A 230,686-nucleotide genomic window follows, 5' to 3' on the forward strand; every position below is an offset into this window, starting at 1 on the left:
GGTACATCGGGTTACCAGGCATTCCGGCCGGTAACTGCGCGCGTACCGCGTTAATCGCCGCCTGCACTTCGCGCGCCGCTTCGTCGACATTGCGATCGAGTTTAAACTCCAGCCGGATCTGGGTTGAACCCTGATTGCTGTTCGAGCTAATGCGGTTAATGCCAGCGATGCTGCCGAGTGCCCGTTCCAGCGGTGTGGCCACCGTTGCCGCCATACTTTCCGGGCTAGCGCCTGGCAAACTGGCGGTCACCACAATCATCGGAAAATCGACCGCTGGTAGCGGTGACACCGGCAGCAACCGCCAGCACAATAATCCCAGCAGCAAGATAGCGGTGGCGATCAGACCACTGGCGACCGGTCTTTCGATAAATGGATGCGCCAGATTCATCAGACGGTTGCCTCTGTCGTGGCTGTAGCCATCGGCTTCCGACTTAAATGCCGATCAAACCACAGATACACCACAGGCGTCGTGAACAACGTCAGAATCTGGCTGACAATCAAACCACCGACCATCACCAGACCCAATGGCTGACGCAATTCAGCGCCAGAACCACTGGCCAGCAATAACGGAATAGCACCAAATAACGCCGCTAAGGTGGTCATCAGAATTGGCCGGAAGCGCAGCAGCGCAGCCTGATATATCGCTTCGCGTGGCGTTAAACCGTCATTTCTTTGGGCTTCCAGCGCAAAGTCGACCATCATAATGCCGTTTTTCTTCACCAAACCAATCAGCAACACGATGCCGATCACCGCAATCAGGTCCAGCGGCTGGTTCATAATCAGCAGTGCCAGTAAAGCGCCAACGGTGGCCGAAGGTAAAGTCGATAAAATGGTCAGCGGATGAATAAGGCTTTCGTACAAAATCCCCAGCACAATGTACATGGTCAGCACCGCCGCAAAAATCAGCCACAAGGTGTTGGAAAGGGATGCCCGGAACGCCTCTGCTGCACCCTGGAAACTCAGTTCAATTTCGGCCGGTAACAGCAGTTGTTGCTGCGTTTCTTCAATGGCCGCCACCGCTTCACCCAATGAATAACCGGCGGCTAAATTAAATGACAAGGTCACCGACGGGAATTGCCCCTGATGATTAATCAATAAGGTAGCCGGCCGCTGCGTCACTTTGGCCACCGCCGACAACGGCACAGTGCCGCCGGACGCTGTAGTTAAAAACAGTTTGTTCAGCGCATCGACGCCTTGTGCCTGGGCAGGGTCCACTTCCAGAATCACCCGGTATTGATTGGCCTGGGTAAACAAAGTGCTGATCTGCCGTTGGCTATAAGCACTTTGCAGTGCCGCACCAACCTGACTGACGCTAATGCCCAGTCTCGACGCCGCAGTGCGGTCGATATCGATATAGGCCTGCAAACCTTGTTGCTGTAAGTCATGTGCCACTTCCGATAATTCCGGTCTGCTACGCAGCGCCGCCAGCACATCGGGTAACCATTGCCCCAGCACTTCGCTGTCCGGCGTGGTCAAGGTGAACTGATACTGCGTGCGGCTAACTTTATCTTCGATACTCAGCTCCTGCACCGGCTGGAACCAGCCTTTGATCCCGCTAACATCGGCCGCTTGCTGCTCCAACTGGCGCAAAATAACGGTCGCGCTTTCGCTACGACTGCCATGCGGTTTTAAATTCAGTAAAATCCGACCGCTATTGATACTGCTATTGCTGCCATCAACACCAATAAAGGAGCTTAAACTGGCCACATCCGGGTGTTCGAGCAAGTTTGCCGCGAGCGCTTGTTGACGCTCGGCCATCGCCTGAAAGGAAATATCCTGCGGCGCTTCGGTCACCACCTGAATAACGCCGCTGTCCTGCACCGGGAAAAAGCCTTTTGGCACCGCCAGATACAGCAAGCCTGTTAAGACCACAGTGCCGAACATCGTCAGCATCGCCAATCGCTGATGGTGCAATACCCATTGCAACATCACGCCATAACGGCGAATGATCCGCGACATCCAGTCGTGTTCATCATCATGCGTCGGCATTTTGGTCAGTAACCGGGCGCAGAGCATTGGCGTTAACGTCAGCGACACCAGCAATGAAATCAGAATGGCCACCGCCAGCGTCACCGCAAATTCATAAAATAACCGGCCAACCACATCGGCCATAAACAGCAGCGGGATTAATACAGCAATCAGGGAAAAGGTCAGCGAAATCAGCGTAAAACCAATTTCCTGCGCGCCTTTCAGTGCAGCTTCCATTGGGCTCGCGCCTTGCTCACGATGGCGGGCGACGTTTTCCAACATCACAATTGCATCATCCACCACAAAACCGGTGGCGATGGTCAGCGCCATTAAGGTTAAGTTATTCACTGAAAAATCAAGCAAGTACATCACGGCAAAAGTACCAACCAGACTTAAAGGTACCGCCAGACTTGGAATAATAGTGGCTGGAATGGTGCGTAAAAACACAAAGGTCACTAAGACCACCAAGCAGATAGCGAAAATCAGTTCCATCTGCACATCATGCACCGAAGCACGGATGCTCTGGGTGCGGTCAGTTAAAATCTGCACCTTAACGGCAGCAGGCATAGTCGCTGTGAGTTGCGGCAATAATTGCTGAATTAAATCAGCCACTTCAATCACGTTGGCACCTGGCTGGCGCTGAATATTCACCAGCACGGCAGCTTCCTGATTGGCCCAGGCTGCTAAGAATCTGTCTTCCGCGCCTTGCTCCACAGTCGCGACATCGCGCATCCGCACCGGCGCGTCGCCACGCCAGGCGATAATCAACTCTTCATATTCTTTGGTGCTACGAATTTGGTCGTTGGCGTCTAGCATGGTCGAGCGAAATGGACCATCAAAACTGCCTTTGGGTTGATTGGTATTGGCGGAGGTTATCGCAGCGCGCAGTTGCTCCATACTCAGGCCCAACGAGGCTAACGCCGCCGGATTGGCTTTGACCCGAATGGCCGGGCGCTGACCACCGGCTAAACTGACCATACCGACACCCGATACCTGCGCCAGCTTTTGCGCCATCCGGGTATCGACTAAATCATAAACTTGCGGTAACGGCAGGGTATCGGAGGTGACGGCCAGCGTTAGAATGGGTGCATCGGCCGGGTTTACTTTGCGGTAAATTGGTGGTGCCGGTAAGTCATTTGGCAACAAAGATCCGGCGGTATTAATGGCGGCCTGCACTTCCTGCTCGGCCACGCCCATATCCACCACTAACGCAAATTGCAAAGTCACCACCGAAGCGCCATTGGAGCTGGCCGACGACATTTGTTTCAGGCCTGGAATTTGCCCGAGCCTGCGCTCCAAGGGCGCAGTGATGGTTCTGGCGACAACATCGGAGCTGGCACCAGGTTGAAAGGTAAACACCTGAATAATCGGATAATCGACCTGCGGTAACGCTGCCACCGGCAATAACCGCCAGGCCAGCATCCCGGCGATTAACATTGCCAGCATCAATAACGATGTCGCAACCGGTCGCAGAATAAAGGGTTTGGACATATTCATTAGTTAGCCTGCCGCGCTGGTCTGGCTTTTTTTACCGGAGCTTCGCTTTTTACCGGAGCTTCGCTGCCCGCATCCGCAATCACTTCGACCTGCCGGCCTGGTCTTAATCGGTCCAGGCCTTCCAGCACTACCAAATCACCGGCAGCCAAACCTTCTTCCACGGCCACCAGGCCATTGTCAACGGCGCCTAATTTCAGCATTTTAATCTGCGATTTTTGCGCTTTATCAATGGTATAGACATAAGTGCCTTGCGAGCCATACTGCACCGCATCTTGCGGAATAGTCACAGCACCACTTTGTACCGCTACGTTGAGCCGCACATTCACAAACTGGTTCGGGAACAACTCTTCATGCTGATTGGCAAATTCGGCTTTCAGTTTTAAGGTGCCGGTGGCCAAATCAATCTGGTTATCGAGGGTGGTTAACACGCCGCTGGTCAGTTGCTGTTGTTCCGAACGGTCCCAGGCTTCCACCGACAGCGCCACACCTTTGCGATAAGCGTCGCGTACTTGGGCTAATTGCGTTTCCGGAATGGTAAATTGCACCGCGATTGGCGAGCTTTGGGTAATAGTCACTAAACCGTCGGTGCTATTGGCCTGCACTAAATTACCAGGGTCAACCCGGCGCAAACCCAACCGGCCGCTAATTGGCGCTTTAATTTCGGTATAAGACAGTTCAAGTTTGGCGGCGTCGATTTGCGCCTGATTTGATTTCAACGTGCCTTTGAGCTGATTGACCAGCGATTGCTGATTGTTAAACTGCTGCGCGGAGATAGAGTTTTGCTGCTTCAGCTTTTGATACAGCGCCAAATCCTGCTCGGCATTGACCAGCTGCGCCACATTCTGTTGCTTCACGCCTTCGGCTTGCGACAATTTCACCTGATAAGGCGCTGGATCAATTCGTGCCAGCAACTGGCCAGCTTCGACTTTTTCGCCTTCTTTGAATAATACTTCGAGCAACGGACCACTGACCCGGCTTTGCAACACCACGGTATTAAGCGGGGTGACGGTGCCAATGGCTTTGATTTGTACTTTTAAATCAGAACTGCCGGCAGCGACTACCCGCACCGGCACCGGCGCATTCCAAGGATTGGCACCGGCAGCACCTGGGCTGCCTGGACGTGGGCCACCCGCTCTAGGACCGCCTTGGCCGACCGGACGCTGACCTTGTTTGGCGGCTTGGCCGCTGGCCGTAGCAGCGTTATCAGCTGACAGATACCACCAACCGCCCATCGCCAGTGCCACGAGACTTAAACCAGCGATAAGGGTGCGTGTAGTTAACTTCGGCATTCTGAATTTCCCTGCAAATGCTCATGACTCTGTGAGTTCAGTCGCCAATATCTGTTTGCGTTATAGCAACAGCCGGCGGTCGAGCGGTAAATTACGACTAACCTGGTTGGTAAGTTCATACCAACGATGAATTTTTGCTGCATCCTAACGATTATTTGCGTCAGCACCACAACTGCTGCGGCCTTTCCACCAGCAGCTGCGACCATTACTTCTGATTAACAGCCACTTTCAATGAGTAGCCGATCCCGGATTAAGTTAACGCCGCAGACCCAAAGTTGGCCCGAATGGTGAAACTGCGATCTGCTGGCGAACATCGTCGGGTAAGGCCTGTAATTGCGGCTTGGTAAGGCGCGCCAGATATAAACAATTGCTGACCAGCCACTCAGACCCGGCATCCACGCTGAACTGATGCTGCGTCAATAAAGGTGCAATCAACTTGTGATCCAGCCCCCATAACGTCAGTAAGTAAGCGGAAATTGCCACGTCTGGCCTGATACTGTCAGTCTGCTCTGCTTCCAGACCCGGGTCATCCAACATCCAGCCATTTTGCAACAACAACAGTTGACCAAAACAGCTCAGGATTGATGTTACAAATACATGATCCTGCTGCATTCGTTTCAGCTGACTTTCTTTGGCTAAGGTGCGGCAAGCCGAAGCAAACTGCAGCGCCCGCTCCATCACCTGGCCATGCTCTTTCGCTGAAACCGTTGCCGAAGCGCCTTTGACGGCCAGCATCAATACCAGCATTTCCACTACCTCCATGCCGAGGCGGCTGACAGCGATATCCAGCGACAGCGTTTCACTGGCAAAGCCCATATAAGGGGAATTCACCAGCTGCATTAAGCGCGACACGACGACCGGATCATTTTCCAGTAACCGCGCCACTCTGGCCACATCGACAGTCGGATCCGCCAGCTGCTGGCGTAATTTGCTACTGACCGCCGGGAATACCGGATAATGGGTAAAGGACGCCAGAATACGCCGCGATAACGCCGGTAACGGCAACGTTTTCAGCCGTTCAGCATTTCGGAATAACTGGACTAAGTGTTCAAAATCAACAGATTCGCCGATAAAGGCATGGAAGTGATCCAGATGATCCAACACCACATCGTCATGCAGGGTATTGGTCACCACCACCCGCAAAGCGAGCGGTGCCATAAAACACACCAAGCGCTTTTCTTCAACGCCTGCGACAATATCCTGCGCATCAAAAAACAGCAGATCGGTGCTGTCTTCATTGCGCGGCGCCGCAGCATAACTGCCAATCGTCGGAAAGCTACGCAGCTGCCAACGCGCATCGTATTTAGTGCAGTATTTATTTAAGAAACTCAGCAAGGCCGGGTTAAGACTGATAGCAACAACCTGAAACATGGGAATGTCCTTTGCAAGAATGGCTCAATGTAACAGTAGCGGGGGCGGCGCTGTAGTCAATTTACATAACCTTTGCACTTACATCGGGTTACAATTTGACCGCACAAGTCCCGAAAATGTCACTTGTTTTGTTTTTGTAAATGAATTAGCTTATTTTTCTGTTAATAACCTAATTCAGGAACTCGTCATGAAACAACTTTTCACCATTGCATTATTGGTTGCCCTCACTGGCTGTGGCTCAACCGCGAACGACACTGCAAAACAAAGCAGTGCCACAAACAAAACGGCCGCCACTGCAGAACAAGACAAGCCAAAAAAAGATATGATCTGCAGATCAGAAAAGGCACTGGGTTCGAACATGAAAACCAAAGTCTGCCGGCCAAAAAGCTAATAATAAAACTTCTACTCTTGGCCCTCTGGCGTTGACGATTGCGTGGGATTTGCAGCCCACGGCAATTGTTAACCGCCACACCGCTGATAACAGGCCGGATCCCGCGGGCAGTGATTTCCCCTTGAACAAATCAGTTGCGCTGGCTTTTCCAGACTTCGCGCCACCCAATTAATATTCAGAATATTCGCCACTGTACTTAATGTGCTTTTTATCGCCGGCGGGATTTTTCCAGCGCCGCCTTGACTGTTGCATAAGGCTTTTAATTCCTGCGCCATCGCATCCGCATCCATACCCTGCGCGTCAATCGCCGGGTTTAAATCAATGCCGGCACACAGCACATGCGCGTTGCCAGCCAAATCCAGCACCTTAGTCGATTCACAGCAATAAATTCTGGGTTGTCCCTGCACTTCCAGTAACGACAATTGCGCTGAACTTTGTTGCCCTTCAACATCAAACATCCGGAACACCGCCCAGTGCTGACAAGGATCTTCCACTTTGCGCATATTGCCCCACGGCAGCGGAATGCCATTGCCGCGATATACCGCCTTGAGTTTGCCTGGGGTGTAAGCATCAAAATAGTGCCAATGATGATAAGGCGACACTGCCGTCATCCGCCGCATCGCCACCGAGGCTGACACACCGGCGCCCTGATGCGAACTGATTTCATAACCATGGCGGTCTAATAACTGCCGGAATGGCATTTTTGGGCACAACAAAGCGCCGGCGAAAAAGCTTGATTCAAAATCGCGCCAGGCATGCAGAATGTCCTGCGGCGCCATATCAGGTGAATCTGAACTTACGACTTCCTGCGCGCCGCCCACCGACATGCCGCTTTTGACACCGTCTTTGTTATGCAGCACCGCATGGCCAATATGCACCGCCAGCTCGTATTTCAGCCGGGTTGGATGGTTTTTCAGAATACGGTTTAAATGCAGGGTTTTTGGCGGCAAAAAAAACGAGGTGGAGACGTTTTTACTGAATACACCCAGCTCATCCAGTACTTCTTTCGGCGCTTCATCAAACCAACTGACGCTAAGTCCAAGCTGTTTTACAATCGCCAGCAAATCTTCGACGCTGAGCGGCATCCGCTTTAAACCAACTTCTTCAGCAGCGCGTTCCAGCTCTGGAAAATGGTTTTGATGATGCTCCTGGTGCGCACGGATCAGCAGCTGAGCAAACTGTTTACCGCTGATACCGGTTTGCGACAGCATTTCCGGAATGGCTATTTGCAAGATGTCGTTGGAGAACAAAAAACCCGGCTCCAGTGCCATGCCATGAATGCCACCCCGACTGCCTTTAGCCGGTGTGATATCCAGTTGCTGCTCTTCACCGTCGAGAAACCACTCCAGATCTTTTTGAAAAACCTGGGCAATTACCGTCAGCATTTCGACACTAGGCACCCGTTTGCCGCGTTCAATCATCGACAAATATGACACCGACGGCGCGTATTCCGGGTCAATCCGGATACAGCGGGTCGACAAGTCTTCCATCGTTAAGTTATTACGTTTCCTCAGGTTTCTGATTTTAGTCCCGAGGAAATGTGATTTTCTGAGTAAGCTTTTTGTTGAAGTCATTTTGTAAAATTCACACTGTGAAGTTTTAATTGTCAAATTATGCACAAAAACAACATAGACTAGTTTCTAAGCAACAGCAACGACTGCTTGCAGCAATGAATAGCCAGAGTGAGCGAGGATAACCACCATGACGATGACACAACGCAACGAGCAACATGATCAGCAACACACGCAGCAGAACCAACCACAAATGCTGGATCATTTTATCCGCCAGGAAATCAACGCCATCAGCGCGTTAAATGATAGCCACTTACGGCAGATCCTGGATTACTCCAAAGGCTTTCTGGATAAAGTCTTCCCACTGGAGCACGGCTCGCACAAAGATGTTCTGAGTTATGTGGTGTACTACCAACATTTGTTGGCGTTTTTAAAAGATGGCAGCAACAGTGGTTTAGCCGATCCAACCCAGTTTGTTGCCCTGTGTGGCTCCAAGCAAAAACCACAGTCAGTGTTATTACGCGGTGAAGGTCGTCATGTCGAACTGGTGTTCTGCGGCAGCGGTCAACACGGCGCCCGCGACAACGCTGGCATTGAAGATATTCAGTTAGAAATTGCCGCCGAGCAGCCAGAGCTGTCCCCACGTTGGTTCAGTATGATGGACGGGCAATTGCGCAGCGACCAGCTGCCAGGATGTCGCGGCACTTGTTTTACCGCGAAAGATGGTGGCGATTATCAGCTTTAACGTAAAAAAGGGGGCGGAGCTAATTGCAATACAATACGCTCCGCCCCCTTTTTAGTTATTGCTGTTTAATTTCAGGCTGATAAATCTTGTTATTCAGCACGTTATCTTGATTTGGATCCCGAACCTCTAAACCATTTGGAACAATGGCCGCTGCCGCAGATTTAGCCGCCAGCGCCTGAGCTAAGGTTTGGGTTTGCACTGGGCAAGTACCGCTACTCATATATTGCAGAGCAGCGCTGAACATCTTCTCGTTGCTGTCACCTAGTGGTCTCGTCAAATCATCCGCCACCGCACAACCTTTGACATCAGCAGCGAATTGTGGCGCCGGGGCAGGCCGTAAACCATCCGCATATTCACCAAAACCCTTGGCATTGACCCCACTGAACTGAATAGTGCTGTACGTCACTCCACAGTTATCCGTTGGATAAAAGCCATAAGGTTTGCCGCAGGTTTTACTACCAATCAGGATCACTTCCAAATCTACGCCACGTAAAGCATTGATAAATGCTTCACTGGCAGAGCAAGTATTAGCCGTCGAAAGCACAAAAATCCGGCTCAGACCTACGACAGGTAAATCCTCGCTCGTCAGGACACCCGCCTGATAGTCAATTTTTTTGCCATAAAATGGCATTGGCTGCAGCGCACTTCCGGTCTCCGGATTGGTATTCGGATACTTGTCATTAAACAGCGTTTTCTCAAAATAGCGGCCCTGAATAATATTCGGACCTGCCACCATATAGCCAAACTGACCAGCCAGTGCTAGCAAACCACCGCCGTTATAGCGTAAATCAATCACCAGTTCGCTGACATTATCACTTTTGAATTTATTAATAGCGTCAATTAGTTGCGGTTGAGCATTGGCGATATGGGAATTAAATTGCAGATAACCGACTTTGCCTCTGGGGCTGTCGATTACTTTAACATTCTGTACCGGACTGGTCGGCACATCAGCGGAAACCAGGGTGTAGCTTCGGCGCACACCTTGCTGGTCAGCAAAAGTGAACTGGTGACTTTCGCCGGCTTTTGCCGGAAACAAACCCGCGTTAATTTTATCTACCCCAGCCTGGGTGTTGTCGTTGACAAAATCGACGCCGTCGACTTCCAGCAATTTTGCGCCACGGCCCAGATTTTGTGCTACGGCCGGTGATGCACTTTCAGTGAACGCGATGACAAAATCCCGCGGTGGCGCAGTTGCACCGGCTTTCCAGCTGATGCCATAACCAGAAGTCACGCCACTTTGCGTACGTTTTTTATATTCTGCGGTATTTTCCTGATAATGGTATTTGTCCTTCACCGCACCAGAATCAATCACGGCGGTGGTTCGCAACAATTTAAAATAATCCGCTGTGGTATAGCTCGAAGGGTTAATGTCAGACAGCTCGCGGTACCATAAATAAGTACGGTTACTCCAGCTGCGCAACCACATTTTCTCGTGGGCAGCAGTGCCGGCTTTATCCGGATATGCAGTATTGGAGTATGGGTCGAGACCACTTCGCGGTGCGGCACAAAAGTTTTTTAACGTACTTTCGGCCGGGAATTGACCGGCAACCCAGTCGGGTGCCACCGGTATAGTACCTGTACCTGGATTTGGTGCCGGTGGTGTGACCGTGGTGCCACCACCGCCACCGCCGCCACATGCGGTCAACGTCAGAGTAGAAATTAGCAGGAAAAGACTGCTGCGTAATTGAACAGACTTCATCGATATCACCTCAGTTCGGTCGCCGGGACAAGCATTCACCGGGCATTTTTGGGCTCGTATATTAGCAACTTTGTAACATGTTGCGTATTTTTGAGCAATGCAAATATTGGTATTTCCTGCATTGCGCTGTTCGTTGCAACTGCCCCGACACAGGTTCCCTGACTTTCCATCATGACTGCAAATAACCCCGCTTAATAGTTAAGCCATTGTTCATTTCTGCAGCCCTACCATCAGTCGCATCCCCTCAGACCTACACGGTACTTTATGTTAAACAAAATAATATTATTCAGCGCCTTAGCCTTTAGCCCGCTGTTGTGGGCTGACAGCTATGATCTACAGCAATGGCAACTGTCCCCCACCCTTGGTTATGAAACCAACTCGCTGGGGAATTTCACCAATGCCGGGCTGAAATGGGGTGCTCATTCGCATCGCCATCAGTATGTTGAACTGGTCAGCAATCTCAGTATGTTCCAACCCGCCAATCAGTTCAGCGCCGACACTTCATTTACCAACCTAGATGTTGCAGTACGGTTTGGCGTGTTCAGTCAGATCAACCTTTACGCTGAACTTGGGGTCGCTCTGGATGAACTTTTTGTCGATGGTCGTAGCAGCTATTACGATGATGAGTATGATGACGGCTATTACTACAATGACAACTATCAGGATTCGTCCCGCCCGGACTGGTTTGTCGGTGTAGGGGCCGGCTGGCGACTTGATTGGCTGAGTGTGAATCTGTATGCGCGGTATCGTTATCTGGAGAGTCTGGAGGAGCAATTTTTACAGCACAACTTTGACCCATACCAAAAAATTCCGGATCGGTATCAGTGGTTTACCGGATTGGAACTCAGTGTGCATTTTTAAATGCGGGAGAGACAGCAGGAGTGGAAAAAGTGCTGAAGCAACGCTGGAAAGCCAGCAGTCACTTTGGGAGAATCCGCTCCGCTAAAGTGACTGCCGTACCGCCAAAAACTTTTGCCGGTTACCTGTCATGAAAACAGGTAACTGAATTAATCATAATGGATACAGCCATTTTGCCAAGTCAAATTTGCAATTTTCGGTAATATTTTTTGTCATTTGTTGAACGGGTGTCGCCAGTTAGACGCAACACGCTGAGACCGACAGCGACTTTCATGTGTCTGCAGACCGCCCACCAGAAACCAGAGCAATTTGTCGCCTCTGCTATCCGCGGTTCCAACTTCATTGTTATGATAAATTCTTTTGCGGTGGAGCGCGTGATGGAGCTTTATTTTCACTGGTTTGATTTATTAGGTATTGCGGTGTTTGCAATCTCCGGCACCTTAGCGGCCTGGCGTAAGCAGATGGATGGCTTTGGGGTGTTGGTACTGGCCACTGTGACAGCCATTGGGGGCGGCACCATTCGTGATCTGATTTTAGATGTACCGGTGATTTGGCTGAGCAACAACGATTATTTTTATGCCATTTTCGCAGCCACTGTGCTGACTATTTTACTGGTGCGTAAGCGTCTGACCATTCCGAATAACACCCTGCAAATTGCCGATGCTGTTGGTTTGGCATTTTTTGTGGTGATGGGCACGCAAAAAGCGCTGGATCATGGCACTTCAGGTTTTGTCGCCATTATGATGGGCACCATGAGCGGTGTCTGTGGCGGGATGATCCGCGATGTGTTGTGCCGCGAGATCCCGCTGGTGTTTCGTGGCGAACTGTATGCAGTGACCTGCATTTTTGGCGGACTGGTATATATCGGTTTGCTGGAGCTTGGCGCGGGCAAAATGCCGGCCATGTTGTGTGGTATGACGGCGCTGTTATTGCTGAGGCTGGCCGCAATTCGCTGGCATCTGACGATACCGGTATTTAGCCGACACGGCAAAATTGATCCCTGATTTGTTCGCCCCAATACCTGTAAAGATGAAGCCTATAAAACACAAACCCGGCAGGAAGCCGGGTTTGTTTCATCTAAAGCCTGCTATTACTCAGGCATGTCTTTGTGCAAAGTCACCGGCTGCGATTTTTTCCGCATCTTGATATTAATCATTTCGACCACCACCGAAAACGCCATGGCGAAGTAGATGTAACCTTTTGGTACATGCACATCAAAACCTTCAACAATCAGCATCGCGCCAACCATGATCAAGAATGACAACGCCAGAATTTTGATTGATGGGTGTGCGTCAACAAAATCACCAATCGATTTGGCGGCGAACATCATCACCAGTACTGCAGCAATAATAGCAATCGCCATAATTTCGATGTCATTGACCAGACCAACCGCAGTAATGACTGAATCCAGTGAGAATACGATATCGAGGATCATGATCTGAATCAGCACCATCATCAGGTTGTTGGCAACAACTTTTGGACCTGATGCTTCTTCATGCGCACCTTCCAGACTATGGTGAATTTCCTGCGTCGACTTCGCCAACAGGAATAAACCACCACCGATCAAAATCACGTCCCGGCCTGAAATCTCATTATCCAGTACCGTGAACCAAGGTTCGGTCAGTCCCATCACCCAGGAAATCGAAAATAACAGCGCCAAACGGGCAAACATTGCCAAGCCTAAACCAACACGGCGGGCAAAAGCACGTTGCTTTTCTGGTAACCGGCCGACTAAAATCGATAAAAAGATAATATTATCAATACCTAATACAATTTCCAGCGCAGCAAGGGTGCCAAGGGCAATCCAGGCTTCCGGACTGGCAATCCACTCAAACATAGCCATTTTCCTTCGTTAGTTACTTTGTCTTTGGCTAGTCTACCAGCAGCCTTAAAAACCGCCAGCAGTTAACAGCGCTACGCGGTTGATTGCGCAGAACATCGCCAATGCCCGACAAACGCTGAATGTAGCTGAATTCAGGTTCAATGGCGCTGGTCGCGGTACAACTGCAGCTGTTATGCTGAAAAAAACCACACATGGAAGCCCGATCTGATGAAAAGCCTGGCGCATACCCTCACGAAAAACCTGACCAAAAAATTCCCGCTGTTGCTGACGCCTCTGGCACTCTGCTGTCAGGTTGCTTTAGCCGCTCCCGCGGACTTATCCAAAGCCATTGCTGAAGATTATCAACAGCATCTGTCACCTCTGTTCCAACATTTTCATCAAAACCCCGAGCTCTCCCATCTGGAATTTAATACCGCTAAACGACTAGCCGCTGAATTAAAAGATGCCGGTTTTACGGTGACGACTGGCGTTGGTAAAACCGGGGTGGTGGCAATTTTGAAAAATGGCCCGGGGCCGCTGGTGATGATGCGTGCCGATATGGACGGTTTGCCGGTGGAGGAAAAATCCGGTTTAGCTTATGCCTCGAAGGTCAAAACCAAAGACTGGGATGGTAAAGAAGTATCGGTGATGCACGCCTGTGGTCACGATGTGCATATCACCAGTCTGGTTGGAACGGCGCGGCAAATGGCGGCGCGCAAAAAGGAATGGTCCGGTACGCTGATGTTAATTGGTCAACCGGCGGAAGAACGGGTGGGCGGTGCACAAGGCATGATGGACGATGGTTTGTATCAGCGCTTTGGCAAACCGGATTACGCACTGGCGTTTCACGTCTCCAGTGAAATTGAAGCCGGCAAAATAGTGGCAGTTGAAGGTTCACCTTATTCTGGTGTCGATAGCGTGGATATAATTATTCATGGCGTAGGCGCGCATGGTGCCAGTCCACACCGGGGTAAAGACCCGATCGTATTAGGTGCGCAAATAGTGCTGGCGCTGCAAACCATCATCAGCCGTGAACTGGCGCCAAAAGAGCCTGGCGTGATTACTGTCGGTTCATTTCATGCCGGTTCCAAACACAATATCATTCCGGATCAGGCGGTACTGCAGCTGACGGTGCGGAACGATAATCTGCAAACCCGGGATTATCTGATCAAAGCCATTGAGCGGGTGGCAAAAAACCTCGGCCGCGCAGCGGGCTTACCGGAAGATCAATTACCTGAAGTGAAAGTCGACCCACAAACCACGCCACCGACAGTCAACGATATTCCGCTCACCCAAAGACTAAAAGCCAGCTGGCGCAAAACCATGGGTGAACAGATTTTTGATGAGAATTATCGTCGTTTAGGCATGGGCGCTGAAGACTTTCCGTTTTTAACCATCAACCCATATATTCCAAGTACTTATTTCGCAGTCGGCGGCACACCGGCAGCTGCTTTTGCCACCGAGAAAAGCGGTGGCCCGGCAGTTCCAAGCCATCATAGCCCGCTGTTTAAAGTAGAACCAGAACCAGCCATTCGCACCGGAGTTGAAGCGACAGTGCATGCATTATTTGAACTGATGCCGGCAAAACAATAATGTTAACTGAGGGGTCAGAGTCAATTGTTGACACTTTTGTTAACAATTGACTCTGACCCCTCTATTAACAATTTAGGTTAGTATTTTGGACTGACTTCAAACACCGTCAGGCTACCGCTAACTTCGCTGGCCATTAACAACAAAGCTTTACCAGTGGCACTTTGCGCTGCCGGTACAAACACCAGGCTTTCTGGTCCCAAATCACCAGCTTGCAGGTAACTGCCAGTTAAGGTCGGCGGTGATTTTTCGTCGTCGATGGCAAAAGTAACGTCAAAATTACGGTTGTGGAAATAATCGACAAACTTCACCTGATACGGGTTGGTCACGTCATAGACAAAGACTGCACTTAACCGCTCAGTGCCGACAAAAGCGTAAGTTTTATCACCGACCTGACCCACAGCAACGGCTTCCGGCTCCGGACCTTTATCATCCGAACGGTTGTCACCGCCATTGGCTAAATGATTGCTGTTAAAACCGGATTCACCTTGTAACGAGGCACTGATTTTCTCGAAATCGGCAGCACTGTCATACACCTGGGCGCCGTTTTGATCCCAAATACTAAAAGAGCGACTACCAAAAGCATACAACGCGTCATAGTCGCCATTGGCGTTTTTGCCCAGTGCTTTGGTCACTTTAAGCCGGGCTAAACCGTTGCTGCTATAAACACCCGCTTGTTTTGCTACCAATTCTGCTGAACGCGGAATAGCGCTGACCCGTGCTTCTTCGCTATACGCCGACCAGTCACGAGAATCACCTTCGTTGGCTGATACGATAAACGTCGCGCCTTTCCATTGGTAACTGCTCAAAGTATCTGGCTGATATACGCCAAACAGGCCAGGAATGGTCTGCAGATTAATCCCGTCTCTGTCACCGGTATCAAGAGCATTTTCCGGCAAACTGTAATCTTTAAAACCTAAACCAACAATTTTGTCGATTTTAGCCGCAGCAATATCGACCACCGCCAATGCATTGTTGTCCTGCAGTGATACATAAGCCTTTTTGCTGTCAGCTGTGACGGTAATGTATTCAGGCTCGATATCTTGCGCCAAAGTGGTCCCTTCCGGCGCCGCAATCTTCAGACCTTTTTTCGCAAGTGCCGCTTTTTGACTTTCAAAAGCGCCAAAACCTAACAATACCGCCTGATCTGGCCATTGATTGTTGGCGCGTTTCACCAGGCCAATGCTGCCTTCCGGATCAACACTGTAATTGCTTTCCGGCTCGCCTTCGTTCGCGATAATTAAGGTTTGGCCATCCGGGCTGAACGTCAGCATGTCTGGCAAGGAGCCGACTTTAATGGCTTTGTTAAAAACTGGCGTGGCGGCGGTCAAATCATAAATGAGGACAGCGCCGGCTGCAGATTTCACTTTATTTTCAACGGCAATCGCCAGCCAATTGCCAGAAATCGCAATGGAGTTGGCAAAACCTAAAGTGAGGGTTTCATCGGCCGCAGCGGCATTTTTCACCACGGCAGTGGCTGGGATCGCCAGTGGCGTGCTGGTCAGGTTATTGGCTGTCAGCGCATCACTGAGTGCAGTGCTGGTCAGGGTTGCGGCATTGAGGATTTCAATCCGGTTGGCAGCGCCGTTGATCAGGAAAATGCGCTTAGATGCACTGTGGTACTGGGTGATTTCAGCAGCAGCCTGACCATAAGTACCGGTGGTAAAACGGCCAATCGCCTGAGTGCTGACACCAGTCTGGGCATTTTGACCAGCAGCGCCAGTCGGGCCTGTTGCACCCGGCGTACCTGCAGCTCCGTTGGCGCCCGCTGGACCCGTTGCACCATCGTCCCCTTCCAGGCTACAACCGGCTAAACTGACTATAATGGCCATTGCGATCAGGCTGATGCCAGATTTTTTGAAGTTCATTGCTGCTAAGCTCCTGTTTAGTCTGAAAATTAAACAGTAACTTACGGTACGGATCTGACAGTGGCGTGACGTTCGGATGACATTTGCGTGGCATAACCATGGCAAATTTAAGGCAATAACTTTGCTTCGTTGGTATTGGCTGGTTGACGGGCAACCGGCGCTGGCCTTTGCTCCTGCAGCTGATATTTTCTTTTCAACGCAGCGACTTGTTCTGCATTGTCTATCAGAAACCGGTCGAATTGGCTGAGCAACTGTGGATGTTTGACCGTCGACAGCAAAAACGGTAACTGGGTAAATGGCAATTGTTCGGCAATCACCAGTTGATCTTGCGCTGCAATGGAACGCAAATAATGCTGCGCCACATTAAACTCAATATTGGCACCATCCAACCGGCCCTTTAACACCAACCCCAGCGCTGACGCCACATCCGGTACGTCCACCATCCGATACTTATACTGATTTTTCAATGCCAGCCATTTGGTGGGTACAAAACCGTGGATCACCGCCAGACTGCGAAACTGTTCCAGTGAAATATGCTGTAATTCTGGTTTTACTAAAGTACTACCAAGGGTAAAAACCACCGGCGCACTGAAGGCTTTCGCGATCCCTGGTTCGTTATATTGTCGCCACAAAGGGTTATCAGGGTAAATGAAATCGATGCCAGAATTGGCCGACTGATACAGACGTTTCACCGGCAGCGGCATAAATTTAAACTGATGCCCGGTTTTTTCTGAAAACAATTGAATTAAATCAACAAAATAACCACGCTGCTGCCGCTGACTGAAATCATAATGGGGGTAAAAATCTATCTGCTCGATACCAATGACATAGTTTTCCGCCCGCAACGGGCCGTGAAAAAACGCCAGAACTAAGAGCGCCAGCCACCGCATCATAGGTGTCACTCCAAAAACTGCTGAACTACAACCAACAACCCTGCAACTTCAAGGATGACGGGTAAATACCAAACAACCTGAGGGCGTGCTTGGGTATATTAGAAATAATAGTCTATTCCCAGCTGTACGTAGTCATCCCGACGAAACCACCAAATCGGCTGATCCATACGATGGGTCTGGAAGAACCAGGCATCCAAACGCAACCGGATGTTATTATTAAAGCGGGTTGAGGCTTCTAACATACCACTACGGCTGCCGCGGTCATCCAGGTCCTGGGCAAAACCAAACAAAAGTTCAGTGCCTGCTTCATCGTTCCACGCCAGTCTTGCGCCTAAAAACAGGTCACGCTGTCCAGGCCCGGTTGCTGCCATGCCACGGCTGTCATACTGATATTCCATCAGCCAGCCAAGGTCGTAATTGCTGTCCATCACCCCGACCATACTGTATTCAAAACCGGCAGTGGCAGCATAAAAATGACCAAGTGGGCTTTGGTCATAATCACGATAAATGCTTTCCAGTTTCCAAATCCAGCTATCAACAATCCATTGCCCTTCCAGCCCGACTTGTTTCATCTGCGGATAATAAGGCGTGTAAAAACCGCTGTTGCCAAGCGGCACTAAGCCGGGTTCACGCGAAGTGCCCTGAAAATACGACCAGGCCAAATCCAGCTGATCAAGCTGTTTGGCGTAACGCAATGCCCAGTCCAAATGGCGTTGTTCACGGTCTGACTGGTACACAGCTTCATCCGGCAGTAAAGGCAATGGCAAACGTAACCGGCCATCAGGCCCAGCTAAAGTGCGTTCACGAAAATACGGCAGCACAAATGTCTGCAAGGTGCCCCAGTCGCCGAAAAGATTGTATTGCAGCATTGGCTGTCCCAGTTTGGACTCACCATCAATATTGTCGACTAAATCGGTCTGGTTAATCACATCCACCAAATGCTGCGATTCGGTAACGCCCCAAAATACCTGATCTACCCCTAGTTTCAGTTCCCAGCCGCTGCCCACCCGCAACCAGAACGCCTGACGTAGATCGATTAAATTACGTTCCGGATCACGCTGATCAACCCGGAAATAAGGGCTAAAGGTAAAACTATCGGTTTCATCAACCGACTGCCAATACCATTCTTGCAATAACGAAGCGCTGATACTCGATTGTGCTTGTTGCTGCAGGCCTTTTTTAGCGTACCAGCGGCTATCCAGCCCAAAAGTGCTGTCGCTTTGCAGGCGATCAGTCCAGTGTTGTGGCGGTTGTTCGGGAACTTGTTGCACAGGCGCCGCCATCGGCACACGCACCGTCTCTGGCTCTGCTGGAACTGCTGGAACTGCTGGAACTGCTGGAACTGCTGGAACTGCTGGAACTGCATTTTGTACGGGTGCTGCAGTGGTAGCAACCATGGGTTTACTGACCACGGCCTGTTGAATTAACCGCATCGTCGCTTGCGCTGAATAACCCATTTTCGGCATACCGGCAGCTTTACGACCAATACGTTGTTGTTTTTGCAAATCACGCCAGCGCTGCTCGTCAGCTTCGACTTTTTGTCTGGCACTTTCGACGTCAATCGCGGCAATTTCATCAGCTGTGGGAATAGTTAACACGGCGCCAGCTTGCACGTGGTGCACGTTGTCGCCAATAAAGGCGCGTGGGTTTTTCTGCTGCAGCGCAATAATCACCTGGTACATGCTGTAAGGTGCATCACCACGGGCGGCCTTGGCCAGACTCCACAAGGTGTCTTGCTGCGTGACCGGGCCCAACTCGGCGGCGGCTAACGGCAAGGCTAATGATGCCAACAACATTGCCTGAATTTTATTGAGTTGCGTCTTTTGATACATGCCTGACCTTTATCACTCACTTGCCGAACCGAACCAACAACTTTTCAATAAGCATGGCTCAAAAATCTGATTGAGCAATTTTTGAGCCATTTCGAATGACCGCCAGATGCCGGTTATTTGGCGCGCATTAATGCATTGGTATCAAAATCTGCTTCGGTACGGCCTTTACCAAACTGGATCTCATGCACCAGTAAATCAGTACTTTTACCGGTTTGATGATTGACCATACTCAGCTTCAATGGCCGCCAGAATTTGTTCAGATACAGCTGATAATCCAACATCTGCAGTGTTTTTAACAGCGCATTTTTCTTGTCGTAGTATTCTACTTTCAATACCTTATAGTCTTTTTGGTCAATCCAGGCAATGGTTTTGCTGTAGCCGGAAAACTCATCAGTTGGCGTTTGCTCCACCACAAAAGCCGGCACATCCTGCAGTGTTTCATCACGCAGATAGGTGAATTTAAACTTATCCAGCTCAAACGAACTCAGGTCTTCATAGGCAAATTCGCTGCCCATAAAAGGTCCGGATTTGTTGCGCGAGGCGATACGTTTGACTCGTTTGACTGCCGGTAAATACAACCACTGATCATCTGGTTTTCCGACATGCGAATGGTTGAGAAATGCCGTGCCGCGCACATCTTTGGGTTCATCAAAAATGGTCAGGCCTTTATCGCCTTCGTCTTTGATTTCCAGACTTAAAGTGCGGATTTCTCGTTTACTTTCGGCGCCTTGCGCGTTGCGTAATACCATGGTGGTTTTACTGTCGCTGTCGGCCCAGCCTTCATCCCGTTGTTTGCGCTCCTGCGCTATGGTCAGGCCTTTGCCGCCATCGTCAGCCAGTAACGGCAAACTGCCGAAGCCCAGGCTGCAGCATAACAAAGCAGCCCCCATCATCTTGCGGTTAACCATGTTGCTTCTCTCCTGTAGTTGTGGATACGACGGCGGTTTTTTTACTACGATCAAACTGCAGTAAAAATGCCGGTAAAAATAACAAATCAATAATTAGCGCCACCACGATAATCATGCCGGTTAATAAACCCATGTCGGAGTTCAGCCGGAAATTCGACAACATCAACACGGCGAAACCACACACCAGCACCACAGTGGTGATCATCAGCGCATGGCCAACACTATGAAATGCATAACGAATGGCTTGTTCAGTGTCCCGCCCTTCATCACGGGCAATTTTATATTTGGCTAAAAAATGCACGGTATCATCGACAATAATGCCGAGGCTCATCGACGCCACCACCGACAAACCAAGGTTAATTTCGCCCGACCACAGTTTCCACAAACCAAAACCAATCACCGCCGGAACCAGATTCGGGATTAAGCTGATTGCCCCCAACCGCCAGGACTTCAGGCTGAGCACCAGTAACGCTGAAATAATAAACATCGCCAGCGGTAAGCTTTGGATCATGCTGGTCATATTGCGCTCGCCGATATGAGCAAACATCAGCGCGGTACTGGAAGCTTCCATGGTGTATTGCGGATAATGTTCGGTCATCCAGCTGCGGGCTTTTTGCTCCAACGCCAGCATTTGGGTGCTGCCAAGGTTTTTCAGTGCCACCGCGACTTTGGTCGCCTGTTTATCTAAATCGAGCTGGTTGTTTAAATCCAGACCAAAGGGCAATGACATTTCAAACATTAACAAATATTGCGCCGCTTCATCTTGCTGCTCCGGCAAGCGATAAAACGCCGGGTCGTCGCCATTCATGTTTTTATTCAAACGCTTAAACACATCGCTGATGGTGCTGACATGGGTAACTTCCGGCAAGGTTTGCAAATACAGCGCAAATTCGGCAATCGCTTTTATAAACGCTGGATCATTGACGCCGGATGGCTGGCCACTGTCGATAGCAAAATCAATCAGCGACACGCCGCCAAGCTTTTTCTCCAGCACATCCACCGATTGCCGGTATTCAGTGGCAGGTGCAAAATACTTCACCGCTTCGTCGTTAACTTTGTTCTGCAGCATCAGCCAACCGGTGACCAGCGTAATCAGTGCAGTCAAAGGCAAAATAACTTTGTAGTGGCGGATCACCCAGTCGGCCAGCCGATCCATTTGGGTGGCTTTGTCGGTCGGCTCGGCATAACCGTGGCTGATTGGAAACACCATCAATAACGCCGGTAACAACAACATGGTGAACATCCACGCCAGCATGACGCCAACGGCAGTCATATTGCCCAGGTCGCGCAGGATCGGCACTTCCGAGAAATTCAGCGTTAAAAAGCCAACAGCAGTGGTGACACTGGTGATCAACACCGGCATGGTGTTAATCCGTACCGCTTTGCTGATGGCTTCCGATTTGGTTAAACCTTCCCGTAACAAAAACTGTGTCGAAGCAATCAAATGCACGCTATCCGCCACCGCGAGCGTCATCACAATAGTGGGCACATTCACCGTTGCCGTGCTTAAAAATAGGCCGGCCCAACCCGCCAGACCTAAAGTGGCGGCAATTGTCAGCACGATAATCACCACCACTGCAGTCGCCGCCAGCACCGATCGCAGCATAAAACCCAGCATCAGCACTATAACCACAAACATCAGCGGCACCAGGCTGCTGGCGTCATTTTTGGCTTCGCTGCTAAATGCATTATTCAGCGCGATAACGCCGCCATGATAGAATGTCAGATCCGGATGCGCTGCCGCTAGCCGATCGGTGACCGCTCGTACACTGTTGTAGACGTCCGACACTTCCTGATTCTGATCTTTTTCCGGTAGTTGCACCGTGATATTGATGGCAGTCATGCTGCCATCGTGCGACACCAGCCGCCCGACTAACGCCGGCTCGGCCAGCGCAATCGCTTTGATACTGGCCGCTTTGGCCGCATCCAGCTGGCTTAGATCCAATAACAAATCTTCCACCTGCAGGTCGTCATCAACGGCCGCGGTATGTTGAAAATTAGTAATGGAATCAACCCGTAATGAATGTGGGGTTTGCCAGGCTGCGTCAGTAAGTTCCTTCACCACCGCTAACACTTTGGGATCAAACACATCGCCGGAAGCCGGGGTAATGGCCACCAGCATATTGTCACTTTTATTAAAGCGCGCCTGCATTTTGTCAAACGCCTGCATTTGTGGGTTTTCCGGCGAGAAGAAAATCCGGAAATCACCGCGGAAATACAGATTTTTGGCGCCAAATGCCATCGCAAACGCCAGAGCAAGCACCCAGGCCAAAGTCCAGTACGGATGCCGCAGCGCGCCAGTTAGCCAGAATTGTTTCATCCCATCTCCTTGTTATATTCCATCAATTTGTTTGACCGTCAGCTAACAGCGGCTCAGACGCCAGCGCGGTCATCATCCGCTGCCAGCTCGCGTGATAGTCCCATTCTTTGGAAAGTGGTTTCCAGTTTAGACCATCCAACAACAGGTTGATGCCAAGCAGCATCGTGCTCTGTGGTTCCAACTGGCCGAACAAACCCAGCTGCTGGGTTGGTTTAAATAACGCATTACTACCAAAGGCTTGCGCCCATTGCACAAATGCCAGCGCATCAAGGCTCTGCTTGGCCGGCAGTTGTAATGAACCTTCGGCTATCGCCTGTGCAATGAGTTGCTGGCAGATAGTCACCAGTTGCATCTCCAATTGTTGGCGTAGTGCCAGTCGCGACGGTGAACTTTTTTCAATTACGCCCGGCGTATTGGCGGTTAGCAAACACAAAAATAACGTCGGTTCGGTCATGGAAAACTGATGGTAAGCCAAATGCAGCGCCAGCACCTGCTCGCGACTGTGACCCGGGATCTGCAGCGCCCGTGCAAACAGCTGTAGCTGTCGCTGCAAGCTGTCGACGCTGAGCGCAGTAAATAAATCTTCTTTGCTACAAAAGTGGTTATAAATGGTGCCTTTGGAGACTGACGACAAGGCAGTTAATCGGTCCATGGTCAAACCGGCAAATCCGTCCTGTTGCAAAATGTGCTGCGCCAGGGTCAATAATTCCTGTTCCCGTAGCTGCTTGGCCAGCAGGCGCTTGGGCGTGGCTTCAGAAGCTGGTTTGGCTGGCATCAGCGCGGCACCAAAATTATTGACGATTCGTCATTCTAGAACACAAACCGCAGAACTCAAGGTTAATTTTTTAATATGCATGGCAAGTGTCACCGAAATGCAGATAGCAAAAAGCCAGTCTGGTGACTGGCTTTTTGCATTTTTTGCGAAGTCTCTAGTACCGCCAGTACATCGGCGTGAACAGCAGCAGAATCGTCAGAATCTCCAGCCGTCCCAGCACCATGCCAAAGCTAATCAACCACTTGGCGCCATCGGGCAAACTACTGAAATTGCCATCCGGCCCAATCACCGGACCAAGTCCAGGACCGACATTACTGATGGCGGTGGCGGCGCCGGTGAGCGCAGTCACAAAATCGAGGTCAAACATCGACAACCCCAACGCCAGCGTTGCAATGGAAGCAAAATAGACAAAACAAAATGCCAACACCGACCCCAGTAGTTGGTCGTTGACCGGTTTGGTGCCATATTTTTGCACCCAGACCGCATTCGGATGCACCAGCAGTTTAAATTGTTTGATTAATAACAAACCGGCCAGCTGGGTCCGGAAAATTTTCAATCCACCGGACGTCGAGCCTGAACAAGCTCCGGAAAAGGTGATGTAGAAGAACAAAATCACCGCCAGCCCACCCCAGGCCGAATAATTCTCTGAGGCAAAACCACAGGTGGTAATCACCGACACCACGTTAAATACGCTGTGGGTCAAGGCATCCAGCCAGGGTCTGGCATTGTGTTCATGCTGATACCAAGTCAGCAGCAACGCACAAAATACCACTATGGCTAAAAACGCCCTGACTTGCGGATCGCGAAATAAAATCCATTTATGTCCGCGCAAAGCACCGACCAGCAACACCAGCGGCAACGCCGATAAAATCATAAACAGGCTGGAAATCCACAACAAATGCGGCTGATCATTAAAATGGCCAAACGAGGCATCGTAATTGGCAAAACCACCAGTGGCGACTGTGGTCATACCGTGCGTTATGGCATCAAAACCGGTCATGCCGCCGAGGAAATACAACGTCATGCAACTGATGCTTAAAATCAGGTACACCACGCCGATGTACATCGACAGGCTGGAGCTTCTTGGCAGTATTTTTTCAGAAATATCGGAGTTTTCGGTTTTGAACAGCTTCATGCCACCGATTTTTAACGCCGGTAAAATCGCTATCGCCATCACGATAATACCAACCCCGCCAATCCACTGCAAAATAGCGCGCCAGAACAATAAACCTTTGGGCATGGTATCAAGCCCCGTCAGCACGGTAGCGCCAGTGGTGGTGATGGCAGAAACAGTTTCAAATACTGCGTCAACATAAGCCAAATCAGGCAACACCAACACAAAAGGTAAAGTCGAAAACAGACAGATCGCTAACCAGCAAAAGGCGGTCAATAAGAATAAATGGCGTTTAATCAGCGAGAATTCGTGACGGCCTTTGTACACCAGAAAATAACCAACACTGACAGTGGTGAAGGCCGAGATCAGGTAACTCCAGAAGCTTTTTTCGTTGTAATACACCGCAACGGCGGTAGTGATCAGCATAGCGCCAGATAACATCACCAGCAGATAACCAATCACCCGATAGAATAAAAACCGACTTGTTGCTGAGCGCACTGCTTCTCTCTCAAATCAGCTGCCATTTTGATTACAGGCAGCGTCAGGAATGACGGGTACTATACCCTTCATCTTTGAAAAGGCAGGGTATAAAAACTTTTTTGCAGTGTAGCGAGTTATCTGCCAATTAGAAAGCTAGCTGCCTACAAGCTGGTCAAAACACTCTTTTAATTTGCATTTAATTTACAACTTGCTACACCTTACAGACGTAAAGTTCGGATCAAGGATGAATGAATGGCACTCGCCATCGTATATAGCCGTGCCCGACTGGGGCTGGAAGCGCCGCAGGTCACAGTCGAAGTGCATTTAAGTGCCGGATTACCTGGTTTCCAGCTGGTTGGATTGCCGGAAACCTCGGTGCGCGAATCGAGAGACAGGGTACGCAGCGCCTTGATTAACTGCGGTTTTGAATTTCCGGACCGCAAAATCACCGTCAATCTGGCCCCGGCCGATTTACCCAAAGAAGGTGGCCGATTTGATTTGCCGATTGCGCTTGGCATTATTGTCGCCAGCGGCCAACTGCCGCCGACTGCGCTGGTTGGTTATGAATTTTACGGCGAGCTGGCATTATCCGGCGAGATCCGACCGATTGTCGGCGAAATTCCACTGGCGATGGCTTGTCTGGCGAGTGGTCGACAAGCGGTATTGCCACTGTTAAATGCCAGTCAGGCACAACAGGTACCGGATGCGCAGCTGCATGGCGCCAGCCATTTATTGCAAGTGCATAGTTTTTTGCTCGGCCAACAGGCATTACCTGCGATCCCACCACTGCCGCCGTTACCTGCACTGATGTGCGAGACCATCAGCTGCTTTTCCGATGTCAAAGGCCAGCAACATGCCAAAAGAGCGTTGGAAATTGCGGCCGCTGGTCAACACAACATCCTGATGTTTGGCCCGCCTGGCACCGGTAAATCAATGCTGGCGCAGCGCTTGCCCGGCTTATTGCCGTTATTGTCACCGGAAGAAGCATTACAAAGTGCTGCGGTGTATTCAATTGCCGCCTTACCAGCGCAGCGCCATTGGCGGCTGCCACCGTTTCGCCAACCGCACCATACCAGTTCGGCGATTGCATTGGTGGGCGGTGGCTCGGTGCCAAGACCCGGCGAAATTTCGCTGGCGCATCAGGGCATTTTATTTTTGGATGAGTTGCCGGAATACGATCGCAAAGTATTGGACGTCCTGCGCGAACCTTTGGAAACCGGTACTGTGCATATTTCCCGTGCCGGACGTCAGGCACAATTTCCGGCACAGTTTCAGCTGATTGCTGCGCTCAATCCAAGCCCGACCGGTCATCATCAGGATGGCCGCGCCAGTCGCGAACAGGTTTTGCGTTACTTAAACCGTATTTCCGGGCCATTACTCGATCGGATTGAAATGCAAATTGAAGTGCCATTATTACCCAAGGGCATGCTGACGCAGACCCAAACCGATGAAAGCTCGCAGGATATAGCCACCAGAGTGGCCGCCAGCCGTGTTCGTCAGCTGGAACGGCAGGGTAAAGCCAACGCCAGGCTCCAACCGGCGGAACTCGCCAGCTATTGCGCATTAAGTGAGACCGATAGTGATTTTCTGGAGCAATGCCTGGTGCAGCTCAAACTGTCAGCCCGCAGTTATCACAAGTTGCTGAAAGTCGCGCGCACCATCGCCGACCTGCAACAACAAGCGGATATTTCGCGCAACCACTTGCTGGAGGCGTTAAGCTACCGCGCTTTTGACCGGTTATTGCAACATTTGCAGCAATAAAGTACAGCCAGACTTGCATACCCGAAATCATTGAAGATAAGGCGCCATCACGGAAATTCATCCGCTGGTCATGCAAGCTAAGTCGATTTGAAACATAGGCTCTATACTAAAACGGAATTTAAAAAGGTGTTGGTTTAATGGCAAATGTGCAACTGCAAAAACTGTTACGCTTTAACCTCTGGTACTGGCTGAGCCTGGCGCTGCTTGATTTCGCGCTGATGCTGCTGTGGTGGCTGTTGATGCCGGATTACAAATTTGAGCTGCCCTATACGGCATCAAAAGTAGCAATGGTGATCCTGGAAATTGTCGTATCGACCTGGTTTATCCGCTGGTCGTTTGCCCGCCAACTGCCGCCAGTACAGGTGTGTGCCGCTGCGGCTTTGATTTTATGCGTATACACGCCGCTGAATAATTTATCCTGGATGCTGGTCAAAGAACCAGAGCACTTTTTGCCGGAAATGTTACTAAGCGAACTCGATACCACCAGCCTGCCATTTTTTATCTGGGTGCTGTGTTATCTGACGTTCTGGCGTTATCAGCAGCAACAAAGCAAATTGCAGGAATCTACCCGCTTAAGTCAGAATATTCAACAGCTTGAGCTACAAGCATTACAACACCAACTCAATCCGCATTTTACCTTTAACGCCCTGAATTCTGTCTGCGCTTTGCTGGAAGCCGAGCGTTATGACGATGCTGAGACTATGTCCGAACAACTATCTACATTCTTACGTTATTCGCTGAGTAAATCGCCGGACAGTTTAGTCCGCCTTGCTGACGAACTGGCTGCGATTGAAGCCTATCTGACTTTGCAAAAAACCCGGTTTGGCGACAAGTTAAAAGTCATCTGGCAAATTGATGAAAGTTTAAAAGCGCAGCAGATCCCGGCGTTATTGCTACAACCCTTGATTGAAAATGCGGTGAAGTACGCCGTTGCCACCCGCCAACAAGGCGCCACTATTACCATTCACGGCAGCCATCAGCAGGAGCAGTTACTGCTTGAAGTCACCGACGATGGGCCAGGTTCGACGTTGGTGTTGGATGAAAGTTGCAGCTCAGGAGTTGGCCTGACCAACATCCGGAACCGCTTAAAACAACACTTTGGCGACCGGGCCAGTCTCGCGGTGTTGGCGTTGCCGACCGGCTTTCAGGTGAATATCTGTTTGCCCTGGCAAGGGAGTCATGGATGAGCACGCTAGTCTGGTCACAATCGCCACTGCACCGTTTCTGGTACTGGCATCTGGTGTACTGGTTCGGCTATCTGCTGCTGAAGTACACCCATTTGGCGGTGTTATTGCCACTGCAGAACGAACAGCCCTGGCCTTATTTGGGTACCTACACCTTACTGGCACTGATTAACCTGGTGGTCACCGGCTTTTTAGGTCAGCGTGATTTGGCAAGCACCATGCCGCTACCGCAACAAATGCGCCGTTTATTGTACTGGATAGTGCCACTGTGCCTGGTGTTACTGCCGCTGCGACAAACGCTGATTACTACCTACTCGACCAATAGCAAGGGCTGGAAATCGTCGTTTGCGGAACAAATGGTTTCAACGCTACCGTTGGTGTTATTGCCGTTACTCGGTTGGCTGGCAGTGTATTTGCTGATCAAAGCCAATCAGGGTTATCAGCAGGAATTTGTGGCGCAACAGGCACTGCTGAATCAGGCCAGAGCCGCACGGTTAAAAGTGTTGCGGTATCAGTTAAATCCGCATTTTATGTTTAATACCTTAAATGCACTGAATTCATTAATTATCAGCCGTCAGGGACTCCTGGCCGAGCAACTGATCCAAAACTTGTCGACTTTTTTGCGCCATTCGCTGAAAAACAAAGATGAAACGCTGATCCCATTGCCACAGGAACTGGATGCACTGGCGGCTTATCTGGCTATTCAGCAGGTGCGGTTTGGCGAGCGGCTGCAGTTAAACTGGCAAATTGCCGCTTTGCCGAAATTACAAATTCCTCCGTTATTGTTGCAGCCGCTGGCAGAGAACGCCGTGTTGTTCACGGTCGCGGAAATTTCCGGACCGGTGCAACTGGATATCAGTATCTACACCACCGAACAGCAGTTGCTGATTGAGATTAAACGGCACATTGGTAATTCAGATCCGGCGGCTGGCCCTGCAAACGAAGCTGCTGAAGCACAAACCACCGCAGCGGAACCCGCACATACCGATACCACAACCTGGCCAGCCAGCCTGCAGCAACTAGCCGAACGGCTGGAGCTGATGTTTGGCGCTGATGCCAGTTTGCAATTACACCTGTCCGGCGCCTCATTTGCAGGCCAGTTATCTTTACCTTTGGAGTCTGCTTATGTCCGCAATTAATCTGGTGATCGCTGATGATGAACCTTTAGCAATCAGCAACTTAAAGGCAAAACTGGCCACTTATCCGCATTTGAATATCGTCGCCTGTTTTGACAATGGCGACGACACCTTAAGTTATTTACAACAACACCCGGTTGATTTGGTGTTTCTGGACATTCAGATGCCGGGTATTAAAGGCATTGATATTCTGAAGCAACTGAATAAAGCCTCGGCGCTATCGCCGCCATTACTGATTTTGGTAACGGCTTACGAGCAATATGCGTTTTCAGCCTTTGAGCATTTCGCCTTTGATTATTTGCTGAAACCTGTCTCAAGGCAGCGGCTGGCGCAATGTTTATTGGATGCCCGTACCACGCTGGATAAACAACCGGAACTGCCGGCAACGGTCAGCCATAAACTGTCGTTTCGTACCGGCGCTTCGACCTTATTGCTGGACGATATTGAGATTCTGCAGATTGAGGCGGCGGGCAATTACATGTGTATTCAAACGCTGACCGAAAGCCTGGTGATCCGCGAAACCATTAAAGAGTTACTGCAGCGGTTACCGGCGCACTTTGTGCAAATTCACCGCTCGACGCTGGTCAATCTGCACCATGTTCACAAAGTGCAGCCGCATAACAACGACTACCAGTTCCGCTTATCCGATGGCAAGTGGGTGAATGCTTCCCGCCGCTATAAACAAAACTGGCAGCAATTGCTGGCCGAGATTTAACTGGCCTGTGGCGTTGTTGTCGGCGCTGCAGGTGCAGAAGAAACAGTAGCCTGAGAAACCGTTGTTTCGCCGGCGGCTGGTTGCGCAACTGTTGGCTGAGCAACTGCCGGTAGTGCACTGGTTACTTGAGTAGGCGGCAACACCTGCTGCAATTGCCGTAAATCATAACCTGACGGCTGCTGATAAACCCGCAAGTCAAACTCGGCAATCACCGCAAAGATATGGTCGAAAATATCGGCCTGTACCGCTTCATAATGTAGCCAGGCGGTATCGCTACAAAAGGCATAAATCTCCAGTGGAATGCCGGTTGGCCCCGGCGCCAGTTGCCGCACCATTTGCGTCATCTGCGGGTGGATATCCGGATGTTGGTTTAAGAAAGCGGTCAGATAAGCGCGTAAAGTGCCAAGATTGGTTAAACGGCGGCCATTCAGCGCACAACTTAAATCCAGACTTTGATTAAAAATTTCAATTTCCGGCAGTTTTTGATCAAAGTAAGACTTTAATAATAATGACTTTTCCAGCTGCGCTATATCGGTTTGTTGTAAAAACCGTACACTGCTGGCGTCGATAAAAATCGACCGTTTCAGCCGCCGGCCACCCGATTCGCTCATGCCACGCCAGTTTTTAAAGGAATCGGAAATCAGTGCATAAGCCGGAATACTGGTGATGGTATTGTCCCAATTCCGTACTTTCACCGTGGTCAGATTCATTTCAATCACCGCGCCGTCGGCACCATATTTTGGCATTTCCAGCCAGTCGCCCAGCATCAACATTTTATTGGCGGACAGCTGAATACCGGCGACAAAACCTAAAATTGGATCTTTAAATACCAACAACAAAATGGCGGTCATGGCACCAAGGCCACTTAATAACAACAATGGCGACTTGCCGGAAATCATCGATAACGCCAAAATCACCGCCAGCACCGAAGCCGCCAGTTTTAAACTCTGAAACAACCCCCGTACCGGCGCTTGTTTACCAAAGCCATTGTTCTGCATCACCGCTTCAATGGTATCAAGCAGCGAAAAGCCACTTAGCAAGCCGTACAACAACACCCATAGCTGCGACAACAAAGTGATCAACGCCAGCGTTTCACTGCCACTGCCCAGCCAGATACTGGCCTGCACTTCCAAAATCATGCCTTGCGCCGTCAGCGCCATGCGGCTTAATAATTTATTCCGTGCCAGCGCCTGGCGCCAGCTGGTATCTACCACATCGGTTTTTTGCCGCATCCAGCGTAAGATGCCCTGATGTAACACCAAATGCAGCACCAGCGCGGTGAGAATAATCAGCGCCATCACCATCAGATAATAAGCTTGCTTTGGATCGAGGGCGTTTTGCATCCCGGCCCAGGCCATAAATTGCGTTTTTAACACGGTCGGTGGTTCCTCTTTGCGCATAAAAGAACAATACGATAGGTAATCACAAAATTGTTCCTAAATTCAATACACTTGCCAGACCAGTGCTTGCTTGCTAAGGTAAACTCACTTCGATCCACTGGTTACCTAGATGACTGTCTTGCGTGGTCTGGTGCTACTTCTCTTTGGCCTGTCTGGCCACGCTGCTGCCGCTGAACCGGTTGTTCATTGGTTGTTGTCTGATTTGGCACCGTTTCGCATTTTATCCGGACCAGCCCAAGGTCAGGGTTCCTCTGATCTGATGGAAAAAATGTTGATGGCACAACTGCCACAATATCAGCATCGTTCCCGTTTTGTTAGTTTTGAACGGCGTGAAGTGCTGCATGGCGACGCTTCCGCTTTATATTGCAGCTTTGGCATTCTGAATAATGCCAAACGGCAGCGACAGATGTTGATGTCGGTACCGGCTGGAGTGGTGATGCCGGTGGCGTTGGCCACAGTCGCCGACAGCAAGCTGGATCAGGAACTGCAGCAGCTGCAGGTGCCGGTGGTCGACTTGCAACAACTGGTCAGCCGGCAACGGTATTTAGGTTTACTGGAATCGGGTCGTGGTTATCCACAACTGATCGACCAGGCCCGCACCATTCCCGGTGGTTTACTCGGTGATCACAGCGCCATCGACCAAAACCCGGTCGATTTACTGCTCGGCGGCCGGGTCGATTACCTGCTGGAATACCCACATCGGGTAAACTTCCTGCTGAACTCGTCGAAACAACCGACCGCAACACTCCATTTTTATTTATTGGCTGGCGATGACAGCTACCAAACCACCTATGTGGCCTGCAGTAAACACCCGGCTGCACCAAAGCTTATCAACGATATTAATCAGCAACTGGTGAAACTGTGGGCGAATCCTGAATATCAGCAAAAAATGCTGAGCTGGCACGATGACAAAAGCAAACTGGCACTACAGCAGTTAATGCAACAAGTGCAATCACAGCTGGTGAACCAACAAACCAAGCCCAGCAGCACTGCACCAAAAACCGCCCATTTGTAAGCTGGCGGTTATCGGAACTGTAAGTCTTCGTCCGGAGTTTGGGCCGGGATCGCCTCTTCGCTAAATAACGACAGCAAATCAATGGCACTGCCCTGCCACACCTGGCCTTTGCCACCGGCAAACAACTGGTCAGCCAAACCTTGCTTAAACTGCTGTAATTTCTGCACTTTTTCTTCAACGGTATTGCGAACAATTAATTTGTACACAAAGACTGCTTTGTCCTGACCAATACGGTGTGCGCGGTCGGTGGCCTGATTTTCTGCTGCCGGATTCCACCATGGGTCATAGTGAATGACGGTATCCGCCGCAGTCAGGTTTAAACCGGTGCCACCAGCTTTTAAGCTGATCAGAAACACCGACGTTTCACCCTGCTGGAAAGCGTCAATTTGATCCTGGCGTTTTTTGGTCTGACCGGTCAGCTTGCTATACGAAATACCCATATATTGCAGCTCTTGTTCAATCAGATTCAGCATGCTGGCAAACTGACTAAACAACAGAATTTTCCGGCCTTCTTCAATCATTTCCGGCAGGGTGTCACGCAGCCACTGTAACTTGGCGTTGTGCTTCACCGATTGCGCCTGTTCAATTGGCACTAAGCGCGCATCACAACAGGCTTGACGTAATTTTAATAAAGCATCGAGGAATTCAATTTGGCTGGCGGCAACGCCTTTGCGCAAAAACAACTCCCGCACCTTGGTTTCCATCACCAGCCGGATACTTTCGTACAAATTACGCTGATCCGATTCCAGCTCTAATAGCTGAATAATCTCGGTTTTTTCTGGCAGTTCGGTCGCGACCTGCGATTTAGTCCGGCGCAGCATAAAGGGCGCAATTTTCGCCTTTAACGCATGGGCACGTTCAGCATCAGCATGTTTTTCAATAGGTTTGCGATACACCTGCTGGAAATGTTGTTCGGTGCCTAATAACCCCGGCAACACAAAATCGAATAAGGATTTCAGTTCACCCAGGTGGTTTTCCAGTGGCGTGCCAGAAAGCGCCAGCCGGAAATCGGCTTTTAATAGCCGCACCGATTGCGCCGCCTGACTGCCGGAGTTTTTAATATGCTGCGCTTCATCCAGAATCACCGCACTAAAACGGTAACGCTGATACAGCGCAATATCGCGCACCACCAACGGATAACTGGTAACGATAATGTCGTAATCCGGCAACAGTTCAAACAAGGCCTGGCGTTTTGAGCCATACAGCTGTAATACCCGCAGCTCTGGCGTAAACCGCGCCGCTTCCTGCTGCCAGTTACCGAGCAAACTGGTCGGACAGACAATCAGCACCGGCAGCGTTAACCGCCCTGCTTCGCGTTCACTTTGTAAAAAACTCAACGCCTGCAAGGTTTTACCCAGGCCCATATCGTCGGCAAGCACGCCACCCAGGCCATACTGGCGCAAAAAGCTTAACCAGTTCAGACCTTGTTGCTGATAAGGCCGCAGCTCTGCTTCCAGCGCTTCTGGCTTCGCCACTTCGCTGATGCCGCTAAAATGATGCAACTGACTGGTCAGCCGCTCTAACCGACCGGCATTCAGATACTTCACTTCGGCAGCACCGGGTGCTGGCAATAACGCCGCTTTATAATCCGGCAATTCCAGCATTAACATTGGTTTACTGAGGTTCAGCAATTCAACGATGGTGTCGATGAGTGGCTGAATAAGGCTCACTGGCAACGCCAGTTTGCCTTGCGGTAAACTGAGCCAAATATGCTCTTGCGAAGTGGGTAACCCATATTGGCGCAGCCACTGGGTGATCAATGGCAACAACGGTACTTGCTGGCCGTCGATATCCACCTGAATACCCAGTTTAAAACCACTTTCTTTGCCGTCTTCAACCTGCAAATATGGGGTCGAAGCTAATATATCCAGATTAAAATCTTCGGCTTGCTCTACCCGCCAGCCGTCATTGGCTAAATCGGGTAACGCCTGTAACAGCGGTTGCCAAAGCTGTGGATTGTCAGGGCCTTCACCGATGCCAAACGAGGCTTGTTGCCATTGTTGTTTCGTTTGTTGTTGAGCTGCCAGCCCATCAACAGCAGCTTCAACGACTGCGTGTTCAAATTCATCCGGCTCGGCCAGCTGCACCAGCCCGTATGCCAGCAACTGCTCCAGCGCTGCGGTTTCCAGCGCCCGGCTGCGTTTAATAAATACCGTGCGACCTGGCTCTTTCACTTCAGTTTGCGATTGGCGTAAATCCAGCGGCAATACAAATTCGCCGTAAGCAAAACCCAAACGTGCGGTTGGTCGTTTATTGCCGGCAGTTTTTTGCTGTTGCATCCGTAGTTGTAATACCGGAATGGGCTCGACATCGAGCCGCTCCAGCGCCACACCTTTGGGCACCGGCAGGCTGACTTTACCAAATAGTTTTTGCAGTTTACTTAAACTGTCCTGCACCACAGCAACCGGTACCGGCGGCATTTTTGCCAACAGTTTTAATTCGCGACCGCTTAGTTCTGTGGTCAAAGGACCAATCACAAAATGGGTGGTATCGAGATAACAAGGCGGATTGGTGTAGACCACTTCGAGTTCGGCATCGTCGCCTAAATCCCACATCAGCTGATGACCGGCTTTGCCTTCCAGCCATTTCAGCTCAAGCTCGCGCGGCTCGCCATGTTTCAGTTCGTGCCGCGCTTCACCAAAAAAACAACGACCAGTGGCCAGCAATTGTTGCAGTAGCTGATAACCCCAGTCGTCTTCTAACAACGATTGTTCGCGGATGTTTTGTGAACGGAACAGGTTAATCAGCCGAAAATCGGCTTCTTCAATCCAGTACGGCACCAGATAACCGGAAAATTCATGCTGGGTGATGGTTTGGCCTTTGGTGTAAGTGCCTTTTTTGCTTTGCTTCACCCTTCGTGGGTACAGCTGCAATCCAGACTGGCCATAGCTCAGGATATAGAGCACCACGTCTTTCAGTTTTCCAATGCTCGGATCGGTATTGGCCAACCGCTCGACATCGTTAAACCATTGATTCAGCTGACGCATCGGCAGCTGCGACAACCCCTGCTGTTGCTGCTCGTATGCTTGCTTTAGTTTTAACAGCACCGCCAGCACATGTTTACAACGGCCACCAATCGGGCAGCTACAGGTGTCCGTTAAACGCCACTCGGCGCCATGCGGTTTTAACGAGATAAATTGCCGGTATGGGGACAAAGCTTCACCCCAGACCTGCGCACTGATCTGGGCCAAATCTTCACTGTATTCAAGTTTAATCACTTTACCCGCTTGCCAATAGGCACGGGCACGCTGGAAAGTACCAGGATCAAACCAAAGCTGCAGCGTAGCTGCACTAATAGGAAATACCGCGTCAGACATGGGGTCTACAATAAATTCAGGCCAAAGGACGTCTATGCTACCTTAATTCGGCCGCTGGCCAAAGCGTCAGTCGACATTTCGTCCAAGACTATCAGCATTGCGCAACATTCCAAAGCTTTGGTATTGTCGGTGCATAGCCTCTTCATCCATAAGGATATTCCGATGCGTTTTACCCCAATTGCTGCCCTGTTACTGGCAAGTTTTACTTTTCAAAGCCTGGCGGCTGAGCAGCGCCGTTATACCATTCTGGTCGACAACGGCGTCAAAGCCGGTGAGCAAATTGTTGATATTGCAGACAATGGCGAACTGAATGTCCGTTTTATTTTTAAAGACAACGGCCGTGGCCCGGAATTAAACGAATCGATTAAACTCAATGCCGACGGCACCATTGCCAGTTACAGCGGCCAGGGCAAATCGACTTTTGGTTCGGTGATCAACGAAAAATTCCAGCGTGAAGGCGACAACGCCAGCTGGCACGCCGGCGAACAAAAAGGTCAGACGAAAGTATCTGGCGCCGTCATGTATTTACCGGTCGATGGCTCGCCGGAATTAAGCTCCATCGCCATCAACGCCATCGCCAAAAGCGGCACTAACAGTATCGCGTTACTGCCGTCCGGCACTTTAACCCAGCAACCGGTCAGCGATTTAATTGTCGAAAAAGGCGGTGAAAAACAACAGGTTCAACTGTTAGTCCAAACCGGCGTAGGCCTGGAGCCAAATTTTGTCTGGGCAACCAGCGGTGAAAACCCTCGTTTATTTGCCAGTATTGCCCCTGGCTATTTAACGCTGATTGAAGAAGGCTGGCAGGACAACGCCACTAAAATGGCCGCGATCCAGCAACAGGCAGAAACCAAATTACTGACCGATATGGCCACCAAAATTCCGAAGGAATTAGCCGGCCTGACGGTGCTGCGTAACGTGCGGATTTTTGACAGCAAAACCACCAAAGTCGGCAGCGCCAGTGACGTGTATCTGCTTCGCGGTAAAATTACCAGCATAGTGCCAACCGGCACGCTGAATACGCCGGTGCAAAACGATATCGACGGTAAAGGCCGCATGGTCGTGCCGGGTTTATTTGATATGCATGGCCATATTTCACGTTGGGAAGGCCCGTTACATCTGGCTGCTGGCGTGACGACCTTGCGTGATATGGGTAATGATAACGCCACCATTCAGGCAATTATCGACGAAACCGAGCATCAACAATTGCTGGCACCAACTGTGGTACCAACAGGTTTTCTGGAAGGTGAAAGCCCGTTCTCTGCCCGCAACGGTTTTGTGGTGAAAGACCTGGCCGGTGCCAAATCGGCGATTGATTGGTACGCCGCCCACGGTTATCCGCAGCTGAAAATTTATAACTCATTTCCAAAAGAAATCTTAAAAGATACCGTCATTTACGCGCATAGCCGTGGTTTACGGGTCAGCGGCCATGTGCCGGCATTTTTAAAAGCTGAAGATGTGATTGCCGCCGGTTTTGATGAAATTCAACATATTAACCAGATGCTGCTGAATTTCCTGGTCAAACCCGACACCGACACCCGCACCCTGGAACGGTTTTACCTGCCAGCAAAACAAGTGGCCGGTTTAGACTTGCAAAGCCAAAAGGTGCAGGACTATATCAAGCTGATGAAAGATAAAGGCATTGTGGTAGACCCAACCCTGGCGACTTTTGACTTCCTGAAAAAAGTCGATGGTGAAGTCGGTGACCCATGGAAAGCCATCGTCGACCATTTACCACCAGATTTACAACGCCGTTACGCCACCGCCGAGCTGGATATTCCAGACGCAGCAACCGCCAAACTTTACGCAAAATCCTACGCCAAGATGGTTGAGTTTGTCGGCATGATGTACAAAGCCGGCATCCCGGTAGTAGCAGGCACCGACGAACTTGCCGGTTTCACCCTGCAAGGTGAGCTGGAATTACTGGTCAAAGCCGGTTTAACCCCTGCCCAAGCGCTGCAAGTAGCTACGCTCAACGGCGCCCGCTACAGCAAAGTAGAAGCCAGCAAAGGCAGCATTGAAGTAGGCAAAGACGCCGACTTACTCCTGGTCGACGGCGACCCAACCAAAAACATCAGCGACATCCGCCAGTTAGCCATGGTGATCACCCAAGGCCAGGCCATCTACCCGATGGATATTTACCAGTCGATGGGGATTAAGCCATTTGTGACTGCTAAACCGGTTATTAAGCAAAGTGCTGCGGCGCCGGGGAAAGGCGCTGGTAGTGCTAAGCATGGGCATCGGCATTGATTGATTGTTGTTGATTGATCGGTTGAATTTGGAATTCGTGTTGAGGCCTGTTTTTACAGGCCTTTTTAATGTCATCGAATTCGATGGGTTTAAAATCGGATTTTGTTATTAAGTTGGTCTTTGTAGCCGCGAATTAACTTAGCTTAATCTGAAATTTTGTAGTATTTCAACAAACATAAACCCGTCGAATTCGACGGGTTTATGTTGAGAATCAACTCGAGGCGACGATCTAAATTGCATTGCGACAACGCAATCAGTACCTCTAATTTTTTAACATTGAGGGTGGTAGGATTTTCATGTGCATAGTGATTTTTACGATTGGGCTGGCACGCTCAACCTCAAAATTATCAAAATGCCCCACCTTAACTGTCGCATCGAAATTGATGACGACGTTTACGTTCGCCATGAAAATTCCTATACTGGAAACGCTGTGGTGGATAGGCTCCCGGCGCTAGAGCTGCCAAACACCACGGTTCCCCAGGAGCCGGCTTGGGGGTTTTGACCTAAGCATCGAGCTTAGCCGATATAGGTTTGTTTCTGACCGCGAAACCTCCAACTTTATCAGTGCCGCACGGGTTATCGTGCGATTGTTTTTTTTTCAATATACCTGACGCCACCCACTACAATCACCGATGCCAAAATCAGACGATATATCGCCACAGCGGTATTCCGTCTTCGAAACGGATTGACATCTATCGGCGTAAACTCTACTCGTATCCACGGCAATGCAGGGGGGCGGTATCTATGCTGAACGATTAAAGGCTATTCGTCTGGTTTATCCCCGACCATGCAGGGAACTGTTGCGGAACATGTATGGGTCGCCCGTGATTGACGGTTTGTCCCCTGCCGTGTGGGGAACGGGTCAGGTCGGCAACTTAAAAACCGTTGATGTTCGGTTTATCCCCGTCCGTGCGGGAAACGGCATATCAAACTTGACCAGCTCATCGCCAATGTCGGTTTATCACAGACCATGCGGTGAATGGCAAAGGTACGACCGGCACGACTGGCGAAACCACGGTTTATCCCCGGCCATGCGGGGAACGGATCAGCCTGTACTACCCGGCATTCGCTGCACGCGGTTTATCCCCGGCCATGCGGGGAACGGCAGAGCATCCATTGCTGTCTGATTCAGGGTTTCGGTTTATCCCCGGCCATGCGGGGAACGGCCTTTTAGAGGTAGACCCCTTGTATGTATTGGCGGTTTATCCCCGGCCATGCGGGGAACGGAAATCCGATTGTCACCGGTGTAAGGGATGGGGCGGTTTATCCCCGGCCATGCGGGGAACGGAATTGGCGGCGCATTATTTTGTTTATTGCCAGCGGTTTATCCCCGGCCATGCGGGGAACGGCTGATTACCTCGATCATAACCTTCGTTGGTGGCGGTTTATCCCCGGCCATGCGGGGAACGGCCGCTTCATAGTTGCACCATTGCTCGGTTTTGCGGTTTATCCCCGGCCATGCGGGGAACGGCTCGGTCGGGTGAGAATTAGGTAACAAGTCACCGGTTTATCCCCGGCCATGCGGGGAACGGGACCTAGCCAGATGTTCATTTTTCGCCTCTGGCGGTTTATCCCCGGCCATGCGGGGAACGGTTCTTTCAATTCTGCGGTCGCTTGGCCGATATCGGTTTATCCCCGGCCATGCGGGGAACGGGCTGTCGACATATTTTACGCCACAGAGCAATGCGGTTTATCCCCGGCCATGCGGGGAACGGTCAACGAGTTTGGCAAACAAGCTGCACCAAAACGGTTTATCCCCGGCCATGCGGGGAACGGTGAGTATTGCCATGATGAACCATTGGCGGAGACGGTTTATCCCCGGCCATGCGGGGAACGGGACGAAAACGAAACTATTGCAGAGTTTGGTTGCGGTTTATCCCCGGCCATGCGGGGAACGGGAGCGCTGAAGGATGAGGCAAGTAAAGCTGACCGGTTTATCCCCGGCCATGCGGGGAACGGGCGTCAGACATTGAGATGATTAAACAGGCTGGCGGTTTATCCCCGGCCATGCGGGGAACGGTGCTGGTTATCAGGTTTAGTGATGCTGGCGCACGGTTTATCCCCGGCCATGCGGGGAACGGTTTGCAACTGTTGCCAGTGCATCAATGACAGGCGGTTTATCCCCGGCCATGCGGGGAACGGCCAGCAACTTTGAAATGAGCTGCGCCCCTTCGCGGTTTATCCCCGGCCATGCGGGGAACGGCTGGTGCAGCAGGAATGCGAGCCGAAAGTAACCGGTTTATCCCCGGCCATGCGGGGAACGGTCAACCGAATTGAACGGCCGCTGCAGTTAATGCGGTTTATCCCCGGCCATGCGGGGAACGGCTGGTGCAGCAGGAATGCGAGCCGAAAGTAACCGGTTTATCCCCGGCCATGCGGGGAACGGTCTAAAATTAAATTCGAATCATCTGGATCAAACGGTTTATCCCCGGCCATGCGGGGAACGGGCATACGGCAGCCAATACCGTGGAAACCATGACGGTTTATCCCCGGCCATGCGGGGAACGGGCAGCTGCAAATCCAACCCCTGCGACTCCAGAGCGGTTTATCCCCGGCCATGCGGGGAACGGAGGACTCCACCGGATAAACCCTGGCTTAATTGCGGTTTATCCCCGGCCATGCGGGGAACGGACACCAGGATAAGTTAGCCGAAATTGCAGCGCCGGTTTATCCCCGGCCATGCGGGGAACGGCGACATTGGCAATCCGAGCGCAGTTAATGACTCGGTTTATCCCCGGCCATGCGGGGAACGGTACCTGAAAGCCAAAATCGACAAAGAGCTTGGCGGTTTATCCCCGGCCATGCGGGGAACGGCAGCACGACCAAGGCCAACCAAAGCACAAAAACGGTTTATCCCCGGCCATGCGGGGAACGGTGCTACAGATAGTCGCACCATGCCTGCCTTGGCGGTTTATCCCCGGCCATGCGGGGAACGGGTCTACATCAGGGACTGGAACGAAAGTTAAAGCGGTTTATCCCCGGCCATGCGGGGAACGGGAATATTTCTTCAGTACCGCTAATCCCGATACCGGTTTATCCCCGGCCATGCGGGGAACGGGTGCGGGTCAGCGCATCCAGTTTCAGCAACTGCGGTTTATCCCCGGCCATGCGGGGAACGGCTCTAACAAGGTGTTAGGTAAAAGTTTCACCGCGGTTTATCCCCGGCCATGCGGGGAACGGTTTTCAATAGCGATCACGGCGCTGTGCTTCCACGGTTTATCCCCGGCCATGCGGGGAACGGTGGCGATACCATGATCCATGTGGATACCGCCACGGTTTATCCCCGGCCATGCGGGGAACGGTTGCTGCATTTTGTCGGCTGCTAAACTGGCTGCGGTTTATCCCCGGCCATGCGGGGAACGGGTAATGTCGCGTAGTTGGCTAACGCCCATACGCGGTTTATCCCCGGCCATGCGGGGAACGGGTGTTGCTTATCGATTTGGATGGTCAAGAAGACGGTTTATCCCCGGCCATGCGGGGAACGGGCACTTTTACCCGAGATTGAATAATTTTTTCACGGTTTATCCCCGGCCATGCGGGGAACGGACTAAAAGTATATACCTGAATTTTAAACAAAAAAACAGGCTCTGTTTTTCTACCAAATTTTCCGGATTTTTAAAGAGCAAGATAATCGTTAATTTTGCGAATCGTCAGGAAGAAAAGTGACCAGCCTCAAACCATCAAAGTCGACAGGTTGACGACGGTTTTTGCCGTAAGTGATAAAGTCGAAACCTGATTCGGTGTTGGTGGCCCACGCCATAATGGCATTGCCATCTTCTGCCATAGCGTCTACTTGTTGCCATAACATTTCGCGTACACGCTGACTGACATCTCCCACATACACACCTGCACGTACTTCTAATAACCACACTGCTAATCGACCACGTAATCTCGGCGGGACAGCTTCGGTCACAATCATGCACATACTCATAATTAACCGCTCCGATGACCAGCATCGCCAATTGATGGCGGTTCAGGGAGTGCGGGTGGTTGTGCATCCGGGTATGGTTCTGGTGGTTTAATTTCACCTGCGGCCAGAATGTCTTCAATCAGCGGGATCAGCCTTTTGAGCGTGCGATCAGTGCGAAACAACTCGCGACAGGCCAGCCGAACTTCTTTGTCTGGTGATATCGGATCTTTCGCCGCGATCCGAAACGCCAACGGCACCACGGTGTCGAATTTGATGATATCTGCGATGTCATAGACAAAACTCAGTGGCTTACCAGTGTGTAAATAACCAATGGCTGGGGCATAACCGGCCGCCAGAATTGCCGCTTCAGTGATACCATATAAACAAGCAGTAGCGGCGCTGATACAACGATTGACGATATCTCCTGCCTCCCAATCTTTAGGATCATATTTGCGACCTTGCCACTGCAAGCCATATTGTTTGGCTAACAACTGATAGGTTTGACGTACTCTGGCACCTTCAATACCCCGTAACTGATCAACACTGCGCCGCAGTGGCGCCTCTTCGCCAAACCGTAGTTCAAACATTTTTCGCACTACTTTTAATCGCAGTTGTTCATCAAGTGCCAGACTTGCCTGGTACAACAACTTATCGGAACGGGCACCGCCAGGCTGTCCGGCAGAATAGAACCGAACGCCGCCCTCGCCCACCCAGGTAATTAACGTACCAACTTCAGCCGCCAGCTTCATAGCCGCATGGGAAATTCGGGTGCCTGGTTCCAGCATCAAACAGGCTATGGATCCCACCGGAATATGCATACGTTCGCCATTCACTTCATCCACCACCACAAAGGCACCATCTTTGACGTCAATTCGGCCCATGCCAATAAAAATCATCGAGTTACGATCTTTAAGTGGGATAGGCTTTAGCGGAATAAAGGCCATGGCTAATTGTTTCCTTTGCCAGATAAAGCCAAAAGGCCAGTGGGCTGTTTGGATAAAATAGTCATTTGTGAAATGGCCAGCGCGTTCAGTTGTTGCAACCGATCTGTTGCAGCTTCACCCTGATGGATCAGAAAAGCATTCATGGTTTCAAGGTTAGCAAGACACACCAACTGATGCATGTTGGCATGATCACGCATATTGCCGGTTAAAGTAGGGTTTTGCTCCCGCCACTGCCTTGCAGTTACCCCAAACAAAGCCATGTTCAGCAAGTCGGCTTCATCGGCATATACATGGTTGATCTGGCCTGGCGTTAAAGTGTCAGGTATTAAATTCTGCTTAATCGCATCGGTGTGGATCAGGTAATTCACCTTGGCTAAATTGCGCCGAATATCCCAACCAAGCTGCTGAAATTCCTGCTCTTTTAGCCGCTGAAACTCTTTGATCAGATAAAGTTTAAACTCAACAGAAATCCAACTAGCGAATTCAAAGGCAATATCTTTTTGTGCATAAGTGCCACCATATCGGCCAGCTTTGGATATCAGACCAATGGCGTTGGTCTGTTCAATCCACTGTTTTGGCGTAAGGGTAAAGCTATTGAGGCCGGCTTGTTTTTTAAAGTCATCGAATTCGATGACTTTAAAACCAGGATTATTCAGTTGCTCCCAAATTCCCAGAAATTCAATTGTATTGCGGTTACGCATCCAGTTTCCAATAATGGAACCAGTACGCTCAGCATGTTTAAAGCGAGCCATATCGGTGATACAGATATATTCGATGCCATCCTTGCCATAAGTTGCGATCTGCTGTTCCAGAACTTCTAGTTTTACAGCCATCAAAGATCCTCCTTGAATTTTGATTATTAAACCCGCCGGATTAACATTAGCCCGCAACCAAAGGCTTTGGCCCGCCCTAATCCCAGCGCTACTTGCGTCAGAAATAATTCAGGTTCGTTGACAGTCAACACCCCCTCATAATCTACTGCACTGTAACTAATCAGCTGTGACTGGCTTTTCTTGCGGGTTTTATGCTGAGATGACGCAATAATCGTTGGTTGCACTTCAAACCTGACACCCAACTTGGCCGAGCGTTTCTCACAAGTAAGCCAATCAATTGCAGCTTGGTTCATCTGCTGCTGCAATTGCTGTTTATCAACGATACCTGAAGCTTGGGCCGTTTTTCTGGCGTGCATCATCACATCATGACGTTGCCCTCTGCTACTGTCTGAAGATCCACCTTTATAAGACACAGTCGGATTTGCCCTTAACCGAAATGCCAGCCTTTCTCCAACAACCAAGCGTGGTTCAAACTTTTTGGTCTGAACCTGAAATAACTCAGACAACTGCGCGGGCGCTGTTGTCGACAACACCAGATATTCTGGCATCCCTTGTGATCCGACAAGGCCACTGGCCTGATCTTCGCGAAATAAAAAATTACGATCTGCCTGCTCAGTAAACAACTGCCACAACAATTGATGGCTGGCATAGCTGCCTTTTTGCTGCACTGAAATCAAAGCCTGATGCGCGGCACTATTCGGCCAGAAACGAACTCGTGATAAATACATGCTAGCTCTCCATGCTGACAGTTAGCTGATGCTCTGTCCGTGCTGAAAACTGCCACTTCAATCGATCGCCGGGTTCATCCCATAACTGCACGCTCTGCGTAACCATAGCACCTGCCGAAATTAAGTCCTTAGGGCCTTGCCAGTAATAGCTATGTTGTTTCGAAAAACGTAACCAGCTACGATCTTGTTCAGCAGAATTTAGCAAACAAGGAAACTCTGAATCCAAAGCTTGCTTTAAGGTTTCTGTTTCAACCAGTTGCGGCTTTAATGGTGCAGCCAGCGGACAAGACTTTCGCCCAAGATATAAGGTAAACCGAGGCTTTAACAACGCATCTGCAAGCCCCGCCAGACTTACTTTTGTTTGCCCGGTTAACCAGATAGCCACTACCCAAAGTCCGTCACTCCGGTAATCACGAGTCGATAGCACTGTATTTAACTTAAATCCAGGTCCTGTAAGTTCACTTTTACGATGCCGATGTGTCCTTTTTTTATCTGAAGAAGGCACCTGAGCAGTATGATAATCCCGCACCAGAACACCCGAGCTGTATTCTTTTATAGCAAACTGAACTGACTGAAATAGGTCTGTTAATTCTGTTTGTTGATCTCGCCGGATTCCCATAGCCGCCGCTAATAATCCCAAAACAGCAGAACGGGTCGGATGCAGCGCAGTGGGTCTGTCACCACCAACAGCAGCTTCCCCCCAACTCGCCATTGGGCCGTATAACCGAAAAACCAGATATTGCATAACGCCTCCTGTATTAATCGGCGACAAAAGCCACTAACTCACTAAAACTGCCTTCGCCAGCCACTGCATTCAAAGATTTTCGACTGTCTGCACACGGACCATATACAGCATCAAAGTTGTGGACTTGCTGAAGTAATTTACTGATTGCTTCGGCAGCTTGATCTTCACCAAATACTGGTTTTAAAAATGCCACGGACAGCGAACGAGGTTGTTGTTCTCCCTTTTCGGCCAGCACAAAACTGGCATAGGCTCTGGAAGCAAAAGAATTTTGTTTCCCTTTTGGCGAGACTTTTACGGCAGCTTCAACCAAGGCGGCAATTGCTTTATTTGCCAGCTCGAGGTCATTGTTCAGGTTTTCGACTAACAGTTCTTTATCGATGCAGATATAGCTATAGAACAGCGCGGCGGCAAAACCGGATTCGCCAATATGTGAAGCGCCGCGATCATCCATGCCATCATTTAAATCATCAACTGCGGTGAAATAGTCGTCTTCAACAGCAACACTGTGCACACTGATAGCGTGCGCGACCTGACATGCAGCTTCAATATTAAATTCCGGACTGGATGCCAACATACGACCAAACAGCGCGATATCAACAGCCGACGTTTTACGGGTTAACAGGTTCAAATCCTCTTCTGATGGAGCCCGGTCTTCCGCTACTAATTGCTCAAGCAGCGAAAAAGTTGCTTGCTGCTCCTGAGGGCTAATATGCGCAAGCTGCTCAATTTCTACGGAATCTTTTTTAAGTTTGCCAAACTGCCCGGCAATTGCGGCTGTCCATTCAGTTGCTTTTTTCTCAGGAATTCCTTTAGCAATAAGCTGCTGCAGAACCTGCTCACCAAAACGTTTGGTCCGGATCCCGATATTTCCGGCCAACGCTTGCTCAAATAAATCTGAACAACGCCAATTCCGCTTTAAACTCTGCGAGCTGACGCGAAGCCTCTCTGAACCGCCCATTCTGGCTGTTTTAGGCCGTCCCAGATCGTCCCTGTTCAGGTTTGAAGGCGCATAAGAAGTTAATAAATGCAGTTGAATAAATTTACTCATATGATTTTCCTTAATTCACTATCAGATTTAATGGTTCAGACGTGAGCTTTCACACTGTAATAATCCAGCGCCCAGCGCACCGCGACTCTTTTGTCGGCACGACGCGGTTGCTGCGTATAATGTTCACCAAACCAATCCAGAATATCGGCTATCAATGCTTCTGGATTTGCTTTGCCACCGAGCTGCCGTACCAGACGATGCAGTCGACGGAAGAAATCCTGACTGGTTTTGGCCCCTTGTAATTGCTGTAAACGAAGTTCGCTGACGACCGCTTTGTCCGTCTTAGCATCCAGCTGGCCGAGGCTGGCACCAAATGTTTTTTCCTGAGCCTGACTGACATGTGAAAGTATCGCCGCTACGGTTGCCCAGGCTTCAATGCTGTATGAATGTTGCTCACGAATCTCAGCAGGTAAGGCCAACCACAACACTCTGAAACCTTCCGTCAGCATTGCCGCATCAGCACTGCCACAACGGCGTAGTTCTGCTCTGTAGCGGGCTGGCGCCTTCGGGACGTTAAGTTCGGCTTGTGGCAGCATCATCTGTTGCCACCACTGCTCTGCCTGCCATTTTGCTTTACTCACTAACTCTTTTTGCTGCCCACTCATGCTTTAGCCTCCTGCATATTTTTCGCTGGTGTCGCTGTTGATAAAGTCGGAATTTGGTATGCCTGTTTAAAACTCTTTATTGATTTTCCGCCGACAAACCATCCAGTGAGGGCGCCGCGGGCTTTCACCGAGCGGGCAATGTCTTTCTGGCTGTCGCTGACTGAAAGTACAAGTTCGTCGAACAAATCGGTTGCGGTATGTTTTAATGCCAGCAGCCACTTTAAAGCTGCATCTGGCGTTAGCGAATCAGTTGCGTGCTCATCGGACAGTATCTGTGCGATCGTTTGATAAAACGCTTGTTCCGACCTTTGCCAAAATTGTAAATCAACAAAACTGGTGTCACCTTTGACATCTGCAGGTTTGCCAAACCAAGCAGCTTTCACTTGAGTGCGACAACACCATACTGCTTCTGCAGCTAGTTGCTGAACCGCCTTGATATCTTTAAGTAATCGCTCACGCTGCTTTGGCTTTATATGAAAAAGCGGTAACTCTGTTGAATACCAGCCTCTTGCTTTCATATTGTCCATATCGTAGCCAAAGGCCCATAGCCGTTGATACTCACCTTTAAGTCGGCTATTTCTTTCACTGCTGCAGGCTGTTACAACTAAAGCTGGAATATTGCCTTCATCTTTATCTTGCAAAGTTAACGCTTGCCAGTATTTGTAAGTAACACCGCCAGGTTGTCCCTTGGTAGATAAATTGTCTTCTTCTGGTTTTTTCGGATTCACCCGGTAATGTGTTAATGGATGAAACCAACTACCGCTGTAGTTACAACCGTAGTTTTGTGTCCGATAGTGGGTCACATAACTCTCGCACGGTTGCTGACTCAGGTCACATTGTGCTGAACCATGTTGCACTTCCAGTCGGATCCGCCTGGGCATCGCCCAGTACATATGCAGGGGATGGACATCTTTGGTGTAAACCTCAGTTCCTTTAAGTTTGCTTTCTTTGGTAGGGCCTAACCAGGGAAATACTGACACGCTATGCAAATCTGGATCCTGATACCGAAATGTTTCCCTACTCAGTACATTCAGCCAAAGTTTTTGCCACAACGACGCATCGGCATCATGTGGCAACACCAGCGTGGTTAAAGGACCACCGCCCCTTAAACCAGTACGATGACCCTGCCCGCCGGAAGGTGCATTAATTTGTAAGGTAAATAAGGCAATGGCGGCCATAGGCAAAGTCAACTGGCTGTATAAACCCCGTTTCACAAAATGGTCGGTGTTCAATTTCAGCGTATTGCCACCCGGCGCTTCGATCAACAGCCCGGAAACCGGGCCTGCTTCTGCTTGCTCCAGCTCGTCAAAATCCTGCATAAATCGGGGTGTATTCGCAGAGTCTGCAACAAGTTCAAACGCATGCCGGCCTTTCTCAAGAGCTTCATGCAGAACAACGGCTGTTGGCGCTTGCAGATAAAAATCGAACCAGAACTCTTCATCTTTCGGCGCAAATAATGTTTGGAATGCCCCGATGGCAAACTGATATGCCGCTCCCTGGAAGTCAGCGCGGGGAAACGCAAAATCGGCGATCTGTGGATTGGTAATGTCACTCAAACTGATATGACGCCGCTCGCCGTTTTGCAAACGCACCGGGATCCATGGTTCAAAAAGTAAGTTCATTTTTTCCTCCTGAAAAGAGTGGTGCCACAAGCACCACTCCTATGACTTAATCAGATTTTCGGATTTTAATAGGCCAAGCCTTTAATCCGTATTTCCTGGCATCAAGTAACTGTCCAGATTTATCCTTTTTAAAGCGACGAAAAATTAAAATGTAGTCATCAACATCGTCGGACTTAAGCATGATATTGCCCTTTTTAGCTAGCGGGATGACTAGTTCACGTTATTGCAAACTAGATCTGGACCAAGTAGTATCGACGATGCAACCCGTAAGCGTACTTGGGGCAAAGCGCCCCCTTGAACGCTCTACCTAAATCAGATAAAACAAGAGTACGTTCGAAAAAGGAACAAGTAAAGTTTTTTATAAGTAATGATGCAAAGCATTTTATATAATAAATTGAAAACCTACTCTCATACGCGTATCCTTCCATCTTCTCTGCAAAGCAGAGATGAACCTTAATGATGCAACGCATCTGATGGTGTATTTCTACCTTTCCCCGCATCCGCGGGGATTATTTTTTGGAGAACCCTGTCTCTGTTGAATAGCAAAACATTTGATCATCCTCTGCAAGCCAAAACCTGGTAAACCTCGCCTGCTTAAACTGCGCTTTTAATTGCTCTGCTTTTACGGAATGACTTTCAGAAAAATTCTGTAATTTGTCAGCCTGGTGTTTCGGGAGTTTTAATTTACTGAGTGCCAGCGCATTTTGCTGGTCATATGCCCATAATATTATTTGCCCGGACTCTTCCCTTTTTAATACAATAACTTCAACACTTTCCATATCGCTGTAACGGGTGCTGATTTCACTATCATCTTCACCCCAACAAACATGGCTATCGGCACAATAACCTTGATACCAATCAATGGTTTGCTGCATCGCTTTATTAGTTTTCCGTTGAATTTCGCCAAAATGCAATTGTTCAGCTGTTTGTAATGCTTCCGGAATGTCATGAGTTGCCTTCTCTCCATAAACAGATTCGATCAATAACCGGGCATCCTCTGGCATGCGAATAGCACCGTGCTGCATTAACACCCTTAAACCAAGCCATAATCTGCCAGGTGAACGGTACACCAGTTCGGTATTTCGAAATTGCGCCGACAGCCAATTCGTGTCTGGTGATTCTGAGAATTCCGGACAATGCAGATATAACACTGGTTTTTGCCGTTGATCCTGAATACCTGATTGATAGCAGCCATGTGTATCACGGGTATGCCGGTGCAAACGGCCTGCACGCTGAATTAAATCATCGATAGGGCATATATCAGAAATCATCACATCCGCATCGGCATCGAGACTCTCTTGAAAAACTTGGGTCGTGATGATGATTTTTCCAGCACGCTCTTTAACGGTAGATGTTTTACCTAAAATAGTTAGCACTGAGCTTTCAGTGGTCTGGCGGTCGAGTAGCGTAAAACGACTATGAAACAACAAGCATTGACCAGGAAATTGCGTACTCACGAGCTGATAAGCCGTTAATGCGTCCGCAACCGAATTGCGGATCCAAACAATGGATTGACCCAGACTCACCGCGGCTTCTACTCTGGCAAGGCAAGCCGCTACTGAGTGCAAAAAAACAACTTGAAGCTGTCGGCAAACATCTTCACGCGACGACAACGCCGACTGTAAAACACTTTGATTCCCAACCTGAGTTGCTAACGGAAATGAATTGTTTGATTCTGTCGGAGCGGTAAGACCAAAAACGTCCAGCCAACGTGTTATCAGCTCCTTGCGTTGCCTTTCGGCAAGAGTTGCGGTCAGTAATATGACACTGCCTCCCTGCCTAGCATGAAGCTGCAACAAATCTTGTAGCAATACCAGCATATATTCATCTGCAGCATGGACTTCATCAAATATCAGCACCTTACGGTGTAAACCAATCATTCGCAGTGCCTGATGCCTTCGCGGTAACACCGCCAACAAAGCCTGATCTAAAGTACCAACCCCGACAGGGGCCAGTAGTGCTTTTTTGCGAGAGTCAGCAAACCATTGATGGCAAACTGCAGTTGCCGTCGGCTCATCGGGCAAGTAATCAGCATCACTGAATGCGCTTGTTTGAAATAAGTCACGAAAACTCTGTTCCATATCTCTGGCGCCATGTGCCAGCACAATACTAGGCGCATTGCCTTGATACATCTGATGATAATGGCGAAGGATCCGTTTAAACATGGCGTTCGAAGTCGCCATTGATGGCAATCCAAAGTAAAAACCATCAGCTAAATCTGCTGCCATTATTCTTTGGGTTAAAGTCAATGCGGCTTCGGTTTTTCCAGCACCGGTCACATCTTCCAGAACAAATAATTGGGGGCAGTTCTGAATAGGTACCTCAGCCGCCCACTGCTGCAAAGGAGTGGGTTCGAAACCGAATTGCTGTTTGAAAGTGCTAAATGGTTCGACTGGAAAAGTATCAAATAATCCGGTATCTGCCACGGCGAGTTTGGCATGGTCCAATGCCACCAACCAATAGTCTGCCAGTGAAACCGCGCTTTTCTGATACTGAAAGAAACATGTATCTGATCCAACCCAATCTGCCAATATACCGATACCCGCCAAATGCCAGCTTATTTGCCGGAAACGCTGTTGAATTTCAGGTGTGAAAAAATGTGCTGACCACTGCGGCTTAAAAAGTGACGCGACATCTTTAATAAATTCAGTAGCATGTTGAATATTCGCGTCAACCAAATGATCTTCCAGCTCAACGTTACGACCTTGCTGCACTGGCTTCCCGTGATGCCCCCAAGTAGTTTGAAATAAGGTCACCAGCCCTTTATCAATTTTGGCCTCTGCAAGTGAAAGTCCTGTCAACTGAAGTAAATCCAGATCTTCGTCGATAGCCATTCGCCATAATGCCCAACCCAACATGTCATGACGGGCTTTAGCTCCATCATAGGGTCTGCGCACCTTAAACTGATGCAAATCCGTAGTATCGAATGTTTTTAAAGCCTGAAAAGCACCGGTGAATTTTCCTAAATCATGTATAGCCAGAGCAAAAGTGAATAAGCTTTGTAACTGCGCTGGTTGCAGTTGCAGAAAATCAGCCAATTCCTGACACAACTTATTGTCCGGGTTCAGTAACTGCCAACCCACCGCCGCCACATCCAAACTGTGATAAGCCAACAAGTGATACTCTGGCCCAGCCTGCTCTGGATCTTTTTTGGCTTTGCCCCAGTACCCCATGTAACTTGCTGTTGTCATTCAGTATGCTCCTTGTGTCTAACACCACCCTACCCACATCTCCCCATAATCGCAACACTGCACAAAAAACCACTACATTCACTGAACAGGTGCGTTTTTCTCAGCGTTGGCTGAATAGCCATGGCGCCAATTCGGCTTGGTTGTGCAGCACCAGTTGTTGTGATTCCGGGGAGTGTTGTTCGGGTTTGAGGCTGACCTGCATTTCTTGTAGCAGGTATTGTGCGAGGCAGGCGCGGGTGGGTAGGCGTAACATGCCGTCGGTTAGGCGGTAGTCTTCAGCGATGACTTGTTGTTGGGCGGTGGAGAGGCGTGGATCGGGGGTGAGTTGAATTTCCAGCTGTGTTTGCCAGCCTGGGTCTTGGGCGGCGCCGAATTCGGATTTATCCAGCAGTTCGGCGTCGCCGCGAAAACGGCTCAGCACAAAATCGCGGTATTGCCGGTGTTTTTCGTCGTAACCGCGCACGTGCCAGCGCAGGCCGGTGCGGACAAAATGATGAGGGGCAATAATCCGGCCTTCGGCGGTGGGGTTTGACAGCGACAAATAGGCTAAATCGACCCGCAGCTGTTTGCGCATGGCCTGCACCAGAATCCGGATCAGGCTCGGTTCAATCGGGCGCGCTGGTAGCGTTAAGGCGAAAAATGGCCATTGGGTGCTTTCGCGGTCGCTGGAAATTTCAAGGTAAGTTTGCTGCGACAAGCTCAGCCAGTTCAGGTATTCCACCACGTCGCCGGAAATCAGCTGGCAGCAAAAATCTGCGGTGGGCCGGAAGCCTTTGATACTGGCATCCAGCTGCAATTGTCTGGGATACAATTTTTGGTAACTGGCTAAATCGGCTTGCGCCTGACCACGGCCAAGCGCCATATGTTTGATTAAATGACTGGTACAAACCCGACCTTCCCACCAGGCTAATAATTCAATCAGCCAATACCTTTGAGTCAGTTCGAGTTTTGATTTCATTGCACTTCCTATGCAGCCTATTCAGCGGTCTTTGCCGTGGTTAACAATTCACCATACATGGAAATAATTTGGTCGCAAAATAATTTGTAAAGCAGAGCAGGAATTCAGCTTAATTTTGTTCTGACCCCGATAATGTTAGCTCCAGCTTACCGTTAATTTATCAGCTCAAACAAGATATTACGCAGTTTCAGTGAGAACACTGATAATTTGTTCGAACTAACAAATTAGGTGTTTTCAGAAGGTAAATTCGCGCCAACTTGTGAGATCAGCGAAATTGTAAGATCTCGGTCAAGAATCACCGAGGGGCAGATCTTGAGTTTTGCCAACCAGCAAAGGCAGCATTGAAGGAGGTAAAGATACTATTTACTGCTGGTCGACGGCGACCCAACCAAAAACGTCATGGACATAAGCTGTATTGCTGCACCTCATCGTCGCTGATGCGCACTTCTATCGACATGCCCTGAACACCGGGAGCCAAAAGTATGAGAATGACTGCAAAGAGCGAAGCAGAAATTCAGCTTAATTTTGTTCTGACCCCGATATTAATAAAGATAAAAACCAAAAAAACAAAGCCCAGTCCAAAGTTAACCAACATCGTTAACTCTGAACCGGGCCTCGTTTTCTTAAATCAGTGTGTGAAATCAGATTACTAAATCAAAGTACCAAATCAGCATTTGGTCTGACGGCGGCTAAACAGCAGCGCCAATAAACCTAAACCCAATACCGCCAGCGTTGGTGCGGCTGGTACTTCGGCTTGTAATGGCGTTAAAGCCTGAGTCACTACCACGTCATCAATAAAATTGCCGACAGTGCCGGTATTTAATGAGGTGAAACGGATGGTGCTGCTGATGCTGTCGGCGACGAAGCTGCCGCTGAATTTGTTCCAGGCGCTGGTGCTGTGTTGTTGTACCAGGGCTTCGACGTTGCCAATGCTGAACTCAAAGGCTTCTTTGGTATTGGCGCGGGCGCGGTAATAAAACGAGAAGTCGTATAACTGGCCTTTGGTGGTGGCGAAGGTTTGGAAAATTGACCAGGCGCCGTTGTTTTTGCCATCGGCATTCAGTTCGGCGTGGTGTTTGCCTTCTGGTGCCATCACGCCATTCAGGTGATGCCAGATTTCAACGTTGCTGCCTTCCCAGCCCAGCACTTGCTCTGCGTTGAAGTAGTTCCACTGATTGTTGCTCAGTGGGTTTGCTTCAAAACCGCCGTTGACAATGAGTGATGCCTGAGCGCTTGGTGTAACTAAGGTCGCTGCCATTACAGTTGCTGCTGCAACCCACATTTTGAAACCAGAAAACTGCATACTTCACCCTGTTCAAAAAATCGGCAACAACGCCATTGCCACGCATTCTACTGATCAGAATCTGGTCTGAACAGTACTTGGCATCAATTAAATTTGAATACCAAAGTTGAATATGCAAACATACAGATTATTGTAAAATATATTAAGGAAAGTTATGAAATACTTTGCACATGCAATAATATCACTAATGTCTTTGAAAGCCATTTGTGCTGAGCCTGTTAATCATTGGACATTAGATCAAAGTACATTCTCTAGTTTTGCGACCAATTACAGTGTGCAAGTTCAGAATACGAGCTTCGTACCAGGCATGTATTCTGATTCGATTCAGTTTAATGGAGGAAACTCAATTTTAGTTGTTCAAAACGACAACATTAATTTTGGAGTTCAGCCCTCGACCATTAGCCTGTGGATCCGACCAAAGCAGCAAGAAAGCAGTCGAATCATTTTCAATAAAAAAGGCGCTGATATTCCAGAGGTTAATTCAGGTTATCAACTTCGAACTACAAATAGAGCAGAGTCGTGGTCGATTTCTACATCTTTTACAAATAGTGGAAATTCAGTCGGCTGCAGTAATTGTGGTTCAAGCTATAGCTACAATAGTTGGTATAACATTGTATTAAAATACACTGGAGATAGCTTTGAAGTATATGTAAATGGCCTCTTAGATAGTTCAATACCATCTGCCGGAGTAAATCTATCGAACAATGACTCTGAACTCCATATCGGTGGCACCATAATTCAGAATGGGCCAACAGAGGTCATAGTTAATTCGTTTAATGGTGACATTGATGACATTCGAACATATAACACATCATTAAGTGCCCAAGAAATTCATGACCAGTACCAGGAAGGCCGCAACGTAATTACACCATCGCGACTTGGTGCATATACAAAACAAGCTCCAGATGGTTCTTTGTATACAAAAGATGTCGTATACCAAGCTCCTTCTGATGGTTTTATCGTGTTCTTTACCAGTGGAAATTATTGTAATGATAACGACTATATTTTCTATGTTCGCAGACCTTCAGAGGCTGAAGAAACAACCATCGGCCGGATGAGAGAATATAATACGTCAACGATACCAGTAGGGAAAGGCGATTACTGGAGAGCATTGCATCATGTTAAAAAAAGTGGATGTATATTAAACATAAACTTCAGACCACTTGGTGGAAGCTAACATCTACTTGATAGATTAAAATTGATATTACAATAATTATAAAAGCGCCGTTTATAGGCGCTTTTCTCTACATTTCAATATCATTGCATTGGTCATCACACAATTAACAACTAGCGGGCGACAAACTCCAGCACTGTGGCGTTGATGCAGTATCTGGGCTGACCGTTGGGCCCGTCCGGGAACACGTGGCCTAAATGGATGCCGGAACTTTTGGCGCGAATTTCCACCCTTTGCATGCCATAACGGTTGTCGGGTCTTTCGATCACAGAGCCTGCGACCGGTTTGGTGAAGGATAACCAGCCAGTGCCGGAATCAAAGCGGTCGCGGGTGTCGAACAGCGCGGCGCCGCTCAGTTTGTCGATAAACACGCCGTCCGGGGTGTTTTTGAAAATCTCGTATTCTTTGCAAAACCGGCCGTCGGTGCCTTCGTCAAACGCCACGTTAAAGGCTTCCGATTCGCCCAGTTTAAAGTGGCCCAGCGTTTTGTAGAATTCAGCGGCGGTCATGGTGCCCTGGCGACCAAACACTTCTTCGCCTTGTTCTAAAAACAAAATAGTTGGCGTGGCCCAGGTTGGGGTTTTGATGGTTAAACCATCCAGCTGCGCTGCAGTGCGAAAAGTCATCGGAATAGTGCCCTGATAATCGTTCGCCACTTCTTTTTTAAACTGCTCGCAATAAGGGCAATAGCCTTGTGCATCAATCACCACTATCTGCTTACCCAGCAATAACTTGCTGTTGTCGGTGACCACTTTTACTGCCTGCATAGCTGCGTCAAACTTCACACCGGTGGCATGATCCGGGCAATAACCGTTCGGGTTTTTCGCCAGATAATCCTGATGGTAGTCTTCGGCAGGGTGGAAGGTATCCAGCGTTTTGATTTTAGTGGTGATTTGGTTGTAGCCTTCAGCGGTGAGTCGCTGCTGATAGGCAGCTTTGACTTGCTCAGCCACCTGCTGTTGCTTGAGGTTACTGAATAAAATGGTGGAGCGATATTGGGTGCCAATATCATTACCCTGCCGGTTTAGCTGCGTTGGGTCATGCTGTTCAAAATAAAACTGCAGAATTTGCTGCAAACTGATTTGCGCCGGATTAAACGTCACCTGTACTACTTCAGCGAAATTATCCGGATTATGTTGATGTTTGCGCTTGGTAATTTCGGAATAAGTCGGCGATAAACTACGGCCGTCGGCATAACCGGACACCGCATCCACCACCCCAGGCAGCGCCTGATAGCGTTTTTCCACGCCCCAGAAACATCCGGCACCCAGTACTATGGATTCCAGCTGTTTGCTGGCAGGCATCGGTTTAGATAAATCGACCGTTACTGGCACTGCAGCAACCGGTTGGCGAAACAGCATGGTGTTCAGTAAGGTGCTTAAGAACAACAGCCCTACTAAAATCGCCAGATAACTAAGAATTTTCATCCACTTACTCCTCATCCGGGTCGTTCCCCCGCTCATCGTTCTGCGCCAGTCTGCAAACTAGCGTGGCACTAACCCCGCAGGCAACAGAGTACCTACAGGCGATAAGACAGTATTCATACCGGATAACTTTCATACTTTGTTGAATTGAGTATCTGGGTATACGGCCATCCCGACGATTTAGCCTTGTACAGCAACGACGACAGTCAGCAACCCTTTGCCAACAACAATCAATCCTCCACCGTCAATCCAACGCTAACCTTTGGTCAACCCATGGTGATTAATCAACAATCTGCGCTAACAACGGCGTGCCGGCGTTTAGTTCCAAAAAGGTGATCACCACGCCATCAATCACGTTATCCAGCCGGCGATACGGCATGATCCGCACCGTGAAGCGGCGTTTGTCGCTGGTTTCAATTTGTTTCTCTGAAAACACCAGCGTTTGTAAGGTTTGCAGTGCGTCCTGATGCAGCTGCGGATACTGCAGACTGCTGGTTAAATCGCTAAGTGGCCGACCGACATCGCTGTCACGCAAGTTAATAATTCTGGCGGCGCGATTGGTGTAACGACGGACATTAAGGTCTTGATCTAAGAACAAAATCGCTATTTCGATGCTGTTCAGCAGGTTTTTTAAATCACTTTGCGCCAGCGCTAAATCATCGAGTTTTGATTGCATTTCGCCGTTGATGGTTTGCAGCTCTTCATTCATCGACTGCATTTCTTCTTTGGAAGTGGTCAACTCTTCGTTGGTCGATTGCAGCTCTTCATTGGTCGACTGTAATTCTTCATTGGCCGATTGCAGCTCTTCGCGGCCAAGCCTGGCTTCCTCCCGCAATGACTGCATTTCGTCCAGACATTTCGCCAGTTCCTGCGCATCGGCCTTTTCGCTACCGGCTTTGCTACCCCGCCGGTTTCCTTGACGCTGCACTGCGACATCCCGAAACACAATCAGCACTAAGCCTTGCAGCGCCGCCGGTTGCGCCAGGGCCTGCACTGTCACATCCACCCGCTGCACGGCGCCGTCTTGCTGAATTTCCAAACCTGGAAACTGCAAGGCGGTGGTTTGGGCAGCGGCTTTTTTCAAAACAGTACTCAGTGGCCCGCGTAAACCATCGCGCGCCATCGCATGAATATTCCAGTTGGCTTTACCTGCGGCCGGTTCCAGATATTTGCCGGTGCGGCCGCTGATGTAAATAATATCGCCGTCCGGATTTACGACTACAGCCGCAGGCGCATACACCTGTAATAACAGTTGATCAGCTGCATGTTGCAAGCTGTCCGGGTTAGCGTTGGCCGGGCTGACAGGAGTCACAATAGCGTCCTTGATTAAAGTCGAAAGGGGTGGGAAAGATTGTATCAGCTGTGCTGAATTACGGCTTTGCTGCTGGCGTCTATCCTGCTGCCGATCCTGATGTAAATCCTGCCGTACAAACAGCCGCAGCCTGCCATCAATCGGCGTAAACAAATGGCTGTCGCGACCAACCGTTTCCGAGCTGCCCAAGAGCAACACGCCGGCCGGGCGTAAGGCATAATGAAATAACGGCAACAATTTACGTTGTAGCGCCGCATCAAAATAAATCAATAAGTTACGACAACTAATTAAATCCAGCCGGGTAAAAGGCGGCGCCTGCAACACATTATGCTGCGCGAACAACACCATGTCGCGGATTTCCGTTTTAATCTGATAACCCTGTTGCTGGCGTTTAAAAAACCGGGCCAGCCGCGCTTCACTAACGGTGTCAGCAATGCTTAGCGGATAAATCCCGCGCCTGGCCGTCGCAATGGCATCAGCACTTAAGTCCGATGCAAAAATTTGCCAGCTGACTGGGGAGGCGGCATCGGGTGAACCTGACCCTAAGGCCGCAGCTTCGGTGGCTTCAATCAAACACATCGCCAGCGTATACGCTTCTTCGCCAGTGGAACAACCTACCACCCAGGCCCGCAACTGCTTTTGCTGCTGTCGGCTTTGTAATAGCTCGGGCAGGACTTTGTCGGAGAGTTGCTGCCAGACCGCGGCATCCCGAAAAAAACCGGTCACGCCAATTAATAATTCTTTAAACAACAGCTCTGCTTCCTGCGGATTTTTCTGCAATAGCTGAATGTAATCAGCAAGTTCAGTCTGATGATGGATCATCATCCGCCGTTCAATCCGCCGCTGCAAAGTGCTGGGTTTATACTGCGAAAAATCGTGTTTGGTCTGTTGTTGCAGAATTTGCAAAATGGGCTGCAACAAAGCGTTATCAGGTGTTGCAACGATAGGTTCCGCCGACATTCTTAGCCGTTGCGTTTGACCAGAGAGCTGTGGTGAGTTCTTCAGTGAAGAGTGTTGCTGTAGCGCAGTCGCAAGCTGATCTGCTGCAGCAATTTTATCAACGACACCAGCGGCAATCGCATGCTCTGGCATTGCTGCAAATAAAGCTGTAGCTGGTTGCTGCGCCAAAGTGAAACCACCAGCGGCTTGAATGGCCGCGAGACCAGCAGAACCGTCTGCGCCCATGCCCGACAACACCACACCAACCGACTGCTGCTGATAGCCCAGAGCTAGCGAGCAGAATAACTGATCAATCGGCTGCCACTTGGTATGCGGCTGCGAAGGCGGTGATAACAGACAACACCCATCGACAATCGTTAGCGAGTGATTTGGCACATTGACATATATATGGTCGGCTAACAGCTTTAGCCCTTGCGCTGCCGGCAATACCGGCAAAATGGTGGAACGCTGTAACAGTTCCGGCAAAATCGACGGCTGATCCGGCGCCAGATGCTGCACCACCACAAACGCCAGCCCGGTTTTCGTCGGCAATGCTGCCAGCAGCAGCTGCAACGCATTCAGGCCACCGGCCGATGCGCCAATGCCGACCACGGTTTGTGCGGTTAACATAAGGTACTAATTTTTCACTTCCGTCTTCATCAGAATAAAATGTTTGCCAGGTAACTGGGTTACCAACCAGGCCTGTGGCTCCGGTTGGCCTTGAAACTGCAACCACTGTGGCTCGCGCCGACTGCCAGCCTGCAATCTTAATAAAGCCGCATGGAGCAATAACTGACTTTCTTTGACCAATAAACTGAGCAGAGACACGCCGGTTAAATGGTCGCGCCCGCACCACTCCCGCCCGGCAAAATCGGCAGCAGCATGATTTGACGAATGCACCAGGCCGGTCGCGTTCAGAATAAAACAAGGTTGCGGCAATTGTTCAAACACCGCGCCATATAACTGCAGGTCTTCGGCTAACAATTGTTCATTACTGGCCATTTGATTGTGCATTAAATCCAGTTCGACCTGAAAAACCTGTAACTCATGCAACACTTTTAAACTGACTTCAGCGCCCTCTCCCGACAAGGTCTGGCCAAGCAAACTATGCAAGGTATCCATACTGACCGGCCAGTTAAAACTGGGGTTTGCCGCACCATTTTCCAGCTGTACTTCCGCTTCCAGACGTAACAGATTGGATTTATCAAGCTGCAGAAATGGGTGTGCCACGCTGAGCTCCTTCAAAGAGTGTTGCAAAAGTGTACCCAGAGTAGGCTTGTTCAGCCAGTGATGCAATCAAAGCCGCTCTGGTCAAGTTTTAAAGCTGCAACCGCCACCACATCAACAGATGACAAGCCACCACCACCCAGGTCAGGCGGCGGCGTAATTGCAGGTAAGACGGATGATATTGCTCGTCCAGTGCAAACCAGCGCTCGCCGAGTCGCAACACAATAAACAACAGTAATTCAATGGCTAAGGTATAAGACGCCGGCAACAACCCAGCCAGAAAACTCAGCACTGGCAAACTAACTGCAAATACCGCCAACGGCCGCACCGACGCCTGCTGCGCCCACACCGGCCACAACACACCCGCCATAAATCCCAGAATAATAGCGCTGTACCGCTGAAACATGGTTAAAGCGTCCAGTTCTGGCCAGATTGGGAAAAACGTCAGTAAGGTTAATAAGACAAAGGGCAACAGCCCGAGGTAACCTAAGAATTGTAAAAAACTGATAGCAGGCATCAAGTTACTCTTTTGCAGCAGATGAGCTGCGTGTTGGCAATAGTCGCTTCATATTACGCGAGCCTGCTTGATTTAGATTGCCGGGCTTGGCTTTTTGTCTCGTGATACCCTCAAGTCACCGCTCAATTCACCGAATGGGAAGGTTTGAGTTGAAACTTATCTACATAAAAACCTGCCGCTGACACTTTACCTTGTAGCTCGATGGGATCGCCCACTTCAATTTTGGCGAGTAACGAAGACGGCTGATCGCACCACTGATAACGTCCGTAACCACGAAGCTTCGCTTCCAGGCGATAGCCACATAAACCACTCGAACGGGTGAACATGAGCTTGCGCTTAGCTGGTTGATTATACACGTCAACAACTTCGGCCATCTGTACTGCAGGCTTGCTGGTACTGTGATGAAAGGCTAACACTCCAAGCTGCAACAGCATCACCGCACCGGCCAGCGACAAAAAAATAGCATTGGTCGTAAATTTATCTGATGTTTTGATCTCACCCCAAAACCACGAACTTTGGTGGAGTTGTGCTTTTTTCCATTGGCGCCAGCAGACGTAAAACAATGGAATGGTTAACAGGAAGATGACTGGAAAAGAGGCATCAAACATCTGCTGACTCATACTGAAACTGTTCCGATCAAGCACTATCAAATAAGCTACACCGACAATTACAGCCAAACCCGAAACACTATTGCCCTGGCTCTTTTCGATCGGCTCGTCCTCGTCGTTGACAGGCTTGTCTACACTATCGTGCTGATAGCTCACATTCACCATCTGCCGCTCGCCGGACGGAAGCTGTTGTTCTTCGTAAGTAATGCCGCGTTTAGTAAGCTCTTGCTGCAGCAATACCACCCGCTGCGGAAACTTGTCCCTGTTAATTGAGGACAACGCGCGTAGCAATTCGTCAGCGGTGTAATTCGGGTAATTTGGTTCCATAGTCGACGACTTCAATTCCTTTTAATGACAAATGGCCAGTTACCAGCCCGCTTGCCCCAACACCACGCCAATAAAAATCACCAGCCCGACATAATGATTATTTAAAAAAGCTTTAAAGCAGCCATCGCGACCTTGTCTGGCAAGGCGATGCTGGTAAATAAACAGCACCAGCGCTACCACTAACGACAGATAAAACGCCTGACTCAGCCCGGCCAAGGCGCCCGCCCATTCTAATAAAGCCAGCATGCCTAACTGCAAAATAGCGATAATAAACAGCGCATAACGCCCGAACAGCCGGGCGGTGGATTTGACACCAATTTTTTCATCATCGTCTTTGTCGACCATGGCGTAAAAGGTGTCGTAAGCGACGGTCCAGAGCAAATTAGCGCCATAAATCAGCCACACTAACAACGGCAACTGGCCCTGGATCGCCATAAAACTCATCACCATACCCCAGCTAAAAGCCGCGCCAAGCACCACTTGTGGCAGATGGGTGTAACGTTTCATAAAGGGGTAACTGGCCGCCAGCAGCACTGCGACCAACGCCAATACCGCCGATTGCCAGTTCAGAAACAGTAATAACAGCGCCGACAGCGTCAGCAATAGCGCAAATAACTGCAAGGCTTCAGTGCCGCTGACAGCGCCAGTGGCCAGTGGCCGTTGTTTGGTGCGCTCGACAGCACCGTCAAAATTACGATCGGCATAATCGTTAATCACACAACCGGCGGCGCGCATCAGCACCACGCCCAGCGTGAAAATCAGCAACATGTCGAGGGCGGGTAAACCGTCACTCGCCAGCCACAATGCCCAATACGTTGGCCATAACAACAAATAGGTGCCAATGGGTTTATCCAGCCGCATCAGCTGCCGGTAATCACGCCATTTTGAAGTCTGAAGTTGCCAGTTCATTGCTTAAATAATCCTGCTAAAAACACTTCCTGCACCAATAATTCATGTTGCTGCAAAGCAAAAAACGACCGGCGTCCCCAGACTTCCGGCTGCTCGCCAAGCGCTGGTAACTGCAAACCTGCGGCAAAACAGGCCACTTCAATCTCACCACGCACCAAATCTGCTTGCTGGAAAATATAATGGCCCAGTGGCTGTTCGCCGAGATCGGCCAGTGGTGTTAAAGCCTGTAAGGTGTGATCCGGCAGGAAACTCTGACCAAATACACAAGGCTGTTCGCCTAAATACAAAATCACCTGCCGCTGCATGCCGATGGTTGTCTGCCAGCGTTTAGCCAAAGCTTTCGGTAATGCAATTGTCTGCTCACTTAAAAGCTGCAACCGAAATCCCGGTTGAAAGGCTTTTAGCTTTTGCGTCAGTGAACCCGGACATAACAACCAGGGTGCTAAAGCCACAGGCAACTCCAGCGCAGACGCCTGTTCCGGCATCTGTGTCTCTGGCAATTGCACTGGTGGCAACTGCCAGCCAGCATAGGAAAAAATTTCATCACACTTCATAAAAAACATCTAATGGTTAGCGCGAAAACTGGCGGCATCATAACAACTCCATCAGCATTTTTCAGCAGATCTGCCGTTTCAGGCCGTGACAAATCCCCAGCGCTTCATTAACCTCAAAAATCAGCACAAGCACAAAGCTCGGAGTACCGCATGCAACAGGCAGATATTGTAATTATTGGTGCAGGCCATGCCGGTTATCAACTGGTGAAGGAAATCCGTAAACTCAACACCGAGCTGCACATTTTGCTGCTCTGTGCCGATAGCGGCGACTATTATTCCAAACCGCTGCTCTCCAATGGCTTTAGTAAAGGCAAAACGGCCGAGGCTTTGGTGCAAAAAACTGCCGCTGAGATGGCCGTCGAATATCAGATCGAAATTCAAAGTAACTGCGAAGTGCACGAAATTGCTGCCACCCAACAATTGCTGCACAGTAGCCACGGCGACATCGGCTATCAGCAGCTGGTGCTGGCGACCGGTGCCAGCGCTTTAACGCCGCCTCTGCCCGCTGCGGCCTTAGAGATCAGCCAACCAATCAATGATTTAGCCGACTATCGGCAATTTTTAGCGCGCTGCGCCGGGAAACAACAGGTTTGTATTTTAGGCGCCGGACTGGTCGGCATTGAATATGCAAACGATTTGGCGAGCGCAGGTTATCAGGTGTCGGTGATTGCACTGGAACAGCAACCGCTGGCACAACTGATGCCCGCTGCACTTGGCGATAAGCTGGCGCAGGCGCTGATGCAATTGGGGGTAACGTTTTATTGGGGTAGCCCGATTGCGGCAGCAAAAACCAACGGCGCCTCTTGTGAACTAACCCTCAGCGATGGCCGTACATTGAGCACACAACTGATTTTGTCAGCAATCGGTTTACGACCAAATATTGATCTGGCAAAAAAAGCTGAGTTGACCTGTGGCAAAGGCATTCAGGTTGACCAATATTTACGCAGTAGCAATGCCAATATTTATGCCATTGGTGACTGCGCCGAAATTTGCAGCCATGTGCTGATGTATATCACACCGATTAATTTGTCGGCCAAGGCATTGGCGGCAACTTTGGTTGGTCAACCAACACCGTTGCTGTTGCCAGCGATGCCGGTGCTGGTGAAAAGTCCGGCGTTACCGGTCGTAAGTTGTCAGAATAGGCAGCCGGATCAAAGCGATTGGCAGATCAGTGGTGAGGGCAACGACTTACAAGCTTTGTGGTTCGACACCCAGCAACAATTACAAGCTTTTGCGTTAACAGGAAAAATGGTTGGGCAAAGGATGCGTTTAATCAAACAAATGGCTAATTTACTGTCTGCTGTAGGATAGCCAGCGCCGAGTGACTCAGGTACACTTGTTAACATAATCAATCGACTTAAAATCAGTGTGGTTTAGATGAAAAACTTATATGCGCTGATCCTGATCAGCAGTGTTGTGTGCTCTGCGGCCATGGCACAGGAAACTCCGGCGGCCGCACCCGCTAAAGCAAAAGTGGTTTATTACGGTTTTGACCCGGATATCGTGACGAACTACGTTACTGCCGGGCAGAAAAACCTGGGCTATGTGCGGGTCACTATGGAGCTGATGATTAAAGACGAAAAGTTCCTGCCGATGATTGAACACCACGAGCCGATGATCCTGAATGCGATTGTTGGGGTCTTTGGCAAAGAACAAGAAGACGCAGTGAAATCACTGACCGGCCGTGAAGAAATCCGGTTGAAAATTCTGAATAATCTGAATGAATTACTGACGAAAGAAATTGGTGCTGCCGCAGTGCAGGATGTGTTATTCACCAAATATTTGTATCAATAGCAGTAGCTGTTACCTAAGTGGTGGATGACGCTTCGCTTATCCACCCTGCGGCATTTTTAATCAATAAAACAATAGGTTACACAAGTTTTTGTAGGGCGGATAAGCGCAGCGCCATCCGACTCATCGAAGCATCGAAGCATCGAAGCATCGAAGCATCGAAGCATAAAGTAACGTGGTTTATTTATTTCCGCATATATTCAATCATCCACCGCCACAACAATTAAACCGACTGCGCGGACGCAGCAGGACGCTTCTGTAACAACGCCAGGCCAATACCGGTCAGCAAACCCGCTAAATGCGCCCAGTTCGCCGTGTTCACCCACAACAAATCTGCAAAACCTAACACCAGAAACAATAACGCCACGCCAATATCAGCATGATTTAACCGCAAGTGTGGGCTCTGAAAACGCCAGCCATAACACCAGGCAAAACCCATCACCGCATAAGCGACACCGGACAATCCGCCAAACTGATCGTTGTGCAGCAGAAATTGTGCAGTATTGCTAATAACTGCAGCCGCCAATGACAGCACCAACAACACCCGGGTTCCCAAATGAATTTCAATCCGGCCGGCAAACAACCACCAGGCCAGTAAATTAAACATCAGATGGGCAACACCAAAATGCAGCAGTGCCGGGGTTAGCCAGCGCCAGCTCAGCCAGTCGTCTTGAAATTGCCAGGGATTAAAAAACTTCAGTTGGTTGTAAACAACACCCGGCCAGATTTGCTGCGCGACAAACACCAGCACACAAAGCAGCGCCACCGTTTGTGTCCAGACGCCAGCCATACTGCGCATTCGCTGCCATACAGGCGCTAAGCCGAGACTGGCCGTGCTTGCAGCTGGTTGATTGTGTGCCCATGCGGCGCTGCTGTATTTCGGGTCATTCGGTTGTTCAATAAACGCCGACAACTCCAGTTGCACCAGTGCCGCTACGGCCTCTTCGGCGTACAACTCAGCCCGGTCTGCCGCCAGCACCACCACACTCACCGGCCACTGACAACTCAGACAATAAGCCGCGAAAGTCTGGGCTGCACCGGCTGAATTCAATTCAGCCAACTTCAGCATCACCGGTTATTCCGCGCTGCTGACATGTGGGAATTTGTGCCGCCAGCCTTCAAAACCGCCGTCCATGCTATACACATCTTCAAAACCCTGCTGCACCAAATATTGCGCAGCACCCTGGCTGGAATTGCCGTGGTAACACACCACCACTACCGGCTGCTCAAAATCGTGTTGCTGGGTAAATTGCAGCAAAGTACCGTTGGTCAGATGAAAAGCACCGTCGATATGCGCATCGCTGAAATTTTGTTCATCACGAATATCAACAATCACAATTTCGCCTTGCTGCAGTCTGGTAAAAGTATCGCTGACTGATATATGTTTAAACTCTTTCATTTGATGAGAAATCCTTAGTGCTGTCTGCCGCATGGTACCGCAGCACCAGCAAAATTGCAGCTGTCTGTTTTTTAAAACCGACCAACGACCAGCGCTTTACTTGCTATTAATTTAATGTTAACAATGCTAAATTATTTATCGCTTGTTTTTGCATCAACTTGTAGGAGACACCATGAGCAGCCTGATTACTTTAGTCGTCATCGGCCTATTACTGCTGTACGTTATCAGTATTTTCAATCAGTTAGTCAAACTCAAAAACCGTTTTCAAAATGCTTTTGCTCAAATTGAAGTGCAACTGAAACGCCGGTACGACCTGATCCCGAATCTGGTTGAAACGGCCAAGGGTTATATGGCGCACGAGCGCGATACCTTAGAAGCGGTGATCCAGGCGCGTAATGCGGCTGCCGCGGAATTAAAAGTGGCGTCCAGCAATCCGGGCGATGCCGGTGCCATTGGGCAGTTGGCCGGCGCAGAATCAGCGTTGCAAGGCGCGATGAGCCGTTTCAGTATGGTGATGGAAGCCTATCCGGATTTAAAAGCCAACGAGAATATGCTGCAGTTATCAGAAGAGCTGACCAGCACCGAAAACAAAGTTTCTTTTGCCCGTCAGGCGTTTAACGACGCAGTCACCGAATACAACAGCTATCGCCAAAGTTTCCCGCCGGTATTTTTTGCTGGTTTTTTCGGTCATACCCAAGATGCAAAATTGCTGGAATTCGCCGACAGCGCCGCTATTCAGGCTGCGCCTAAAGTGAGCTTTTAATCGCCGTGGCGGTGGATTTTTTTAAAGCGCAAGACGAAGCGCGTCGCAACACCAAGCTGCTGGTCCTGTTATTCGGACTGGCGGTTTTTTGTCTGCTAGTGCTCACAAATTTGCTGCTGTTAATTACCTTAGGGTTTCTCAGCACTGAGCAAAGCCAGTTGCTGTTTTCACCCTCAGCACCCAATTGGTGGTCGGCTTTGCCCTGGCCAATCATGGGCTCGACCAGCCTGGGCATCTTGCTGCTGATTGGCATTGTGGTTGCGCTTAAACGTGCCGAGCTGCGTCAGGGCGGCCAGGTCGTCGCCAAAGCGCTCGGCGGCACCCGACTTGATCATCAGATCGCTGACCCTAAACAACGGATGTTATTAAACGTGGTTGAGGAAATGGCCATTGCCGCGGGTGTGCCGGTACCCCCGGTCTATTTAATGCCTGAAGCGGGGATCAATGCCTTTGCTGCGGGTTATGCCCCGGCCGATGCCGTTATTGGCATCACCGAAGGCTGTTTGCAGCAACTGAACCGCGATCAGCTGCAAGGGGTAATTGCGCATGAATTCAGCCATATTCTAAACGGCGATATGCGGATGAACATCCGGCTGATAGCCCTGCTGCAAGGCATTTTGTTTATTGGTCATGCTGGATATTATTTGCTGCGTAGCGGCGGTCGCACGGCTGCGGCGATCAGTATTGGCAGTTCCCGCTCGAAAAACAGTAACGGCGGTGGCATTTTTGCGCTGGCGCTGGGTTTAATGGTGCTCGGTTATCTCGGTTCTTTTTTTGGAAATTTAATCAAAGCCGCCGTCAGCCGGCAACGTGAGTTTCTGGCCGATGCCAGCGCGGTGCAATTCACCCGCAATCCACAGGGTATCGCTGGCGCGCTCAAAGCCATCGGCGCTGTGGGCAGTCGCGGCAGCAGAGTCAAACACCCTAATGCAGACGAAATGAGCCATCTGTTTTTTGGCGAAGCCATCTCGCGCTGGACCAGCCTGTTTGCCACCCATCCGCCACTGGCAGAACGCATTAAACGGATTGACCCAGCCTGGCTGGGTCAATTCCCGCAGGCAGCCGAGCCGGAAGCTGCCAACTTCACTGACAACTCTAACAAAAACGGCGACACCAGCAACACCGATGCAGCTACGGCCAGCGGCAACAACCCGGTACAGCAGATGCTGGCAGCGATCCCGGCATTATTGCTTCACAGCAGCCGCCACGCACCTACGGCGCCAGCGCTGGTGTGTGCTTGTCTAATCCAGCCGGAGCATCTGGCCCGTCAAATGCATTTTGTGAAAGAACTCGGCAGTGCGACGCTACTGGCTGATGTTGACCGTTTGTATGATCAGGTGTCGCAGTTAACCCCTCGGCAAAAGCTACAGTTGTTGCAGTTGGTGATCCCAGCGTTAAAACAGCAAACCGCCCAACAGTTTTTGTACTTGCAACAGCTGGTGGAAGCGCTGGTGAACTGCGATGGTCAGCAGGATTTACTGGAGTGGAGCCTGATGTGCTGGCTGGAGCATTGTGTCAGCACACAATTTGACACGGATCAGATTTATCGTGGCGACCGGGCCAGTCGTTTGTCTCAGGTCGAAGCTGCCGCTTTAGCGCTGCTAAGTGTCTGTACCCGACTTGTTGCTGAACCTGATGCTCAACAACAAGCCTGGCAAGCGGGTCTGTCGGCACTTGGGTTACCGGCAAATACAATGGAACCTGCCGCCGATCTGGTGCATTTAAAAATGCTGTTGCCTCAACTCATTCAGACGGCACCCATGCTGAAAAAACAGTTGTGGCAGATGGTGCAGGCCGCCATCTTGGCCGATGAAAAAGTCAGTCAGGACGAGGGGTTATTGGCTGATGCCCTGGCTTTATTGCTGGAAGTGCCAAAACCAGACTTGCTCCGTTAATTCGCCACCGAAGCACCAAAGCCCGGTCACTGAAACCTGCCATGGTTGATTATTAGGCGGTGTTCGGTAATTTGTGCTTTAGCTCTGCCTCTGGCTTAGGTAGAATATGCGCCCTTTAGGATGTGGACCAAGCCCAATGTCAGACCAACGCCTGTTTTTAGTGTACGACGCTGCCTTTGACGATATGGATGCAGAAGGCTGTCCGGCGTTCGGTTATGTACTTTTGTTTAATGAACAGGATGTCGCAGACTATCAGTCTGGCGAAAATCCACCTTTCCCAGCTGTTTCTTTGTTATTTACTGATCATGCTGATGGCACCATCAGCGGCGATTTATTGGGCTGGGCGCAACTTGACCATGAAGTCTTTCAAACCTTCCCACTGGGTTATTTCTTTATGTTGATGGAACAAGCCGCGCAGGTTGCTATCAATGCTTACCGTCAGGTCGGTCAGGTTCCGGATCAACTAGTTGCCTTAAACTTACCGCACGATGATCTGATCCAGTTTGATGTGCAATTTGGCGAATTAAAACTATCCGACAGCGACGCTGAATTGCAGCTGGCACAACAAATGATGGTTGGCCGCCCTTACCTGGATTCTTAGCACGTCCTTTAATCCAACGCTTCTTCCAACTCTGAGCTCACTCGCCGCAGCCACTTGCTGTGGTTGCCAGCAGCCCGAATCCAGGCATCCAAAGCCTTAGCTACTGCGTATAGCGCGTTACGCTCAGTTCAGAATTCATTCAGATGACCCACCACAAACTGCTGTTGCCGGCGAAAATCTGTGCCCATTGTGGCCGTCCTTTTAACTGGCGCAAAAAATGGAAGCTAAATTGGCCGCAGGTTCGTTATTGCTCAGATCGTTGCCGAGCACAGAGATAACACTTTTGAGTTGCGCCACTGCACAAAAAAGCTTCTAATGTTAAAAAACACTACCGGAAGCAAAATTAATGAAAACGAAAATTCTGTTTAGTCTTTCTTTGCTCACTTGCTCGTTGTTTAGTCAGGCCTACGATTTAACCCAACTGCAGCAGCACCTTGATCGTCAACAATTCCGAAAACTCCACCAAGCAGTTGAAAAGCTGCCAGAAACCCCGGCGCAGGCTGAGTTGCGGGTGTTGCAGGCCAAAGCGATGCTGTCGTTAAAAGATGACGAAGCATTGGAAGCATTAATGCCGACTTTGCTGAAAGACTTCCCAAACCACGCCGAACTGATTTATCTGGCAAGTGCCAATCAGTTTAATCTGGCGCAATCCGGCAGTATGTTTTCAGCACCAGGTCGTGCCAAAAAGGGCCTGGCTTACCTGCAACAAGCGGTGAAACTTGAGCCTGCCAATATGACCTATCAACGAGCGCTGATTGGGTTTTACCTACAAGCTCCGGGCATTGCCGGTGGCGATGAAGACGAAGCCCAAAAATTGGCTGATGCGCTGTTGAAGCAGGATCTGATCCAGGGCACGTTGGCCCAGGCCGACATTCTGCAAAAAAATGAAAAAGCCAATGAAGCCCTGGCGTTGATTGAAACGCAGTTAGCAACACATCCGGAAAATACGGATTTACTCGAAGCAAAAGCTGCATTTCTGGCCCGGGAGAAAAAAGCCGCCGAAGCTTTTACTTTGTATCAGAAAGCTTTAACGCTATATCCAACCGAGCTGGAAAAATATGGCAGTTTGTATCAGCTGGGCCGGTTGGCCGCTGTTGAAGGCCAGGACGCAGCAACTGGCACCCAGGCTCTGCAACAATATCTGGCATTTTATCAGGACAGCGATAACCCGATGTACCCTTGGGCGATGCTGCGTTTAGCCCAAATTCAGTTACGCCTGAATGACAAAGCCGCCGCCACTGCCACCATCGAGCCGTTGCTGGCACAAGAACAGACTCAGGAACGGCTGCAAAAAGAACTGAAATCCTTTCAAAAGCAGCTAAAGTCTGGCAAAAGCTAACAAATCCTCCGTCAAGCCATCTGCTCTCTGTTCAGGCAGTTCGAATGCGAATTGCCTGAATGTTTTCCTCACAACCGCATCCAGCACTGGTCAAAACTGACACCATAGATTTATACCCAAGCAACCTGAAGAGGCGTTTTCAGGGCTGCGTAAGCGACATATTGCTGCACGATACCGCAGCCTCCTCCGGACGAGGCTAAAAAATCTTGTTGCCGCGTTAGCCCTTGTCGCTTTGGAACAACCAAAGCTTCCAAGCGCTGCCTTGCCTCAAGACTTTTTATCTCCCGCTGAAATTCGCATCTCCAAGTTGTTTGGGTATACTACAACTTTTCAGCCGCAGGCCGGAGTAAGCCGTATGGTCAAACCTATAGATATGTCGATGGTCGAAAACGCACTGGCTGGTTTTACCATTCCGCCGCAACCAGAAGTGCTGATTCGGATCAAACAGGAAATTGAACTGGAAGATCCGGATATCAACACCATCGCCGCTTTGATCAATATGGATGTAGGGATTGCCGGATTTACCCTGAAAGTGGTGAATTCAGCCTATTTCGGCTTACGTCGTAAAATCAGTTCGATTGAACATGCCTGTAAATTCCTCGGTTTAAACCGGGTCATTAAGCTGGTCAGCAGCGTAGTACTGCGCTTCACCCTTAGTGATGGGCGCAGCGACCCCTTCACCCTGAAACTATGGAACAGCGCGATGAATGTCGGCAGCGCCGCCATGCTGATAGCGCAGCAGCTGCGTCTGGGCAGTGACTGCGCCGACGATTGCTACACCCTTGGCTTGTTTCACAACGCCGGCATGAGTTTGATCCATGCCCAGTTCCCCGATTACGCCAAAGTATTGAAAGTGGGTCTAAGCCAACAACTGCCGTTTGTCAGCATCGAACAACGTTATTTCCACACCAGTCACGACACTTTGGGTTACCTGATCGCACAGTCCTGGGGCCTGGCACCGGAAATCGCCCAGGTGATTGCCTGCCATCACAATCCAGAACAAGTATTGTTGTCTACTGATTTATACGAAAAACGCTTGTTTGCCATTTTAAAACTGGCTGAACATTTAACCGGCGAAGAAGCGGCCTTATTTGATGTGACGCTGGAACTGGAATGGCAGCAGTATGGTGAAGCACTGCTGGATATCCTGGAACTGGACGAAATGCAGCTGCCGGATTTAGGTGATTATCTGCTGCAAAATGGCGTAGAAAACCATTTTCACCGCTGATATTTTACCGACCGGGCCACATCGTTACGGCATGCGCCGCCAGGTTTCGCGTTCGACCAGTTTGCCATCAGCAAAACGTTCGTTGTGCCATAAATCGCCATCGAGCCGGAACACAAAACGGTAGGTTTCGCCGATCATCGGTGCATATGAAGCATATTGTGGCGTTTCGCTGTAATTCTGACCTTCTAATTTAATGCCCCCGGCAGCTGCGGCGTAGAATTTACCGTCTTTGTGGCTGATAAAACTAAAGTGGTTACCACTGATAATTTTCACACCTTGCATCTTTGTTTTGGCGTAATCGATCTGCTGACCTTGTTCATTCACTTCGCCTGATAATAACTGCCAGCTGCCTTCCAGCGGGTGGGCTTGCAACGGCAGGCTAAACAGGGCAACGATGAACAACATGCCCACCGCAAATAATGTCTTAAGTCCTTTCATGGTTTGATCCTTGTTGATATTTAATAATCGGCAGCTTTGAACCGACATCAGTTCAATCCGGCGCTGCCGCAAAAAAGTGCAATCCAGCAGCGTTTCGCACCGGTTCAGGGCAGGAAGACGAATTTGAATACGTATTCATCTTGTTGTTACCGGCAATTCAAGTTATCAAAGCAGGCACAACAAGTAAAACGGCATTTTAAGACCGTTACGCCGGCCCATCAGCGCTGTCCACACTATAAAATTTAAAGCAAAATTTACAGCGAAAATCATCATCGGTCATACCGAAAAACCAGGCACCAAGCGATTAATCGCATCTGCTATGCTAGGTTCTGTTGACCTTGAGAACAAAAAAATGTCTGCCAACCGCAGCAGACTCTATTCAGGACGGGGAAGAATAATGCAGCAAGCCAAGCCCAATCTTAGCTTTTGGCAAATTTGGAACATGTGTTTTGGTTTTTTAGGCATTCAGTTTGGTTTTGCTCTGCAAAATGGCAACGTCAGCCGGATTTTCCAGACCCTTGGCGCCAGTATCGACGAAATTCCAATTTTATGGATTGCCGGTCCGCTGACCGGTTTACTGGTACAGCCGATCATCGGTTATTTCAGCGACCGCACCTGGAATAAATTGGGACGGCGTCGTCCTTATTTCTTTTATGGTGCAGTGCTGACCACAGTCGCGCTATTTTTTATGCCCAACTCGCCCACTTTGTGGATGGCAGCTGGCATGCTGTGGATTTTAGATGCATCGATTAACATCACCATGGAGCCGTTCCGGGCTTTTGTTGGCGACAATCTGAATAAACAGCAGCGTCCGCTGGGTTTTTCGATGCAAAGCTTTTTTATCGGCGTTGGGGCTGTGGTCGCATCTGCCCTTCCGTATATTCTTTCTAACTGGTTTGATGTGGCCAACACCGCTCCAGCTGGTGAAATCCCGGACTCCGTTAAATATTCGTTTTATGCCGGTGGTGTAGTGCTGTTTATTGCCGTGCTGTGGACGGTGATGAAATCGACTGAATATAGCCCGGAGCAACTGGAAGCTTTTGGCGATGAAATTGAATCCTCAGCGCCGCAAATCCACAACGACCGTCGTTATTGGCTGCCGGGGGCAATTTTTACCGCGCTGGGTCTGGCGGGCGTTGTGCTGGTATATGCCAAATCGCTGGATCAACAGTTGTATGTGCTGGGTGGATGTTTATTGGCCTTCGGTTTATTGCAATGGCTGGTGAGCGTTCTTAAAAACGGCGACAAAAAAGATGCAGGCCAACAAGGCATGCTGGTGCAAATCGTCGATGATTTATTCACCATGCCCACCACCATGCGTCACCTCGCCGTGGTGCAGTTTTTCTCCTGGTTTGCACTGTTTTCGATGTGGATTTACACCACGGCTGCCGTCACTTCGGTGCACTACGGCAGCTCAGATCCAACCTCAAGCGCCTATAACGATGGTGCCGATTGGGTTGGTTTATTGTTTGCGATTTACAACGGTTTTGCTGCTATTGCCGCGATCATTATTCCGTGGGTGGTGCGCAAAACTTCGTTGCAAATCAGTCACAGCATCAACTTAATCTGCGGTGCTTTAGGTTTGATGGCGTTTTTATGGATCAAAGATCCGGCCTTGTTATGGATCCCGATGATTGGTATTGGCATCGCCTGGGCCTCTATTTTGTCGCTGCCATACGCCTTGCTGGCCGATTCATTACCCAGCCAGAAAATGGGTGTTTATATGGGCATGTTCAATTTCTTTATCGTATTGCCGCAGCTATTAGCCGCTTCGATCCTCGGCACCATGCTGAACCTGTTCTTTAACGGCGAAGCGATTTATGCGTTGGCTACAGGCGCAGTCAGCTGGGTGATCGCGGCCGTTTACGTGCTGACGATTAAAAATCGCAACGTCAGCCACTGATGTTTAACAGGAATAACTGATGAAATTTGCTTTAAGTTCAACATCTTCACTTCGGGCTGGCCTGCCGTTTTTTCGGACGAGCCTGCTGACTTCGGCGTTGTTACTGGCCGCTTGCCAGCCCGCAACCGACGACAGTGCCGCCAACAATCAGGCGACAGCACCAGGCGCGCCGGGTCAAGTGTCGACCTGGGCTTATGCTGGAAAAACCGGTATTGGTACGTCGTTCGAGCAGTATCTGGACGGTCAGTATCAGGATAAAGCGTCCACCGGTGCTGTATCAAAAGTCTGGTTTTCGCTGGCCAATGGCATCGTGACAGAAACAATGCACGGCCTTATTCATCAGGCGCAACTACGTGAATTGCAGTTTGTAGTCAAAGGCGCAGATTTTGTCGACGAAGAAAAAACTGCCACGGTTTCCAGCATCGATTATCTGCATAAAGACGCTGCCGGTCGGCCATTATCGCTGGCGTACAAAGTGTTGAACAAGGCCAAAAATGGTCAGTATGAAATTGAAAAGCATATTTTCACCGATCCGGACAGTCAGACATTGGTGGTTAAAAGCTGGTTCCGGCCTTTGGTCGATGGCTTAGAGCTTTATGTCTATCTGGATCCGGCGCTGGCCAATACCGGCAGCAATGACAGCGCCAGCGTTAAAGACGGTATTATCCATGCTACCGAAGCCAACAGCAGTCTGTCGTTCCTTTCGAGCCCAGCTTTTGTTAACACCCAGGTTGGTTTTGTTGGTGTATCCGACGGTTTAACCGATCTGAAAAACCGCCAGCCGTTCGTAGGTTATCAATCGACCGGCAGCACCGCCGGTAACGTTGCCGCTTTAGCTCAATTGCCAAGCGTCGCCAAAGGCGCCAGCGGCGAAGTTAGTCTGTTACTTGGTTTTGGCAGCACTACAGAACAAAGCACCGCCGCCGCCCAAGGCACGCTCGCCAAAGGTCTGGACAAAGTATTGGCACAGTTTAACGGTGAAGGTGACGCCATCGGTTGGCAGGATTATCTGCAAAGCTTACCGGAACTGGAAAAGCTTAGCGCGATGGCGATGGATCAAGGCAAACTGCTGTTCGCAAGTGCTCTGGTGTTAAAAGCGCAGGAAGATAAAACCCATGCCGGCGCTTTAATTGCTTCGTTATCAAACCCTTGGGGTGATGTGAAATCGGCCGAGCAAAGTCAGACTGGTTATAAAGCAGTCTGGCCACGCGATTTTTATCAGGTGGCAATGGCGCTGCTGGCCTTGGGCGACAAACAAAGCCCTAAAGTTGCGTTTGAGTATTTGCACCAGGTGCAGGTGAATGAAAAAACCCCCGGTTATCAGGGCGCACCAGGTTGGTTCCTGCAGAAAACTCATGTTGATGGCACTTTAGAATGGGTCGGCATTCAGCTTGATCAAACCGCGATGCCCATTATGCTCGGCTGGCGGTTATGGCAAGACGGCATTTTATCTGATGCTGAAATCAGCAACTGGTATAGCCGGATGCTGAAACCCGCGGCCGACTACCTGGCCAAAGGTGGTAAAGCTAAACTCGATTGGAATGACATCGATTTAACACCACCTTTCACCCAACAAGAGCGCTGGGAAGAACAAGGCGGTTATTCGCCATCGACCATCGCCGCCATTATCAGCGGTCTGGTTAGCGCGGCCGATATTGCAACTCTTGCTGGTGATACCAACAGCGCCACGCTCTATCTGACCAAAGCCGATGCTTATCAGCAAGCGCTGGAAAGTCTGACCTTTACCACCAGCGGCAATCTGAACAAAGCGCCGAGTGATGGTCAGTATTATCTGCGCATTAACAGCAATCAGGACACCAACGATAAAAGTGCGCTGGAGAATCGTAATGGTCAGGGCGAAATCAACGAAAGTGATGTAGTCGACGGTGGTTTTCTGGAGTTAGTCCGTTATGGCGTACGCCCGGCCAATCATCCGGCGGTATTAGCAAGCTTAGGTGAATTGGACGATCAAACGCTGCCAGATGGGCAGCGGGTAAAATATGAATTCAGCTTCGACGGCATTGCCGGTACCCTGCCAGGCTGGCGTCGTTATGGATTAGATGGCTATGGCGAAGATATCGCGACCGGTCAGGGTTACGCCAAAGGCCCGGATGACAGCAATCTGCCAACACAACGCGGCCGGGTCTGGCCAATTTTCTCCGGTGAACGCGGCCATTATGAGTTGGCGCGGTTGTTAGCCAGCAAAACCAGCTTAAGCCCGGAAGATATTCAGCCACTGCAACGCAATTATGTGCAGGCGATGGAGCAATTTGCCAACGCCGGCTTGATGCTGCCGGAGCAAGTGTGGGACAACGTTGGCAAGAATGACGTATATCAATATACCCAGGGCGAAGGCACCAATGGCGCAACGCCGCTGGCCTGGAGCCACGCCGAATACATCAAATTGCTGCGTTCGGTGTCGGATCAAAAAGTTTGGGATCGTTACAGCCCGGTAGAATTAAGGTATAGCACCAAGCCAGTACAGCACTAGTACAAGGTATTAACCAGCTCTCCCGCTCCCGGTGTGTTGACGCGATGCAACCATCGGGAGTTTTTTTATTGCTTAAAATCAGATATTTGCGTAGGGCGTACTCACCGCGCCAGCGGTAGTACGCCGTATGGTGACACGTAATTTAGCAGCTCAATGGCGGACTACCTCCGGCGAGTCCGCCCTACTTTTTACTGCTTGCGCATACACACTATCACCAGCGATGCTGACGCCATAACTGCTGCTGCGCCGGGGTTAAGAATGTCCAGGCGATAAACCGGCTTTGTTTATTACCTTGCGCCATTTCCACCACTTGCTGCCCGGTTACACCAAGTTTTTTAAGCATCGCCTGCAATGGTGCAATATGTTCTTTTTTCGATACCAGGCTACTAAACCAATACACCTGATGACCCACAGCAACACTTTGTTGCATCATCCGCTGGATAAACTTCAGCTCGCCGCCGTCGCACCACAGCTCATGTGAAAGACCGGCAAAATTAAGCTCTGCCGCCTCGCTGGCAAGGCCAAGATTATCTCTTTTACGCGCACTACCGGCAGCAGCTTCTTCAGCAGAGCTGTGAAATGGCGGATTACACAAGGTGACATCGATGTATTCGCCAGCCTGCAGCAGATGATCGAAAATATGCTGGCTGCTGGCCTGCTGACGCAGTTCAATTCGATCAGTAAGCAGATGCTGCGCCAGTATTTCTGCACCGTGCTGCAGCGCGCCCTGGTCAATATCCGAAGCCAGCACCTGCCAGCCAAAATGCCGCGCTGCCAAAAGCGAATAAATTAAATTGGCGCCACACCCCACATCCAATAACTTCAGCTGGCTTTTTTTAGGCGTTTTGCCCTGATGACTGCTTTTAAGTAAATCAGCCAGATACAACAGATAATCCAGTCGTCCCGGTACCGGTGGGCACAAATAACCTTCCGGCAAATCCCACAACGGCAACTGATAGTGATGCGCCAGTAGCGCCTGATTCAGTGTTTTCACTGCGATAGGATCAGCAAAATCAATACTTTGGTCGCCGCGTGGCGTAGTGACTAACAGCGCAGCCAATGCTGGATAACTTAATGCCAGCGCGGCCATATCATAACCTGCCTGATGCGGATTGGCCGGATGTAAGCTGTTTTTGCTGGAAGTGGCTTGATCAGCCGTCGCTTTCGCACTCGACGCAGCGCGCTGGCTGCGTCCTTTGGATGTCTTCATCAATGATCGGCCTGGTTAGAACGAAGGGGTTGGCAACACGGCACCACAGGAACGGCGCACGATGATTTTCGGTTCAATTTCAGTTTGAGCAATACCTTCCCGATTAATCAGCCGTAATAAATTCACCACCAGCATTTCACCGGCAAGGGTGGTATTTTGCTGAATAGTGGTGAGTGCAGGCGACGAAAATGAAGCGACCGGAATATCATCAAAACCAACAACAGCCACATCAGAAGGCACATGAAAACCTTGCTGTTGCAGTGCGCGCATCACACCAATGGCGATTAAATCACTGGCGGCAAATATAGCATCTGGCTTATAACCGCTAGCCAGCAACTGCAAAGTTGCATCAAAACCGGCTTGTTCAGTAGAAATGGCCTCGAGCTGCGGCACTTGCGCCGGCTTGATGCCTTTGATCGACAATGCTTGCACAAACCCCTGATAACGTTCAAAAAATTCAGGGCTATGCTCGGAAGCATTGCCAATAAAAGCAAAACGGCTGCGGCCAAGGCTCAGCAGATGTTCACCTGCCAGACGGCCACCTTGCTGGTTATTACTGCGAATGGTGAATTCCGGATGACCTTCGACCCGCGCGCCCCAACAAACAAAATGAGTTTCCTGCGCCAGTAACTGATTGAGTTTTTCTTCGTAATCAACGTAATCGCCATAGCCCAACAAAATAATACCATCGGCTTTTTTACTGTCTTCGTAATCGGCGTGCCAGTCGTTGCTCAGCTGCTGAAACGAAATCAATAAATCGTGGCCTCTTTTGGTACAAGCGCGGGTGATACTGCCAAGCATCGCCAGAAAAAAAGGATTGATTTGTGATTCATCAACGGTCGGATCTTCAAACAACAATAAGGCCAAAGTCCCACTGCGTTGTTTACGCAAATTACTGGCGTTTTTATCGACTTTGTAATTGAGCTGTTTGGCAATCGCAAAAATGCGATCTTTGGTTTCCTGATTAACGGCCGGGCTGTCACGCAAGGCGCGTGAGACAGTGGATTGCGACACACCGGCCTGGTAAGCAATGTCAAATGAAGTAGCTTTACCTTTCATCGAACCCCCTGCGACAAGCACAGGTTACAGAGTTGGATCCAGACGTAGTTTATAGCTGATACCACACTTACCTCAGACGTAGCCGAAACTCGGGCTGCACCGGCAAAGTTGCCAATACTTTTAGAGTGCTAAGGTGCCATATTCCAGCCTAAAAAGGCAAGGTGAAAGCGCAGCTCCCGCTAAATTAGCGGGCAGGCGGATTCAGATTAAAACGTTTTATCTGACTGGTCTGAACCTGCGCTGTGAGTGTGACGGTACTCCGTCCAGAATCAACAGCCGCTAAAGAATGCTGTGTACTGCTCATCGGTACGCAAGAACCGAGCAGATGCAGTACCAGAAAAGCCAGTAGCTGATTACGGATCACCACCATGGGGCGTGGTTGAAATTGTGGCATTGTGCGCTCCTGCTTTTGCTCCAAAAATCGAGCGTTTGAATCATTCAAGGCCGGCAAAGTCTGTCCCCACTTTTCCAACTTCAGCGGGTGCGAATACAAAGCAATATCATTTTCGACCTTAATTACGGCTGAACGCAGTGTAAAAAAACTTCGTGACCCGCTCTGTGACCAATCAGGCTGCTTTTTGTGAAACATTGTTATTTAGCCTTAAGCTCAACTGCAGGGAATGCTAAAGTGGCAAGGTGTAAGTTGCGAAGAGTTGTTGTGATGCGCCTGATATTCATATTACTGACCCTGTTGCCGATGTGGGCTATGGCTGATCAATGCGCAGCCAGCACCAGTCCATCCACGGCCAGTCCATCTTTTGATTGCGCTGAAACCGGTCGATGGCAGTTTTCGCTGGCCATCGGTGCAGGTCATCGCTCAAATCCATTATTGGGTGGCCGCAATTTTCCGCTTTATCTGATGCCGGATTTAAACTATTACGGCAAACATTGGTTTTTCGATAACGGCACCCTTGGTTATAGCTGGGCCTTAACCGACGAGCTGCAATTGAGCCTGATCTCCCGCCTGAATGAAGAAAAAGGTTATTTCCGCCGTCATCATCTAAGTAATGTATTCACCGGTCAGGTGTCTGGTAGCTCGTCATTGATGGGCCCGGCTCAAAAGTACCAACAAGAAATCGAACTTTCGGTGGCCGAGCAGGCCAAACGGCCAACAGCATTTGACGCTGGCTGGCAACTGGATTGGTTCACACCCTTTATCCAATGGAAATTGAACTGGCTACACGATGTGTCGGGCCAGTATCATGGACAACATGCCAGTATCGCTGCCAGTCACGGCTGGCAAAATCAATATGGACATTGGCAGCTCAGCTCTGCCCTCACCTGGAAAAGCAGCCAATTGATCAATACTTATTACGCGTTAGATCAAAGCACTGACGCCGAACTGGACCGGCTTGGACACAGCTGGCAACCAGAACTTAAACTCAGCTGGAATTATCCACTAACCCGCGATTGGTCGATGTTGGCTTTTTACCGCTATCGCTGGCTCGACGATGCGATAACCGTCAGCCCGTTGGTGGCGGAAAACTCAGTTCGCTCCTGGTTTTTAGGAGTGAGTTACCGATTTTTCTAATGCATGGATGTAAATTGGTGGTGATTTCAATACTGGGTTTACTGGCTGGCGCCGTAAACGCAGCGACCCCTTGCGACAAAACAGTCTGCTGGCAAGTCGCGCCGACAGTGTGCCTGGTTGATCAACAACAACGGCCCTGTCAACTCGCTGTGTCCATGCAATGGCAAAGTGCCTTGCCACAATCGGTTTGTGTTTTTCTGGATGAACAACAACTGGATTGCTGGCGTACAGTCAATCATGGTCAGTGGCAACAGCAGCTACAATTAACCGGACCTGCCAGACTCGAGCTTCGGGATCAACAGCAACAGGTTTTGCTACAACAACAGTTAACCGTATTAAGCCGTCAGCCGGAACGCCGTCGACGGTTAGTCGCGCCGTGGAGTGTATTTTAATGAGCAAAATTTTATTGGTCGAAGACGATGAGCGGCTGGCCAGTTTGGTGCAGACGTTTTTACAACAACATGGTTTCGATGTGCGGCTGGTGAATCACGGTCTGGCCGTGGAAGCCACCTGTCGTGAGTTTCAGCCGGATTTAGTCGTACTGGATCTGATGTTACCTGGTCTCGATGGATTTGCGGTCTGCCGCGCTATCCGCCCTTGGTACAAATTACCTATTTTAATGCTGACTGCCAAACAAAGTGATATTGATCAGGTGCTTGGCCTTGAATTGGGCGCCGACGATTATGTGATTAAACCGGTTGAGCCCCGCGTTTTATTGGCCAGGATCCATGCACTATTACGGCGGAGCCAACCAGCAAGCACGGCCGATGCCAACAGCCTGGAATTTGGTAAATTGCAGCTAAGTCAGGCCGCCCGCGAAGCTTATTTTGATGGCGCTCTTGTTGAACTTACCAGCTACGAATTTGATTTGTTGTGGATGTTGGCCAAACATGCCGGCCAGACAGTACGCCGTGAAGCGATCCACAAGCAAATTATTGGCCGTGAATACGATGGTTTAGACCGCACTGTCGATGTGCGGGTGTCGCATTTACGCCGCAAACTGGGTGATAACGCCGACACCCCATTTCGGATCAAAACTGTCTGGGGTAAAGGCTACCTGTTCGTCGCCGACGCCTGGAACTGATATGCGTCGTTTGTTCCTGCATTTTTACCTGTTTATGCTGCTGGTGCTGGTGGGCATCGGCTGGAGTGTCGACCGGCTGTGGCAGCAAAGCCAGACCACTGAACTGCCCGGCTGGGTGAGTCTACTCGGCCAAAGCCTGGCTTATCAGCTGAGTCAGCCAGAAACCCTGCCTCAACAAGTCGCTGGCCAGCTCAATCTGCCGTTGCAAAGCCTGCCACCGGATGCCATTGGCTGGTCAGAGTCGGAACAGGCAGCGCTGGACCGTGGTCAGTTAGTGCCTTTGTTCAGCGACAACATGGTGTATTTCTATCAGTTGCAACCAGACACCGGTCAATTGCTACAATTTGGACCGGTGCAGATTGAAGCCAACAACCATTCGGGTTATTTGTTCACACTGTTGTTTTTTGCGTTGCTTGCTGTTGCCGTGGCGTTGTGGTTATGGCCGCTGGCGCGCGATATTCAGCAGCTGCAAGCGCAGCTCCGGCGTTTTGGCCAAGGGATGCAAGTACCGGAACATCAACTACCGGCACATTCGCTATTGGCGCCGATTGCGCAAAGTGTGCAACAAATGGCCGAACAAATTCAGCGTCTGGTGAGCCTGCAACGCGAAATGACCCATGCCGTGTCCCATGAGCTTCGCACTCCGCTGGCCCGGCTTAATTTTGCGCTGGAGATGCAGCCGATTGCTGAAACGGATAAACAAGCGATGCTGCAGGATGTGCGGGAACTTGATCAACTGGTCGACGAAATGCTCGACTACGCCAGACTGGAAGCGCAAGTAGTGACGCTGCAGTTGCATCAGGTTGATGTCGGCGAACTGCTGGATAATCTGGTGGAGAAGCTGGCTCCTTTGCCCGGCGCGCCCATTCTGCTGCAACGGCCGCCGCATATTCAGCTGCTGTGTGATGGTCATTATCTGGAGCGGGCTTTGCAAAATCTGCTGGTGAACGCCAAAAGGTATGGCCGGCAACAAGTGTTGCTCAGCGTGCAACAAGACCATGATCGGGTACAGTTTGTGGTAGAAGACGATGGCATTGGTATTCCCAAAGCGCAACGCGACAGCATTTTGCAGCCGTTTGTCCGATTGGATCAAAGCCGCAGCAAAGGTCATGGTGGTTTTGGACTGGGTCTGGCGATTGTCAGCCGCATCGTTAGCTGGCATCAGGGGCAGCTGAGTATTGGCGATTCGGTATTGGGTGGCGCCGAGTTCAAACTGCAGTTACCGAAAAAACCCCACAGTCTGAACCTGATGCAAACAGCTAATTAAGGTGTATCAAAGGCCTAAGTTCGACAGGAAGTCGTCATCAACCATGTCCACCGCTTCGGCAGCAGCTTCTGCTTGTTGATTTTGGTGAGCATTGGCCAGAATGTCATCGACATTTTCGTGCGCCGCTTTTTCAAAATCGTGTAGCTGGATAAATTCGGTTTTATCCATCGCCAGTTCCATATAAAAAATATTGTGCAGTGGCGTGCTGAACGTTACCCGGCGCGCTTGTGGCTGATCAAGCTGGGTATTAATTAAAATCTGTACTTGTTTGTTGATGGCCATCATTTTTGGCTGGCTTTGGTTGATCGAGGTTTGCAAATCAACCCGGACGCGGTTGGTGAAATCACCGACGATCTGGTTCATCAGTTCGCCCATCACATTACCTACTTCATCCGAGGTATGGAACTGCGCCAGTTCTGATTCCGGCATTCCCATACTCATCATATATTTACGGTAAATTTCCAACGCAGCTTCCGAGGTGAAGTTAATAATCACCAAGCCAGAAAAACCACCGTCGAACAATACAAAACAACCCAAATCCGGGCGCAGACAAGTTTTCTGAATTTTTTGTACCATCGGTGAATACGCGACCTGCGCGTTGCCTGCCGCTGATAAAACCTGAGTCACAGACGAGCACAGTGTCAGCAGAATTTCTTCAGTGGTAATAACTTTATTTTTTCTCATGTAGGCTCCTGATTGGCCCGGGTAACAACAAGAATGACCGGCAATATAGTGGATTGACAATCACGTGCAGACTGATGCCGCTAGAGATTATGGGTCGGGTTGCTTCAAATACTAAGCCAGCCGGCAGCTGCATGCAACTTTGTTCCGCAATTGATTGCGCAAACAGCTCTTTTCGAAAAGATCGGCATGCGTTAAGGTAATGAATGCAACCAACCAAATGATTTGCAGGGAAAATGCACTGATGCAGTTCGCCGCTGAACCAAATGCAGATAAGTCGTATATCCGACAGTTAAAACGGCTGATCAGTAGCTTATTATCGGTCAGCAAATTCCAACATTCGATGTACGGCCAGGCCAGTCAGTTTTTTGAACGGGACGCCAGCGCACGGCAAGAACTGCAGCAACTGGAACAAAGCTGGCAGCACAGCCAGCACCAACTGAAAAGCGCCACCGCCAAAACCGAAGCCAGGCTGATTGCGCAGGTGCAGCAACACCGCCAGGCATTTGTTGATGCCGAGCAGCAGTACCAGCAAAAACGGCTGTACCGGCAAAGCCAGCTGGTGATGTTGTGTCAGCAATTTCTGCAATTAAGTGAAGGCAACAGCCGCAGCGAAACTATTTTACGCTCGTCAAAACTGCTGGGCTCTTTGCAATTATTAGCACCCAGTGAAGGTGAGCAAATTACCTCGGTGCAGCAAAAATACAAACCTTTATATAAAGCCGCCCTGAGCTTGCGATTACTTGATCACCTGTTGGAACGGGGTTTGATCACCAACAGTTATATTCTGCAAAAAGCCGAACTGCGGCTGTCCGGTGGTGAGCCGGATCAGCCATGTCCATTTCGCGATGACGTACAAATCCCAATGCTAATGGCGCTGCTGCTGCAGGACGTTGGGCATTATCATCCGGATGCGATAGCCATTTTATGCGGTCCGCATGGCGAATTACCGCGCAGCCGCGAGCTTGACGTCGAAGAGCGGCAACAATTTCTGGAAGTGAGTTTACAAGCCAGTTTACGTTTTTTGCTGCATGGTGTCGCAGCACCGAAATATCGCGGCAATTCACGGGCAGAGCGTGACGAATTTGATAAAAACGAGCAGGACAAACTGGCATTTGCCGCCACTTTATTGCGTAACGCCAATACACCCGGCGTTGGTATTGGCAATCTGGTGAAAATTCCACAGGTCTACGCTTCGGCAGTATTGCCTGGGCGTAATCGTTTTGATTATCAGGCATTGCCAAAAGTTGCTTTGATTGTCAAAAATGGAGCCAGTCAGGGTCGCTACGATCCAAGAATGGCTGATGCTTTGCTGACGATTACCGGCATTTTCCCGCAAGGTTATGGCATTGTATTTTTGCCCAAACCGCAGCCCGGCCAAGCGGTAGAACGTTATGAATTTGCCATCGTCAATTCGCTGTACCCGCTGCAGGCCGAAGTTCCATTGTGCCGTATTGTTACCCGTAATCTGCAGTTCCGGCATATCGGTCAAAATTGCACTGTCAGCGTGGCGCACAATCTTTATTTCAAACCAGCACGACAACAACTGGCGATCATCCCACAGGCCAGGCTGAGCGATATTTTGAGTAAGTTATCCTCCGGTTTTGAACCCGGCCAGCTGCGCCATATGTTGCCGCGTTATTGGCATCCGGACGAGTTTTTCGCCGATCCAAAACATCAGAATTTGTGGAACCGCACTGAATTACTAAGCAACTAGGCTACTCAGCAAATAACTATCCCTTTTTCCAGGAGCCGAAATGTCGGAAGCTTTCCTATCTGAAAAACAAAAAATGCTCAGCCAACAATGGTTTAACCCGCGGGATCCGGAACTTGCCAAGGCCAGGTTAACCGCAAAAAAACTCTGCCGTGAATTAAATGCCTGCACGCCTGAAGCTTTTAAAGCCGCGCAGCACATCGCCAAGCAGCTCTTCGGCAAGGTGCAGGGTTGTTATCTCGAACCGGATTTTTACTGTGACTATGGCTTTAATATTGAGCTCGGCGCGCGGTTTTATGCCAATCATCATTGTGTGATGCTGGACGCAGCGCCGATCCGCATTGGCGATGATGTGATGCTGGGCCCGGCGGTGCAGCTTTATACCGTGACTCATCCACTGGATGCAGCCCTGCGGCAAAGTGGTATCGAACAAGCAAAACCCATCATCATCGGCAATCGAGTCTGGATTGGCGGCGGCGCTATCATACTGCCGGGCGTCACCATCGGTGATGATGCGGTGATCGCTGCCGGCAGTATTGTCACGAAGGATGTACCGGCGGCTGCACTAGTCAAAGGGAATCCCGCTCGCTAGTGGTTAGTTGTTAACTGCGGGGTCAGAGTCAATTGTTAACAGACTTCTGTTAACAATTGACTCTGACCCCATATGTGCACAAAACCGAATGATTCTGGCACTTTCACAGCGAAATTATGCACTTTTTTGTGATAATGCTTTGGGTACAATAACCGCCTTGTTGTTGTCCTGGATTTCCCGCTGATGAATCGAACCACCCCATCGCTGGCCTTAATTATGTTATTGGCCGCGGTGATTGCCACTACGCCGCTGGCGATTGATATGTATCTGCCAGCCATGCCGCAACTTGCGATTGCTTTGCAGACCGATGGCTTGATGGTGCAACAATCGCTGAGTATTTTCCTGGCATTTTATGGCATTGGCATGCTGCTGTTTGGACCGCTGGCCGATGCGATTGGCCGCCGACTTTTGGCTTTATGGGGTTTGGCCATCTTCTTTGTCGCCAGCGTTTTACTTAGCCAAACCGAAAGTATCGAATGGTTTTTAACCTGGCGTGCGTTGCAAGCCTTTGCCGGCAGTGCAGCGACTGTGGTGATCCCCGGGATTATTCGCGCGTTGTATCAGGAACATACCGCCAAAGGTATGTCCTATGTGTCGATGATGATGATGCTGGCGCCGTTACTGGCACCAGCTATTGGTAGTCTGGTGCTATATGTCGCCAGCTGGCCATGGATTTTCGTAGTGCTGGCTGGTTATGCCTTGGTGATTGGCTCTTTTGCGGCGAAATATTTGCCGGAAATTAATACCAAAGCCGAACGCAGCAAACTGGACTTTTTTGGCTCCTATAAAGTGGTATTTGCCCATCGCCAGGCGCGGCCGTTAATTGCTATTTCAATGTTCGCTTCGTTTAGCTTTTTCTGCTTTTTAACGGCAGTGCCCTTTGTTTATATTGAATTTTTTAAAGTCGACGAACAAACCTTCAGCCTGCTATTTGGCATTAATGTGCTGATGTTGATTATGGCTAATTTCACCAATAGCCGACTAGTGACTCGTTTTGGTAGCCACAGAATGCTGAAAGCAGGTTGGTGCAGCGCGGTGTTATTTGCTACCGGCTTGTTGGTGGTGAGCGTAGCGGAGTTACCGTTATTGTGGACGGTGCTGATGATAGCGCCATTGATGGCAAGTTTGGGCTTGATTGCCACCAATGCCGATGCGCTGATCCTGATTGCCTTTCCAAAACACAGCGGCACTGCGACAGCGGTGATTGGCACCTTAAGGTTTGGTTGTGGTGCTTTGGCCGGCCCTTTATTAGCGCTATTCGCCAATGGTGGCACGGTACCTTTTGCTGCCTTGATGCTGGGTGGTGTGGTGGCGATTACTATTGCCCGCTGGTTTATTCAGCCGGTGCCCGCTGCAATTTCCAATGAAAGTCCGGCTGAAAGTGCTTAAGCACAACACCAACCATCAACTTTGCGCCAGTTCCGACTGAAGCAACGCCAGAATTTCCGGACTGCGTCTTAACAAGCGCAGTTTGGCAAATAGCTGTTCCGCCTGCGGATATTGCAGTTTTAAGTAGCTAAACCACTGTTTGATGCGGTTGGAATAATACAAACCTTTATCGCCGGCGATTTCGAATTCCGAATAACGCATTAACAGTGCCAACACCTCAGGCCAGGGCAAGGCTTCAATTCCCGTGCTGCCGCCACCGCCAGCAATCCGCAGTGCCAGATTCGGCTGTGCCAAGGCGCCACGGCCTAACATAATATCGGTACTTCCAGATTGCTCTCGGCAAAGTGCAGCATCGGAAGGCTGCCAGATTTCACCATTGGCAATTACCGGAATGTTCACCACCTCCCGAATTTTAGCAATCCAGGGCCAGTACGCAGGCGGGCGATAACCATCAGTTTTGGTGCGCGCATGTACGGTAAGTTCCGTCGCACCGGCGGCAGCGAGCGCAATAGCGTTATCGAGTGTCAGACTGGTATCTTCATATCCCAGGCGCATTTTGGCGGTCACCGGAAACTGTACTGGTACCGCTTGTCTGACCGCATGCACGATACGGTACAGTTGCTCGGTTTCGCGCAGCAACACCGCGCCACCTTTGCTTTTATTGACGGTTTTGGCCGGGCAGCCAAAATTTAAATCAATACCTGGTGATCCTAACTGCACCGCACGAAAGGCATTTTCGGCCAGCCACTGCGGTTCTTGCCCCAGCAACTGCACCCGTACCGGCGTACCGGCGCGGGTTTTGCCACCTTGCAATAATTCCGGGCAGAGACGGGTGAACACCCGAGCGGGCAGCAGTTGATCAACGACCCGCACAAACTCGGTGATGCACAGGTCAAAGCCGCCGATTTCGGTCAACATTTCCCGCATCAGGTGATCAACCACCCCTTCCATCGGCGCCAGAATAATTCGCATGTCACAGCCTCAGTCAAAACGGCCGCCAGTGTAATAATTCTGCGGCTTAAAAGCCATCGCAGTCGTGGACACATTGGTTTTTACCGCCAGCCTGTTCTGAGTTACACTATGCAAAGTTTACGAGTCACAGAGTGCCGTCATGAGTTCAAGTAAAGCGTTAAAAAAGAAAATCAGTAAAAGAGCCAAGCAGAAGAAAAATATCCAGGTGAAAAACTCGATCCGGCTGAAAAATGCCAAATTGGCCGAGAACACAGCAGCGGTAGCTGCGGAAACGGCCGCTGAGGCAAATGTCGAAGCAGACGCGTCAGTCGCCGAAATCCCAGCTGTAGCCAGCAACTAATTGATGTAACGCAGTTTCAATTACCGCAGCTGCAGCTGCACAGTGACCAGCGCATGGTCACTGCTGTAGCCATCAACGGCGAACACCGGTTGTCGCAGATGTTGATCCACCACCCACTGTCGCTGCACCAACGGCGTAAAATCAGCCGATAACAGAATGTAATCCAGCACCGAACCTTTGGCGCCGTAATAATGGGTGGCCGGGCGCTCCGCTGGGATCGCTGGTTGTAACAACCAACCGTCCTGCAGTTGCAACTTCATCTCTTCGATCTGCGCTGGTTGCTGCTCACCTGGCTGAAGACTTTGCACCAGGATCTGCAGCAACGGCGAGCTCAGTTCATCGTTAAAATCACCCAGTAACATCACCGGTAACTTATCCTCTTCCCACTGTTCAGTGATGGCTTCAAGCAATAAACCGGCTTCATTACCACGCTGCACACAAGCAGCCCAGCGACTGAGCGCTTCGGCGGCAGGTAAGTTTTGTCCTTGAGCCAGCGCCAGCGGCCGCCGCGATTTCAGATGCACCACATAACAATTACAAAGTCCGATGTCTGGCAGTTGCACTAAGGCACGCAATGGTGCCCGGCTGAAACTGAAATGACTTAAACCTAATGCATTGGCCGCAGCTTGCGGCACCTGCACGGCGTTGCTCTGCAGGATTGGATACTTAGACGCCAGCGCCACCACCGGTTTTTGATAGACATGATCATCAATTAAGGTCGGATTTTCGGCGACCGCGAAGTGACTGTAACCAAGTTCCAGCGTGAGTTGTTGCAGCGCTTCGCAGCTGAACACTTCCTGCAACGCAAGCACGTCTGGCGCTACGTCCAGCAGCACCCGGCGCAGCCAGTCAGTTTTTTGTTGCCACTGTGCGCTGCTGTAAATATTGTCAAACTCATAACTGGCTTGCGGCGGCTCGGTAAAATTAAGCAAATTTAAAGTACTGAGCCGCAAGTTAGCTGCGGTAGATGTTTCCGATAATGCTGCGGATAATGCCGGAACAGCAGCCATCTCAGCGGACATTTCAATCACTGGGTTGGTCCGGATTGGACGGCGCATGTGGCTGCATGCCTGGTGAACTGCGCAATAAGGCCTGTAATTGTTGCAGCTCCTGGCGAATGGTTTTTAATTCTTCATGCATCTGCTGCTGTTCCTGATCCTGCGCTTGTTTATCTAAGGCTCGCTCCAGTGCATGCTCTTCATCGCTGAACGTTTGCATGGTGTTGACGATGATGGCGATAAACAAATTCAGCATGGTAAAGGTGGCCACCAGAATAAACGGTATAAAAAACAGCCAGGCATAAGGGAACATTTCCATCACCGGCCGCGAGATACCCATCGACCAGCTTTCCAGCGTCATCACCTGGAACAGGGTGTAAAAAGAAGCGCCAATAGTACCGAACCATTCAGGGAAGGCCGTGCCAAAGATTTTGGTGGCAATCACTGCAAATACGTAATAAATCAGCACCAGCACCATGCCAATCGAGGCCAAGCCCGGCATCGAGCCAAGTAACGCCGACACTACCCGTTTCATCGATGGCACAATCGACAACACCCGCAACACCCGCAACACCCGTAGTGAACGCAGTACTGCCAAGGGGCCGGACGCCGGAATAAGGGCAATCGCCACCACCGCGAAATCAAATAAACTCCAGGCGTCTTTAAAAAACTCGCTGCGATAAGCGAATATCCGCAGCAGCAGTTCCAGCACAAATATCCCCAACAGCAGTTTGTCTAAACTCACCAGCAAAGGGCCATATTGCGCCATCAGACTGGCGGAAGTTTCCATGCCGAGCAACACGGCATTGATTAAAATTAACGTCAGAATAAAACGGCCAAACCAGTTTTGTTCAACCAGATTGATAATACGTGCCTGCAAACCGGTTGGCGCGTCAGGTAAAGAATTAGTCATGGAATACTCCTGTCATCACATTGGCGGCGATTGTAGCTATTGCGCGGAAGGAAGCCCAGATCTTTGCACTTGCTAAAATAGCCGGGCTGCTTTTAAATCTTTAATAACATCCAGGGAGGGACCATGAGTTTTTTAATTCGTCTGACGTTTATCGTTATTGTGGCTTTTTTGGGTTGGCGTTTCTGGACACAGAGCAATGTTGGCAGCTCGGTTGAACAGATCACGCAACAGGTGATGAACCCCAAAGCAGCGTATTGCCAAAGTCCGCTCGGATGGCGTCTGGGGAATCTGGATCCGGCGTTTAATCTCACTGAAGCGCAGGCAATCAGGCTTATCAGCACTGCCGCAGAGATGTGGAATAATGCCGTTGGCAAGGAGTTGTTGCGTCATGATCCGGCGCAAGGGTTTGTCATTGATTTTAAGTTTGACGCCAGACAACAGCAGCTCTTAAAACAACGGTTATTGCAACGTAATCTGGCTCGCTATGACGAAGCCATTCAACCTGGACTACAAAATCTGCCGGAAAAATTTGCTGAACTTGATACCAAGATTGCGGAATTTAATCAGCAAAAAGCCCAGTTACAACAGCAAATCAGCCAGTTTCAACCCAACGCCCAAAATGCCGAAGCACAGCGTCGGCAACTGGAGCAGCAACAACAAAGTTTAATCCGCGAAGCAGACTGGCTGGAACAACAACGGCAACAGTTGCTACGCGATCAGAATTATCTGAATGAAACCATCCGCCAGCGTAATGAGCTGGTGCAAACCGCAGACCTTCCAACCGAAACGGCACCTTTTGAAGTGGGGCTGATGACGATTAAACAGCAGCAGCGGCAGATGACCTTATTTGCGTTTTCGTCCGAAACCGATTTAGTCGCCACCATCGCCCATGAATTTGGCCACGCTATTGGCATCGAGCACACACCAGAGCCTGATTCGATTATGTTTCATCAACTGAACGCCCAACAACAGCAGCTGACTGCAGCTGATTTGCGCGCCTGGCAAAGCACTTGCCAGACGCAATAAATCCTTGCTGACTGCCAATATAGGCTGGCATTAGGCCGGCAAGCGGAAGTAATTAATTTTGTCACTCAGGGTATGAGCAATTTTCTGCAGATCTACCGCAGCACGCTGCACTTCAATAGCGGCGCCATTGTTGTGCTCAGAACTTTGATAAATATGGTGAATATTCTGATTAATTTCATCAGCCACCACACTTTGCTGCGTTGCTGCGCTGGCAATTTCACTACTCATATCCCAGATCTGACGAGCGCTTTGTTGCAACGACTGTAATCCCTGGTTGCTGTTTTCAACATGGATTTCCACTTGTTGCACTTCGGCATTACTTTTTGCCATCGCCTGGACTGAGCTTTGCACACAGTTTTGCAGCTGAGTAATTATTTGCTGGATAGCCTGAGTCGATTGTTGCGTGCGATTGGCTAAAGTTCTTACTTCATCAGCCACAACGGCAAAACCACGACCTTGTTCACCGGCCCGCGCCGCTTCGATGGCAGCATTGAGTGCCAGCAAATTGGTCTGATCGGCAATGCCGCGGATCACTTCCACCACCTGGCCAATTTGCTGACTGTTATCCTGCAGTTGTTGCATGGCACTGGCAGATTCAGCGATATCCAGGCGTAAGTTGGTCATCGCCAGTTGGGTCTGCTGCATCACCTGGCTACTGGTGCTGGTCTGCTCACACACCTGTTCGGCCTGCTGCGCCGCTTGTTGCGCACTGCGTGCCACTGAGCCGACTGAAGTCGTCATTTCGTTCATTGCAGCACTGACCGATTCAATATCGCGGAGTTGCCGCGACAAACTGGCGGTGGCGCCGGCACTATTTTGCTGCAACTGTTGTGAATTGGCCCGTAATTGCTGACTGGCATGACTGACATCGTGGATCACTTTGACCAGTTGCAACACCATCTGTTGCAACGAGTGCAGCAGACTACCGGATTTCACATGCTGAGAATCCATTTTTACATCCAACCCACCACCGGCAATATCCCGCACCAGACCAGAAGCGGTGGCCGGTTCGGTGCCAAGTTGACCGAGGATCCGCCTTGCTACCATGGTACCGGCAATCACACTGCCGATAAAAGCCAACAAGGTGAATAGAATTAAGCCCATTAACTCATGGCGATAGGCTTCATCGGCACTTGCATCAACCAGCTTCGCCTGATCCAGCTGATACTGAATTAACATCGAAATTTGTTCGCTGATCGGATCGATATGTTGATACAAAGGTCCATCCAGCGCCGAAAGTTGACCTGTCACCTGACCATTAAAGTCGGCAATGACCCGGATAGTCTGAGCAATTTGCTGATCCGCGACCTTGAGTAAAGGTTCTGTTGCCGTAATTAAATTTTGCTCATCCGGCTGATGCGGTTGTTGCTTGTACAGTTGCCAGTCCTGGGCAATTAATTGCTGCGCGGCTTGCAGTTGTTCTACTGCTTCTGTGGCGCTGAACAAGCCCTGATTGGCTTTATTCACAGCATCAATCACGTTCACCGCGTAAGCATCAGCAATGTGTTTCAGACTGGTGAGTGGAATGACCCGATCCCGGTACAACGATTCGATACTGTGATGCATCGACTGAATTGCAAAATAACTTTGCACGCCTAATCCAAGCATTAACAACAGCGGCACCGCAAAAGCATAAAGTAAGCGGGTTTTGATAGTTTTAGCAGTCGTCATCGGAAATTCCAATATGGCGCTCAAAGACACGTCTGCTACTGCGTGCGCAGCAAATTCCTGACCCATCTTTGAAAATTGTCATCGCCTGGAAAGATCCTAATCCAGCGAATTTTATCAGCAAGACTGAATCGTTTTAGAGTAAGCGTCAATTGCACTTTAGTCGATATCTAATTGCGCCAAAGATTGATTTGACGCAATTTACAGCAAATTTCGAGGCAAGATCAGACGGCGGGCAATTTTTTATCTTGTTGCATTGCGACTAAGTACAACAATCGGTCAAGATTAAGTTTTTGGTATGGCATCTTTCGCACCGGCTTACCCGGGCGTTCGATACTAAGTTGTTGGTCTTCAAAGGTAAGTGTGGCATTGCACAGCAGGATCTGATTGCCGTCGATCCGGTACTGACAATGAGCTATTTGCAGAAATTGCATAATACGCGAACGCGCTGAACTAATCATGGGTGTGGCACCTCTTGTTGCTTTTTATCCCCCATAGTGCTGGAAGCCGTAACTTCTGCAACTTGGGTATTAACTTGTTTTTTATAGGGTTAGCGCGGTTTCACCATCACTCTCAGCGCTTTAACTGACCCGACATACTGGCACGCCCCCTCTGGCCCGAATGACGACAGAAAGTCCGACCTGAAGTGGGACTGTCGATGATCGTCTCTGGTGAAATCGCAATGGTTCTGACCGCAACAGGCCAGATGAAGTTCCACTGAATATGCCTAAAAAAGCAACAAAGCCGTTAATCTGGCGAAAATCAGCGTTAAATGGCAGGCACCTGATGCAGTTTCAGCCACAGATCATCCAATATTTTGGGTGCATCAGCCGCAGCGCCGCCAAAATTCCAGGACGAAGCTTGAGGTGAGATGTCACGCAGCACCCCTTCACCGGTTTTGTCCCAGGTCGACAGGTAAATTTCTGCACCGGCCCAATCCTGAATACCGAGCGCTTGTCCCTGATAATTGACGGTGATGACCTTATTCGTCAGATCAACATGCAGCTTTGGCGCAGCGCCAAGTTTGCTGCCGGTTTCAGCCGCAGTAGCGCCTTCGGCATTAAACACCGAATTGCCCCAGCCAAACATAAAATGCCCAAGTTGCCAGCTTTTACCCTGTGGCAGTTGCTGATTTAAACCGGGTAATGCAGTTGCTTTGGGTAAATCCGGGCGATTGGGCAGATGGATAAAAATGGCAAAATGCACATTGTCAAAACCATTGGCAGGTGCCCAATACTGACTGATTTGCTGCATCTGAATTTCCAGCTGCAAATTGCTACCGCCAGCTTTTGCCGTGACGTTGCGGATATCCAGTTGTTGCTGCGAATGTTCATGTTGCGGCTGCAGATACAGGCCAGTTGGTCCCTGATCATCGTTGTGTGGATCTGCAACTTTGGCTTGCCATTCAGGCGTTGTAACCTTGGTCTGATAACGAATTTCGGCGCTGACCGCTGCTAATGTTGGCGCATACAATCGCAGCTTATACTGTTGTTGCCCTAAATCCCGTACTGGCACTGTGATGCTGAAATGGCCTTTGTCGTCAGATTGCAGCGGCGAAAATTTCAGAAAATCACCGTTTTGTACTAATCGCAGCGGCAGGTTTGGCTGACCGATTGTACCTGCCAGCACAAAATCTTTGCTGAGCGGCTGCGCTGCTAGTTGTTGAGTGAATTGTGAAGTGAGTTGTAGTTGTAACAGTCCATCCGGCGTAATTTGCGTTGCAGATGATGTTGTGGCAGAAACTACTGTTGCAGATGGAACTGTCACCGGCTTCAACACCAGCACGGCTCTTGCCGGTAATTCCAGCGTCAGCCGCCCTTGTTGATCGGTGTTCACTTGCTGCAGTTGCGTGCCCTGTTGCCACACAACCTGCCACTTTGAATTGCCAGTGATTTGCGTCGGTAACGCTGCCAACAACAGCGGGCTGTCGGCAGTATTCATCAGCACCAGCATTGGTGATTGCTGCTCATTCGAATGGCTGGTTTTCGTTACAGCGGGCGACATCCGATATGCCAATACTCCGGCGGCATTTTCATCCGCCTGCAATAGCGACCAGTCACCACGACTGAGTACCGGATAATCTTTTCGCAACCTGGCCAGACTTTGGATCAACTGATACATGGTCGACTGCGTTTGGAACTGATCCTTGGTATTGCCCCAACCGCCCTGAAACATCGCTTGCCGGGTTTGGGTCAATAGCTGCTCATCGCCCTGATAAATCACCGGAATACCGGGAATGGTAAACAGCAGCGCATAAGCCTGAATAAAAGCCTCCACACTGCCAGCGGCTAAAAACCGCTTGGTATCATGATTGTTGAGAAAAGTCGGTAGCAGATGCGGCGTTTTAAACTGGCTGCTATGTTGCTGCAACCGATACCCCAGCAGCGCCGGCGGCCGGCCTTCAGCCAGCACCGCATTGATATCAAAATACAGCGGAAAGGCGATCACCGAGTTTAACTGGGGTTCGGCAGCCGTCCCCAAAAATGCCTGTAACTTTTGTTCACCATCATTTTGGAATGGTTTTGACGCCGCAAATACTTCACCAAAGGCCAGAAAGTGTTGTTTGCCAAGCTGGGTTGCCGCTGCAAAAATACCATCCGGTGCGTGCAGAAAATCGCGCCAGAACTCATGTTCGACATATTTGGCGGTATCAATGCGAAAGGCGTCGATGCCGACTTGCTCCAACCAATAACGGTAACTTTGCTTGAGCGCCTGCCGCACCTGCGGGTTGCTGGTGTTTAAATCGGCGAGGCTTGCCAGTTGATAGTGAAATTCCTGGCCCGGGATCGCCGGATCAACAATCGGCGGCGTCCAGTGGTAAATATCTGCGGCGGCATGTTCCGGGTTCAACCGATTGATCTGTGAAAACGGCCACTGGCTTGGCGCCGGTTGCTTGCTGGTCTGATTTTCATACAGCACAAAGTTTTTTGCGGTGTTGTTAGCATCGTAGTCACCGGCATAGCCAAAAAAACTGCCTGTGTGATTCACCACAATATCCTGAATTAAATACATTTTTCGTTGATGCAGGTTATTGGCTAAAGCCTGATAGCTGGCTAAATCACCATAATGCGGGTCCACTTTGGTGAAGTCCGTCGCCCAATAACCGTGATAACCGCCATATTGCGCTTTCTGGCTCCACCACTGCTGCGCCACCGGCGGAGTTAACCATAAAGCAGTTGCACCAAGATTTTGAATATAATCAAGTTTACTTTGAATACCAGCTAAGTCGCCGCCGCTGAAGTGGCTGGATTTGGCCGGATTGTATTCGCCAGCGCCCTGATCGTTATTACTTGGGTCACCATCGGCAAAACGGTCGGTCAGTACAAAATAGATGACCTGATCCCGCCAGTCTGGTGAGGGTAGCTGCAAACCGCTAGCTTGAGCAGCTGCAGGCCAAAGCAGCACAATACTTAGCAAAAAATTTGTCCTGTTCTTTAAAAACTCTTTACCCCGCCACATGAGCTGCAGCCTGCAGTTCAACAAAACGACGATGGTCAATAAAGTTCAGTCCACAGCGGCGAATAAATTGTTCGATTGTGGCCAAATCATATTTTTGCGCAGCCGCATTGCCGACTTTTAATTGTTTTGGATCTGGGTAAATTCCATACCCTGCCAACAGACAGTGCCATGACATTGAAGGATAATATTGATCTATCTGTTGACGGAGCAGCTCATCACTTAAATTCTGACCGCTCAACCAGACTTTAAGGATCTGATACAAGGATGGAGGAATACGTGGATTATTTGCGTTGGCGCGCCAATATTCTGTGTCCTGACGCGAATTGACCCGGTAATGCGCCACAATATAACTACGGATCGCTTCAAACCGCTGATGCACACTGGCATTAAACTGTTCAGAGCGCTCATTGCTGAAATTACCGGCCTGATAATGTTCGATAAAGCCCTGCACTGTTTCCTGAACCAAGTGTAACGCCGTCGCTTCCAAAGGTTCGATAAAACCTTGCGACAAACCTACCGCAACACAGTTTTTCACCCAATGCTTTGATAGCTGACCCACTTTCATTTTCAGATGGCGGCATTGCAAATCGCTGTCCAGCAAACCCAGGCTTTGCCGGAATTCGGTTTCGGCCTGATCAGCACTGCAAAACGCGGATGAAAACACATAACCATTGCCGTTTCGGTGCGTCAAAGGAATAGTCCAGCGCCAACCGTGTTGCATCGCGGTTGATATAGTCTGACAATCTAGTTTCGTCTGCCCCGGCGTCTGCACAACAACTGCCGAATCATTAAACAGATTGTCATCAAAACTGATAAATGGTACCTGCAATGCTTGTTGGATCAACAGACCGCGAAAACCACTGCAATCGACAAAAATATCTGCTGCCACTGTAAGGCCGTCCCGGGTGACAAGCGCAGCAATATCGCCACCGGCAGTCAGCTCAACATGCTCGATGGTATCCTGCAAATGGACGACCCCAAGCTTTGTGGCATTTTTTGCCAGAAACTTCCCTAATAATGATGAATCAAAGTGATATCCATAATTAATTTCAAAGGGAAAATTTTCATTTGCAATAGGTGCCAGCTGTTGTTGAGCCAGGTAAGTGGCCAGAAAAAATGGATCCGGATGCCCTTCCACATCAATCCCCTGCCGTCGAACATAACTGTTATAGAAAAATGCTGGGGCGGTGTAGTCGTCTGGCTGGGCGGCAAAAGGGTGAAAATAGGAAGTAAAACCGGGCTTGGTGCTCCAGCCATCAAAACGAATGCCGGTTTTATAAGTGGCATAACAGGCTGGCATCCAGTCGGCTTCCGCCAGACCCAGAAAATCCATCAGGCCTTTTAATTGAGGCGTTGAACCTTCGCCCACGCCAATAATGCCGATCTCAGGAGATTCGATTACCGTAATGGCTACCGGTTGATCCTGCCAGCTTTTCGCCATTAGATTCGCGGCCATCCAACCAGCAGTTCCTCCCCCAACAATAACAATCTGTTTGGTTTGTGGGTGCATGTCCGAATTCTCCTGTTGTACTTTGCCGTAGTTTCTACATTGTTTGTTCACAAGTTCCAAGCTAAAAAAACGCCCGCAGTCGAGAACAGCGGGCGATTATTTCAACCGGAACGACTCAGCGTTAGAAGCTGAAATTCACACCGAGATACATTTGACGACCAAACTCAGAATATTCACCATTAAGCATTTGATTGCCATAATGGCCAATATTTGGCTCGTTGGTCAGGTTGTTCACTTGCGCAACACCAACCAGACCGTTTTCGAAGTCGTAAGACACCTGCCAATCCACCACAATATACTCATCAGCCCATTGGAAAGAACTGCCGCCCGGAGTTGCACCGGCATAAACGTATTCATCGCGGTAACGGGCATTGATATGAGTACTTATCTGACCCACTTCCCAGAACACTGTGGTGCTCCAGACATTTTTCGACAAGCCTGGCAGCGGTAATTGCACTGAGCCAAAGTTTGAGCCGCCGTCCACTGAGGTTTCACTTTCGGTGTACGAATAACTGGCGTTCATCCCTAAGGTTGAAAAAATTCCAGGTAAGTCACTGAATACAGTAGTGTATGCCAGCTCTGCACCACGGATATAACCGCCTTTGTTGTTATTACGGGTCGTCTGATATTGACCTTCCACTGTGCCTGGAGGTGCAGTTAAGCCGATTTCTGCCCAGGAAATATCACCTTCATTAAAGGTCACACTCTCGATCAGTGATTCAATATCTTTCCAGAAAATAGCGGCGGTAAATGCACCTTCTTTACCCATGTAACGCTCGTAAGATAAATCGAGTTGAGTTGCACGGAAAGGGTCCAGGTTCGGGTTACCTTTTGACCAGACGTTGTAACGTGGACTGACGCCATCATTTGCAGTGTCAATCCAGGAACCTGCACCACCACGCAGTTGGTACACTGGCGGACGACCGATGACTTTTGAGGCCGCAAAACGTAACTGCTCATCTTCGTTGATGGCGAAGTTCAAGTTTAATGACGGTAATACATCGTTGTATTCCGGACCGTATTTAATATGTTTGTAGTCGGTACGTGCGACACCGTTATCATCGACAATTGTATCGCCTTCACCTTCGCGGACTTGCTGGATACCTATCGACTTTGTATCGGTTTTGACATAACGCACGCCCACGTTGCCGGTTAATTTGTGGTCGAATATTTCGGTATCCAGGTTTGCCATCAAATAGGCTGCGGAAACTTTCTCTTCTACACTACCACTTTCGATCAGCGTCCAGTTATGGTCCCAGGTCTGCTGAGCTTCATAATTACCTTTACCAAAAACTGAATCCGCGATCCCCAGCAAATCCAGATCCAGATAGCTCATACCTTTTGCTGATTTGACTGTGACAAAATTAGTCAATTCTGCTGGTCGGCAAGGGTGGTTGTATTTGTTAAATTCACAGCCTTCAACATTGACAACAGAGCCATTTGACGACACATAACCATTTTGACCTTCGCGACGGCCCCAACGGAATGTCGAACGTTGATCGGCAAATGTGCGGTCGGACAGACGAACGCCAGACTCAACTGAGGTAATCACATCACCTTCAAGTTCATATTTAAAATCAACTTTGGCGCTGTCGATTTCATCTGAATACTGATGCGGGAACTGTTCCCAAATGCCTAAACGCATGGCGCTGAGATCGGTTAAATCGGTGTTGATATTGATTGCTGGGAATCCACCGGCCTGGTTCATAAAGGTAAAAGACTGACCCGACTTTTCATTCCAGCCCTGAACGACCGTGTTATCACCCAGCGTCCGTGGGCCAAACTGATAAGAATGCATAGAGGCAATACGGTCTAACCGGGTTTTGTTACCTTCACTATGGGCAACATCAGCATGAATGGACCAGCGCTCTTGCTTCCAATCCAGCGACAATCCGGTACTTTCGGTGTCAGATTTGGTCGACTGATCTTCAGTCCGCATTTCAATCCACGGCCCGGTTAATCCGGTCAAATTAACGGTACCACCGGTCACATAACCATCCTGCACTGTTGGATTGGTCAGGCTGTAGGTGTTTGCATCGCGGTTCATACCTTCAATATTGATACCGTTCTTTTTGTCTTCTGACTCAAAATCGGATTTGAAGTAATCCAGCTTGGCGGAGAATTGGTCATTCGGTTGATAAACCAAGGAACCTAACACCCCTAAACGGCTGTCACTGCCTTTTGAGAAACGAGTCTGGAAACCATCGGTGATTTTTTCAGTTTTCCCGTCGCCGTTAACATCACGTGCTGCGGCATAAGCTCGTGTTGATACCTGATAAGAGCTGTTTGGCTGCTCGAGGTGAGCTACACCAAGGGCGACACCCAAAGTGTCTTCCAGATATTTGCCTTGATAGGCAAAAGAAACACGTTCACCATTTGGATCGGCGTCGACGTCCGATGCGGCATCGTTATGTGAAAAACGAACACTACCAGAGAAGTTATGTTGTTCTTTTGCATCCAGCGGATTCACAGTACGCATTTCTACCGTACCGGCAACACCACCTTCCACTAATGAAGCCTTCGGAGATTTATACAGCGCGGCCTGATTAATCAATTCAGATGGATATTGGTCGAAAGCGATCCAACGGCTACCTGCAGTGTAACCGCTGGTGCTGGCTTGTTCCCGGCCGTTTAATGTGGTCTGAATGAAGTCACCATTCATACCACGAATGTTGAGTTGTGATGACTGACCGCTGTCACGAACCGTGGTCACACCAGGTAAACGACCCAGAGCGTCGGCGATGGAAATATCTGGCAACGACCCTAAATCACCGGCATCAACAACTTCGCTGACCGTGTCATTAAAGCGTTTTTTATCCAAGGATCCTAGTAAACTACGACGTATCCCTCTTATTTCAATAACCTCAAGCTCTTCAGAAGCCTGTGGCTTGGTCGTTTCGGCTTGCTGGTCAGCAGCGCTATATGCACTGAAGCCCGCCGTCGCCAAAGCGAGCGTCAGTAAATTTAATTTGTAGTGTTTCATGCCCTTCATCCCCGGTGTGGTGTTTTTTAATTTTGGTGTTGTTCGCTCCACACCAACAGGTATGAAGTATGACAACCATGCTATTACTAAGTGGATTGTGGTTACGACACAACATGAATACGTATTCAAAATGCGTTATTTGCGCCAATCAGGTGCGAAGCTGGTGATTATTGCCCCAACAAAGTGCGGAATTCGGAAAGGCAAATTCTTTTAGTCTGAACTGCAACGGTTTGGAATCAACAATATCGCTGCTTTATGGCAGGAAGCAGGCCGAAAAAGTCACATATTCCCAACTTGAAAAAGTGAAAATTACTGAGCCGAAATGGCGCACGCAGGTATGGTGCTTGTGCAGAAAAGACCAATGATCTGCTCAACTATGGAAGGAAAAAGAGGATTTACTGAAAATTAACTTCAAAACTGAATGTGCAATGCATACGTATGCATTCTTGATTGGGTAGAACTGAATTGAGACCACAACACTTGCGTTTACAGCAACATCCGATTCTTTTGATGCGTCACACTCTACATCATACAAGCAGTGACGGTCGTCATTGCGACGACCTACTCTGCTTTGTGAGTTATCAAAACAACCGTTGCCATTTAACAAACAGCTCAGTTTGCCAATCGTTGCTATCGTCGGCTTTATAGGTGGTCTGACTAAACTCCAGGCCCCATTTCACTTCATCAGCCTCTTCACGCCACTGCTGCTCTGTGCGCCAGGCAAGGACAGTCCGGGCTGGTAATTGAGTCTGAGTCCACTGCGATGCTAAATCGACCCGCCCACCATCCAAGTTCAGCTGTAACCAGGACAATTTATTGTGCCAACTGGTGTTGGTATCCAGATGCGTCAGAATGCCGAGATTCACAGCGCGGCTGTCGTTATCATACGGGCTACCCATACTGCGACCATAACGCCGGTAGCCATCCTGGTGAAAAGTGTGTTCATACAAACAGTTGGCTTTAATGTCATCAGTACAGTTTACGGTGGTATCGACCCGATCAAGGTAAATACGACTGTTGATTTCATGCAGATAAATCTCAGCACCTAACTGATAAGCATTTTTATATAACTTTAGTTTTCGACTGTTAAAATCGTCGCCGGTCTGGGTGCCATACACCGCATAAGGCCGCCCGGCGATAGTACCAGACCAGCGTAAATCAAAGCCTGCCACCATGTTCTCAAACCCTTCCAGCGTGCCACCACGGAACAAGCCGTTAAACCAGTCACCGAGGCTATTGCCGTACCCATCACCGCCGTACTGCATCACCCAGTTAAAGCCAACTTCAAGTTGCGGCAGCGGTCTGCTGCCTAAACGTGCCTGCCATTGTTTCGCCGAAGGAATCGAAGCGCGTTCGCTAAGCTGGCCGAAGCTCGTGGTAAAAGTCCATGGTGGTAACCAGTCGTCACTCTCAGCAACGCTGGAATGGCGAGTGAAGGTGATACCTGGCACTGGCCGGGCGTTGATGGCGACAATGGTACTGCTGTCCCAGCTTGGGCCCCAGTATTTATCAATAGCGCCAACGCTGACAATCCAGTTCCAGGCTTTAAACCCCAGATAACTGCCATCGAGCCGGGTGTCGTTTTTATCATAGGGGTCTTTAATTTTGCTAACTTTCAGCTGACCGCTGATATTGTCACTTTGATAGTTCGCTTGTATTGCCGCTTGTGCCTTATCACGCAGAGTATCGCCATAACGAACCACCGAAGGCTCGGCGGTTTCACCTTCGAGGATCACCCTGCCTTGCAAAGTACGGTGATCCCGCTGGTAAGCTGCGGTTACCCGCTTTACAACTTCATTCAGATGCGGCGGTAGCTGCTGAGAATTGACCTTGCGAATGTCATGGATCACGCCCTGCCACATCAGCGGAAAGGTGGTGACAGGTTGCTGGATCACGCCGGAATCAGCTAGCAACTGAATATCAGAGCGCAGCATCAGATCATCGGTACCGACCCACCAGGCTGCCTGGGCACTCGTTGCCGTCATCAATGCACTGAAAACAGCTGTCAGTGGCAACCAACGATTCAAAGATTTCAAAGTGTGATCCTTAATCCATAAAGAAGGTAAAAACATTGCCGCCGATTATACGGACTTAACTTTGAAGCGCCAATGCTGATTGGTGAGTTGTTCCTATAATCCAAACTACAGCCATACCGTGCAGTCAAATTTCGATAACACTTACGCTGCTGTTTTACATACAAATTTTGGCTTTTTATAGTCAAAAGCCTCCGTTTACCGAAGGCTTTATCATTCGATTACTAACTGCAGACTAATGCTCTTTCTTCTGAAGATTATCCTATGCTTCCACAAATCTCACCGTAATATTATCTGCATCTAACCCCTCTAAAACAATATCGCCACCTTGCGCCAGACCTGTTAATGTTTTTTCTTTTGCTGTGGTAAATATACATTCATTATTTCTACCTGAGACTTTCACCTTAATAAGTTTAGAGCCAAGACAGTTTCTATAGACTGTAATTGCTAATTCTTGATTCCCAACTTTAAATTTCGCTGCATACGGAATTACATATAGAAATACAACCAGAATACAAAAAAACATTAAGATAGTATCGACCATCCACCCCCCCCCAAGCTCAAACCGTAATTTTGCGGCAAATAAAAGTAAAACTAAGAACAATATTAATCTAAAAGAATTAAAGTAAATATTTGTATTAAGTACAATTTTCTCATTCATACTAACAACCTTTTGTATCAGCTTGGTCGTCATAATCGGTACACTTATTTTCACCTAGCGCCTTGTCTATAAAACCTGCCCCGATGCCTACAAAAGGCGTTTGAAGCGTACTAAGAGTTGATGGTAACACTGCTTGCCCTATCGCTCCGAATTGTGCAGATTTTGCAAGGCTAGACCAAGGTCCTGAAAGAGCTCCAGAAACTGTTGAAGCAATTACAGAACCAGCTTTTACTTCACCTGTCGAAATAACCTGACCAATAGCATCACCTGCTCCCGACGCTATAGCACTTGTTGCTGAGGCTGATATTGCAGCGCTTACTGTACCAGCTTCCATAGCTGCAGCAGAAAGAGGGGCTGCATATACCGCTGAGGCTCCGAAAGTAGCACCAATTAATCCACCGGCTGCAGCCCCTACCCCAAAAGAGGCTACTGAATTGCTCCAATTACCCGTAGACAATCTGGCAGAAATAGCACCACTAACGCCGCCCACTAAAGCTCCTATGCCTCCGGTTACTAAGTTTAAAGCTACCTTACCCGAAGGATCTGTGTAATTTATGGGATCATTCCCCACATAAGCATAAAGATTCATCTGGTCTTCATAGCCAACAGGGTCGGTCTGCAAAAAGCGCCCTAGCTTTGGATGATATACCCGTGCTTTATAGTGGTATAAACCCAGGTCTTTCAGATAGTGCTGACCGGTATAACCAAACCGGTTATCGTTACCACTGGCCGCTATACCATAGGTGTCGTATGCATAAGTTTTTACCACAGTCCCGGTGGAGTTGGTTAGTGCGGTAATGCTCTGCTGGTGGTCTTTATGGAAATAACGGATAGCACTAGTATCTGTCGCTGCCCCTTCGTATTGCAGTAAAGGCCAATCTGCGGTGCCCGAACCATGCACATATCGTTTAACCATAGTTCCAATCGAATTGTACTCAGCAACCAATGCATCGCCGGCATATAGGAAATGGGTCGTGACCCCAGCAATGGTTAAAGCGGCAAGCCGGCCTTTTGGATCATAGTTAAAAGTTGCAGCCTTGCTTCCGGTGACTGTTTTTAAACGATTTTCTGCATCAAAGATGTAAGAATTCAAGCCATCGTTAGTCAAATTACCATTAAGGTCATAGGCCAGCGCTTTACCCGCAACCGAGCTGTATTGGTTTAAGCCGTTAGGTGTATATGTACCGGTGGTATTTTCATTACCAGTGTACTGGAAGTACTGGTTACTGATTTCCAGGCGCTCAATCTGATTGAAATTATTATATTGAAAACCAAAACTTACATCATGGTTGGTGCCTGTCAGGTTTTCAGCAATTGTTTCAACCCGCAGTAGCTCATCCGGGGTGTAAGTTGTGGTGCTATTGTTGTTGCGGCTCAGCGCCGAAGGGGTGCTGTCGCTGCGATACGAAACACTAATCAGTTGATTGGCTGCATTATCTTCAATACCGCTGAATCTATTCGTTTCGTCATATTCGTACTCAAAGTATTTGTTATCCGGAAAAGTCAGCCGGCTCATCATTCCGTTTTTATTATTGCGAAAACTGATGGTACGATTGGTTCCATTCGTGTTATCGGTGCTTTGCACCAGCTCACCAAAACCGTTGTAAACATTGGTAATGCCATTGCCGTTTTCACTTCCGAATCTGGCATAAGTTTCCAGGCCGGTATTGGTATAACCGTAGTGGACATCCGCAACGGTACCGGTTAAGTCTTTTAGAATTAACCTATTATTATTGTCATATTGATAATCAATTTCAGTTTTGTCCCGGTTTATCCTTTTACTGACATTGCCGTTTACGTCATATGATAGTTCGACATAATCATTGCTGTTGTACTGCCCGACATTCGTTGGATGTGGATAATACGTATTTTTTAACCGACTATGCCCGTCATAGCTAAAGCCTGTTTTGTTGCCATTGGCATCATTCACACTACTCAGCAGATTATTCTGATAAACAGCTGTTTTGTAGGCCTGCTCTAAAGGAGTTCCAACCGCTTTACGGATCTCAGTAATTTTATTCTGAGTATTATAAGTAAAACGGGTAACCCGGTCGTAAAGCTCGCCATTCTTTTGTGCAATACAAGCATCGGTCGATAGGTAGTTGTCATTTCTGACCATCTCACATTGAACTCTATCCAGTGCATCATAAGAATACTGCTTGATATGGGTTTTATTGCCTTGACTACCGGTCACAGTCTCTGAAAGTTTCGCCCCCCAGTTGTCGTAGGTATAGCTGATAGTCTTATGTACATTAAAACCGCCCCAGTCCGCCGGTTGCCCCATTTCGTCTGGCCAGCTACTCAACTCGCCGGACTCGGTCACCTGCAACAGGCCCTGACTATTATAAGTATGACGGACCGCAGGGTATTGTAGTGGACCACTGCCATCGGGATCTGGGCGCACTTCTCCAGTCATTTTCCGGGCGTTGTCGTAAAACATTTGTGTCTTGTAGCTTTCTGCGACAGCCAGGCATTGGGTTGAAGTGATTAACGCAGTCAATGCCAGGATTGATTTCATATTATTTTTCATTGTTGAATTTCCTATTCACAGCTCTGCTTGTTTGCCATTGGTTGATATTCAGAAATTTTGTTACCAATATTGTCGTAAACAAAACAGGTCGTCCTGGTTTCACCGCCATAACTTACTGATACCCCTTTAAGCCAGAGGTTATTAGCAGTATTTTCGGAACCGTAGTGATAAGTCTTTAAAATGGTTTCGGTAGCATTTGTACAAGCAGTGTCGGTTGCTGAACCTGTTAAGCACTCACGCTCAGAAGTCATTAACCATACAGGCGAGTCAGCTTGAACAATAGAATTCCCATTTAACTTGTAATAGGCATAACGCTGCTCGTAGTTGTAGGATTTTTTCGACACTATCCCTTTACTATCGGTTGGTGCATCTTGCGTCTGCACGAACCCGGAAGCGCAGTGATAACTGAACGTTGTCGTAGCCCCAGTCGTCTGCCCTTTAGGATCTTTAATCCATGCTGGTTTATGCTGAGTGTTGATTGCGGGGCTACAGTTATTCTGATAATCCGCAGTAGTTACCAATTCCGGGTCTGCATGACCAGCGGCTGGTTTTTCGCGTTTTTCAGTGATATTGCCGCGCAAGTCATGTTGGAAATGTACAGAATTACCAAAGGTGTAGCTAATTTTTTCAATATTGTTTTTGTAATCATTTTTTATTGTGAATGAAGCACCTTGCTCGTCATCCCTGATAAACTCAATAGCTCCAGTCAACGAACTTGTCCTTATCCATATATCCTGCCCATGAGGACCTGTTGAAGTAACTTCAGTGGGAATGTAATTATATTGAGGTGGGGCGGAGCGCTTATAAGACCATTCAGCATCGTCTTTCGTAACTTTAGTAACGATTCCTTTCTTCGAAATGCTACAATTACCACCACCCGAACATGACCACTCATTTCCCCTTGCATAGGAAGTGGTAACAGTGCCAGAGCTGGATGCACTGACAATATCTGAAATTCGAGGGTCGTTTTCTATTAATGCACCGCCATTGCAACTACTAACACCAGCGCCAAAATTACAATACAACTTATGCTTATATATGACTCTACTACTATCCGGAAGATTTACTGTTAGATCACCTTCGCCATATACAAGAGAATTGCTGGGCCAGCTGTACTTAATCTTTGACCAAGTATGAGCTGTTGAACATGCATCAGCGAACGGGTCACAGTAATCGACTGCGTTGTTAATTGCTTTTATTTCATCGACTAGAAACCAATTCCAATTGTCTTTTACTTCATTATTACTTTTATAGCTATACTTTAGCTGTAAACCAGTGTTCGACGTAACCGATTGAATACGGCTGGATAAAATAGCATGCAATGGATTAAACACAGCGCTCGTTTTATAGTTAATTTTTAACTGATAGCCGGAGGGATAAGTTACTTTAGTGATGGCTGCAATATATTTATCACCGAAAGCCATTGTATTAAACGGAGTTGGAATATGCATCGCTGTCGAATATTCGTAGACCACACCTGAGCTATTGGTAAACTCAAAAGTATTTGCACTCAATTTTTTTAGCTTTCTCTTTGGGCCTGACGTTGTCTCATAATCAACAAATGCTGCAGATTTGTAATCTTGATAAGGTATATGCTCTGTACTACCACCAAATGTAAAATTTAATCGACCGCCTAAAGACACACTTGAACTACTATACATGTAGCCCCAAAAGTTATCAAAAGCGACATAAAAGCTATCTTCGTGAGACATCATTTTGTGTTGCAATGATAGATCGCCAGCTCCAATTGATATGGTATCTAATACAATGCTACTTCTACCAGAATTAATACCAACACCTGCTTTATCACTTACTTTATGTTGCATTGGTGGTTCTATTGCTGGCGCTGACAATACATTGCAGCTGTAGATAGCAAGCCCGGTTATCAATAAATTTTGCTTAATCTGCATATCTGGAAAACCCTTTAAAAAATTTAATTATTTACAATACTTACATTAATTCGATTGCCAGCGGCATCATAATCATAATTTCTGTCGCCATTTACGGCGTCATCAGTTTCAATCAACCGGCCAAGATCGTCATATTTGTAGAGAACAACTTTAGGCGCTGTTATCACGAAACTGGCTGAAGTTGCGATACTGTCTGCCATGCCAGCTTTAAAGCTTTTCGCTTTTATTGTGGACGTGCTGGATAGGCTAAACGGGCTGTTATAAAGCGTTGAACCTGCATGAACATCACTGCCATCAATGGTGTAGCGAATTTGCGCACCGGCAGTACCGCTAGTTAGTGTCACATGGACAGGACCATTATGGTTGCCGCCATTCGGGCTGATTGCAGGTGCTACGACTTGGATCACAAAACTGGCACTACTTTGCGCACTGTCGGTCATACCCGATTTAAAGCTTTTTGCTTTAACCGTGGTGTTGGCTGTAACCATAAATGGTGTTGAATAAAGCGGTGAGCTTGCCGTGACATCGCTGCCATCGACGGTGTAACGGGTTTGTGCACCTGAGGTCGCTGTCGCCAGAGTGACCGACACCGGCGCACTATGGGTGCCGCCATTCGGGCTGAAGCTGGGAGCTGCTACTGCTGCTGAAGCTTTAAACGTTGCGGTTACCGTACAGGCGGCGGTGATGGCGCCTGTGGTAAAAGGACTGGTTGTAGTCGTTCTGCCACAACCAGAAATGCTGTCGATGATAAAGCCGCTATTGGCCGTTACGTTGAAACTTGCGGTACCGCCAGATGCAACATCGACATAACCAGGGCTAATACTGCCACCAGCATTAGCACTGGCACTCACCCGAATTGGCGCAGCCTGAACCGTTACAACATTGCTGCCATCTGAATAGGGCGAGCACAAGGACGTGTTACAGGCTTTTAGTAAAAACTGATAAATTGCACCAGCTTTACCAGTAAAACTATGAGTGCGGCTGCTCCCCATATTTAACTGGCCCGTCGCAGTGCCATTCTCATAAGGCTCCAGTAAGTAATAAGTCGCCCGGGCTTGCGCGGCCCAATTGACAGTGACGGTGGTGCCACTTACTGAGGCTGTCGGTGGCGAGGTCTTATCCGGTGTTAAAGGTGCAGTAACAACATTACTTGCTGCCGAATAAGCCGAGCACAAAGACGTGTTACAGGCTTTTATCAAATACTGATAGGTTTTTCCAGGCGTTATATTCTGCTGATAGGTCGTGGTATTACCAACCTGTACCTGCCCGGTTGGCACGCCACTTACATAAGGCTCTACGATGTAATAAGTCGCTCTTGGCGCAGCAGACCAGGTCAAATCCAGATACATACCTTGCAAAGTCGCTGTTGGAGTCGACGGTTTATCCGGAGTTAAGGGTGGTGTCACCGTTTGGCTATACGCCGAAAATGCCGAACAACCGGAGCCATCACAAGCTTTGAGCCGATATCTGTAACTGCGGCCGGGCGTGATATTTTGCTGATACAAGGTTGTATTGCCAACGTTCACAGTGCCGGTTGCAACACCGGTTTCGGAATATTCAACCTGATAGTTGCTAGCGCCACTCACGGTGCCCCAGGTGACATCGATATACATGCCAATCAATTTAGCGTTTGGTGATGCAGGCGTTGCTGGCACCGCATTGGCTTTCCAGGCCAGCACGGTGCAGAGCAAACCCAGCGCTAAGCTGGCCATATTTTTGATTAACATAAACAGTCCATTTCCTTTTTTACTAAATTTCTAAATTCTGAAGTTTTTGAGTTCATCACTGGTAACTGATGTTCATTTATCCTTGGCTTCACCAGCTGGGAAATATCCAGTTCGTTTAATAACATTACTCTCTGCAGCCGTCCCAGCGATACCTGAAGTTATTGAATTCATTTATAGATAATCATCTACCCTTAACTTTCAAACCAGACGGCAATGTCTATATTTCAATCATTTATTCACCACGCTGACATCAATTCTGTTGCCCGCTGCATCGTATCCATAAATACGATTGCCATTGATCGAGTCCGTAACTTCGGTTAATCGACCAAGATCGTCATACCTGTAAATAACAACCTTAGAAGCTGTAATCACAAAATCGGCGGACGTTACGAAACTGTCCGCCATCCCGGCTTTAAAGCTTTTTGCTTTAACCATAGTGTTGGCTGTAACCATAAATGGTGTTGAATAAAGTGGTGAGCTTGCCGTGACATCGCTGCCATCAATGGTGTAACGGATTTGTGCACCAGAGGTCGCTGTCGCCAGAGTGACCGACACCGGCGCACTATGGGTTCCGCCATTCGGGCTGAAGATGGGGGCTGCTACTGCTGCTAAAGCTTTAAAAGTTGCTGTAACCGTACAGGCGGCGGTGATAGCGCTTGTGGTAAAGGGGCTGGTACTTGTGGTTCGGCCACAGCCCGAGATGCTGTCGATGATAAAGCCACTGCTTGGTGTGACGGTAAATGTAGCAGTTTGCCCCTGCTGGACGTTGATTGAAGTAGGAGAAATACTACCGTTGCTGCCAGCAATTGCGGTTACCGTATAAATTGTAGTTGCCTGAATTACATTTACAGACGTTATTGAACTTAGGCTCGAACACATAATTGAATTACAGGTTCTGACAAAAAGCTCGTGAATGCCAATATCCGGTAGCTTTACCGTTACTACTTTTGAACCCGCAAAATTTAGCGGAATTAATTGCAACACCTGAACCTGCCCACTAGGTTTGGTTACTCGAAGCTGAATTTCAGTTGCATTAGAATCATTAGGATTTTGCACTGTAATTGAAAAGTTTTGATTAGCTATAACGTTCGTTGTAGACGAAGTTGGTGCAACTGGGGTTTTCAAAGACGCAGGTGTAAAAGTGGCCGATACTTCACAAGTTGCAGACACTGATCCAGTGTTATATGTATTACCAGATAACGTACCTGAACAGCCTGTCACATTGCTTATACGATAGTATTGCTGCGGGGTTACCGTAAAGGTCGCTACAGAGCCCTTATCAACCAACCTAGAGGCGGGAGTAATACTTCCCCCACTGGTTGCAACAGCGGTTACCTGGACATTTTCTTTTATGGTTATAATCTTGCCTGAACTATGCCCAGAACACTCAGTGAGGTTGCATGTTCTGGTATAAAATTCATATTGCCCCGGAGTTGACAACGTGACCGTTACAGTTTTACTTGTGCCTGCGTTGATTCTAATAAATTTCGGGGCAAGCTCGGCACCCGCAAATCTGGTTCTGAGCTGCACTTCAACAGCAAGCGGGTCGTTAGGCATGTAGACCGTCACAGCGATGTTTTGATTCGCAGAAAACGATGTACCACTTATTGACGGTGCACTTGGTGTTATTAGGGCTGCATTCACAGATGGCACAATTAATGCCGACGCTAATAAAAGCAACAATGATAAACTCAATTGGAAACTACGCACTACCAATACCTCAATTAAATTAATATATGATTTCAAGTTGCACTAGCTGCTTTCAGTTGAAATCAGTGATTCACAACACTGACATCAATTCTGTTGCCCGCTGCATCATACCTATAAAGTCGGTTACCATTTATCGCATCAGTAACTTCGGTTAGTCGGCCGAGAGCATCGTATTTGTAGGTAACAATTTTGGGTGGTGTTATCACGAAGTTGGCCGAGCTCAAAGCACTGTCTGCCATGCCAGATTTAAAACTACGGGCTTTAACAGTGGTATTGACTGTGACCATAAAAGGTGTCGAATAAAGGTTTGAACTCGCTGTCACATCACTACCGTTTGTCGTATAACGAGTTTGCGCACCTGCAGTTTTAGGTTTAAGAGCTACTGACACTGGAGTACTGAAGGCACCCCCGCTTGGGTTGATTTCAGGGGCGGCAACTGGCACTAAAATGATGTTGTAAAAAACATTCGTTTCAGGACTTGGATTAAATCCATCACGGAATGCTTTTACTCGTAAATTTGTCAACGATGAGATAGTAACTGGGTTGCTAAACGCAGGCGAACCACTAGTTACTGCATCTCCATTGATTGTATAGCGGTATGTTAAATTAGGCTGTGAAAGCACGCTCACCTGAACACTCGCGCTATAGGCTCCTGCGGCTGGTGTCAATTGAGGGGCTGTCAATGGCGATTCAACTACTCTTGGTGCATCCAGAAACTTTGTCGGATCTGTCGGTAGTCGATTGCCGTTTAAATCAATGCAATACCACTTAGAGGACCCTGAAATCGGCACAGCATTAACAAATGGACCGTAGGTACCATTTACAGGCTTCAATTCCGGAATCCCCACTCCAGATGTGGTCGAATAGCATTCTTTAACGTTGCGAATATCCCAGTAAAAATAAGAGCTATTGTAGATATCTACTGTTTGTGGCACCCATTCAAAACGCTGCACTTTAGGTGAACCAACTATTGTATAGGTCGCGATGGTTTCAGGGCCTGGATTAAATCCTGCACGATATGCGCGTACGCGCAGTGTTGCAGTACTATTTATAGTCAGCGGGGCGTTCAATACTGGAGCATATTGGTTAACCTCACTGCCATTTAAAGAATACCTGTAGGTTATGCCCGGTTGCTGTATGACGGTTACACGGAGCCCTGTATTATAGATACCTGCTGGCTTCGTCAATTCAGGCGCAGTTAAAGGCGCTTCAACAATTCTTTTAGCTTCAATAAACTGATCAGGATTAGCTGGATATCGGTTGCCATTTAAGTCAATGCAATACCATCGAGATGAACCTGTGTATGGAAAAGAATTGGTCGCAGGTCCGGAAACGCCACTGATTGTTTTTAATGCTGGGGCGCCTGTCCCAGAGGTCATTGAATAACATTCTTTTACGTTTCGAATATCCCAATGAAAATATGCAGGGATGTTAATTTCGCTCGGACTTTGCACCCACTCAAACCTAACAACGCTTGGTGTAGCAGCCTGTACTTCGCAGATGAATAGAAACTGCAAAAAAAATATAGTTACCGAAATTAATATTGAGCAACATTTACAAATCATAAAAAACAAACCATCCATCTGCAATATAAAAATTAAAAGTAACCTTACAAAACATTGCAATAATTAGATCGGCAGGTCAGCATTACTATATTCAGCCATTGATTCAACAATACTATCACACTCAGGCAATTTAATAATTGCTGCCATTTTCATACCTTTCATCAATGATTTAATGTGTTGAATTGATTTATATAATCATCTAACCTTTAGCTACCAATCCAGACGGTAATGTCGATATTTCAATCAGTTTTTCACCACGCTGACATCAATTCTGTTGCCCGCTGCATCGTATCCATAAATACGATTGCCATTTATCGAGTCCGTAACTTCGGTTAATCGGCCAAGTGCATCATATTTGTAAATAACAACTTTAGGTGCTGTTATCACGAAACTGGCTGAAGTTGCGATACTGTCTGCCATGCCAGCTTTAAAGCTTTTTGCTTTTACTGTGGTCGTGCTGGATAGGCTGAACGGGCTGTTATAAAGCGTTGAACCTGCATGTACATCACTGCCATTAATGGTGTAGCGAATTTGTGCACCTGCCGTACTGGTAGTTAATGTCACATTGACAGGAGCATTATGGCTGCCGCCATTCGGGCTGATTGAAGGTGCTGCGGCTTGGATCACAAAACTGGCTGAGCTCAAAGCGCTGTCTGTCATGCCCGCTTTAAAACTTCGGGCTTTAACTGTGGTATTCGCTGTGACCATCAATGGTGCTAAATAAAGTGATGAACCAGTTGTCACATCGCTGCCATCGACGGTGTAACGGGTTTGTGCACCTGAGGTTGTTGTCGCCAGAGTGACCGACACCGGAGCACTATGGGTGCCGCCATTCGGGCTGATTGTGGGGGTGACTACCGCTGCACCTATGACCGTGAGTTGCCTGGCGACATTGCTGCAATAATTACTGTAGTTACAGGCATATATTCTGTACTGGTAGGTTCCTGCACCATTTGCTGGTCTTAAAGTAACTTGATAACTACTTTGCCCGCTCACCCAATTTATCGGCCCCTGCTGCAGTTGCTCCGAACCACCCGGTACTGTGACATAAACTCCAAAGTCGGAATTCCCTGAAATATGACCGGCCCCCGCAGACCAGCTGAGTATTGTGCTTTGCCCCAAAGCAAGGCTTGACACAAGCGATACATTCACAGGTGCGGTTGGTGCAGCTGGAGTCGTTACTGTCAAAGATTTATCGGTGTAACTACAGTAATTGTCATAGTTACAGGCATAAATACGATATTGATAAATGCCAGTACCATTTGCCGGTGTCAGAGAAACCTGGTAACTACTCTGGCCACTGGACCAGCTAATTGGACCATGAGATAGTTTTTGGGTGCCTCCGGGTGGAGTCACGTAAACACCAAAGGTTGATTTTCCGGCAATGTGACCGGAACTTGCAGTCCAGCTAAGTGTTGCGCTTTGCCCGATAGTGATACTTGCCGCCAGCGTCACATTGTTAGGCGCTGCAGGTGCAGGTGGCACGACAACAGTGATTGATCTATCGCTGTAACTGCAATAGTTGCTGTAATTGCAGGCATAAACCCGATAGTTGTAAGTACCCATGCCTTCGTTGGGCTGCACATTTACGCTGTATGTTGGTTTGGATGCAGACCAGGCAATAGGACCGTGCAATAATCTTTGCGCCCCGCCCGGTGGAGTCACATAAACGCCATAATCAGAACTGCCTGTCACATGGCCTGTGCCAGTGCTCCAGCTAAGACTAATCGATTGACCCGGATACGCTGTGACTGAACTGGCATTGAGATTTAACGGAGCCGATGGTGGGGTGTTCGCTGATGCGTAAGAGGTAAGTAATAAACAAAAAATAAAGTTGCAGAATCTAACAATTCTCACACTGGTGCTCCATGCAGCTATCCGACAGATTGCAGAAAAACGTACCAAAATTGGGCGCTATGGTAGCTAAATACAGCTTAACAAGCAATTTTAGTTAAATTTTTGGCTGTAACGAATTAACAATTTCGTTGGAGCTATTTGAGATTAAAAAAATCTATTTAATTACAGGTGGTTAAAAAATGCCAGTAAGATGGCCTAAGCAGAGGTCGGGAGCATTCCTTTAGACTTTGTGATTTAGACTAAGAGCTTAAGCATTAGTCGCAATGTTCGTAGCACGAAGGCGCCAACTCAGCATTTCGCAACATTATACTTCGATCAACTACGCCCACGATATTCTCAGCCGATGCGCCAAACAGATAGTTAGCAACAAGAATCTGCAAAAATTAATGTCTTAATAATCAGACAGCCACGGCCTTAATTATTTAAGGGAAAAAGCTTTTTCAATGCCAGTACTGCGAGTTGGGGCAATGACGAGCAATACATTTTTAGTATCGGAATCGGAATCGGAATCGGAATCGGAATCGGATTTTTTTAGAACTGACGCCAGGTAAATCAAAGGCTCAGCCCTATGACCAAACCTTTGTTATAAGTATGAACCGGAGCGCTAAACTCCGGTTTTATTAGCAGAACAGACCATTCGCGGTAGTCTAAACAGCGAACATCCAGATTAAAAACCGCATTACCAGATTTTCACCCGCACATCGTCCGGACGGTGCATACCATCACCCGGCTTCACGTCGTACGCCTGATAAAACTCCGGCATATTCGATAACACACCTTGTACCCGGTACATGCCAGGTGAGTGTGGACCGGTGATCACTTGCTGACGCAGTGCTTCATCACGGAATTTCACTCGCCATACCTGTGCCCAGCCGATAAAAAAGCGTTTTTCACCGGTAAAACCATCTATCACCGGCGCTGGTTTGCCTTGCAAAGAGGTCTGGTACGCGCGATAAGCAACTGTCAAACCACCGAGGTCAGCGATATTTTCACCCAGACCCAAAGCACCTTGCAGTTTTAAATCATCAATTGGATTAAAAGCACTGTACTGATCAACCATCAGTTGCGCTCGTTGCTGGAATTGTTCACCATCTGCTGGCGACCACCAATCCCGTAAGTTGCCATCACCATCCGAACGACGGCCCTGATCGTCAAAACCATGAGTAATTTCATGGCCAATGACACCACCGATGGCACCATAATTCACCGCATCATCGGCATCGACGTTAAAAAATGGTGGTTGCAGAATGGCGGCCGGGAACACAATTTCATTCAAGGTGGAACTGTAATAAGCATTCACCGTTTGTGGCGTCATGCCCCACTCGCTGCGATCGACCGGTTTACCCAGTTTGTCCACCATCCGCTGATATTCGCACTGACTGCTTCGCTGCATATTGCCGATCAAATCATCTGCACTGATAGTTAAACAGTCATAGTTGCGCCACACGTCAGGGTAACCAATTTTAGTATTAAATTTTTTCAGTTTTTCCTGTGCCGCCACTTTGGTTTCAGCACTCATCCATTCAAGTTCATTGATGGCTTGCTCAAAAGCGACCCGCAGATTTTTGATCAACTGATCCATCCGCTCTTTTGCCTGCGGTTTAAAGTAGTTTTCAACATACATTTTGCCAACCATAAAACCCAGCGCGGTATTAACGGCTTCAACAGCGCGTTCCTCGCGTGGTTTCTGCTCTTGTAAACCACTTAACACCCGACCGTAAAAATCGAAGCTGGCTTGATCAAAACCACTACTCAACAGGCTGGCGTGGTTTCGCAATAAATGAAACTTCAAATAGGTTTGCCATTGAGCCAGGGTCACTTGTTGTGAAATGCTGGCAAAAGCGGTGAAATACGTTGGTTGGCGCACAACTACATCGGAAACTGCGCCTAATTTGGCGGCGCTGGTAAATGCATGCCAGTCAAAACCAGGAGCCTGAGCAGCCAGTTCAGCCAGGGTCATTTTGTTGTAGGTGGCATTACGGTCGCGATTCTGTACCAGGCTCCACTGTGCTTCCGCCAACTTTGTTTCTACTTCGAATACCGTAGTTGCAGCTGCCGCACCATTTTCCCACCCAGCCAGCTCCCAGAATTTTGCGATCATCCACTGATACTGTTTTTTGATTTGTTCAGATTTTTCATCTGTTTTCAGATAATAATCGCGGTCCGGCAAACCCAAGCCGGACTGACTGGCGCCAACGATATATTGATCAGAATTTTTCTGATCCTGACTGACAAATAACGATACTGGTGTGCCATAACGTTCGGCTTGTAAGGTGCCCCAAAAAGTTGCCAAATCAGTAGCAGATTTCAGGTTGTCGATGGCGGCAAGGCTTGGCTGCAGAGGGGTTAAGCCGAGGCTGTCAATTTTGGCGGTGTCCAGATAAGCACGGTATAAATCACCAATTTTCTGAGCATCAGTGCCGGCTTCGGCTGGTTTGGCGGCTGCTTCTTTGATCAGCGTCAGCACATGCTTATCTGCTTCTTCCCGCAGCTCGTTAAAACTGCCCCAGCTGGCTTTGTCGGCTGGAATGTCAGTTTTTGCTAACCAGTTGCCGTTTACATAACGGAAAAAGTCTTGCTGAGGTTTGATTTGTGTATCCAGATTTGCCAGTTCAATCCCAGATTTGGCGGCGATTACTGCAACTTCTGCCGGTGCAGTAACGGCGGGTTCTGCGGCGCGTTCACAGGCTGTCAAGCCGAGGGCGGCGGCGATGCTAAAGGCAATGAGTGTTTTTTTATTCATGGTTTTATCCTGCTGTAGCGACAAAAGAAGATTTCAGGCCGAGTGTAGTGAAACAACATTGATTGTCCAGCCTGCAACACGTCTGTGGCAGGCTTCTGCGATAAAACGATGATTTGACGGGGTTATTGCCGGTGATGTTCACCAGAAAAGGAACGGCGCAACCGCAGTTTTGCTGGTTTTATGCTGCAGTTGCGCCGCTTTTTTCCTGCGGTATATGCCTAAAATTACACCTGATAGGCTGAAGTCTGTGTCCGCAATTTCGCGGCCAGCTCGGCCAATGAACCACTGGCTTCGGCACTATGCTGCGCACTGCGGGTGACTTCACCGATACTGATACTAAACTCGCTGATATTTTTGTTGATGTCTTCGGCGACTATGGTTTGCTCCTCCGTTGCCGCCGAAATTTGTACGTTCATATCAACGATAGTGCCGACTGAACTTCTGATTTCGCCAAGCACTTCACCAGCTTGTTGCGCATTGTGCACGCTGCTGTCGGCATGGGTTTGTGACTGTGCCATGGCGGTCACTGCTTCTTTGGCAGCAGACTGTAGGTTTTCAATCATGGTGCGGATCGACTCGGTGGCTTTTTGAGTATTGGTGGCGAGGGTACGCACTTCGTCAGCCACCACGGCAAAACCACGACCGGCTTCACCGGCCCGTGCCGCTTCAATGGCAGCATTTAACGCCAGTAAGTTGGTTTGTGCAGCAATCGATTGGATCACCGCCAGCACCTGGCTAATTTTTTCCGACTCGCCATTAAGCTGCTCTATCACCTGGCTGGCGCCTTTAATTGCAGACGACAATTGTTCAATCGCCTGAATATTCAAGGTCACTTTGTCGTAACCACTCTGGGTTTTTTCGTCGGCCTGATTGGCGCGCTCGGACGTTGCCAAAGCACTGGATGCCACTTCCTGAATCGCCGCCGACATTTGGTTGATCGCTGTAGCAATGAGGTTGGCTTGTTGCTCCTGCGCAAAAGCCGTGGTGCTGACTTGCTGGCTGATGCTGCTCATTTCTTCAGAAGCTGCCGCCAGCATCGTCACCGCCGAACCAAGCTCAGTGAAAAACTGCTGCACCCTGCTGATGGTTTGATTAAACGATTCGGCGGTTTCGGCAATTTCATCCTGGCCAATCGCTTTGACCCGTAGCCGCAAATCTGAATTTTGTCCGACGTGGGTAATAACGTTGCGTAAATCAGACAATGGCCGCTGAATAGAGCTATAAACCAGCCGCGCCAGAATCGTCAGCGAAATCACCACCAAACTAACCAGAATAATAAACATCTGCATCGTACCGGCGGCAGTATCGTGTGCATGTTTGGTGTAAAGCTGTGCTTCATCCAGCTGCAGCTGAATCAGCTTATCCAATGCCTGACTCAATGGATCAGCGACAGCATACAATTGTTGATTAAATTCATTGTTTTCAAGTTTTAAAATTGAAGCATCATCAATCGCTGTGCGGTACTGCACAATTTGCTGCTGCCATTTAGAAATCCAATCTTCCGCTTTCTCCGCGAGGCCACGTTCATCGTCGGTCAGTTTAGTGGTTCGAAATGCCTGCCATGAATCGGCGGCGATGGTGGTGGCCTGTTGGATTTGCGCTGAAGCTGCTCTGGCATCCAGCAAACCGGCACGGTGTTTATGCAGAGTGTCCACCACGGTCACAGCGTAAGCATCTGATACTGCTTTAATTTGCTGCAATGGTTTCACTCGGTCTGTAAACAGACTATCCACCCCAGTCGCTAATTCACGCATATTCAGAATGGAAACAAGGCTTAAAAATATCAGCACTAGCAACGGCAGTGCTGCCAGCACAATTAACCGGCTTCGGACTTTGAATTGATTCAACATTTGATGCACCTCAAAAATACCATTATTTAACAGATCCTTAGGCTAATTTTCTCCACTCAGTTTTAGCTTAGTTCAGGTTTAAGGATTTGTCGTTTTTGTACCTTCCCTGGACATCGGATGCGGCTTGATTGCGTTTTGCCGGTAAATTCTGGATGATAGCGCCAGCAAAACCACAACTCATTTAAGGATCAATAATGTCTGCAACCTTGCTTGCTTCAATTGCCGGTTTACCAAGTTTTCTAAGTTTCTTTTTTCTCGCTGTCTTGTTGTTGTTGTTATTCGCCCGCATTTATAGCTGGTTGACGCCGCATGATGAAGTCACGCTGATCCAGGCCAATAATCCGGCGGCAGCCGTTGCTTTTGGCGGAGCACTGATTGGTTTTGGTTTACCGTTAGCCAGCGCCATCACCCACTCCATTTCGTTAGCCGATTGTGCCATTTGGGGCGCAATCGCCTTAGTTATCCAGAGCCTGACATTTGTGGCGGTACGGCTGACCATTCGCCGGTTGCCGGAACGTATTACCCAGGGCGAACTGGCAGCGGGTATTTTTTCTGCCTGTTGCTCAGTGACGGTTGGCCTGATCAACTCGGCCAGCATGACGTTTTAACGAGCATGACGTGTTAACCAGCTAGACGTTTTAAGGAGTAGTTATGTCGAATTCACTCAAGCGCAGTAAAAAAGCCGCCCTGATCCTGATGGTTCCCACCGCAACTTTATTGTTGGCTGGCTGTGGCAGCGAAGAGCCAGTACAAACTGCGGTTTATCAAAATGCCGAAGAGTGCGCGGCTTTTTACAATCCACCGGCTGAATGTAATGCCGAATTTGCCAAAGCACAGGAACTGCATGCGCAAGTGGCGCCGAAGTATCAAAGTAAAACTGAATGTGAAACCGATTTTGGTGCTGGAAATTGTGAGATGCCAGCAACAGCGGCGGTCAGCACTGATCCAAATGCACCGGTGCAACAGCAGCAACAAGCCAGTTCAGGCTTTTTTATGCCAATGATGATGGGCTTTTTAGCCGGTCAGATGCTGAACCGGGGTGGCGCCGGTCAGGCTGCACCACAAAAATCAGTTCCCACCCAACCGTTGTACAAATCACGGGATGATCAAAGCACCTATCGTACGGCCAGCAATCAACCGGTGGCGCGTCAGTCGGGCGTGACGTCTGTGATGCCATCGCAGATGCAGCCAAAAGCCGGCAATGTGGTCAGGCGGGGGGGGTTTGGCGCGCAGGCTCAGCAACGCCAGTCCATGACCAGTGGCGGTTGATACCTGATGAAGAAAATTGCGATAGAACAACGCCCGGGTTGGCGTGAATATGCGGAAAGTGTTGGTTTTGATTTCCACACTTTTGACGGCGAACCGTACTGGGATGAAACCGGTTATTACCAGTTCAGCATGCGTCAGATTGAAGATGATTTAGAAGCGCCGACTGAAGAACTGCATCAGATGGCGTTGTCGTTAATCCCTGACATTCTGGCCGATGAACAAAAGCTCATCGCGCTAGATGTGCCACCCGCCTATTGGGACTGGCTGGCTGAATCCTGGCGTACGTCCCAACCACATTTATACGGTCGTCTCGATTTAGCTTACAACGGTCAGGGCCCGGCGAAATTACTGGAACTGAACTACGACACCCCAACTTCGTTATTTGAAACCGGTTTTTTCCAGTGGGTCTGGCTGGAAGATCAACAAATGCGTGGCCGTTTGCCACAAGGTGCTGATCAATTTAACTCGCTGCAAGACAAGCTGGAACAAGCCTTTGCTAACATGCCACTGCGTCAGCCGTGTTATTTCAGTAGCGTTGAAGGCAATATTGAAGACAAAGGCACCATCAATTATTTAATGGATATCGCCAGTCAGGCGGGCATCGACTGCCGTTATTTACCGCTGGAACAGTTAGGTGAAATTGATGGTCAGTTAGTTGATAGCCAAAATTATCCGATCCAGGCGATGTTTAAACTGTATCCGTGGGAATTTATGCTGCGGGAAGAGTTTGGCGCACATTTGTTGACATCCAACACACAGTGGCTGGAACCTGCCTGGAAAATGTTGTTATCAAACAAAGGCATCCTGCCGTTGTTGTGGCAAAAATTCCAGAATCACCCGAATTTGCTACCGGCGTTTTTCGAAGCTGCTGATAGCAAACCGTTAGGGCAAGGTTGGGTCCGTAAACCCCTGTATTCGCGTGAAGGCGCCAATATCGAATTGATTGACCAGCAAGGGCAACGTTTAGTGGTAGATGGCCCTTATACCGATGCGCCTTTTATCCGCCAGGCGTTCACACCGTTGCCAAAATTTGATCAGAGTTTTACCTTGATCGGATCCTGGCTGGTCGGCGATGCGGCCGCAGGTATAGGCATCCGCGAAGATGCCACCTTAATTACCAAAGACAGTTCGCGGTTTTTACCGCATATTATTTTGGACTAGGCTTCGCGCCGCCTTTCTCAAGTTCTGTTAAACCAGCTGCCAGGCCGTTAAGCAGAAAGGTAATTTTATTTGGCTTTTCATCTGTCGCAAAAAAACCGACATGCATGACTGGTTGATTGAGAATGGCGGCACGCATCTCCGCAGACATTTCAAACACGGCTTTACAACCACCAGGTAAACAAACCGTCATCGGTACTTCAGTACGATACTGGCCAATCGCCACGCCGACAGGCTTTTGCAGATAAACCCCCAGTGGAAAATTCAGCTGCACCACAATTGCTTTTGATTCAGCAACTTTCGCCATTTGCACCGCAAACCGCAAACCAGGCTTGGCAGGATCGGTCAGGTTTTGAGTTAACACACAATCTGGTTGGCAAAACATTTTCCAGTCGCCAAAACTGGTCTCATTGGCGTGCACTGATCCCGAAGCCAATAAACCGGCTCCGAACAAACACTGGGTCAGCCATTTGAAAACATCATGACGATGATTCTTGGTCGCGGCGGTTTTAAATTGATTAATCACGATGAGTCACCTGTGGATTGAGAACATGAAAACAGCACGATAAGTGTGACTGTCTATTTTCTGAACCTGAAAAAAAGAAACCCTGTCATAAACAGGGTTTCTTCGTCAATACATATACCCGTCATCCTTAAAGATTCGGGGTTGTTGGCCGCAGATTAAGCAGCTTTACGTTGACGACGGCTCATGGCTAAACCAAACAAGCCCAAGCCTAACAGCAGCACTGGAGCTGGAGCTGGCACGTCCGTTGGATCTGGCAGCGCTACACCACCAACACCAGAGAAACCGAAGATAAAGGTTGGTGTTGCGTCACTACCGTTATCACTAGTGCCATCCTGATTTGCATCCAAGCCAGACCAGCCCAGAGAATACACTTCAGCACCAACTTCACCTAAAGCGTTTAAAGCGGCTGTTTTATTACTGGCAGCACCATAGAAAATATCAAATGAATAAGTTCCACCTGCCACTAAAGCGCCGAAGTCAAAATCAAAGTTTGCACCGTGATCTGTTGGGCCAGCAGCAACGAAGTCACCGCTGACTGAGCCTGGGCAACCAGACAATGGGTTTGAGCTACAGAAACCGTCGTTACTGGCAGCCAGTACCGCAGTTGCAGCTGCAGTGCCACCGATAGTGACATATTCATTAAATGGTGATGGATCAGTATCCCAGTCGAAAGTACGGCGATACAACAGGTTGTTGATATCTGCTCCGCTGGTATTTTCGATGGTTACTTTAACCCGGAACAAATTGGCTGTTTCAGCTGCAAGAGCAAAAGAGTGCGTAATTTTTAATGCAGAACCCATCAGCGTTGTTGAACTGGCAGTGCTTGCGGTAGAGCTGAACGAGTCCACTGATAAACCAGCAGTGCCAGCAGCGTTGTTCGCATAGCCTGAAGTATTATTGTCAGCGATGGCGACACCCCAGCCTTCACATAAACAGCCATGTGAAGTGGCTTCATATTCGCCATTGGCCGTTAAATAACGTAAACCAACTGCCGTAGTTCCTGTCACTGAACCAATGTCACCACCGATGTTCAAATTGCCGTAGTCATCAACGCCTAATTTTACATTGCCGTCTGTGATGATTGCACTGGCATTTGCCTGCGCCATAGCGCCAAGCAGAATTGCCGTTGCAGTGAGAGTTTTGATGAATTTCATATAGATGTCCTTTGCTGCCTGTTTGATGCGTAAGTCGGCGTTTACTGTGGATCAGTATGGCTCGCCAGCACCCTGTTACAACAGTAAACTGCAGCATCCATGCCAACACCCATCCAGTTGATTTAATTGAATAATTATTGAAATCAAATATGCTTTGTAATATTTTTTGACACCTGTAAACAAAATGAAAATGCAGTTATGGGTACATTGTTTCCATAAGTAATCCGCAATTCACCCTGTTGGTAATTACATCTACCAAAACCATTCTTTCGTAAAGAAAAACATTAAAATTTAATTCAGTGAATACTGATTTTCTCCGCCAAATATCCCGTTACTTTTCATTCATCTGCCTGCATGTCAAAAAACCATCATAAAAATATCACTAAATTAGCATCTTTTTGGTTTTGACAACGCTGTCATTTGTTACATGTTAGTGCAACCACCAAATGCTGGAGCAATGGACTGTTGGATGTCAGTGGTGGACATACCAAAAAATATGCGGGCCTATGCGCCCTCTTTAAACACCACAGGCAGGAACATTGTTATGAACACTTTTAAATCGAACAGTCGCAGCAAATTGCTGTTACTGACGTTATGTACACTCTCAGTCAGCCCACAACTGTTTGCTGCTCCGGCGCAACCAGCCAAACCCAGCCTTAGCTGGCAAGAAACCTATCTCACTCTAAGCAATGGCAGCGTCAATGTGCCAATCAGCTGGAATATGTGGTGGGGCACCAATGGCAATCAATGGCAGCTGAGCCAGAACGGCGTGGTGGTGCATACCGCAGCCTTAACAGCAAACGGTCAGAATGCCCAAAGTGGCAGTAAAACGCTCGCCGTCACCGCGGCTGGAACCTACGACTACATCGTCAGCTTATGCAACGTGGTTGGCAGCGAGCGCAGCTGTACTGCCAGCGACAAAAGAACCATTAAAGTTACTGGCTCTGGCGGGCCAGGCACTCCGGGTGGTTTTGATCCCTGGACCCAACTTAATTTCGCCGGTTGGCCCAAGCCGATGCAGCAACAAAATGTGCCTTATCAGAACACCAGCAACAAAATGGTTGGTGGTTATTTTGTCGAATGGGGCATTTATGGTCGCAACTACCATGCTTATGATATTCCGGCAAAAAATCTGACACATCTGTTCTACGGTTTTATTCCGGTCTGTGGCCCGAACAGCTCGTTACAACGCGACAACCCGCAGGGTTACAGCGCTTTGCAAGCGCAATGTCAGGGCAAGCCAAATTACACCGTGGTAGTACACGACAAATGGGCGGCGCTGGATAAAGGTTATCCAAATGACAAATGGGATCAGCCGATCAAAGGCCTGTTTGCTGAAATGTACCGGCTGAAAAAAACCAATCCGCATCTGAAAATTCTGCCATCGGTTGGCGGCTGGACCCTGTCCGATCCGCTGTATGCCATTGGCACCAACGCTACTCACCGCGCCACTTTTGTTGCTTCAATGGTGCAGTTTATTAAAACCTACGACTTCTTCGACGGTATCGACATCGACTGGGAATTCCCAGGCGGTGGTGGCGCCAACGAAGCGCTTGGCTCACCACAGGATGGCGCTGGTTTTGTACTACTGATGCGCGATTTACGACTGGCGCTGAATACGCTCAGCCAACAAACCGGCCGTACTTACCAACTGACAGCAGCGATGAGCGGCGGCGTGCCAAAACTCAGCCAGGTCGATTGGGAAAGTGCCCATCAATACATGGATTACATCAACCTGATGACCTACGACTACTACGGCGCCTGGAACGGTACTTTAGGTCATATGGCCGGTTTATATCCGAATCCAAGTTCACCGCTGGCTGGCTTTAGCGCGCAGGAAGCAGTTGATCATCTACTGGCCCGCCAGGTACCGGCCGGCAAAATTACCATTGGCGCAGCGATGTACGGCCGTGGCTGGAAAAACGTCGCCAATGTCAGCGGTAATAATCCGTTTACCGGCTCTGGTGGCGAAGGCGTTGCCGGTAGCTGGGAAAAAGGCATTGAAGATTACAAAAAAATCGAAACGCAGATGATGGGTGGCGTTAACGGCACAGGCGCCAATGGTTTTGGGCTGTATTGGGACGACACCGGCAAAGCCAGTTTTGTCTGGAATCCCGTGACCAAAACGTTGGTGAGCTTTGACACCAAACGCTCGGTGCAGGCCAAAGGTCAGTTTATCCGGCAGCACAACTTAGGCGGCATTTTCGCCTGGGAGCTGGATGGTGACAACGGTCATATCCTGAACGCCATGCATGAAGGTCTCGGTCACCCGAAACAATAACAGCACCGATCGCCAACAGAATTCAGCGCTGTCTGGACGAAGCGCTGGTAACTGCGTAACGAATACCAATACATTCGAAGGTCTTTATGAAACATATTCAAAAGTTAACCCTACTCGGGCTTTGTAGCCTGAGTAGTTTCAGCAGCCTCGCCATTGACTGCAGCAATATCCAGCAATGGACCAGCAGCAAAGCTTATACCGCCAATCAGCAAGTTCAACACGAGCAAAAAGCTTATAAAGCCAACTGGTGGAACCAAAACCGCAACCCGGCCACTTACTCCAATCAATATCAGGAATGGAGCAAGCTGGGCGATTGTGATGGCGTGCTGGTAAATCAGCCGCCGCAGGCCAGCATCAGCGCTCCAACCGCCAACAGTGAATTCAGCAGCGGTAGCACCGTGACTTTTGCTGCCAATGCCAGCGATGCTGACGGTAGCATCAGTAAAGTCGAATTTTACTTAAACGGCGCATTGTTCAGCACCGATACCAGCGCGCCTTATCAGGCAAGTTGGACAGCGATCACCGGCAATCAGCAACTGTATGTGATTGCTTATGATGATAAAAACGCTAAAACCCAAACCGCCGCTGTGCCGTTTAAAGTCAATGCCGTCAGCAACAATCAGCCGCCGCTGGTCAATATCAGCGCGCCCTCCAACGGCAGTCAGTACCGGGTCGGTGAAACAGTATTGTTCAGCGCCACGGCCACAGATGCCGACGGCAGCATCGCCAAAGTGCAGTTTTTGCTTGATGGTGTATTACTGACCGAAAAAACCGCCGCGCCTTTTAGCACCAGCTGGACCGCCACAGCGGGCAGTCATAGCCTGAAAGTCAAAGCCATTGATAACTTAGGCGCCACCAGCGAAAGCACAGTCAGTTTTAGCGCGCAAAGCGACCAGACCGGTCATGACGCTTGCCGGCCAGATGGTTTGTACCAAACGGCTGGCCTCAACGTGCCATATTGCACCATCTACGATGCCAATGGTCGTGAAGTGATGGGACCGGATCATCCGCGGCGGATCATCGGTTATTTCACCAGTTGGCGTCATGGCAAAAATGGCATGCCGGCTTACCTGGTCAACCAAATTCCGTGGCAGAAAATCAGCCATATTAACTACGCTTTTGCCCATGTTGATGCCAGCAACAAAGTGTCGATTGGCAACCCGGCCGATGTGGGCAATGCCGCCACCGGCATGGAGTGGCCAAATATCGCAGGCGCTGAAATGGACCCGGCTTACAGCTACAAAGGTCACTTTAACCTGTTGAATAAATACAAAAAGCAGCATCCACACGTCAAAACGCTGATTTCGATTGGCGGCTGGGCTGAAACCGGTGGCTTCTTTGACGACAGCGGCAACCGCATCGCCAGCGGCGGGTTCTATACGATGACCACCAACAGCGATAACAGCGTCAACGTCGCGGGCATTAACACCTTCGCCGACTCAGTCGTCACTTTCCTGCGCACTTACGGTTTTGATGGCGCCGATATCGATTACGAATATCCGGCCAGTATGAAAGATTCCGGTAACCCGGATGATTTTGCCATTTCTAACCCACGCCGCGCCGGTTTAATGGCGTCGTATCAGGTGCTGATGAAAACCCTGCGCGAAAAACTGGATGCCGCCTCTGTCGCCGACGGTAAACACTATTTACTGACCATCGCCTCACCTTCGTCCGGCTATTTGCTGCGTGGCATGGAAGTGTTTCCGGTGACCCAGTATCTCGATTACGTCAACATTATGAGTTACGACCTGCATGGCGCCTGGAACGACCATGTTGGCCCGAACGCGGCGTTATTTGACGATGGTCAGGACAGCGAGCTCATTGCCTGGAGTTACTACAATGCCAGCCAGTATCAGCGGATTGGTTATCTGAATACCGACTGGGCCTTCCATTATTTCCGCGGTGCGATGCAAGCTGGCCGCATTAATATTGGTGTCCCTTATTACAGTCGTGGCTGGCGCAATGTGGTCGGCGGTAGTTCCGGTTTATGGGGCAAAGCAGCACAAGCCGATCAGAACAGTTGCCCGCCAGGCACCGGTGGTTCACCACAAAACCGTTGTGGCGCGGGCGCCATTGGCATCGACAATCTGTGGCATGACCTTAGCAAAAATGGCGCTGAAGTCCCAGCTGGTTCCAACCCGTTATGGCACACCAAAAACCTGCAGGATGGCAAACCAGGCAGTTACTTAGCCGCTTATGGCTTGAACCCGGTCACCGATCCGGCCGATCAGCTGACCGGCGTTTACCAGCACAACTACAGCAGCACGTTGGTGGCACCATGGCTTTGGAATAACAGCAAAAAAGTATTCCTGTCGATTGAAGATGAAGAGAGTATCCGCCAGAAAGCCAACTATATTGCCAGTCGCAACATTGGCGGCGTGATGTTCTGGGAACTGGCTGGCGATTACAGTTATGACAGCAGCAAAGGCGAGTATTTTATCGGCGATGATCTCACCAGCATCTTCTACAATACGCTGAAATCGGCTGCGCCTTATGGCCATAAACGGGATCCTAAAGCGTTACCGGCCGCCAGCCTTGATCTGCAGGTGAAAATCGATGGCTTTAAATTGGGTGATGCCAATTACCCAATCAACCCAAAACTGACGCTGACCAATAAATCCGGCCAGACCATTCCGGGCGGCGCTAAAGTCAGCTTTGATGTGCCGACGGCAACCGGCGATAACTTCACTGATCAAACGGGTTATGGCACCAAGGTCATCCAAAGCGGCAGCAATTCGGCCGGCAACAATATTGGTGGTTTGCAGAATGATTTCCACCGCGTCGAGCTGACCATCCCTTCACACAGTCCGTTGGCCAATAATGCCGCTGTGGTGCTGACGCTGAACTACTACCTGCCGATCCCGATGCCATCGAACTGGCGGGTAGCGGTTGGTAGTCAGAACTTCGCGCTGAAACAAGAATATCCGCAGTTGCCGGCAGGAACCATCAGTGGTGGAGGTGGTGATACCGGCGGTTCCTGCGCTGGTGTACCCGCCAATGTTCCGGAATATCCAAACTGGCCGCGTGGCACTCATGCAGCCGGCGGCGACTACATCAGTTATCAGGGCAAAATTTACAAAGCCAAATGGTGGACTACGTCAGTGCCGGGCTCTGATGGCAGCTGGCAATTTGTCTGCGATAAACCATAGCCCTTATGTGCTCAGTGTTTGCAACCTGAGCACTTAAAACAGAGACCTAAAAACCTGTTGTTTATCAATAACCCTGTGGTTCTGGCCACGGGCAATTTTGCAGGAAAATTCCAATGAAACTTTTTAAGTTATACAGCATGACTTTGGCGACAGTTACCTTACTACTCAGCAATCTGGCCTGGAGCCATGGTTATGTCGAGTACCCCAAAGCACGGCAACAAATTTGTAAAGACGATGGTGGCTACTGGTGGCCGGCCGATGGCTCTGGCATTGCCAATCTGGCTTGTCGCAGTGCTTATCAAAAGTCCGGTGGTTATTCGCTCACTCAACATCATGAATACTCAACCAATGTGCCGGATTACGGCAATATGACTGCGGTCAAAGCCGGTATTAAAAACGGTCTACTCTGCGCAGGCGGCGATCAGCGTAAGGCTGGCATGGATTTGCCATCCCCACACTGGCAAAGCACGATTATCGATGTGAAAACAACGGCCACCTTAAAGGTTCGATTTCGCGCCACCACCCCACATAATCCGAGCTTTTGGCAGTTTTATTTATCAAACGCTGATTACGACGGCGCAACCACAGCATTAAGCTGGGAAAAGCTGACGTTGATCCATCAGCAAAACGATGTCACAGCACAAAGTGGATATTACGAAATTGATGTACCCATGCCGAAAAGCCGCAGCGGCAAAGCGGTGCTTTATACCCGTTGGCAACGGCAGGACGTGGTGGGCGAAGGTTTTTACAACTGCTCAGACTTACAGTTGGTCAATGGCGATACACAGCCCGCACAATGGTATGACAAAGGTGCTTATCTGACAGCAGCGCAGCTGGGTAAAGTCGGCGAAAAGGCGTTATTGCGGTTGTTTGATGCGCAGGGCCAGGAACAAATTCAGCAGAGTCTCGATATCAACGCCAGCAATGTTGCCAATCAAGCCTGGGCGCTGGAACTAGCCAATCAAATCAACACCTTGCACGGGTCCACGCTACAAATTGGTTTATTGCAAAATGGCAGTGTTGCATTGCAAAACACGGCTACAGCCAACCGGATCTATGTGCGTGACGCCAGCGTTTTTGTAAATCTGGACTTAAAACCCGCCAGCGGTGGCCTCACTTGCGGTGGTTTGGATCCGGCGAAAATTTTTGCCTGGCCGAATTGGCCAAGAACAGACCATGCCGGACGTCCCAGCTATGCGGATAAAAACGATGTAATGTCAGATAGCGGTAAAGTATATCGGGCGAAATGGTGGACACAGGCTAAACCGGGCAGTGACGGTAGCTGGGATTTGGTGTGCAGCTTGCCGCTATAAAATGCTGACACAACAGACGAACCTAATTCGCCAGCATAAATCAACATAGCCTTCATCAAACAGAGTGACCAGCAACAGCAGCTGTCAGGCAGATCCTGACAGTTTGCTTATAACGCCGTTAAGGTTTACGACCACCGAACAGCAACAACAAGCCACCAATAGCGACAGCGCCAACGCCAGCCCACATTGGTACGTTGATGGTTTCTTTTTCTTGCACAGATAATTCGATACTACCCAGTTTTACGGCAGTGGTATCTTTGGTGTAACTAAAACCACCGTAAGCCAGTGCGATGGTGCCGCCCACCAGTAATATGATGGCGATCAATTTTAGAGGATTCATTTGTATTGCCTTTTTTTATTTGAGCCCAACAGTATTCATGCATCGGCGACGCATCACGTGGTGAACTACCCCAGTGAACCACAGTCTTGCACACTTAGCTATCAAAGCCTTCGAGCACCGGTTATTCACATGTCGGCCCAACACTCAAAATCAGCATATTAATGCAATAAATCAAGATAAAACAGCACAACAAACCGAACCAACTGCGAAGCAACCATCTCGTGAAACCATGGACAACCAAGTAATTTCACCATAAAAACCACAAATTACTGTTGGATATTTATCCACATTTCATTTAAAGTGCGCGTCATTACCTGTCCCGCCGCAGATCCGGTGTGCTGACCCCGCCGTCAACACTGTCGCGGTGATTTTCCACTACACTGTGTTCATTCAAATGTCATATATACCCAAGATCATTAAAGATGCAGGGATATAAACCTTAGTACTTGAACAATTTACCGAGAAGGAATCAAACAGAGCGTGCGTACCACAGAAATAGTTGATGGATTTCGCCAGTCGGCACCTTATGTCAATGCACACCGTGGCAAAACCTTTGTGGTAATGCTGGGCGGTGAAGCGATGATCCAACCGGGTTTTCGCAGTATTATCAATGACATTGCTCTGTTAAACAGTCTCGGTATCAAAATTGTGCTGGTGTATGGGGCAAGGCCGCAAATTAACCAGGCGCTCGAGCAAAATGGTCTGGCCGCGCAATACCACAATCGCATTCGGGTCACCGACGATGATTCCTTCCGTCTGATCAAACAAGTGGCTGGCGCGCTGCAGCTGGATATCACCGCGCGGTTGTCGATGAGTTTGTCCAATACCCCAATGCATAACGCACAAATTAACGTGGTCAGTGGCAATTTTGTCATCGCACAGCCTTTAGGTGTCGATGAAGGCATTGATTACCACCACAGCGGCCGCGTGCGCCGGATAGATGTCGCCGGTATTCGTCGTCAGCTGGATCAAAACTGTATTGTATTGATGGGGCCAGTCGCAGCCTCGGTAACCGGCGAAAGTTTTAACCTGACCGCCGAAGAAATTGCCACCCAGGTTGCGACTAAACTACGCGCCGACAAAATGATTGGCTTTACCGACATTGGCGGTATCGTCGACGAAATGGGTGAGATTATCGCCGAACTAATGCCAAACGATGCTGAAAAAATCATGCTGGCACTAGAAGAACAACCCGGCGCCTGCACCGCGACTTTGGCGTTTTTACATGCTGCGATCAGCGCCAGCCGTGCTGGTATTCCACGCTGCCATTTAGTCAGTAACAGCATGAATGGCGCTTTACTACAGGAACTGTTCTCGCGTGATGGTATCGGTACCCAGATTGTTACCGAAGCGGCTGAGCGATTACGCGCCGCCACCATCAACGACATCGGCGGTATTCTGGATTTAATCCGGCCGCTGGAGCAACAAGGTTTGCTGGTCCGTCGTTCGCGCGAACAGCTGGAAATGGAAATTGACCAGTTTGTGCTGATTGAACGCGACGGTCTGGTGATTGGCTGCGCCGCGCTTTATCCGTTTCCGGAAGAAAACGTCGGCGAATTTGCCTGTCTGGCGGTGCACCCAAATTACCGCGATGCGGACCGGGGCACTTTGCTTTTGAAAAACATCATTCAGCTGGCGCGGCAGCGCAAATACAAGACTTTATTTGCGCTAACCACCCGCAGTATTCACTGGTTTTTGGAACACGGCTTTGAGCTGAAAAATGTCGAAGATCTGCCGGAGAAAAAGCAGCAGTTGTACAACTATCAACGCCGCTCAAAAATTCTGGCGCTGGATTTAACCTGATTTGTTAATTCAGGGGTCAGCGTCAGTTGTTAACAGAGTTTTGTTAACAACTGACGCTGACCCCACAGTTTACAATTGCTGCTAGTTGTTTGTTGAAGTCAATTGCGCCACAGCCAGCTCCAGCCGTTTAATTTCCCGCATCGTTGAAGCACGGTTCATCTCCAGCCAGATCCAGATTTTGGTGCCCATTTGCGCTTGAAACGCCAACAGCAACCAGACACCCCAGTAACTTTGTTCAGCGCTTGGCACGGTCAAAAACTGATAACCGCAAAACACAATCGCCGCGGCCAACAAGATCGCCAGCAGATAAGCGATAATCATCAAAGGTCGTAATCCACCGTTAAAACCGGAACGGATCATTGGCCCCAGCCCTTGTTCTTCACGCATCAGTTTATCCAACTGGTAAGCTTGTGCCGCCAGTTCCTGTTCAATTTTTTTATCGAAGTTACTCATGGTTAAATCCTTATGAAGGTAATTTGAAACAGCTGTCGTCAATCGTCCAGGCCCAGGCTTTCGTCACCCAGCTGTGCTTTCAGTTGTTGTCGCGCCCGGTGCAATCTGGATTTCACCGTGCCAAGCGGCACTTCCAGCACTAGCGCTATTTCGGTCAGCTCCAACTGATGAAAATAATGCAGTTGCAACAACTGCTGGCTGCCACCATCCAGCTCGCTCATCGCCTGATGGAGTGTCGAATATTGCGCAGCAGGTTCTGGTGCAAGCCAGGTTGCGGCCTCTTGTTCGCACAAAGAATTCACCAAACGCTGACCCGCGCTTTTTTGCCAGTCCAGCACTTCCCAGCGCACTGCTTTATACAGCCAGCTGACAAACACTCTGGGGTCATCCAGTCGCGATATCCGCCGACTCAATTTCAGCCAGACGTTCTGCACCAGATCATCAGCCACCACCGGATCACCTGACAACGACGTAGCAAACAATCGCAGCTTGCGCTGATAAAACTGATAGAGCAGCGTCAAAGCCCGCTCATCACCGGCCTGAAACGCCAGCACTAACAAATCAAGCTGTGCTTTGGTCATATTTTCCTTGGGCAAAAAAAACTATCGACCCACAAAAGACGAGGCAACCCAGGTTCAGGTTCGTTGATGCAGAAAAATTTTTACTGAAGTTACTTTTTCACTCCAGCCATGCTCACGTCAATCCGACAACGCAACTTGCGCCACCACTTGTTTGGCCAAGGCGCGGGCGGTGGTCCATTTACCGCCGGTGACGGTGAGTAAATGGTGTTGCCAATGCATGCTGTATTCACGACTAGCGGTACTGACCTGATCACTGCCACCAAGCAAAGGCCGTACACCGGCGAATTCGCGCACGATGTCGTTAGTGCTGCGGGGAGTTCTAAAATAATGATTATAAAGATCAAGCAAATAACAGCGTTCGGCTTCGCTGCACACAATTGGCTCAGCCAGAGTTTGCCGCACTTCGGTGGTGCCAAGCAGTGTCAGCCCTTGATAAGGCAACACAAACACAATCCGGGCTTCACCCGGAACTTCTAACATATGACCGTACCGGCCAAGCGGTGGCAACAGCAGATGGCTGCCCCGGACTAAATCCAGGCTTTGTGGCACTGGCAATGCCGATTGTTCTAACAGCTGATTACTCCAGGGCCCGGCCACATTCACCAGCCGATCGAACTGCCGCCACGCACTTTCGCCTTGAAGTTGCACCGCAGCATTGGCAGTCACCGCCTGCACCGGACAATGTTGATGGATCACAACGCCCTGTTTTTCCGCCTGCGCCGCCACCCAAAGACCGAGTTGCTGGTCCTGCATCTGACCATCAAAGAACAAAAAAGCCCCCGTTAATCCTTCAGCTTTTAAACCCGGACTGCAGCGCAAAGTTTGTTCAGCATTGAGCCAACGATGGCGACCAATACCTTTGCGGGCGGATAATAAATCATACAGCCATAAACCAATTTTTAACTGCCAGCGCGGCCGGCGGCCAGCACGATAAATAGGATAAAGAATGGGTAAACGCCGCGTCAGATGGGGGGCTTTTTTAATCCACCAGCGCCGCTCCTGTAAAGATTCATGCACCAACCGCAGCTCGCCTTGCTCCAGATAACGCAAACCTCCATGCAGCAACTTGCTGGAAGCGGCGCTGGTTGCTTGCATCAATGCATCACGTTCAAATAATTCCACCTGATGCCCGGCCAGCGCCAACTGCCACGCTGATGCCAGACCATTAATGCCACCGCCGATCACCGCTATCCGCACTTTGTGTCACCTGTTCGCTAAGCTATTGTTACAGCAAAGCAAATTAATTGGCATTTGTCGAATTCAGCAACAAATTGCCCGTCAGTTGCGGTATATTCATCTTGAATGGAAACAGTGGCAACGTGATTAAAAACAGCTAGAGTTGTTGAACTTGCGGTACCGCAGTGTGACAAATTCTAGATGCTGCTACCCACAACCTCAGGAACTTTATTTATTGCATCGACTGCCCGGAACTGATGTGCTGAAGTCGCAGGAAATTACTCTGACTGCTCCGCTGGCAGATGTGTTGGCAAGGACTTAACTCAATGAATCAATCTCAGTTTGGCAATACTGCGGCCACTAAAAGTGTCAAAGATTTGCTGAGCAAAATATATGATGCAACACCGCGTAAAGACTCAGTGTATGAGCAGGCAGCCTATTATTTTTCCGGTGTCGAGCAACAGGAAATTGATCTGCTCCAGGAGCGGGAAACAACCTTACAGCGCCGGCTCGATGATGCCAACAAAGGTGCACGCAGCAAACTCGAAACTGCTTTACAGGAAGTCCGCCAGCAACTCAAAGAAAAACTCCGCCAACAACAGGACAACCGGCTTGAACGGATACGGCAGTTAAAGCAGCTGGCGCGGCAACTGCTAACGTTGATCAGCGGCGATACACCACTGGAAACGCGGCAGCTGTCAGCCCGGGCTCTCGGCACTATTCAACTGTTGTCTTCAACCCGCGGTCGCCATGTTGCGATCATCAACCAACGACACAAACATGCCTACAAAGCCATTCTGGCGATTCGGTTATTAGATCAGCTGTTAGAAGATCAACTGATTAAAAACCGTTATGTGCTAAACAAATTCAACGACAGCACCCAAGCCAATGAAGCTGGTGAAGTGCTGTACTCACCCTTTTTGGAAGAAGTGCAGCTACCCCTGGTGATCGCACTGTTGTTGCAGGATATTGGTCTGCAACATCCTCAGGCACAACACATTTTACGCGGTGAAGATGGCACGCTCGATGAATACCGCACTTTGGCGCCAACAGAGCGGCAGCAACTGCTGACCGTCAGTTATGAACAAAGCCAGCTTTACCTGAAAGAAGGATTGGGACTGGACACCTATGTTGGCAACTCCAAAGCCGAGCGGGATTTGTTTGTGTACATGGAGCAGGATAAACAGAACTTTATCAGCCACTTACTAAAAAGTGCCATTCAGCCGGAAGACGGCATTGGCAACCTGTTGAAAATTCCGCAGGTCTATGTATCGGTGGTACTGCCGTCCAAAGCAAATTACCAGTATGAACAAGTCCCCAAAGTCAGCGCATTACTGAAAGCTGGTGTGACCAAGGGCTGGTATCCGGCGGCGATTGTCGACAGTCTGCTGAAAATCACCGGTTTTTTTCCACAAGGTTACGGTATTACTTACATTCCAAAAGACTCCGATAAACAGGATCTGGATCGCTACGAGTATGCCATCGTCAATGGTCTATACCCGCTGGAGCCGGAACAACCGATTTGCCGCACCGTCACCCGCAATCTGACCTACAACACCTTTGGCATTAATGTGGTGGTCAGTGCTGACAACAATCTTTATTTCCAGAGTGCGCAGCAAAAGCTGGAGAAAATGAGCGAAGAGCGGCTGAAAGAAATTCTGAGTAAGCTGGTATCAAACCTGGAAGAACGCACCACGATGGATTTAATTCCCAAGTGCTGGCATCCGGATGAGTTTTTTACCTTTTTGAAAAACCAGAATTTGTGGAACCGGGTAGATACGATCCGCAATTAATTGATTAGTTGTCGGCTGCAGCTTTAACTTCGGCGGAAACCTGACACAGCGGCGGGGTCTCGGCAAACAATCGTCGATACGCTTGCTGTAAACGTTCCACTGTTTCAGCGGTGGTTTGCAGATGTGCCGCCAGATACAACATCCGCTCCAGTTCGGTTGCGCTGAACACTTTTCGCAGTTCGGTTTGTCCGGGATGAAGGCGGTTTTGCTGCTCGACAAAGTTTTCCGATACCAGAATTAAATCAACTCGTTTTAATGCCAGCATTTGCCGCAACTGATGGTTTTGCCCAACGACCACCAGATTTTTAGATTCGCGAAAACCGTGCTGCAACAAATATTTGTAGTTGGCCTGCCCCTGTTCAATCCCGACAATAAAATTACGGGCTTCACTGATATCACGTGGTGCGACTTCCGGGCGCGCTGCAGCAGCATAAAATGAAATACGCATCGGACACAAAGGGACAACCCAGTTGTATCTGGCTAAACGTTCATCGGTTTGTAACAGCGAAAAAATAAAGGTTTCCGGCTGCTCATTGGCCATTTTTACAGCTCTGGGCCAGGGTAACGCCTGAATTTCATAACCTAAACCAGCTTCAGAGAACAGCTGTTGCACAATATCGACTGACCAGCCATGCAACTGGCCTTGTGCATTCAACTGTTGATAGGGCGGAAAAATTTCTGTGACCAGTTGCACCGGCGCCGCCAGTGCTTGGAAACTAAGCCCCAGCAACCACCCATAACACCGCATGTACCTTTCCTGCAGGCCCCAAACTTACATAAGCATAGGATGATTTACTAAGGACGCCAGTGCCATTCAAACCTGGCTAAACCAAAGAACATCAACAACTTAAATCATTTATTTCACATTTATGTGAATAATCTGTAGTAAGCTCAGGAACGTCAATACAGCTGTGCATTGTGACAACTGCAATCTTGGCAGGGTCGGACGCATATGTTAAATAATGTCGCTAACTGTGGTGGAGGATCAGGGATGAAGATGCGAACTACAAAGTTTCGGCCATGGCGACTGTTCGTGTCCGCGGCGCTTCTGCTGACGTTGGGCTGGTGGATAGCAGACGGGACTATCTTCTCTCTGAATCCCCCTGTGACCGACAATACCCTCAGCAGCGACACAACTGATACAAGTGCGGCAAAGAAAAACAGCGGAGCAAGCACTGGCACTGTTGCTCTCGCTTCTGGCAACGCGCTAGCGACGCCGGGTAGCAGCGCTGATGTTGTAGCCGAAGCTGCAGACAGCTGTGCCAACAGCGCCGTGATGCAACATCAATTAAAACAAATCTTACAGCAACGAAAACAGCAAAGTTTTCAGTTGATCCAACAGTTGCAGCAAAATGGCACCATAGCCGCTGAAGTCGCAGTTATTATTCATCAGCTGGGCGGCGATATGCTGTTAATGGCACAACAACGCGCAGATTATCCGGCGAACCCCAATACCCTGATCCGTTTTGAACAACAGCCACGCGCTATACCACGCGCACTGGCATTATTGGTACTAAAAGCAGCGTTGTCCCACAACTATCGGCCGGTGGTGGCTGCATTGCAGGCGGATGTAGCGCCACAACAACTGGCGTGGCATGGTCAAACTTTATTGACAGCTATTCTGGCGGCGGATCCAAATCTCAGCCCGCTGACACTGCAACAACTGATTGAAAGTGGCCTGCAACCGGTGTTTGCTGATTTGGTCGCAGCCACGGCGCTGCAGCTACCGGTCCCGCTGGTCGACACCCTGAATATGGCCTTTACCGGCGATCGGCAGCAACTGTGGTTTCATCAGTACCGCCGCAATAATCTGACCTTACAGGCCGCCGCTGATGGCAACGTTGCTTTGTATGATTATTGGCAGGCGCAGGGTGTACCGGCGTTAATATCGGCGGCTGATTTGAATGCTTTTGATGTATTGCCATTTCCCGCCACCGAGCCTGAACTCATAGATCGATTACCTTTGATCCGGAATTTTATCAAACAAGGTTTATTACCCCGGCAGTTCACCAGCCTGACCAGTTGGTTATTGCTGTTGCCAAAAGACGATGCTTTGCAGCTGAGTCAGCAACTGGCCGGAACCGGGTTAAACACTGCTTCTGCAGCCACAGACCTGATGCACATAGGTTCAGCTTCTGAAATATCCGATGCCATTATAAAAACGAATCAACAATTTAAGCAGCATATCGTCATTCGACAACACTGTAACCAGCTGTATCAGCTTGGCTCTGTGTTGTTATCACTGGACGATGCCGCTCAACATTATGGCGCCGCCCTGCAAAGCCGTTTTCGGCTGAATACCACACAGATTGAACAAACTATCCAGCTGCATACACTGCAACAACAGCTTGAATTACTGCTTGAATCACAGCAATGGCAGGCGTTTATCCGGCAAGCACAGCAACAACTTATCCTGTTGCCACCAGAGCAGCGTAGCGAATATGTATTGCAGCAATTATTGAACTATCAAGCACCTGCCGAAGTATTGACGATGCAATTGCAGCGTCACTATCGCCACCACGGGGCTCCATCACCCGACATCATCGCTGCATTTTCACAAAGCCAAAACCCCAAACTGCAAGCACAGTTACGACGCCTGCGCTGGTGGCAACCAAGCCAACAACCTTTACACCAGGCTGGTGGCAATTGATGAAATCGATTACCTGCCAGCAGTTGCACTTTGCTGTAAATATTGCGCCAGACTCAGATCAGTGTTTCCCAAAGCACGTTGGTATAACCAGCGAAAAGCCCGGTCGTCCCGCGGCATCTCCAGTTGTTCGGGTAAACCACGGACTTGCTGCTGCGCATCCAGCGGCAATAAAAACCGGAAGCTATAACCAGGCTCCATGCCCATCCGCAGATCGGTTAATACCAGCGCTTGATCAGATTGCTTGGTCAGCGTGACAAAACCATGGCTGAACCAGTGCAGGCGAACCACGGCTGGTTGCTGTTGCCACTGTTGCCATAACGCCGCATCACGCGGATAGGCTTGCCAATGAATGGTTTGGGTTTTATCCAACAGTGAATAATACCCTTCGAAATATTGGCCTTCCTCAACCACCAATAAACGCCACAACAGTGTATTAAAAGGTGTTGCTGTCACCAGCAATTTGGTATTAGAACCAGCTGCGGCCGATAGGGAATGAATCTGTGATGGTAGTTGCGATTGCGCCAACGCTGTAACCTGTTGCTGCGCCAAAAGGCCAAACCCCAGGTAAGCCGTACTTAGTAGCAACCCCACACTATTCCAGCGTAAGCTTCGTCCGGCGAGCACCAACGTTGTACCAATCAATAACGGCACCGTGTAAAGCGGGTCAATGACAAACACACTGCCGGTGCCATAAGGGTAATCGGTAAACGGCAAGCCAAGCTGGGTGCCGTAAATCGTTAACATATCCAGCAGCGGATGGGTCACCAGCACCAGCCACACTGCCAATAGGCTGGTTTTGAATAGCCCTGGCCTGCGACCGATTTTCAGCCACAGCCAAGCCAGCAGCGGCGAAATGAGCGTCAGATAAAACAGCGCATGACTTTCAGTGCGGTGGTAAGTCATATCGCTGATTGGGTCGCCGTGGGAAATCAATACATCCAGATCGGGTAAGGTTCCAACCACGGCACCCAGCAAGGCGGATTGCCATACCGGCTGTTTACGCCGGAATACCGCGACACTGACGGCCGCGCCCAAAGCAATTTGCGAAAGAGAATCCATGAAGCTCCTGTTGGGTTCATTCGTTACCGGGTGGAGCCTGATAGCAACCCGGCTTGTGTTAGGATTTATGCGAGGTCTGTCACGACCCATTCGTCACAAAGTTTGCAATGTTTCCGCCGTCTGCTGCGCCTGAGTCTGCTTCCTGACCAGGTGTTTTAACAAGGTATAAAACAGCAGTGACAACACGATGGTAAAACCGCTGGCCCAAATCAGTTTATCCAGTGACGGATTCACCAATAGGAAATAACCCAGCTGACCAGCAAGGTGTATAAAATAATGTCGGCGTCTGTGCCAAATAAACTGGCTCACATGCCTCCTGCCAGCAACATCAGCAACTACCAGGCCTTGTCTGCAAAAGCTGGCGCCAGCAGTTGCACCCGCGTCCCGCGATGCGCACCGATACTGTAAATCAATGCAAAACTGGTGATCAAACTTAAAAACAGCGCCTGAATGATATAGACCGGGATCTGTTGCAGCAGCTGCATACCCAGCACAAAACCAACAAAGGCTACTGGAATAAACAACACCAGCCAACAAAGAAGTGCGCTGATAAACCAAATTCTGAAAATTGGACTGGCAAACATCACAACAGCACGTTAATTTCAAAGCGTCGAGGTGCGCCAAACGCCGTAGAAAAGCCAGCAGCAGCAAGCCCTTCGAGTGCCAGCTTTGGGTCAGTAATCCGATGAAAAATCTCAGGGGCTGGTAACTGTGCCAGAGTTTTTGCCACTTGCCAGTTACCAATCACCTCGGGTGGCGGCAACACATATTCGAGGCTCAACCCGCGCGCGATATCAAGTTTCAGCAACTGCACCATCTGCTCCTGTGCAGGCGCTGCGGTGACAGTCCATTGCCGCAAATCGACAATCCGGGCCCAGCGTTTTCCTGCCAGCTGCTGGCAAAAAAAGTCCAGTTCCGCGGCATATCGGGCAGTCAGTTCATCAGCATGTACACCAACAAAACTGACATACAGCGCATCGCTGCTTTGTGCGATAGTCAAAAACGGCTTTATTTGCGGCATTATTCTGACCTCAGTTGATCGAGCCAATATGCTAACGCACCGGTTTGTTGTGCGGGCGCTATCCCTTGCAACACCAGCGTTTGATATTCGGGCAACAGACTGACTTTACGGATGGCTTGATTAAGACCAGCCACCACAGCCTCCCCCTGCTTGCCTTTGGAGCAGGCGAAATACACCAAATTGACCGGCTCTGCTTTCTGTATCCGATAATAGGTGAATTCCAGTCGCGCGCGACTGGCCACTTTTTGATATTCCAGTAAACCATCAATAAAACCACGTTCTAACATCGGCAGCATACTGCCCATATCTTCGCTGGAACTGGTTCTGGTGTACAAAGCACGGCTATGCCGATTCTGCGATAGCAGCAGATCAAGCTGCTCGCCATAACTACGATTCAGCTCTATTCCCAGCAACGGACCTTTCGGTAACTGCAATAACTGATGCAACGATAACTGACCCGCCCGCTGCATCGCTTGCAACCTTGGATGCCAGGCTGAGTTTTTCAGCATCACCAGCAGCAGGGCGTCTTCAACCATATAAGGTAACGTAAATAAATATTCCTGCTCGCGCGCTGCGGTCTTTTTTAACCAGGGAATACAGGCATTGCCGGAGGTTTTAATCCATGCTCTGGCACGATTTCGACTTAGACTTTCTGTGCGGTAGCTGTCCGGATAAAACGCTAGTACTTGTTTTAGCAGCAACCCTTCCGGATTCTCGCTTGACTGCGCGGCTTTTAAAATGGCTACTGAATCCACCACAATCAAAGGCTCAGCCGGCAATCGCGGACAGAGTGTCAGAATCATCAACAAAGCCAGCCACAATTTCATTCAGTACATTCCAGCTGCAAGTCAGTCGTTACATAGATGCCGCGAAGCAGCGCAGTATGGGCCAGCGGCTTAGCCAACGTGATCTCTCATTAGCCTAACAGAGTTTTAGCCAGGTAAAAGTCATGCACTTGAATTGTGCCACTTATGGCACCTCCCAAAAAATCGTCACCCCCTACTACCTCACAGCAATTTATTGATTTTAAAGTAACTTATTCTTGACAGCCACAAGCTGAGCTCAGAAGATAGGAGGAAGAACTTTTCGCTGCACCAAGGCCAGGGACGTCTGCCTTATGTTACAAATTCTGCATAATTATGACCTGCAATACCAACCCAATTGTTTGTGGCCCGTCGGCGAATTTCACGCTTATGAAACGCTGCAGTTTGAGCCTTTAACCGAGGCCGACAAAATTGCACTGTTACAGCAATTTCAGCCCACCTCGCCAGCGATGCAACTGTGGCAACAACTGCACTTCATCTTATTGGGAGCCGACGCCGCTGATTTCGAAATCTTTACCCGGTTATTCAGCGAGTTGCCTTTTTTGCAGCAAAACATGGTGTATAGCCAGCTGATGCGTTCTTCCTTTGTTGGTAACTCAGTTGGACTGGATCTGGCGCCGTTGTACCGGCTGACCATTGAATCATTCTGCCGCGAAAATACCGGGCGTTGCCAGGTGCAACCGCTCCAGGGCAATGGCAACGAAGAATTTGCGGTGTTTATCACTAATCAGTTTGTCTCATCGCTGCACGGACCAACGCTAACCGTGCTGAATTACGCCAGTGCTCTGAAACAGATTGGCATGCACCCTATTGTGATTTGCACCACGTCCGTCGCCAAATCGACCCATCTGGTGTACCCAATGCCAACACCGGTATTTTTTGGCACAGTGCGCGATGAATATTTTGCCAGCAATACCTTGTTTGATCTGGATCTGAACCAAACTCAGCCCAATCCGGCCGGTTCCGCAGTTAAGTGCTGGGGACAACAATTTGATTTTATGCAAACCACACCGATGGATGATCCTGCCCATCTGGTTGATTTAGTAAACTTTATTAACCAACTAAACCCCAGATTTATTATCGGCGTTGGCGGCTTGAACCCGGTGCTGGAATTTATTGCCAAAGCACGGCCAGTGCTGAGTGTGCCTTGCGTCACCGCACTGGTGCTACCCATTTATGCGGTGCCGGTACTGCATCGCGAGCTGACAGAACACGACCAGCAGCGAGTCGAAACCCTGGGTATCCAGCACCCGGTGCTCAGCAGCCGGTTGCCGTTTCGGCTAAGGCAGTTTGATTGTGTAAAAACCAGCAGCGTTAACGACAAAGTGCTGAAATTTGTGGTGGTGGGTTATCGGCTGGAAGATGAAATTCGTGGTGAATTTATGCAAACCATGCTCGCGATTAAACAACAGTACCCGCAAGCGTCTTTTGTGCTGATAGGTCCAACCGCCATTGCCGATTACCCGGCAACGCTTGAGCACTGCACTTTATTTACTGGCCGCATCAGCAATGCCATTGACCTGATTGCCGATTGTCATTTTATGCTCAATCCCAAACGCCAGGGTGGCGGCACTTCAGCGGTCGAAGCGCTAAGTCTTGGTATTCCGGTGCTTACGCACGCTTTTGGTGACGTCTACCAGTATATTGGCGACCCTTTTGTGTTTGAAACCGATGCCGATCGGCTGGCTTTTATTCAGCAGTACCTGACCGATGCGGAATTCGCCGTGGCCTATCAGGATATTTGTCTGGAGACTGCAGCACAGGCCACAGACACAGCGGCAATAGTGCAGGAACTGTTGCTGACCTATGACGCCTATTTGCAGCAATTACAATACGATGGCAATTCCGGACTGACGGCTGCTTAGGGCATAGAATGAAAAAATAAACTGGTGATTGAACCCAGCAGGTTAAACCGTCAGTGTTTTGCAGTACTCCACCACCTCTGCCGTCCACATCGGATCATGATGCAAGCGCTGACTGACAAACTGCATCCCCAATTTTTGCATCACTGCAATGGATGGCTGGTTATCAGGCACCGCCAGCGCGGATAAATAGCGCAACGGCTGTTGTTGTGCCGTTGCATGCTTCGCCACAGCTTCAGCGACGGCGTTAGCTGCTTCAGTGGCAAAACCAAAACCCCAGGACTCACGTTTAAACCGCCAGCCTAGTTCCAGATTATCCAGCTGCGGGTTTTCGGTAAAAAAGCCCATCGGTCGCACTAAAATCCAGCCAATATAACAAGCTGGCAACAGCTCACAATCAGCGCGGGTCGTGACTTGCCAGATACCATAACCCAAAGCGGGATTTCGATATGCCAGCATTCTGGGCAGCATCCGCTGTTCAATTTGCTCCATCGTGGTACAAACACCGGCACTCAGAAACCGCATCACTTCCGGGTCCTGATCCAGCTCAAATAAGGGCTGTGCATCATCACGATCAAATAAGCGAAAACGCAGCCGCGCAGAATCGGGGACTTGCAGAATTTCTGTCGTTTGGGTCACGGTTTTGCTCCGGTTGGCAGTTGCTGCAGGCTTAGATGTAGTTATTTCGGTTTATTCAGCAGCGCTTTGAGATCGGCAAATGGGTTATGTGTTGCCGCCGCGGTTTTCTGTTCAGAAGTGCCGCCATACATCACATACTCGTGGTATTTGTTGTGTTCATTGTCGTGGCAATAAATACACAATAATTCCCAGTTGCTGCCATCGGCCGGGTTATTGCTGTGATTGTGGTCAATATGGTGCACCGTTAATTCACGCAAATTGGAATAGACAAATTCCCGGGCACAACGACCACAAACCCAGGGATACATTTTTAACGCTTTATCGCGATAACCTTGTTCCTGTTGTTGATAAGCCTGTGCGCCGTTGCTGGTTTTACTCATAACTGTCCTGAATAACTTCTCTGATCAATACTGGTTTGCAGATGCAACAATGCACCTGGTTGGATGGTCGGATTTTAACAGCCTTCAGCAGTGAAGCAATCATTGATTTGCCTCAAGTCTTTTTTACTTCGCTATACACTGGTCGCGCCTGCTTGCTGGCAGATTTGCTGATATAGTCGGCTTCTTTTTGTGGTTTATTGAAGGTGTTTTATGACAGCAGTAACTCCGCCACTTTATGCCATCGGCACCCCAGGCCAACCCTGGAGCGAGGCCGAAACCAGCTTATGGCGCTCACAGCAACAAATCAAACGTAGTTACCAGCAACTGGTATTACAGCCATTGTTTGCCTTGCTACAACAACCGGACATCTGCGCCCAGGCTGAGTTGATTCAATACGGCACTTTGGACTATCAACAATTTGGCTTGGGCCAATACCCATTGTATGCAGTGCGCAGTAAAGATTGGCAAACTGATAAGCCTTTAGCGTTAGTGACCGGCGGTGTGCATGGGTATGAAACCAGTGGCGTGCTGGGCGCATTAGATTTTATCGCCGGGAATTTTACGCAATATGCCAATAACAAGATGAATTTATTGGTATTGCCTTGCATCAGCCCTTGGGGGTTTGAAACCATCAACCGTTGGAACCCGCATGCGGTAGACCCCAATCGCTCATTTAATGCGGCAGGCCGAGAATCCGGAACGGCACAAGAAGCTGCCGCTGTGATGCAGTTGCTGCAACCATATTTGGCAAATGTGTTAGTGCATGTCGATTTACATGAAACCACCGATTCTGATAATAGCGAATTCCGCCCGGCCAAAGCGGCGCGTGATGGCACGGTCAATACCAACTGGAATATTCCGGATGGCTTTTATCTGGTTGACGATCTGGACAACCCGCAACCGGCTTTTCAGCGCGCAATTATTACAGCCGTTGAAAAAGTCACTCAAATCGCCCCAGCCGATGACGATGGTTGTTTAATTGGCGAACCATTGCAGCAATTTGGCGTGATCCATTATCCGAAAAAAGCGCTGGGTTTATGTGGCGGCCTGACGGCAGCGAAGTTTGTCACCACCACTGAAGTCTATCCGGACAGCCCGAATGCCACACCGGCAGAGTGTAATCTGGCGCAAGTCACTACAGTAGTGACAGCATTGGATTTTGCGCTGACGGCCACGGTGTAAGCAGGCTGTTTTATCAGCATGACATCGGGTTTGATGCGAAACCCGATGACACGCTTATGGCATCAGCTGCGACTTTTGCTGTAAAAACTCCAGGAAAGTCTGCAGCAACGGGCTTTGATAACCGGGTTGCAACACCAGACTTAAATGGCGTCTTAGCTGCAGCGGGTTTGGCAGCAACAACAACTGACCGGCGGCAATTTCGTCCTGCACCGCCAACAGCGGCAAACAGCCGATGCCAAGCCCTTGTTTTACAGCTTGTTTAATCGCTTCTGGCCGTTGCAGTTCCAACACTGTTGCCGGCGTCCAACCAAGGCGCGTCAGCTCATTTTCCAGCACAGCACGGGTACCTGAACCACGTTCGCGCACTATCCAGCGCACAGCCTGTAAGGCGGTTGCAGCGGCTGATGGCTCCCCATCTTCAGCAATAGCGGTATGAAAGTGCGGCGAGCCAATGAGCACCAGCTGATCTTGCTGCCAGTATTGCACGCTAAATTCAGAGCTCAGCAGCGGCCCTTCAATAAAACCGAGCTGTGCTTGCTGCTGGCGTAACTGCATTTGCACTTCGCTGCTATTACAAATCTGCAGCTGAAAACCAATGTCTGGATAAAGCGTCGTAAATTCCGCCAACAGCGCCGGCAATAGATAACATCCAATGGTTTCGCTGGCGACCAGCCGTAATTCACCGCGTGCCGGCGAAGGGTCAACCAGCTCTTGCTGCAATTGTAATAACTGCTGCAGTTTTGGTAATAAATCGAGCGCGGCCTGAGTTGGCAACAATTGGCGGTTTTGCCGCAAAAACAACGGATAACCAAGGCGCTGCTCCAGCTCTTTCAACGCCTGGCTAGCGGCAGGCTGACTAAGGGCCAGTTTGTCGGCCGCTTTGCTTAAGCTCTGCCAGCGGCAAATCGCATCTAACAATAACCAATGGCGTGGACTGGGGTAATTCATTCGATTTACCAATGCATCAAATTGAATAAATCCATTATTGTTATTTTTATCCTTCACTACAATAGCCGGATGTGAATCGACTCAGCGATGTTTCTGATGCAACCCAAATTCCAGTTACTGTTCAACCGCGCCAACTGGCAAACACAAATGCCAGCACAGATAGCGCCGCTGCTGTTGCTAGGGCTAACAGTGTTGCTGCTAGTTGGGTATCAGGTTTTTCCAGGCTGGCAATTGCGCTTCAATCCGGTATTTGCGGCTTTAATCTTGGGTTTGGCCGCGGCGTTGTTGCTGGGCTTTAACAACGCTGGACAACGCTGTTTAGCATCGCTGGCAGAACCAGCGGCAAAACAGGCGCTGGCGTTTTGGCAACAACTGGCATTACGCCTTGGCATTGTGCTGTTTGCACTGAATATTTCCCCAACGGCCTTATTAAACATCGAACCATGGCAATTGCTGAAATTGCTTATGTTAGTAGTCATGGTCCTGGCACTGGCGTTATGGATCGGCTGCCGCTGGTTTAAATTGCCGCCGGAACTGGTGCTGTTGGTCAGTGCCGGTTTAAGTTTTTGTGGCACCTCGGCCATTTTTGCCACTCATGCTGTGCGGTCGTCATCGCAAAATTCTCAGTCTCAAACTAATCAATCAGCGCAGGGCTATCTGACTCAAAGTCTGGCGGCAGTGCTCTTGATGGGATTACTGGCGCTTGGTATTTATAGCGTTTTATTGCAACAACCATGGCTTGGCAGCGCCGACCTGGCATGGTTGATAGGCAGTACCGCACCAGAAGTCGCACAAGCAGTGGCAACAGGCAGTCAGTTAGCCGACGATGCACCGCAGGCCATTATTGCCAAACTGAGCCGGGTCTGTTTGTTATTGCCGTTTTTATGCTGGCTTAGTCTGTTGCAGCACAAAAAGCAGCATCAACAGGATCCGTCAGGCGCAGTGGTGTTTCCATGGTTTATTTTGGTTTTTGTTGGCTTGCTGCTGTTGCAACTACTGGTGACGATCCCGGCATGGCTGCAACATCTTGCCAGCATAGTGTCACAAGGCTGTCTGGTATTTGCCATGTTGGCAACCGGTCTGCAGACCAGAGCGCAGGATTTACGCCAGTGTAGTTTACGGTTATTTAGCTTTGCCGCACTGGTCATGCTGTTGTTGTTCGGGCTGGCACTGCTGATGCTATAGCGCATACGTGAACGCGTACCATAACTTAGGCATTGCCAATTTCTTGTCGTTGTTATTGGCACTAAAGTTGCAAAAACTTTGCAAGTTTTATGTCTTTGGCCAGCATCGTGAAATTAGATCAATCCTTGTCCTACAGCCTGCAACAAATCCGTGCTGGGCAACACATCACTCAATATAAGACCACCAAGCCAGCTGACAGCACTTTCACGCCATCGCCCAACCCGACGGGATCGACCGGCAGTACCCCGGTGACTAACCCCGGCAAACCTGTCATCAACCCCAGCACCGGTGAAGACGACAGCACGACCACCAAACCCAGAACTAATCTCGATTTTACCCAGATGAGCCGCAGCCAGCTCAACGACTGGGTAAGCAAAGCCAAAGCCGCCGGCAAGCTCACCAGCGAGCAGGAAACCGCCTTTAAAGCACTGACTTATTCAGCAAAAACCGGCAGTTCGTCCAGCACCGAAACGCAAGACAACGAACAACTAAATTTCACCGAAAAAGCAAAACAAGGGCTACAAAGTGCAGTAAAACGCCGCGATCGCAGCGGCATTATGTTTTGGGCCAATACGTTATCGGTGATGAAAAACTTTCAGGGTGAAAAGCTGGCCACGACAGCGCCGAAGCCTTAAACAACGCTTTTGCCGGAGCTTCTGTATCGGTTTTACTGTTGGCTCGGGTTCAGCCACGGATCCAGGTTACAACTTTTGCACCAGCTCAACCCGGCGATTCAGTTGCTTCCCGGCAGCACTGGTATTGTTGCTGGCCGGCGCCAAAGGCCCCACACCATGCGCCTGCAACCGGCGGGCATTAATCTGATAACTGCCGGTCAGTTTGCTGACGACCGAATTGGCGCGTTGCTCGGATAATTTTTGATTGACGGCACTATCACCTGTGTCATCAGTGTGACCCACCACATAGAGCTTTAAGCTGCTGTGTTGCTGCAATAACTTGGCAATTTCGGCCAGCGCAGCGTCCGACTCTGGTTTGATTTCAGCCTTGCCGGTATCAAAATAAATACCGTAAATCAGCGCCTTACCAGAACTATCCAATTGCCGTTTTAACTCGCCGGCGTCGGCTTTAACTAAATCGGTTTGCACCGCTTTGGTCGATAAAATCAGCTGCTGCACCCGCACTTTGCCGTCATAAGCACCGATAAACAGCGCCACATAATGATCCTGTCCGCCGACACTGAGCTTACTCAGCAGGTAATACGGGTTGCGATGGAAGTTGTAGACCGAGTCCTGCACCGAAATAGCTCCGCCCAAGGTTTCGGCGGCCTTGGTGTCACCACACTCAGCCAATTTGCAAAGCGCTAGCGTGCTAAAGCCAGCTTGGTGCAGTGCATGCTGATAGTTTTCAAACACTTTCAGGCTGGATACCTGATCGATTTCATAAGTGTGGCGGGCTAAATCACCTTGTAAATTCAGAACAGGTTTACCCGGCACTGGTACTTTGAAGGTTTCAGTATCGACCTTTACAAAACCTTCTAAGTCGGCGCCCGGATAACGCGATAACAACGGATGATCTTTGGCCAGCTCGTCCGCAGAAATGGCCGCTACTTGCAGCTCTTTCACCGCTAACGCCGTGGTATCCACTTTGATCAGGTCCGTGGCCAGTTTTTTGCCTTCAATGATCACCTGCTGGGCCCAGACATTCTCTTCATAACTGCCTACATACCAGGCCGCATACACCGGGCCTGCGGCGGCATCTTTTTTAGCCAGTACATAATAAGGTTTACGGAAGTAGTTATAGACACTTTCGCGAATCGACAACCCGGCGCCAATAGCCTGCCCTTCTTCATAGCCACAAGCGGCCAGCTCACAGCTGAACACTATGTTAAAACCGGAGTTTTTAAGTGCTTGCAGGTAATTTTGATACACCTGCAACGAAGAGACTTGTTTAATTTCATACAGATGGCGAGTAACGGCACCCTGCGCTGTGATACTGCTAAAAGTTTTGTCAGCAGCCACGGCGCTATTTGGCAGCTGGAACAGATCATAATCAATGTGACGGTAATATTCTGGATCAGCACCTGGGTAGGCACTAAACAACGGATGGGCTAGTTCATTTGCTTGTACTGAAGTGACCAGCAACGAGCTTAAACTCATCGCAGTTGCGACACAGAAAACAGCAGAAGTAACAAATGGGCGGGCGATCGTGAATAACATGCGAAGTCCTTTTTGCAAAAACCGATGGTGTTCATAGTGTTGCGGCTGAAGATGACCGCCAGTGGCTGAATATATTATGAATTGAATATAAGGTTAAGCTGAAGTTGCATATTGGAAACGTTATCGGTACATGGCAATCGACCGCCGGGTTCAATCGTCCATGATGCCCGTAACTGGCCGTACTTGTTGTTCTGAAAACTTTATGCTTACATAGAATTTACTTTTAACTTTACAAACTCAGCACTCGTTGCTGATCATCACAGCGGAGCCGACGATGACCGAACAACATTTCCCCCTCACCGATTTTGAACGGGTCGACAGCGATACCATGCAACAACGGGCGGCGGCGCATCTGACGCTGATGCAACGCCGGCATACAGTGCGCAGTTTTTCTGACGAGCCGGTGCCGCAACAAGTGATTGAACAAGTGATTCAAATTGCCGCCGGTGCGCCAAGTGGTGCCAATCATCAGCCGTGGCATTTTGTGGCGATTAGCGATCCAATGGTGAAACAACAAATCCGCCAGGAAGCAGAATTACAGGAAGCGGGCTTTTATGGTGGTCGCGCTGGTGAAGAATGGTTGCAAGCATTGAAACCTTTAGCCACAGATGCGCATAAACCGTATTTGGAAACAGCGCCATGGCTGATTGTGATTTTCTCGCAAAAACGTGGTGGCATCGACAATAACGACAGCGACACCAATTACTATGTACATGAATCTGTGGGTATTGCGACTGGCTTTTTAATTCAGGCCTGCCATCAGGTCGGGCTGGTGACACTGACGCACACGCCAAAACCGATGAGCTTTTTAAGCAAAATTTGCAATCGCGACAACGACAACGATCGGCCTTATATGCTGCTGGTGGTGGGTTATCCGGCGGCGGACGCAACGGTGCCTGCACATGCGCTGAAGAAAAAACCGTTTGAAACTGTTTGCACCATGCTCACCAGGTCATAGCAGCCAACACTAAATCAAAAACGCCGCCAGACTAACACGTCAGCCATTGCATAATGCTTCAGTATTTGGCAACCGCAGTTGTTGCTCTGGCGGCTCGACCGGCACCTTCGGCGCTTGCCAGCCCAGTTTGATTTTATGCGCCAGCAACTGCGTCGTGCCCTGTAAGTTGATGTTCTTTAACTCTGACATCAGCTTGATTAATTCAGCGTCGGACAAGCTTAACGGCTCTCGGACGGCGCGTTGTCGCACCGCTTCAAAAATATTCAGCATCAGCCTGAATTCATTGTTATTAGATTCCACCACTGCTTGTTCAATTCCCGGATATAACCGCTGATACCGCTCCCAGTCGTCCATGGTGACCAGCACATTGAGTAAATTCACCCCGGCGCGGCTTTGCGACACTTTGTTGTTCAGCCTGGCATATTGAAAAGTGGCCTGCCGCAATGCGGTGATGGCTGGTTCGTACTGTGCCAGCCGCCAATGCAAATTGCCGATACTATTCAGATACATCGGGATTAAGGTGGTAAATTTGTGTTGCTCAGCCAGCGCCAGTCCATGCTGATAATGGGTCATGGCGCTTTGGTAATCTCCGGCAAAAGCTTCGACAATGCCCAGATTCAGCAGCAGTTTGGCCCTTGATTCCGGCGGATTGGGGAATTTATCGGCGCAATTAAACCAAAAACGGGCACCTTGCCGAAACTGTTGCTGATAAGTGACAAAACCGGCGGTTAATGCGATTTCCCCGGCAGCAATGCCTGTTGGCACCAGCGCGTCAGCCCGACTTAAACTGTCGCGGGCTTGCGGGAACAAATTGCGTGCGGTGTAAGCCCGGGCTGCCAGCAAATACCAGTCACGCTGGTACCAGGGCGGCGCCTGCGGCAACGCACTATTCGATTGCTCAAAGTTGCTAATCACCTGCGCCGGGTTTTGCGCCAACATTGCAGCACTTCGCTGATACAACTCGGCGGTTGGCGGCGGCGCGGCATACAGTAAAGTACTGTGCCAGCTAAGCAGCATCGCAGGTAACAGCGCTATCATTTTGATGTTATTACAGAAGTTCACATCTACCTCGGTTCTCGCTGTCGCGCGTCCTTGCTGCTATGTCTCTGGGTTTTAGTGATGATTGATTAGCGATGATTTAGCTTCATGGCTGTTGATTCAGGTTGATTGGGTAAATCAGCCGCATCGAAAGTTTCTCAAATTCTGAAATGCCAGTTGCAGGGCTGTATGTAGCATAGCAAACACAACACAGATTGCCCGCAGCGCACTTTGCTACCGCACTGCCAAAACGGCTTATCTTCGGTTAAGGTAGCCGCAGTGAAAATAAACAGGAACTTTTGATGTATAGCCAGACCATTCAACCGCGCTTTAATGAAACTGATGCCTTAGGCCATATCAATAACACTGTGGTCGCCGCCTGGTTTGAAGGTTGTCGCGACCCGCTATTCCGGCTATTTACGCCAGAATTAAACCCGGCGCAGTGGCGGTTAATTCTGGCCAAGTTCAGCGTCGAGTTTCATGCCGAACTATTTTATGGCGAACCGGTGGAGATCCGAACCTGGGTCAGCCGGGTTGGCACCAGCTCTTTTGACGTCAGCCAGCAGGCCTGGCAACTGGGCAAACACTGCGCCAGCGGCGTAGCGGTAATGGTGCATTATGATTTCAACGCCAAACAAAGTGCGGCGTTAACAGAAACTCTTAAGGCGCAGTTGCTGGCGCTATAACCAAGGTGAAAACACAGCAGGTTTAACCGTAGCGACTATTCGCAACTTTGGTTAAACCTGCTGCTGATGCTTGGGATATCTATATGGTATCTGCTCGTGCCGGCGATCAGAATTCCTGCGCCACTGGCCGCAACACAATTTCACTGATATCCACAGCCGCTGGCTGCTCCATGGCATAAGCTACAGCCCGTGCCACAGTTTCTGCCGGAATAGCTAATTGGTAAAACTGCTGCAGCGCGTCTTGACTGGCCGGATCTGAACTGCCTAATTTCAGCTCGGACTCAACGGCACCGGGCGAAATCAGCGTGGTGCGAATACTGCTGCCCACTTCATGGCGTAAGCCTTCAGTGATGGCGCGTACCGCGAACTTGGTGCCGCTATAGACAGTACCGCCCGGACTAAACACTTTGATCCCGGCCACTGAGGCGACATTAATAAAATGGCCGCTATTTTGTTGCTGAAATACCGGCAGCGCCGCAGCAATGCCATTCAAAACCCCTTTAATATTGATGTCGATCATTCGCGACCATTCGTCAGTTTTCAACGCACTTAACGGCGCTATTGCCATATAACCGGCATTGTTCAGCATCACATCGACGCGGCCGAACTTCTGTAAAGCCAGCGCAATCAGCGACTCGACGTCAGCTGGTTGGGTAACATCCATTTGTTGCCAGACGGCACTACCGCCAGCCGCGTGGATCTCATCACTGATCCGCGCCAATTGTTCAGTACGACGGGCGCCCAGCACCACATGGGCACCCAACGCAGCCAAATGGCGGGCGGTGATTTCACCCAGGCCACTACTGGCACCGGTGATCACCACAACTTTATTGCGGATGTTGCTGTCTGTTGCATTCAAAGCATTTGCAGCGACGATATTTGACGTTGTAGACATGATAATTCCTCATCTGAATTTATGGGTTGGTACTGATCTGATTAAGTACTGCCAGTAAATTGTCTGCCCACTTTGACTTCCGGTAAATGAATGTGTCAGGCTTTGACAATTCCCATGTATGGAATCATTCGAATGCAAAATCAGCTGGAATTGCTACGGATCTTCTGCACTGCGGTAGAACTGCAAAGTTTTAAAGCGGCAGCAGTGCGGCTTGGCATCTCACCGCAAGTCGTCACCCGCGCGGTGCAATTTCTGGAACAACAACAAGGCGAGTTACTGTTTCACCGCAACACCCGCCAGGTGCAGGCTACAGCTGCCGCGGAACTGCTGGCGGCGCGCAGCAAACCTTTGTTGTTGGAGCTTGATTTGCTGCTGCAAAAACCACGGCTCAACACCGCCGAAGGAGTCAGCGGCAAGGTGCGGATCGCAGCGCCGCTGGCATTTGGCCGCCAGTTACTGGCGCCAGTGCTGGCCGATTTGGCACAGCGTTATCCACAGTTGCAACTGGAGCTGATGTTTAATGATCGTCGGGTCGATGTGATTGAAGAAAAAATCGATATCGGCGTCCGGGTCGGTTTTATTCGTGACAACCGATTTATTGTCCGGCAGATTGGCGCGGTGCAGCTGGTCACGGTCGCCACACCGGCACTGCTGCAACGTTACGGCACACCAGCGGCTCCGGCCGGGTTATCGCAACTTCCATACAGCGCCTTGCGTGATCAAAATTCCGGCCGGATCTGGCCCTGGTTGTACCAAAACAATATGGAGTGGCAACCGGTACATCCGCGTTTTATCTGTGAAGATTCCGACACCGAATTTCAATTGGTGCAGCAAGGGTTGGTGATAGCGCAAGTGCCATTGTTGCTGGCGGCTGCGGATCTGAGATCAGGGAAGTTACAGTCCGTATTGAGCCAATTCGAACCCGAGCCCTGGCCGTTATATATTTACCGGCCACAACGCGGGCCGGTTCCGGAGCGGATCCGGGTGGTGTTTGATGCGCTCAGTACACTCTGACTGACGACTCACTGTCACCTTCACTGACGACTGTTTTGTTCAATTTGGGGATCCGCTGCCATCGCTCGTTATATCTAACGTATTTTGTGCAGGCCACAACAGCGGCAAATTCTGCAGGCAGCGCTGCCAACCGTCGTTATGTTTGGTGCGTACTTCTTCGCTTGGGAATTGACTGTGAGTTAGCGTTAATTCACAGCGGTTCGGCGACAGTTCGCGAAAATGCAGTTCGACCAGGCTATCCTCGACAATATGCGAATTCCAACTAAACGCAATGTGATGGTAACGCTCGATAGCGCGGTACACGCCATAATGGCGATAGTCACCCGTCGGCAGATGCATAATCACTTCATAGTGGCCACCAACAGTAAAACTGCTTTGTACTGTACTTTTTGCTGTTGGTTGTTGTGAAGCAAACAACCAACGGCTAAGTAGCGCCGGTTGTGACCAGGCGTCGAATAATTGCCGTTTACTGCACGGCAGCACCCGTTTAATCACCACCGGATCCATTAGTTAGCTCCTGTTTCTTTGATAAAGGCCGCCAGCTCATCCAGCCGCCCGGACCAGAATTTCGCATGCATGCCAATATAATTAGCCACTTCGCGCCAGACATCAAAATGCAGATGGCAATACAACTGCCGTTGTTGCCGGGTTTTATAGATCAGCTGCGCAGCTTCCAGCATCGCAATATGCTTGGACGCAGCACTGATATTCATCTGCACTGCTGCGGCAAGTTCACCGACTGATTTTGGGCCAGCCGCTAATTCCGCCAGCAACATCCGCCGCCGGCGATCGCTTAACGCATAAAATACTGCGTCTAACCTTTGAGCATTTTCCATATTAGGAAACCATTTATCAAAACGATCTCAACTATAGAATAAATGGTTTTAATTTCAAATAATTAGCAAGAATTATAACTTTCCAGTTTGTTATTTCTATTTATTGTCAGAACGTTAGCATAAAAGGCAGATGAGCTTATCGCCTCATCACCACCCCAATTTCAAGGAGCATTATTATGCCTAATATCTGTCTGACTTTTGGCACCCAGGTGGCCAGCAATACAATTCAACAAGCACTGACGACAGTCGAAGGTCTCGCCAGTTGGTGGACCAACGACACCAAAGGCAATCCGGCCGCAGGCGGCGAGTTGGTATTCACTTTTGGCAATAATGGTGGTTTTGTAATGCGTGTGCTGAAAAACACGGCGGACCAAGTACAGTGGCAATGTATCCAGGGGCCGGACGAATGGCTTGGCACCCGTATCGAATTTGAACTTAAGCAACACCCAAACCACTGTCAGCTGATGTTCCGTCACGCCGGCTGGGCGGCCGAAGTGCCGTTTTTTTACCACTGTTCCACCAAATGGGCGACCTTTTTGCTCAGCCTGCGCGACTATGTCGAGCAAGGCCGCGGGCGGCCATTTCCTGACGATTTGAAAATTGAAGCCAATGGAATGTAAGAGGAACCGAGCATTGCAACGGCGGACTAACGCCCCCTACAACCAACCGCGTTGCCGGGCGATCCGGGCCGCGTCAATGCGGTTGGCGGCGTGCAATTTGGTAATGGCGTCTGACAAATAATTGCGCACCGTGCCTTCGGCTAAATAGAGCATGGTGGCAATTTCAGCGGTGCTTTTACCTTCGGCGGTTAAGCTTAGCGCGCGCCGCTCTTTGTCATGTAATGGGTTGTCTTGCCCCAGTGCCAGCATCGCCAGCTCTGGCGCTATCACTTTGCCACCGGCCATAATTTTATCAATCGCTGCCAGCAATTCTGTGGCAGGGGTGTCTTTTAGCAAAAAACCATCGACGCCAGCCTGTAGCGCCCTTTTAACATAACCAGCGCGCGAGAAAGTGGTTAGGATCATCAGCTTACAGCGCTGTTGCTGCCAGGTTGAGTCGTTTTTCACAAATTCAAGCAACTCCAGCCTACTGCAGCCCGGCATTTCGATATCGGTGAGAACGAGATCAAACACCTGCTGGCGTAAAAACTGTCGTGCTTGCAGGCCGTCTTCCGCTTCCACCACTTCATGTTGCCCGAGCAGCCGCAACAACGATGCCAGGGTACTGCGTAAAATGGCCTGATCTTCGGCAAACAAAATTTTCATGCCACCCCCTGGATAAAATCATTTTTTGGGTCGTGCGCTGCGACTTGATGCTCTGCTTTAGACGCAGCAAGCTGCAGCGATTGTGGCGAATGCTGCGGCCAGGTCAAGGTGAAACAAGTGGGCGCCAGTTGCCAGCAAAACGCGCCACCGAGTAACTGCAACCGCTCCTGAATACCGGTTAAACCATGGCCCGGCGTGATCGCCTGACACTGGCCGTCATCCTGCAATCGCAATTGCCATAGTGCGCCGTCACCATGGGCACTGAGCCATAACTCGCGGCCCTTGCTGTGTTTCAGCACATTGGTACAAAGTTCGGTGATAACCAACTCAATGTCTGGCGGACTATCGGCGGCCAAGACGCGAAGGTCGGCATCCAGATGGCAAATCCAGCCATTGCTACGCAGCTGACTGAACAAAGTCGGCACTAACACTTCCAGACCTTGCTGGCGATAACCACTAATCGTCTCGCGGACCAGTTGCAGACTTTGCCGGGCTAATTGTTGCAGCTCGGCCAACTGCGCCCGTGCTGCCGCTGGTTGTTCGCGATCCAGCCAGACTTCGGTTAATTCAGCTTTCCAGGCGATGGTTGCCAGACTATGACCCAGCAAATCATGTAAATCCCGGGCGATCCGCTCCCGTTCCAGTTGCCGTGCCATTTGCTGTAACTCTTCATCCGAACGATGCTGCTGCAGCTGATGATTGAGCCGCATTTGCTCCACTAAACCCGAAACACTGACCCCCAACACCACCACCACGGCATATCCCTGCAACCACACTGACGGGTAAAACCACCAGAACAATGCCGCTTGCCACGACAGCAGCACCAGCATGCCAAGCGCATACCGTTGGTTGCTACACCAGAATCCAATAAAAAACCCAACATAAGCAAACATCGACATACTGCCGGAATTGAGCGGGGTGATTGCACTAGCCGTAAGCACCATGCCCGCCAGCAGCCACCAGCGTTCATGCAGTTGGGCGCTGCCAATCCGATGGAAAATAAGCAAAAATACCGCGAGCGCCAGCAGCATAGCGGCCCAATGCCAACCATTGGTTTGTTGCTGCAACAATGGCGGTAGAAAATAAAAACCGAGATAAATCAGATAACCCCAGCGTAAAGCACCTTTTTGCATCAGATTTCCTCTGTTTTTGGGGGGGCAGAGTCAGTTAATTTTGGGGTCAGAGTCAATTGTTAACAGTTTTCTGTTAACAATTGACTCTGACCCCAACAACACTTAAGCGTCTTTTAACAACTTTTTCGCCCAGCCGTAATTTGGCGCTTGCTGTAGCGCTTGAGTCCAATCCGCTTTGGCTCCGGCCTTGTCACCAGCTTCTGCTTTGGCTAAACCGCGCCAGATATAAGCTTCAGCCTGACCCCAGCAAATGTGCTGACATGGCTGCGCAAAGGCTGCAATTGCCGCATTGGCATGAGTTAATACGGCTTTTTTGCTGCCACCAAATAAGGTTGGCGTTTGGAAAGCCAGGATGGCCGCCGCTAATTGCACCCGTGGATTGGTCGGTTGCAGTGCCATCGCCTGCGCCAGCGCATCGTTGGATAACTTGCCATAATAAGCGCCTTTGATTGGTGAATATCCGGCTTGCAGACCGCGGCTTAATGCCAACAGCGCCAGCGCTTCTACTTTGAGTTCAGCGGCGGGTTCGCTTTGCAGCAACCCTGCTAAGCGGTCGACAGCTGCCGTTAATGCCGGTTTCATTACTTCTTCGTCGGCACGCACCGAGGCCGTCACCGCCAGTCGGTACTGGGCGTAAGCGAACAAATAATCGTCTTGCGCTTGATTGGTTTGTTGCTGTAAAGCCGAAACATCCAGTTGCTGCGCGGCCGCATCAATAGCATTCAAGCTGACGGCATTGGCTTGTTCAGCCAACACAGGCTGCGTCAAACCCAGCGCTGCCAAAAGCAACGCCGCGCCAAAAGTGCGTGTCACGGAACGGCCTGCTGCTGTGGTTGGTGATGTATGTTTGATTGTGAAGTTCATGGTGTTGCTCCTGCAAAACGCCCCCGTGGCGTTGTTGCAGTGATTGTGCATCCAGGCTTTGGTTGAAGTTAGTGTCAGCAATCAGCAATGTGAGGTGACAATTGTCAGAACATGTGCGGCTTGCGCCACCATCGTGGAAAGCAATCAAGGGCTAAAGCACTGACGGCCAAACGCGGCCGTCAGTCTGTAAGTGGGGTTGAACTGTTTAGTGACAGGGGCAGCAACTACTCAAACCGGTCCAGCTCCATCACCTTATGCCAGGCTTTGGCAAAATCCTGCACAAAACGATCTTTACCATCGGTGGCGGCATACACTTCTGCGACTGCCCGCAGCTCGGCGTGCGAGCCAAACATCAGGTCAACCGGTGTGGCAGTCCATTTCAGCTGATTGCTTTTGCGATCCAGTCCTTCATACACCGCTTCGTCTTTCGCCGATTTTTGCCACTTGGTTGCCATATCGAGCAAATTGACAAAAAAGTCATTGCTTAAAGTACCTGGTTTTACAGTCAATACACCATGCCGATCACCGGCGGCATTGGCATCCAGCGCCCGCATGCCTCCGACCAACACTGTCATTTCCGGCACCGACAACGTCAGCATTGACGCCTTGTCGATCAGCGCCTCAGCTGGCGATAAGTTGTTGTGGTCTTTTGCATAATAATTGCGAAAGCCATCAGCCTGCGGTTCCAGCACGGCAAAAGATGAAACATCGGTTTGTTGCTGCGATGCGTCCATCCGGCCAGGCCGGAACGGCACTGCCAGCTTCACTCCACCGTCCGCTGCGGCTTTTTCAATGGCTGCATTGCCAGCCAGCACAATTACATCCGCCAGCGAGACTTTTTTGCCACCTTTCAACCCTTTATTAAAATCCTGCTGCACTTTTTGTAAGGTCTGCAACACACTAGCGAGTTCCTGCGGATTATTTACCGCCCAGTCTTTTTGCGGCGCTAGCGCCAGTCTGGCGCCATTGGCACCACCACGCATATCAGTACCGCGGAAGCTGGCAGCCGACGCCCATGCCGTTCTGACCAACTGCGGCACTGTCAGGCCGCTGCCTAGCAATTTCGCTTTTAAGTTGTTGATATCGGTTTGATCGATTAACGGATGATCAACCGCCGGTATCGGATCCTGCCAAATCAGCGCTTCGGCCGGCACTTCTTTACCAAGGTAACGTGCACGCGGGCCCATATCGCGGTGGGTTAATTTAAACCAGGCTTTGGCGAATGCCAGCTCAAACTCTTTCGGGTCGTTTTTAAAGCGCAGCGAAATTTTGCGGTATTCCGGATCTTCTTTTAGCGCCAAGTCGGTAGTGAACATGATAGGTGCATGGCGTTTGGTTTTATCGTGGGCATCCGGCACCAGATTCGCAGCCTGATTATTGGCCGGGATCCACTGCGTGGCACCGGCCGGGCTTTTGGTTTTGACCCAGTCAAAGCCAAATAAGTTATCCAGATACTGGCTGGTCCAGGCCGCCGGACTTGCAGTCCATGCACCTTCTAAACCGCTGGTAACGGTATCTTCGGAATGGCCTTTGCCACATTTGTTTTTCCAGCCAAAGCCCTGGGCTTCAGTGCCTTCGGCGGCCGGTTCTTTGCCAACACAATCTTCCGGCTTGCGGGCGCCATGGGCTTTACCAAAAGTATGGCCACCGGCAATCAAGGCGACGGTTTCTTCATCATTCATCGCCATCCGGCCAAAAGTTTCGCGGATATCTTTGGCTGCGAGTAGCGGATCCGGTACGCCATTTGGCCCTTCCGGGTTGACGTAAATTAAGCCCATCTGTACTGCAGCCAATGGTTTCGCCAGTTTACGATCACCGCTATACCTTTTATCTTCCAACCATTTTTTCTCCGAGCCCCAGTTCACCTGCTCGGCTTGCCAATCGTCCATCCGGCCTCCGGCAAAACCAAAGGTTTTAAAGCCCATCGATTCCAACGCCACGTTACCAGTGAGCACCATTAAATCGGCCCAGGATAATTTACTGCCGTATTTTTGTTTGATCGGCCAGAGCAAGCGGCGGGCTTTGTCGAGGTTGACATTATCGGGCCAGCTGTTAAGCGGTTCAAACCTTTGCTGGCCGCCACCGGCACCACCACGGCCATCAAAAATGCGGTACACCCCGGCTGAGTGCCAGGCCATCCGGATCATAAAAGGCCCGTAATGGCCATAATCCGGCGGCCACCAGTCTTGGGGCGTGGTCAGCAGGGTTTTGATCTCGGCTTTAACAGTGGCTAAATCTAAGGTGTTGAATTGTTTGGCATAGTCAAAATTTGCGCCATAAGGACTGGACTCAGCACCATGCTGGCGCAGCGGCGATAAATCCAGTTGTTGTGGCCACCAAAAGTCGTTGGTGGTGATGCCTTTCGTATTATTTGGGGCATTGTTTTGGGTGTCGTCATTGGCCAAAGCCAGCCCTTGCTGGCAACTGATTAAAATCGCCAGCGTGATGGCGGATAAAGTCGGGGTGGTTTTTTTCATGAGGTGCTACCTGTCCGGTTATGGCTGCACTGCGTTGGCTCAGCCTGAGTTATTGGAATACAGCCCATTAAGTAAAGCTGCTTTGAAATCCTTTTCATCGATTTAAACAGATTGAGTTCATCGATTATTCTGATAAAAACTACAGTTGAACTTGGTTGCACCAGGCCAATATCCGCGTATTTATCCGAACCTGTTATCTCAATCTGTTATCCAAAACATATGGCGCTGGAGAATTAATCAATTCGCTTAATAATGCGCCAGCGCTTAGCATATTCATCAACTGGATAATTAGGAGATCTGCTGATGAATGCCAAGCCCGGACGTCCATCTGGCGAGAATGCCACCCGAGAACAATTATTGTGTCAGGCACGATTATTGTTTGCAGAATGGGGTTATGAGCGGGTCACCACCCGAATGATTGCACAGGCGGCCGGGGTGAATGCCGGCATGATCCGTTACTATTTTGTCGACAAAGCCGGGTTGTTTGAAGCCATGCTGCGCGAGACTATCGCCCCGCTACTGCAACTGGCGCAGCAACAAGCGCGAATTGCTGAACTGCGCGATCCGGCCGCCGTGGTGGCCGCTTATTATCAGGTGATGACACCACACCCCTTGTTGCCGACGTTGATTTTCCGCGCCCTGCACAACATCCATTCGGCGGAACATCAGATTGTCAGCAAAGTGTTTGCAGGTTTTGTGCAACAGATGCTGCACAACATGCAGCAAGTGCTACAGGCACCTGATTTGCTGCAACCGGGCTTGCAGCCGCTCAATGCGCTATTAACCTGTTTCAGCCTGGCGATTTTTCCGTTTGTGCTGCCACCTTTTATGAAACAAGCCATCGGCCTCGAGCTGACTCCTGAATTTCTGCAACAACTGGCGGTGCATCAACGTCATGTGTTGCAGCATGGTTTATTGCAATCACTTGCCGCTGAACCACAACCGACCGCACCTTCGCTTCCAGATACCGGAGTAAACCATGATTAACCGAATACTGCGGCTGACCCCAGCTGCAATGGTGTGCGCGCTACTTTGTGCCTGCCAGCCGCAAGAACCGCTATCGGCTTATGGCACGCTGGAACGGGAACGGATTTTACTAACTGCCCCAGCCACTGAGCTGGTTATGGCGGTGAATGCGACTGAAGGCAGCCGGATTAAGGCTGGCCAGCCATTGTTGCAACTTGACTCCCACCTGCAACAGCTTAAAACCGACAAAGCCCAGGCTGAAGTGAAACGTGCCGAAGCGGCACTGGCGCTGTTGGTGCATGGCAACCGGGCTGAACAAATTGCCGCTGCTGCCGCCCGTCTGCAGCAGGCAAAAGTGCAGCAAGCCGACAGTGAGCGCCAGCTCCAGCGCGCCCGGCAAATGCGCCAGCAAGGCTTGTCCGCCCAGGCTGATTTAGATACCGCCGAATTTGCGCTGCAACGAGCTAAAGCCAATCAAGCCGATTTACAGCAACAATGGCAGGAAGTGCAGGCAGGCAGCAGACCTGAGCAGATTGAACAAGCGCGTTTTAGCCTGGAAAGCGCGCAACAAAGTTTATTGGCCGAGCAAAAACTGCTGGCCGATTTAAGCCTGGTCGCCAGTCGCGACGGTGTGTTGGAAGACTTGCCTTATCATCGCGGTGAACGGGTGCCACAAGGCGCCGTGCTGGCAGTGATCGCCGCCAGTGATGCGCCTTACGCCCGCATTTATCTGCCACAAACCGCGCTGGCCACCATTCAAACCGGCCAGCAGGTGCAAATCCAGGTTGACGGGCTTGCTGACGCCATTGATGGCACGGTGCGCAAAATTGCCAGCGAAGCCAGTTTTACTCCTTATTTTGCCTTGCATCAGGCCGAACGCGCACGGCTGATGTACGTCACTGAAATCAGCTTACCAGCCAATCTTGCTTTGCCAACAGGCGTGCCGGTGCAGCTTATTCTGGGAGCACAAGATGCAACTCGCGATTGATGTGCAGGGCATGAGCCGGCGTTTTGGCGATTATCTGGCGGTGAATCAGCTGGATTTACAAATTCCGGTAGGCTGTATTTACGGTTTTCTGGGGCCAAATGGCTGTGGTAAGTCGACATCCATCCGCATGCTGACTGGCTTATTAACGCCAACTGCCGGCCAGATTGAAGTACTGGGACTGCAACTGCCACAACAGGCCGAAGCGCTGCGGCAGCAAATTGGTTATATGACACAAAAGTTTTCGTTATACGACAACTTAACGGTGCTGGAAAACCTGGAATTTGTGGCCGGTATTTATCAGCTAAAGCGGGCAGAGCGCAAAAGCCGGGTTGCTGAATTATTAAACTTGTACCAGCTGCAAGAGAAGCAAAAAGTACGGGCGGGTAGCCTCAGCGGCGGCCAAAAACAACGGCTGGCGCTGGCTGCTGCCACCATTCACCGCCCGGCCTTGTTATTTCTGGATGAACCGACTTCGGCGGTGGATCCGGAAAATCGCCGGGAGTTTTGGGAGCGGCTGTTTGATTTAAGTGACGCCGGCACCACCATTTTAGTCTCCACTCACTACATGGATGAAGCCGAACGTTGTCACCGGCTGGCGATTTTAGAGCAAGGTGAAAAACGCGCTGATGGTTCACCGGATGCGTTAATGGCCAGGATGAATGCCGATGTCTTTGAAATCAGCGGGCCGGATTTGCGTGAAACCCGCCGGCAACTGCTGAGCTGGCCAGAAGTGCTTTCTGCCGCGCAGCTTGGTCAGCGGTTGCGGCTGCTACTGCGAAAAACCGCCCGCTGGTCGCTGGCCGATTTGAGCGCCAGACTTGGGCCTGCCTATAGTTGCGAGCCAGTCCGCCCTTCCCTGGAAGATGTTTTTGTTGCCAATACCGGAGCTGCCTATGCTGAGTCTCAGCCGCATTCACGCGATATTCCATAAAGAGCTGTTGCAGTTATCACGCGACCGCATCACCTTTGCGATGATTGTGATGATCCCACTGGTGCAACTGATGTTATTTGGTTACGCCATCAATACCGATGTGCGGCAGGTGCCGGCGGCACTGGTCGATTTAACCGGTGGTAGCAGCACCGCGCGTCAACTGGCCGGCGATCTGCAGGCGTCTCAAGCGGTGCACTTTCAGGGCGATTTTTCCAGTCTGCAGTCGGCCACAGCAGCGATGACCGCCGGCGATATCAATGCAATTTTGGTGATCCCGGCCGATTTTGAGCGGCGACTGGATGATCTGCGGCTTGGTCTGCAACAGCGGCCACTGGCGCAATGGATCACCGATGGCTCAGATCCGATGCTGGGTAATGCCATCGCCGCCATGCGACAAATGCCGCTGCCCCAAACGGCGCCGGTGCATCGGGAAGCGGCAGTGCCGCCAAGCGGTCTGTTTGAACTGGTCAATTATTACAATCCACAACGGCGCAGCGCGGTGAATATCGTGCCGGGGCTGATTGCGGTGATTTTGACCATGACGATGATTTTATTCACCTCGGCCGCCATTGTGCGCGAACGCGAGCAGGGCAATATGGAATTTCTGATCAATACGCCGATTCGCCCGTTGGAGCTGATGATTGGTAAAATTCTGCCGTATATTGCTATTGGGTTAATCCAGGTGGCAATTATTCTGGGTCTGGGCCATGGCCTGTTTGCCGTGCCGCTACCGGCGCAGTGGTTTTCGCTGTGGCTGGTGACTTTGTTATTTATTCTGGCCAGTCTGACGCTGGGACTGCTGATTTCTACCCGCGCCCAGACTCAATTACAGGCAATGCAACTGACGGTATTTATTCTGCTGCCGTCGATTTTATTGTCAGGGTTTATGTTTCCTTATGTCGCGATGCCAAAACCGGCGCAGTACATTGCCGAGTTATTACCTGCCACCCATTATGTGCGGCTGGTTCGGGCGGTGGTATTGCGGGATGCACACTGGACAGTGCTAACCACCGATGTACTGGTGCTGGTGGCATTTACGGTGATTGGTATGACGCTGGCAACCCTACAATTTCGCAAACGGCTGGATTAATTCTGCTGAGATTATTGTCGCTGCAGTGCTGCAACTTACTCACTAGATGCACACTAGCAGCGCAGATAGTTGATGCCGAAATCGGCAACTGACAGTACAATGCCCGAACGCATTTGTTTCATAGATCAGCAGCAGGAAAGTAAAAATGGCAGCATTTGGTAGTGTATTTATGCCTGAAATGGCAATGGCTCAATTCGATGGTAGTGCCTGGGATGCCGCAGCAATAGTCCCGGCCAACAGCATCAGCCTGCACCCGGGTGCCCATGTGCTGCATTACGCCAGCACCTGTTTTGAAGGCTTAAAAGCTTTCCGCCATGAAGATGGTTCAGTCGCCATTTTCCGGATGGACAAAAACATCGCCCGGATGCTGCAAAGCTCAGAGTTATTATCGCTCCCTAAATTCGACCCGGCCTTATTGAGCCAGATGATTATCGATATCGTCCGCCATTACGCCGCTGACGTACCGACGCCTCCGGGTTCGATGTATATCCGCCCAACCCATATCGGCACGGAGCCGGCCATTGGTAAAGCGGCAACGCCAACTTTAACCTCGATGCTGTATGTGTTGCTATCGCCGGTCGGTGATTATTTCGCCGGTGGCAGCCGCGCTTTGCGTTTATTGCTGGAAGACAACGCCCGCTGTGCGCCACATATGGGCATGATCAAAAGTGGTGGTAACTACGCCAGCGCGTTGCAACCGACGATGCAGGCCAAAGCCAAATATCAGGCCGATCAGGTGCTGTTCTGCCCGAACGGCGATGTGCAGGAAACCGGCGCCGCCAACTTCCTGCTGATTGACGGCAACGAAATTATCACCAAAGCGCTGGATGCATCTTTCCTGCACGGCGTGACCCGCGACACGATTTTGACCTTGGCCCGCGATTTAGGTATGACGGTATCTGAGCGTGAATTAACGGTCGAAGAGCTGCTGGAACGTGCGGCCAAACCAGGCACTGAAGCGGCGTTATCCGGTACTGCCGCAGTATTGGCACCTGTCGGCACGCTGATTTATCAGGGCAAAGAAATCAAAGTCGGCACTGGTGAACCTGGCGCTACCACAGCGAAATTACGCCAGGCACTGAATGATATTCAGTGGGGCAAAGCTGAAGATAAACATGGTTGGTTGACGAAGATTTAAGCCAGTCGACTGACTACTTACACCTCACGAAGCAGGCATCATGCCTGCTTTTTTTACGCCGCCTGTTAGGCAATACCAGAAACATCGTTCCTCCTTATTACAAATCTATCCAGAAAACCCTTGCGGTCAACACAAAAAAAGAACAATATACTTGCACAATCAAGCATTGGTCAATCTTATGTGCGAACTTATGCATTTAAGAACCAGCGACTTAATATTGGCAAAGGACGATTCATGGACACACAAAACCCCGCCGTAGATTTAGTGCTGCAAAGCGCCTTGCTCTGGTCCGGCATGATTAAAAAAGCCGATTTACAGCTGAGTGTGCATGGCATCAGCTTCAGTGAATTTTGTATTTTGCATCGACTCTTTCAGGCACCGCAACATCGGCTTAGCCGGATTGAACTGGCAAGTGCCGTTGGCCTCAGTGCTTCAGGCGTGACCCGGTTGTTGCAACCGCTGGAAAAAATGCTGCTGGTGGAAAAAGAACAAAATGCCCGCGATGCCAGGGTTAGTTTGGTGAAATTATCCGACAGCGGCCAGCAGATTTATCAGGATGCACACCAGACCTTTGGTTTTTTTGCCAACCAGTTTATGTCGCCACTCACTTCCCGCCAGCAGGAAACGCTGGCTGAGTTATTAGCTCGGCTATAAATAAAAATAGACAGGAATGTTATGACCGATTTAACCCAGGGCTCGTTACGCCGCCACGTCTGGACGATGGCACTGCCAATGATGGTTGGTATGTTTGTCCAGTCGCTATATTTGTTTGTTGATCTGTATTTCGTCTCTGATTTAGGCGCTGAAGCCATTGCCGCCGTCAGCGCTGCCAGCAATCTGACAATGCTGATTATGGCACTGACGCAAATGCTGAATGTCGGTTGTGTGGCGCTGATCGCCCGCTATACCGGCGCCCGCGAGCACCAAAACGCCAATATTGTGTTCCAGCAGGCAATGCTGATGGGCTTGGCTTTGGCCCTGCTGACATTAGTGCTGGGATTTGGACTGAGCGGCCTTTATATACAACTGCTGACCGCGGATCCTGTGGTTCACCAGCAGGCGCAGCAATTTCTGCAGGCCTATTTGCCGGGTCTGGCTTTGATGTTTGTTTCTACCGCTATTGCCGCCGCACTACGCGCTGTTGGCGTGGTGAAACCGACCATGCAGGTGCAACTGATCACAGTGCTGTTGAATATCGTGTTGGCGCCAGTATTGATCGCCGGTTGGGGCACTGGTTATCCGCTGGGCGTATTTGGTGCAGGCCTTGCCAGCAGTATTTCGGTGACGGTCGGTGTGCTGCTGCTTTGGGGTTATTTCCTGAAAAGCGATCATTCGGTGCTACAAGTGCCGAAACAGTGGCGCTTTGACGGCAAAGTCTGGCGGCAAATCACTGCTATCGGCGTACCGGCCGGTGGTGAATTTGCGCTGATGTTTATCTTTACTGCATTTGTCTATTGGGTCATCCAGGACTTCGGTACTGCAACCCAAGCCGCCTTCGGCATTGGCAACCGCATTTTGCAGGCGATCATGATGCCGGCGATGGCCATTTCATTTGCGCTGCCAGCTATTGTTGGCCAGAACTTTGGCGCCGGCCAGTCCTTACGGGTCCGGCAAAGCTTCCGGATTGGTATGCAGCAAATGGCCTGGGTGATGGGACTGCTGTTTATCCTGAGTCAGCTTATGGCGCATTCGCTGATGGCGCTTTTTAGTGACGATCCTTTGGTATTGGCCGAAGGTGAACTCTTTATGCGGATCATCAGCCTGAACTGCCTGAGCGTGGTGCTGGTATTTAGTTGCTCCGGTGTTTTTCAGGGCCTTGGCAATACCTGGCCATCCTTGGCCAGCTCATTTTTGCGGGTATTTGTGTTTATCCTACCGGTGTTGTGGTTATCCGGACGCAGCGATTTTTCACCAGCGATGGTCTGGTATTGCTCTGCAGCCAGCGTTTTGCTGCAAGGCCTGTGCAGTTGTTACCTGGTGCGCTGGCAGATGCGCAGCAAATTAACCGGCTTGCAGGCTGTGGCCTGAAGACATAGTTGATGGCAGGATACGGAAGGGGTAAACACGGATAGGCACCGGTGCCCCTTACTTCCGATACAACAACGCCAGCAGCTGCGTATATAACTCCTGCGCCTGCTGGTTGGGCAAAGCCGCCAGTGTCACGGTGCCATTGGCGGTGCTGAATTGGACCTGCACCAGTTGCTGCCGGCGAAAAAATAGCGACTGCGTCAACTGCACTTTTTGTACTTGCTGAAGCGGCAGCACCTGCCAGTGTTGGCCGATGCCGCCATGCCACAGGTACAACACCTGATCCTGCACCAAAAAACCGTGCCAGCGACGATAAGCCCACCAATCTGCCAGCTGCCAAAACCCCACTACCAGCAACACTGTGACCGAAAGCGCCGCTGATGTCGGGCTGATAGCCACGATGTTGGTTTGCCATATGACCAACAACAGCAATCCGAGCAACACCGCTGCCACCAAAAAAATGCAGCTCCAAACGACTAATAAACGCTGGAAATAGGCCGGAGCATACTGCTGCAACGACATTTGCCGGACATCTGATAACCTGACCAGCTGCTGCGCGCCCAATTGCTGATCGATGTCGGCCATGGTTTGCCCGAGCAGCACAAATTTACTTTTTCGTTCCTGTGAATTAGCAAAGCCATGAAAAACAAGTGAAAAGTGACCTAGCCACCGCGCTAGCCATGGCTGACTGATGGTCAGCATCTGCACCCTTTTGGTCTGGATCCGCTGCGACTTTTTCAACAGGGTGCCTTGTACCAGCTGCAATTGCCGGTCATCGCGCACAAAATGCTGTGGGTACAACCAAATCAGCGTCATCAATAACAATGCCAATCCAACCAGCAGCAATACACCCAGGCCAGCCACCAGTTGCAGCTCAAAACTTTGTTGTAGTCCGGATTGCTGCAGCAGTTCCCGGCCTTGTGCCCACAGGCTTTTAAACAAGTCGCCATTCAGCTGTGATTGCACAGCGCCAAACACCGCTAGTAGGGGTAACCATAAATGTTTGTTGTAGAGCGTCGCCAACCAAATCCGGAAAAAAGGGGTAGAAGGCGCGCTGTGATCAACTTGCTCGCCGCCTTGAAGCAAAGCCAATTGCTGTGAGGTCAGGCCGGTCAGATAAAATTCCTGTTGTTGGCTGCCGGCACTATCAAGACTGACGGCATAAAGATGCAGCGGTCGAAAGTAAAAAGGCTGTTGTACCTGCAACTCCTGAATCCGCGATTTAGCTAACTGCAAATGTTCTTTATGCAGCAATCCGCGCCGCAGCTCGATGCCTTGGGCAGTCACCCGAAACCGGGTATAACGCCAATTCAGCACTGCGCTACCGACGATTAATACCACCAAACCAGCCAGCAGATAAGGGAAATAGGCTTCAAAGCTTTTGCTAAAGGACAAATAAGCGCCACCAATAATAGCCCCGGCCCATTGCACCACAGCTTTAATCAGCAGCGGCAACAGCGCCCAAATGGAGCTGCGCTGCCAATTTTCAGATGAATGTTCCGACGTGGAAGGCTGCTCTGGTGTCTCAATGTTCGGCATCAGTCTCTCCACGCGGGATCAGCCGACTCAGTTGTTCAGAGAGCGCCTGTGCCAACTGATGCTCAATATCCGCCAGCGAGGCTTCAGCATCCAGACCACCGGCGGTATACACTTTGAGCGTAGCCAGCCCAAAGCGTTTTTGCAGTGGCCCCTGACTGATGCTGACATGCTGCACCCTTTGCAGTGGGATCAGCACCGCCTTGCGCCATAGCACACCGGATTGCAACAGAAAGTCCTGGGTACGGAGTAAAAACCGCTGATGGCGGATTTGCAGCGGCAGCCAACACCAGCTCGCGAGAAACACCAAAGCGGTGACAACCCAAAGTAGCCAAAATATCCAGTGTGAACCGCGCCACCAGTGCACCATCATTAATCCACACGCCACAACCACGAAACTTAGCAGCCACACCCAGCGGCGTTTGGTCAAAGCTGACGCCGGTAACAGCAGCCACTCGTCAGGCAGCGGACCAGACAAAGTATGGTCGTCCAGAAATCCGGTATCAAGCAGCTGGTTGGTCATGGCAGAACCTTAATAATTTACACAGTGCGCAGCATATCGCAAAGGTTTCGCCGATGGCTAACCCATGTTAAAAATGTTGCGAATAATGGAGTGGATTTTTTTGTATAGAGCAGGTACGTAATGACGTTTCCAGTGTGGTGACTGCAAGTAACCGGGGACAGAGGGAACCATCAGGACATCCACTTAATTCCATATTGATTAAAATGCTGTGACATTCAATCACGCCCTTTATCCATCAAAGGGCGTGTCGTTCCGATAATCCACCGTTACAGCAAATTCTCAATCAAAGCCGCATTTTGGCCAAAACTGAACACATTCAGTTTGCCGCATTGTGCCATGTGGTTTTGACTGGCGTAGGGCGTGCCGGTCTGGCTGATATTGCCTTCCCAGCCCTGACCATTTTTGACAAAAGCCTTTAACTCGAACCAGCCGTTGATGGTTTTGCTGCAGTCCATGTCGACGTCCAGCATCCAGTAATGCGCGCCAAAACGATTGAGCGGTGCGACGCCATAACCGTCAGCGGCTACGGTGCGGATGGCGCCCCAGCCTGCTGGCCAGCTGTTGGTGGTCCAGTCCAGCGCTGTGCCCTCGGCGGTGGCAGTCTGACTGGCTTCGCGACCATACCAATCCAGGTAATTGTCGTTCGCTTTCCAGGGCGCTGTGGTGGCATTTTGCAAATTGCGGTGACGAATTGGCATGGCACATTGCAGGTTGGTGGCGGTGCAATTGAGGCCAAGCTGCTGCTGAGCTGCGACATGATCCAGCCCACCACGGACAAACATATCCTGGCCACTTTGGGTTTGTGCCTGAATAAACACCACAGTCCGCTGATAATTACCGCTTTGCGGTGGCTGACTGCTGCCAATTTTGGCCTGATGGTGTATGGCAAACGCATCCGATGCCGGCACGTTGGCCTGGATCCGGCCATCGGCGCCAACGCTGATCACTTCGCCACTACAAGCGGTTTTAGCGCTGTTGAGCTGGCCTTTTAACACGTTACAGTATTGGCCCGGTGCCATGCCGGTTGGCAGCGATGTATTCAGGGCGTAACCTTCGCGGTTAATCGCCACAAAACCTAAACTGGCGCGGCCAAAGGCAATTTGATTGTTGCCGTTATCCCACCAATGGGTGGTGCGCCATTCCGCCGCAGTATTATTGCGAAATTGCACCGCGCCTGCGATATAACCCCAGCGATGTTCACACTTCCAATCGTTGCCAAAGCAATTCAGGTTGCCGCTTTGATAAACCGCAGCAGTCGGCGGTCCTTGATCACCATTGCTAAAACCATAACTCGACATCACCTGCGGATAACCATAGGGGTAGGCCAGCATAAAGACGTTGGCCAAATCGTAGAGCCGGCCGTCTTTATACGTCACTACATTACCGGCACCGCCGTGACCTCGCTGGTTATCGTGATTGTCGACAAACACCACCGCTTGGGCACTGGGCAAAAAGCCCCAGCTTTCGCCAAAGTTCGAGAGGCTCGCCAGCCGGCCGGCTTTAAATACATTGCCCAGTTGCACTGAATATTTAAATTCGGTCACCAGGCCAATACCGGTATATTCGTTGGCTTTGACCGCTTCGCCGCCTTGATCAATCACTTCCTGGTAAATCAACGGGCTTGAAGTTAACTTGCCTTTAATAGCGGCAATATCGGCCACCGCCATATGCTTGGCCGCATCAATCCGGAACCCTTTGACGCCAAGCGCCAATAAATCATTTAAATATGCGGCCAGGGTATTTTGCACATAAGGAGCGCCGGTGTTTAAGTCCGGTAACCCGACCAACTCACAGTTTTGCACCCGCCAGCGGTCATTGCCATAATCGCTGCCATTGATGGTGCAGCTGTTGTGAAAATCCTGCGCTGAGTACATCGGGTAAGCCCGATTACCAAAATTGGAACCGGCAATCCCGACACCACCGCCACTGGCCATATGGTTAATGACTGCATCGACATAAATATCCACCCCGGCTGTTTGGCAGCGCTGCACCATATTGATAAAGGCTGCACGGTCACCACTGCGGCTTTGCAACTGATAACTGACCGGTTGATAGCGCGTCCACCAGGCGCTGCCCTGAATATGCTCGGTCGGTGGCGACACCTGAATCGCGGCATAACCCTGCGGACCCAGATAATTTTCACATTCGCTGGCGATATCGCTCCAGCGCCATTCAAACAAATGCACAAAAGTAGTTTTTTGCGCTGCAAAAGCCGGACTGACCGCCAGCAGAGCTCCGGCAGCTAATGGGATGTAGTTCATATTCTTCCTCGTCGTTTGGATGTTTTTATAGTTCTGTCAGGTGCCTGTGTTGGCGTGCAGCTCTTCTTGGCTGCTGCGAAAGACCTTAGTCGCCCGCACCATGATTAAAAAACAATCAACCATTGAATACGTTTGCAGGAAATTTACATCTACTGCACTGTTGGATAATGTGCTGAAGTGGCACAGAACTTAAGTGCAAGCCACAAGTTAAGCCGCCATAAGGTTAAAATCATGTTTTAATCCTGTTTTATTTATGTCTCTTCACGATGTTGTGCCTGATGGTCAGGTTGCAATTTCAACAGGAGAACCGTATGAAAAAAACCATCTTTACAACATTTGTCGGCCTTAGCGCATTAGGTTTAACCGCTTGTGGTGGCGGCGGCAGCGATAGCGGCGTTGCAACCAATACACCACCACCGGTGCAAGTTGCACCAAGTGCCTGCGGCGTCTTAAAAGCAAATGAACAGTGTCTGCAGATCAATAATCGTCATTTTATGTTGATTAGCCCGGCGGCCAAGACCGCGCCTTCGCCGATTGTGCTGGCCTTTTATGGCTCGCCGCCATCTTATGGCACACCGCAGGAACTGGACTCTTTTTTAGGTTTACATGCGCTGGCCGACAGCAAAAACTACTTAATTGCCTTGCCATTGGGTGGTCAGGATTGGACCTGGGAAAGTAATGTGCAAGAGGGCGGCAATCCAAGTGCCGATACTGCGCTGAGCCTTGCCATCATCGACAAGCTGGTAAGTGAGCACCAGGGCGACGGCAGCAAAGTAGCAACAGTCGGTTTTTCTGCGGGTGCCATGATGTCGTATCAGCTGGCTTGTCAGGTGCCACACCGGGTCAAAGCAGCTTTTGCGATATCCGGCCAACTTCGGGGCAGTCTGTCAGCCTGTAAACCGTTAGTTCCGGTGGTGCTGCACCATTTACACGGCACTGCTGACACCGATATGCCACTAGCAGGCCGGGTCGCGCAGTCAGGTAATGTGATCAATAGTCTTGATAGCACTATCGAGCGTTTCCGTCAGATCAACGGCTGCAGCACCAATACCATCGTTAGCGATGCTTTCAAACTCACGGCGAAGGATCAATCTGCCAAAACCACCAGCTTTCAGGGTTGTATTAAGCCAACACAGTTCACGATGGTTGAAGGCGGGCAACACCATCCGGAGTATCTGAAACCAGTGTTGCATCAATTGTTAGCCACCAGCTTTACCAGCGGTTTTTAAGCCGGGATCGGATTGCTAAATTCGCGGTGGTGCGTCAGGATTATCCATCCAATCCGGAGACGATCACGGATGAATAACCTGACGAATACCCTGATGAATACCACTTGGCCAAGTAGAATGATGCAGCCGTGGTGGTGGCTGCTTTTTTTACCATGGTGCAGCATTGCAGCAACCGAACCGATGGTCGAAAAAAAGCCAGGCGCAGGCCAGCAAATAGCGGCGCTGCAACCCGGCGAATACCAGCGGAAAGTCGCCAACAACCGCAAATATTTGCTATACGTGCCGCGCTCGTTAAACGCCGGAATGAAAGCCCGAATGAAAGCCGGGAGCAACGCCAGTACAGCAGCGCCACTGGTGCTGTTTTTCCATGGCGGTGGCGGTCATATGGAACAAGCGGCCAAAGCTTATGGCTGGCGCGAAACCGCTGAGCGCGAAGGTTTTGTGCTGGCTTTTCCCAATGGTTCCAGCGCGTTTCCACGCGGTCATCTTGCCACCTGGAATGCCGGACATTGTTGTGGTTACGCCCGCGATGAAAAAGTCGATGACATCGCTTATGTGAAACATGTGCTTAAAGATATCCAGACGCAACTGCCGATCAATCCTCAGCAAATTTTCGCCACCGGCATGTCGAATGGCGGCATGCTGGCGCATCGTTTAGCATGCGAAATGGCCGACACCTTTCGCGCTGTTGCTGCTGTTGCCGGTACCGACAATACAGTGCAGTGCCAACCAAGCCGTGCTATTTCGGTGCTACATATCCATGCCCTGGATGACAGCCATGTATTGTTTCAAGGTGGCGCCGGTGAAGATGCCTTTCGCAACAAAAGCAAAGTCACTGACTTCACTTCGGTTGCTGACACAATCAAACGCTGGCAACAACGGCTGCAACTGCCCGCCACCGCCAGCCGGGTGCTGCAACAACCAGGTGTGTACAGCGATCGCTGGCAAAGCACGAATGGCCGTGTTCAACTGCAACTGGTGGTCACCGAAAGCGGCGGCCACTCCTGGCCCGGCGGCAAAGCGGTGCGTGGTAAAAAGCCTTCAACTGCGATTGATGCCAATACCTTGATTTGGCAGTTTTTTCAGGCGCAGTTGCCGTGATCAAAGCCTGTTCGCTCAGCGGCATGCCACCAAGGCACCTTTGACCAAAGCCAACATAAACAATAAGATGGCTGCCTCCTACACCAAGTACCCGGACCCAACATGAAAATAGCTTTAATTATCATCATCATCGCCTGCATCGCCTATTACTTTTACAACAGCGCCAATAACCAGAAAAATTCAGTGGTGAATCAGGAACAAGGCAGTGTTTTCCTGGCTGAAAATGCCAAAAAAGACGGCGTCACCACCACTGCTTCAGGCCTGCAATATCAGGTGTTGCAAGCTGGCAGCGGAGACCGCCACCCAACCGCCACCAGCACAGTGCGCGTGCATTACCACGGCACGCTGATTAACGGCACTGTATTTGACTCGTCAGTCGAGCGCGGCGAAACCATCAGCTTTCCATTAAACCGTGTAATTTCCGGCTGGACCGAAGGTGTGCAACTGATGAAAGTCGGCGACAAATTCCGCTTTTTTATCCCGTCAGGTCTTGGTTACGGCAACCGCAGTACCGGCAAAATCCCGGCCGGTTCAGTACTGATTTTTGATGTGGAATTGTTTGAGATCCAATAAAAAGCAATTGGGTCAGTGTCATTGATTCGCATACCGCGAGGTATAAAGCAGAAAATCAACGACCTGACCCATAGCTCTTTACTTCAAATCTTTACTTCAAGCCTTCCAAAATCCGATAAGCCAGTTCCACCCGCTGTGCGTTCGGGTAACGTTTATTCGACAGCATTACAATGCCAACCTGCCGTGACGGAATAAAAGCGGCGTAGGCACCGAAGCCGTTGGTTGCGCCGGTTTTATGCACCCAGCTGCTTTTTACCGCAGCGGTTGGCGGGGAAATCAAAGTCGCGGCGCTGCCTTTGACAAAATCCGGATCAGTCATCGCAGTCAGGGCTGAGAGCGGCAACGGATAATCGAGCATTTCCCAGCCCAATCCCTGGTACATCTGTCCTGCTTGAGCGTAACGTTGTTGGGCACGCGCAATTGCAGCCTTCAGCACTGGAGAACTAACCTTCTCCGGCTGCAGATTAACCTGCACCCAGCTCGCGACATCCCGCACACTAGCCTTCGCCCCGCCAGCTTCGTCCAGTAACACCCCGGTTCCAATCCGCACCGGCTTGCCTTCGTTGTAGCCCCAGGCATATTGGGTATCTAAAGCTTTGGGAACTTGCAGATAAGTCTGCTTGAGCTCCAGCGTTTTCGTCAGCCCGGCAAAGGCATCGGCATAAAATTTGCCATCAGCTGCAACCGCCAAGTGTGCAAACAGGCCAATACTGGTATTGGCATACACCCGCTGCGTACCAGGCGCATATTGCGGCTGCCACTGCTGGTAATAACTTTGCATACTGGTTTTGTCGGTGACGCTATCCGGTACAAATAGCGGCAGACCACCAGCGGTATAAGTCGCCAGATGCTGCATATTAATTTGCTGCCACTGCGGGCTGGTCAGCGCTGGCCAGTGTTTGGCGACCGGATCAGTGAGCGCAATAGCACCGCTTTCAATGGCCATCGCGCCTAATACCCCGGCGTAGGTTTTGCTAATCGAGCCCAGTTCAAACAGGGTATCTGGCGTCACAGCCGTTTTTTTGACCAGATCGGCCTGACCAAAGCTGTAATGATAGGTCTTGCCTTGCCACAACACGGCGACTGCCATGCCGGGAATTTGCTGCTGTTGCATCAGCTGGCTGACTTGCTGACTTACCGCAGTTTTTAACGCCGCTTCGTTTTCAATAACGGTTGTGCGCGCCTGTACCTGGTGGGCAGATAACAGGACCAACGGCAGCGCACACCAAAGTGCCACACGGGTTTTGCTGAAAAACATAAAGATTCCTTGGCTGATTGAGTGAATAAAAGGGTTTGCCGGCGACAATTAGAGTGCGCCAGTTGACATCGCTGGACAAACGGTTAATTTGCACATCAGCTGTTAGAAAAACTTACAGGAAAGCCATGACCCGTCGCTATATTCCGCTCAAATCACTGCGCGCCTTTGAAGCCGCCGCACGGCATTTAAGTTTTACCCATGCCGCCATCGAGCTGAACGTGACGCACTCGGCGGTCAGCCAACAAGTGAAATTGCTGGAAGATCAGCTGCATTGCCCACTGTTTTTACGGGTGCCGCGTGGTCTGATGCTGACGCCTGAAGGTGAACATTTGCTACCGGTGCTGAATGAGTCTTTTGACCGGATTGCCGAGCTGTTAGATTATTTTGCTGGTCGTAAAGTGCAGGAAAAACTGAAGATTGGCGTAGTCGGCACCTTCGCCACCGGTTTTTTGCTGCCCCGCCTCGCTGCTTTTTATCAGAAATTCCCGCATATCGAATTGCAGATCTCCACCAACAACAACCGGGTTGATGTGGCCGCCGAAGGGCTGGACTATGCCATTCGTTTTGGCAGCGGTGCCTGGCATGGCACGGCTGCGTTGTATTTATGCGACAGCCCGCTGACACCGTTGTGCACGCCGGAAATAGCCGCCCAGCTTACGCAACCTGCGGATCTACTGAACTTCAGGCTGCTGCGCTCTTACCGGCGCGACGAATGGACCGCCTGGCTAGAACAGGCCGCTGGCCCGCAGTTGCCGCCAACCCATCCGGTGATGGTGTTTGATTCCAGCGTCACTATGCTCGAAGCCGCCCAGGCCGGCATCGGTATTGCGATAGCACCAGCACGGATGTTTAGTCATCTCATCAGTAGTGGCCGGATCCAACGACCTTTTTCGTCCGAAATCAGCCTCGGCAGTTATTGGCTAACCCGGCTGCAATCTAAAGTGGAAACCAGCGCTATGCGCGAATTTGCTCAGTGGCTCAGCGCGGAGTTGGTCGCGAGTGCAGAGCTGCGGCCAAGTGAAGGGCTGCTGCCAAACACAGAGTTGTAGGCCAGGTACAACTAACCGTAAATAAACATCTGAAGACACCCATGCCACTGCAGCACCACTGCAATGCAAACGTTCCTGCTCTGTCGTTTTGACTACTCAATAAATGTAACCCTGGGGCATCAAAACTACTTAACACTGATACCCTAAGGTTTCATATTGATACCTGAAGGTATCAACTTATAACAAGCAGGAGCGTTCAGCATGACCACATGGACTATCGAAGAACAGGAGAATTGCGTGAAAGCGGCCATCACCAGCGCGGCCTTTCTCAGTTGGTTAACCGGTTTTCATCTGTTAAAAGACATCACGCTACTGTGGTTTCAGCTCAGCACGGTCAGTGAGGTGATTGGTGCTGCGATCGTCCTGCCGTTGATTTATTTCATGTACAAAATGTGGCAACAACCCAAGCTGCTGTCGTATGGCTGGAGGTTGCGGGAAATATGTGGTGACTTTCCGGACGAGTATTTGCGCTGTCGTTTTCAGCGGGCGACCACGCTGGCATTTCAGTTAACCATCATGACGGCTTTTTTCGGCCATGTGGCGACGCAGCTGGTGCTGGTACATGGTCATCCGCAGTGGCTTTCCTATCAACAGGTACCATTGCTGACGGTATTCGTCGGGATGCTGAGCTTTTATCTCAGTCTGCGCAATGTGCTGGATGATCAGGACGAGCTTACAGAGGAAACTCGATAATGGACGAACAATCCCTCTACAACCGAATAGCCGAACTGCGTGCGGCCAAAGGTTTATCGCAGCAGCAACTGGCCGACGCTATTGGTGTTTCACGTAAAACCATCAGTACCGTCGAAACCAGCAGGTTTACACCTTCGGTGATTATCGCATTACAAATGGCTCGGTTTTTTGATGTGCCGGTCGAACAGATTTTTAACTTTGCTGATTTTCAACAGGCGGAAAAATAGGCATAGGTCATCGCCGAATGGTGCTCACATTAATCAATAACAGCACTAAATACCGTCGTACAAACCATCATATTCAACTGTTGTTGACCGGATTGGTCGGGTGAAAAACTCGGGATAGTTAACCAATATTGCTCCGCCCCCTTTTTATTTTTGAAATTCCCTGAAATAAAGTTGCGGCTAGCTCCCTCTGTATTATGTTGATTCAACCAACCGCAAATACAAGAAGGTGCATTTTGGGAAACTCAGTGAAGAGTCGGATTTTTATTGGTTATGCCGCAATATTCCTCGTCACCCTGGTTGCAGCGGTGCTATTGCTGCAAAGTAATCGTCAGCTCATGCAGCAAGTCGGCGGATTTGTCGACCGCTCAGTGCCGGCATTACAAGCCGTCTCTGCCGTACAAAATATCACCGGGCAGCAAGTGCTGGCAGGTTATGAGTTATATGGCACCGTGCTTGAAAGCGGCAAATTTACTGCCCAACAACAGCAGATGCGGCAGGCAATACAAAGTCATCTGACAACGTTGGATAACATCGGTGGCCAGGCATTACAACAAGAGCAACAGAAACTGCAACAAGCGCTGCAGCAACTATTAAAGGTGATGCAGACCGCCCCGGTTGATTGGGATCAAGCCCGTATTGAACTGAATCTGATCAATCAAACTGCCAGTAATCTCAATCAACAACTGGAAAGCCTTGCCGCCAACATTACCGGGGATGCACAAGCAAGTACTGAAAATATCAGCAGCGCATTGTCGAAAAATAGCAGTACCGTGGTGGTGTTATTGCTGTTGATCGTATTGGTTGCCATCGGTTTTTTCCTACTGGCACAAAAGCAAATTGCCAATCCGATCATTCAGTTATCCAGCGAGTTACAACAAGTGGCTGACAGCCGCGATTTAACCCGCCATCTGCACACCGACACTGTGGCCGAAGTGAATAGTGTGGCTGCCAGTATCAATCAGCTCCTCGGCGTCTTTAAAAGCGGCATTGCCGATATTTATCAAGCGATCCGCGGTATTAATCAGGCGGTTGAATCCCTGGCGGGAAGTTCAGCACAATCCTCAAATGCCGTAGCGCAGCTCCAAAACACCATCAGTCTTCTCGTCAACAGCATGACGCAGCTGGAACAACATATGGAAGATAGTGTTGGCCGGTCGATGCATGCCGCCACTTCAGCACAGGCCGGAGCAACCGTGATGTCGCAAAGCCAAATTGAAGTCCAGCAGACTGCGGATAGTATTCGTCAGCTGTCGGGCGACATCGAAACCAGCGGCCAAATGTTATTGACCTTGCAGGTGACCGGCACCGAAGTGTCCGGCGTGGTGAAAACCATTGCCGATATCGCCTCGCAAACCAATTTACTGGCGCTCAATGCCGCGATTGAGGCCGCGCGGGCGGGTGAATCCGGACGTGGTTTTGCAGTGGTGGCCGATGAAGTTCGAACACTGGCAGTGCGGACGCAACAATCGACCGCTGAAATCAACAAAATGCTGGCAAAAATAGTCAGCTCCATTCAGGCCGCCGTTACCAATATGCAGTCCAACCGAGAAACCGCGCAACACTCGGTCGAGCTGGCTTGTCAGTTAGTGCAAACCCTGGAAAACGGCCGCCAGCTGATCCTAACGCTGGCCGATGTCAGTCAGCAGGCCGCTGATTTGGCTAATCATTCCCAGCAAAAAGCCAGTGAACTAAAAAATGAGATCCTGGCATTTGAACAAAATGGTCAATCGGTCAGTGCCGCTAATCAGGCGGTAGCGTCGACCAGTCTGGCGTTAACCGGACTTGCCGGACAGTTGCGCAACACGGCAGCGCTATTTAAGCATTAGGAAAACCAGCTCGCCTGATATCAGGCTGCAAGCCGATGGCCTGAATGGCAGGCTTGCAGCGCGGTATTCCACTAAACAGTGAAAGAAAATTGCCAGGTCGCAGGTCTGATGCCGGTGTTTCATCCATTCAGGTTATTGTTATGCTGCAAGCCGCATTACTCCTTATCGCCCTGTCGGCTGCGCTAATCGCGTGGTCACTGCAAGCCGGTCAATATGGCTCTTTTACCGCCATCACTACGTTTTATACCGAGGCGACTCCCGCGCTACTCGCCCGGTTGGCCCTTTACCAGATTTGGGTACTTTGGGCCGTCGTCATACTGGCGCTGCTTGCGCTGCGTTGGCGGCTGGCGCAGCAACTGCTGGCGATCTTGCTGCTGCTGTTTAGCATGTTGCCGTTGCTCAGTTTATTTGGCAGTCAGCATTATATTGCCGGTCTGGGTGGCTTTCCGATTATTGGCTCAGGTCAGGGCGTGATTAAATTTCTGGCGCTGCTGGTGATGGCCATTACGTTATGGCGTTGGCCCGTCGCCAAACCGGCAGAACGTTTCTGGCTGAATTTTCTGCCGGTAGGCCTGGTATTACTATGGATTGGCGGGATGAAATTCTTGCCGTTTGAAGCCAAAGGGATCGTCGATTTGGTGAGCAGCTCGCCGTTACTGAGTTGGTTATATTTGCTGGCCAACGAACAAGCGGCATCGAATTTAATTGGCATTTTTGATTGGCTGGCGCTGGTACTACTCGCAGCCAGTTACCGCTGGCCAGGATTGTTTATTCCGGGTTTTCTAATGTGCGGCTCGGTATTTTTTACTACTCAAACATTTTTATTTAGTTTCGCTGGCGCCTGGGCATCACCGGCGGTGCTCAGTAGCAGCGGGGTTTTTATCATCAAAGATCTGTGGTTTATCGCCAATATGCTGTTGTTATGGCACGCTTGGCAGCAACGGTGGCCACGACAACGGCCCGAATTCGTGTCTGAGTAAAAAAGGCTCTAAAAGCAGACTTCGCGAATGGTAGGAAATTGTTAATGAATTTGCTCCAGCCCTTATTAATGCAAATAAAATAAGCCGGTTAAACGGATTCGTAATGGGCTGGCGGTTCCGTTCTGGCGAAAATTTCAACACACTGTTGCTCAATGCATTTTAGTGGCTTGGGGACAGATTTTCATGCCGACAGTGAGCAGTATCAGCAACAACAGAAAACCCATTGCACCTTTCTTGTTGTGGCTGTCCTTTTTTGGGCCTCTTTTTAGCTTATGTTTTGGCATAGCGGCATGCAGCACCGACCAAGACCAGTTTTCGGCCAGCACAAATACTGCGAGCAAAACCGCATCCGCCAGCTTTGACAATCCGATTATTAAATACAACACCACAGACCCAACCAACCAGGCGGGTGATCTTATCTATACCGCAGATCCAGCGGCGATGGTGGTCGGTGACACTGTGTATCTCTATACCACGCATGATGAACAGTCTTTGGCAGGCAATGACTACCGCATGTACGACTACCGGCTTTGGACCAGTACCGATCTGATCCGTTGGCAGAATAAAGGCACGGTCTTTCGATACTCTGACTTTGCCTGGGCCCGCGGCAACGAAAAAACCGGCAACGCTTATGCTCATCATGTTATCCAGCGCCAAGATGCGTCCGGCAAGCCCAGGTATTATTTTTATGCCGCAGTCGAGGGTGGCCAAACCGCCGGGGCATTTGGTTTTTCAATTGGCGTTGCCGTGTCAGATAGCCCTAATGGGCCGTTTATGGACCCGCGCGGCATGCCGATGATTTTGCTGGAAGATACCGCCAAAGATAAAGATCACAGCTGGCGCAATATCGACCCAGCGGTTTTTATTGATGATGACGGCCGGGCGTACCTGTATTGGGGCAATAAACAATTATGGTGGGTAGAACTTGAAGCCGATTTAGTCCATCTCAAAGGTGAAAGCTACAGCCTGGATGCAAAAGGCCGGATGCAAAACCGCGATACCAGCAAAGTTAAAATCCATGCTGTGGATAGCCTGCCGAATTTCGAAGAAGGCCCTTATCTGTCAAAACATAACGGCATTTATTACCTGGTTTATGCGGCGGGGTTTCCGGAGAGTCTGGCTTATGCCACCAGCACTGCCGTGACCGGCCCTTGGCAATATCAGGGCATCATCATGGATCCACTGCCGAACACCACCACCATCCACCCCGCCATGTTTGATTTCAACGGCCACACCTATCTTGCATATCACAGTGCCGACTTGCCCGGCGGCGGCAATTACCGCAGATCAGTCAGCATCGACCGGGTGTATTTCAATCAGGATGGGACCATTCAGAAAATCATCAGGACGACAAAACCCTAGTCACTCAAAGCGCAATTCAGATCAAAAGGAAACCTTGAAGATGAACAACAAAGGAAAAAATTGGCTGCGATCTGCAGCCGCCGTATTAACCAGCTGGCAGAGGGTTCGACAGAGCATAATTCTGGCATTTTGTATATTTACGGCGCAGGCGATGGCCCAAGCCAACGACCAGATGACACCGATCGCCATTCCTAAACAAACTCAGGCGATAGAACTTGGCACCCCGCCACTTCCGACTCCAGAGTCCGGTGTGCTGACGCAGGAATCATGGCATACCCAATATGGCAGCCGGTTTGCGCGAAACGTGACTATTGCCACGCTGACACCATTTCTGCCAGAGCCGGGCAAAGCCAGCGGCGCCGCGGTCATTGTTGCGCCCGGTGGTGGTTTTCGCACCTTGTCGATGGACAATGAAGGCTGGGATGTCGCCCGCGCCCTGGCCAAACAAGGCATCGCCGCTTTTGTGCTGAAATATCGGTTAACTCAAACACCAGCCGATATGGCTGACTTTCAGCGCTCGATGGCACAGATGTTTTCGCGCCGGCCACCACGGCCAGATCCGGCACAGATGTTGGTTCAGCTGGCGCCACAGCTTGAAGATGCTCACGCCGCCTTTGCGCTGGTGCGCAGTCGCGCGAGCGAATGGCAGATTGACCCGGATCGTATCGGCATGATCGGTTTCTCAGCCGGCGCCATGCTGACGATGGCGACAACTTTGGTCGGCAAAGACGCTAAACCGGCGTTTATCGCCAATATCTACGGCCCGCTCGATGCTGTGGCCGTCCCCGCTGACGCCCCGCCGCTGTTTGTGGCACTGGCTGCAGACGACCCGCTGTTCGCCCTTGGCAAATTTGGTTTGATTGAAAGTTGGCACGCCGCGAAAAAACCGGTCGAGTTTCACTTTTACGAACAAGGCGGCCACGGCTTTGGCATGTACCCAAAGGAAACCACCAGTACCGGCTGGTTTAATGCTTATTCCAGCTGGTTAAAAATGCACGGGATGCACAAGCCTAAAGCCTAAGAAGCAAGATCAGCACTGCGCCATAGGACCCGCCAAGGGTGGATAGGCGCAGCGCCATCCACCACTTGTATATTTGCACGATTCAAAACGACCGACACCACAAATAAAACTTTGCCGAATCGTCTCACAAAGACGTTTTTTCAATAATTTAACCATCAAACCACCATGCGCCATCCCCATGGCGCAAAGGCGCTGCGCTCTACCCCCGCTTCGGATAACCAAACTGATATGAAAACCATGCAAATTTTTTGTTGACGGCTAAAAACCTATCTACTACATTTGTAGAAATGAAAACTACAAACGTAGTAATAGGAAAAACCATGAAGCTCAGCGAATTCGAACTTGATGTGATGCAACTACTTTGGCAACACGAACCTTGCACAGCAGCACAGCTGCATGAACGTTTGTCGCAAAGTAAAAAAGTAGCATACACCACGGTGAAAACCATCGTCGATCGTCTTGAACAAAAAGGGGCAGTTGCCCGCGCCGGCCAGCAAGGCAAATCGATTATTTATCGTTCCTGTGTGGACCAAAGTACGTTGTCAGATCAAGCGACGCCGGGGTTTATGCAAAGATTCTTTGGTGGTGATTCAAGAAGCTTAATCGCTCACTTTATTAAGCAGGAAGAGCTAAACGAAGATGATATTGCATATTTGCAAAGTTTATTAAAAGACAAAAAACAAGCGAAGTAGGAAAATATCATGATGGATTATTTAATGACCTGCACCGCCATTAGTATCAGTGCATGGCTTACCAGTATCTTTTTAAAAAATGCACCGGCCAGAATAAGTTTCTATCTGCTGATGTTTGCCCTCGTCAGTTGGTTTATACCGTGGCAGCTTGTGCCTGATACTTTTACTAGCAAAGTGCAGGTTGATGCATGGTTCGACATGACACCTGTCAATCTGCAGAGTCCGGTGCTCACGGCACAAGACCAAAGGGGCGCCCAGCAACTGCTGGTTACTCAGCAGCCGTGGTATCAGCAGTTCACCTGGGGACATCTGCTTATGGTAGTTTTTGTGGTGGGGATTGCACTATTTTTGCTGCGGCTGCAAAAGTATCTGGCGACGATTAACATGCTGAATAAAAACGCCATTCATAGCAAAAACCTCACTCCGGCAGGTCGGGCATATCCGGTGAAAGTGACACAACTAAACACGCCAGCCATCGCCACCGGTTTATTCAAACCCACCATCTGGATTGACGCCAATCTGCTGCAACGTCCTGAATTAGACTCAGTGTTATTGCACGAAACAACCCATATCAGGCAGGGCGATATCATTTGGTTATGGCTGATTTGTCTGACCGAAAGTCTGTTCTGGTGGAATCCAATCTGCCGGCTGCTTTCTGCGAAAGCCAGGCAAGTGTTAGAACTTAGTTGTGATGAAAGTTGCTTTAAACAGTTACAACAAAAATACCAGTTTGATTTGGCCAGCTTATTATTAAAACCTTTGGCTGGTTCATCAAAACAATCTTTGGCTGGGTCGCCGATATTAAATATCGTCAACAGCAAAGATTTTAATATGCAACGAGTGAAAATGTTAAACAAGGAGAAAGTTATGAAGATAAAACATCTGGTGATATTAATGGCAGCAGTATCCGTCAGTGCTGTTGCTGCGGTGCAATTTAGCGATACTAAAACAGCAGATCCGGTCACCCAGACCGCACCATCAGCAAACAAAACAAATTTAAGCGAAGCATTTAACACGCAGCAGACAGCGTTATTACAGGCTGCAGCCAAAGCAAAAAGTGACGATCCAGCTGATTTAAAGCAGGTTGCAGCCAATATCCATGCCTGGCAGAACAATCGTACTGAGCTGACCTTGCGTGAAGAACAAACAATGAAGCTGCAAGCTTTTACGTTGCTGGCGCATGTGCAACATAAGCTTGGGCAGTTTCAGGACGTGATCACCACGTTTGAAGCATGGTACCCGGCAGGCAGTGACGTACCATACTTCCTTAGAAACTTCACCGCCATTACTTATCTGAAGTTGAATAATCCGGATCTGGCACTGAAAGAGCTCGCAATTCTGCAGCAAGCTATCGGTGAAGATATTCGTCCTGGTTCACTTTATATGCTGGCACTGGCTTATGCAGAAAAAGCCGATTATACCGGGGCGCTGAAGACGCTGTCCCACCCTAACGTGCTCGATAATCAGCCAACCAAGATGTTGAAATACTACATCTACAGTCAGCAAAACAATGTGCAACAGCGTGACTTGGTGAAAGCGACGTTGCCAAAAGACATCGCCAGCAAACCGGCAATTATGCCTGGAGTTGACCTCCCTGGTTCACCGCTGCTGCAATTGCTATCTACTACGTAATTGCCAGCACTTGCTTGAGCAGCGATGTTCATTACTCTGTCAAATCTACGGTTTGCCGGAGTTTTGTTATTTAACCTCAACTCTGACTTCTTTTTCTAAACTGCGCCGCTTTGTGGCGATTGCCGCACAGGGCCAAACTGCACCAGCGACGTTTGTGGGCTTTGGTGCGGTCGTAGAACCACAAAATGCAGTCTGGATGTTCTCATTGCCTGACCAACGCAAAGTCGCCTTCGGCCAATAACTGGGGCTGCGGCAGCAGAAACCGCCACAGGTAGCGGGCACCACACTCAGGTGCGGTATCAGACCCTCGAAGTGCAGGGCATCGATGTGTTTTACCGCGAGGCGGGTTTACCCCGCCGCCAGTTATTCTGCGTCCGCTGACCGAGGCAGGTTGCGTCGGATTCGGCCATCCAACAGATCTTTAACCCCGGCATGTTTAAAGTGATGGGTAAAATCCAGTATGGCCGCTTCCAGCTGTTCGCCGCTGCCTTTGGGCGATTCATAACCACCGGTTGTCACATAAAACAGCTGGTCGCGCACCATCACGTCTAGCTCCATCGAACAAAGCCCAGACGCCATTGCAAACTGATAATTGATTCTCATACTGCACCTATTCTGGTTGCATCAATAACTGTGTTTAACACAGCGACAACTGCTGCGCTGCTGACCAACATAGCATTGGGTGAACCACAGGCGCCAATATTTGCCTGATCACGGCTGGGTGATAGGGGAAATCCAAAACCCAACTCCAACCTTAATTCCAGCAAGACAAGTGCTGCATGAGAAATCCTCAAGCAGAATTCCAGCTTATTCATTTTTCTTCATGGTCGCGTCGGCGTATAAAGCTCAGTAAGCAGCGACATTCAGACGTATAGACTTCCAAAGCAATTGAATGAAACGAAGCTCAGACTAAATGCTGCAGTAAAAGCTGCAAAGCACTATTGGTAACACAAGGCAAGACGAGGCAGAAAAAGCAAGCATTGCAGTTTTGCCGCCAACATTGGGGAGCGGATCACCATGAAAACTGATTTCACATTTTCGATTAAAAGTATTTGTTTTGACGAGCATTATTCGCCGTCCGACAAAACGCGGCTGACCACCAACTTTGCCAATTTGGCGCGAGGCGACAGCCGCCAACAGAATCTGCGCAATACCCTGAAGATGATTAACGATCGCTTTAACTCGCTGGCGCATTGGGACAACCCGACAGGCGATCGGTATGCGGTTGAACTTGAGATCGTTTCGGTGGATATCAATATCAAAAACGCTGGCAACGCCTTTCCGTCGATTGAAGTATTAAAAACCAACATCATTGACCGGCACACCCAGGAGCGATTTGACGGCCTGGTAGGGAATAACTTTTCGTCCTACGTCCGGGACTATGATTTCAGCGTGTTGCTGTTAGAACACAATAAAAATCAACAGCAATTTAGTATTCCGGATAATTTTGGTGAGCTGCATGGCCGGTTATTCCAGCATTTCGTCAACTCAGCAGCCTACAAAACTAACTTCAAAAAACTGCCGGTGATCTGCCTTAGTGTGTCCGATAACAAAATCTATCAGCGCTCTGCCAATCACCATCCGGTGCTGGGGATTGAATACCTGGCGAATGAGTCGTCGTTGACGGAGCAGTATTTCAGCAAAATGGGGTTAAAGGTTCGTTACTTTATGCCCGAGAGTTGTGTCGCGCCGTTGGCCTTTTATTTCTTTGGCGATTTGCTGAATGATTACAGCAATCTGGAGCTGATCAGCACCATCAGCACCATGGAAACATTCCAAAAAATCTACCGGCCGGAAATTTATAATGCCCATGCTGTGGCGGGGCTGCGCTACCAGCCTGATTTAAAAAGCCAGCAACATTCACTGACCAAAATTGTGTATGACCGGGAAGAACGGAGCAAGCTGGCAATTTTGCAGGGTAAATTTGCCGAGGAACAATTTATCAAACCTTATCAAAGCTTGCTTGAACAGTGGTCGGCCACTTACGCCCGCTAATTCAAATAACAGTTCATACAAGAATCCAAACAACATTCTATTAAAATTCAGCGCGGTATGATGATGAATACGAAGACAAAAAAACTATTACCTACCTCCACTGCCGGCAGTTTACCCAAGCCACTCTGGCTAGCAGAGCCCGAAACCCTGTGGTCGCCGTGGAAACTCCAAGGCGAAGAACTGACCGATGGCAAAAATGATGCACTGCGCATCGCCATGCAAGAGCAACAACTGGCAGGGATTGATATCGTCAGTGATGGTGAGCAAACCCGGCAGCACTTCGTCACCACATTTATTGAGCACTTAAACGGGGTCGACTTTAGCAAACGCCAGACCGTACGGATTCGGGATCGCTACGACGCCAGCGTGCCAACAGTCGTTGGGCCAGTCTCCAGGACCAAACCGGTGTTTGTCGAAGATGCGATGTTTTTGCGCCAGCAAACCGATAAGCCAATTAAATGGGCGCTGCCTGGCCCGATGACGATGATCGATACCTTGTACGACGATCATTATAAAAGCCGGAAAACGCTGGCCTTCGAATTTGCCAAAATCCTCAATGAAGAAGCCAAAGAATTAGAAGCCGCCGGGGTTGATATCATCCAGTTTGATGAACCAGCTTTTAATGTGTTTTTTGACGAAGTAAACGATTGGGGCATCGCGGCGTTAGAGCGCGCTATTGAAGGCCTGAAATGTGAAACCGCCGTGCATATTTGTTATGGCTACGGCATCAAAGCCAATACCGAATGGAAGAAAACGCTGGGGTCAGAGTGGCGGCAATATGAAGCCGTGTTCCCGAAACTGCAAAAATCCGCCATTGATATTATTTCGTTGGAATGCCATAACTCGCAGGTGCCGCTGGAACTGCTGGAATTGATCCGGGGTAAAAAAGTGATGGTGGGCGCTATTGATGTGGCCAGCAATGTCATTGAAACGCCTGACGAAGTGGCCGCGACGCTGCGTAAAGCGCTGCAGTTTGTTGATGCCGACAAGCTATATCCTTGCACCAACTGCGGGATGGCGCCGCTGTCACGCCAGGTGGCCAGAGACAAGCTGAAGGCGCTTAATGCCGGTGCAGAAATCGTCCGGCAAGAACTGTTGGCAGCTGCCAGATAGCATTCCAACTTCACCTGGTCGCGAGCCAGTTAGAGCGCCATTAAGTTGCAAGATTGCCTGTGATATTCCGGCGCACTACCGCTATCGCGGTGAGTGACACCCTACGGTAAATATCAAAATTTATGTGTAAAACAAGGGTGGACTCGACCCTGCGCCAAGCGCTGGGGCAGTCCGCCATTGGCAGAGCACCACCTTTATTGACAAGAAGTAGTCGTTTATGAATGTCATCGAATTTGCACATACCCACCTTGCCAGCGTTTTGGCATTAGCCGCTACCGGTGTCTTCGCCGGCCTGCTGGCCGGTTTATTGGGCGTCGGTGGCGGAATCGTCATCGTACCGGTACTGTTTTTTCTGTTCCAAAGTTTTGGCGTATCCACCGATTCCGCCATGCTGGTTGCCACCGCCACGTCACTGGCCACCATGATCCCAACCTCGCTCAGTTCCATTCGTTCGCACCGGCAACAAGGTAATGTTGATTTTGGCTTACTACAACGCTGGTCGCCCTTTATTGTCGCTGGTGTGTTGGCCGGAAGCTGGTTAGTAACGCGAATAGACGGCAACTGGTTAACGCTGCTATTTGGCGTGATTGCGCTGTTATCTGCACTCAATATGCTGTTTCGAACTGGCAAACCGGCGCTGTTTCCACAACTGCCCGGGAAGTCAGCGCAGCGCTTGATGGGCAGCGGCATTGGTTTCTTTAGTTCCATGGTCGGGATTGGTGGCGGTACCATTTCGGTGCCATTACTGACGCTTTACAACTACCCGGCACATAAAGCCGTTGGCACCGCGTCAGCCATCGGCTTGCTGATTGCGCTGCCAGGTGCACTCACGATGTTAGTGCTCGGCAACACCCCAAACGACGCGCCCGTCGGCACTGTTGGTCTGGTTAATCTGCTGGGGTTTTGTTGTATCGTGCCACTCACCGTCTTGTTCGCACCGGTCGGCGCCGCCCTGTCCGCCCGGTTGGATGCAGTTAAACTGAAAAAAATCTTCGCGATTGTGTTGCTGTGCACTGGCGGACGAATGTTAGGGCAGTTGTTGTTTTAGCCATAGAAACTGTAGAAACTGGGGTCAGATCAAAATTAAACATTCGCTGCGCCGGCTGAGCGTGGCAAAAAGCACTGTATGCTCCTGAAATAGCAGGAAGAAAATAGTATGATGAACCAGGAAAACAACAAGCGATGAAAACCCCAAAAACTGTAACAGCGCTGGAAGATTTTGGCCGTGTTCAACTGTCACCTTCATTTTTTATGCGGGATTTTTTGTATTCAGAAATTTCGCAAATTGAAGGGATCCCAAATGTGCCTGATCATCCGGAAATTGCCATTGCAGCGGGCCGCGAGCTTTGCCAGCGACTGCTTGAACCACTGCAGGCGAAATTCGGCCGGATCAGTATTCGGTCGGCTTATCGTTCACCCGCAGTCAATGCCAAAGGGGCAGAAAACGGCAATCAATACAATTGTGCCCGCAATGAAGCCAATTATGCCGGCCATATCTGGGACTATAAGGATGAAGAGGGTTGCATGGGCGCCACCGCCTGTATCGTCATTAACGCTTTTCTGCCTTATTACGAACGAACCGGTCATTGGCAAGCACTGGCCTGGTGGATCCATGATCACCTACCGGAATACTCCAGCATGTACTTTTTCCCAAAACTGGCTGCCTTTAATATTTCATGGCACGAACGCCCGAAAAAGGTGATCAAAAGCCATATTGAATTAGGCAAAGGCATCCTCACCAAACCAGGTGAAGCAAACTTTGCAGCTGACCATCGTTCGGAATATGCGCAAATGTTAAAAGAGCTGGGTTTGTCATAAGTTTGAACTCTGAGCCTGCGCTCAGAAATAAGGCGGACCGCGGCGCTCCAAAACACACCGTAACGCCTATGGTCATTTACAAACAAATCACATCTCAATAGACTAGAATAAAATTTTTGCAACCTAAACCCTGCCTTGATAACTATATCCGCCAGATTAAAGTTGTTGCCTGAATTTTTCCACTGAGTGCAGAAAGCCCACATGTCCATCGAACAGCTGCAAACTGCTGTTCGTTCATATTCATTAAACGAGGATTGTTAATGCAAAAAGTATTCGTTTTATTGGTATTGTTGTTGAGCTCAAACATAGCAAAAGCAGCAATCATCGATTTTCACTGGAACGCAGGCTGGCAGGATATTTTCTCTGGCTATGTAGATACTAAGAAAAACTCATTATTTATCAATAAATTTCACGCCTGGACACCAGGTCTGAATCACTATTCGAGCCCGTTGTTACCAGACTTTTCTGATACCAGCTTGTTTCCGAATAATGAATGGGAACTACGTGCCATTACGGCAGATGGTTCTGGTTATGATATTGAAGATAATTGGAACGGTATGTTTGGAGATACTTGGGGCTTTGCTTCTGATCTGTCGCTAGACGAAATCAAATATACTAACGGTATGGTCCCCAAACATGAGTTTTTCGGATTTTATGCTGGTATCGGGATCACCAAAATGCATTTTAATCTCACCGGGCATTATTCTTATTACCCGACAGGGGCTTCCAGGTTGTACGACAAGCAACGAATCAGTTCAGCCTATTCGTTTCTTGCCATATACAGTTCATTTCCTTTCGTGCCTGAGCGGGTAGAAGAATTTACCGGACCTGTAGACATTGTACACTCCAGTGGTTCACATACTATCCAGCACAGAAACACAGTATCAGAATCATCCCCGCTGCTGATGTTGTTATGCGGTGCTTTGCTGTTAGCCGTCAGAAAGTCGCTGCTGAAAACTAACAGATAACAGCAAATGCTAAAATGAAAAAGCCCTCAGCTAATTGAGGGCTTTTTTGTCAGTGCCAACGAAGCGCCTTGCCCGCCGGCACTCCACTGTGTTTACAACTGTCGAACCGTTATTGATTTGATTTTTCTTTGCCATGCTTTGGTGAGCGCGGGCCATATAACAAACCGTTGCGCGCTTCTGGCGATAACAAACGGGCGGACGCTATGCCAGCAATCTCAAAGCCGGTGTCCAAAGCGGTTTCCAGAATCTGCGTCACTGCCGCTTCGACCAACATCCCGACGACACCAAAGCCGTTGTTATTATTGTTTTGTTCGCTGCTGGCAGCACGGGCACTGCCTTGCCATAAGATTTCATTGGTTTTGTTGTCAACGAGTTTCGCCTGCACCACCACTACAGTATCACTGGAGAGTACGGCGTAAGAGGTGCCGTACTGCTGCACTTCGATATACATCACCGCATCCGCACCAAAGATCTCATGGAGCTTCTTTGCAGAAACCGCATGGATGTCTTCGGCAACAGTCAGACCGTTGTTTTTAAAGGTTTCATCCACCAGCGCCACCGGAAACACATAATAACCAGCTTCCGCCAGCGGCACTGTCACATTCGCTAACACCCCATAAGGCGCAATGACTTCAGTGGTATGGTTGATCGGCGGCAACACCAAAATTGACTTTGGATTGCTCTGCTTAAAAGCGGTGTAATCCATGCCGGTTGGAACCGTTGCACAACCGGTCAGAATGATGGCTATCGCTAAAGCGGCAAATAATTGAATGTTTTTCATGATTTACCTGCTTTCGCATTTTTCAGTAAAAAGTCGATAAATTGTGCCGACTCCGGATACAGCGCTTTTTCTTTGCGTAAATAAGCAACACCCGTCTCCATCTGACCACTTTCAATATACAAGTAGCCTAAGTGAGCATTCAGACCCGGACCCACTGGCAGATTTTTCGCAGAACTCTTAGCGATGGTTTTTTCCAGCGCTGCAATTTCCTCAGTCACCGACGAATCTTCGTTTTTAAAGTGCGCGTAGACAGCATCTTGATAAGCGCCGTAATGATAGAGCGGCTTGGTTGTTTGGCAGCCGCTTAGCGTTGCCACGGCCACGACCACTGCTAAAAATTTTAGCCTCATCACCATTGGCATCAAAGAGGGTCTCACTGCGGTTGCCATTGGTTATTTTGGATGCCTTCCACCAGTTTGTTTACTGCTTCGCGCATGGCCAAATCTAACACTTTACCGTTGAGGGTAGCGTCATAGCTGGCAGTGCCGCCAAAACCAATCACTTCACGATTTTCCAGACTAAATTCACCGGCGCCCATTACGGAGAACACCACAGCTGAGGTTTCTACATCCACAATATTTAACGCAACTTTGGCATATGCCACTTGCTCTTTGCCTTTGCCGAGCAGACCAAACAATTGTTTGTCGCCGGTTTGTTTACGGCCAAATTCAGTGACATCACCGGTCACCACATATTTAGCCCCAATTACTTGTTGATTGGCGCCGGCAAACTGCGCTTCTTGTGCTAATTCGGCCATATTGGCGCGGTCCATCACCAAAAAACGATTGGTTTGTTGTAAGTGGGTCAACAGAATGGTTTTGGCTTGTGACCCCAGCTGGTCGGTTTCAGCGTTAAAAATACCATTTTGGAAGTTGGAGCGGTTTTGGAATTTGCCAACCACCAGTTTGCTTTTTGGGCCTTGGTAAGCCTGATAGCTGGCGTTTACTTTTGGCGCTTCAATAGTGCGGGACGATTCATGAGCACTACAACCAGCCAACACAATCAGGGGCAGTAACAATGCGAATTTGCGGGATAATTTGAGGGGTAATTTATGGAACGTACTTTTCATTTAAATGTCCTTTTCACGTAAAAATGGCGGTAATAACTACAAGCTATCCACATTTAACTGCAAGAATTTTAGACGCAGCCTGAACAAGCCAGACTTTTTTTCGCCGGCTTTTTTCGTACCAGGCGCACGGTTTGCAAATGCTGTGGCTGCAAGCAGCACTTTGCAGCGGATTAACCCGGCAATGGAGTCGTTCTAATGTGATAAATCTCCCCGAAGTTTCCCCCCCAAAGGAGGTTGTGACGGGCAATCCTGTTTTTAGGGCTATCAACCTAATACAGTACGTAACGCCCTTTGCACTTCAGCACTGCTACTGCGTGGCGACAAACGCAAGGTTCTGTAACTGTCCCCACGGAAACTGCGGTCCACTTCAACCACTAGTAACATATCGGCGCCGTCGGGCAAAAACGACAATTCCACTTCTTTCACCCCCGACAACCACTGGCGCGGGCGGAATTCAAATTCCTGATAACAGCCAACTTTGCTGCGTTTACCTGGCACTTGCAGAAATCCTTTTTCCACATCTACTTTTTGCAGCTGATAACCCAAAGCCAGCATCGCGTCGATGCAATTGAGCATCAGCGGAGTGGCATCTATGCGCAATAAATCGCTGTCGGTCGGATCCAATGCCATATCAATATCGGCTTCGCTGGTTAACCAGACCTTGCTCACTGTGTGATGTGGCAAATGCGTCACCGGCAGCTCGTCAACTAAGCGCAATTCAAACGGCAACTGATGCCGCGCACCAGGCTCCACCAGCATGGCATCGGCCAACCGAAAACGTTGCAAACAAAAATTCTGATAAAACTCGCCGTTGTCGGCTTTGACCTTCACCCGTGTCATCAACGCTAAATCAAAACCATTAATTTGCTGTGCCACAGCACCACCCAGGATCTGAATTTGGCCTTTCAGGCTACCACCAGGCACACACTGATTTGTCTGCAGTTGGGTATCAATCTTACAAGCGCCAATACCGGCTGAAGCAAGGAGTTGTTTGAACATCTGATAATCCTTATTAATGAAGAGTTTTCCCTGCGCCCTATTTATGGCCAAAGCGCAGTTTTGACAAGCACTACCAGGGTTTTAATTGTTAACAAATGTGACATGTTGGGGAAACATCAAAAGCTGAGGGGGCGAACTTGCGACACTGTGAAGCAATCGCATCACGTAGCAACAAGGGTTCGGTCACAGCTGCAACATCGACACAGGACCGCCTGCCCACAGTTCCATCATTGGATAGCGACACGAATAACCAGCAAATCAACCTTCGTTGGTCAGTGCTTTTTCGAAAGTAAAAACAAGTTTCGAAATATCACGAATTTATCATTTTTTTGCCTTATGTCTGTTTTGTTTCTGTGCATTCCTGCGCCTAGGCTGCAATGACCGGCCCACAACCCACGCACAGAGGCCGGAATATTCAGCAGCAAAGCTGCCATAAAAATCTTCCGATGCAACAAGGAACAACATAATGAAAATCCACTTACCTGGGCTGGCGCTTGCGCTGAGCTTAGTTTTACCTGTGAGTCAGGCAGCGGTACCTTTTGTCGATCAAACTCTGCAGTTTCGTCAACCCAATGGCCAAAAGTTGACGATTTATTTATCCGGCAACAACTATTTTGCCGAGCAGCGCCTGGCCGATGGCAAACTGGTGGTCTATGACAATAACCTCAAAGGTTATGCTTACGCCGTGGTGAGCATGGATGGCAGTGAACTGCAATCCACCGGGCAATTGGCGCAAACGCCTATCAGCAAACAGAGCGACACCGGTTTATTGCAAAACCAGCAACAGGGATTAAGCCCGAAGGCCAAAGCAGCGTTAGTTAAGCAAGCGCAACAAACACTGCTTGGCAACGAGGAGCCTCACCTGCATGGTCCGCAACATCTGACCGAGGGTTCCAGCAAGGCTGCCGATACCAATCCTCTGGCGCTGCCTTCAACAGTTCGAGGCCTGACTGTTATTATTCAGTTTCCAAATCAAACCGGTACCATCAGCAAAACCCAGGTGGAAAGTTTCCTCAATGATCTGACTTACACCGGTTTTGGCAATGCGCAGTCCGTGCGCGGCTATTTCCAGCAGGTGTCTGGCAACAAGCTGGATTACCAAAATACCGTCACCCGGTATTACACGGCAAAGAAAAACAAAAGTTATTACACCGACAACAGCCTATCGTCGTCCGTGCGTTCGCAGGAACTGATCAGCGAAGCACTGAACTGGCTGGAATACACCGAAGGTTTTAATTTTTCCACCCTGACCACCAACAGCAGCAAACAAATCCTCGGTTTGAATTTCTTTTATGCCGGTGAAGCAGATAGCGCCTGGTCCAAAGGTTTATGGCCACATATGGGCGGTTTATCACCACGTTTTTGCGCCGACGGTGTTTGTACATCGCTTTATCAAATCACCAATATGGGCACAAACATGGCGATCGGCACTTTCGTGCATGAAAGTGGCCATTTATTGCTCGGCTGGCCAGATTTATATGATTACGACGGCAGCTCGGAAGGTTCTGTTGCGGCATTCTGTGTGATGGGATATGGCGCCATCGGGGCACAAAACAAGTTTAAGCCCACACCACCGGTTGGCGTCTTTCGGCACTTAGCTGGCTGGGATACCGTCACTGAACTGAATCCCGCGCTGAACAGTCAGGCACCGACCGGTCAACTGAGCCATACCTCCGGCGCCCGCCAGCTGTATCGCTGGGGGAATCCGGCCAATACCAAAGAAGCGTTTTATATCGAAGCGATTCATCAAAGCGGCCAGAACCAGTATCAACCTGATCAAGGGTTGGCGATTTGGCACGTGGATCCCAGTGGCAGTAACTCCAACGAATGGAAACCTTATATTCAGATGGAGCACGCCGACGGCAAGCGGGATCCGGAAAATAAACGCAATCGCAGCGACGCTACTGATCTGTATGATGGCAATACCACCGCTGAATTTAATAAAAACTTTCCCAATGCACTGACCAGCCGCGGCACCAACGCTCTGTGGTGGAACGGCAGCGATTCCGGGCTGAATATCAGTCAGATCAGCAGTCCGGCCAGCACTATTAACTTTACCCTGGCAGCTGCCAGCGCAGGCGACACCTACAGCGGAACGCTAGCGGCGGGCGCACAGGCAATAGTACCGAATAACAGTTATTTCCAATATAACGGCGGCACTCTGCGCCTGACATTGAGTGCAGCCAGCGGCACCAATTTTGATTTGTACCTGCAGCGCTGGAACGGCAGCAGTTGGGCCAACGTCGCGCAATCGACCGCCAGTAACTCGAATGAAAGTTTAAGTTATGCCGCAAGCAATGGTTATTACCGAGCTCTTGTCAGGTCAGTCACAGGTGCGGGCAGTTATCAGCTGAATATTCGGAAGTAACTGAGGTGTAAGATTAATCAGAACTTCACCAGAGCCTGACTTTTGTCTGGCTCTGTATTTTCGGATGCGATGAAAAGCACTCAAAAAGGACAAGGACTGAATAAAGACAGCCGCGACGCCTGCAAATTCTGTTCAAAATCAAACGACATGGCAAAGGAAATGACTGTCCAGGATTGCTTGCTGCTTGAAACCAAAATCTTCGCTACACTGGCTTTTATTGCATCCACGAAGCACTCCATATGAAAACTGTATTAATCCTCGGCGCGAGTGGTGCCGTTGGCAGCCAATTACTGGCGCAAGCGTTGCTTCACCCTGATGTTACCAAGGTCGTAGCTCCCACCAGACGCCCCTTGGAACCGCATCCAAAATTAGCAAACCCAATCATTGATTTCGAATCTCTCCCCACAAATGCCCCATGGTGGCAAGCGGATATCGCATTCTGCGCCCTGGGGACGACGCTAAAACAAGCAGGTTCAGCACAAGCTTTTTATCGTGTTGATCACGACTACATTGTACGCAGCGCCGAACTAACACACGCCGCCGGCACCAATACATTCGTGTTGAACTCCACCCTGGGCGCAGCGGTGGATGGCTTTGGCCTGTATCTGAAAACCAAAGGTGAAACTGAGCGGGATGTCGGATCTTTGGGTTTCACTTCGCTGACCATTGTGCGGCCGTCGTTACTTGATGGCGCTGTCAGAGCTGATAGACGAATTGGTGAAGCGGTTGGTTTAGTGCTCAATCGATGCCTGGGGAAACTTGTACCCATCAAATGGCGAGCCATCTCTGTAGAGAAGGTTGCAAAGATGATGCTTAGCGCCGGGTTATCCGCAAATCCTGGCCTTCGGGTGATTGAATCTGCAGAAATTCATCAATCTTTTGATTAGCGATGTTTTTGGCGGGTTTTATCTTTGGGTGGCGGGTTTGATTCGTTCTTGCCATTATTTCAAATAAAATTCCAATTTAGGAACAAACTTGCACAATCTGCCCGAAAAGTGGATGGCATGTTTTACCTTCCTCTCTTAAAACCTTTACATAACATTTAAATCATGAATTGGTCATGTTTCTGAAGGCAAATCGGGTTTTATCCTCATAAAAAAAATGCTGTTATGGTCGTGGAAAAACCCACAACAAGGACAGTACTTATGAAAAACTCAACAAAGAAAAAAACTTTAATTGCAGCAGTAGTCTTCGGTGCAGCATTTTTTGCGGCCAGTTCTTATGCTAATCATTGTGCGGCTGACACTTGGTTCTGCACTATGTTTCCAAGTACCGCTTATTGTTTAGAATGCCATCAGATGTAATCGGGCGGTCGGAGGTCAATGTTATATGTGATAACATTGACCCTGTGCTCTAGAGCTCCATATAGCTTAAAAAGCGAACAGCAGAGCAGCCAGAAAAGGACGCAGGCAAGGCGTGTAAATTGCGCAATAGTTGTACCGTTGAATTGCGTCTTTCTCAACTGCAATACATGGCTGTCCTGCTTTATCGGAAAATCTATGTTAAGAGGTCTGAAAGAGGACCACCACAGCGAACGGCTCATTGGACAGCCGCCAACCCTGGTGTTTTTTTGATGTAATATTGCCCCCAAGGAGATGAACATGGCCCGTCAAAGTATTAGTATTTCTCTCAGCCAGCCCAATGATGAATGGTTGCAACAACAAGTCGGCGCAGGCGCTGAATACAGCAGTAAAAGCGAGCTGATCAACGAATTGATCCGTAACACCCGTCATGCCGAGGCGCTGAATCAGAAACTCTTAGCGGCTGAGCAAAGCGGTTTTACTAGCCAAAGCCCGATCGGGATGCTACAGGAATTTAAACGTGACCTTGCCAACAGTGGTTGAAGTCGAGCTATCAACACTGGCAAAAGAAGACTTGCGACGGATTTATAGCTACGGCGTGCAGAGCTTTGGGGCAGAGCAAGCAGAGCAGTACTTTAACGCATTTTTCAATATGTTTGACCAGATTACGCAAAACCCGTTTTTATACCCAAAATCATTGACGATGCGGGTAGGCGGCAACTGAACGAAGCCCCAGGAGCATAGCTGTTCTATGTGACTGGGTCGGACTGACGCTTCAGTGAGTGAAGGCGGCCAACAACCCCGCAACTTCAAGGATGACGGGTATATACCAATCCATCGACCACATCAGGCCTAGCTATCGTCGCTGTCGCTGCGGCAGTGACCATATTTACTACCGGATCCAAGGCAACAAAGTACAAATCATGGCGATTATTGGTGCGCAGGATTTGCAGTATTGGTTGGGGTAAGTCAGTTAAAAAGTGGCTGTCCAAAATTGCCTCATTTAGCCGATAGAAATTTAGTCGACCAAACGATGTGACTGTCGATGATTTTTTTCCTTCGGTTAGTTCCAGACAATCTTCTCAGCCGACATCGATGACACAATCTTAACTTGGTTGGCTGTAACCAAATCTTGTGTGTTTGCGGTAAATTCATTAAATGAAATTTGCGGGTCGACGGCATCAACACCAACCCAGGCATTTTTCTGCGATTTTTTGGCGGCATACAAGCAGATATCTGCGACATCAATCACTTGATTCCAGGAGAATGTTGGGCTGTCGCCTGCTGTTATCGGATAACAGGCGAAACCTATAGAGCAGGTCATATTGATTGACTGACTTTCGCTGACGGCAAAGGCGTGTTGTTCGACCGTTTGACGCAGGCGCTCTGCGTAAGCTGCAGCATTTTGACGGTTCATCTGGCGCATCACCACCAGGAACTCTTCGCCACCCCAACGAATGGTATAGTCGCTGCTTCGAAACACCTGTTTCAGCAGTTCACTGACACCAATAAGAATAAGATCACCGGCGGTGTGACCGTAGTTGTCATTGACCATTTTAAAATGGTCCAGATCAAGCAGCAAAAACACAAAATCCTGCTCATTGCTGTCGGCCGGTACTTTGGTTAAATCCTCCGGTAATTTTTGCATCAGAAAACGCCGGTTATGCAGTTTGGTGAGTGGATCGGTTAGGCTTTGTGTTTCCATCACAGTATACGCCCGTTCCAGTTCAATATTTTTGGCCGCTAATTCCCGGGTACGATCTTTGACTAACTGGTGCAATTTCATGTTCAACTGCATTTGCAGCCGACGTCGGTAGATCATAAAAAGCACACACAACAACAGGGCGACCAATACCGCGCCGACATTACGCTCAAATTCGGCCTGTTTGGAGATTTGGTCCAGCAGCTTTAATTCTTTTTCATGACTGATGGCTAAAAGTTTCTGCTCATTGGCCAGTGCTTCAATTTTTCGATCTTTTTGCAGTGACTCGTTTCTGGATCGCAAGGCAGCTATTTTCTGGTCACTTTCGCTATTAAACACTTCATTGTTCAGTTCGCTATAACGGCGGTGCGCCATTAACGCTTTAGCAAACTTACCGGCCTGTTGGTAAATATCCGCCTGCAGTTTATATAGTTGACTCAGGCTGGATGTATTTTCCAGTTCAGCGGCAATACCGATAGCTTGCTCAGTGTAATCAAGCGCGGCGGCAATATTACCCTGAGCCAAATAGGCTTTGGCCAGATTTTGCCTCGGTTTTACCGCCGTTGTTTTATCACCGCTGGTCGTGGCTAGGGCCAGTGCTTGGGTTGATAGTTCAATCACTTTGGTAAAATCAGACTTGGCTAGATAATAGTCTGCGGAGCTATTTAGCCCCTGAGCGATTAAATTTTTATCATTGAGTTGGGTTGCGATGGCCAGGCCGCGGGATAGGTTGGTGAGTGCGGATTGGGGATCATCTAAATCTTGTTGTATCGCTGCGATATTCAAAAGTGCCAGCGCTTCACTTTGAACGTCATTTAAAGCAACCGCAAGGTCGAAGGATTCAAGATAGATATCAAGTGCCGGCCGGGTTTTACCTAATCGGTTATAGGTGACACCAATGTTGTTAAGTAATGCTTGTTGTGCGCCTTTATCACCACGGGATTTATGCAGATCCAACGCGGTTAACATCACTTCAAGAGACTCTTCATACCGTGATTGGTTGGCGTAAACAATACCCAAAATATTGAGTACTTTACCGACCATCAATTGATTGTTTTCTTGTTCCACTTTGGGTTGAATGCTTTTAAGCAATTCAATAGCTTCTGCGTACTTACCCATGTAGTAATAGATAATGGAAATTTCATAATCTATTTGCAAGGCGGCATCGGCTAAACTTTGCTGTGCAGCAATGCCGCCTGCGCGCTGAAAGTGCCTTAAAGCGCCATCATAGTCCGACTTAATCCGTGCGATAACCCCCTGAATTTTCAGCGATTGGACTTGTAAGTTGTAATCATGAATACGCTGTGCGCCCGCAGCTAAAGTTTCGGCATTCACTGTGGCAGCATCTAATAAACCTTGGCCAACTTGTAAGGTTGCCAGCAGGTGCAAGGCGTCCAGATAAGCAAAATCCTTTTTCTCTCTGGATCCGAGTAACTCAACCAGGCTGTTGGCTTGTTGTAAGGCGTACGGCGGATCCTGCTTAAAATTTTCTTTGACCAATTGCTGAAGTATGGTGATCTTGCGATCGAAGGTTGCCGCTGGAAGTTCAGCTTCAAGTTGTTGCCGGATTTGTGCCGCGGTATTGCTGTACGCCGCGAATGAACAACATAAGATAAGCAAGATGAAAATGCGCATACACTACTCCGATGTTGTTACGCCACAGGACAGTGCTGTCTGTAAACAAGCTATGCTATTCGTTAATTCACGCTCTGAAAAGATAAGATTTCCTACTTACAGCAGACAAGTGCTGGTTGTTTGCCATGTCTTTATAGTAACTCTATGCGCTTTCATTTTGCGCAACATATTGATAAAAATAGAAAATAACTCTGCACTTCAGTGTAAATGCTAAAAGCCAAAAGTTCTAAGTGTAGAGTTCCACAAGATTTTAGGACACCACAAATCAGCTGTTTTGAGCTAACGTCATGGTGGGTCTGTCCAAGATTGCTTACTGAGATATGGACTGCAGGTTCTAAGTCACCAGACTAAAATCGACCAGTTTTTATTGGAGACACCAGCATGCAACCATCGACCGCTTTCGCATGACACCAACGCCATTAGCTCCTTTGCCAAACAGGCTTTAGTAGCGGAAGGGTTTGAGCTGCGGCATTAAAACTGAGCTAGTGATTTAGTCCCGAAAAAGAGCTTGCCGTTTCTGAATAGCTGTTTTAAGTTGATTGTGAATAAGTTACAACTGTAATGAAGTTGCCGGAAAAGGAATTCGCTGGAACAGGAAGTTTGATCGTCGCCGCAAAACTTAACTCTCCCACCAGTTGCAAATCAGTTTCACTAGTAATGGTGGCTTTGCCACTGGCCACTGAGCCAAACACAGCAGTAAATTTCAATTGGTCCGATACTGGTGACATTCAAAGGGCTAGGCGCTCTGCAATTTTCTCTAGCGTCGAGTCAAATTTAAACAGGACAAAAGGCAACATAGCAAAACTATTTTTCTCAGCATTACATAAAATGTTTCACTTAAACGCCCCTTCACTTTCCACCTTCCCCCCTTAAAAAGAGCTTGCTGTTTATCAAAAGCTGCACTAATTTGGATTTACAAATCTTATAGCTGTTAAAGAAGTTGCCGGAGAAGGATGTTTGGCAAGTTCGTTATTCTTGGCTTACTTTGCCTTTAGAGCTTCTAAAACATATTCCGTACTCTTCTTTTTGAAATTTCAGACTTACTTGGGGCAGGGCAAAACCAGCTCCTAAAGGACCAAATAGGAATTTGAAGGAGAATTTCATGGGTGATGAAAACACGGATAACCATCAACCTGCTTCCATTGAAACCCTGGAAGCCAGAAAACGAATTGTTGCAGAACTTACGAATACTTATAAGGCTGAACGCTACGTCTACCTTTCAGTTTCTATTCTCTCTTTTATATTAATCGTTTTTCTTGCATTCGACCTCTACAAAGAAAAAAAAATTAATACAGAACAGTTAGTCATTTTTCTTGGCCCTGCAGGATTTTTGACTTATGCGGTTTCACGTATTCTCTTTATGTGGTCCAACTCTCTTAAAATCATATTTACAGGAAAAATTTAATCATGGATACTGATAAATTAAATTCAGAATATGAAAACCTTAAAGAGACCTTAAATTTTTACAAAATAGAAAAAGTCGCAAAAACCAGTCGCTTGCTCAGTATATTATTCATTCCATTACTTTTCATACTATTTGTATACGGCGGATATAAAATAAACAATCTTCGTCATGAGATCAGCATACTTGAAATTCAGGAAAGACACGCCATTGGCAAGTCCAAAAAAATACAAGAAGAAATTGTTGAACTGCAAAAAGAAAAGGCTATAGCAGAAGCAGATCTGATAAAGGCATTGGGTTATTCTCCAGCATTTATTGAAAAAGAACTAAATGACGATGCACAAAGCACAGCAATAGCGGCGAACACTGCAATAAAAGACATTACCAAAAGTAGCTGGAATAATAAAAAAGGTATCGAAGTTTACTACTACAACAAAACCATTGATGAAAAAAAAATTGTCGTAGGGCTTGAATCCTTGGGATATAAATTCATAGCTGCAACCCCAGGCAAATATATGAATAAAAAACAGACTAATGCCATATGGTTCGGCAGTGATGTTCCACTGGACGATATAAAAGTGGTTGCGCTGGCATTAATAAGGGCTGGAATTCAAATAAAGGCGGTTCGTCCCTATAGAAATTCAAAAGAAAAACCAGACTATAAAAGCAATCGAATAGAAGTAGGAGCATCAATTGATATTGAAAGAAGTAACCCACTAACTATCGATGAAATAGTCAATGCCAAAGAATTCACGCGCTGAATATTTATTCCGCCAAAAACTGTTATTACAATAATATTGAAATTTAATAAAAACAAAAGATGGTATTCATCAATAATTAAATCCAGATAGGGTGACATATTGCTGTAACTTTAGTATTACATTGAAATTTCAGATTACCGCCACTTTGGCACTTTTCAGAACACACGAATTTTGGGAGGCTCTGATATGAAAACTTTGTATCAGTACGCAATAGTCAGGTTTTTACCTCATGCACAGACAGGCGAATTCGCCAACGTCGGCATTGTGCTATGCGCCCCCGATCAAGCTGTGTTTGAATTCCGGCTGGCACCCGCCCGCTTTGCCCGCGTCACGGATTTTTTTGAAGATGTCGACGGCAAGTTATACAAAACCACCATCAACACGGTGCAAACCGAGTTAACCCGCATCCAAGACTATGCCGCCACAGTGTTACCCAAAGAGTTGGTCGCCGTGATGCAGGAATTAGTGCGCCCTAGGGAAACGCTGGTGCATTCTTTTGCATTAGCTCAGACCTTCGCACTGTGCTGGTGGATAAAAAACCTGCTGCCATTGCCGACCAGTTATTTGAACAACTGGTACACTGGACATTCCTGACCGAAACCTATCGGGAACAGCTGATGGTGCGCGCCATCCGGGCGCAGCTGAAAACAGAAAAGCTGACCCATTTTACACAACAGCCGCTGATCGGTCGTTTTGAAGAAATCACCTTGCCGCTGGTCGCCAAAACCAACGACACCTTTGTGATCCGCCCGCTGGCCTTCCAGCAACAAAACGCCACCAAAATGATGGATCACGCCCAAACCTGGCTCGGTCGCTTTGCGCGTTTAGCGCAAAATGATGTGCTGAAAACACAAAATATCCTGTTACCGCTGCAAGGCCCAACCAATACCAACCCAAAACTAACCGGCGCATTTTTTGAGGTCAGCCGCGAGTTCGAACAGTTAGGTTTTTATACCATCCCACATCATGACACCAAAGCCATTAGCACCTTTGCCAAACAGGCGTTAGTGGCAGATGGGTTTGCGCTTCAGCATTAAAGCTACGTAGATGATTTAGTCCCTAAAAATAGTTTGTCTTTTTACAAAAGCTGTTTTAGTTTGGTTAAATCATCGACACGCTGCGTTATGGATTCTTTCTCACCGCAGTATGGCCAGCAGGGAGCGCCATTTGAAAGACATTCACGCCGAAAAGAAAATTGCCGTACTTATCGACGCGGAAAACGCACAATATTCCCTACTTGGTGCTGTGTTAGCAGAGCTTGCCAAACATGGTCACATTATTGTGAAAAAAGCATATGGCGACTGGAGTTCACAGCACCTTAAAAACTGGAAAGAAACGCTGAATGAGTTAGCGATCAATCCAGTGCAGCAGTTCTCGTACACTCAAGGTAAAAACTCTTCCGATGCTGCAATGATTATTGATGCAATGGACTTACTCTACTCCAACAAATTTGATGCATTTGCACTGGTTTCGAGTGACAGCGATTTCACCAAACTGGCTTCAAGATTAAAAGAATCGCAAATTTACGTATTTGGCGTTGGTGAGCAAAAAACACCGATAGCTTTTCGTAACGCCTGCGACGACTTTATACGAACCGAAGTACTACGCGCACCAGAAGCAGAAGAGCCAATAGAAATAGTACCAGCAAAGCCACAGTCCAATGGGCAGAGTAACAAAAAAACAAAACGCGATTTATGTTGTGACACCCGTTTAATCAATATTTTACGTAATTCTGTGCGCGACAACGCAGACGCCGAAGGTTGGGCGCAAGTAGGCGGCTGTGGTTCGCTTATCAAACGGCAATACCCGGACTTCGATACCCGCACTTATGGATTCCCAACCTTTACTCAGCTATTTGATGCCACTGAATTATTTGAAATGGATAAACGGAAGTCTGGACATTCGAGGTTGTTGGATATTTACGTAAAGGATAAAAGGGCTTAAGTAAAAATACCGCCAGTAGGTTTAAATTCGTTCTATACACTATTATGTATTTTGATGGCATACGTCCTACATCTAGAACGCAGAAATTTTGAGCCCGCTCAATTAATAAGACTAGCAAATAGAGCTTTAGCTAATATGACAAATTTCAAAAGAAAAATATCTTTCAGAATGAGCACTATAATATCTGCAATTTATCTAATACTATGCGTATTTCTTGCATATCAGCTATTCTATGGGGAAACGACGAGCAAAGTAGAAAATTTGATAGGCGGCGCATTTGTAACTATGCTTGCTGTTACAATTCAGCATCTTGTGAACATAGAAGATCAAAGAAACAATGAATTCTTGAAAAAGCATAGAATAATAAACATTCTTGAAAGAAGAGACGACAAAGAGTATTACAAAAAAATTGTAAGCAATTCAAACAACAGTATTGACATGATGTTTTATACAGGCAGAAGATTCGTAGATGATTTCTGCCATCATACAGAAGGTGACAATTACTTAGTAAAAGCACTAACAAGAGGAGTAAAGGTTAGAATGCTGCTCGCCTGCGAAAATAATGTAGAAGATTCCGAACGTGGAGATCTAAACAAAACAATAGAAAAATTAAACAAAACAAAATCCATCTACAATGAACTCCTGGAAATCAGACAGTACAGTACAAAGCCATCCCATAACATTTTCGCCACAGAACAAGATATTATTGTTGGCCCATACTTTAACCTAAGTGGACGAAGGTATAATCATTCTATTCACTTGCTTGCTCAGGCTCCATATGCTGCTGGTTACAAAATGTATTTCGAAGAAATATGGAGCCAGTCAAAACCATGCTGACGATAAATATACCATCTAGAATTCATATTACACTAATAGCAATGCATGAATGTGACTTAAGAAAGAACGGAGGCATAGGGTTCTCTATACAAAATATGGGAGCTCAGGCAAAATTTTATACATCACAAGAAAACAACGTGACCATAGAAAATAGAAAAGAAAATTGCAAAAAATCTATGGAAATAGAAAATATATTAAATAACATCTGCAAATTTATGAATCTAAATAAATTCGTAGAAATACATGTCAGTAATTTACCAGATTTTCATTCCGGACTTGGCAGCGGAACATCGCTGATACTTGCGTGTATTGAAGGATTACTAATTATAAACGATGTTACATATGAAGATAGAGATCTTATAAATTTATCAAATAGAGGTGGAACTTCAGGAATAGGTATACAAACTTATTTCACGGGTGGATTTATTCTAGATGTCGGAGTAAATTCAAACAATACTCGCCACTTACCGTCATCATATGCCGAAAACATTTCCCAACTTCCATCAGTAATTCATAGATCACCCATGCCAGCATGGAAAGTCGGAGTAGTTATCCCTGACGTTTTTTCCAAAATAGATGGGGAGATTGAAATGAATTTTTTTAATCGCGTTTGTCCAATACAAAAAAATGAAGCGCTTGAAGCATGTTATCTAAGTGTTTTCGGCGTCACTGCGGCTATTGTTGATAATAACTATAATTCTTTTGTTAAATCTATATCTAGAATTCAAAAAACTCGCTGGAAGAACGAAGAAATAAATGAACATTCTCTAGCATCACAGCAAATTGAATACCTATTACATCTTGGTGCGGATTGTGCAGGAATGAGCAGTGTCGGTCCTGCCTTGTATTTTTTTGCTAAAAATATAAGTGAGATAAAAAGTAATTTCATAGATAGATACGGAGGCTACGGTTTTGTTTCAGACATGAATAATACTGGGAGAACTGTATGTTTGAACTAGTATTCTTTACTTCAAATAGAACTAAGACGATTCATGCTCGCTATCTATGTCGTGATTACGAAGTAAAAATAGTAAATTTTAGAGAAAAAACCTACCATGCAAACTATAAAGAACCAAGGACAAATGATAGGACAGCATTGCTAGAAGATAGTTTTTCAAGTGCATTGGAACAAGCAAAACGAGCTGGAATGGATAATCAGCCTTTTATAATTGAAGATACATCTGTTGTAATTCACGCTCTTAGTAAAGAGCAAGAGTTCCCTGGGACAGACGTAAAATACTGGATGCAAGACACAAAATTCGAAGACATAGATTTTGAACTATACTTTAATGGAAATGATAGAAGTGTAACAGTTCGATCTGACCTCCTACTTTACATACCTAAGGTGGGCACTTTTACTTTTACAAGTAGCACAGATGGGAAAATAATTGAAAGACAAAATGACGAACTAGAAACAAATACGATATACCCGTGGCTAGACAACAAAACATTCAACAAATGGTTTTGCCCTGGAAAAGAGAGTGTTTGCATAAGTGAGCTACCTATAGATATTGCTGATAAATATGATTTTAGACGAGATGCATTCTCTGCGATGCTCAACAAAATAGCATCCCTCGGAATAGTTAAGAAAATAAGTCCAGACAAGTACTATCCAAATCATACAAAATTTTATGACGAATCAAGCTGCCATATAGTCGTAGGATTAACATGTTCAGGGAAATCGACAATTGCTGCACATCTCTCCCAAAAATTTAACTTCTTCCATATTGAAGCATCTGATTTCATGCATTTAATATATCTAGAAACTCATGGAGAAAAAAGCGAAGTAAAAATTGGTGCGTTTGCCAAGGATTTGCTAGCCGTCAAACCAACAGAAGTTGCAAAAAGAGTTTTGAATTTCTTGGAGATCTATCACTGGCCAAATATTGTTATAACAGGTTTTAGGAAAAAGGAAGAAGTTCACTTTATAACCGAAAACTTGATAGCGGGGTCTATAAAAAAAGCGTTTATCGAAGCTCCAGCAGAAACGAGACGGGAGAGGCATGTAAAAAGAAACAGAGATATCTCTGGTTACACTCAAGAAGAATTTAGCATACGAGATTCCAGAGAATTGGAAATGGGCCTGGAAGCAATTCAAGGAGATAGCTCAGTGTTAAAGATTAGTAACGCCTCCTCCATAACAAGATACCAAACAGCATATGAAAAAAAGATGGATCCAAAAACTTTTCACATTGATTCATTTACAAATACAGAAAAAATAGAAGACCTTAGATTAAAAGACTTAATTGTTATCGCATTATATAAATCTAAAAACAAAGGCGAGCAAAGCGAGTTTCTTACCACAGGTGAAATATGGAAGATAGTAAACAATACAACACCTTTGGAAAAGCCGAAATTCATTAACAATGTAGCCCGTTTATTAAATAAAAATTTCGATGTTTTTTTTGAAGTAAAATACGATCCAAAAAACAAAAAGAAACTTTACAGATTATCAAACACAGGCACAGGCCACGCACGAACGATAATTGCTAGGTGCACATTTGATAGCAGCAAAACATAAAGAATTTTACTTCAGCTCATGAATTAAATAAAATTAATTATTCTCAAAAACTTAAATTACTAAAAAATACATATTATATATTATTTACTGCACAATAATTTAAACGTCGCATATAAAAAATACATAACAATTTATTTTTTATATACGTCAATTGCATATAAACACAATATTGCAAATTTTGTAACTCAATCCAGCATTAATAGAAATCACCCTGCCATCAAAAACGTCCGATAAGAACTATTCCCCGTTACCAACTGATAAGGATACCCCAAATCCTCCAAATGCCCTTCAATCTCAGCCGGATCAGCAATCTCAAACCCAGCCAATACATCGCCAGTGGCAGCCCCATGGTTGCGGTAATGAAACAAAGTGATATTCCATTTTTCACCCAAGGTGTTGAGGAAGTTCATCAAAGCGCCGGGGTATTCCGGGAAGTTAAATTGGTAGACCTGCTCTTGCACTAAACGTGGTGGCATGCCGCCGATCATGTAGCGGACGTGCAGTTTGGCGAGTTCGTCGTCGGAGAGATCCTGGAAGTCGTAACCGGCGTCGAGCAGTGCTTGGGTCACTTGTTTCAGCTCTTCCGCGCCGCTGCGCAGTTTGATGCCGACAAAAATATGCGCTTTGTTATCACTCGCATAACGGTAGTTAAACTCGGTGATGGCGCGGCCGCCGAGGGTTTCGCAGAAGCGGCGGAAACTGCCTTTTTCTTCCGGAATAGTCACGGCGAACACCGCTTCTTTTTTCTCGCCGAGTTCACAGCGCTCAGACACATAACGCAGCGTATCAAAATTGAGGTTCGCACCCGACAGCACAGCGGCGAAGTTTTGGCTGTGGTCGGCGGTGGCGGCATATTTTTTCAAACCGGCCAGCGCCAAGGCTCCGGCCGGTTCGGCGACAGCGCGCAGGTCTTCAAAAATGTCTTTAATCGCGGCGCAGATTTCGTCGCTGGAGACTGTGACCACATCGTCGCAATACAGCTGCGCTAACTTAAAGTTTTCGCTGCCGATACGTTTTACTGCGACACCGTCAGCGAATAAGCCAACTCTTGGCAAAGTCACCGGCGCGCCGTTCAGCATCGCCACTTCTAAACAATTGGCATCATCCGGTTCGACGCCAATCACCCGCACATTCGGCAGCACGGCTTTGATATAGACCGCCATGCCCGCCAGCAAACCACCGCCGCCGACCGGGATAAATACCGCGTCGAGCTTGTTGTGCTGGGTCAATAATTCTTTGGCAACAGTGCCTTGGCCTGCGATGACGTCGGCATCGTCGAACGGCGGAATGTATACCGCGCCCTGCGTTGCCGCCAGTTCAATGGCAAAACGGTTGGCTTCATCAAAGGCCGTGCCGTGCAGCATCACATGGCCCCCACGTGCGCGCACCGCCGCCACTTTAATTTCCGGCGTAGTGATGGGCATCACAATAGTGGCATTCAGGCCGAGCTTGCTGGCCGACATTGCCACGCCTTGGGCGTGATTGCCAGCCGAAGCACACACCACCTGAGCGGTTGGGTTTTGCAACGCCACTTTATGCAGTTTATGAAAAGCGCCGCGTAGCTTAAACGAATACACCGGCTGGTGATCTTCACGTTTTAAAAACACGTGATGACCCAGCCGCTGCGCCAGTTTTGGCATCGCTTGCAGCGGTGTTTCCACCGCCGCCTGATACACCGGCGATAGCAGAATTTCGCGTAAATACTGCTGTTGCAGGGTTAGCGCTTCGCTTTCGGTTAAATCGCTTAGCGGATAATTTGGGTTGCGGATTGATGCTGATGCTTCAACGCCAGGCGTTTGATCCGCATGGGCTTCAACCGAGAGCATTTCAACCGCCGGATCGACTAATACCACTGAAGTTTTTAAGGCCGCCTGACTCATACATCTTCCAGCTTCGATAAATCGCGCACTGCGCCTTTGTCGGCCGAACTTGCCAATAAGGCGTAAGCCTTCAGCGCCGGGCTGACTGAGCGTACGCGATCAAGGGGTTTCCAGCCGAGTTTGCCTTTGGCATCCATCGCTTCGCGGCGAGTTTGCAATTCGGCGTCGCTGATGCGGATTTGAATGGAGCGGTTTGGAATATCGATATCGATGCCGTCACCTTCCTGCACCAGCGCAATGGCACCGCCGCTGGCTGCTTCCGGTGACACGTGGCCAATCGACAAACCTGAAGTGCCACCCGAGAACCGGCCATCAGTGATTAAGGCGCAGGCTTTGCCGAGGCCCATCGATTTTAAGTAGCTAGTTGGATACAACATTTCCTGCATACCCGGGCCGCCTTTTGGCCCTTCGTAGCGGATAATCACCACGTCACCGGCGACGACTTTACCGGCCAGAATGGCGGCGACTGAATCGTCCTGGCTTTCAAAAATCCGCGCCACGCCGTTAAACACCAGGTTGTCTTTATCCACACCAGCAGTTTTGACGATACAGCCATTCGGCGCTAAGTTGCCGTACAGCACGGCCAAGCCGCCGTCTTGCGAATAAGCGTTTTCTTTGCTGCGGATACAGCCTTCAGCGCGGTCGTCGTCCAGACTTGGGTAACGGCAACTTTGTGAAAAGGCCTGAGTGGTGCGGATGCCGGCAGGTCCTGCGCGGTAGAATTCTTTTACCGCTTCGTCCTGGGTGGTCATGATGTCAAAGCGTTCTAACACATCACCGAGCGAGCTGCCCGCCACGTGCGGCGTATTTGGGTTCAATAAACCAGCGCGATTGAGTTCGGCCAGAATGGCGATGACGCCGCCAGCGCGGTGCACATCTTCCATATGATATTTTTGCGTCGACGGCGCCACTTTGGATAAATGCGGCACGATGCGCGATAAACGGTCGATATCGTTCATGCCAAAATCGACTTCGGCTTCAATGGCGGCGGCGAGTAAATGCAGCACGGTATTGGTGGAGCCGCCCATTGCGATATCCAGCATCATGGCGTTTTCAAAAGCGGTTTTATTGGCGATGGAGCGTGGCAGTGCGCTCACATCATCGTTTTTATACCAGCGGTTGCAGAGATCCATAATGCGCGAACCGGCACTGATAAACAGCGCTTTACGATCGCTGTGGGTCGCCAGCATCGAGCCGTTGCCCGGTTGGCCTAAGCCTAAAGCTTCCACCAAACAATTCATTGAGTTAGCAGTAAACATGCCCGAGCAGGAGCCGCAGGTTGGACAGGCGCTTTTTTCAATTTTCTCGCTGTCTTCATCGCTAACGTTCGGGTTAGCGGCTGACACCATGGCGTCGACCAAATCGAGCTTGATAATTTGATCAGACAGTTTGGTTTTACCGGCTTCCATCGGCCCGCCTGAGACAAAAATGGCAGGGATATTCAGGCGCAGCGCGGCCATCAGCATGCCAGGAGTGATTTTGTCGCAGTTGGAGATACAGACCATGGCGTCGGCGCAGTGGCCGTTCACCATATATTCGACTGAGTCGGCAATGATTTCGCGTGATGGCAGGCTGTACAACATACCGCCGTGACCCATCGCGATACCGTCGTCGATGGCGATGGTATTAAATTCTTTGGCGATACCGCCCGCTTCTTCAATGGCTTCGGCCACTAGCTTGCCGAGATCGCGTAAATGCACATGGCCAGGGACAAATTGGGTAAAAGAGTTCACCACGGCGATGATTGGCTTACCGAAATCGGTGTCTTTGACGCCAGTGGCGCGCCATAACGCGCGGGCGCCCGCCATATTGCGGCCTTCGGTGGTGGTGGCTGAACGTAATTTAGGCATGCGGTTTACTCCTGCATTTCTTTAAAAATAGGCTGACGTGTTGTTCAAGGCTCGACAGCGGATAATGTGAAAATTGTTCAGGGCCACTTGGTTGTTTGCCATCGCCTGTGGCGATAGTCGTGCCGGGCTTTGCCCGTGCTGTTATGGGTCGAGCTTTTCTAGCTTCGGAACTTTTGGGGTCAGAGTCGTACTCTGACCCCAAAGATCTTTATTTTTTCATCGATACATCTGGTTTTGGTGGCGGATGGCGCTTCGCTGATCCGCCCTACGGTGGTTGAAGTTGGAAATAATCTAGCTTTAAACGCCGTAATCTATGCCGCCATTTCATCTATTTTAATGCGTAGGGTGGATAAGCGCAGCGCCATCCACCATCGGCAATTCCCAATGCATCATGGGTTATTCGTTTATACCACCATGTGGCGTACTACCCTTCGGGTGAGTACGCCCTACGGTTTGGCGCAATATTCAAGCGTAGGGCGTACTCACCGCGTCAGCGGCAGTACGCCGCACACGCCGAACTTGCCGCTCCCCATCAAGCGCGTAACACCGCCGCGGCTGGTGCGTGCAATTCCAGATGTTGCACATCGTATAACTTATTCAGCTGTGCCGTCAGCAGGCTGATCGGTTTGTCGCTTAGAATATTTAAAGTCACTAATAAACCATTGTTGTCGGCCATCGGTTTCATTTCCAGGCCGCACAGCTGAAAACCGCGGTAACGGGTGACTTGTAATAAACGTTCAACCGCTACCACTTCTAAACCGGTCTGGATCGTTAAGGTATGTTGGGTGCTCATTGAATTGGTGCTCATGGTTAATCTTCCCACTGTGGCAAATCGGTCATCATGTCGTGGTTGGCGGCGCCTGGCGGTACTAAGGGCCAAACGTTGTCGGTTTCATCAATGCGAACGTGCAATAAATACGGGCCGGGCCAGGTGAACATGGCGTCGAGCGCGTCGGCGACTTCGTCTTTGCGGCTGATGCTATGGCCCGGAATGGCAAAAGCGGCGGCCAAAGACACAAAATCCGGGTTGTCCGATAAATCGGTTTCGCTATAACGACCATTAAAAAACAGCTGCTGCCACTGTTTCACCATGCCAAGGCGCTGGTTGTCGATCACCACAATTTTCACCGGCAGGCGGAAGCGTTTGATGGTGGCCAGTTCCTGCACATTCATCATAAAAGAGCCATCACCGCTCACTACAATCGAAGTATCGTTCGGGCGGGAGATTTTCGCGCCAATCGCCGCTGGCAAACCAAAACCCATAGTCCCCAAACCACCGCTGCTTAAATGATTACGCGGCGTGTTAAAGCTCATATGCTGTGCCACCCACATCTGGTGCTGGCCAACGTCGCAGCTGACCACTGAATTGTCCGGCATCCGCTCGCTCAGTTGTTTCAGCAATAACGGTGCATAAATGCGCTCGCCCGGATGATCGTACCGCCAGCCGTGTTGCAGTTTCAGGTTCAGACAATATTGTTGCCAGTCGGCGCAGTTGGTCGCCACTGCCATTTGCGGCAGTAACGCTCGTAAATCGCCGAGCATGGCGCAGTCAGCGCGGCGTAATTTATTCAGTTCGGCCGGGTCGATATCGATGTGAATAACCTTGGCTTCAGGCGCGAATTTTTGCAGATTGCCGGTGACACGATCATCAAAACGCGCGCCTAAGCAAATTAATAAATCGGTTTGTTGCACCGCGATATTCGCCGCCTGGGTGCCGTGCATGCCCAACATACTCAAATAATAAGGGTTCGATTTATCCACCGAGCCCATGGCTTTTAAGGTGGTGACGCTTGGCATGCCGGTGGTTTGCAAGAAGTCGTTTAGTTCGGTTAACGCACCCGCCATATGCACGCCGCCGCCGATGTAGGCGATTGGTTTTTTCGCGCTGGCGATCAGCTCGCGTGCCAGTTGCAGTTGCTGCAATGGCATAGCGGCTTGGGAAGTTTCCACAGCGGCTAACGAGCGCGGCACCACATACTCAACCTGCGCCAGTTGCACATCTTTTGGAATATCAACCAACACCGGGCCAGGGCGACCGCTTTGCGCCAGTACAAAGGCCTGGCGTAAGGTATCGGCTAAATCATTGACGTTCTTCACTAAAAAGCTGTGTTTGGTCACCGTCAGCGACAGGCCCAATACATCCACTTCCTGAAACGCGTCTGTGCCTGCTACTGCTTGCGACACCTGACCGGTGATGGCAACTACCGGCACTGAATCCAGCAAGGCATCGGCCAGCGAGGTGATGAGGTTGGTAGCACCAGGGCCAGACGTCGCCATACAAACGCCGGTTTTGCCGGAAGCTCGGGCAAAGCCAATCGCCGAAAAGGCGCCGCCTTGTTCATGGCGACAGAGGTAATGTTTGACCGGGCTTTGATAGAGCGCGTCGTAAATCGGCATGATAGCGCCGCCAGGATAGCCAAAAATGCTCTCCACACCGTGCTCTGTCAGCAACTTGATCACTAATTCCGCGCCCGTCATACCCTTTTCCTTTTTCGCATTTGTTAACTGAGGGGTCAGAGTCAATTGTTAACAACGATGTTGTTAACAATTGACTCTGACCCCCATAAACGACAAAACCCCCGGACCTTTCGGTGCGGGGGTTTTGCTGGTATCTGGTTTCTTCGTCTATCTGAAACCCAAACGGCAGCCCCCGCGGCGACTAATAATCACCACGACGAGGACCACAATAATGTTCAGGTTGTTTACTAAATTCATTTTGGTATTAATAACTCTGTTGGTTATCTATTGAAACAAGGTGCCCAGCTGAGCTGGTGCGAATTGCTATTAGAAATAGCCGTCTGAAAGGCCTAAGTCAATCGTTTTTTTGCTTTTGCCTGAAAATAGCCGTTCAAATGGCTATTGGCGGCCGTTGCATGTTAAATAAACAACATTTCAGGGAAAGATGTAACCAGTTTCGGCAGGCGTTTCACGCTGGCAAGCCAGCCGACAATTGAGTAGACTCAGGCGACAGACACACTATTTTCGCTGCCGGAGCGCTGTCAGGCGTGGATCAACTTGAGCTGTTTGACTTACCCAACCCCTGCATTGGGGTCTGCCAAAGCAATAACCGCGGTTATTGCATTGGATGTCTGCGCTCGCGGGATGAACGATTTAACTGGCCATTAAAACCAGCGGCGGAACGCGCCAAAATTCTGAAACTGCTGGAACAACGCCGCGCCCGCCGTGATGCCGCCCGTCAGGCCGGTAAACCGGACGCAGGTTTGGAAGCCGATCAAACGCCTTTTACCCCGGATTTATTTGGTTAAATCCAGTGAGTTTCTTGGCTGGCGGCGGTGAATTAATTTAGCTGAAATGCCTGCCTGATAACTTCCAACGCAGAAATTTCGGCAACCAATTTGCCTAATATTGCCGCACTCTATACAGTTAGAGCAGCCTTTAAATGACTGGATCCCGCCATTGCCAGCAACTCCCCGCAACGAATCCAACCCGGCTACCAACTCGGTTGCCAATTCAGACTTGCAGCAGCAATTACTGCAAATACAACATCGCTTCGCCGATTCCATCTGGCGCAGTTTTATTATTATCATCCTGATTGGCGTACCGCTGTCGGTGTCGCGGTCCCTGATGAGCGGCTGGCTTCCCATTTACACTTTGCATCTGGCCTATGGTCTGTTGATCATTCTGATCGCCCTCAACACCAAACGTTTGTCATTGCAGATGAAATCCTCGTTGTTGCTGTTTACCTTCTGGTTGATTGGCGTGCCGGGGATTTTCACTTTTGGTATGGCATCGCCCGGCGTTTGGTGGCTGGTAGTCAGTTGCCTGGTTGCTCATGTGCTGTATTCCATCAAAGTTGCCATTGGATTAGCGCTGCTGACCCTGGTGACTTTAAGTCTGATTGCCTTTGGTTTTGTCAGTGGCCTGTTACAACTACAGGTCGATGCCAATTTGTATTTGCAGCAAGCATCGTCATGGGCGACCTATATCATTGTGAATTCAGTGATGTTTTATGTGGTGATCCGCGCGCTGCTTTCATACAACGAGGCCAGTAAAGTCACCACCAAACATCAGTTCCGGCAATGGATTGACGATTTACCTTTGGGCGTGTTGGTGCGCGATAAAAACGGCCAGCCGTATTACCAGAATCATGCTGCAACTTCGATGCTTGGTCCGTTGTTACATCCTGATGCCAGCGGTAATGACAAGGTGGTGATCAGCGGCACCGAGCTCCCTTATCCACCGCAGGATATGCCGGGCATGCGCGCACTTCGCGGTGAAACCTGCATTGTCGACGATATCGAAATCATTAAAGATGGCCAGCGCCGTCAACTGCAAGCCTGGGGCCGCCCCGGTTACAACGCTGAAGGTGAACTGGCTTATGGCATTGCTTCGTTTCAGGACATCACCGAACGCAAGCGGCTGGCGCTGTTAAAGGACCAATTTGTCTCTACCGTCAGCCACGAATTGCGGACACCGCTGACGTCAATCCGCGGGGCGCTGGGGTTAATTCTGGGCAATACCGTCGGTGAACCGCCAGCTAAAATGATGAATATGCTGCAAATTGCTAATCAAAATTCACAACGGTTATTGCGGATCGTCAATGACATTCTGGACTTACAAAAGATTGAAGCCAATCAGCTGGAATACCATTTTCAGCCGGTTGATTTGGCGCAGCTGCTGCACGATGCCGTGCAGGAACTTGCAAGTTATGCCGATGCCCATCAGGTCAATTTCCATGTCACCGTCACTGCGCCAGACACCACATTGTCGGCCGATCCTGACCGGATGATGCAGGTGCTGGCGAATTTAATGTCAAACGCCGCCAAGTTTTCGCCAGCCAACAGCAGTGTTTCATTGCATCTGGAGCAGACCAATCCGGATCAGCTGCGCCTGACCGTGACGGATCAGGGCCTGGGGATCCCAGATAGCTTTAAAACGAGGATTTTTCAGCCTTTTAGTCAGTCCGACGCCGCCGATAACCGCGCCCGTGGCGGCACCGGGCTTGGGCTAACCATCAGCAAAGCCATTGTCGAAAAACATGGTGGGCAGATCCGCTATGTCAGTGCTGCCGGTGAAGGCAGCAGCTTTATTATAGATTTACCAAGGCATCAGCAAAATGGGCACGAAACGCCGCATCTTTGAGAATGAAAGGTATAAGCTTGCGGCATCTCGCCATCTTTAATTGTGATAAATCCGCAGCTGCCATGGTGCGAGTGTGGTAGCAGCTGCCGGATCGGCCTGTTCAGCCCAAGCCAGTTGAAAGCTGCTGTCCGGTAACTGCCCGGCGGTTAACGTCAACGGCTCGGCCGACATATTCAGCACAAATACTGTGCTTTTGCCATTGAGTTGCCGGGTGATTTGCAGCAACTGACCTGAGGTGTCTGTTGTGGCTGTAAACTCGCCGGCCACACCGAGCTCCGGTCGTTGTTTTTTCAATTGGATCAGCATTTTATATAACGACCATAACGAGGTTTTTTGTTGCTGTTGTTCAGCAACGGTCAGACCACCTTTGAGTTGCGCCGCTAAAAACGGTGCCCACCAGTCGGTACCATGTTGTGGCGGGAATAAATCGGCCGACTCGACCCAGGATTTTGCCGCCGTGGTAAAGCCGGCTTGTGCGGTTTGATCCCATAACATCGGTGCGCGGCGTTGAATATGCTCGGCATCAGAGGCCTGGGTTAAGCCAATTTCTTCACCATAGTACAGATATGTACTGCCAGGGGATGCGAATAACATCGCCGCCGCCAGCTTGGCTTTTTGCTGATCACCTTGTAATTGCCAGCCAGTGCGCGGTTGATCGTGGTTGGTGATAAATGGACTGAAGTAACCCATCGGCACACCGGCGTCGATGCGCTGCTGGTAATTTTTTTGCAGTTCGTGCTGCGAAGCGCCAGTTTTTTCTTGCTCCGCAGCTGCATCTTGCATGGTGCCAAACTCAGCTTTCACCCCACCAGCACTTTGTAACAACGCCAGTACTTTATAACCAAAATCAAAATCAAAACCGGCATCCAGCGCTTTGCCTTCGCCATAATATTTGGCAGCGACCGGCAAATCAGCCCAGGCTTCACCAACCAGCATGGCGTTGGGTTGCACCGAGCGCACATAAGCACTGAAATCCTGCCAGTAAGCGATAGTTTCTGCGGTGTCAGCTTGCTGGCCCGGGCCGTTTTCAATGGCGTAACGCACCGCATCTAAGCGAAAACCAGCCACGCCTTTATCCAGCCAGAATTTGGCCATTTTTTTCATTTCCGCCACCACATCCGGGTGCGTCAGATTTAAATCGGGCTGCGATCCGCCAAAAGCGGCGTAATAATAAGCTTTGCGGGTTGGGTTAAAGTGCCAGACCATTTTCGGGTCCACTTTGCTGGCATCCCAGGCCGGACCCCAGCCGTCAGCGGGGATTTCGTCACGCCAGATAAAATAATCTTTATATGGCACTTCACCGGCGGCCGAGCGTTTAAACCAGTCGTGCTGGTCGGAGATATGGTTAATCACTAAGTCGAGGATAATTTGAATATTTTTCGCTTTGGCTTCCTGCACCAACCCTTCAAAATCGGCCATATTGCCGTAATCGGCTTCGACTTGATAAAACTCGGTGAAGTCGTAACCATGGTACGAAGGGGCTTCAAAGATCGGCGTTAACCATAAAGCATCCACACCAAGATCTTGTAAATACGGAATTTTTGCGCGGATACCATTAAAGTCGCCATGGCCGTCGGCATTAGAATCGGCAAAACTGCGCGGCCAGATTTGATAAAACACCGCGTCCTGCCACCAGGCTTTGCCGGGTTGAGTTTGTTGAACTGGATCAGCAGCCTTTGCTGTGGCCGTTTCAGCCGCTACCGCGGGTTCAGACGTGGCTGGTGTTGGTTTTTCAGCAGCGGGCTGACAAGCACCCAATAACAACGCTATTGAAAGCGCCAGTGGCTTATACACAAATTGCAGTTGCATCGTCTTGTCCCTGTTGTGATTATGCCCTTCATCCTTGAAGTTGTAGGGGCGTTGGCCGCCTTAACTCGCCCCAGTCACATAGACAGCTATGTTCCTGGGGGCTCGCTCAGTTGCCGCCTACCTCCAACATCAATGATTTTGGGCAGGTGCCAGCGCAGATGCAACTGGCTTTATTATCACCACAGCTTAGACCAATTAACCTCTACAACAACAGTGCTTGCATACGTTTGCAGTTATCCCCTTCATCCTTGAAGATGCAGGGTTGTTGCCTTCATTCGTTCGCCTACCTGCATCTCCAATGATTTTGGGTATAACAACAGTTTACTTAAAGCTGTAAATCCTATTGTAAAATTTGTTGTTAGCCCGTAAAAGCCGTCACTTTGATTTCAATTCGCCACGCCGGATTGGCTAAACGTGCTTCAACTGTCGCGCGGGCCGGTGCATGGCCTGGCGCAATCCAGCTGTCCCAGGCGATATTCATGCCGGTGTAATCGGCCATATCGGCCAGATAAATCACTGTGTCGACCACCGCGGTTTTATCGGTGCCACACTGTGCTAACAGCTGATCCAGCTGCGCCAGTACGTCTTTGGTCTGGGCCACAATATCGCCGCCAGTGTGTTCTGGCACCATACCGGCACAGAAAATAAAACCACCGGCGATCACCGCTTCTGAATATCGGTTACCCGGTAAAATTCGTTTTATCGTCATGCTGTTGTTAGTCAAAGTAAGGCTCCAAAAAAACGCCGCGCATTGGCGCGGCAAATAGTGGTTGGGAGCTTAACTGTTTTCAAACAAACTGGCTATTCGGTCTGACCTGCTGAGTTTTTCAGCGGATTTTTGATGCCTTCTTTAGTGATATCAATTAAATCGTAAGCGGTCATTTGTGGCACTGCGGTCTGAATTTGACGCTCCAGCGCATCGAGCTGCTGTAAATTGTGGCAAATCGCTTTACCACGTTGTTCCAGCGCATCACCACGGCTTTCCATTTCCATTTCGATTTCATTGCCGAAGGTTTCCATTTTCTTGCCGAACTTTTCCATCCGTTGCTCGAAATTGCCTTCGCCCTGCATCATTGCCTGGCCCATCGTCATCATTACGGCGCCGGTCAGTTGGGCAATCGATTGATCCATCGCTTGCTCAAACTCAGCCGCTAACTTGCCGTCGGCCTGATTAATATTGCTGCCGTTAATCCGGATTTCGTCGCCATTGGCAATGACCAGGTGGTCAATTTTGATTTTCAGACCACTCAGCGCCTGATCAACGGAGCTTTTTAACTGGTTGTTGTCGACTCCAAAACCGGCAACCACTTTACCAACCGCATCAGAGGCCAGTTGCATGGCGTCTCCCACTAACAACAAGGTTTCTTTACTTTGTTGGCGCAGGCCAGACTGATATTGCTGTAAAGCTGCGGTGGTTTTGGCGTCGGTGCTGACTTTTTTATTGTCGAGCCACAACTGACCATCGGCATTAATGCGCCACAACTGCTTTTCCGAACGTTCTAAATGCACGCTGGTTGGGGCAATCACTAAATCATCTTTAAACTGGAGGGAGCAATTGTCAGCAGCTGCGGCTGACAGGGTCAAGGAGGATAACAGGGCAGTAGCGATAAGCGTTTTCATGTTTGAATTCCTTTTATGGTTGATAAGCTGGCAACGCAAAGCTTGTGCCATTGCTTTAAATCTTTGTTTTTAAATAACATTAACCATGTGAACCCTTTATGAACACTGGCTAATGTAGTGGCAAATGCTAAATAGTAGTCAGAATCGCCTGTTTTTGCTGCGTCCGTTGCAGCGGATCAGCCCAAATCACCACTATGTCAGACTGAGCCATCCATATAACAAATTTGCATAAGCCGGAAAGAACGATTCTTTCAGATTTATCCATATAGACGGCTAAAATGCAGGCAATTGATTAGAAATAGGTGTTGTTATGCTTCTGGCTTCACTGACTGCACAAGCGAGCCCGCTGAGTGCGCAGCAAGTTAAAGATTTACAGGCGCTGGTCAGCCAGCTGAATCCAATCCAGCAAGCCTGGGTCAGTGGTTATCTGGCGGCTGCCGCCCAATTTGCCGGCCAACAGGCGGGAACCGTTGCGGCAACCCAAGTGGCTGAAGCTTCTACCCTTACTATTTTGTATGCTTCGCAAACCGGCAATGCCAAAGCCGTCGCCAATAAAATCAAAGCGGCCGCTGAAAGCAAAGGTTTTGCCGTAGCGCTTGCTGATATCGCCAGTTACAAAACCACTGCGCTGGTCAAAGAAAAATTCCTGATCATCGTCGCATCGACTTATGGTGAAGGTGAACCGCCGGAATCGGCCGTCAGTTTCCATAAATTCTTATTTGGCAAAAAGGCACCACAATTGCCGCAACTGCAGTATGCAGTGCTGGGTTTGGGCGATAGCTCTTATGAATATTTCTGCCAGACCGCCGTTGATTTTGACACCAAACTGGCCACTTTAGGCGCCAAACGTTTACACCAGACCGCATTACTGGATGTCGATTACGACGCACAAGCCAGCGAGTGGCAACAACAAGCGCTGACCCAGTTCGAGCCGTTGTTAAAAGCTGCCAATTCAGCCCCTTCAGCGCAAGTGATTGCCTGGCCAGGTGCAACTGATGGCCATCATAGTTTGTACAACAAACAAAATCCGTTGCTGGCCGAGTTATCCGCCAATCAGAAAATCACCGGCCGCGATTCGACCAAAGATGTGCGCCATATCGAAATTTCACTGGCTGATTCTGGCCTGACTTATCAGCCGGGTGATGCACTTGGCGTGTATTTCCACAACGATCCGGCTTTGGTTACCGCCATACTGGCCGCAACCGGCATTGCTGCCGACAGCAAAGTACAGTTTGATGGTGCTGAGCATACAGTGCAGCAACTGCTGACTGAGCAGCTTGAACTGACCCAGTCCTACCCGTCTTTTGTTGAAAAATATGCAGCCGCTACTGCTAATGCTGCATTGCAACAACTGGCCGCTGACAAAACCGCGTTACGCGAATTTTTAGCCCAACATCAAACCGCCGATGTGGTGTTGCAATATCCGGGTTCGTTAAGTGCGCAGCAGTTGGTCGACAGCCTACGCAAACAGCAACCACGGTTGTATTCGATTGCTTCGAGCCAGGCGGAAGTGGGTGAAGAAGTCCATTTAACTGTGGGTGTGGTGCGGTTTGATAACTTTGGTCAAACCCATTTAGGCGGCGCTTCCGGCTTTTTGGCCGAGCGGTTAGCTGAAGGCCAGCAGGTGAAAGTATTTGTTGAGCACAATGATAATTTCCGCCTGCCAAACCACGACACCCCGGTAATTATGATTGGCCCAGGCACCGGTATTGCGCCGTTCCGGGCTTTCCTGCAAGAGCGTGATAACGCGGGTGCCACTGGTCAAAACTGGTTGTTCTTCGGTAACCCGCATTTCACCCAGGACTTTTTATATCAGGTGGAATTACAGGATTATTTAAAACGCGGTGTGCTGAGCAAACTTGATGTAGCTTTTAGCCGCGATCAAGCACAAAAAGTCTATGTGCAGGATAAACTGTTAAACAAAGGCGCTGAAGTCTGGTCCTGGTTAGAGCAAGGCGCGCATATTTATATCTGTGGTGATGGCAGCAAAATGGCCAAAGACGTACATCAAGCATTGCTGCAAATTGCGCAAACTCATGGCGGTCTGAGCGATGAAGCTGCCAGCGATTATTTCGAACAACTGCGTGAATCTAAACGTTATCAGAAGGATGTGTATTAATGACAACGCCCCAGCAGCCAACACAGCTCCCAACTCAGCACTCAATTAACCCTGAGCTGCAAGTGCAGGGTGCGCTGTCTGATAACGAACGGTTAAAAGCCGACAGCCATCATTTACGCGGCACTATTACCACCGACTTAAAAGACGAAATTACCGGCGGTTTCACCGGCGATAACTTCTTATTGGTGCGTTTTCACGGCATGTATCAGCAGGACGACCGCGATATCCGCGCCGAACGCGCCGAGCAAAAACTAGAACCGTTGCACAATGTGATGTTACGGGCGCGGATGCCAGGCGGCATCATTACTCCAACGCAGTGGCTGGCGATCGATAAATTCGCCACTGAAAAAACCATGTACGGCAGTATCCGTTTAACTACCCGGCAGACTTTCCAGTTCCACGGCGTGTTTAAACCAAACATTAAGCCAATGCATCAGATGCTCAACAGCATCGGCATTGATTCGATTGCTACAGCCGGCGATGTGAACCGCAACGTGCTTTGTACCTCAAACCCGGTGGAGTCGGTGTTGCACCAGCAAGCCTATCAATGGGCGGTGAAAATCTCTGAACATCTGCTGCCAAAAACCCGCGCTTATGCCGAGATTTGGCTGGATGAAGAAAAGGTTGAAACAACTGAGACTGAGCCGGTACTGGGCGATACCTATCTGCCACGTAAGTTTAAAACCACAGTGGTCATTCCGCCGCACAACGACATTGACGTGCATGCCAACGACTTAAATTTTGTCGCTATTGCCGAAAATGGCCAGCTAATCGGCTTTAACGTGCTGGTCGGCGGTGGCCTTGCCATGACCCACGGCGACAAAGGTACTTACCCACGCCGCGCTGAAGACTTTGGCTTTATCGGCCTCGAACATGTGCTGAAAGTCGCCGAACATGTGGTGACTGTGCAGCGTGATTATGGTGACAGAGTTAACCGCAAAAACGCCAAAACCAAATACACCATCGACCGCATCGGCGTCGACACCTTTAAACAGGAAGTGGAAGCCCGTGTTGGCGTGAAGTTTCAGCCAAGCCGCCCTTATGAATTTACCCATCGCGGCGACCGTTTTGGTTGGGTCGAAGGCATTGACGGCAAACACCATTTAACGCTGTTTATCGAAAACGGCCGTTTGCTGAATTATCCGGGCAAACCTTTAAAGACCGGTGTATCGGAAATTGCCAAAATTCACCAAGGCGATTTCCGGATGACGGCCAATCAGAACCTGATTATCGCCGGAGTTGCTGCGGCAGATAAAGCGCAGATTGAAGCCATTGCCCGCGCTCATGGCTTAATTGAAGACTCTGTGACCGAACAACGTAAAAACTCAATGGCCTGCGTGTCGCTGCCGACTTGTCCTTTGGCGATGGCGGAAGCTGAGCGTTATTTACCGACTTTAGTGACGCATGTGGAAGGCATTTTGGCCAAACACGGCGTAGCGGATGACCACATTATTCTGCGTGTCGTCGGCTGCCCGAACGGTTGTGGTCGCGCCATGCTAGCGGAAGCTGGTTTAGTCGGCCGTGGTCCTGGCAAATACAACCTGTATTTAGGTGGCAATACTGCCGGTACCCGTATTCCAAAACTGTATTTAGATAACGTCGCCGAAGCGGAAATTCTGGCCGCGCTGGATGGCCTGATTGGCCGTTGGTCGGTTGAGCGTCAAAGCGGCGAATGTTTTGGTGATTTTGTGATTCGGGTGGGTGTAGTGGCTGAAGTGAAAGTTAGCAAAACTGATTTTCATGCCTGAGATCCAGGCCTGGTTTTCATGCCTGCTTTTGATCCCTAAAGAAGGGCCGGAGTTTTAACACAATGAGTTATCAGCAGTTATTACAACTGGAGCCTGCCGCACAACAGCAGGCGCTACTGGAACTGAACCAATTGCTTGCGCCGTTAACCGCGCAGCAGCGTATTGAATTTGCGCTGAAAGAACTGCCTGGCAACCATATGCTCAGTTCCAGCTTTGGTATTCAGGCGGCGGTGATGTTACATCTTTGCACCAGCGTCCAAGCCGATCTGCCAGTAGTTTTAACTGACACCGGTTATTTATTTCCAGAAACTTATCGCTTTATTGATGAGCTGACCGCCAAGCTGCAGCTGAATCTCAAAGTCTATCGCAGTGAATTAAGCCCAGCCTGGCAGGAAGCCCGTTTTGGCCAGCTCTGGACCAGCGCCGAAGGCCTGAAACAATACAACCAGCTGAATAAAGTTGAGCCGATGGTACGGGCGCAGCATGAACTTTCAGTGCAAAGCTGGTTCAGCGGTTTACGCCGCAGCCAAAGCGCCAGCCGTGCCGATACGCCAATTGTCAGCGTACAACGCGATGTAGTGAAGTTCTGCCCTATTGTCGAATGGAGCAACAAAGACATTCACTATTACCTGCAAGACAATAACTTACCTTATCACCCATTATGGGAGCAGGGTTATGTCTCAGTCGGCGACACCCACTCCAGCCGACCGCTGGAATTTGGCATGACCGAAGAAGAAACCCGCTTTAACGGCATGGGCCGCGAGTGTGGTTTGCATGTGGATGGCGAGGGGATTTAATAGAGTTTCCTACCTTTTAAGCCTCAGTTTATTATCAAACATCTCTTAGATCAGTTGCGGCATACTCTGTATGCCGCACATTCAAATTGTTGCTAAAAGCGTTATCAACTAACAAAATCACTACCTTGTGCGGGGGTGTTTCTGGTTTTGAAATTCTTAGACGCCTAAAAGGCACAGCGTATATAGTGTAGAAATATCGATACCGCTCAACGACCTATATAGGCTTCAAGGATGACAGAACTCACGATGATACGCACTGTTGTTAACTGTTGTGCTGATGCGCTGTCTTGGATTAGCGATCTAATCACTGAACGTCAGGCGGAATTGCAGGTTGATGCGACTGTTCAACTGGTTAAAAAGCGTATTTCAAGTTACGAAATAACGTGAACTAAAGCCACACTGATGGCGATGAGCTTTGTATCTAAATGGGTCTGTTCAAGGAAATTCAACACTAAGCTTTCGCTTTTGAAATGCCTGACAGACCCAACAGGCTCCTCATTGTCGCTAGTCGTGGATCCAGAAACTGAACCCATCGAACTTATCTGAAGTCCACCAAACTTTCCCTCCATAACGGAAATTAGTCGCCCCAGCATTGCTCTGCACCGGTACAGTCACAACCTCACCTTTTCTCGTGGCCTGGTGATCGTCGATTTCTGGAACTACTAGGCAAATATGTCCGGGAGCGTTTTTATCCTTACGTCGCGCCGAAATAATACAAACTGCGCCAGCATTGGCTTGTCTCTGAACTTCGGTCAAATCAAAACTACGCTGCCAGCCAAATTGGCTGCCATATGATGCAAACCAATTAAAAAGGCTATTTGCATTTAACTCCTGAACTGTCTCATCGTATTTCGCAGTGACTTGTTGGCCTGCCTGCAACTGCAGTAATGCTTTACTGGTCCACCAAACTCTCGGAATATAGACATTTGCTAAATAACAAAAGTCATATGCATAAATGTTGCAATATGTGGTGCTACCTTTGGGCAGATATCTGGGGCTTTTTTCGACCGCCAACCAATTCACAATCTGATGCAATTGTTTCACTTTATCAGTTGATGTCGTTGCAGTCCGTTTTGGCTGACCAGCTTCATTGAGTGGAAAAGCACGGCTTCCAGCATCCCGGCCGACAGGTTTTGTGGTCGCGAGGTGCACTGCAGAAATTGAGTTTGAAGCCACCGGCGCTACAAACTTATTTGCAGGCTCTAAATATTGACTATGGACAAAACCTTCCAGTTTTTGACCATCCAATACAGTACTGACTTTCCACCAGTCGGCGGTTGTTGAGTTTTCAATTTTATCAACAGCGTGCCCGTAATGTAGCATCGCTAGTTTTGTTGATGGGGCTACGACCGGTTTTGATCTTAAGTGAAGCGAAGTTGCGGTTACGCGAAAGGACTCCATGACATCTCCTTGTGTTCATTGGTGCCACGAACGACTATTGTGACTAGAAGTGGTTGATTCCGCCCAAATGGGCTAAATGAGCCTAGTCGAATATGGTCAATATTTCCGCCGACAATGTGTGATTGCGAATGGTTGAGCCGATTGCCCCATTTCCATCAGAAATAACTCAATTGCGTTAAATTTTTGCAAAATAACAAAACTTTTTTCAAACGTGCTTCGACCAAGCCAGCAGATCACTAACCCATCTGCTTTGGAAAAAAGATATGTTTGCCAAAAATTTATTGAGATCGACCCTGCTATTCAGTATGGCTGTGCTGCCATTGACCAGCGCCGCCAGCAGTCCCGCTGTGCAGGTGAAGGTGAAACCCAGCAGCCAAGCGGCTGAAACCACTGAAAAATTCACCCCAACCCAGCTCAAAGCAGATTTACAAAGCCTGCGTGATTTTATCGACGCCACCCATCCTGACATCAGTCATTCGGCCTCGCCGCAGCAGCTGGCACAAGCCTTTGCCAGCATTGAAAACAGCCTGACCAAACCGATGACCACCAACGAATTCTGGCATCAGACCGCTAAGCTGAATCCGCTGTTTAATGACGCGCATTGGTCGGTGAATCTGCCGGAAGCGGATGCCGATATGCAGCAACTGATCAAAAAAACCGGCGGCGTGTTTCCGCTGGAAGTGCATATGCGGCCAGATGGCGAACTGACTGTGCTGGCGCTGGCTGGTGGCGGCGAGACGCCATGGCGCGGTGCCACCATCGAGAGTATTAATGGCGTGCTGGCACCGGTGCTTAGCCGTCAGTTGTTAGCACTGCGCCATGGCGATACACCGCTAAACCGGGCCAATTTGCTCGGGCCGTCTTTTCAGCTGTATTACGCCAGTCTTTTTGGTTCGCCTGCTGAATTCAGCTTGCAGTTAAAACTAAACGACAAAATCAGTGAAGTAAAACTACCAGCCAGCAAGCAGGCTGCTGTCATTGGCAAAACCAGCGAAAATTTCCTCGATAATTTCAGTTACCGCGCGATCAACGCCAATACCGCTTATCTGAAACTCGGTACCTTCTATTGGCCGGATGAACAACAGATTGGCACTTTTACCAAAGAAGCTTTTACTCAAATCCAACAATCCGGCGCGAACACGCTGATTATTGATGTGCGGGAAAACCGGGGTGGTAACGATTCGGCCTGGATTGACCATCTGATGCCTTATTTGGCAGACCAGCCATTTCGGGTGGGCTCGCACAGCAAAAAGAAAGTGATCGCCAGCCGCGCCAGTGCCACTGAACCTGCAGGTCTGGTGATCGAAAGCGAATTTAAAACCTGGTATCAACCGCAATTGAAAAATCCGCTGCGTTTTCAGGGCAAAGTGGTGGTGTTGACCGGACGGCGCACTTACTCTTCAGCAGTGCAATTTAGCAACGTGATGCAGGATTTTGGTTTTGCCGCACTGGTCGGTGAAGGCAGTTATGCCCGTTCACGCAGCACCGGCGGCATTCAATTTTTTACATTGCCACACAGTAAATTAGACATCATTGTGCCAAGATTTTGGGCGGCAAGGCCACAAGGCGGATTTACCGAACAACTGCTAACGCCTGACTGGTTGATGCCGGATGATGTAACAGCCCCCGAAGCGCTGGTGCAGGCTGTTACTGCCCGGTTGCAGCCTCAGTCGCAGTGAGGTTTTTATTCCATCACCATTTGTTCCAGTGCATGCAATTTTGCCTGGTACATTTGGCGGTTGGCCGGGTCGTAACTGTATTGCAATGCCTCATGCAGGGCACGTCTGGCAGATTCAGGCTGGCCCAGTTGAAATTGCAGCTTGGCCAACGCCAGATTCGCTTTGTGCAGATAAGGGGCTTTTTTTAGTAACTTTTCATAATAGTACACCGCATCGGCAGTTTTGTTGTCTCGCTCGGCCTGATAAGCCAGATAAAACCAGACATAAGGATTATCGTCATCAGCCAGACGCAGTTGGTTGTTGAGCCTATCGATCAATGGCTGGTTTTGCATTTGGTCTGCCAGCACCAGGTAATTGCTGGCCAAAGTGACAGGTTGAGATGAATAACGCATACCGAACTCATACCACTGCTGCGCCGCCAGCAAATCGCCTTTGCGTCGGTACAATATCGCAATCAGATTGATGCTTGCGCTGTAGTGAGGATCCTGGCGCAGGGCTGCCCGGCTTAGCCAGTATGCCTGATTCAGATCACCGGCCAAAAATGCATCGGCTGCCAAGTTGTTATAGATCATCGCTTCAAAATGCCTGTTGTCCAGCTTGGCACCAAGCCGATCTAAGCGCCCGGGAAAATAATCAACAGCAACGGCGGTTCGTTGAAACTTCATAACGCCTTCGTCTTTAAGCGGATTTTGTTCGAACAAATAACTACGCACATGCGCTGAACTCAGCACAATGTTGGCTGAAATATCCAACACCGGTTCGGCATAACTGGCGCGGTACCCTACTTCTATATCTACCAGCTGTGCCAGTGCCGTCACCAACAACGCCAACGATACGCAATTACCGGTCATATTGGCCA

The 230,686-nt window shown here is 49.4% G+C and carries 194 protein-coding genes, 1 pseudogene and 1 CRISPR repeat array (2 of these 196 cut by a window edge); of the genes and pseudogenes, 91 read left to right on the forward strand and 104 right to left on the reverse strand.

The genetic code is table 11. The features are described 5' to 3' along the window. The 4 genes from A5320_RS18265 to A5320_RS18280 form a co-directional block, all read right to left on the reverse strand. Window positions 1–388, reverse strand: the 5' portion of a protein-coding gene (locus A5320_RS18265) for an efflux RND transporter permease subunit (protein ID WP_068068456.1). It extends 2,711 nt beyond the left edge of the window; only the first 388 of its 3,099 coding nucleotides appear in the window; the start codon lies at window positions 386–388; the stop codon falls past the left edge of the window. Then, a complete protein-coding gene (locus tag A5320_RS18270; protein ID WP_068068459.1) occupies window positions 388–3,465 on the reverse strand; it encodes a multidrug efflux RND transporter permease subunit in 3,078 nt (1,025 codons plus the stop codon). The genes A5320_RS18265 and A5320_RS18270 overlap by 1 nt, the downstream gene beginning before the upstream one ends. Continuing rightward, entirely contained in the window at window positions 3,465–4,754 is a 1,290-nt protein-coding gene (locus A5320_RS18275) for an efflux RND transporter periplasmic adaptor subunit (RefSeq protein ID WP_082971888.1), read from the reverse strand. Before A5320_RS18275 ends, A5320_RS18270 begins: the two co-directional genes overlap by 1 nt. A gap of 255 nt (window positions 4,755–5,009) precedes the next feature. Further along, entirely contained in the window at window positions 5,010–6,125 is a 1,116-nt protein-coding gene (locus tag A5320_RS18280; RefSeq protein ID WP_068068463.1) for an HDOD domain-containing protein, read from the reverse strand. Window positions 6,126–6,129: 4 nt separating this feature from the next. Between A5320_RS18280 and A5320_RS22025 the strand changes: the two genes are divergently transcribed. Beyond that, entirely contained in the window at window positions 6,130–6,516 is a 387-nt protein-coding gene (locus A5320_RS22025; RefSeq protein WP_157606041.1) for a hypothetical protein, read from the forward strand. 68 nt (window positions 6,517–6,584) lie between these two features. On the opposite strand, the gene A5320_RS18290 is transcribed toward A5320_RS22025, so the two are convergent. After that, a complete protein-coding gene (locus A5320_RS18290) occupies window positions 6,585–8,006 on the reverse strand; it encodes a DUF3612 domain-containing protein (protein ID WP_231916778.1) in 1,422 nt (473 codons plus the stop codon). Window positions 8,007–8,217: 211 nt separating this feature from the next. Between A5320_RS18290 and A5320_RS18295 the strand changes: the two genes are divergently transcribed. Beyond that, complete coding sequence (locus tag A5320_RS18295; RefSeq protein ID WP_231916779.1) at window positions 8,218–8,772, forward strand: malate synthase; 555 nt, start codon at window positions 8,218–8,220, stop codon at window positions 8,770–8,772. Between the two features lie 55 nt (window positions 8,773–8,827). Here A5320_RS18295 and A5320_RS18300 read toward each other — a convergent pair whose 3' ends face one another. Continuing rightward, window positions 8,828–10,471, reverse strand: coding sequence for a S41 family peptidase (locus A5320_RS18300; RefSeq protein WP_068068473.1), 1,644 nt, complete (start codon window positions 10,469–10,471; stop codon window positions 8,828–8,830). Window positions 10,472–10,735: 264 nt separating this feature from the next. On the opposite strand from A5320_RS18300, the gene A5320_RS18305 reads away from it, so the two are divergent. Together A5320_RS18305 and A5320_RS18310 are read left to right on the forward strand one after the other, a co-directional pair. Continuing rightward, a complete protein-coding gene (locus A5320_RS18305; RefSeq protein WP_068068476.1) occupies window positions 10,736–11,332 on the forward strand; it encodes an outer membrane beta-barrel protein in 597 nt (198 codons plus the stop codon). Window positions 11,333–11,706: 374 nt separating this feature from the next. Beyond that, window positions 11,707–12,333, forward strand: coding sequence for a trimeric intracellular cation channel family protein (locus A5320_RS18310; RefSeq protein ID WP_068069091.1), 627 nt, complete (start codon window positions 11,707–11,709; stop codon window positions 12,331–12,333). A gap of 86 nt (window positions 12,334–12,419) precedes the next feature. Here the strand turns inward: A5320_RS18310 and A5320_RS18315 are convergent, their stop codons facing one another. Next, window positions 12,420–13,166: a TerC family protein gene (locus tag A5320_RS18315; RefSeq protein WP_068068479.1), complete on the reverse strand. Its 747-nt coding sequence runs from the start codon at window positions 13,164–13,166 to the stop codon at window positions 12,420–12,422. A gap of 213 nt (window positions 13,167–13,379) precedes the next feature. On the opposite strand from A5320_RS18315, the gene A5320_RS18320 reads away from it, so the two are divergent. Then, window positions 13,380–14,744 (forward strand): amidohydrolase, encoded by a 1,365-nt coding sequence (locus tag A5320_RS18320; protein WP_082971889.1) that lies wholly within the window; start codon window positions 13,380–13,382, stop codon window positions 14,742–14,744. Window positions 14,745–14,821: 77 nt separating this feature from the next. On the opposite strand, the gene A5320_RS18325 is transcribed toward A5320_RS18320, so the two are convergent. The 7 genes from A5320_RS18325 to A5320_RS18355 form a co-directional block, all read right to left on the reverse strand. Further along, the gene (locus A5320_RS18325) at window positions 14,822–16,609 is read right to left on the reverse strand and encodes a choice-of-anchor I family protein (RefSeq protein ID WP_068068482.1); all 1,788 of its coding nucleotides are present in this window, start codon (window positions 16,607–16,609) and stop codon (window positions 14,822–14,824) included. Between the two features lie 107 nt (window positions 16,610–16,716). Continuing rightward, window positions 16,717–17,502 (reverse strand): substrate-binding periplasmic protein, encoded by a 786-nt coding sequence (locus A5320_RS18330; protein ID WP_082971890.1) that lies wholly within the window; start codon window positions 17,500–17,502, stop codon window positions 16,717–16,719. Window positions 17,503–17,600: 98 nt separating this feature from the next. Beyond that, complete coding sequence (locus tag A5320_RS18335) at window positions 17,601–19,334, reverse strand: FimV/HubP family polar landmark protein (RefSeq protein ID WP_068068488.1); 1,734 nt, start codon at window positions 19,332–19,334, stop codon at window positions 17,601–17,603. A 113-nt stretch (window positions 19,335–19,447) separates the two neighbouring features. Next, complete coding sequence (locus A5320_RS18340) at window positions 19,448–20,242, reverse strand: outer membrane lipoprotein-sorting protein (RefSeq protein ID WP_082971891.1); 795 nt, start codon at window positions 20,240–20,242, stop codon at window positions 19,448–19,450. Further along, window positions 20,235–22,562 carry an efflux RND transporter permease subunit gene (locus A5320_RS18345; RefSeq protein ID WP_068068491.1) on the reverse strand — a complete coding sequence of 776 codons (2,328 nt, stop codon included), beginning with the start codon at window positions 22,560–22,562 and terminating at the stop codon, window positions 20,235–20,237. Before A5320_RS18345 ends, A5320_RS18340 begins: the two co-directional genes overlap by 8 nt. A 22-nt stretch (window positions 22,563–22,584) precedes the next feature. Continuing rightward, window positions 22,585–23,337 (reverse strand): TetR/AcrR family transcriptional regulator, encoded by a 753-nt coding sequence (locus tag A5320_RS18350; protein WP_068068494.1) that lies wholly within the window; start codon window positions 23,335–23,337, stop codon window positions 22,585–22,587. 154 nt (window positions 23,338–23,491) lie between these two features. Continuing rightward, window positions 23,492–24,949, reverse strand: coding sequence for a TrkH family potassium uptake protein (locus tag A5320_RS18355; protein WP_068068495.1), 1,458 nt, complete (start codon window positions 24,947–24,949; stop codon window positions 23,492–23,494). Window positions 24,950–25,183: 234 nt separating this feature from the next. Between A5320_RS18355 and A5320_RS18360 the strand changes: the two genes are divergently transcribed. The 4 genes from A5320_RS18360 (at window position 25,184) to A5320_RS18375 (ending at window position 29,727) form a co-directional block, all read left to right on the forward strand. Beyond that, window positions 25,184–26,692 carry a YifB family Mg chelatase-like AAA ATPase gene (locus tag A5320_RS18360; protein ID WP_068068496.1) on the forward strand — a complete coding sequence of 503 codons (1,509 nt, stop codon included), beginning with the start codon at window positions 25,184–25,186 and terminating at the stop codon, window positions 26,690–26,692. 137 nt (window positions 26,693–26,829) lie between these two features. Further along, the gene (locus A5320_RS18365) at window positions 26,830–27,879 is read left to right on the forward strand and encodes a sensor histidine kinase (protein ID WP_068068499.1); all 1,050 of its coding nucleotides are present in this window, start codon (window positions 26,830–26,832) and stop codon (window positions 27,877–27,879) included. Continuing rightward, complete coding sequence (locus A5320_RS18370) at window positions 27,876–29,015, forward strand: sensor histidine kinase (RefSeq protein ID WP_068068502.1); 1,140 nt, start codon at window positions 27,876–27,878, stop codon at window positions 29,013–29,015. Before A5320_RS18365 ends, A5320_RS18370 begins: the two co-directional genes overlap by 4 nt. Continuing rightward, complete coding sequence (locus tag A5320_RS18375) at window positions 29,002–29,727, forward strand: LytR/AlgR family response regulator transcription factor (RefSeq protein WP_068068505.1); 726 nt, start codon at window positions 29,002–29,004, stop codon at window positions 29,725–29,727. Before A5320_RS18370 ends, A5320_RS18375 begins: the two co-directional genes overlap by 14 nt. Here the strand turns inward: A5320_RS18375 and A5320_RS18380 are convergent. After that, window positions 29,724–31,103: a mechanosensitive ion channel family protein gene (locus A5320_RS18380; protein WP_231916780.1), complete on the reverse strand. Its 1,380-nt coding sequence runs from the start codon at window positions 31,101–31,103 to the stop codon at window positions 29,724–29,726. The two genes, A5320_RS18375 and A5320_RS18380, sit on opposite strands and share 4 nt — an antisense overlap. 133 nt (window positions 31,104–31,236) lie before the next feature. Here A5320_RS18380 and A5320_RS18385 point away from each other — a divergent pair, with 133 nt between their 5' ends. Beyond that, a complete protein-coding gene (locus A5320_RS18385; RefSeq protein ID WP_068068514.1) occupies window positions 31,237–32,142 on the forward strand; it encodes a hypothetical protein in 906 nt (301 codons plus the stop codon). Between the two features lie 8 nt (window positions 32,143–32,150). Here the strand turns inward: A5320_RS18385 and A5320_RS18390 are convergent, their stop codons facing one another. After that, window positions 32,151–35,459, reverse strand: coding sequence for a DEAD/DEAH box helicase (locus tag A5320_RS18390; protein WP_068068517.1), 3,309 nt, complete (start codon window positions 35,457–35,459; stop codon window positions 32,151–32,153). 162 nt (window positions 35,460–35,621) lie between these two features. On the opposite strand from A5320_RS18390, the gene A5320_RS18395 reads away from it, so the two are divergent. Then, complete coding sequence (locus A5320_RS18395; protein ID WP_068068520.1) at window positions 35,622–37,709, forward strand: amidohydrolase family protein; 2,088 nt, start codon at window positions 35,622–35,624, stop codon at window positions 37,707–37,709. A gap of 771 nt (window positions 37,710–38,480) precedes the next feature. Beyond that, window positions 38,481–41,255: direct repeats of the CRISPR family, unit length 29 nt; unit sequence CGGTTTATCCCCGGCCATGCGGGGAACGG. A gap of 88 nt (window positions 41,256–41,343) precedes the next feature. Here the strand turns inward: A5320_RS18395 and cas2e are convergent. The 11 genes from cas2e to A5320_RS18450 form a co-directional block, all read right to left on the reverse strand. Then, window positions 41,344–41,634, reverse strand: a complete 291-nt coding sequence (gene cas2e / locus A5320_RS18400) for a type I-E CRISPR-associated endoribonuclease Cas2e (protein WP_442966061.1) — start codon at window positions 41,632–41,634, stop codon at window positions 41,344–41,346. Window positions 41,635–41,642: 8 nt separating this feature from the next. Next, entirely contained in the window at window positions 41,643–42,563 is a 921-nt protein-coding gene (cas1e, locus tag A5320_RS18405) for a type I-E CRISPR-associated endonuclease Cas1e (protein ID WP_068068524.1), read from the reverse strand. 2 nt (window positions 42,564–42,565) lie between these two features. Then, on the reverse strand, window positions 42,566–43,396 hold the full coding sequence (locus A5320_RS18410; RefSeq protein ID WP_068068526.1) for a KilA-N domain-containing protein: 831 nt from the start codon (window positions 43,394–43,396) through the stop codon (window positions 42,566–42,568). 26 nt (window positions 43,397–43,422) lie between these two features. Further along, complete coding sequence (gene cas6e, locus A5320_RS18415) at window positions 43,423–44,124, reverse strand: type I-E CRISPR-associated protein Cas6/Cse3/CasE (protein ID WP_068068529.1); 702 nt, start codon at window positions 44,122–44,124, stop codon at window positions 43,423–43,425. A 1-nt stretch (window position 44,125) separates the two neighbouring features. Next, window positions 44,126–44,869, reverse strand: coding sequence for a type I-E CRISPR-associated protein Cas5/CasD (gene cas5e / locus A5320_RS18420; protein ID WP_068068532.1), 744 nt, complete (start codon window positions 44,867–44,869; stop codon window positions 44,126–44,128). 13 nt (window positions 44,870–44,882) lie between these two features. After that, on the reverse strand, window positions 44,883–45,917 hold the full coding sequence (gene cas7e, locus A5320_RS18425) for a type I-E CRISPR-associated protein Cas7/Cse4/CasC (protein WP_068068538.1): 1,035 nt from the start codon (window positions 45,915–45,917) through the stop codon (window positions 44,883–44,885). Window positions 45,918–45,952: 35 nt separating this feature from the next. After that, entirely contained in the window at window positions 45,953–46,522 is a 570-nt protein-coding gene (casB, locus tag A5320_RS18430) for a type I-E CRISPR-associated protein Cse2/CasB (RefSeq protein WP_068068541.1), read from the reverse strand. Beyond that, window positions 46,519–48,144, reverse strand: a complete 1,626-nt coding sequence (gene casA, locus A5320_RS18435) for a type I-E CRISPR-associated protein Cse1/CasA (protein ID WP_068068544.1) — start codon at window positions 48,142–48,144, stop codon at window positions 46,519–46,521. The genes casB and casA overlap by 4 nt, the downstream gene beginning before the upstream one ends. Before the next feature lie 509 nt (window positions 48,145–48,653). Next, complete coding sequence (locus A5320_RS18440) at window positions 48,654–51,335, reverse strand: CRISPR-associated helicase/endonuclease Cas3 (protein ID WP_068068547.1); 2,682 nt, start codon at window positions 51,333–51,335, stop codon at window positions 48,654–48,656. A 100-nt stretch (window positions 51,336–51,435) separates the two neighbouring features. After that, complete coding sequence (locus A5320_RS18445; RefSeq protein WP_068068550.1) at window positions 51,436–52,293, reverse strand: WYL domain-containing protein; 858 nt, start codon at window positions 52,291–52,293, stop codon at window positions 51,436–51,438. A gap of 667 nt (window positions 52,294–52,960) precedes the next feature. Then, window positions 52,961–53,596: a DUF642 domain-containing protein gene (locus tag A5320_RS18450; protein ID WP_197490180.1), complete on the reverse strand. Its 636-nt coding sequence runs from the start codon at window positions 53,594–53,596 to the stop codon at window positions 52,961–52,963. A gap of 154 nt (window positions 53,597–53,750) precedes the next feature. On the opposite strand from A5320_RS18450, the gene A5320_RS18455 reads away from it, so the two are divergent. Further along, a complete protein-coding gene (locus A5320_RS18455; protein WP_068068553.1) occupies window positions 53,751–54,773 on the forward strand; it encodes a LamG domain-containing protein in 1,023 nt (340 codons plus the stop codon). Window positions 54,774–54,883: 110 nt separating this feature from the next. Here A5320_RS18455 and msrA read toward each other — a convergent pair whose 3' ends face one another. The 7 genes from msrA to A5320_RS18490 form a co-directional block, all read right to left on the reverse strand. Beyond that, a complete protein-coding gene (gene msrA, locus A5320_RS18460; RefSeq protein WP_157606044.1) occupies window positions 54,884–56,197 on the reverse strand; it encodes a peptide-methionine (S)-S-oxide reductase MsrA in 1,314 nt (437 codons plus the stop codon). 277 nt (window positions 56,198–56,474) lie between these two features. Next, a complete protein-coding gene (locus A5320_RS18465) occupies window positions 56,475–59,075 on the reverse strand; it encodes a CheR family methyltransferase (protein WP_068068558.1) in 2,601 nt (866 codons plus the stop codon). Window positions 59,076–59,081: 6 nt separating this feature from the next. Continuing rightward, a complete protein-coding gene (locus A5320_RS18470; protein ID WP_068068561.1) occupies window positions 59,082–59,675 on the reverse strand; it encodes a hypothetical protein in 594 nt (197 codons plus the stop codon). Between the two features lie 88 nt (window positions 59,676–59,763). Beyond that, complete coding sequence (locus tag A5320_RS18475) at window positions 59,764–60,189, reverse strand: DUF3429 domain-containing protein (RefSeq protein ID WP_082971892.1); 426 nt, start codon at window positions 60,187–60,189, stop codon at window positions 59,764–59,766. Window positions 60,190–60,311: 122 nt separating this feature from the next. Then, window positions 60,312–61,034, reverse strand: coding sequence for a hypothetical protein (locus tag A5320_RS18480; protein WP_157606047.1), 723 nt, complete (start codon window positions 61,032–61,034; stop codon window positions 60,312–60,314). A gap of 129 nt (window positions 61,035–61,163) precedes the next feature. Then, entirely contained in the window at window positions 61,164–62,033 is an 870-nt protein-coding gene (gene ubiA, locus A5320_RS18485; protein ID WP_068068568.1) for a 4-hydroxybenzoate octaprenyltransferase, read from the reverse strand. Continuing rightward, window positions 62,030–62,587 (reverse strand): chorismate--pyruvate lyase family protein, encoded by a 558-nt coding sequence (locus tag A5320_RS18490; RefSeq protein WP_197490182.1) that lies wholly within the window; start codon window positions 62,585–62,587, stop codon window positions 62,030–62,032. The genes ubiA and A5320_RS18490 overlap by 4 nt, the downstream gene beginning before the upstream one ends. A 150-nt stretch (window positions 62,588–62,737) precedes the next feature. On the opposite strand from A5320_RS18490, the gene A5320_RS18495 reads away from it, so the two are divergent. After that, the gene (locus tag A5320_RS18495) at window positions 62,738–63,898 is read left to right on the forward strand and encodes an FAD-dependent oxidoreductase (RefSeq protein WP_068068571.1); all 1,161 of its coding nucleotides are present in this window, start codon (window positions 62,738–62,740) and stop codon (window positions 63,896–63,898) included. Between the two features lie 66 nt (window positions 63,899–63,964). After that, window positions 63,965–64,381 carry a flagellar basal body-associated FliL family protein gene (locus A5320_RS18500; protein WP_068068576.1) on the forward strand — a complete coding sequence of 139 codons (417 nt, stop codon included), beginning with the start codon at window positions 63,965–63,967 and terminating at the stop codon, window positions 64,379–64,381. 220 nt (window positions 64,382–64,601) lie between these two features. On the opposite strand, the gene A5320_RS18505 is transcribed toward A5320_RS18500, so the two are convergent. Together A5320_RS18505 and glpE are read right to left on the reverse strand one after the other, a co-directional pair. Next, complete coding sequence (locus A5320_RS18505; protein WP_068068579.1) at window positions 64,602–65,447, reverse strand: rhomboid family intramembrane serine protease; 846 nt, start codon at window positions 65,445–65,447, stop codon at window positions 64,602–64,604. 6 nt (window positions 65,448–65,453) lie between these two features. Next, complete coding sequence (gene glpE / locus A5320_RS18510; protein WP_068068582.1) at window positions 65,454–65,777, reverse strand: thiosulfate sulfurtransferase GlpE; 324 nt, start codon at window positions 65,775–65,777, stop codon at window positions 65,454–65,456. Between the two features lie 172 nt (window positions 65,778–65,949). On the opposite strand from glpE, the gene A5320_RS18515 reads away from it, so the two are divergent. From A5320_RS18515 to A5320_RS18535, 6 genes are all read left to right on the forward strand, one after another. After that, window positions 65,950–66,540 carry a LemA family protein gene (locus A5320_RS18515; RefSeq protein ID WP_068068585.1) on the forward strand — a complete coding sequence of 197 codons (591 nt, stop codon included), beginning with the start codon at window positions 65,950–65,952 and terminating at the stop codon, window positions 66,538–66,540. A gap of 11 nt (window positions 66,541–66,551) precedes the next feature. After that, the gene (locus tag A5320_RS18520) at window positions 66,552–68,435 is read left to right on the forward strand and encodes a M48 family metallopeptidase (RefSeq protein WP_231916781.1); all 1,884 of its coding nucleotides are present in this window, start codon (window positions 66,552–66,554) and stop codon (window positions 68,433–68,435) included. 136 nt (window positions 68,436–68,571) lie between these two features. Then, window positions 68,572–69,036: a hypothetical protein gene (locus tag A5320_RS18525; RefSeq protein ID WP_068068589.1), complete on the forward strand. Its 465-nt coding sequence runs from the start codon at window positions 68,572–68,574 to the stop codon at window positions 69,034–69,036. Window positions 69,037–69,179: 143 nt separating this feature from the next. After that, window positions 69,180–69,314: a DUF2256 domain-containing protein gene (locus tag A5320_RS21790; protein ID WP_082971893.1), complete on the forward strand. Its 135-nt coding sequence runs from the start codon at window positions 69,180–69,182 to the stop codon at window positions 69,312–69,314. Between the two features lie 68 nt (window positions 69,315–69,382). Beyond that, window positions 69,383–70,375 carry a hypothetical protein gene (locus tag A5320_RS18530; RefSeq protein WP_068068597.1) on the forward strand — a complete coding sequence of 331 codons (993 nt, stop codon included), beginning with the start codon at window positions 69,383–69,385 and terminating at the stop codon, window positions 70,373–70,375. Window positions 70,376–70,730: 355 nt separating this feature from the next. Beyond that, window positions 70,731–71,603, forward strand: coding sequence for an HDOD domain-containing protein (locus A5320_RS18535; protein ID WP_068068599.1), 873 nt, complete (start codon window positions 70,731–70,733; stop codon window positions 71,601–71,603). A gap of 24 nt (window positions 71,604–71,627) precedes the next feature. Here A5320_RS18535 and A5320_RS18540 read toward each other — a convergent pair whose 3' ends face one another. Continuing rightward, window positions 71,628–72,041: a hypothetical protein gene (locus A5320_RS18540; RefSeq protein ID WP_157606056.1), complete on the reverse strand. Its 414-nt coding sequence runs from the start codon at window positions 72,039–72,041 to the stop codon at window positions 71,628–71,630. Window positions 72,042–72,438: 397 nt separating this feature from the next. Between A5320_RS18540 and A5320_RS18545 the strand changes: the two genes are divergently transcribed. Together A5320_RS18545 and A5320_RS18550 are read left to right on the forward strand one after the other, a co-directional pair. Further along, window positions 72,439–73,944 (forward strand): MFS transporter, encoded by a 1,506-nt coding sequence (locus tag A5320_RS18545; RefSeq protein ID WP_068068604.1) that lies wholly within the window; start codon window positions 72,439–72,441, stop codon window positions 73,942–73,944. A gap of 19 nt (window positions 73,945–73,963) precedes the next feature. Further along, complete coding sequence (locus tag A5320_RS18550; protein ID WP_068068607.1) at window positions 73,964–76,435, forward strand: glucan 1,4-alpha-glucosidase; 2,472 nt, start codon at window positions 73,964–73,966, stop codon at window positions 76,433–76,435. Window positions 76,436–76,646: 211 nt separating this feature from the next. Here A5320_RS18550 and rlmF read toward each other — a convergent pair whose 3' ends face one another. From rlmF to A5320_RS22030, 3 genes are all read right to left on the reverse strand, one after another. Continuing rightward, window positions 76,647–77,645: a 23S rRNA (adenine(1618)-N(6))-methyltransferase RlmF gene (rlmF, locus tag A5320_RS18555; protein WP_068068610.1), complete on the reverse strand. Its 999-nt coding sequence runs from the start codon at window positions 77,643–77,645 to the stop codon at window positions 76,647–76,649. A gap of 15 nt (window positions 77,646–77,660) precedes the next feature. Continuing rightward, the gene (locus tag A5320_RS18560; protein WP_068068613.1) at window positions 77,661–78,704 is read right to left on the reverse strand and encodes a LacI family DNA-binding transcriptional regulator; all 1,044 of its coding nucleotides are present in this window, start codon (window positions 78,702–78,704) and stop codon (window positions 77,661–77,663) included. A 184-nt stretch (window positions 78,705–78,888) separates the two neighbouring features. Beyond that, window positions 78,889–79,098 carry a hypothetical protein gene (locus tag A5320_RS22030; protein ID WP_157606059.1) on the reverse strand — a complete coding sequence of 70 codons (210 nt, stop codon included), beginning with the start codon at window positions 79,096–79,098 and terminating at the stop codon, window positions 78,889–78,891. A 267-nt stretch (window positions 79,099–79,365) separates the two neighbouring features. On the opposite strand from A5320_RS22030, the gene A5320_RS18570 reads away from it, so the two are divergent. Genes A5320_RS18570 through A5320_RS18585 form a run of 4 tightly spaced genes read left to right on the forward strand, consistent with a single transcriptional unit; the run spans window position 79,366 to window position 82,586 of the window. Beyond that, a complete protein-coding gene (locus tag A5320_RS18570) occupies window positions 79,366–80,235 on the forward strand; it encodes a MipA/OmpV family protein (RefSeq protein ID WP_068068619.1) in 870 nt (289 codons plus the stop codon). 17 nt (window positions 80,236–80,252) lie between these two features. Further along, window positions 80,253–80,627, forward strand: a complete 375-nt coding sequence (locus A5320_RS18575; protein ID WP_197490183.1) for a DUF3019 domain-containing protein — start codon at window positions 80,253–80,255, stop codon at window positions 80,625–80,627. Next, window positions 80,627–81,319 carry a response regulator gene (locus A5320_RS18580; RefSeq protein WP_068068625.1) on the forward strand — a complete coding sequence of 231 codons (693 nt, stop codon included), beginning with the start codon at window positions 80,627–80,629 and terminating at the stop codon, window positions 81,317–81,319. Before A5320_RS18575 ends, A5320_RS18580 begins: the two co-directional genes overlap by 1 nt. 1 nt (window position 81,320) lies before the next feature. Continuing rightward, a complete protein-coding gene (locus A5320_RS18585; RefSeq protein ID WP_068068628.1) occupies window positions 81,321–82,586 on the forward strand; it encodes an ATP-binding protein in 1,266 nt (421 codons plus the stop codon). A 6-nt stretch (window positions 82,587–82,592) separates the two neighbouring features. Here A5320_RS18585 and A5320_RS18590 read toward each other — a convergent pair whose 3' ends face one another. Continuing rightward, window positions 82,593–83,270 carry a DUF3334 family protein gene (locus A5320_RS18590; protein ID WP_068068632.1) on the reverse strand — a complete coding sequence of 226 codons (678 nt, stop codon included), beginning with the start codon at window positions 83,268–83,270 and terminating at the stop codon, window positions 82,593–82,595. A 241-nt stretch (window positions 83,271–83,511) separates the two neighbouring features. Here A5320_RS18590 and A5320_RS18595 point away from each other — a divergent pair, with 241 nt between their 5' ends. The 3 genes from A5320_RS18595 to A5320_RS18605 all read left to right on the forward strand — a co-directional run bounded on the left by A5320_RS18595 (window position 83,512) and on the right by A5320_RS18605 (window position 86,962). Then, window positions 83,512–84,984: a hypothetical protein gene (locus A5320_RS18595; RefSeq protein WP_068069105.1), complete on the forward strand. Its 1,473-nt coding sequence runs from the start codon at window positions 83,512–83,514 to the stop codon at window positions 84,982–84,984. A gap of 40 nt (window positions 84,985–85,024) precedes the next feature. Next, window positions 85,025–85,573 (forward strand): sugar O-acetyltransferase, encoded by a 549-nt coding sequence (locus tag A5320_RS18600; protein WP_068068635.1) that lies wholly within the window; start codon window positions 85,025–85,027, stop codon window positions 85,571–85,573. Between the two features lie 183 nt (window positions 85,574–85,756). After that, window positions 85,757–86,962 carry a Bcr/CflA family efflux MFS transporter gene (locus tag A5320_RS18605; protein WP_068068638.1) on the forward strand — a complete coding sequence of 402 codons (1,206 nt, stop codon included), beginning with the start codon at window positions 85,757–85,759 and terminating at the stop codon, window positions 86,960–86,962. A 15-nt stretch (window positions 86,963–86,977) separates the two neighbouring features. Here A5320_RS18605 and A5320_RS18610 read toward each other — a convergent pair whose 3' ends face one another. Further along, window positions 86,978–87,934: a tRNA-dihydrouridine synthase gene (locus A5320_RS18610; RefSeq protein WP_068068641.1), complete on the reverse strand. Its 957-nt coding sequence runs from the start codon at window positions 87,932–87,934 to the stop codon at window positions 86,978–86,980. Between the two features lie 139 nt (window positions 87,935–88,073). Here A5320_RS18610 and A5320_RS18615 point away from each other — a divergent pair, with 139 nt between their 5' ends. Next, window positions 88,074–88,274 (forward strand): hypothetical protein, encoded by a 201-nt coding sequence (locus A5320_RS18615; protein ID WP_068068644.1) that lies wholly within the window; start codon window positions 88,074–88,076, stop codon window positions 88,272–88,274. Window positions 88,275–88,294: 20 nt separating this feature from the next. Here the strand turns inward: A5320_RS18615 and A5320_RS18620 are convergent, their stop codons facing one another. Further along, window positions 88,295–89,332 carry an endonuclease/exonuclease/phosphatase family protein gene (locus A5320_RS18620; RefSeq protein WP_082971895.1) on the reverse strand — a complete coding sequence of 346 codons (1,038 nt, stop codon included), beginning with the start codon at window positions 89,330–89,332 and terminating at the stop codon, window positions 88,295–88,297. Next, on the reverse strand, window positions 89,298–90,185 hold the full coding sequence (locus A5320_RS18625) for an ion transporter (protein ID WP_068068647.1): 888 nt from the start codon (window positions 90,183–90,185) through the stop codon (window positions 89,298–89,300). The genes A5320_RS18620 and A5320_RS18625 overlap by 35 nt, the downstream gene beginning before the upstream one ends. Before the next feature lie 123 nt (window positions 90,186–90,308). Between A5320_RS18625 and A5320_RS18630 the strand changes: the two genes are divergently transcribed. Next, window positions 90,309–91,211 carry a matrixin family metalloprotease gene (locus tag A5320_RS18630; protein ID WP_082971896.1) on the forward strand — a complete coding sequence of 301 codons (903 nt, stop codon included), beginning with the start codon at window positions 90,309–90,311 and terminating at the stop codon, window positions 91,209–91,211. A gap of 30 nt (window positions 91,212–91,241) precedes the next feature. Here A5320_RS18630 and A5320_RS18635 read toward each other — a convergent pair whose 3' ends face one another. From A5320_RS18635 to A5320_RS18710, 15 genes are all read right to left on the reverse strand, one after another. Beyond that, on the reverse strand, window positions 91,242–92,882 hold the full coding sequence (locus tag A5320_RS18635; protein ID WP_197490184.1) for a methyl-accepting chemotaxis protein: 1,641 nt from the start codon (window positions 92,880–92,882) through the stop codon (window positions 91,242–91,244). 221 nt (window positions 92,883–93,103) lie between these two features. Then, a complete protein-coding gene (locus tag A5320_RS18640; RefSeq protein WP_068068653.1) occupies window positions 93,104–93,340 on the reverse strand; it encodes a hypothetical protein in 237 nt (78 codons plus the stop codon). A gap of 307 nt (window positions 93,341–93,647) precedes the next feature. Continuing rightward, window positions 93,648–96,296: an alpha-amylase family glycosyl hydrolase gene (locus A5320_RS18645; protein ID WP_197490185.1), complete on the reverse strand. Its 2,649-nt coding sequence runs from the start codon at window positions 96,294–96,296 to the stop codon at window positions 93,648–93,650. A gap of 28 nt (window positions 96,297–96,324) precedes the next feature. Next, window positions 96,325–97,848, reverse strand: a complete 1,524-nt coding sequence (locus A5320_RS18650; protein WP_068068659.1) for a tryptophan halogenase family protein — start codon at window positions 97,846–97,848, stop codon at window positions 96,325–96,327. 121 nt (window positions 97,849–97,969) lie between these two features. Beyond that, on the reverse strand, window positions 97,970–100,831 hold the full coding sequence (locus A5320_RS18655) for a TonB-dependent receptor (RefSeq protein WP_068068662.1): 2,862 nt from the start codon (window positions 100,829–100,831) through the stop codon (window positions 97,970–97,972). Between the two features lie 581 nt (window positions 100,832–101,412). Next, window positions 101,413–102,867: a capsule assembly Wzi family protein gene (locus tag A5320_RS18665; RefSeq protein WP_068068668.1), complete on the reverse strand. Its 1,455-nt coding sequence runs from the start codon at window positions 102,865–102,867 to the stop codon at window positions 101,413–101,415. Window positions 102,868–103,126: 259 nt separating this feature from the next. Beyond that, on the reverse strand, window positions 103,127–103,525 hold the full coding sequence (locus A5320_RS18670; RefSeq protein ID WP_068068670.1) for a hypothetical protein: 399 nt from the start codon (window positions 103,523–103,525) through the stop codon (window positions 103,127–103,129). A gap of 1 nt (window position 103,526) precedes the next feature. After that, window positions 103,527–106,055 (reverse strand): RHS repeat-associated core domain-containing protein, encoded by a 2,529-nt coding sequence (locus A5320_RS18675; protein WP_068068673.1) that lies wholly within the window; start codon window positions 106,053–106,055, stop codon window positions 103,527–103,529. Window positions 106,056–106,066: 11 nt separating this feature from the next. Continuing rightward, window positions 106,067–107,965: a hypothetical protein gene (locus tag A5320_RS18680; protein ID WP_157606062.1), complete on the reverse strand. Its 1,899-nt coding sequence runs from the start codon at window positions 107,963–107,965 to the stop codon at window positions 106,067–106,069. A 23-nt stretch (window positions 107,966–107,988) separates the two neighbouring features. Next, a complete protein-coding gene (locus tag A5320_RS18685) occupies window positions 107,989–109,692 on the reverse strand; it encodes a chitobiase/beta-hexosaminidase C-terminal domain-containing protein (RefSeq protein ID WP_068068679.1) in 1,704 nt (567 codons plus the stop codon). Window positions 109,693–109,920: 228 nt separating this feature from the next. Beyond that, entirely contained in the window at window positions 109,921–111,438 is a 1,518-nt protein-coding gene (locus tag A5320_RS21795; protein ID WP_157606065.1) for a chitobiase/beta-hexosaminidase C-terminal domain-containing protein, read from the reverse strand. A 26-nt stretch (window positions 111,439–111,464) separates the two neighbouring features. Beyond that, the gene (locus A5320_RS18695; protein ID WP_197490186.1) at window positions 111,465–112,856 is read right to left on the reverse strand and encodes a chitobiase/beta-hexosaminidase C-terminal domain-containing protein; all 1,392 of its coding nucleotides are present in this window, start codon (window positions 112,854–112,856) and stop codon (window positions 111,465–111,467) included. Window positions 112,857–113,210: 354 nt separating this feature from the next. After that, complete coding sequence (locus A5320_RS18700) at window positions 113,211–114,824, reverse strand: chitobiase/beta-hexosaminidase C-terminal domain-containing protein (RefSeq protein ID WP_157606071.1); 1,614 nt, start codon at window positions 114,822–114,824, stop codon at window positions 113,211–113,213. A gap of 679 nt (window positions 114,825–115,503) precedes the next feature. Then, on the reverse strand, window positions 115,504–117,567 hold the full coding sequence (locus tag A5320_RS18705) for a M13 family metallopeptidase (protein ID WP_068068689.1): 2,064 nt from the start codon (window positions 117,565–117,567) through the stop codon (window positions 115,504–115,506). Window positions 117,568–117,791: 224 nt separating this feature from the next. Beyond that, window positions 117,792–119,417 (reverse strand): methyl-accepting chemotaxis protein, encoded by a 1,626-nt coding sequence (locus A5320_RS18710; RefSeq protein WP_068068692.1) that lies wholly within the window; start codon window positions 119,415–119,417, stop codon window positions 117,792–117,794. 194 nt (window positions 119,418–119,611) lie between these two features. On the opposite strand from A5320_RS18710, the gene A5320_RS18715 reads away from it, so the two are divergent. Genes A5320_RS18715 through A5320_RS18725 form a run of 3 tightly spaced genes read left to right on the forward strand, consistent with a single transcriptional unit; the run spans window position 119,612 to window position 121,847 of the window. Beyond that, a complete protein-coding gene (locus A5320_RS18715) occupies window positions 119,612–120,025 on the forward strand; it encodes a DUF350 domain-containing protein (RefSeq protein ID WP_068068695.1) in 414 nt (137 codons plus the stop codon). 43 nt (window positions 120,026–120,068) lie between these two features. After that, window positions 120,069–120,686, forward strand: coding sequence for a DUF1190 domain-containing protein (locus A5320_RS18720; RefSeq protein ID WP_068068698.1), 618 nt, complete (start codon window positions 120,069–120,071; stop codon window positions 120,684–120,686). A 6-nt stretch (window positions 120,687–120,692) separates the two neighbouring features. Next, window positions 120,693–121,847, forward strand: a complete 1,155-nt coding sequence (locus A5320_RS18725; RefSeq protein ID WP_068068702.1) for a glutathionylspermidine synthase family protein — start codon at window positions 120,693–120,695, stop codon at window positions 121,845–121,847. Here the strand turns inward: A5320_RS18725 and A5320_RS18730 are convergent. Both A5320_RS18730 and A5320_RS18735 read right to left on the reverse strand, forming a co-directional pair. Further along, window positions 121,834–122,370 (reverse strand): invasion associated locus B family protein, encoded by a 537-nt coding sequence (locus A5320_RS18730; protein WP_068068703.1) that lies wholly within the window; start codon window positions 122,368–122,370, stop codon window positions 121,834–121,836. The two genes, A5320_RS18725 and A5320_RS18730, sit on opposite strands and share 14 nt — an antisense overlap. Before the next feature lie 155 nt (window positions 122,371–122,525). Beyond that, window positions 122,526–123,524, reverse strand: coding sequence for a PEP-CTERM sorting domain-containing protein (locus A5320_RS18735; protein WP_068068706.1), 999 nt, complete (start codon window positions 123,522–123,524; stop codon window positions 122,526–122,528). A gap of 544 nt (window positions 123,525–124,068) precedes the next feature. Between A5320_RS18735 and A5320_RS18740 the strand changes: the two genes are divergently transcribed. The 3 genes from A5320_RS18740 (at window position 124,069) to A5320_RS18750 (ending at window position 130,267) form a co-directional block, all read left to right on the forward strand. Beyond that, the gene (locus A5320_RS18740; RefSeq protein ID WP_231916782.1) at window positions 124,069–125,805 is read left to right on the forward strand and encodes a glycosyl hydrolase family 18 protein; all 1,737 of its coding nucleotides are present in this window, start codon (window positions 124,069–124,071) and stop codon (window positions 125,803–125,805) included. An 86-nt stretch (window positions 125,806–125,891) separates the two neighbouring features. Continuing rightward, window positions 125,892–128,954, forward strand: a complete 3,063-nt coding sequence (locus A5320_RS18745) for a glycosyl hydrolase family 18 protein (protein WP_068068708.1) — start codon at window positions 125,892–125,894, stop codon at window positions 128,952–128,954. A 113-nt stretch (window positions 128,955–129,067) separates the two neighbouring features. Continuing rightward, window positions 129,068–130,267 carry a lytic polysaccharide monooxygenase gene (locus A5320_RS18750; RefSeq protein ID WP_068068712.1) on the forward strand — a complete coding sequence of 400 codons (1,200 nt, stop codon included), beginning with the start codon at window positions 129,068–129,070 and terminating at the stop codon, window positions 130,265–130,267. Between the two features lie 118 nt (window positions 130,268–130,385). Here the strand turns inward: A5320_RS18750 and A5320_RS18755 are convergent, their stop codons facing one another. Further along, window positions 130,386–130,607, reverse strand: a complete 222-nt coding sequence (locus A5320_RS18755) for a hypothetical protein (RefSeq protein ID WP_068068715.1) — start codon at window positions 130,605–130,607, stop codon at window positions 130,386–130,388. Between the two features lie 480 nt (window positions 130,608–131,087). Between A5320_RS18755 and argA the strand changes: the two genes are divergently transcribed. After that, window positions 131,088–132,410, forward strand: a complete 1,323-nt coding sequence (gene argA / locus A5320_RS18760; RefSeq protein ID WP_068068718.1) for an amino-acid N-acetyltransferase — start codon at window positions 131,088–131,090, stop codon at window positions 132,408–132,410. A gap of 81 nt (window positions 132,411–132,491) precedes the next feature. Here argA and A5320_RS18765 read toward each other — a convergent pair whose 3' ends face one another. From A5320_RS18765 to A5320_RS18775, 3 genes are all read right to left on the reverse strand, one after another. Continuing rightward, window positions 132,492–132,863, reverse strand: coding sequence for a DUF6768 family protein (locus tag A5320_RS18765; protein ID WP_068068721.1), 372 nt, complete (start codon window positions 132,861–132,863; stop codon window positions 132,492–132,494). 38 nt (window positions 132,864–132,901) lie between these two features. After that, the gene (locus A5320_RS18770) at window positions 132,902–133,444 is read right to left on the reverse strand and encodes an RNA polymerase sigma factor (protein WP_068068724.1); all 543 of its coding nucleotides are present in this window, start codon (window positions 133,442–133,444) and stop codon (window positions 132,902–132,904) included. Window positions 133,445–133,561: 117 nt separating this feature from the next. Next, a complete protein-coding gene (locus A5320_RS18775; RefSeq protein WP_068068727.1) occupies window positions 133,562–134,641 on the reverse strand; it encodes a glycerol-3-phosphate dehydrogenase/oxidase in 1,080 nt (359 codons plus the stop codon). A 305-nt stretch (window positions 134,642–134,946) separates the two neighbouring features. On the opposite strand from A5320_RS18775, the gene A5320_RS18780 reads away from it, so the two are divergent. Next, window positions 134,947–136,413 carry a hypothetical protein gene (locus tag A5320_RS18780; protein ID WP_068068730.1) on the forward strand — a complete coding sequence of 489 codons (1,467 nt, stop codon included), beginning with the start codon at window positions 134,947–134,949 and terminating at the stop codon, window positions 136,411–136,413. Between the two features lie 4 nt (window positions 136,414–136,417). Here the strand turns inward: A5320_RS18780 and A5320_RS18785 are convergent, their stop codons facing one another. Next, window positions 136,418–137,161 carry a substrate-binding periplasmic protein gene (locus A5320_RS18785; protein WP_068068732.1) on the reverse strand — a complete coding sequence of 248 codons (744 nt, stop codon included), beginning with the start codon at window positions 137,159–137,161 and terminating at the stop codon, window positions 136,418–136,420. A gap of 249 nt (window positions 137,162–137,410) precedes the next feature. Here A5320_RS18785 and A5320_RS18790 point away from each other — a divergent pair, with 249 nt between their 5' ends. Beyond that, complete coding sequence (locus A5320_RS18790; RefSeq protein ID WP_157606074.1) at window positions 137,411–139,063, forward strand: hypothetical protein; 1,653 nt, start codon at window positions 137,411–137,413, stop codon at window positions 139,061–139,063. A gap of 9 nt (window positions 139,064–139,072) precedes the next feature. Here A5320_RS18790 and A5320_RS18795 read toward each other — a convergent pair whose 3' ends face one another. From A5320_RS18795 to A5320_RS18815, 5 genes are all read right to left on the reverse strand, one after another. Next, window positions 139,073–140,122 (reverse strand): metal-dependent hydrolase, encoded by a 1,050-nt coding sequence (locus A5320_RS18795; RefSeq protein ID WP_068068737.1) that lies wholly within the window; start codon window positions 140,120–140,122, stop codon window positions 139,073–139,075. Window positions 140,123–140,215: 93 nt separating this feature from the next. Continuing rightward, complete coding sequence (locus A5320_RS18800; RefSeq protein WP_068068740.1) at window positions 140,216–140,431, reverse strand: hypothetical protein; 216 nt, start codon at window positions 140,429–140,431, stop codon at window positions 140,216–140,218. A 26-nt stretch (window positions 140,432–140,457) separates the two neighbouring features. Continuing rightward, the gene (locus tag A5320_RS18805; RefSeq protein WP_068068743.1) at window positions 140,458–140,706 is read right to left on the reverse strand and encodes a hypothetical protein; all 249 of its coding nucleotides are present in this window, start codon (window positions 140,704–140,706) and stop codon (window positions 140,458–140,460) included. Then, window positions 140,706–141,143: a hypothetical protein gene (locus tag A5320_RS18810; protein WP_068068746.1), complete on the reverse strand. Its 438-nt coding sequence runs from the start codon at window positions 141,141–141,143 to the stop codon at window positions 140,706–140,708. Before A5320_RS18810 ends, A5320_RS18805 begins: the two co-directional genes overlap by 1 nt. Continuing rightward, window positions 141,143–141,970, reverse strand: coding sequence for a hypothetical protein (locus A5320_RS18815; protein ID WP_068068749.1), 828 nt, complete (start codon window positions 141,968–141,970; stop codon window positions 141,143–141,145). The genes A5320_RS18810 and A5320_RS18815 overlap by 1 nt, the downstream gene beginning before the upstream one ends. 290 nt (window positions 141,971–142,260) lie before the next feature. Between A5320_RS18815 and A5320_RS18820 the strand changes: the two genes are divergently transcribed. Next, window positions 142,261–143,832, forward strand: coding sequence for a glycosyltransferase (locus A5320_RS18820; RefSeq protein ID WP_068068752.1), 1,572 nt, complete (start codon window positions 142,261–142,263; stop codon window positions 143,830–143,832). Between the two features lie 42 nt (window positions 143,833–143,874). On the opposite strand, the gene A5320_RS18825 is transcribed toward A5320_RS18820, so the two are convergent. Together A5320_RS18825 and A5320_RS18830 are read right to left on the reverse strand one after the other, a co-directional pair. Then, the gene (locus tag A5320_RS18825) at window positions 143,875–144,468 is read right to left on the reverse strand and encodes a GNAT family N-acetyltransferase (RefSeq protein ID WP_231916783.1); all 594 of its coding nucleotides are present in this window, start codon (window positions 144,466–144,468) and stop codon (window positions 143,875–143,877) included. Between the two features lie 41 nt (window positions 144,469–144,509). Next, window positions 144,510–144,848 (reverse strand): YajD family HNH nuclease, encoded by a 339-nt coding sequence (locus A5320_RS18830; protein ID WP_068068755.1) that lies wholly within the window; start codon window positions 144,846–144,848, stop codon window positions 144,510–144,512. Window positions 144,849–145,058: 210 nt separating this feature from the next. On the opposite strand from A5320_RS18830, the gene A5320_RS18835 reads away from it, so the two are divergent. After that, window positions 145,059–146,030, forward strand: coding sequence for a M14 family metallopeptidase (locus A5320_RS18835; protein ID WP_068068758.1), 972 nt, complete (start codon window positions 145,059–145,061; stop codon window positions 146,028–146,030). Window positions 146,031–146,084: 54 nt separating this feature from the next. On the opposite strand, the gene A5320_RS18840 is transcribed toward A5320_RS18835, so the two are convergent. Continuing rightward, the gene (locus A5320_RS18840) at window positions 146,085–146,978 is read right to left on the reverse strand and encodes a LysR family transcriptional regulator (protein WP_068069112.1); all 894 of its coding nucleotides are present in this window, start codon (window positions 146,976–146,978) and stop codon (window positions 146,085–146,087) included. A 96-nt stretch (window positions 146,979–147,074) separates the two neighbouring features. Between A5320_RS18840 and A5320_RS18845 the strand changes: the two genes are divergently transcribed. After that, window positions 147,075–148,163 carry a putative sulfate exporter family transporter gene (locus A5320_RS18845; protein ID WP_197490187.1) on the forward strand — a complete coding sequence of 363 codons (1,089 nt, stop codon included), beginning with the start codon at window positions 147,075–147,077 and terminating at the stop codon, window positions 148,161–148,163. Between the two features lie 89 nt (window positions 148,164–148,252). Beyond that, on the forward strand, window positions 148,253–148,798 hold the full coding sequence (locus A5320_RS18850; protein WP_068068764.1) for a hypothetical protein: 546 nt from the start codon (window positions 148,253–148,255) through the stop codon (window positions 148,796–148,798). Between the two features lie 66 nt (window positions 148,799–148,864). Here the strand turns inward: A5320_RS18850 and A5320_RS18855 are convergent, their stop codons facing one another. Next, the gene (locus tag A5320_RS18855; RefSeq protein ID WP_068068766.1) at window positions 148,865–150,337 is read right to left on the reverse strand and encodes an OmpA family protein; all 1,473 of its coding nucleotides are present in this window, start codon (window positions 150,335–150,337) and stop codon (window positions 148,865–148,867) included. 274 nt (window positions 150,338–150,611) lie between these two features. Here A5320_RS18855 and A5320_RS18860 point away from each other — a divergent pair, with 274 nt between their 5' ends. Next, window positions 150,612–151,295, forward strand: a complete 684-nt coding sequence (locus tag A5320_RS18860; protein ID WP_068068769.1) for a nitroreductase family protein — start codon at window positions 150,612–150,614, stop codon at window positions 151,293–151,295. A 39-nt stretch (window positions 151,296–151,334) separates the two neighbouring features. Here A5320_RS18860 and A5320_RS18865 read toward each other — a convergent pair whose 3' ends face one another. Further along, complete coding sequence (locus A5320_RS18865) at window positions 151,335–152,357, reverse strand: tetratricopeptide repeat protein (RefSeq protein ID WP_157606077.1); 1,023 nt, start codon at window positions 152,355–152,357, stop codon at window positions 151,335–151,337. A 278-nt stretch (window positions 152,358–152,635) separates the two neighbouring features. Here A5320_RS18865 and A5320_RS18870 point away from each other — a divergent pair, with 278 nt between their 5' ends. Beyond that, window positions 152,636–153,019 carry an acyl-CoA thioesterase gene (locus A5320_RS18870; protein WP_068068775.1) on the forward strand — a complete coding sequence of 128 codons (384 nt, stop codon included), beginning with the start codon at window positions 152,636–152,638 and terminating at the stop codon, window positions 153,017–153,019. A 106-nt stretch (window positions 153,020–153,125) separates the two neighbouring features. On the opposite strand, the gene A5320_RS18875 is transcribed toward A5320_RS18870, so the two are convergent. Continuing rightward, window positions 153,126–153,914: an SDR family oxidoreductase gene (locus A5320_RS18875; RefSeq protein WP_068068778.1), complete on the reverse strand. Its 789-nt coding sequence runs from the start codon at window positions 153,912–153,914 to the stop codon at window positions 153,126–153,128. Between the two features lie 132 nt (window positions 153,915–154,046). Between A5320_RS18875 and A5320_RS18880 the strand changes: the two genes are divergently transcribed. Beyond that, a complete protein-coding gene (locus tag A5320_RS18880; protein WP_068068781.1) occupies window positions 154,047–154,928 on the forward strand; it encodes a LysR family transcriptional regulator in 882 nt (293 codons plus the stop codon). A gap of 39 nt (window positions 154,929–154,967) precedes the next feature. On the opposite strand, the gene A5320_RS18885 is transcribed toward A5320_RS18880, so the two are convergent. Continuing rightward, window positions 154,968–155,435: an SRPBCC family protein gene (locus A5320_RS18885; protein WP_068068784.1), complete on the reverse strand. Its 468-nt coding sequence runs from the start codon at window positions 155,433–155,435 to the stop codon at window positions 154,968–154,970. Then, entirely contained in the window at window positions 155,435–155,764 is a 330-nt protein-coding gene (locus A5320_RS18890; RefSeq protein ID WP_068068787.1) for an ArsR/SmtB family transcription factor, read from the reverse strand. The genes A5320_RS18885 and A5320_RS18890 overlap by 1 nt, the downstream gene beginning before the upstream one ends. Before the next feature lie 176 nt (window positions 155,765–155,940). Between A5320_RS18890 and A5320_RS18895 the strand changes: the two genes are divergently transcribed. Then, window positions 155,941–156,384, forward strand: coding sequence for an SRPBCC family protein (locus tag A5320_RS18895; protein ID WP_068068790.1), 444 nt, complete (start codon window positions 155,941–155,943; stop codon window positions 156,382–156,384). Between the two features lie 36 nt (window positions 156,385–156,420). Here A5320_RS18895 and A5320_RS18900 read toward each other — a convergent pair whose 3' ends face one another. From A5320_RS18900 to katG, 4 genes are all read right to left on the reverse strand, one after another. Continuing rightward, complete coding sequence (locus A5320_RS18900) at window positions 156,421–157,029, reverse strand: response regulator transcription factor (protein ID WP_068068792.1); 609 nt, start codon at window positions 157,027–157,029, stop codon at window positions 156,421–156,423. Next, window positions 157,026–158,162, reverse strand: coding sequence for a sensor histidine kinase (locus tag A5320_RS18905; RefSeq protein WP_068068795.1), 1,137 nt, complete (start codon window positions 158,160–158,162; stop codon window positions 157,026–157,028). The genes A5320_RS18900 and A5320_RS18905 overlap by 4 nt, the downstream gene beginning before the upstream one ends. Window positions 158,163–158,264: 102 nt before the next feature. Next, complete coding sequence (locus tag A5320_RS18910) at window positions 158,265–159,026, reverse strand: hypothetical protein (protein WP_082971900.1); 762 nt, start codon at window positions 159,024–159,026, stop codon at window positions 158,265–158,267. A gap of 224 nt (window positions 159,027–159,250) precedes the next feature. Next, the gene (gene katG / locus A5320_RS18915; RefSeq protein WP_068068798.1) at window positions 159,251–161,503 is read right to left on the reverse strand and encodes a catalase/peroxidase HPI; all 2,253 of its coding nucleotides are present in this window, start codon (window positions 161,501–161,503) and stop codon (window positions 159,251–159,253) included. Between the two features lie 303 nt (window positions 161,504–161,806). On the opposite strand from katG, the gene A5320_RS18920 reads away from it, so the two are divergent. From A5320_RS18920 to A5320_RS18950, 7 genes are all read left to right on the forward strand, one after another. Beyond that, a complete protein-coding gene (locus A5320_RS18920) occupies window positions 161,807–162,490 on the forward strand; it encodes a TetR/AcrR family transcriptional regulator (RefSeq protein ID WP_068068801.1) in 684 nt (227 codons plus the stop codon). Continuing rightward, entirely contained in the window at window positions 162,483–163,457 is a 975-nt protein-coding gene (locus A5320_RS18925; RefSeq protein WP_082971901.1) for an HlyD family secretion protein, read from the forward strand. The genes A5320_RS18920 and A5320_RS18925 overlap by 8 nt, the downstream gene beginning before the upstream one ends. Further along, window positions 163,441–164,388 carry an ABC transporter ATP-binding protein gene (locus tag A5320_RS18930; RefSeq protein WP_068068804.1) on the forward strand — a complete coding sequence of 316 codons (948 nt, stop codon included), beginning with the start codon at window positions 163,441–163,443 and terminating at the stop codon, window positions 164,386–164,388. Before A5320_RS18925 ends, A5320_RS18930 begins: the two co-directional genes overlap by 17 nt. Beyond that, on the forward strand, window positions 164,351–165,478 hold the full coding sequence (locus A5320_RS18935; RefSeq protein ID WP_068068807.1) for an ABC transporter permease: 1,128 nt from the start codon (window positions 164,351–164,353) through the stop codon (window positions 165,476–165,478). Before A5320_RS18930 ends, A5320_RS18935 begins: the two co-directional genes overlap by 38 nt. Before the next feature lie 145 nt (window positions 165,479–165,623). Then, window positions 165,624–166,616, forward strand: a complete 993-nt coding sequence (locus tag A5320_RS18940; protein WP_068068810.1) for a branched-chain amino acid aminotransferase — start codon at window positions 165,624–165,626, stop codon at window positions 166,614–166,616. 234 nt (window positions 166,617–166,850) lie between these two features. Next, entirely contained in the window at window positions 166,851–167,270 is a 420-nt protein-coding gene (locus A5320_RS18945) for a MarR family winged helix-turn-helix transcriptional regulator (RefSeq protein ID WP_068068813.1), read from the forward strand. A gap of 21 nt (window positions 167,271–167,291) precedes the next feature. Beyond that, a complete protein-coding gene (locus A5320_RS18950) occupies window positions 167,292–168,644 on the forward strand; it encodes an MATE family efflux transporter (RefSeq protein ID WP_157606080.1) in 1,353 nt (450 codons plus the stop codon). Between the two features lie 57 nt (window positions 168,645–168,701). Here A5320_RS18950 and A5320_RS18955 read toward each other — a convergent pair whose 3' ends face one another. The 3 genes from A5320_RS18955 to A5320_RS18965 form a co-directional block, all read right to left on the reverse strand. Further along, a complete protein-coding gene (locus A5320_RS18955) occupies window positions 168,702–170,183 on the reverse strand; it encodes a PH domain-containing protein (RefSeq protein WP_068068816.1) in 1,482 nt (493 codons plus the stop codon). Next, entirely contained in the window at window positions 170,170–170,703 is a 534-nt protein-coding gene (locus tag A5320_RS18960) for a PH domain-containing protein (RefSeq protein WP_068068819.1), read from the reverse strand. The genes A5320_RS18955 and A5320_RS18960 overlap by 14 nt, the downstream gene beginning before the upstream one ends. Window positions 170,704–170,969: 266 nt before the next feature. Next, on the reverse strand, window positions 170,970–172,964 hold the full coding sequence (locus A5320_RS18965) for an alpha-amylase (protein WP_068068822.1): 1,995 nt from the start codon (window positions 172,962–172,964) through the stop codon (window positions 170,970–170,972). Between the two features lie 311 nt (window positions 172,965–173,275). On the opposite strand from A5320_RS18965, the gene A5320_RS18970 reads away from it, so the two are divergent. The 3 genes from A5320_RS18970 to A5320_RS18980 all read left to right on the forward strand — a co-directional run bounded on the left by A5320_RS18970 (window position 173,276) and on the right by A5320_RS18980 (window position 175,867). Next, complete coding sequence (locus A5320_RS18970) at window positions 173,276–174,193, forward strand: alpha/beta hydrolase family esterase (RefSeq protein WP_068068824.1); 918 nt, start codon at window positions 173,276–173,278, stop codon at window positions 174,191–174,193. Window positions 174,194–174,262: 69 nt separating this feature from the next. Then, window positions 174,263–175,294 carry an extracellular catalytic domain type 1 short-chain-length polyhydroxyalkanoate depolymerase gene (locus A5320_RS18975; RefSeq protein WP_068068829.1) on the forward strand — a complete coding sequence of 344 codons (1,032 nt, stop codon included), beginning with the start codon at window positions 174,263–174,265 and terminating at the stop codon, window positions 175,292–175,294. A gap of 102 nt (window positions 175,295–175,396) precedes the next feature. Then, window positions 175,397–175,867, forward strand: a complete 471-nt coding sequence (locus A5320_RS18980; RefSeq protein ID WP_068068832.1) for an FKBP-type peptidyl-prolyl cis-trans isomerase — start codon at window positions 175,397–175,399, stop codon at window positions 175,865–175,867. A gap of 91 nt (window positions 175,868–175,958) precedes the next feature. Here A5320_RS18980 and ampC read toward each other — a convergent pair whose 3' ends face one another. Beyond that, the gene (ampC, locus tag A5320_RS18985) at window positions 175,959–177,125 is read right to left on the reverse strand and encodes a class C beta-lactamase (RefSeq protein WP_068068835.1); all 1,167 of its coding nucleotides are present in this window, start codon (window positions 177,123–177,125) and stop codon (window positions 175,959–175,961) included. Between the two features lie 125 nt (window positions 177,126–177,250). Between ampC and ampR the strand changes: the two genes are divergently transcribed. From ampR to A5320_RS19030, 9 genes are all read left to right on the forward strand, one after another. After that, the gene (gene ampR, locus A5320_RS18990; protein ID WP_068068838.1) at window positions 177,251–178,174 is read left to right on the forward strand and encodes a LysR family transcriptional regulator AmpR; all 924 of its coding nucleotides are present in this window, start codon (window positions 177,251–177,253) and stop codon (window positions 178,172–178,174) included. A gap of 201 nt (window positions 178,175–178,375) precedes the next feature. Further along, complete coding sequence (locus A5320_RS18995) at window positions 178,376–178,867, forward strand: hypothetical protein (protein WP_068068841.1); 492 nt, start codon at window positions 178,376–178,378, stop codon at window positions 178,865–178,867. Further along, on the forward strand, window positions 178,867–179,094 hold the full coding sequence (locus A5320_RS19000; RefSeq protein WP_068068844.1) for a helix-turn-helix transcriptional regulator: 228 nt from the start codon (window positions 178,867–178,869) through the stop codon (window positions 179,092–179,094). Before A5320_RS18995 ends, A5320_RS19000 begins: the two co-directional genes overlap by 1 nt. Before the next feature lie 245 nt (window positions 179,095–179,339). Beyond that, window positions 179,340–180,920: a methyl-accepting chemotaxis protein gene (locus A5320_RS19005; RefSeq protein ID WP_197490189.1), complete on the forward strand. Its 1,581-nt coding sequence runs from the start codon at window positions 179,340–179,342 to the stop codon at window positions 180,918–180,920. Between the two features lie 140 nt (window positions 180,921–181,060). After that, window positions 181,061–181,900, forward strand: a complete 840-nt coding sequence (locus tag A5320_RS19010) for a DUF417 family protein (protein ID WP_068069120.1) — start codon at window positions 181,061–181,063, stop codon at window positions 181,898–181,900. Window positions 181,901–182,083: 183 nt separating this feature from the next. Continuing rightward, a complete protein-coding gene (locus A5320_RS19015; RefSeq protein WP_068068849.1) occupies window positions 182,084–183,262 on the forward strand; it encodes a glycoside hydrolase family 43 protein in 1,179 nt (392 codons plus the stop codon). A gap of 40 nt (window positions 183,263–183,302) precedes the next feature. Beyond that, complete coding sequence (locus A5320_RS19020) at window positions 183,303–184,283, forward strand: alpha/beta hydrolase (RefSeq protein WP_068068852.1); 981 nt, start codon at window positions 183,303–183,305, stop codon at window positions 184,281–184,283. A gap of 248 nt (window positions 184,284–184,531) precedes the next feature. Next, window positions 184,532–184,975: a BlaI/MecI/CopY family transcriptional regulator gene (locus A5320_RS19025; RefSeq protein WP_197490190.1), complete on the forward strand. Its 444-nt coding sequence runs from the start codon at window positions 184,532–184,534 to the stop codon at window positions 184,973–184,975. A 9-nt stretch (window positions 184,976–184,984) separates the two neighbouring features. Beyond that, window positions 184,985–186,607, forward strand: a complete 1,623-nt coding sequence (locus tag A5320_RS19030) for a M56 family metallopeptidase (protein WP_068068858.1) — start codon at window positions 184,985–184,987, stop codon at window positions 186,605–186,607. 76 nt (window positions 186,608–186,683) lie between these two features. Here A5320_RS19030 and A5320_RS22465 read toward each other — a convergent pair. The 3 genes and pseudogenes from A5320_RS22465 to A5320_RS22035 form a co-directional block, all read right to left on the reverse strand. After that, window positions 186,684–186,797, reverse strand: a pseudogene (locus A5320_RS22465) (CGNR zinc finger domain-containing protein); the annotation flags it as partial. A 173-nt stretch (window positions 186,798–186,970) separates the two neighbouring features. Next, a complete protein-coding gene (locus A5320_RS19040) occupies window positions 186,971–187,210 on the reverse strand; it encodes a hypothetical protein (protein ID WP_157606083.1) in 240 nt (79 codons plus the stop codon). Further along, complete coding sequence (locus A5320_RS22035; RefSeq protein WP_157606086.1) at window positions 187,207–187,422, reverse strand: hypothetical protein; 216 nt, start codon at window positions 187,420–187,422, stop codon at window positions 187,207–187,209. Before A5320_RS22035 ends, A5320_RS19040 begins: the two co-directional genes overlap by 4 nt. Before the next feature lie 202 nt (window positions 187,423–187,624). Between A5320_RS22035 and A5320_RS19045 the strand changes: the two genes are divergently transcribed. The 5 genes from A5320_RS19045 (at window position 187,625) to A5320_RS19065 (ending at window position 192,501) form a co-directional block, all read left to right on the forward strand. After that, window positions 187,625–188,602 carry a DUF1852 domain-containing protein gene (locus A5320_RS19045; protein ID WP_068068869.1) on the forward strand — a complete coding sequence of 326 codons (978 nt, stop codon included), beginning with the start codon at window positions 187,625–187,627 and terminating at the stop codon, window positions 188,600–188,602. Window positions 188,603–188,665: 63 nt separating this feature from the next. Beyond that, a complete protein-coding gene (locus A5320_RS19050) occupies window positions 188,666–189,715 on the forward strand; it encodes a methionine synthase (protein ID WP_068069123.1) in 1,050 nt (349 codons plus the stop codon). A 217-nt stretch (window positions 189,716–189,932) separates the two neighbouring features. Beyond that, window positions 189,933–190,763 (forward strand): sulfite exporter TauE/SafE family protein, encoded by an 831-nt coding sequence (locus A5320_RS19055; RefSeq protein ID WP_068068872.1) that lies wholly within the window; start codon window positions 189,933–189,935, stop codon window positions 190,761–190,763. A gap of 134 nt (window positions 190,764–190,897) precedes the next feature. Further along, the gene (locus A5320_RS19060) at window positions 190,898–191,533 is read left to right on the forward strand and encodes a peptidase M15 (protein ID WP_068068875.1); all 636 of its coding nucleotides are present in this window, start codon (window positions 190,898–190,900) and stop codon (window positions 191,531–191,533) included. 260 nt (window positions 191,534–191,793) lie between these two features. Next, the gene (locus tag A5320_RS19065) at window positions 191,794–192,501 is read left to right on the forward strand and encodes a hypothetical protein (protein WP_068068878.1); all 708 of its coding nucleotides are present in this window, start codon (window positions 191,794–191,796) and stop codon (window positions 192,499–192,501) included. A gap of 109 nt (window positions 192,502–192,610) precedes the next feature. Here A5320_RS19065 and A5320_RS19070 read toward each other — a convergent pair whose 3' ends face one another. From A5320_RS19070 to A5320_RS19085, 4 genes are all read right to left on the reverse strand, one after another. Then, on the reverse strand, window positions 192,611–193,282 hold the full coding sequence (locus tag A5320_RS19070) for a DUF799 domain-containing protein (RefSeq protein ID WP_068068882.1): 672 nt from the start codon (window positions 193,280–193,282) through the stop codon (window positions 192,611–192,613). Further along, complete coding sequence (locus tag A5320_RS19075) at window positions 193,279–193,644, reverse strand: DUF4810 domain-containing protein (RefSeq protein ID WP_197490194.1); 366 nt, start codon at window positions 193,642–193,644, stop codon at window positions 193,279–193,281. The genes A5320_RS19070 and A5320_RS19075 overlap by 4 nt, the downstream gene beginning before the upstream one ends. A gap of 11 nt (window positions 193,645–193,655) precedes the next feature. Continuing rightward, complete coding sequence (locus A5320_RS19080; RefSeq protein ID WP_068068885.1) at window positions 193,656–194,351, reverse strand: CsgG/HfaB family protein; 696 nt, start codon at window positions 194,349–194,351, stop codon at window positions 193,656–193,658. Window positions 194,352–194,615: 264 nt separating this feature from the next. Further along, window positions 194,616–195,350, reverse strand: a complete 735-nt coding sequence (locus A5320_RS19085; RefSeq protein WP_068068888.1) for a sporulation protein — start codon at window positions 195,348–195,350, stop codon at window positions 194,616–194,618. Between the two features lie 466 nt (window positions 195,351–195,816). Here A5320_RS19085 and A5320_RS19090 point away from each other — a divergent pair, with 466 nt between their 5' ends. From A5320_RS19090 to A5320_RS19105, 5 genes are all read left to right on the forward strand, one after another. Beyond that, on the forward strand, window positions 195,817–197,718 hold the full coding sequence (locus A5320_RS19090; protein ID WP_068068891.1) for a M6 family metalloprotease domain-containing protein: 1,902 nt from the start codon (window positions 195,817–195,819) through the stop codon (window positions 197,716–197,718). Window positions 197,719–197,957: 239 nt separating this feature from the next. Further along, the gene (locus tag A5320_RS19095) at window positions 197,958–198,605 is read left to right on the forward strand and encodes an NAD-dependent dehydratase (protein ID WP_068068894.1); all 648 of its coding nucleotides are present in this window, start codon (window positions 197,958–197,960) and stop codon (window positions 198,603–198,605) included. A 258-nt stretch (window positions 198,606–198,863) separates the two neighbouring features. Further along, the gene (locus tag A5320_RS22040; protein WP_157606089.1) at window positions 198,864–199,022 is read left to right on the forward strand and encodes a hypothetical protein; all 159 of its coding nucleotides are present in this window, start codon (window positions 198,864–198,866) and stop codon (window positions 199,020–199,022) included. A 297-nt stretch (window positions 199,023–199,319) separates the two neighbouring features. Further along, complete coding sequence (locus A5320_RS19100) at window positions 199,320–199,562, forward strand: ribbon-helix-helix domain-containing protein (protein ID WP_068068897.1); 243 nt, start codon at window positions 199,320–199,322, stop codon at window positions 199,560–199,562. Then, complete coding sequence (locus tag A5320_RS19105) at window positions 199,540–199,743, forward strand: type II toxin-antitoxin system RelE/ParE family toxin (protein ID WP_231916784.1); 204 nt, start codon at window positions 199,540–199,542, stop codon at window positions 199,741–199,743. Before A5320_RS19100 ends, A5320_RS19105 begins: the two co-directional genes overlap by 23 nt. A gap of 339 nt (window positions 199,744–200,082) precedes the next feature. On the opposite strand, the gene A5320_RS19110 is transcribed toward A5320_RS19105, so the two are convergent. Continuing rightward, window positions 200,083–202,356 carry a GGDEF domain-containing protein gene (locus tag A5320_RS19110; RefSeq protein ID WP_068068900.1) on the reverse strand — a complete coding sequence of 758 codons (2,274 nt, stop codon included), beginning with the start codon at window positions 202,354–202,356 and terminating at the stop codon, window positions 200,083–200,085. Window positions 202,357–203,458: 1,102 nt separating this feature from the next. Between A5320_RS19110 and A5320_RS19120 the strand changes: the two genes are divergently transcribed. From A5320_RS19120 to A5320_RS19155, 8 genes are all read left to right on the forward strand, one after another. Then, on the forward strand, window positions 203,459–203,761 hold the full coding sequence (locus tag A5320_RS19120) for a hypothetical protein (protein WP_068068908.1): 303 nt from the start codon (window positions 203,459–203,461) through the stop codon (window positions 203,759–203,761). Between the two features lie 2 nt (window positions 203,762–203,763). Beyond that, window positions 203,764–204,519, forward strand: coding sequence for a hypothetical protein (locus tag A5320_RS19125; RefSeq protein WP_068068912.1), 756 nt, complete (start codon window positions 203,764–203,766; stop codon window positions 204,517–204,519). A 186-nt stretch (window positions 204,520–204,705) separates the two neighbouring features. Then, window positions 204,706–205,113 (forward strand): DUF3037 domain-containing protein, encoded by a 408-nt coding sequence (locus A5320_RS19130; protein ID WP_068068915.1) that lies wholly within the window; start codon window positions 204,706–204,708, stop codon window positions 205,111–205,113. Beyond that, the gene (locus tag A5320_RS19135; RefSeq protein WP_157606092.1) at window positions 205,047–205,556 is read left to right on the forward strand and encodes a hypothetical protein; all 510 of its coding nucleotides are present in this window, start codon (window positions 205,047–205,049) and stop codon (window positions 205,554–205,556) included. The genes A5320_RS19130 and A5320_RS19135 overlap by 67 nt, the downstream gene beginning before the upstream one ends. A 130-nt stretch (window positions 205,557–205,686) precedes the next feature. Further along, window positions 205,687–206,463: an NYN domain-containing protein gene (locus A5320_RS19140; protein ID WP_068069131.1), complete on the forward strand. Its 777-nt coding sequence runs from the start codon at window positions 205,687–205,689 to the stop codon at window positions 206,461–206,463. A gap of 135 nt (window positions 206,464–206,598) precedes the next feature. After that, window positions 206,599–207,300 carry a hypothetical protein gene (locus A5320_RS19145; RefSeq protein WP_157606095.1) on the forward strand — a complete coding sequence of 234 codons (702 nt, stop codon included), beginning with the start codon at window positions 206,599–206,601 and terminating at the stop codon, window positions 207,298–207,300. Beyond that, a complete protein-coding gene (locus A5320_RS19150; RefSeq protein WP_068068924.1) occupies window positions 207,294–208,259 on the forward strand; it encodes a beta-ribofuranosylaminobenzene 5'-phosphate synthase family protein in 966 nt (321 codons plus the stop codon). The genes A5320_RS19145 and A5320_RS19150 overlap by 7 nt, the downstream gene beginning before the upstream one ends. Beyond that, window positions 208,247–209,821, forward strand: coding sequence for a non-canonical purine NTP pyrophosphatase (locus A5320_RS19155; RefSeq protein ID WP_068068926.1), 1,575 nt, complete (start codon window positions 208,247–208,249; stop codon window positions 209,819–209,821). Before A5320_RS19150 ends, A5320_RS19155 begins: the two co-directional genes overlap by 13 nt. Before the next feature lie 206 nt (window positions 209,822–210,027). Here the strand turns inward: A5320_RS19155 and ilvA are convergent, their stop codons facing one another. The 4 genes from ilvA to ilvG form a co-directional block, all read right to left on the reverse strand. Continuing rightward, complete coding sequence (gene ilvA / locus A5320_RS19160; protein WP_231916791.1) at window positions 210,028–211,536, reverse strand: threonine ammonia-lyase, biosynthetic; 1,509 nt, start codon at window positions 211,534–211,536, stop codon at window positions 210,028–210,030. Window positions 211,537–211,697: 161 nt separating this feature from the next. Then, window positions 211,698–213,551 (reverse strand): dihydroxy-acid dehydratase, encoded by a 1,854-nt coding sequence (gene ilvD, locus A5320_RS19165; RefSeq protein ID WP_068068929.1) that lies wholly within the window; start codon window positions 213,549–213,551, stop codon window positions 211,698–211,700. A 532-nt stretch (window positions 213,552–214,083) separates the two neighbouring features. Beyond that, entirely contained in the window at window positions 214,084–214,359 is a 276-nt protein-coding gene (gene ilvM, locus A5320_RS19170) for an acetolactate synthase 2 small subunit (protein WP_231916785.1), read from the reverse strand. Window positions 214,360–214,361: 2 nt separating this feature from the next. Then, entirely contained in the window at window positions 214,362–216,029 is a 1,668-nt protein-coding gene (gene ilvG / locus A5320_RS19175) for an acetolactate synthase 2 catalytic subunit (protein ID WP_068068932.1), read from the reverse strand. Window positions 216,030–216,556: 527 nt separating this feature from the next. Between ilvG and A5320_RS19180 the strand changes: the two genes are divergently transcribed. Beyond that, complete coding sequence (locus tag A5320_RS19180) at window positions 216,557–216,817, forward strand: DUF1289 domain-containing protein (protein WP_068068935.1); 261 nt, start codon at window positions 216,557–216,559, stop codon at window positions 216,815–216,817. Between the two features lie 151 nt (window positions 216,818–216,968). Further along, the gene (locus A5320_RS19185) at window positions 216,969–218,654 is read left to right on the forward strand and encodes an ATP-binding protein (protein ID WP_157606098.1); all 1,686 of its coding nucleotides are present in this window, start codon (window positions 216,969–216,971) and stop codon (window positions 218,652–218,654) included. Window positions 218,655–218,690: 36 nt separating this feature from the next. On the opposite strand, the gene A5320_RS19190 is transcribed toward A5320_RS19185, so the two are convergent. The 3 genes from A5320_RS19190 to A5320_RS19200 form a co-directional block, all read right to left on the reverse strand. Then, window positions 218,691–220,463, reverse strand: coding sequence for an alpha-amylase family glycosyl hydrolase (locus A5320_RS19190; protein WP_068068941.1), 1,773 nt, complete (start codon window positions 220,461–220,463; stop codon window positions 218,691–218,693). 358 nt (window positions 220,464–220,821) lie between these two features. Beyond that, the gene (locus A5320_RS19195; RefSeq protein WP_231916786.1) at window positions 220,822–221,187 is read right to left on the reverse strand and encodes a RidA family protein; all 366 of its coding nucleotides are present in this window, start codon (window positions 221,185–221,187) and stop codon (window positions 220,822–220,824) included. A gap of 77 nt (window positions 221,188–221,264) precedes the next feature. Then, window positions 221,265–222,083 (reverse strand): DUF2884 family protein, encoded by an 819-nt coding sequence (locus A5320_RS19200; RefSeq protein WP_068068947.1) that lies wholly within the window; start codon window positions 222,081–222,083, stop codon window positions 221,265–221,267. A 310-nt stretch (window positions 222,084–222,393) separates the two neighbouring features. On the opposite strand from A5320_RS19200, the gene A5320_RS19205 reads away from it, so the two are divergent. The 3 genes from A5320_RS19205 (at window position 222,394) to A5320_RS19215 (ending at window position 226,747) form a co-directional block, all read left to right on the forward strand. Then, a complete protein-coding gene (locus tag A5320_RS19205; RefSeq protein ID WP_068068949.1) occupies window positions 222,394–224,202 on the forward strand; it encodes an assimilatory sulfite reductase (NADPH) flavoprotein subunit in 1,809 nt (602 codons plus the stop codon). Continuing rightward, entirely contained in the window at window positions 224,202–225,950 is a 1,749-nt protein-coding gene (gene cysI, locus A5320_RS19210; protein WP_197490198.1) for an assimilatory sulfite reductase (NADPH) hemoprotein subunit, read from the forward strand. Before A5320_RS19205 ends, cysI begins: the two co-directional genes overlap by 1 nt. Before the next feature lie 62 nt (window positions 225,951–226,012). Beyond that, entirely contained in the window at window positions 226,013–226,747 is a 735-nt protein-coding gene (locus A5320_RS19215) for a phosphoadenylyl-sulfate reductase (RefSeq protein WP_068068953.1), read from the forward strand. Between the two features lie 504 nt (window positions 226,748–227,251). On the opposite strand, the gene A5320_RS19220 is transcribed toward A5320_RS19215, so the two are convergent. After that, complete coding sequence (locus tag A5320_RS19220) at window positions 227,252–228,148, reverse strand: SH3 domain-containing protein (RefSeq protein ID WP_082971908.1); 897 nt, start codon at window positions 228,146–228,148, stop codon at window positions 227,252–227,254. 263 nt (window positions 228,149–228,411) lie between these two features. Between A5320_RS19220 and A5320_RS19225 the strand changes: the two genes are divergently transcribed. Next, entirely contained in the window at window positions 228,412–229,827 is a 1,416-nt protein-coding gene (locus tag A5320_RS19225) for a S41 family peptidase (RefSeq protein ID WP_068068959.1), read from the forward strand. A 5-nt stretch (window positions 229,828–229,832) separates the two neighbouring features. Here A5320_RS19225 and A5320_RS19230 read toward each other — a convergent pair whose 3' ends face one another. Then, a protein-coding gene (locus tag A5320_RS19230) for a tetratricopeptide repeat protein (RefSeq protein ID WP_157606101.1) crosses the window boundary here: on the reverse strand, window positions 229,833–230,686 show its 3' portion. The gene runs 349 nt beyond the window's last position; 854 of the gene's 1,203 nt are visible here — the last part of the coding sequence; its start codon lies beyond the right edge, outside the window; it ends in the stop codon at window positions 229,833–229,835.

Source organism: Rheinheimera sp. SA_1 (genome assembly GCF_001669775.1).
In the GTDB taxonomy this organism is placed as follows: domain Bacteria; phylum Pseudomonadota; class Gammaproteobacteria; order Enterobacterales; family Alteromonadaceae; genus Pararheinheimera.

Excerpts from the sequence above, each read along its gene's own strand:
- A5320_RS18270 (WP_068068459.1), bottom strand. The coding sequence starts at position 3,465 with ATGAATATGTCCAAACCCTTTATTCTGCGACCGGTTGCGACATCGTTA.
- A5320_RS18275 (WP_082971888.1), bottom strand. The coding sequence starts at position 4,754 with ATGCCGAAGTTAACTACACGCACCCTTATCGCTGGTTTAAGTCTCGTG.
- A5320_RS18280 (WP_068068463.1), bottom strand. The coding sequence starts at position 6,125 with ATGTTTCAGGTTGTTGCTATCAGTCTTAACCCGGCCTTGCTGAGTTTC.
- A5320_RS22025 (WP_157606041.1), top strand. The coding sequence starts at position 6,130 with ATGTCCTTTGCAAGAATGGCTCAATGTAACAGTAGCGGGGGCGGCGCT.
- A5320_RS18290 (WP_231916778.1), bottom strand. The coding sequence starts at position 8,006 with ATGGAAGACTTGTCGACCCGCTGTATCCGGATTGACCCGGAATACGCG.
- A5320_RS18295 (WP_231916779.1), top strand. The coding sequence starts at position 8,218 with ATGACGATGACACAACGCAACGAGCAACATGATCAGCAACACACGCAG.
- A5320_RS18300 (WP_068068473.1), bottom strand. The coding sequence starts at position 10,471 with ATGAAGTCTGTTCAATTACGCAGCAGTCTTTTCCTGCTAATTTCTACT.
- A5320_RS18305 (WP_068068476.1), top strand. The coding sequence starts at position 10,736 with ATGTTAAACAAAATAATATTATTCAGCGCCTTAGCCTTTAGCCCGCTG.
- A5320_RS18310 (WP_068069091.1), top strand. The coding sequence starts at position 11,707 with ATGGAGCTTTATTTTCACTGGTTTGATTTATTAGGTATTGCGGTGTTT.
- A5320_RS18315 (WP_068068479.1), bottom strand. The coding sequence starts at position 13,166 with ATGTTTGAGTGGATTGCCAGTCCGGAAGCCTGGATTGCCCTTGGCACC.
- A5320_RS18320 (WP_082971889.1), top strand. The coding sequence starts at position 13,380 with ATGAAAAGCCTGGCGCATACCCTCACGAAAAACCTGACCAAAAAATTC.
- A5320_RS18325 (WP_068068482.1), bottom strand. The coding sequence starts at position 16,609 with ATGAACTTCAAAAAATCTGGCATCAGCCTGATCGCAATGGCCATTATA.
- A5320_RS18330 (WP_082971890.1), bottom strand. The coding sequence starts at position 17,502 with ATGATGCGGTGGCTGGCGCTCTTAGTTCTGGCGTTTTTTCACGGCCCG.
- A5320_RS18335 (WP_068068488.1), bottom strand. The coding sequence starts at position 19,334 with ATGTATCAAAAGACGCAACTCAATAAAATTCAGGCAATGTTGTTGGCA.
- A5320_RS18340 (WP_082971891.1), bottom strand. The coding sequence starts at position 20,242 with ATGGTTAACCGCAAGATGATGGGGGCTGCTTTGTTATGCTGCAGCCTG.
- A5320_RS18345 (WP_068068491.1), bottom strand. The coding sequence starts at position 22,562 with ATGAAACAATTCTGGCTAACTGGCGCGCTGCGGCATCCGTACTGGACT.
- A5320_RS18350 (WP_068068494.1), bottom strand. The coding sequence starts at position 23,337 with ATGCCAGCCAAACCAGCTTCTGAAGCCACGCCCAAGCGCCTGCTGGCC.
- A5320_RS18360 (WP_068068496.1), top strand. The coding sequence starts at position 25,184 with ATGGCACTCGCCATCGTATATAGCCGTGCCCGACTGGGGCTGGAAGCG.
- A5320_RS18365 (WP_068068499.1), top strand. The coding sequence starts at position 26,830 with ATGGCAAATGTGCAACTGCAAAAACTGTTACGCTTTAACCTCTGGTAC.
- A5320_RS18370 (WP_068068502.1), top strand. The coding sequence starts at position 27,876 with ATGAGCACGCTAGTCTGGTCACAATCGCCACTGCACCGTTTCTGGTAC.
- A5320_RS18375 (WP_068068505.1), top strand. The coding sequence starts at position 29,002 with ATGTCCGCAATTAATCTGGTGATCGCTGATGATGAACCTTTAGCAATC.
- A5320_RS18385 (WP_068068514.1), top strand. The coding sequence starts at position 31,237 with ATGACTGTCTTGCGTGGTCTGGTGCTACTTCTCTTTGGCCTGTCTGGC.
- A5320_RS18390 (WP_068068517.1), bottom strand. The coding sequence starts at position 35,459 with ATGTCTGACGCGGTATTTCCTATTAGTGCAGCTACGCTGCAGCTTTGG.
- A5320_RS18395 (WP_068068520.1), top strand. The coding sequence starts at position 35,622 with ATGCGTTTTACCCCAATTGCTGCCCTGTTACTGGCAAGTTTTACTTTT.
- cas2e (WP_442966061.1), bottom strand. The coding sequence starts at position 41,634 with ATGTGCATGATTGTGACCGAAGCTGTCCCGCCGAGATTACGTGGTCGA.
- cas1e (WP_068068524.1), bottom strand. The coding sequence starts at position 42,563 with ATGGCCTTTATTCCGCTAAAGCCTATCCCACTTAAAGATCGTAACTCG.
- A5320_RS18410 (WP_068068526.1), bottom strand. The coding sequence starts at position 43,396 with ATGGCTGTAAAACTAGAAGTTCTGGAACAGCAGATCGCAACTTATGGC.
- cas6e (WP_068068529.1), bottom strand. The coding sequence starts at position 44,124 with ATGTATTTATCACGAGTTCGTTTCTGGCCGAATAGTGCCGCGCATCAG.
- cas5e (WP_068068532.1), bottom strand. The coding sequence starts at position 44,869 with ATGCAATATCTGGTTTTTCGGTTATACGGCCCAATGGCGAGTTGGGGG.
- cas7e (WP_068068538.1), bottom strand. The coding sequence starts at position 45,917 with ATGAGTAAATTTATTCAACTGCATTTATTAACTTCTTATGCGCCTTCA.
- casB (WP_068068541.1), bottom strand. The coding sequence starts at position 46,522 with ATGAGTGGGCAGCAAAAAGAGTTAGTGAGTAAAGCAAAATGGCAGGCA.
- casA (WP_068068544.1), bottom strand. The coding sequence starts at position 48,144 with ATGAACTTACTTTTTGAACCATGGATCCCGGTGCGTTTGCAAAACGGC.
- A5320_RS18440 (WP_068068547.1), bottom strand. The coding sequence starts at position 51,335 with ATGACAACAGCAAGTTACATGGGGTACTGGGGCAAAGCCAAAAAAGAT.
- A5320_RS18445 (WP_068068550.1), bottom strand. The coding sequence starts at position 52,293 with ATGAAATCAAAACTCGAACTGACTCAAAGGTATTGGCTGATTGAATTA.
- A5320_RS18450 (WP_197490180.1), bottom strand. The coding sequence starts at position 53,596 with ATGCAGTTTTCTGGTTTCAAAATGTGGGTTGCAGCAGCAACTGTAATG.
- A5320_RS18455 (WP_068068553.1), top strand. The coding sequence starts at position 53,751 with ATGAAATACTTTGCACATGCAATAATATCACTAATGTCTTTGAAAGCC.
- msrA (WP_157606044.1), bottom strand. The coding sequence starts at position 56,197 with ATGAAAATTCTTAGTTATCTGGCGATTTTAGTAGGGCTGTTGTTCTTA.
- A5320_RS18465 (WP_068068558.1), bottom strand. The coding sequence starts at position 59,075 with ATGTTAACCGCACAAACCGTGGTCGGCATTGGCGCATCGGCCGGTGGC.
- A5320_RS18475 (WP_082971892.1), bottom strand. The coding sequence starts at position 60,189 with ATGCCTGCTATCAGTTTTTTACAATTCTTAGGTTACCTCGGGCTGTTG.
- ubiA (WP_068068568.1), bottom strand. The coding sequence starts at position 62,033 with ATGAACTGGCAACTTCAGACTTCAAAATGGCGTGATTACCGGCAGCTG.
- A5320_RS18490 (WP_197490182.1), bottom strand. The coding sequence starts at position 62,587 with ATGAAGTGTGATGAAATTTTTTCCTATGCTGGCTGGCAGTTGCCACCA.
- A5320_RS18495 (WP_068068571.1), top strand. The coding sequence starts at position 62,738 with ATGCAACAGGCAGATATTGTAATTATTGGTGCAGGCCATGCCGGTTAT.
- A5320_RS18500 (WP_068068576.1), top strand. The coding sequence starts at position 63,965 with ATGAAAAACTTATATGCGCTGATCCTGATCAGCAGTGTTGTGTGCTCT.
- A5320_RS18505 (WP_068068579.1), bottom strand. The coding sequence starts at position 65,447 with ATGCTGAAGTTGGCTGAATTGAATTCAGCCGGTGCAGCCCAGACTTTC.
- glpE (WP_068068582.1), bottom strand. The coding sequence starts at position 65,777 with ATGAAAGAGTTTAAACATATATCAGTCAGCGATACTTTTACCAGACTG.
- A5320_RS18515 (WP_068068585.1), top strand. The coding sequence starts at position 65,950 with ATGAGCAGCCTGATTACTTTAGTCGTCATCGGCCTATTACTGCTGTAC.
- A5320_RS18525 (WP_068068589.1), top strand. The coding sequence starts at position 68,572 with ATGTCAGACCAACGCCTGTTTTTAGTGTACGACGCTGCCTTTGACGAT.
- A5320_RS21790 (WP_082971893.1), top strand. The coding sequence starts at position 69,180 with ATGACCCACCACAAACTGCTGTTGCCGGCGAAAATCTGTGCCCATTGT.
- A5320_RS18530 (WP_068068597.1), top strand. The coding sequence starts at position 69,383 with ATGAAAACGAAAATTCTGTTTAGTCTTTCTTTGCTCACTTGCTCGTTG.
- A5320_RS18535 (WP_068068599.1), top strand. The coding sequence starts at position 70,731 with ATGGTCAAACCTATAGATATGTCGATGGTCGAAAACGCACTGGCTGGT.
- A5320_RS18540 (WP_157606056.1), bottom strand. The coding sequence starts at position 72,041 with ATGAAAGGACTTAAGACATTATTTGCGGTGGGCATGTTGTTCATCGTT.
- A5320_RS18545 (WP_068068604.1), top strand. The coding sequence starts at position 72,439 with ATGCAGCAAGCCAAGCCCAATCTTAGCTTTTGGCAAATTTGGAACATG.
- A5320_RS18550 (WP_068068607.1), top strand. The coding sequence starts at position 73,964 with ATGAAATTTGCTTTAAGTTCAACATCTTCACTTCGGGCTGGCCTGCCG.
- rlmF (WP_068068610.1), bottom strand. The coding sequence starts at position 77,645 with ATGAAGACATCCAAAGGACGCAGCCAGCGCGCTGCGTCGAGTGCGAAA.
- A5320_RS18560 (WP_068068613.1), bottom strand. The coding sequence starts at position 78,704 with ATGAAAGGTAAAGCTACTTCATTTGACATTGCTTACCAGGCCGGTGTG.
- A5320_RS22030 (WP_157606059.1), bottom strand. The coding sequence starts at position 79,098 with ATGCCACAATTTCAACCACGCCCCATGGTGGTGATCCGTAATCAGCTA.
- A5320_RS18570 (WP_068068619.1), top strand. The coding sequence starts at position 79,366 with ATGCGCCTGATATTCATATTACTGACCCTGTTGCCGATGTGGGCTATG.
- A5320_RS18580 (WP_068068625.1), top strand. The coding sequence starts at position 80,627 with ATGAGCAAAATTTTATTGGTCGAAGACGATGAGCGGCTGGCCAGTTTG.
- A5320_RS18585 (WP_068068628.1), top strand. The coding sequence starts at position 81,321 with ATGCGTCGTTTGTTCCTGCATTTTTACCTGTTTATGCTGCTGGTGCTG.
- A5320_RS18590 (WP_068068632.1), bottom strand. The coding sequence starts at position 83,270 with ATGAGAAAAAATAAAGTTATTACCACTGAAGAAATTCTGCTGACACTG.
- A5320_RS18595 (WP_068069105.1), top strand. The coding sequence starts at position 83,512 with ATGCAGTTCGCCGCTGAACCAAATGCAGATAAGTCGTATATCCGACAG.
- A5320_RS18600 (WP_068068635.1), top strand. The coding sequence starts at position 85,025 with ATGTCGGAAGCTTTCCTATCTGAAAAACAAAAAATGCTCAGCCAACAA.
- A5320_RS18605 (WP_068068638.1), top strand. The coding sequence starts at position 85,757 with ATGAATCGAACCACCCCATCGCTGGCCTTAATTATGTTATTGGCCGCG.
- A5320_RS18610 (WP_068068641.1), bottom strand. The coding sequence starts at position 87,934 with ATGCGAATTATTCTGGCGCCGATGGAAGGGGTGGTTGATCACCTGATG.
- A5320_RS18615 (WP_068068644.1), top strand. The coding sequence starts at position 88,074 with ATGAGTTCAAGTAAAGCGTTAAAAAAGAAAATCAGTAAAAGAGCCAAG.
- A5320_RS18620 (WP_082971895.1), bottom strand. The coding sequence starts at position 89,332 with ATGCGCCGTCCAATCCGGACCAACCCAGTGATTGAAATGTCCGCTGAG.
- A5320_RS18625 (WP_068068647.1), bottom strand. The coding sequence starts at position 90,185 with ATGACTAATTCTTTACCTGACGCGCCAACCGGTTTGCAGGCACGTATT.
- A5320_RS18630 (WP_082971896.1), top strand. The coding sequence starts at position 90,309 with ATGAGTTTTTTAATTCGTCTGACGTTTATCGTTATTGTGGCTTTTTTG.
- A5320_RS18635 (WP_197490184.1), bottom strand. The coding sequence starts at position 92,882 with ATGACGACTGCTAAAACTATCAAAACCCGCTTACTTTATGCTTTTGCG.
- A5320_RS18640 (WP_068068653.1), bottom strand. The coding sequence starts at position 93,340 with ATGATTAGTTCAGCGCGTTCGCGTATTATGCAATTTCTGCAAATAGCT.
- A5320_RS18650 (WP_068068659.1), bottom strand. The coding sequence starts at position 97,848 with ATGCACCCACAAACCAAACAGATTGTTATTGTTGGGGGAGGAACTGCT.
- A5320_RS18655 (WP_068068662.1), bottom strand. The coding sequence starts at position 100,831 with ATGAAACACTACAAATTAAATTTACTGACGCTCGCTTTGGCGACGGCG.
- A5320_RS18670 (WP_068068670.1), bottom strand. The coding sequence starts at position 103,525 with ATGAATGAGAAAATTGTACTTAATACAAATATTTACTTTAATTCTTTT.
- A5320_RS18675 (WP_068068673.1), bottom strand. The coding sequence starts at position 106,055 with ATGAAAAATAATATGAAATCAATCCTGGCATTGACTGCGTTAATCACT.
- A5320_RS18680 (WP_157606062.1), bottom strand. The coding sequence starts at position 107,965 with ATGCAGATTAAGCAAAATTTATTGATAACCGGGCTTGCTATCTACAGC.
- A5320_RS18685 (WP_068068679.1), bottom strand. The coding sequence starts at position 109,692 with ATGTTAATCAAAAATATGGCCAGCTTAGCGCTGGGTTTGCTCTGCACC.
- A5320_RS18705 (WP_068068689.1), bottom strand. The coding sequence starts at position 117,567 with ATGAATAAAAAAACACTCATTGCCTTTAGCATCGCCGCCGCCCTCGGC.
- A5320_RS18710 (WP_068068692.1), bottom strand. The coding sequence starts at position 119,417 with ATGTTGAATCAATTCAAAGTCCGAAGCCGGTTAATTGTGCTGGCAGCA.
- A5320_RS18715 (WP_068068695.1), top strand. The coding sequence starts at position 119,612 with ATGTCTGCAACCTTGCTTGCTTCAATTGCCGGTTTACCAAGTTTTCTA.
- A5320_RS18720 (WP_068068698.1), top strand. The coding sequence starts at position 120,069 with ATGTCGAATTCACTCAAGCGCAGTAAAAAAGCCGCCCTGATCCTGATG.
- A5320_RS18725 (WP_068068702.1), top strand. The coding sequence starts at position 120,693 with ATGAAGAAAATTGCGATAGAACAACGCCCGGGTTGGCGTGAATATGCG.
- A5320_RS18735 (WP_068068706.1), bottom strand. The coding sequence starts at position 123,524 with ATGAAATTCATCAAAACTCTCACTGCAACGGCAATTCTGCTTGGCGCT.
- A5320_RS18740 (WP_231916782.1), top strand. The coding sequence starts at position 124,069 with ATGAACACTTTTAAATCGAACAGTCGCAGCAAATTGCTGTTACTGACG.
- A5320_RS18745 (WP_068068708.1), top strand. The coding sequence starts at position 125,892 with ATGAAACATATTCAAAAGTTAACCCTACTCGGGCTTTGTAGCCTGAGT.
- A5320_RS18750 (WP_068068712.1), top strand. The coding sequence starts at position 129,068 with ATGAAACTTTTTAAGTTATACAGCATGACTTTGGCGACAGTTACCTTA.
- A5320_RS18755 (WP_068068715.1), bottom strand. The coding sequence starts at position 130,607 with ATGAATCCTCTAAAATTGATCGCCATCATATTACTGGTGGGCGGCACC.
- A5320_RS18765 (WP_068068721.1), bottom strand. The coding sequence starts at position 132,863 with ATGAGTAACTTCGATAAAAAAATTGAACAGGAACTGGCGGCACAAGCT.
- A5320_RS18770 (WP_068068724.1), bottom strand. The coding sequence starts at position 133,444 with ATGACCAAAGCACAGCTTGATTTGTTAGTGCTGGCGTTTCAGGCCGGT.
- A5320_RS18780 (WP_068068730.1), top strand. The coding sequence starts at position 134,947 with ATGAATCAATCTCAGTTTGGCAATACTGCGGCCACTAAAAGTGTCAAA.
- A5320_RS18785 (WP_068068732.1), bottom strand. The coding sequence starts at position 137,161 with ATGCGGTGTTATGGGTGGTTGCTGGGGCTTAGTTTCCAAGCACTGGCG.
- A5320_RS18790 (WP_157606074.1), top strand. The coding sequence starts at position 137,411 with ATGCGAACTACAAAGTTTCGGCCATGGCGACTGTTCGTGTCCGCGGCG.
- A5320_RS18795 (WP_068068737.1), bottom strand. The coding sequence starts at position 140,122 with ATGGATTCTCTTTCGCAAATTGCTTTGGGCGCGGCCGTCAGTGTCGCG.
- A5320_RS18805 (WP_068068743.1), bottom strand. The coding sequence starts at position 140,706 with ATGTTTGCCAGTCCAATTTTCAGAATTTGGTTTATCAGCGCACTTCTT.
- A5320_RS18810 (WP_068068746.1), bottom strand. The coding sequence starts at position 141,143 with ATGCCGCAAATAAAGCCGTTTTTGACTATCGCACAAAGCAGCGATGCG.
- A5320_RS18815 (WP_068068749.1), bottom strand. The coding sequence starts at position 141,970 with ATGAAATTGTGGCTGGCTTTGTTGATGATTCTGACACTCTGTCCGCGA.
- A5320_RS18820 (WP_068068752.1), top strand. The coding sequence starts at position 142,261 with ATGTTACAAATTCTGCATAATTATGACCTGCAATACCAACCCAATTGT.
- A5320_RS18830 (WP_068068755.1), bottom strand. The coding sequence starts at position 144,848 with ATGAGTAAAACCAGCAACGGCGCACAGGCTTATCAACAACAGGAACAA.
- A5320_RS18835 (WP_068068758.1), top strand. The coding sequence starts at position 145,059 with ATGACAGCAGTAACTCCGCCACTTTATGCCATCGGCACCCCAGGCCAA.
- A5320_RS18840 (WP_068069112.1), bottom strand. The coding sequence starts at position 146,978 with ATGAATTACCCCAGTCCACGCCATTGGTTATTGTTAGATGCGATTTGC.
- A5320_RS18845 (WP_197490187.1), top strand. The coding sequence starts at position 147,075 with ATGCAACCCAAATTCCAGTTACTGTTCAACCGCGCCAACTGGCAAACA.
- A5320_RS18850 (WP_068068764.1), top strand. The coding sequence starts at position 148,253 with ATGTCTTTGGCCAGCATCGTGAAATTAGATCAATCCTTGTCCTACAGC.
- A5320_RS18855 (WP_068068766.1), bottom strand. The coding sequence starts at position 150,337 with ATGTTATTCACGATCGCCCGCCCATTTGTTACTTCTGCTGTTTTCTGT.
- A5320_RS18860 (WP_068068769.1), top strand. The coding sequence starts at position 150,612 with ATGACCGAACAACATTTCCCCCTCACCGATTTTGAACGGGTCGACAGC.
- A5320_RS18870 (WP_068068775.1), top strand. The coding sequence starts at position 152,636 with ATGTATAGCCAGACCATTCAACCGCGCTTTAATGAAACTGATGCCTTA.
- A5320_RS18875 (WP_068068778.1), bottom strand. The coding sequence starts at position 153,914 with ATGTCTACAACGTCAAATATCGTCGCTGCAAATGCTTTGAATGCAACA.
- A5320_RS18880 (WP_068068781.1), top strand. The coding sequence starts at position 154,047 with ATGCAAAATCAGCTGGAATTGCTACGGATCTTCTGCACTGCGGTAGAA.
- A5320_RS18885 (WP_068068784.1), bottom strand. The coding sequence starts at position 155,435 with ATGGATCCGGTGGTGATTAAACGGGTGCTGCCGTGCAGTAAACGGCAA.
- A5320_RS18890 (WP_068068787.1), bottom strand. The coding sequence starts at position 155,764 with ATGGAAAATGCTCAAAGGTTAGACGCAGTATTTTATGCGTTAAGCGAT.
- A5320_RS18895 (WP_068068790.1), top strand. The coding sequence starts at position 155,941 with ATGCCTAATATCTGTCTGACTTTTGGCACCCAGGTGGCCAGCAATACA.
- A5320_RS18900 (WP_068068792.1), bottom strand. The coding sequence starts at position 157,029 with ATGAAAATTTTGTTTGCCGAAGATCAGGCCATTTTACGCAGTACCCTG.
- A5320_RS18905 (WP_068068795.1), bottom strand. The coding sequence starts at position 158,162 with ATGCAAAAAGGTGCTTTACGCTGGGGTTATCTGATTTATCTCGGTTTT.
- A5320_RS18910 (WP_082971900.1), bottom strand. The coding sequence starts at position 159,026 with ATGAACTTCACAATCAAACATACATCACCAACCACAGCAGCAGGCCGT.
- katG (WP_068068798.1), bottom strand. The coding sequence starts at position 161,503 with ATGAAAAAAACCACCCCGACTTTATCCGCCATCACGCTGGCGATTTTA.
- A5320_RS18920 (WP_068068801.1), top strand. The coding sequence starts at position 161,807 with ATGAATGCCAAGCCCGGACGTCCATCTGGCGAGAATGCCACCCGAGAA.
- A5320_RS18925 (WP_082971901.1), top strand. The coding sequence starts at position 162,483 with ATGATTAACCGAATACTGCGGCTGACCCCAGCTGCAATGGTGTGCGCG.
- A5320_RS18930 (WP_068068804.1), top strand. The coding sequence starts at position 163,441 with ATGCAACTCGCGATTGATGTGCAGGGCATGAGCCGGCGTTTTGGCGAT.
- A5320_RS18935 (WP_068068807.1), top strand. The coding sequence starts at position 164,351 with ATGCTGAGTCTCAGCCGCATTCACGCGATATTCCATAAAGAGCTGTTG.
- A5320_RS18940 (WP_068068810.1), top strand. The coding sequence starts at position 165,624 with ATGGCAGCATTTGGTAGTGTATTTATGCCTGAAATGGCAATGGCTCAA.
- A5320_RS18945 (WP_068068813.1), top strand. The coding sequence starts at position 166,851 with ATGGACACACAAAACCCCGCCGTAGATTTAGTGCTGCAAAGCGCCTTG.
- A5320_RS18950 (WP_157606080.1), top strand. The coding sequence starts at position 167,292 with ATGACCGATTTAACCCAGGGCTCGTTACGCCGCCACGTCTGGACGATG.
- A5320_RS18955 (WP_068068816.1), bottom strand. The coding sequence starts at position 170,183 with ATGCCGAACATTGAGACACCAGAGCAGCCTTCCACGTCGGAACATTCA.
- A5320_RS18960 (WP_068068819.1), bottom strand. The coding sequence starts at position 170,703 with ATGACCAACCAGCTGCTTGATACCGGATTTCTGGACGACCATACTTTG.
- A5320_RS18965 (WP_068068822.1), bottom strand. The coding sequence starts at position 172,964 with ATGAACTACATCCCATTAGCTGCCGGAGCTCTGCTGGCGGTCAGTCCG.
- A5320_RS18970 (WP_068068824.1), top strand. The coding sequence starts at position 173,276 with ATGAAAAAAACCATCTTTACAACATTTGTCGGCCTTAGCGCATTAGGT.
- A5320_RS18975 (WP_068068829.1), top strand. The coding sequence starts at position 174,263 with ATGAATAACCTGACGAATACCCTGATGAATACCACTTGGCCAAGTAGA.
- A5320_RS18980 (WP_068068832.1), top strand. The coding sequence starts at position 175,397 with ATGAAAATAGCTTTAATTATCATCATCATCGCCTGCATCGCCTATTAC.
- ampC (WP_068068835.1), bottom strand. The coding sequence starts at position 177,125 with ATGTTTTTCAGCAAAACCCGTGTGGCACTTTGGTGTGCGCTGCCGTTG.
- ampR (WP_068068838.1), top strand. The coding sequence starts at position 177,251 with ATGACCCGTCGCTATATTCCGCTCAAATCACTGCGCGCCTTTGAAGCC.
- A5320_RS18995 (WP_068068841.1), top strand. The coding sequence starts at position 178,376 with ATGACCACATGGACTATCGAAGAACAGGAGAATTGCGTGAAAGCGGCC.
- A5320_RS19000 (WP_068068844.1), top strand. The coding sequence starts at position 178,867 with ATGGACGAACAATCCCTCTACAACCGAATAGCCGAACTGCGTGCGGCC.
- A5320_RS19010 (WP_068069120.1), top strand. The coding sequence starts at position 181,061 with ATGCTGCAAGCCGCATTACTCCTTATCGCCCTGTCGGCTGCGCTAATC.
- A5320_RS19015 (WP_068068849.1), top strand. The coding sequence starts at position 182,084 with ATGCCGACAGTGAGCAGTATCAGCAACAACAGAAAACCCATTGCACCT.
- A5320_RS19020 (WP_068068852.1), top strand. The coding sequence starts at position 183,303 with ATGAACAACAAAGGAAAAAATTGGCTGCGATCTGCAGCCGCCGTATTA.
- A5320_RS19030 (WP_068068858.1), top strand. The coding sequence starts at position 184,985 with ATGATGGATTATTTAATGACCTGCACCGCCATTAGTATCAGTGCATGG.
- A5320_RS19040 (WP_157606083.1), bottom strand. The coding sequence starts at position 187,210 with ATGAGAATCAATTATCAGTTTGCAATGGCGTCTGGGCTTTGTTCGATG.
- A5320_RS22035 (WP_157606086.1), bottom strand. The coding sequence starts at position 187,422 with ATGAATAAGCTGGAATTCTGCTTGAGGATTTCTCATGCAGCACTTGTC.
- A5320_RS19045 (WP_068068869.1), top strand. The coding sequence starts at position 187,625 with ATGAAAACTGATTTCACATTTTCGATTAAAAGTATTTGTTTTGACGAG.
- A5320_RS19050 (WP_068069123.1), top strand. The coding sequence starts at position 188,666 with ATGAATACGAAGACAAAAAAACTATTACCTACCTCCACTGCCGGCAGT.
- A5320_RS19055 (WP_068068872.1), top strand. The coding sequence starts at position 189,933 with ATGAATGTCATCGAATTTGCACATACCCACCTTGCCAGCGTTTTGGCA.
- A5320_RS19060 (WP_068068875.1), top strand. The coding sequence starts at position 190,898 with ATGAAAACCCCAAAAACTGTAACAGCGCTGGAAGATTTTGGCCGTGTT.
- A5320_RS19065 (WP_068068878.1), top strand. The coding sequence starts at position 191,794 with ATGCAAAAAGTATTCGTTTTATTGGTATTGTTGTTGAGCTCAAACATA.
- A5320_RS19070 (WP_068068882.1), bottom strand. The coding sequence starts at position 193,282 with ATGAAAAACATTCAATTATTTGCCGCTTTAGCGATAGCCATCATTCTG.
- A5320_RS19075 (WP_197490194.1), bottom strand. The coding sequence starts at position 193,644 with ATGCCAATGGTGATGAGGCTAAAATTTTTAGCAGTGGTCGTGGCCGTG.
- A5320_RS19080 (WP_068068885.1), bottom strand. The coding sequence starts at position 194,351 with ATGAAAAGTACGTTCCATAAATTACCCCTCAAATTATCCCGCAAATTC.
- A5320_RS19085 (WP_068068888.1), bottom strand. The coding sequence starts at position 195,350 with ATGTTCAAACAACTCCTTGCTTCAGCCGGTATTGGCGCTTGTAAGATT.
- A5320_RS19090 (WP_068068891.1), top strand. The coding sequence starts at position 195,817 with ATGAAAATCCACTTACCTGGGCTGGCGCTTGCGCTGAGCTTAGTTTTA.
- A5320_RS19095 (WP_068068894.1), top strand. The coding sequence starts at position 197,958 with ATGAAAACTGTATTAATCCTCGGCGCGAGTGGTGCCGTTGGCAGCCAA.
- A5320_RS22040 (WP_157606089.1), top strand. The coding sequence starts at position 198,864 with ATGAAAAACTCAACAAAGAAAAAAACTTTAATTGCAGCAGTAGTCTTC.
- A5320_RS19100 (WP_068068897.1), top strand. The coding sequence starts at position 199,320 with ATGGCCCGTCAAAGTATTAGTATTTCTCTCAGCCAGCCCAATGATGAA.
- A5320_RS19110 (WP_068068900.1), bottom strand. The coding sequence starts at position 202,356 with ATGCGCATTTTCATCTTGCTTATCTTATGTTGTTCATTCGCGGCGTAC.
- A5320_RS19120 (WP_068068908.1), top strand. The coding sequence starts at position 203,459 with ATGGGTGATGAAAACACGGATAACCATCAACCTGCTTCCATTGAAACC.
- A5320_RS19125 (WP_068068912.1), top strand. The coding sequence starts at position 203,764 with ATGGATACTGATAAATTAAATTCAGAATATGAAAACCTTAAAGAGACC.
- A5320_RS19130 (WP_068068915.1), top strand. The coding sequence starts at position 204,706 with ATGAAAACTTTGTATCAGTACGCAATAGTCAGGTTTTTACCTCATGCA.
- A5320_RS19145 (WP_157606095.1), top strand. The coding sequence starts at position 206,599 with ATGACAAATTTCAAAAGAAAAATATCTTTCAGAATGAGCACTATAATA.
- A5320_RS19150 (WP_068068924.1), top strand. The coding sequence starts at position 207,294 with ATGCTGACGATAAATATACCATCTAGAATTCATATTACACTAATAGCA.
- A5320_RS19155 (WP_068068926.1), top strand. The coding sequence starts at position 208,247 with ATGTTTGAACTAGTATTCTTTACTTCAAATAGAACTAAGACGATTCAT.
- ilvD (WP_068068929.1), bottom strand. The coding sequence starts at position 213,551 with ATGCCTAAATTACGTTCAGCCACCACCACCGAAGGCCGCAATATGGCG.
- ilvM (WP_231916785.1), bottom strand. The coding sequence starts at position 214,359 with ATGAGCACCAATTCAATGAGCACCCAACATACCTTAACGATCCAGACC.
- ilvG (WP_068068932.1), bottom strand. The coding sequence starts at position 216,029 with ATGACGGGCGCGGAATTAGTGATCAAGTTGCTGACAGAGCACGGTGTG.
- A5320_RS19190 (WP_068068941.1), bottom strand. The coding sequence starts at position 220,463 with ATGCAACTGCAATTTGTGTATAAGCCACTGGCGCTTTCAATAGCGTTG.
- A5320_RS19200 (WP_068068947.1), bottom strand. The coding sequence starts at position 222,083 with ATGAAAACGCTTATCGCTACTGCCCTGTTATCCTCCTTGACCCTGTCA.
- A5320_RS19205 (WP_068068949.1), top strand. The coding sequence starts at position 222,394 with ATGCTTCTGGCTTCACTGACTGCACAAGCGAGCCCGCTGAGTGCGCAG.
- cysI (WP_197490198.1), top strand. The coding sequence starts at position 224,202 with ATGACAACGCCCCAGCAGCCAACACAGCTCCCAACTCAGCACTCAATT.
- A5320_RS19215 (WP_068068953.1), top strand. The coding sequence starts at position 226,013 with ATGAGTTATCAGCAGTTATTACAACTGGAGCCTGCCGCACAACAGCAG.
- A5320_RS19220 (WP_082971908.1), bottom strand. The coding sequence starts at position 228,148 with ATGGAGTCCTTTCGCGTAACCGCAACTTCGCTTCACTTAAGATCAAAA.
- A5320_RS19225 (WP_068068959.1), top strand. The coding sequence starts at position 228,412 with ATGTTTGCCAAAAATTTATTGAGATCGACCCTGCTATTCAGTATGGCT.